Raw genomic sequence first — 230686 nt, forward strand, 5'->3', positions numbered from 1 at the left:
CGGTCGGCCAGCACAGTCGCCAGCTGCACCGGCGATACGGCAAATTGTAACTCTGTATCCATATAACGCTCCCTGTTAAGATAAAGCCTGTTTTAAAACAACGTGTTGTATATAAAACAACCAACACGTTAACACTTACCATGCCCCCGGTAAACAAAACGCCGGGATGTGACATGTTTCGCGGAATGTCATCAGTTATCAGATCGGGCGTATCAAGCCAGGCCTCGACAGTTTCCAGCCATGCATCCTTAATCGTGTACGGCTACGCCGAGTCGCTCCGCATCGCGGAACTGAATTCCGCCCTGTTTAAACCGCTCCCGCGCCTCCGTCCACAGCTGCAGCAGGTCGCGCTGGACAGCGCCGATAGCGACCGGGCGCAGCACGTCAACAGGCAGCCACCGCCGGTTAACCAGCACTGGAGCGAAAAACGTAGCGACTTCTGCCTGATGCATAAGCTGCGCCTGTCACAAACGGGGAAAAACTGATGCGATACAGTACGTTGTGTTTCGCGCTATGCCTCCTGTTTTGGCTCGGCGTTTGGGGGATTTTTTCATGACATACACACGCGAAAGTCTCATCGAAAAGCACCTCGTCGCTGAAGTGAAAAAGGCGGGCGGAGTTGCTTACAAATTCATATCGCCGGGACGCGCAGCCGCACCGGAATATCCTCAATAGGAACCCCGGCAAAAGCACCGCGCATGTGCTTTAATACGGTCGAGGTGTATAGCGCTTGCGTTTTTGGGCGCAGCGCCACGCGCACATAATTTTCTTCCCAATAGTTCAGGCAGTCTTTAACGGTCGGCTTGGCTTTGATCGCGCTGGCGTTCACCATCGCACGCGGATTTATCCCCCGATCCAGGTACTCTTTGAGGTCTGCGGCTTTATTCCGGGCGTCGCGTAATGTCATGGCAGGATAACGCCCCAGCCCCAACCGGTGCTGCTTACCCTCCCAACGGTAACGGAAGAAAACTAATAACGCCCTTTGGCGTAATGCGCAGGTCAAGACCGTCTGAATCCGTTATTTCTGCCGGGCCTGAATATGGTTTACCATAAAGAGAACGTAGCTTCGTATCGCTGATAGCCATAATAGTTTTTGATACTCAAATAAAAGCTAATTATGTACTCATTGCCAAGTGTACCAATGAAAACAAAGCCGAACGCAGGCGAACAAATGAAAACAAAAAATCGTAAAAATACATGAAAATACAAGTCATTAAGCAAACAAACAAAGGCAATCAAAAACAGTGACGGACAAACAAAAGCAGCCTACCTTCCTCTTTCATGATTACGAAACCTTCGGTAAAAGCCCGGCGCTGGATCGGCCGGCGCAGTTTGCCGGGATCCGCACCGATATGGATTTCAATATTATCGGCGAACCGGAAGTGTTTTATTGCCAGCCCGCCGACGATTATCTGCCGCAGCCGGAAGCGGTGATGATTACCGGCATTACGCCACAGCTGGCACGGGCGCGCGGCGTTAAGGAAGCGGAATTCGCACGGCGCATTCATGAAATTTTTACCGTCGAAAACACCTGCGTGGTGGGCTATAACAACGTGCGCTTCGATGATGAAGTGACGCGCAATATTTTCTATCGCAACTTCTACGATCCCTACGCCTGGAGCTGGCAAAACGGCAATTCGCGCTGGGATCTGTTGGATGTGATGCGCGCCTGCTATGCGCTGCGCCCGGAAGGCATTATCTGGCCGGAAAACGAGGATGGCTTGCCGAGCTTTAAGCTGGAACAGCTAACGCAGGCCAACGGCGTGGAACATAGCCAGGCGCATGATGCGATGTCGGACGTGTATGCCACCATTGCTATGGCGAAGCTGGTAAAAACCAAACAGCCGAAGCTGTTTGATTACCTCTTCAGCCACCGCACCAAACAGAAAATCAATACGCTGATTGATATTCCGCAAATGAAGCCGCTGATGCATATTTCCGGCATGTTTGGCGCGCTGCGCGGTAACACCAGCTGGATTGCGCCGCTGGCCTGGCATCCGGAAAATCGTAATGCGCTGATCGTTTGCGACCTGGCCGGCGATATTACGCCGCTGCTGGAGCTGGACGCCGATGCGTTGCGCCAGCGCCTTTATACGCCGCGCCAGCAGCTGGGCGATGATGCCGCCGTGCCGATTAAACTGGTGCATATCAATAAATGCCCGGTACTGGCACCTGCTAACACGCTGCGCCCGGAGGATGCCGGACGGCTTGGCATCGATCGCCAGCGCTGCCTGAATAATCTGGCGCAGCTGCGCCAGCATACCGAGATCCGCGAAAAGGTGGTTGCGCTGTATGCCGAAGCGGAGCCCTTTACCCCCTCGCAGGATGTCGATGCCCGGCTGTATAACGGCTTTTTCAGCGATGCCGACAAAGCGGCGATGAACATTATTCAGCAAACCGCGCCCGTTAATTTGCCCGCGCTCGACCTGACCTTCAACGATGACCGCATCGCCCAGCTGCTGTTTCGCTATCGTGCGCGTAATTTTCCCGGCACGCTCGACGACAGCGAGCAGCAGCGCTGGCTACAGCATCGCCGTGAGGTTTTAAACAGCGAGCGCATTGAATCCTTCCTGCTGGAGCTGGAGTCGCTGGCTAGCCTGCACGACGGAGATAACGAAAAATTAGCGCAGCTAAAGGCGCTGTACGACTACGCACGCGAGCTGGTTTCATAAAAAAAGCCGTCCTGATGGACGGCTTTTTTCTGTGTTTCGCTAAGGCATCAGAAGCGCAGCGAGGCGCCGATATAAGGGCCGTCAGCCAGCACGTTATCTTTACGATCGCCTTTATTGTTCAGCTCGGCATATTTATAGCCAACGCGCACGTTCAGCAGCGAAATCGGCGTAAAGCTAATGCCGCCGGACGCTTCCTGATAGCTGTCAAGATGATCGGTAAAGGCTTCCGGTGAATAGTAATATTCACCGTACAGGCCGATCATCTTAGTCACCGGAATGCTGACGCCAGCGCCTACGGCGGCGGCAAAACCATCTTTACCGTCTTCCGGATCGATCCACATCGCTTTAATGCCGGGCGACAGGAAAACAGAACCGACTTCTACGTTATAGCCCAGACGCAGACCGGAAACGTCGCCGTCATGGTCGCTGCGCATCCAGTTGCCGGACAGGCTCAGGCCAGGGGAAGTGGTGCCCAGCCCAACGTTCAGGTTGGTGTAATGTTCACCCACATCAACGCTGCCTTCGATAGCCTGCGCCGCTCCCGTTGCCAGCATCAGCGCAAGACCGCTGCTTACCACTACTTTTTTAAACATTGCCAACTCCATTGATTCAGGCAGAAATTGCTGGCGCAGGGTAACCAGGCGCGCGGCCGGTTACAAGGGCTTTTGTCTGAGTCAGCGGGGTCGGAAAGCCCGACGGTTAAGCATTGCGCTCGCGTCGGCGAAAGGCGTCATGCTGATAGTCATGCCAGTAAAAAAGGCCAGACTTTCGTCTGGCCTTAGCACCCTGCTCTTAAAGGGAGCACAGGCGTTTTATCGTCAATGGCTGAATCAGAGAGATTCTTCGCTGTACTGCGGCACCGGATTACGGAAGCTGCGGGTTACAGCGGCGAGATAAATAATCCCGACCGCGGCCCAAATCAGCCCCAGCACCATTGAGCTCTCTTCCAGGTTAACCCAGAGCGCCCCTACCGTCAGCGCGCCGCACAGCGGCAGCAGCAGATAGCGGATATTGTCCATCAGCGTCTGGCGACGCTTTTCGCGGATCCAGAACTGCGCGATGACCGACAGGTTAACGAAGGTAAAGGCCACCAGCGCGCCGAAGTTAATCAGCGCCGTCGCCGTCACCAGGTCAAAGCGGATCGCCAGCAGCGCAATGGCGCCAACCAGCAGCACGTTCAGCGCCGGGGTGCGCCATTTCGGATGTACGTAGCCGAAGAAGCGCTCCGGGAACACGCCGTCGCGTCCCATTACATACATCAGTCGGCTTACGCCCGCATGCGCCGCCATGCCGGAAGCCAGCACCGTAATGCAGGAGAAAATCAGAATACCGAACTGGAAGGTTTTACCCGCCACGTACAGCATGATTTCCGGCTGCGAGGCGTCAGGATCCTTAAAGCGCGAAATATCCGGGAAATAGAGCTGCAGGAAGTAAGAGACCACGATAAAGATGATGCCGCCTACCAGCGCCGTCAGGAAAATGGCTTTAGGAATAACGCGCTCTGCATCTTTGGTCTCTTCGGAAAGCGAACTGATGCCGTCGAAGCCCAGGAACGAGAAGCAAAGGATGGTTGCACCGGTGATCATCGGCACCACGTGCGCATTCTCCGACCAGAACGGACGGCTGCTAACCAGCGTGCCCGCCCCTTCGCCGTGTGCGACGCCGTAAATCACCATGCCCGTTAGCACGATCATTACCGCGACCTGCAGCACCACGATCAGGCTGTTGAAGTTTGCCACAGTTTTAATGCCGCGCAGGTTAGTCAGCGTCATAAAGCCAACCAGCAGCACCACGAAGATCCAGGATGGCAGATCCGGCACCAGCGCTTCGAAATAAATTTTAGCCAGCAGGATGTTGATCATCGGCATAAACAGATAATCAAGCAGCGATGACCAGCCAACCATAAAGCCGACGTGCGGGCTGATGGTTTTCTGTGCGTAGGTATAAGCGGAGCCTGCTGATGGGAAGCGGTGTACCAGCTTACCGTAGCTCAGCGCCGTAAACAGGATCGCAACCAACGCAAAGGCGTAGGCGGTGGCGACGTGACCGTCGGTCAGCCCGGAAACGATACCGAAAGTATCAAACAGCGTCATCGGCTGCATGTAGGCCAGACCAATCATCACCACCGGTAATAAGGTCAGCGTTTTTTTCAGCTGCGCGCGCGGCTGTGCGGTATGGGTATTATGCGTCATGGTTTAGTCCCCCCATAGCGGCGGCCTGATTGGGGCGAACCACAGGGAAACTTCGCGCTATGCGAGAAAGATTCTTCAGAGGCGTGAGGGAAGAAGCGTCGGTAAGGCTGCCGATCGCGCCATAATCATCACGAAGTCGAACACCAGCGAAAGCCAGTGAGAAGTTAACGAGTTGCCCCATCTTGTTTTCCTTTAAACCACACGGTAAACGTGTTACGTGTATCTATCCGGCACGTTGGCCGGCCTCTTGTATGGATTAGCCTGATTAAATGCAAAAAAATAACCGACGCGTAAAGCGCCGGTTATTTCTCTATTTTGCAGGGCGCATATTCTGCACTACCTGGAGGGAGGATGACAAGATGTTGAGACCTTCAGATACAATTTCTTTTTCCGCCGTTAACGGGATCAGAAAGCGGATAACGTTGGCCCGCACGCCACAGGCAAGCAGCACCAGCCCCTGACGCCCCGCTTCCTGCACCAGCGCCTGGGTAAGCGCCTTCGCCGGACGTTGCGCATCGCCCTCTTCCACCAGCTCTATGGCGATCATCGCCCCAAGATGACGGATATCGCCGATGCAGTCGTACTGCGCCGCCAGCTGCTGCAAGAAGGCCACCACCTGTTCGCCCTGCTGCTGCGCGCGCCGGTTAAGCTGCTCGCGTTCGATAATCTCCACCACCGCCAGCGCCGCGGCAACGCCCATCGGCGAGCCGGCGTAGGTGCCGCCCAGCCCGCCCGCCTGCGCTTTTTGCATCAGCGACGCGCGACCGACCACCGCCGACAGCGGGAAGCCGCCGGCCAGGCTTTTCGCCATAGTAATCAAATCAGGCTCGACGCCGCTGTGCTCGATGGCGAAGGTTTTGCCGGTGCGGCAGAATCCGCTCTGGATCTCATCGGCGATCAGCACAATGCCGTGCTCGTCGCAGAGCTGGCGCAGCTGGCGCATAAAGTTGGGCGAAGCGGCGTAAAATCCGCCCTCGCCCTGTACCGGTTCAATAATAATGGCCGCCACATCATCCGGGGAAACGTCAGCAGCAAAAATGCCCTGCAGCGCGCCCAGCGCCTGGCTTTCGCTGATGCCCAGATAGCTGGCGGGATAGGGAGCATGAAAGATGCCGCCCGGAAAAGGCCCATACCCTTTTTTATAAGGCTGCACTTTACCGGTCAGCGCCATCCCCAATAGCGTACGTCCATGAAAGCCGCCGCGAAAGGCGATCACGCCGGAGCGACCGGTGGCGATACGCGCCACCTTTATCGCGTTTTCTACCGCTTCGGCGCCGGTCGACATCAGCAGCGTTTGCGTCGGCCCGGCAATGGGCACCAGCGCATTCAGCTTTTCCGCCAGCTCAACATAACTGCCGTAGGGCGTGACCTGAAAGCAGGGATGGATAAAGCATTCCAGCTGCGCCTGTACCGCACGCATCACATCCGGGTGATTATGGCCGGTATTTAATACCGCAATACCCGCAGCGAAATCGATATAGCGTCGCCCTTCGACATCCCACAGCTCGGCGTTGCGCGCTTTGGCGATATACACCTGTAGCGAGTTGCCGACGCCAGGCGTGACCGCCGCCTCGCGCCGCGCCTGCCACTGTTGATTGGTTTGCATCATGATCACCTCAGGCGTTTTTTAACATCCAGTCAATTTCTGTCGCGGTAATCAGCCGTTCAAACTGCATCAGCTCGTGATGTTTGCAGCAGTGCCAGACAAAGCTAAAGCGTTCGCCCAGCAGTTCCTGCAGCGCACGGCTGCGGGCAAACCGATCCAGCGCTTCGCTCTGCCGTACCGGCAGCGGCGAACCCTCCGCTTGATGTCCGTTGCCGGTCACCGGCGCCGGTAGCGCCAGCGCATTATCCAGCCCGTGTAAAATCCCGGCGAAAATAGCGGACATCACCAGCCAGGGATTGGCATCGGCCCCGGCAACGCGATATTCAACGCGGCGGTTTTCAATATCGCCGCAGGGAATGCGCAGCGCGACGGTGCGGTTGTTATGTCCCCATGAAGCCTGCAGCGGCACCCAGGATTCCGGGCAAAAGCGGCGATAGGCATTAACGTTCGGCGCAAGCAGCGCCATCGAGGCGGGCATCAGATCGATCATCCCGGCCAGCGCCCGCTTCAGCAGCGGCGAGTCGCTGTCGTCATCGCAGGCAAAGGCGTTATGGTCGGCGGCGTCCAGCATACTGACATGCACATGCATTCCGCTGCCGGCGTACTCTTCATACGGTTTCGCCATAAAGGTGGCGGTCATACCGTGGTTTTCCGCTACCTGGCGGATCAGCCGCTTAAGCTGGAGCGCATGATCGCAGGCGCTCAGCACGTTACGCGTATGCCGCAGGTTGATTTCGAACTGTCCGGGCGAAGCTTCCGCCAGCGCGCCGTCGGTAGGTATGCCCTGCAGCTGCGCCAGCCGATCGATATCGCCCAGCACTTGGGAGAAATGGTCAAGATTATCGACGGAATAGACCTGGCTTTGCATACTGCGTTCATCGCTGCCGGGCGTACAGGGCGGCTGAATATAGCCTTCATGGTCGCGTTGTTTATCGACCAGATAGAACTCCAGCTCTACCGCTACCACCGGAAACAGTCCCCGGTTGCGCAAGCGCTGCCAGAGATTGTTAAGCACATTACGGGGTTCAACGTCAAAGGGAGTGCCATCTTGATTACGCATGGTCAGCAGCAGCTGCGCGATGCGGTCGGGATCGGAAGCGGAAGGAACCAGCGTACCCTCAACGGGCGTACAGATATTATCCGGCTCGCCCAGCGCCTGGCCTAATCCTGCCTGCTCGACGGTATTGCCCAGAATATCCATCGCGAATACCGAGGCCGGAAAGTAACAGCCCTTTTCCAGTTTCGCCAGGCTGCCTATCGGAATACGTTTACCGCGAAAAATACCGTTTAGATCGTTAAGAAGAATATCGACATATTGCGTTTCAGGATGGCGTTCCAGATAGGTTTTTATCTCATTCTGGAACGCGCTGGTTCGCATCTCTTCACTATGTCTTGTGAAGTCTTCTACTTCTACCAGGTTTGTCATGATCCCACCCGCCATTTACCGTTTTAGAAGGGTTATGCCTGCTGCTCAAAATAACGGCCATATTTAGAACATAGTCATAAGTCAAAAAGTGTGCAAATGTTACAGGGTGGTTTGAATATTGAACAAAGCCTGACTAGATTGAAAACAGAGGTGCGTGGCCGCAAAGCGCCTGCATTCTTCGCCTCCAGCTAATCAGCAGTCTGCTGCGGGGCGTGCAAATCAGGGCGTTCGGGGCAGTTTTGTCAGAAATAATTGCCAGCCGGAGAAACAAGATGTGGAAAGAATAATGGACAAGCCGCTGATCGGCGTGGTGATGTGCCATACGGTAAAAGAGGGGCATCCCGCCTGGGTGCTTTATCAAAAATATCTCGATGCGATTATGGATGCCGGCGGCGTTGCCATCGCTCTGCCCCACCGGCCTGGGCTGGGCGAGGCCATTGCCCAGCGTACGCTGGGGCTGCTTGACGGCCTGCTGTTATCCGGCAGCCCCAGCAATATTGAGCCCTGGCGCTATGGCGCGTCAGGAGAAGAGGAAAAGGCCGATCCGGGGCGCGATGAGCTGACGCTGGCGCTGATCCCGCAGGCGCTGAAGTTGCGGCTTCCGCTACTGGCGATCTGCCGTGGCATGCAGGAGCTGGTCGTGGCCGCTGGCGGCACGCTAAACCGTCAGCTGCCCAGTGAAAAGGTGCGGCATTGTGCCGACACCGATGCGCCTCTGGCAGAGCAATATGCGCCAGCGCATCCTATCCAGCTGACGGCCGACGGCCAGCTGGCGCGTCTGCTGGGCGGCGTCGCGTCGCTACAGGTTAATTCGCTGCATAAGCAGGGCATTCAGGATGTCGGCCCCCGGCTGCAGGCTGAGGCAACCGCGGAAGATGGCGTGATTGAAGCCGTCAGCGTTCCCGACCATCCGTTTGCCATTGGCGTTCAGTGGCACCCGGAATGGCGCTACCAGGATTCCGACGCCTCATCGCGGCTGTTTGCGGCATTTATCCACGCCTGTCATCAATATCGCAAGGAAAAACGGCTATGAACGAAGCCACTCTCGCCCCCGGACGACGTCTGTCTCAAATCCGGCAAGAGTTAGGTTTGTCGCAGCGGCGCGTTGCTGAGCTCGCCGGTCTGACGCACAGCGCCATCAGCACCATTGAACAGGATAAGGTCAGCCCGGCCGTCAGTACGCTGCAAAAGCTGCTAACGGTTTACGGGCTGTCGCTGTCGGAATTTTTCTCGGAGACGGTAAAAAATACGCCGCCGAAAATCGTTATCGAGCCGCATGAACTGATTGATATTGGCAGCCAGGGCGTCTCACTGAAGCTTATCCATAACGGCAGCGCCAGTCATAATCTGGCGATGCTGCTGGAAACCTATCAGCCGGGATCGACCACCGGCGAAAAAATTCGCCATCCGGGCGAGGAGACCGGCACGCTGCTGGAGGGCGAAATCACCCTGACCATCAGCGGGCAGCGCTATCAGCTGTATGCCGGTCAAAGTTACGTTATCGATACCGGCCAGCCGCACAGCTTCAGTAATACCTCAAATCGGGTCTGTCGTATTGTCAGCGCCCACACGCCCGCTAATTTTTAGCGCCTAAGGAGACCGCAGTGAATTATGTGGATAGCTATTACGCCGCAACGGTTAATCCGCATCAGCCCTGGCCGCAGCTGAATGGCTCGGTACAGTGCGATGTGTGCATTATCGGCGCCGGATTTACCGGTCTCTCTTCAGCGCTGTTTTTAACCGAAGCGGGCTATGAGGTGGTGGTGCTGGAGGCGGCGCGCGTCGGCTACGGCGCCAGCGGACGCAACGGTGGCCAGGTGGTGAACTCCTACAGCCGCGATATTAACGTGATTGAGCAGCGCTACGGCGCAGACGCGGCGCGAATGCTGGGCAGTATGATGTTTGAGGGCGCCGATATTATTCGCGATCGTATCGATCGCTACGCCATTGACTGCGACTATCGTCCCGGCGGCATTTTCGCCGCGCTGAACGCGCGCCAGATGGAGCACCTGCGCACGCAGCAGCGTCTGTGGGAGCGCTACGGCAACCATCAGCTGGAGCTGCTGGATGAGCGCGGCATCCGGCGCGCCATCGCTACCGAGCGCTATGTCGGCGGGCTGCTGGATCGGCGCGGCGGTCATCTGCATCCGTTAAATCTGGCGCTGGGCGAAGCGGAAGCGATACGCCGTCACGGCGGGCGGATTTATGAACAGTCGGCGGTCGAAAAAGTGATTTACGGCGCACCCAATCTGGTTAAAACCGCGCGTGGCGACGTAAGCGCTAAATTTGTTATTTTTGCCGGTAACGCCTATCTTGCGCCGGAGCTGGAGCCGCGTCTGAGCCGTAAAAGCATGCCCTGCGGCTCACAGATCGTCACCACCGAACCTCTCAGCGCGGATCGGGCGCTGTCGCTGCTGCCGGATAATTACTGCGTCGAGGATTGTAACTACCTGCTGGACTATTTCCGCTTAACCGCGGATAACCGGCTGCTGTACGGCGGCGGCGTGGTCTACGGCGCACGTGAACCGCAAAATATCGCCGCGCTGATCCGGCCCAAGCTGCTGAAAACGTTTCCGCAGCTGCAAAATGTTAAGCTGAGCCACTGCTGGAGCGGCAACTTTTTGCTGACGCTGTCGCGCATGCCGCAGCTGGGGCGGCTGGATAAGCAGGTTTATTACATTCAGGGCGACAGCGGACACGGCGTCACCTTTACCCATCTGGCGGGCAAGCTGGTGGCAGAAACGCTACGCGGCGACGCCGAACGCTTCGATGCGTTCGCCCGCCTGCCGCATCTGCCCTTCCCCGGCGGGCGGCGTTTTAAAGTGCCGCTGACCGCCGTCGGCGCCGCCTGGTATGCGCTGCGCGATCGGCTTGGCGTGTAACCGTCGGTGGGTTAACCCAACGGCATGGTCGCCGGATCGGGATAACGGTACTCAAAACCCAGCTCATCGCAGATTTTATTGCCATCGATAATTTTGCCGTTTTTATTGCCGTCGGCGGCAAAGGTCGGCGGCGTTAATCCCAGCTGCTGGGCCGCCGCCGGATAAAACTGCTGACGAGCCGGATGCGCCGGCGCGCTAAGGTTATAGATATGGCCGCCTTTCGGCGTTTGCAGCAGCAGAGTAATCGCCGCCACCACATCGTCCAGATGCACCAGATTCACCCCCTGTTCGCCGTCCGGCAGGTCGGTTTTACCGGCAAGGAAGCGTCCCGGATGACGCTGCGGCCCCACCAGCCCGGAAAGACGCAGAATATCGACCGAGGTGCCCGGCAGATCGTGCAGCCAGTTCTCCAGCTCCACCAGCGTTTGTCCGGCGGCGGTCACCGGTTGCAGCGGGCTATGCTCTTTCAGCACGCCCGCGCCGTTGCCGTAAACCGACGTTGAACTGGTGAAGATAATGCGCGGCACGTTAAACGCCAGCGCGCTATCGACCAGGTTTTGCACCGCACGCAGGTAATTTTCGCCGCCTTCTGCCGTCCGGCTGGCCGGTAAGGTTAACACCAGCGCATCCACCGACAGCAGCGCCGCCAGCGCATCCGCATCACATTCCAGCTCCGGGGTCAGCAGTAGCTGACAGCTGGCGATCCCGCACATGCGCGCCGCCTCGACGCCGTCCGGCGTGGTTTTACTGCCGGTTACCTGCCAGCCGCGCGCCGTTAACGCCGTTGCCAGCGGCATCCCCAGCCATCCCAGACCTACAATCGCGACTTTTTTCATTTCTGCTCCTGATGCTTCAGCTTGATTCAATAAGGCTACGTCACGCCTCGCAGCGTGACAATCTTCCGGCGCGCAAAAAGAGATTTTCCTGGCCGGTGAAAAAACGGTTGCCAATGCGCGTTATCTCCGCTAGGTTAACCGACAGGCAAATGAATATACATGCAGAGAAATTATGACACGCGTTCAGTTCAACCATCATCACCACCATCATCCTGACTAGTCTTTCAGGCGATGTGTGCTGGAAGACGTTTAGGATCTTCCAGTGGTGCAGAGCGCAAATGGCCCCCGGAAGATCGTCTTCCGGGGGCTTTTTTTTGGCTGACTGCAACAGACCGGATAAATGACATGAGGACTGGAGAGATGTTAGATAACACCCGTTTACGCATAGCTATGCAAAAATCTGGCCGTTTAAGCGATGAATCACGCGAGCTTCTGGCGCGCTGCGGCATTAAAATTAACCTGCAACAACAGCGCCTGATCGCCTTCGCTGAAAATATGCCTATCGATATTTTGCGCGTGCGTGATGATGATATTCCCGGTCTGGTGATGGACGGCGTGGTAGATCTCGGCATTATTGGCGAAAACGTGCTGGAAGAAGAACTGCTGACCCGCCGCGCGCAGGGTGAAGATCCGCGCTACTTTACCCTGCGTCGCCTCGATTTCGGCGGCTGCCGTCTGTCGCTGGCGATGCCGGTTGATGATGAATATACCGGCGTTCAGTGCCTGCAAAACTCGCGCATCGCCACCTCCTACCCTCACCTGCTGAAACAGTATCTTGATAAACAGGGCGTCGCCTTTAAATCCTGTCTGCTGAATGGCTCCGTTGAAGTCGCGCCGCGCGCCGGTCTGGCCGATGCGATCTGCGATCTGGTTTCTACCGGCGCCACGCTGGAAGCCAACGGCCTGCGTGAAGTGGAAGTGATTTATCGCTCGAAAGCGGTGCTTATCCAGCGTGACGGCGAGCTGTCGGCGGCGAAGCAGGAGCTGGTGGACAAGCTGATGACGCGTATTCAGGGCGTCATTAAAGCGCGTGAGTCGAAATACATTATGCTGCACGCGCCGAGCGAGCGGCTGGAAGAAGTGATTGCGCTGCTGCCGGGCGCTGAGCGTCCGACGGTGCTGCCGCTGGCGGGCGATCAAAGCCGTCTGGCGATGCACATGGTCAGCAGCGAAACGCTGTTCTGGGAAACCATGGAAAAATTAAAGGCGCTGGGTGCCAGTTCCATTCTGGTGTTGCCAATTGAGAAGATGATGGAGTAATGCCATGAGCCGCTTTGACACGCTTACAGACTGGCAGCAGTGCGACGAGGCGCAGCAGCAGGCGCTGCTGATGCGTCCGGCGATTTCCGCTTCCGATAATATTACGCAAACGGTGCGATCTATCCTTGCACGCGTCAGCGAAGCGGGCGACGCCGCGCTGCGTGAGTATAGCGCGGCCTTCGATAAAACCCAGGTTGATGAGCTGCGCGTCAGCGCGGCCCGGATTGCCGAAGCGGCTGCACGGCTCGATGATAGCGTGAAGCAGGCGATGGCGGTCGCGGTGGCGAACATCGAAACCTTTCACCGCGCCCAGCAGCTGCCTGCGGTAGATATTGAAACCCAGCCCGGCGTGCGCTGTCAGCAGGTGACCCGTCCGATCCGTTCGGTGGGCCTCTATATTCCCGGCGGTTCAGCGCCGCTGTTCTCTACCGTGCTGATGCTGGCGACGCCGGCGCGCATCGCTGGCTGCGCGCGCGTGGTGCTTTGTTCGCCGCCGCCGATTGCCGATGAAATTCTCTACGCCGCGCAGCTGTGCGGCGTGCAGGAAGTGTTTCAGGTCGGCGGCGCGCAGGCTATCGCCGCTCTCGCCTTCGGCACCGAATCGGTGCCGAAAGTTGATAAGATTTTTGGCCCTGGCAACGTCTGGGTTACCGAAGCCAAGCGCCAGGTGAGCCAGCGTCTTGATGGCGCGGCGATCGATATGCCAGCCGGTCCGTCCGAGGTGCTGGTTATCGCCGATGACGACGCCACGCCCGCTTTTGTCGCCTCTGATTTGCTGTCGCAGGCGGAACACGGCCCCGATTCACAGGTGATCCTGCTGACGCCGTCGCGCCGCCTGGCCCAGGCCGTCGCACAGGCGGTTGACGCCCAGCTGGAACAGCTGCCGCGCGCCGCCACCGCACGTCAGGCATTAGCCAGCAGCCGGCTGATCGTCGCGCGCGATCTGCAACAGTGCGTGGAGATTTCCAACCGCTACGGACCGGAACATCTGATTATTCAGACGCGCCAGCCGCGCGAGCTGGTGGAGCAGATCACCAGCGCCGGTTCGGTGTTTCTCGGCGACTGGTCGCCGGAGTCCGCAGGCGATTACGCTTCCGGTACTAACCACGTTCTGCCGACCTACGGCTACACCGCCACCTGCTCCAGCCTCGGCCTGGCCGATTTTCAAAAGCGCATGACGGTGCAGGAACTCACGCCGCAGGGTTTCCTGAATCTGGCCCCGACCATTGAGACGCTGGCCGCCGCCGAGCAGCTTATCGCCCATAAAAATGCCGTTACGCTGCGGGTTGCCGCGCTGAAGGAGCAAGCATGAGCCTGAATATCGTTGAATTAGCGCGTGCTAACGTGCGGGCGCTGACGCCTTATCAGTCGGCACGTCGTCTCGGCGGCAACGGCGACGTCTGGCTGAACGCCAACGAATATCCGCTGCCGGTCCCGTTTGAAATGACGCAAAACAGCCTGAATCGCTATCCGGAATGCCAGCCGCAGCAGGTGATTGAACGCTACGCCGCCTATGCCGGACTGGCCCCGGATCAGGTGCTGGTGAGCCGTGGCGCAGATGAAGGTATTGAGCTGCTGATCCGCGCCTTCTGCGAGCCAGGCCAGGACGCCATCCTGTTCTGTCCGCCCACCTATGGCATGTACAGCGTCAGTGCCGAAACCATCGGCGTGGAATATCGCACCGTGCCTGCGCTGGCTGACTGGCAGCTGAATCTGCCCGCCATCGCCGCCGCGCTGGACGGCGTGAAGCTGGTATATATGTGCAGCCCGAATAATCCGACCGGCAATCTGATTGACCCGGAAGCTATTCGTCAGCTGCTGGAGATGACGCGCGGCAAAGCCCTGGTGGTCGCCGACGAGGCCTATATCGAATTTTGTCCGCAGGCGACGCTGGCAGGCTGGATTGCTGAATATCCGCATCTGGTCGTGCTGCGCACCCTGTCAAAAGCTTTTGCGCTGGCGGGCCTGCGCTGCGGCTTTACGCTGGCGAACGCGGCGGTAATCGAGCTGCTGCTAAAGGTGATTGCGCCCTACCCGCTATCCACGCCGGTGGCTGATATTGCCGCGCAGGCGCTGAGCGACGAAGGCGTTACGCTGATGCGCCAGCATGTGGCTGAGCTAAACGCTAACCGCGCCTGGCTGGCAACCGCGCTGGCGTCGCTTTCCTGCGTGGAGCAGGTATTTCCCAGCGAAACCAACTATATTCTGGTGCGCTTTACCGATTCCGCGACGGTATTTAAATCGCTGTGGGATCGGGGCATCATCCTGCGAGACCAGAACAAAAACCCGGGCCTTGCCGGATGCCTGCGCATTTCCATCGGCACCCGAAACGAGTGCGAGCGCCTGATCGCCGCACTGAAAGCCTTACCCGGCGCTGCCGGCATTGTGGAGCAAGCATGAGTCAGAAAATCCTTTTTATCGATCGCGACGGCACCCTTATCAGCGAACCGCCGCAGGATTTCCAGGTGGATCGCATGGAGAAGCTGGCGTTCGAGCCGGATGTGATCCCGGCGCTGCTGGCGCTGCAGAAGGCTGGCTACCAGCTGGTGATGATCACCAACCAGGACGGTCTTGGCACCGCCAGTTTCCCCCAGGCCGATTTTGACGGCCCGCATAATCTGATGATGCAGATTTTAACCTCGCAGGGCGTGCGCTTTGCCGAGGTGCTGATCTGTCCGCACCTGCCGGCAGATAACTGCGACTGCCGTAAGCCAAAAACCAAATGGTGGAAGCCTGGCTGGCGGAAGGCATGCTGGACAAGGCTCACAGCTATGTGATCGGCGATCGCGCAACCGATATTGAGCTGGCGCAGAACCTGGGCATTCAGGGCTTACGCTACAGCCAGGACGGCCTGGACTGGAACGCCATCAGCCAGAAGCTGACGCAGCGCGATCGCTACGCGAAGGTAAACCGCAATACCAAAGAGACGCAGATTGACATCGAAGTCTGGCTGGATCGCGAAGGCGGCAGCAAGATCAACACCGGCGTCGGCTTCTTCGATCATATGCTGGACCAGATCGCCACGCATGGCGGCCTGCGCATGAACGTTGAGGTGAAAGGCGATCTTTATATCGACGATCACCACACGGTAGAAGATACCGGCCTGGCGCTGGGAGAAGCGCTGCTGAAGGCGCTGGGCGACAAGCGCGGCATTGGGCGCTTTGGTTTTGTGCTGCCGATGGATGAGTGCCTGGCGCGCTGCGCGCTGGATATTTCCGGCCGTCCGCACCTGGAGTTCAGGGCGGAGTTTAACTATCAGCGCGTCGGCGATCTGAGTACGGAGATGGTGGAGCATTTCTTCCGCTCGCTCTCCTATTCTATGGCCAGCACGCTGCACCTGAAAACCAAAGGCAAAAACGATCATCACCGCGTAGAGAGCCTGTTTAAAGCCTTTGGCCGTACGCTGCGCCAGGCGATTCGTGTGGAAGGCAACACCCTGCCGAGCTCGAAAGGAGTGCTGTAATGAACGTGGTGATCCTGGATACCGGCTGCGCCAACCTCTCGTCGGTAAAAGCAGCCATTCAACGCCTGGGCTATCAGCCGCAGGTCAGCCGCGAGGCGGATGTTGTTCTGCAGGCGGACAAGCTTTTTCTGCCGGGCGTCGGCACTGCCCAGGCGGCGATGGATCAGCTGCGGCAACGTGAGCTGGTGGAGCTGATTAAAGCCTGTACGCAGCCCACCTTAGGGATTTGCCTGGGAATGCAGCTGCTCGGCAGCGGCAGCGACGAAAACGGCGGCGTGGAAACCTTAGGGATTATTGACCAGCCGGTGGAGCTGATGAAAGACCGCGGCCTGCCGCTGCCGCATATGGGCTGGAACCGCGTCACGCCGCAGGCGGGCCACCACCTGTTTCGCGGCATCGAAGAAGAGAGCTGGTTCTATTTCGTCCACAGCTATGCGATGCCGGTTAACCCCTATACCATCGCCCAGTGCGACTATGGCCAGCCGTTTACCGCTGCGGTACAGAAAGATAATTTCTACGGCGTCCAGTTCCATCCTGAGCGTTCCGGCAAAGCGGGCGCGCAGCTGTTGAAAAACTTCCTGGAGATGTAAGGATGATTATCCCGGCATTAGATTTGATTGATGGCAACGTGGTGCGTCTGCATCAGGGAGATTACGGTCAGCAGCGCGATTACGGCAGCGATCCGCTGCCGCGTCTGCAGGACTATCAGCGTCAGGGCGCGCAGCTGCTGCACCTGGTCGATTTGACCGGGGCGAAAGATCCGGCGGCGCGTCAGCTGGCTCTGTTAAAAAAGCTGCTGGCGGGCGTTGAGGTTCCGGTGCAGGTTGGCGGCGGCATTCGCAGCCGTGACGACGTCGCCGCGCTGCTGGAAGCGGGCGCATCGCGTGTGGTGGTTGGCTCGACGGCGGTGAAACAGCCGGAAGAGGTGCAGCGCTGGTTTAACGAGTTTGGCCCTGAGGCGATGGTGCTGGCGCTGGACGTGCGTATCGATACCAATAACCGGAAAGAGGTGGCGATCAGCGGCTGGCAGGAAGCGGCAGGCGTCACGCTGGAACAGGTTATCGGGCAGTTTCTGCCTTACGGCCTGCAGCATGTGCTCTGCACGGATATTTCACGCGACGGCACGCTGAGCGGCTCAAACGTCTCGCTCTATCAGGAAGTTGCCGCGCGTTTTCCGCAGGTGGCTTTTCAGTCTTCCGGCGGCATCGGCTCGCTGGCTGACATTGCCGCCCTGCGCAACAGCGGCGCACAGGGCGTAATTGTTGGACGCGCCCTGCTGGAAGATAAATTTACGGTTTCGGAGGCCATTTCATGCTGGCAAAACGGATAATTCCCTGTCTTGATGTGCGTGATGGGCAGGTGGTTAAAGGGGTACAGTTTCGCAATCACGAAATCATCGGTGATATTGTGCCGCTGGCGCAGCGCTACGCTGAAGAAGGCGCGGACGAACTGGTATTTTATGATATTACCGCTTCCAGCGACGGTCGCGTGGTGGATAAAAGCTGGGTGGCGCGCGTCGCAGAGGTGATCGATATTCCGTTTTGCGTGGCTGGCGGCATTAAAAGCGCCGAAGACGCGGCCCGCATTCTCACCTTCGGCGCGGACAAGATCTCCATTAACTCGCCGGCGCTGGCCGATCCTGAACTGATTACGCGCCTGGCGGATCGCTTTGGCGTGCAGTGTATGGTGGTGGGCATCGATACCTGGTATGACGAGCAGAGCGGGAAATATCAGGTTAATCAGTATACCGGCGATGAAAAACGCACCCGGGTTACGCAGTGGGAGACGCTGGACTGGGTACAGGAAGTGCAGAAGCGCGGCGCAGGCGAGATCGTGCTGAATATGATGAATCAGGACGGCGTGCGTAACGGCTATGATTTGATTCAGCTGCAGAAAGTTCGCGAAGTATGCAAAGTACCGCTTATCGCCTCCGGCGGCGCAGGCACTATGCCGCATTTCCTGGAAGCCTTCCGTGACGCTAACGTCGACGGCGCGCTGGCCGCCTCGGTATTTCATAAGCAAATTATTAATATCGGAGACCTGAAACGGTTCCTGATTGAACAAGGTGTGGAGATTCGCCCGTGTTAACACAACAGCAGCTTTCCCGTCTGGACTGGGAAAAAACCGGCGGCATGATGCCGGTTATTGTCCAACATCAGGTATCCGGCGAAGTATTAATGCACGGCTATATGAATCCTGAAGCGCTGGAAAAAACACTGCGCGAACAGAAAGTGACTTTCTGGTCGCGTACCAAACAGCGCCTGTGGACCAAAGGCGAGACCTCCGGTCATTTCCTGAACGTGGTTAGCGTAACGCCCGACTGCGATAACGATACGCTACTGGTGCTGGCGCAGCCGGTTGGCCCAACCTGTCATCTTGGCACCTCCAGCTGTTTTTCTCCCGCAGCAGCAGACTGGACGTTTCTTTATCAGCTGGAACAGCTGCTGGCGGAGCGCAAGCAGGCCGATCCCGACAGCTCTTATACCGCCAGGCTTTACGCCAGCGGCACCAAGCGCATTGCGCAGAAAGTGGGCGAAGAAGGCGTCGAGACCGCGCTGGCCGCCACGGTTAACGATCGCCATGAGCTGACGAACGAAGCCTCTGACCTGCTCTATCACCTGCTGGTACTGTTACAGGATCAGGATCTCGACCTGAGCGCGATTATCAATAATCTGCGCGCGCGCCATAAGGCGTAATACAAAAAACCCGGCTCAGGCCGGTTTTTTTATCAGACAGACGGTTTGCGCTGTCGGTAAGTCGAGGCCATATTGCGCCCCAGTACCACCGCAGAGCCAACCACCCCGCCCAGCAGCACCGCCAGCACCAGCGTCAGGCCGCGCTTCGGACTGTCGCGACGGACAGGCAAATCAGGTTCCATGATATAGCGGAAGGACTGCAGGTTATCGACCTGGATTTTCAGGTCTTTAATCAACCGCAACGCGCGCTGGGTAGCGTAATAGCTATCATCCAGCGGCAACGGTCTGGTCGCTTCGTTAGCAATCGATGAGGAAAGCGCCTTCGTGCCCAGCAGATAGAGCGTATCATCCGATAAAAATTCCGCCTGAGTCAGCTGCGAAGTGGTAATGCCAGAGCCTTCAGCCACCTTCAGCGCCTGTTTTAACGCTTCGATACGCTGCTGTTTTTTATCTTCCGCCACCTTCAGCTGTGAGGTCAGCGAGTCGTTTAGCTCACGTGTTTTCACCGCCATATTACGCTTAATATCCGTGCCGTAATCAGCCACCACTTCGTTATTCACCAGCTTAATAAAATGCGTAACCTGCGCCTGCGCCTCTTGCGCCGTTTGCGCGGTGAACTTAACGCTTAGCGGGTCAGGCTGGCCTGCGGTAACGGGGGAGATTTTTAAATCCAGCGGCTCATCCAGATTCTGCAGAGCGCCGGAAAGCGCGTAGGCGGACGCGCTAAAGCGGTTAAAGAGCTGATGCTGCAGCTCCGCCACGCCGGGCTTATCCTGAGGAAACTGAGAATAAAGAACGTTAAGCGCGGCGTTGTAGTTTGCGACCTGGCCCGCGCTGGGCTGGGTAACGATCGCTTCCGACGTCCATTTTTCTTTGGCAAAGAAGATATAAACTGCAGCCAGTAACAGAAACAGGATCACGGTGGCAATAATGCTCTTTTTACCGCCCCACAGCTGAGCCATAACATCCAGCAGGTCAAGCTCATCATCATTGTTATAAAAGGTCTGACGAAGTAAAGACTGATCCGTAGTTGTTTTATTTTCTTGGTTCATGTTTCTGGTATGTCCAACTGATTAATTAAAAATCGAAATGATAAACGCCAGGAAGAAAACAATAGCAAAAGGATGGGTAAAGAGTTATCTGAAAACAAAAAAAAACCTCCCCGTGGGAGGTTTTTTAAGCAAAACGGATCAGTCCAGCCACTCAGTGTGGAAGACGCCGTCTTTGTCGGTACGCTTATAGGTATGCGCGCCGAAGTAGTCACGCTGCGCCTGGATCAGGTTCGCCGGCAGCACCGCAGAACGGTAGCTGTCATAGTAGGCGATTGCCGCGGAGAAGGTCGGAGTTGGGATACCGTTCTGCACCGCATAGGCCACCACGTCGCGCAGCGCCTGCTGATACTCATCGGCGATATTTTTGAAGTAAGGCGCCAGCAGCAGGTTAGCAATATCCGGCGTATCTTTGTAGGCATCGGTGATTTTCTGCAGGAACTGCGCGCGAATGATGCAGCCAGCACGGAAGATTTTAGCGATTTCGCCGTAGTTCAGATCCCAGCTGTACTCACTGGAAGCCGCTTTCAGCTGTGAGAAGCCCTGCGCATAAGAGACGATTTTACCCAGATAGAGCGCGCGACGCACTTTCTCGATAAATTCCGCTTTATCGCCGCTGAACGTCTGAGCAGCCGGGCCGCTTAACACTTTGGCAGCAGCAACGCGCTGGGTTTTCAGAGAAGAGAGGTAGCGGGCAAAAACGGATTCGGTGATCAGCGACAGCGGCTCGCCAAGATCCAGAGAGCTCTGGCTGGTCCACTTACCGGTGCCTTTGTTCGCTGCTTCATCCAGAATCACATCAACCAGGTAGTTACCCTCTTCATCTTTTTTAGTGAAGATGTCTTTGGTGATGTCGATCAGGTAGCTGCTCAGCTCGCCTTCGTTCCACTCGCTGAAGGTCTTCGCCAGATCTTCGTTGCTCAGGCCCAGGGCGTTTTTCAGCAGTGAGTAAGCTTCAGCAATCAGCTGCATATCGCCATACTCAATGCCGTTATGCACCATCTTCACATAGTGACCGGCGCCGTCCGGACCGATATAGGTGACGCAAGCCTCGCCTTCGGCACGCGCGGCGATTTTGTCCAGAATCGGCGCAACCAGCTCGTAAGCTTCTTTCTGACCGCCAGGCATAATGGAAGGCCCTTTCAGCGCGCCCTCTTCGCCACCGGAAACGCCGGTACCGATAAAGTTGAAGCCTTGCTCAGAAAGCTCTTTGTTACGGCGAATGGTGTCTTTATAGAAGGTGTTACCACCGTCGATCAGAATATCGCCTTTATCCAGATGCGGCGTCAGTGAGGCGATAGTTTTATCAGTCGCTTCGCCCGCCTGCACCATCAGCAGGATACGGCGCGGTTTTTCCAGCGAATCAACAAACTCTTCGATGCTGTAATAAGGCGCGAGTTTTTTGCCCGGATTTTCGGCGATAACTTCATCAGTTTTTTCCCGAGAACGGTTGAAGATAGATACAGTGTAGCCGCGGCTCTCAATGTTAAGTGCCAGGTTACGGCCCATCACTGCCATACCTACAACGCCGATCTGTTGCTTGGACATTATTTACTCCTGTCAGGTGTGGTCACCGCGCTTAGCGCGGATTAAATATGTCTTTAAGTTAACTTATGATTGATACAATAGTTAAACAGATTATGCCTTAAACTACTTTTTAGCCCCAGGCTTAAATTGTTCAGTATTATTTAAACTACCTGAATCCCAGAAGGCACGCCAGATTATCCTGAATTGCGAAAATTGCCTTTTTATTGCACAGGTGGCGGCATAACCTAAGGCAAGCGCTATTGGTTTATTTCTAACCAAAATATTAAGGCCATATTTTTTATGAAGGTAAAAAATATTTCGTAACATAAAGTAGCCTTTCCATGACAATAGATCGTTTTCTTGATTATTGATTAACAAACGATAGGCTTTAGCCTTTAAGTTACACTGGATTTTTATGCCTGCTCTCTTCGCTTTAATTGCATATTCAATATCATCGCAAAATATGAAAAAGCGCGGATCGGGAAAGCCAATTTTCTCTACTACCGATCTTGCTATCAACGGCCCTTCAAAGGGAATAGCCTCGATATCTATAAGGTTATCGACAGGTTTATTCTCTCTTAAATAGTCCTTGATTGCGATACCCTTTGGATTTAGCTTAAAAGGGCTGGACATATCATAAGTAAGGGGAGAAAGCTCCGCTACTGATTCATCAAGGTTATACCTTACTGGTTGCGCGATGCCTGTTACATTATCCCGCAATAATAACGCAAGGCAGTCATGAGCAGGCATTAAATCATCATCCATCAGCCAAAGGTAGTCATACTTATATTTTTCCGCCTCTTGGAACCCGAAGTGAAAACCACCCGCCCCGCCTAAATTACCGCCGGTATTTTTATATTCAATAATGTCATTAAGCTGCCCATCAATATATTCACAGGTGCCGTCGCTGCTATTATTATCTATTATAAGTACTTTTTCCAACGGATAACTTTGGTTAGCGACAGCATCAATAACTTTTTTGAGCAACTCTTTCCGGTTATAAGTAACAATTACTGCGATAACCTTTTTATTCATCACCAGCGCCTACCTGACTTTTGAAAGTATGCAGAGCAGATTTAATCACCTGATGCATATCGTAGTATTTGTACTCGGCTAATCGTCCGCCAAATATTATGTTCTCTTTAAGCTTTGACAATTCATAATACTGTTTATAAATTTTCATGTTTTTATCGTCATTGACAGGATAATAGTACTCATCGCCCTTAGCGTATTCTTTAGGATACTCGCGTGTGATAACAGTTTTAGCTTGAGTACCAAATTCAAAAAATTTATGTTCAATTATACGAGTAAAGTCATATTTTTTGTCAATGTAGTTAACAACAGCGTTGCCCTGATAATTATCAGAATCGATTACTTCCGTTTCAAATCTCAACGATCGATAATCGAGCGCACCAAATTTATAATCAAAAAAGCGATCAATAGGGCCCGTATAGATTATTTTTTCCGCTAACGCATCCCACGCTTCTCTTTCATCAAAATAATCGACACTGGTTTCAATTTCTATACCTTCAAGTAATGCGTTGATTAGCTTATTATAACCACCTACTGGAATGCCCTGATAGGTATCATTAAAATAGTTATTATCATAACTAAATCTTACCGGCAGACGGCGAATAATGAATGCAGGTAAGTCTTTACATTTTCTGCCCCACTGCTTTTCCGTATACTCTTTAATCAAAGTTTCATATATATCCCTGCCGATCAAGGATATCGCCTGTTCTTCAAGATTAGTCGGTTCTTTGCCTGAAAGCTCAGCGCTCTGTTGGGATATTTTCGCTTTAGCCTCTTGTGGCGTAATCGTTCCCCAGAGCTGGTTAAAGGTGTTCATATTAAAGGGAAGATTATATATCTTGCCCTTAGATAAGGCCATTGGAGAGTTTGTATAACGATTAAATTCGACGAAAGAATTCACATATTCCCAAATAGCTTTATCGCTGGTGTGGAAAATGTGAGCGCCATATTTATGGACATTTATCCCTTCAATTTGCTCGCAGTAAACGTTACCACCGACATGTTCTCTTTTCTCAATGACTTTAACTTTTTTTCCAAGCTTGTGTGCTTCATGAGCGAAAATAGAACCATACAAGCCAGAACCCACAATCAGATAATCGTACATGTATTAAAGCTCTGTTAATTTTTTTAATTTATTAATATGAGAAGGAGTTATTTCATTCTCTCCGAAGTAATCTAAATCCATTAGATAAATATGAATATATTGCCTTATCCGCGATGAATTGAAATTACTGTAAATGGCTCGACCAAGCACGACTAAATCCTTACCTAAAATAAGGCTCTCAAGGCCTACAGTAGAATTTATAGTATAAACTTTCCGTGCATTTCTAATCAGCTTTACCGTATTGTTATTGACAAGAGTGATCTTCCCTTCATGTGCAAGCTGCTTAAAAAAGTTCATTATCGCAATGTTAGACTCGGCAGGATGAATTTTCACATAGATATTTTTACCCTTTTCCACCTCGATAATTTTTTTTATCGCAGCGGCATTATCAATTTCACTATTTATCCTTAGCTGTGTATCTGAAGTGACTTGCGTAGGGAAAAAGACATAATTGCAATCGAGGTCGGCAATTACACTCTCGGCCAGAATTTTTTTCGATTTATATTTATCCAAAAACATATTAACCTTTTTATTTAAAGTTAACGAATCTTCCCGAATGAAAAAAGAAAATAATCTGGATAAAAAGTCATCAATAGCGATTACAGAATAAATTTTGAGGTTAATTTTAGATTGCGGTATTGGGTTATTCTTATAATCAATATATCGAGCAACCCATGAATAATGTTTTTCATCAGATACCGCTGGCAAAGTATCCAGGATTTCAGGCCGGGTATAGAGAATTGATTGCGCGTTAACTCCATGGGGATCAAAGATCATTTTGCCCGGTAAATTACTGATTTCTGCATAAAGTGTTTTGGCATTAAAATTCTTAAAAAAATCTGCCGTAGCGATTGCAGATGCATGGTTGCCATTAAACAATACTACCGTATCGTTGCTACTCACTTTTGATTTTAGTTTATTTATTAATGAAGCATATACTTGCTGATAATTGGCTATGGCACTGGCAACTGATTGCCTGCCATTCAGAACCGAAATGGTCATTTCCAGCCTGCTGACATCTACGCCAATATTGACATGGTCGCCAGAAATTTTCTTGAGGAAGTAAACCTTTCTTTTGGATTTCATTTTTAAATAAATGAAACAAGAAAGCTTATTTGTCAGAAAGATAACGTTATCCAGGCGGGCAAATGCAAGGAAAAATTTCGCTTTCAGAATATCATCTACCAAAATATAAAACATATCGCACCAGAATTATTATTTGAGTGTAAGATTAAAAAATTATCTCAATCCATTGTAGAAATCGGTATATCGCAGACACTCATCGTGTTGATACAATAATTAATTTTGTAATTGCCATATGATGCATCACCCAAACCTCTCGGCATAAACATAATAATGTTTGAAACAACTAATATAAGCACAACACAAAATAAAGATGCTGCCCTGAAGGCAGGCCGAACTTTTAATTGCAGATAATACGTTATGGCTAAGGCTGTAAAAAAATACAAAACTGGTGAAAAATAGCGAGACATCCGAGCAAACACGAACAATTCACTGGAAAATATTCTAAAGGCAATAAACAACAAAATTGAAAGCTGGAAAATAGCTTTCAATTTTTTATCTTCTATACGTATATAACGCGTAAAAAATGAATAGAAGATTAAGGCCAATAAAACCCCACCATATGCTGACATCTGACCAATAAAAGTAGCAGGCACAGCAAATGTATTCGATAAAAAATAATTATAATACATTAGCTTATAGGTTACGAAAATGTATTTAACTATACTTATTGGGTTTGTAATTAAAATAGCAGCAAAAATAAAAAACGTGATTTTTTTAACTGGGAAAATAAACTTAAGTAAAAATACAGTGATTAGTGCTATAGGTATAATGCTAAAATGAATAGTGCTGCCGATAATAAGTAACAAAAGCATTAAAAGACGCCTTCCTTTTAAAAAACAGTATAAGCTCATTACATAAATGGCAGCAGCAAGACAGGAGCGGATACTGTTTAAAGTAAGGAAATAATAATTACCGACATATAAAATAGTACATAATGCAAATACCATTTTTGCATTTAAGCCTTTATAGATTTTAGATGTCTTATAGTAAAATAGAGCAAACAGGAAAGTAGTCAGTATAGAGTAAATAAAAAATATAAATTGCGGGCCAAAGTTAAGATAAAAAGCCAACTTATTTAAAATTAAATGGAATGGCTCTAAATGTAAATAGCTTTGATAGCCTGCCTTTATATCGTAGTATAAATTTACATAGTTTGGATAATCGGTACCAACCTCAAACCTGAACGCCGAGACCAATGCAAGAAAGATCCAATAATAACACGTAATTCTGTGGCGCGATATGGTAAGAAGTACTGTCGATGACAGCATCAGTAAAAAGAAAATCATTATTCAGACCATACCTTTAGATATTTAGCGACTATAATATCAACTGAATGGGTTTCTTTGACGAATTTCTTAGACTCTTCACGCAAATGAACATAGTCAGGATAGTTTACTATAATATCCTCAAGCTGGCTGGATATTTTCTGTGAATCTGGCTCTGCATTAATGCAAGGAATAGTTTTCCTGTAATAAGCTTCTACAGCTGATTCATTACCGCTAAATGTAATCATGCCATTAGCCATACCTATAACGCCTGACATCCCACGATCGTAGGATAATGTCTGATCGAGGAGAATATCACAGTCAGACAATAACTGTTTATATTCTTCAAAAGGTATACCATTTGCGGTAACTAATTCAAAAGCAACATCCTTCGCTTTCAATATTTGCAAAGCCTCATCGAAATATTGATATCCCTTCTTATAGTAATCCCCTATATGCGGTTTTTTGCTATAAAATATTTTTAAAGGGCTATTTATTTTTGTTTCCTGATATTTATAGGCTTCACAGTTTATTGGCAGATTAATAATTTCTGTGCATTTACTATTGTTTATGTAGGCTTGCTTGTATTCATAAAGGCCCGGAATTATTTTCTTTACATTCCGTAATGTATAATAATGTAATATTAAATACATTGGAAAAAAGAAAGAAATATTCTGATAGTAATGAAAGGCTCTTTTAAAAGAAAAATTACTCCAGGGAGTATATTTTAATGTCTTTGTCAAATAGAAACGTTCAACGTTAAAGTCTCCTCCGAGAGCACAAAGATATAACCGTGGAGCTTTTTTTATTAATTTTCTGATAAGAAGCAAATTCCCTAAGGCACCAAAAGCTTTTACAGCAACCGGATTTATCAGTTGTATAACATCATAATCTCCTATCGAATCAAGAAATTGCTGGCTGTTTAAATAGTTTCTAATTCCCGCGAGGCCAATAAAATCTAAAGCGGGGTAAAGAAGCTTCTCAACCCCGGTTAATTTATCCCGTTTAGGTAGTGAAAGAGTACTAGTGAACCCCTTCCATCCGTCACCATCAGATAGCAGATCACATTCATGACCTTCTTTTTTTAGTTGCTCCATCAGTTGATTATGGACGCCAGAAAACTCACCAACTAATAAAATTCTCACTAGTACACCTAAAGGTAATTAATTATATAAGAATGCATTAATTGTATTGATTATTTTATCAATATCCGCATCTGTCAGATGAGATCCTATTGGAAGGCTAATAACCTCTTGATGCAGCCTTTCACTTATTGGATATGATAACTCGTTCCAGTCAGCATAAGCTTTTTGCTTATGAGGAGGAATGGGATAATGAATTAAAGTTTGTATGCCATTCTCATCAAGGTAACTCTGTAACTCTTTTCTGACCTTGGTTTTCACAACAAATAAATGCCAAACGTGACTTTTGTCATCAATCACTTGCGGCAAGATAATATGAGGATTGTTTATTTTTTTCAGATAAGTATTGGCTATACGTCGCCGAATTTCAGTTTCATTATCCAAATGATTTAATTTAACGCTAAGCATAGCAGCCTGGATCTCATCGAGTCGGCTATTTACGCCCTGATATATGTTTTTGTATTTTTCATGGGAACCATAATTCCTTAGCGCAGATATAGCGCTATACAAATCAGCATCGTCAGTTACCACAGCGCCAGCGTCACCGAGAGCGCCAAGGTTTTTACCTGGATAAAAACTAAACGCACCCGCGTGTCCCCACGATCCGGCTTGTTTGCCTGAGAGAGTGGCACCATGAGATTGAGCGCAGTCTTCAAGCACCAACAAATTAGCGTCGTTAGCCAGAGCCATAATCTCATCCATCGGACAGATTTGCCCGTAAAGGTGGACTGGCAGGATGGCTCGCGTACGCGGCGTAATAGCCTTTTTGATACTATCAGCAGTCAGGTTAAAAGTGTTGGTATCAGGTTCGACAAGTACCGGAACCAGATCGTTTTCTGAGATAGCTAAAATAGAAGCAATATAGGTATTCGAAGGAACAATAACTTCATCACCGGCATTAAGTTTGCCTAATTCCTTCCAGGCTCGTAATACTAATAGCAGGGCATCAAGGCCATTTGCTACGCCAAGACAGTAGCGTGAGCCGGTATAATTTACGAAATTAGCTTCAAACTCTTTCAGCTCATTTCCCATGATATACCAGCCCGAATCAATTACGCGGCTACAGGCATTTTTAAGTTCTTCAGCGTGTTGTTGATTAATTTTTTTGAGATCAAGGAAAGGAATCATGTTTACTACTCGCTCATATATTTTACTATTCTGGCAGGATTACCCACAACCACGGCATAATCAGGCACGTCTTTTGTAACTACAGCACCCGCCCCTACCATCGCTTTTTTTCCAATAACGATCCCGGGAAGAATAGTCGCATTCGCACCCAGCGATGCGCCTTCCTTAATTAACGTTTTTACGAACTCAGAGGGATGTTGCTTAGAGCGCGGGTACTTGTCATTTGCAAATGCCACGCAAGGACCGATAAAAACATTATCCTCTACGGTAATCCCGTCCCAAAGATATACACCTGACTTAACAGTCACGTTATCGCCAATAACTACATCATTTTCAATAAGGCTATGAGCGCAAATATTGCAATTTCTACCGATACTGGCATTCTCAAGAATAACGGCAAATTGCCAAACCCGGGTTTCTGAACCGATATTTTTTGATTTTACATCGCTAAGTGGATGAATCATCTCAAAGAGCCCTCAGGAATTCTTCATAGTTACGAATATAGTCGCTTTCATCATAATGCTCACTTGCCAGCACCATGAATATACAATCTGAAGAAAAGTTACTCATTACATGCCATTGCATCGGTTCAATTAGCAAACCCTGCATGGGTCTTTCTAAAGTAACGACCTTTTTTTGCGCTCCATCATCAATTAATATCTCGCATGAACCTGATATACATACCGCGAGCTGACGAAGTGCTTTATGAGCATGGAATCCTCTTGGGCGTTCCTGCTCCAGGCCATATATATAATAAACACGCTTGATGTCGAAAGGGATATTTTTATGCTGCTCAAGCGCTATCAGATGTCCACGTTCATCTCCCAGCACATTAAATTCAATCATGTTAATGAGAGACATTACTTACATACCTCAAACAAATATTGCCCATAAGAATTTTTCTTTAATGCCTCAGCCAACTTTAAAAGGCTCTCTTTAGATAGCCAGCCGTTGATGTATGCTATTTCTTCGAGACATGCAATCTTATTACCCTGCCTCTGTTCAATAGTCGCTACAAACTGACCAGCATCAAGTAAACTTTCGTAGGTTCCCGTGTCCAGCCAGGCAAATCCACGGCCGAGTAATTGAACGCGAAGTTGTTTGCGTTTGAGGTACTCTTTATTTATAGAAGTAATTTCAAGTTCGCCACGTGCTGAAGGTTTTATCTGCTTAGCGATATCTACTACCTGGTTATCGTAAAAATATAATCCGGTAACAGCATATTCAGAGCGCGGATTACTCGGCTTTTCCTCAATTGAAATAACATTTGAATTTCCATCAAATTCTACCACGCCAAACCTTTCAGCGTCCTTAACTTTATAGCCGAATACTGTCGCGCCGTTCTCTATTGAAGCCGCTTGCTGCAGCATAGGTGAAAAACCCTGTCCATAAAATATGTTATCTCCCAAGACCAGACAGACAGAATCATCACCAAGAAATTTTTCACCGATAATAAATGCCTGCGCTAAACCATCGGGGCTTGGTTGAATAGCATATTCTAAATTGATACCAAATTTTGAGCCGTCACCCAGCAATCTTTTAAAGCTGTCATTATCTTCGGGTGTAGTTATGATAAGAATATCTTTGATTTTAGCAAGCATCAGAACCGATAATGGATAGTAAATCATTGGCTTATCATAAACAGGAAGAAGCTGCTTAGATACACCCATAGTTATAGGGTAGAGCCGTGTTCCCGATCCACCTGCGAGAATTATTCCTTTCATTATTATTCATTTACCCCTAATTGCTCTAAATTATAAGTTCCGTCTAATATATGCGTCCACCAGACTCTATTATTCAAGTACCAAACAACGGTCTTACGAATGCCAGACTCAAAAGTTTCTTCAGGTTTCCACCCTAACTCTCTGGTAATTTTCGCAGAATCAATAGCATATCTTAAATCATGTCCAGGACGATCTTTGACGTAGGTGATCAAATCACGGTACAGCTTGACGCCTTTGGGTTTGACGGGCACCAGCTCTTCAATTAGATCGCATATTGTTTGAACCACTTCAATATTGGTTTTTTCATTCAATCCGCCAATATTATAGGTTTCGCCAGGTAATCCTTTTGTTACTACGGTATACAAGGCTCTGGCATGATCCTCGACAAACAGCCAATCGCGAATTTGCAGGCCGTCCCCATATACAGGGAGTGGTTTACCCTCAAGCACATTTAAAATAACCAGCGGAATCAGTTTTTCTGGAAAATGGTATGGGCCGTAGTTATTCGAGCAGTTAGTTATTATGGTAGGTAATTGATAAGTACGATGCCATGCACGAACAAGATGATCGCTTGAAGCTTTAGATGCTGAGTAGGGACTGGATGGCGCATAGGGCGTTGTTTCAGTAAAAAGATCGTTTGTCCCTGACAAGTCACCAAAAACTTCATCTGTGGAAATATGATGGAAGCGGAAGTTCACTTTTTTCGCGCTTGGTAGGGTCATCCAATATGCTCTGGCCGATTCAAGCAGATTATAAGTGCCAATAATATTGGTCTCAATAAAAGCTGCTGGTCCATCGATCGAACGGTCAACATGAGACTCTGCAGCCAGATGCATAATTGCATCTGGCTGATGCTTCAGAAAACAATTTTCCAATGCATGCCGATCGCAAATATCAATCTTTTCAAAAAAATATCTGTCGTTTCCCTGTACATCATTTAATGATACTAAATTACCTGCATAGGTTAGCTTATCGAGATTCACTACGGTATCGTTAGTGTTTTTTATTATATGTCTAATTACCGCAGATCCGATAAAACCAGCGCCACCCGTTACAAGGATAACCATGTTACGACCTCAATAAAAATGTTTTCGCATTAAAATAATCATTGCAACAAAATATAAAAAATAGTTAGCTGCAAATGCATAGCTTAAACCAACAAAACCAAATACATTTAGAAAGAAGATCGACAATCCGCTAAAGCTAATTGCAAACAGGATTTCAGTAATAATAAAGGTTTTAGTCATCGCTTTAGCAAGCATTAAATAGCTTATTAGCCATGCCGCTATTTTTATTACATCTCCAACCATTTGCCATTTAAATAGTACAAACATGGGTTTAAATTCAGGAGTAAATAACAACCACAGAGCTAAATCTCTTAACATATAAACAGCGAAGGCCAAGATACTGACAAAAGGAATTATAAGTTTATAGCCATTATATATCTCTCTTTTTAGCTCCAGCTTATCGCTTATTTCTGAAAGCCTTGGCAAATAATAAGTGGCTAGCGCTACTGTAATAACAGTAAGATAAGTCGTAGATATATATGTCATCGCCTGCCAGTAGCCCGCATATTTCCAGGACAGAGTATTCGCAATATAATCACGGACCACAATCTGCGATAAAGGCAAGCTACAGGCAGTGACCAATGCCATTAATGAATATTTAAATAAAACCTTGGCTTGCGCGGGTTGCCATTTATCTTTAAACTTTTCCAATGAGATAATATTATGATTACGCAGTTTCCATAGCAAAATGACAAAAACTATCGATTGATTTGTAACCAGAGCTACCAGCGCTCCCTCTAAATGGTACAGATAAATTAAAAGAGAAGTGAATAGTAAGCTACAAACACTTTGGGCAATGTTTATTGTTATAAACGTTTTTATTTGCTTAAGCCCATTTAAAATCGATAGTAATAATTGATTAACCGTAAATAAAAGTAAGGTAAATGCGAATATTATAAAGATAAAGTAATTATCAGTTGTGTTAAATACATAGTAAGAAATTTGCTTTGAGCTTATTAACAGCACAATGCTAACGATAGTTGTGAACGTCACCGTAAGTTTTATTGCGGTGCTCCATAACTGTTTAATACGGGCCTCTTCAGCGTTAAATTCCGCCGTATATTTCGTTACGCCAGCATTGATTCCTCCCTGCGCTACAGTCTGTATCAATGTAGATACATTCTGGAACTGGCCAATAACAGCAAGGCCGCCAGGGCCGATAAATAATGCAATGGCTTTATTTATTATCAACCCAGCAATCATTTTAACAAGCGTAGCGATAAAACTAAGTATAGATGTTCTGACTAAATTCACCTCTGTACCCTTCATTAATTTACATCAGCATGATGTGACAACTTTATTCTAATTATTAGTGGCCATAATATAATTTATGGCTTGATTTACCCTGTAAACATCCTGTGCGTAAAATTATATTTATGATTGGGCTATAAGTACTATTATTCTGAAATGAAAGTAATATCATCTTTTTTATCTGCTACAAACTCATATTGTAGAGTCCGGTCCAGTCCCTGCTGTAGAGTATACGGCGGCTTAAAGCCGGAACTATGCACTTTGGTGGCATCAAACTGAGTTGTTGCACAGAATTTCTTAACGCGAACTGAACTGATTGCGTATTTGTTACCTGTAAGCTTACTGAGTATATCGAAACAATAGCCGCCAAGCATTCCTACCGGATAGGGGATATGAACTGAGGGGATCTTTTTATTCAGGCTTTTTTCAACCTCGGCTGCCAACTCATTCATATTCAAATCAGGCTTGTCAACGTAATTATATACCTCATAGCTTTGGGTAATATTTTCCAGCTTATATTTGATAAACTCGACGATATTTCCTACATACGCCATAGACTTATAATTTTTGCCAGGACCAACCATGGCAAATTTACCGCCTGAAATTTGCTTCAGCAAATTATAAACGTTTCCTCTGTTACGCTCGCCGAAAATAACAGTAGGTCTAATAATCGTCAGCGAACGCTCTTCGGGCGACTCATTGTACCATTTACGCAGAACCTCTTCCGCTTGCCATTTACTCTTTCCATAGTGATTGAATGGATCATGCGGATGATTTTCGTTTGGATTTATTTTATTTAAACCATATATAGCAACGGAACTAGTAAAAATAATATTATTAACATTGCTTTTCTTCATTGCATCTATAACGTTTTTTGTCCCTTGAACATTAACATCATAGTATAAAGAAGTAGGACTAACATCGTCTCTATGTTCAGCCGCAAGCAGAACTACTGTTTTTTGCCCAATGAGCGCTTTATCTAAAGAGCCTTGATCGCGAACATCGCCAATTTGCGTTAAATCAGGATAAAAATGGCTCTGGTTTTTATCAAAGTTGCTTATTTCAAACTGCGAAAGAGCTGTCTCAATCAAACGTGTTCCGACAAAACCTGAAGCACCAATAAATATAACTTTATTTTCCATAATAAGACTCATTAGTTTGATTTTCATTCAAAAGATTTATATAAAATATGGAACCTTTTTTCATGGCGCTGTTATGATGCCTTATAAAATCCGCTCCGATAATCCCATAATACAAGCATAATAATTCCGTTTTTTTCCATTATGTAATTTAGTCATCGTTTACTGTTCTTGTAGATAATGAGCCGCTTAAGCTAGTCTCTACAGAGATATTCAATGCGTTATATCATATTATGCTATAAGTTAATCAGAGACTCTGCCCTATTGTAAAAAAATCTCGCTTTATATTTCTCGATTTAAACGCTCTGGCTACACATTAAAAATCATATAAATGAAGCCTTGCTCTCTCCATTGCTCGCAGGCTGATAATAAAAGAGCAAAAAGTAATCATATATAAAACTATGATCCAGAATTCAGGGATACGCATCGCGTCCAGCAAAATACCGATAGTACTCAACGATAACGCCGCCCCCGTCATTACCAATAACGCCTGCCGTCCACTAAACCCTACCCGCAGCAACACATGATGCAAATGCTCCCGGTCCGGCTTGAAGGGACTGTCCCCTCTTCTGATGCGTCCTGTCATCACGCGCAGCATATCCATCAGGGGAACGGCGATCAGCCACAGCGCGGTGACCGGGCGCATTACCGCCTCATCGCCCTGGGTTGCGATAATCAGCAGCCAGATAACGGTAAAGCCAATCAGCGTACTGCCGGCATCGCCCATAAAAACCTTAAACTTGCGCCCCCAGGGAATGCCCAGGTTCAGCAGAATATAAGGCAGGCAGGCAACCATCAGGCACAGGCACCACAGCGCCATATCATCCCGGTTACCCATCCAGAACACCACGGCCAGCGCGCCAAAGGTAACGGATGAAAGCGCACCCAGCAGGCCATCAATGCCATCGACCATATTAAAGGCGTTAATCGCGCCGACCACCGCCAGCAGCGTTACCGCATAGCCGGCGATGCCCAGTACCAGCTCGTAGCCAAACAGGATATTCCCTAATGAATAGAGATAGAGGCCGTTGTACATCATGATGCTGGCTACCAGCGCCTGTAACGCCATACGCGGCATAACAGGGAGATCCAGCTTATCGTCCAGCACACCGACGACAATAAGCATGGTGGCGCAAACCATATAGATGTTGAAGTCAGGCAGCCAGTTGGGCTGCATAAGGTAGATAATCCACAGGGAAAGATAAACCGATACCCCGCCGACCAGCGGTATATGGCCGTTATGATGTTTCCGCGCGTTAGGTTTATCTACCAGCCCTACTTTTTTAGCAATCTTGCGAGAGATAAAAAGCAGCGCCAGCGCTCCCAGAAAAACAAGCACGATTTCTTGCATGTTTGCACCAGTATTGAAATTGATCACAGTTACCTGAAAATGTCCACGCTACCGCCCCTGGCTTTAAGCAACCAGATGCTTCAGCGGTTCAGGACTCAAACAAGCATAGCCTGTGTGAGCGACACGGTAATTTTTTCTCGCTACGCTAACAAAAACAGATGTAACCGTGCGCTAATAGTTTACGATTCTCGTACTATCGCCGTACACAGACAAGTATAAAATTGCCTGTTTGACCGTTGACTTATGCGGTTAATATCCTTGCCCGCCCTGATTGCTTGTAAAGCAAGCAAAACGCTCAAAATATCAGCTCATGTCGCTGTTATCATATCGAATACGATATATCTTGTTTATTACGCCAGACGATGCGCGTTTATCCTGACAATCTGCTGCACTAATTATGCTTTCGTTTAACTATTGTTAAGCTATTGTCTGAAACAGAAAAGGCTTCTGTTGCCAGAAGCCATCGTTACTATTTACTTTGTTGCCTGCCGTAACCCTCTTTTAACAGGGGCGCTCCGACGCGCTGCGCGGCAAAAAACATTAGAGCAACTTTATCTTAACGATAACCGTTAGGGTTTTTTGACTGCCAGTTCCAGGTATCACGCATCATTTCATCGATACCGCGCGACACACGCCAGTTCAGTTCTTTATCCGCCAGCGTAGCATCGGCCCAGAATGCCGCTAAATCGCCATCGCGACGCGGTTTAATGTCATAGGGAACCGGTTTGCCGGAGGCTTTTTCAAACGCCTGCACCATCTCCATCACCGAATAGCCTTTACCGGCGCCCAGGTTATACGCCTTATAGCCCTGCAGCTGCGCCAGATGATCCAACGCTTTTAAATGGCCCTCCGCCAGATCGACCACGTGAATATAGTCACGCACGCCGGTGCCGTCTTTAGTGGAATAGTCAGCCCCAAAAATTCCGAGCTTATCAAGACGGCCAATAGCGACCTGAGCAATGTAAGGCAGCAGGTTATTGGGAATGCCGTTGGGATCTTCACCGATTTCGCCAGACTCATGGGCGCCCACCGGATTGAAATAGCGCAGCGCGATCGCGGTAAACTGGCTGTCCGCCTTAGCGTAATCCTGCATGATTTGCTCAACCATCAGCTTTGAGGTGCCGTAAGGGCTGGTAGTACCGCCGATGGGCGTGGTCTCAACGTAAGGCACCGGCGCATTGGCGCCATAAACGGTCGCGGAAGAACTAAAAATGAAATTATAGATGCCGGCGTTACGCATCTCTTCCAGCAGCACAACCGTACCCGAAACGTTATTGTCGTAGTATTCCAGCGGTTTACGGGTCGATTCGCCAACGGCTTTTAACCCGGCGAAATGGATAACGGCGCTAATAGCGTTGCTGGCAAAAATATCGCGCAGGCAGGCGCGATCGAGGATGTCGCCCTCAACAAAGGTGGCTTTCTTTCCGGCCAGTTTCTCAACGCGGTTGATCGATTCCCGCGAAGCATTACTGAGGTTGTCCATTACCACAACGTCGTCGCCGCGCTGCAACAGCGCCAACACCGTATGAGAGCCGATGTATCCCGCTCCGCCCGTTACCAAAATAGCCATGTGAACTCCTTTAATGCCGCGCACAGGCGCGGCGTGTCATAGTGAGGAATTATTTCGCCAATAATTGCTTAATGGTCTCGCGGAAGGCCGCGCCCTGCTGATTGCTACGCAGGCCATAGCTGACAAAAGCCTGCATATATCCCAGCTTACGACCGCAGTCGAAGCTATTACCGGTCATCAGGCAGGCATCAACCGGCTTTTTCTGGCTCAGGCTGGCAATAGCATCCGTCAGCTGAATACGGCCCCAGGCGCCCGGTTCGGTTTTTTCAAGCTCAGCCCAAATATCAGCCGACAGAACGTAACGTCCTACGGCGGCCAGATCGGAATGTAGCGTTTCAGGATGCTCAGGCTTTTCAACGAAACCGGTAATAGCGCTGACGCTGCCTTCATTCTCCAGCGGCTCTTGCGTCGAGATCACTGAATATTCTGACAGATCGGCACCAGACATATGTTTCGCCAGCACCTGGCTGCGTCCGGTATCTTCAAAGCGTGCGACCATCGCGGCGAGATTATAACGCAGGTGGTCAGCGGTAGAATCATCCATAATAATATCGGGCAGTACAACGACAAAAGGATTGTCGCCGATCATCGGACGGGCGCACAGTACCGAGTGGCCAAGCCCCAGCGGTTGCGCCTGACGTACGTTCATGATAGTCACGCCCGGCGGGCAAATTGACTGTACTTCACTGAGCAGCTGTCGCTTCACTCGCTGTTCCAGCAGCGCTTCAAGCTCATAGGTGGTATCAAAATGGTTTTCCACCGCGTTCTTTGACGCATGCGTGACCAGAACGATTTCCTTGATACCCGACCTGACGACTTCATCAACAATGTATTGAATCATCGGCTTATCTACGATAGGCAGCATCTCTTTAGGAATGGCTTTTGTAGCAGGGAGCATATGCATACCGAGACCCGCAACGGGGATAACTGCTTTAAGCTTGGTCATATTTTTTCCATATAATGATGTGAAGACATTCAGCGATTATGCAATAAAGAGGCAATCATTAAGTATAATCTTAATCTGAAAATTTTCATTAGCATAGCGTTAAAGAAACCAACAATTAAGCAGCACGCCGTTATGGCGTTGAATAAATCAAACACCGTCGGAAAGTTCCTGAGCTGCAATAAATCCTCAACGGCCTAATCAACTTATTTTATTACGGCAAGCATTATTCGCTGAGATTAATCCGATAAAAATCAGGCGACTGATCGCAAGTGTAAAAAAGCGTTTTCTTTTATCTGATTTTAAATATTACGTCTTCCAATTGTCTGGCTTAGATGAATAATGAAACCTGGCGTTATCATTCTAAAAAGGGTCAGAGATGAGCATTAATGAAAAAGCCAGTGAAGAACGTATCCACTCGCGACGTAAGGCGTTAACCAAAATATTGGCCTCCGCCGCCGCCATAGGCACGCTCGGTAGCCTGACGCGCGCCAATGCGGCCCCTGTATCCGCCCCGCCGCCAGCGCCGGACAGCGCCTCCGGTAAGATCAATGGCGCGCCGGGTATCATTCTCGATCACGCCTCTACCTCCTGGGCTAAAATTCGTAATGATATTCATCGCGGTAATGGCCCGGTCGATAATTACGCCGCCTTTCAACAGCTGGTGGCAGATAAAAAATACCTGACTATTGATACGCCGGTCAGTATAAATAAATCCATTGAGCTCACGGTAAAAAACCAAATTATTGAAGGCCGGGGGAACGGCATAATTACCCCATTAGGCAATATGGGTAATGAATTTCTACTGGAGCTGAAAGCTGACGCGACGCAAATTCACGGCATGGTATTAGATAATCCGATGCTATTAAAAAGCGAAACCGGCGGACGTCAGGGCGGAATTATGATTTCCGCTAACTATTGCGAAGTTTCTAACTGCTATTTTTACCGCATGTTGCAGTCGGTTATTGCCCCGGCCGGCTTTGGCGCTTACGGTACTAAAATTACCAATAACTGGTTTTTAGAGTGTCTGGGTGCCGGAACCGGCATGCGCGACCTGCATTCCAAACTGGGCGAGGATCGGGGCGATGCGGTAACTATCTGGGGCTCCGGCACGATTATGACCGGCAACCATGCTTACTGTAAGGCTGGCGAAGATGCCCGCCTGGCGTTTCATGCGGAAGGCCTGCCCGGCGCACGTAAGCATCTGCGCGATTTCGATCATAAAGACATTATCATGGCGAATAATATGGCGAAGGGCAGCTTCCGTCGTCACTTCGCGATGGAAAATATTAATGGCGGCGTCTCGATCGGGAATATTTCAATGGGCGGCGCGACCTGGTGGGGCGAAGCTTATATTCAATGTAAAAATATCAACGTTAAAAATACCATCCGTTACAGCAACAGCCCGGATATTCTGAACGGCAACGCCTGGCGGCCCATCAAAGCGGCCATTGCCGTGGTCAATTTTAACGAAGGCGTTAATATCGACAGCACCGTGCTGATTGCCAAAGGCACCAAAGCCTACGGCTTCGCCATTGCCACCCAAACCGGCGATCATGACGTGACGCTGTCGGGCAGCATGATTAATGAAGGCGCACGCACCAATACCGCGCTGTTACTTAACCAGCCGAAGAGCTTCCGTATTAATAACCTCGATACCCAGGGATTTTCGCGGGCGGCGCAAATCACCACCAATAAGAATGTCACTATTATCAGCAATAACTGCTATCACCAGCTCAACGGCACAGGGAAAGGCATGGAAGTGGTGAAAGGCTCAGGCGGAACCATTGCGATAAATGGCGATACCTATAACGGTGCGACGACCGCCTTTAAACTGCCTAACGTGGATAATCTTAGTATTCAGAATACGCGCGTCAGCGAGGCGGAGCGCTTTGCCGAGCTGAGCGGGATTAAGCAGTCGCTGCTGGTGACCAATAATATGGCTACTGCGGATCGGTCAATGCCGCTGGTTTACAGTAACGGTAGCGCGCCGGATATTAGCTGGTGCGTAGAGGGAAATATCGGTATCCGCAGCAACTTCTCTTATACCAGCGCGCAGCTCTCCGCGATTAACTCGGCCCTGAATCAGCGCAGTAAACATGCCGGTAAAAACGTCAGCGTCGATAACAATGCGGTATACGTCGCGCTTGGCAACGCGCCTGAATCCCCGTGGTTAAATTTAGCCACGCAAAAAGTGGTGAAGCCAGCCTAAAAAAAGCCTCAGCGATGTTGGCTGAGGCTTGTCGTTTAGCTTAGCGGCGCGATAAGGCTTTCGCGCATGCGCGGGTCAAGAGGCGCGGATTTTTAACCGCTTTAAGGCAAAGTTAAATACTCGCCAGGCAAAGTAGTTGTTTTCCGCCAGCGTGATGTCCAGATTGCGGTAGCGTGAGATGAACGCTTCCAGCTCTTGCTGTGATTTCGCGCTGAACTTCACCTCGGAACCCTTCGCCACGCCAATAACGTTCAGGATGTTTTTAACGATCCGCGCACGCAGGTTCTTCCCGCTCTCCTTTTCAGCGGTGTGCTGCATTAATCCTTCCAGAGCATCGCAGGCCCGGAGATAGCCAATGGCGTTTTTCTCTGAGCGCGAGCTTTGCATAATAGAACCAATACGAATACGTCGCTGAAAGTAAACGCTGTCCGTCACGCAGGTTTTACCCGCCACAAAAAACAGGCGCGGCGTAAACTCTTCGTCCTCATGAATAATCGGCAGGAAAAAGAGCTGGTGCTGCGTCTGTAATTTACGCGCAAAAATATAGAGCCACGCGTTGGGAATAAAGGCGTTGGTTTCCGACAGGGTATTAAAAGCCTGTTCACCGCTGGAAAAAACGCGCTCCATGCGGCGGCGATAGGAGATCAGCCGCACCTGCTGCGACTGCTCTCCCCCTTTACTTTTTGCTATCGGATCTGCAAACGACTCCGCAGAGAAAGCAAAGATACTCATATCGGGATGCTGCTCCAGCGTTTCATAAAACCGCTCGATCAGCCCATCAACGGAAACGTCATCCGAGTCAAAGTAATAGATGTAATCACCGGTAGCGGCACGCGTGCCGGTATTGCGTGCCTCACCCAGCCCGCCGTTGGCGGTATGAATAATCTTTACCAGCGGATGCGAGCCATACAGGGTCTCTACCAGGTCGCCGGAGCCATCCGTCGATCCGTCATCGACAATAATGACTTCCCAGGGCTGTACAGACTGCGTAAGAATTGAATCAACAGCTTCCTGAACATAATCCAGTACGTTATAAACAGGAATAATGATGGAAAGTTTAGGAATCGTTGGCTCTTCAATCATAAAGTAATCAACTCACAGTCAGGGACATCTTTTGTCCAGGAAGCGTAGTAGCCTGAATTCTTACCGTAGGAGTTGTCCAGCAGTTTGGTCTTCACCCCCAGCAGGCAGCATAAAATATGCCCGTGCATCCGTGAGGTCACTACCGTATCGTGCGCCATAAAGTAAGAGTTAACGCGATTAACCAGCGTGTCGGTATAGTCGCTCCACTTCTGCGGCGTATTAAACAGGCGCGTATTCAGCGTGCGGTTTACCCGCTCAAAGTTGAGGTAAACGCGGGTGCGGGAACGATCTTGCTCGGTGCAAATATCTTCCCAGTCTTCATAGCCTTCCGGCCCAGGCATACCCGGCAGGCCGTCTACCTTCGTCTCTTCAATATCTTTACGAATCATCCACAGCGTTTCACGCTGGATATGATTAGCAGACTGTTTCGGGAAGACGTTCCACAAAGCGTGGGCCATATCCGGGCACAGACGTACATCTTTGCAAAAGTGCTCTTCAAGAATTTTCTTGCTGCGCTCATCGCGGCAGAAAATCGTCAGGTTCTTATGCTGACGAATAATCTGGGCCGACTGCAGCATTTTAGACTGGTCTTTAAAATGGACCGTCTGCGGCATATAGACAATTTTATGATGCGGAAAACGCTCCACGACCGCTTCGCGCAGGCGCTGGTGATGACCGTACAAATCGCCAAAGTTACCGCCGCCGTGCATCAGCAGGATCACATCTTTTGGCAGATTACGGTTTTCTGATAACCATTTCATACTGGTCTTATCGGTACGTCGTGCCAGCACCTGATATTTACGCTCTTTAAAGAACTGCTCTGTACCCTTATAAATTAACAGGTCTCCGACATTAAGATGCAGAGGTATATCGAGATAAACAACCTTGCTGCCGGGAGGAACAACGGCATCAATAACTGACAGGGTGTTTTTAAGTTTATCCATATGGTGCATGATTAGTTTTCCGCTCTTAAGATTCGACGAAGTTTTGGGTTTTTAAACAGATGATTTTTCATTTCTAAAATTAGTGGATCGCGGCTGATTAATATCGCTATCAGGAAAACCAGCCCTCCCGAAATAATCTGGGCGGACAAGAGTACTGGAAGCGCAACCGAAGTCGAGAAGAAGAATCCGATAATATATGACACCGCTAACGTCGGCAGCGCCATGCGGAACGGCATCCAGATACTGTACAAATATTGCTTATAACTTGAGCCTAAAACCGGACGAATCAGGATAAAGTAACTCAGCCAGGTATTAAGTACCTGCACCGCTAAAAATCCCAGCGAGGCGCCAAAGCCGCCGCCCATTTTTGCCCCGAACCAAATAGCCGGAATAAATAAAAACAACTTCACCACGTTAAACTTAAAGCTAATATCAACGCGTGCTTTCGCCATCAATAGCGAACCGATCGGATTACCAATCGAACGCAGCAGACCGACAACGCACAATACCTGCAGAATCGGGGTAATGAAGCGCCATTTTTCACCGAACATAAACAGCACAAAGTTTTCCGCCACCACCAACAGCCCTAACAGCGCAGGAAAGTTAAGCAGCCCAACCAGAGAGAGTAATTTATAGAAGTTTTCCCGCAGCTTTTGCTGATCGTCCTGGATTTTTGCAAAAGCAGGAAACAGCACGCGAGTAATAATGGGGTTCAGTTTGGTCGGCGGCATCACCGCAACGTTATACGCCAGGTTGTAACCGCCGGTGATTGCCGCCCCCAGCGTACGTGACAATACCGCCGTCGCCACGTTGGAGTTCAGCTGGTTAACCAGGCTATCCGCGGTGAGATAAGCACCAAACTTCAGGTTGGATTTAATGGTACGAAAGGAGAAATGAAAGCGTGGCTTATAGGTTTTACGCCCGTACCAGGAAAACATCACGGTGCGTACCGTTACCATCGCCAGATAACCCCAGATAGCGGTTATCGCCTGAGGTTTAATCCACGCGGCGACCATGGTAACGATAAAGCCAATGGTAACGGCCAGCGTTTCGGTTAAACCAATTTTTGGGAATTCCAGTTCTTTCTGCAGCAGCGCACGGAACTGCTGTCCGTGGGGAATAATCAGAAAGGCGATGGATAATACCTGGATCAGCAGCTTAAGATCCGGCTGTTTTAACCAGCCGCTGATCAAGCCGCTGCAGCTAAACACCACCGCAAACACCGTCAGACCAATAAAAATATTGATCCAGTAGAGCGTTGAAAGTTCAGCTTCAGAAATTTCCTTGCGCTGGATAATCGAATTCGACAAACCGAAGTCGGAAAGCGTATCCGCCAGCAAAATAACGACCATGGCGATAGTGAGCAAACCGAACTGATGGGTATCGATTAGCCTCGCCAACAGCGTCATTTGCAGGAAGCCAATGCCAATGGTCGACAGCGTCGACAAGGCAGACCATTTGGCCCCTTTTACCGTTTTTTCTTTTAAGCTCATAATCCACGTCTAAGCAGGAGTGAAGTCCGCTTTCACTATGATAAGACTACAAACCGCACCCCGAACGGGATGCGGTTCCTATCAGGCTGCTCTCTTATCCGCCACGCTTAGTAAGCGGTTTTGCTGATAAAGCCTTTAAAGAGAGTCAGAAAAATAATGCGCATATCAAGCCACACGCTCCAGTCACGGATATATTGCAGATCGAACTCAACGCGTTTTTCCATTTTTTCCAGCGTATCGGTTTCACCACGCCAGCCATTAATTTGTGCCCAGCCGGTAATGCCCGGTTTCACCTTATGGCGCAGCATATAGCCCTGAATAATAGAGCGGTACTGTTCGTTATGCGCAACGGCATGCGGACGCGGCCCGACGATGGACATATCGCCTTTCAATACGTTGATAAACTGTGGCAGCTCATCAAGCGAGGTTGAGCGCAAAATACGGCCAATCGGTGTAATACGCGCATCGCCTTTGGTCGCCTGCGTAACCGTAGCGCCGTTCTCCATCACTGACATAGAGCGGAACTTCCACACTTTAATCGGCTTACCGTCCATGCCGTAACGGACCTGGCGGAAAATAACCGGACCCGGCGAGGTGAATTTCACCAGCGCGGCAATGGTCAACAGCGCAGGAGAAATAAATAGCAGGATGCAGGATGAAACCACAATATCTTCGATACGTTTCAGCACCATATTGATGCCATTCATCGGCGTTTCAAACAGCGGCACCACCGGTACGCCGTTAATTTCTTCCGTACGCGACTGCAGAATATTAAAGGTGAAAATATCAGGGATAAGCATTACCGAACAGGTGGTATCAGAAAGTTTACCCACCAGGTCGCGAATCGCCGTTTCTTCCGACATTGCCATCGCGATGTAAATTTTATCCAGCTTCCCTTCACGGGCATCAACCAACAGCTGCTCCAGATTACCGCAGTAGTTAATATTGCCGGCATTACTACGAGATTCATTAGCAACGTCAGAATAAAGCCCGACAACGTTCATACCCATCCAGGGAGCGTTAATGAAACTATTAGCAAGGGAAACGCCAATGGGCATATTTCCGACAATGGCGATATTGCGCGTATTGTATCCCAGCTTGCGGATAATACGGGCGAAGTAACGAATCGCCAGGCGGCAGGCAATAAACCCAATCGCCACAATGCCAAACCACAACAGATACGCTTTGAAGTTGAGGTCCAGATCGCTGGTAAAAGACATCACGCCAGCGGTAATTAAAATACTCAGGGCCCAGTTTTGCAGAATAAGCTGTAGCTCGTGGGCGAAACTCACGCCGCGCCATGAGCGATAAAACTCAGTAATACCGCCAATCATCTGGAATAATACCAGAGCGGTAAGTGAAAGTAGCCACCAGGATGATGAAATAGGCTGGGATTCAATGCGCGCTAAAATATACAGCCCCGTGAACATCACAAAAATGTCAGAGAAACGCTGTATTATGGAAATAATCGACGCGTTAGTACGGGTACGAAATCCACTCGCCGTCATCATTTTATTATCATCCCTGCCTAATTCATGCATGATTGAAGACATGTCTTAGACCTCGCTGTAGTTAATTGGTGTTCAACGTTTCAGTATGTCGGCATATAAACCATGCGTTTTGGCTATCATAGCCTGCGAAGTAAAATTATTGGTAAATAATTGATTTCCTTTTCGCCCCTTTTCACTCAAATCAGATTTATCCAGGCGGTTTAAAACAGAAAGTAAGGAATCAGCGTCTCCGTTTTTAAACAGGTAGCCCGTTTCATTATTAATAACGACTTCCGGCAGAGAGGTGGCATCACTGGCAATAATGGGTACTGAATAACTCATTGCCTCCAGCGGCACCATGGCGAACCCTTCCCAGCGGCTGGGAATGACCAGTACATCCGCGGCGATAAAATAAGGTTCCATCTGGCTTGCCTTAAGCCATCCGGTATATTCCGCTTCCGGCAGCTTTTCAATTTTTTCGGCGCTGTGCACGCTGTCGCCAATCAGCGTCAAATGAATATTAGGATTTTGATTACGCTTCATGGCATTAAGTAAAATATCGTAGCCTTTCTGGTAATCGAAACGCCCAACGAACAGCACGTTAATGCGCGGGTCATTTAGCGTTTCCGCCTTAACGATATGCCGCTCTGCGACGCCGTTATGAATAACCACCAGTTTATCAGCGCGAATGCCGTGCGCCTTTGCCTGGTCAGCTTCATACTGGCTGACGCAAATAATGGCGTCAGTCATCGGCAGCAGCGCTTTTTCGATAAACGAATAGATCTTTTTCTTGCCGTTGCTGGTCTGCATCAGGAAGCTAAATGCATGCGGACAGTAGACCACTTTCGGACGCACAACGGGCCAAAGCAACAGCAAACAGGCACGGCCAATAACGCCGGCAAACGAACTATGAAGATGCACCACGTCAGGCTTGAATTTAAGTACCGTGCGGCAAAAAGCAGCGGTAAACGAGAATAGCGCACCGACCGACCTGCCCTTACGCTGCCATTTCACCACGTTTTCTGCGCGTGCCGTATCCAGTTCTCCCGCCTGATCCGCCGGGATCAGGCACTGGATTTGATAACTGCCCTTATCATCCTGTTGTGCCGCGACGAGTTGCTTTAAAACTGTGGCAACGCCACCTTTTATTGTCTCAGCAGCATGGAGGATTTTCATTTATTCTTCCTTTTTGAATTTCCCGAAACTTAAATAAACGTAAAACATTAACGGATAAAACGGCGACAGGTGACGCAAATAGCTGCCATAGTCAGGCTCAAACAGGCTTTGAATCACCGTATATGAGATAATGGCCAGCGAAAATAACACCACCAACGGATAAGTTCTGTCCTGCAAGGCGGCATTCAGCGTCTGCCATATTTTTTTGTACATCAGAATAATAAACGCCGAAATAACCACATAATAAGGCGACAGCATTAAAATCAGCGGAAACGGGAAAAAGAACGTTACCCACGTCAGGCTGACGTTTAACCACCCAAATAACGGGTTACCCGCCGGGAACCAGGGTCGAATTAGCGTATTGCTGCCGTCGCCCTGGCTGTCCAGTCGGTGTTCATTTACCTCATTACGAAAGTTATCTACGTCGATGCCTAAGCCATACTGGAAGCCAAACGCCAGCACCAGCAGCGAAAGCAGACACAGGATAAATATCCATTTTCCTTTGTGAACATAGCGCGACATTAACAGCAGGCCATAAAATTCCAGCAGAAACAGGAACCAGTATGTCCTGAAGTAATAGGCGTAGAATATGGCAAAGCAGGTCCATATTAATAGCCCGGCAGTACGATTCGCAAAGGTGATGAGCAACGGCATCATCATCAAAAATACGATAAAATCTTTACTCTGCCACGTCAGGTTAATCATTGAAGAAAAGCAGAAAAACAAAAAAACGCCGATATCGAAAATATTCATCGAACCGCCGCGTACCCTGATGAAGATAAAAACAAAGGTACTGATGATAATAACGGCTGAAATCAACGCAAATACGATCGAGCTTTGTTCAAATCCTAACAGTTTATAAAAGTAAGCTGTGCTGCCGTAAGAGTTTCCAGGGCCGAAGCTGTAGGTAAACTTCATAAAGCTAAAGATGGTGATCTGATCCGAGAAAAAGTACGGCTTCATTACTGACTCTTTGACTAATGCCACCGCCATCATCAGCAGCATCATAAATAAGAACAGCATAAAGGTCATATGCGGATCGAAATAGAGATAGCGATTCTTCCTTATGCCTACCTTCATGGATAAAAATTTCATTATATTTTCGCCATTCCAATTGCTGTTTTAAATCACTTCCCCGGAACAATACGTTTCGCGGTAATAGTGGCTAACTTTTTAAACCTTTCGTTCATCATCGCCATAAAATGGCTGAATTTAATTTTTCTCGACAGCAGCAATTTCAAATAGATAGCAATGCCTTTCGATTTTTCATTAGAGAGCAAATAGCTATCGGCGATAATCTTTGCGTAAAACCCGAACCAGATATAGCTGGGTACGCGCTTTTTAATGCTTTCCAGCCAGATTAACGATTTATCGCGCTTGCCGTCGGAAGAGATACGCGCGGTAGAGTCAGAATCGTCATAAATTGTCAGCGGCAGATCGAGATAATAAAAGCTTGCCCCTCTCTCCTGCAGGCGCAGGGCAAAATCCCAGTCCTGATGTTTGCGCAGCGCAGAGTCAAACTGGGTTTGTTTGGCAATCGCGGCGTCCAGCAGTAGCGTACTGGTCTGAAAATCGTTGCCCAGCAGCAGGAATTCCATAATTGAGGCATATTTTTTGAGGTCTTTATTACGCCGCAGGTGCATCCCCTCAGGACGCTTATTATATTTAGCCGTCATACAAACGCGGCTTTTACCCGGCTGCTGACGTAAATATGCCAGCTGTTTTTCCAGCTTTTCCGGCACCCATTCGTCATCGGAATCGAGCAAGGCGATAAATTCGCCGCTGCTGCGCTCAATGCCTTCGTTACGCGGACGCGTGCCGCTGCTGTTTTGCGCCAGCTGGATAAACTGTACGCGTTCATCCTTAACGCCCGCCATCACCTCAGCGGTATTATCCGTGGAAGCATCATCCACCACGAACACTTCAATATGACGCCAGGTTTGATTTAAAACGCTGTTTAGGGTTTTTAAAATGATGTCGGCACGATTATAGGTAGGAATAACGACGCTGATTAAAGGCGTAGACTCAGTCATAACATCAGTCTCAATGGATTCGTTTTAAAAACCTTAAAAGGCCAGCCGCGAACGGCTGGCACTCTCGTTTTTACGGCTTGGTTGATTCGTAGCTATAGTGGTAATAGCCGTAGCCGTAGGCGCTGGCGGCCTTTTTGACGACCAGGTTCAGAATGGCGCCTTTAATTTCAATACCGTTCTGCTCAAAGCGACGTACGCTGACTTCGATCTCTTTCACCGTCGATTTTTCAAACCCTGCCACCACCATATTGGTGCCGGCCTGCATGCCGATAATGGCCGCATCGGTCACCGCCAGAATCGGCGGCGTATCGATAACGACAATATCGTACTGTTTCTGCACGTTGGCCATCAGGTCGATGAATTTCTGGCTCATCAGCAGCTCAGACGGGTTAGGCGGCAGCTGACCGCGCGGAATAAAGTCGAGTCCGCTGACGTTAGTCGGACGAATCGCCTGCTCCAGCGTCGCCTGATTTGACAGCAGGTCAGACAGGCCGTGACGGTTATCGGTATTAAACAGCTCGTGGGAATAGCCTTTACGCATATCGCCATCGATAAACAGCACGCGCTGGCCTGACTGCGCGACGACTGCGGCCAGGTTGGTACTGATAAAGGTTTTACCAATATCCGGGCTGCTGCCGGAAATCATGACAATATTGTTAGCCGCATCCAGCATCGCGAAGTGCATGGTGGTGCGCAGGCTGCGTACCGCCTCAATCGCCAGGTCAGCAGGATTCGCCAGCGCCAGCAGTTCGCCGCCGCGCAGCGCTTTTTTGCTGCCCTTATCTTTGCTCAGCAGCGCCAGCTTACGGTCACGCTGCTGCTGCCATTCGGAGATCGGAATGCTGGCATAAACGTTGATACCGCTGTTTTCCAGCTGTTCCGGGCTTTCGATGCCGCGAATCAGAATGGTTTTCATCAGCACGTAAATGGTGGAAACCAGCAGGCCCAGCACCAGAGAAACGGCGATGATAATGGCAGAGCGCGGAGCGATCGGCTTATTCAGCACCAGCGCCGAGTCAACGATGCGCACGTTACCTACGGTACTGGCTTTGTTAATGCTCAGCTCTTGCTGTTTATTCAGCAGCTGCATGAACACCGCCTGGCCTGCATCAACATCACGCGTCAGACGAATGATCTCCTGCTGAGTGCGCGGCAGTACTGAAACTTTGCTCTCAAGCGATTTTTTCTCATCCACCAGCGTTTTACGCTTTTCTAACAGCGTACGATAGGCCGGGTGCTCTTTGGTATAAAGCTTGGAGATTTCCGCTTCACGGAAGGTCAGTTCGTTCAGCTGGTTATCCACGTTAACCATGGTATCCAGCATCGACTTGGCTTCCAGCGTCAGATCCACCGAATCGTTTTGCTGGCGGAACGCGTTCAGCTTGTTCTCAGCGTCATCCAGTTTCTGGCGCACTTCCGGCAGCTGACGGTCGATGAAATCGAGGCTCTTTTGCGCTTCCTCAGATTTACGCTCGACGTTTTGCAGCAGGTAGTTTTCCGTAATGGCGCGCAGGGTGTCCTGCGTCAGCTGCGGATCGGAACCGTTCAGGGTTAACGCCAGCACGCCGGTATCTTTACCCTGATCGACCACGCTCAGACGGCCAACCAAATCATTGTAGGTCGGCAGGTAGCCATTTTTCTGGATGATAAAGCTGTCGCCAGCGGCGGCATTGGTGTCAGAGACCAGGATTTTGACCTTGCCCTGCCCTACATACTGCCCTACTTTGCCTTTCACCAGTTCGCCGTCGTCACTGGAAAGGGTAAAGGTGTTGTTGTCACCGATAACCAGCTCCAGCTGTGCGCCGATCAGTTCAGGCGGCAGCTCCAGACGAGAAACCGCGAGCTTTTTATCGTCGTTGCCCATCAGGCGCGCCCAGCCAGCACCAACGATCGGCAGATATTTCGGCGCGACGGTAGTTTGCAGATTAAGATCTTCGATGGTTTTACCCAGCACCATCCTGGACATAATCAGTCCAATCTGCGCATCTGAAGCGGGTTTGGTATCCGGCATCAGATTCGAGAGCTGAGTCATGACCAGGCTACCCTGATTCTGTTCAACCTGTACCAGCGCATCGGCCCGATAAATCGGCGTTGCCAGAATGGAATAAATAACACCTATTACTGCGAATAGCGCGGTTACGCCAATAATGAGCCAGCGATGATCGATAATTGAACCGTATAAACGGGCTACATCGATTTCATCTTTGGCATCTGCAATTTTCTGCGAGCTATCTGATTTTTTATTGACCATTATTATGCCTGATTATCGATTTAATGCGTGGGCCCATTTCTGAGCGGCGTCATCCAATAAAAGGTATACAGATTCAAAAGCCTCTATACTTTTTCGATATGGATCCGGGATTTCACGACCGTTGCACCAATGACCAAACAGCATGGTTTTGCCGCGAACTTCCGGGGCGATATTGCTGATGTCATTGATATGCTGTTTTTCCATCACCAGGATCAGATCGTTTTCTCTGCACATGGCTGAAGTGATTTTGCGTGCACGGTGCCCCTCCAGCGAGAGGTTATATTGCTCTGCGACTTTGATGGCGTTTTCATCTGCCGGATAGTTCACCAGAGCGCCTAACCCTGCCGATTCAACTTTCACATCCGGGCAATAGCGTTTTAATAACCGCTCGCTGGTTGGCGAACGGCAGATATTGCCCACGCAGACGATGAGAATTGAATTAAACATATTCATCACCAGGTTTTAATATCTTTCGTTGAGTCGATGCCGTAACGAATGCTGTTGATGGTAGGCACCAGCTGATTAATCACGCGGTTCCAGCGGGTAAGCGGCGTTGCGGTGACGTAGACAATGTCATACGGCTGCAGCTGGAATTCCGTACCCAGCACCATCGCGGTCGCATCAGAGGTATTCAGCTGATAGACATTGGCGATCTTGCCGCCCTGCTCGCGGTTCGGACGAATAACGAACACGCCGGTCGCATTGGACACTTCCTGATTCAGACCTTCCGCATTGCCTAACGCTTCCGTCAGGGTCATGCCGCTGCGATCCATTTTCAGGGTCTGCTGGCGGGTCACTTCGCCCATCACAAACACTTTCAGATCGTCATTACGCGGCACGTACAGAATATCGCCCGGATAGAGCAGCCGGTTTTGCGTCAGGTCGCCGTTTTGCATCAGCGCCTGCAGAGAAATACGCTGCTCACGGCCATTATGGGTGAGGATAACGTTACGCCAGTCGGCATCTGCGGCCATCCCGCCTGCGGTATTGATGGCATCCAGCACGGTCAACGGAATGTTGGTGATTTCCTGTTTACCGGATGTACCGACTTCCCCGGTGACGTAAACCTTTTGCGACCGGAAGGCGGCGATATTGACATCTACCTGCGGGCTTTCGATGTAGCTGGCCAGGCGGCTTTGCATTTCGCTGCGCACCTGCTGGATGGTTTTCCCGGCTACTTTCACCTTACCGATATAAGGATAATAAATGGTGCCGTCTGAATGCACCCAGTTGCCGGTATCGCTGGCGCTGCGGTACTGACCGGCAGGGGTGGTCAGCTCCGGGTGATCCCAAACGGTTACGCTCAGCACATCGCCAACGCCGATACGGTACTCATAGTTAGCGACTTCCTGATCGAGCAGCGGATTCGGCTGCGCGACGATCGGTTTACGGCGCAGCTGCTCTATCAGCATCGGGGTAAGAGGAAAGACATTGACCATTTTATCGAGGTCATAATCCGCATCCTGCTGCTTAATGACATCTTTACCGCTGGTGGAAACATTTTGCCCTGGGACTACAGTACAGCCACTGATAAGTGAGATTGACACCAGTAACGGAGCCAACTTTAGTTTCGTTTTCATCATTGAATTATCATCGCTATTGCTGATTTATTGTCTAAAGCGGTGTGTCTCGCCGCAAAAAAAAGTTCATGAATAAACGTCAATTCACGACCAATCTGCCCTAACTATTGCTGTTCCGTCATGAGATGTTTGCCCCTCGTTTTATGCATAAATGTCCCTGCTGCGAAAGCCGCTCCGTCAACGCCCGGTAAAAACAGACGCGGCCCGCCGTCCTGCAGTTCGATCATTAATGGCCAGCGTGCTGACCGTATCGGTATTAATTTTTCCTGAGTTCCCGGCAATAAGGCCTGAATCAGGTTTTAAGATGGCATACGCTATTCTGTCGTATTTAATTAGCATTAGTCTTAAAACAACAGAAATTTATAAATTACTCTTGACGTCTCTATTTGAAACTGTTCGTCAGAGTTTAAGCACGCTACCGCCCCTGGCTTTCAGCTACCAATGCTGTTAAATCAGAAACAGTGCTATTTGAGGCGCAGAGATCGGTTAGCTTTTATAGGGTACATAAAGCCAGAGACAGCTCTTTTATCTGAACGCAGCAGAAGGAACCGCATCAATTATCTCGGTCCGATCACATAAGTTATGGCTAGATTTTTATACTATTGACTGGTTGTGACAAGCACAGGAAAGCAGATCCAGAGCACTTTCAGAATAAGACTAAAGAATATAAAAAATAATCGTTTTATTTCAAGCAGTTAAGCCATAAGAGACTTTCTTTCTTTTCCAGATAATTCCGGCTTGATAATAACTTCTATTCCGTGAAGCAAACAAATAACGTTTATTTCTGCAGCAAATGTTAATAAGCGCTCCTCCCCTCCGGCCAGCAAAATTCCAATAAGATCGCGCGCTAATATATGCATAATCGGCGTGAAATAAGGCCCGCACTTTTTTTATTTAGGATTTATCTCAGGTAGCATTGCGTTTTCATTATTCAGATCCCATCATCTTTCAGGTAAATAAACCATAAAAGGTGAAAACAGGGTATGGAATGGATCGCAGATCCGTCAATCTGGGCCGGGCTGGTTACGTTAATTGTGCTTGAGCTGGTACTGGGTATCGATAATTTGATCTTTATTGCCATTCTGGCGGAAAAGCTGCCTGCCGCGCAGCGCGATCGCGCCAGAGTGACCGGCCTGCTGCTGGCGCTGCTTATGCGTGTGGTGCTGCTGGCCTCGATTGCATGGTTAGCCGGGCTTACGCGACCGCTGTTTACGCTATTCGCTCACGCCTTCAGCGCCCGCGATCTGATTATGCTGATCGGCGGACTATTTCTGCTGTTTAAGGCCACGATGGAGCTAAACGAGCGGCTGGAAGGCCGCGACAGCGATGATAAGCCGCAGAAGCACGGCGCGCGTTTCTGGCCGGTGGTGGCACAAATCGTAGTGCTGGACGCGGTTTTCTCGCTGGATGCGGTGATTACCGCCGTCGGGATGGTGGATCACCTGCTGGTGATGATGGCGGCGGTGGCTATCGCTATCTGCCTGATGATCCTGGCCAGCAAGCCGTTAACCCGCTTTATTAACGGCCATCCAACGATTGTGATCCTCTGCCTGAGCTTCCTGCTGATGATCGGCTTTAGCCTGATTGCTGAAGGGTTCGGCTTCCATATTCCTAAAGGCTATCTGTATGCGGCCATTGGCTTCTCTATCTTAATTGAGTTCCTTAATCAGCTATCGCAGTTTAATCGTCGGCGTTTTCTCTCATCGACGATACCGCTGCGCAAACGTACCGCCGAGGCGGTGCTGCATCTGCTGCGCGGCCAGCACGCGGAGGCGGAGCTGGATGCGGAAACCTCCTCGCTGGTGGGGGACGCCGGTGAACAGGATGCAGTATTTAATAAGCAGGAACGCCAGATGGTGGTGCGGGTAATGGGTATGGCGCAACGCAGCGTCAGCAGCATTATGACCTCCCGCCACGATATTGATCATATTGACCTGAGCGACAGCCCGGCAGAAATAATGGCGCAGCTGGACCGCAACCAGCACACCAGACTGTTAATTACCGAAAACGGTAGCGAGCCGCTTGGCGTGGTGCATATCATCGATCTTTTGCATCAGTCTTTGCATCATAACTCTCTCGATCTGCGCGCCTTAATCCGTCAGCCGCTTATTTTCCCGGAACAGCTTACGCTGCTGCTGGCGCTGGAACAGTTCCGCAGCGCCCGCACCCATTTCGCGTTTGTGGTGGATGAGTTTGGTTCAGTGGAAGGCGTGGTTACCCTGAGTGACGTAATGGAAACCATCGCCGGTAATTTACCGAATGAAAGCAAGGAGCTGGACGCGCGTTATGATATTCGTCAGAAAGAGGACGGCAGCTGGATAGCCAACGGGCATATGCCGCTGGAGGATCTGGTGATGTATATCGAACTGCCGCTCAATGAGAAGCGCGATTATCACACCATTGCCGGCCTGCTGATGGATCAGCTGCAGCATGTTCCCCAGGCGGGCGAAGAGCTGCAGCTCGGCGACTGGCTTATCCGCACCTTAGAAGTGGAAAGCCACCGCGTGCATAAGGTGCAGATTATCCCGCTTTATCAGCGCGAGCCGGATTACGAGACGTAAACACTACCGGCGCGGGCAGGCGCTGATTAATGCGCTTGTTTTACCGGCGCCGCAGTTTTCTGATTACGCTGCGACCAGTCATCCAGGCGCGATTTAATTTCGCTCTCCAGCTTCTGGCGCAGCAGCTGATCCACCTGCAGATTGTATTGCAGATTATCCCAGCCGCCGTAAATATGCAGCGGAACCGCCGTCTGCTGCAGCGTGGCGATAAGGGCGTTGTCCCCTTTCCAGCCGCTGGTGACCTGCACGCCAAAGTTAATATCGCACTGGCGGCGCAGCATATCTATCTGCCCTGCTCCGCCCAGCCGGAAGCCGGACGCGCCGCCCTGCAGGTTTTTCAGCGCAATAAGGCCATCCTTTAATGTTGCCTGCGCCTGCAGTTTATCAAGACGGGTTTCGTTACTGTTGCCCGTTTCATCCCCGCTGCTGACCCGATTGCTATTACGGGCGACGGCCCGCTGAACCAGCTGCTGGAAATTCATGCCGATAATGCGCGCTGAAGCCAGCTCCACCTCAGCCTCGCCGCGCCAGCGTTGATGGAAATCCTCAACGCTCAGCCCGTCTCCGCTCAGATTGCCGGTTAACGTCAGCTGACCGTCCAGCGTTGGCGGCAGAGCGAAAGCCTGCAGCAACGGCGCCAGCGCGATATTCTGCAGCGCCGGACGCAGCGCCACTTCTACCGACTGCTGACGCAGATTTAAGCTGCCGGGTAACGAGAAAGAACCCGCGCCTACCCGGCCGCTCAGGGTATTTAGCGCGATTTTGCCCTGCTGGTTTTGGGCATCCAGCGCTACCTGCTGCATATCCATACCGTGCCAGCGCAGCGTATCGACCTGGAGTTTCAGCGCCGCGCTTAGGCTGTTCAGTGGATGGTCAAGATAGCTGGCCGGCTCGGCGATCACCGGCGGACGGCTGTTGGCGGTAAGCGCGGGCGCAGCGGGCGCGGCGGTTGTTTGTGCGTTAAGGCCGGAAAGCGCATCCAGATCGAGATGCGGCGAGCGCATATCAATATCGATCGTCGGCGCGTTGCCGAGCTTGCCGCGAATAACGCCGTTCAGCTGGCTGTCGCCCAGCGTCAGGGCCACGTTCTGCAGCAAAAAGCGCTGGCTGTCGTCCAGCCACTCCGCCTGCAGGCTGCCTTTGCCCTGCAACCCCGTCGCCGGCAAGCCCGGCCCCTGTAGCTGCCAGCTCAGCGATTTCACCGTGCCGTTCACGCGCTGCGGATAATCCGCCACGCTCATTTCGCCATCCAGCGACAGCTGCAGCTCACGCTGATCGCGGCTAACCCGCGTCGCCAGCGATAGCGTCGCCTCGCGGCGGCTGTCCTGCGTCAGAGAAAGGTTAAGATCGCGGAAGTTAATCTCTTCGCCCTGCGGCGGCTGCCAGATTAACAGGCTGTCGGCCACTTCGAGATTATTAATATCGAACGTCCAGCCTTTTACCGGTTCCGGCGGCGTTGAGTCCGTCGGCCCCACTGGCGCGTCGGCAGGCTGCCGGGCTTTGCTGTCCGGCGTCAGGCGGATCACCGCGTTTTTCAGCATCACCTGCTTCACGCTAAGCTGATGCGACAATAAAGGAAGGAGATGGACATCAAGCCGCATGTTTTCGGCCATCACCATCGGCTGCTGCGCGCCGGGGGCCGTGACCGACATGCGGCCAGCGAGAATGCTAAGCTGTGGCCAGACGTGCCAGCGTAAATCGCCCTCCAGGCGCAGCTGATAGCCGCTACGCTGCTCAACCTGCTGCACCATATAGTTGCGAAAATCGTTGGGATTAACCAGCAGTACCAGCGCTGTCATTCCCGCCACTATCACGACGAATAAAATAGCCAGCGTGGTAATTAATCGTCTCATCCCATCCCCTGTTCAGGCCGTTAGTCTTTATCGATGCGACTGGCGTCCGCGCCCTGCTGCCCTTTGTATTTAGCATCTTCACGACGGTTATACGGGCGGGCAGCGGGACCGGACAGCGGTTCAAAGCTTAGCGCACCAATGAGCATACCGGGACGCAAAGCCAACGGCAGCTTACCTGAATTATAGAACTCCAGCACGATCCGGCCCTGCCAGCCGGGATCGATACGGTGCGCGGTCACGTGCACCATTAAGCCCAGACGCGCCAGCGACGAACGGCCATCAAGCCAGCCGACCAGATCGTCAGGCAGCGTAACCGACTCCAGGGTTACGGCCAGCGCCAGTTCGCCCGGATGCAGATAAAACGCCTCGCCTTCCGGCAGCACGATCTCATCGCTCATCACGCGATCGAGCGCGGCGCTGACTTCCTGTTTAGGGCCGCTTAAATCGATAAAGGCGGCGGTATGCCCACGAAAAGTACGAAACTGATTGCCCAGCCGCACATCAACGGTCGCGCCGTTAATGCGCTCTACCGGCGGACGCGGGGTAATCGCCAGCTTGCCGTTATCAAGCCAGGCTTCAATATCACGGTCGCATAATCTCATCGCCGATTGCTCCTTTTCCTTAGCGTGCTGACGGGCTTACTCAAAGAACTGGTTGATTTTCGCTTTCAGAATATCGATGGCGATGCGGTTTTTACCCCCGCGCGGCACAATAATGTCGGCATACTGCTTGGAGGGGTCGATAAACTGCAGAAACATCGGACGCACGGTTTTTTGATACTGCGCCATCACCGAATCCATTGAGCGACCGCGCTCGTTAACGTCGCGCTTCATGCGGCGCATCAGGCAAATATCCAGCGGCGTATCCACAAAGATCGAGAAATTCATCTCTTCACGCAGGCGGGCATCGGTTAACAGCAGGATCCCTTCAAGAATAATCACCTTTTTCGGCTTCAGATGAATGGTTTCCTGCGTGCGGGTATGTTCAACGTAGCTGTAAACCGGCAATTCAATCTGCTGGCCCGCTTTCAGGGCCTGCAAATGCTGCAGCAGCAAATCATGATCCATCGCGCTGGGATGGTCATAGTTCGTTTTAATCCGCTCTTCCATAGTAAGGTGGCTTTGGTCTTTGTAATAACTGTCTTCAGGAATCACGCCGATATGCTCATCGCCAACCCGATCGCGGATTTCACGATACAGCGTGCTGGCAATTAAACTTTTTCCTGATGCGGATGCGCCTGCGATACCTACAATGACGCATTGGTGGGACTTGTCAGTCATAAAATTAAAGACCTGATAACTGTATGACGTGGCACCAGGCGATGTCGAAACATCATCCTTAGCGTTCAGTCAGATATTGAGAGGATTAACTGGCGGCAATTATAGGGAGATCGCAGGTTTGATGCCAGAAAAAAGCGGCCTGTCCGCTGCAGGGTGTCGAAGCGCTGCGCGGAACGCCTGCTTTTCAGACTTTCTCCTTTGGCGCGGCCGCATTTCGCCGATAAACTGCTACCTGCGATCCAGCTCTCACTTTTTCGTGGCAGCGTAGCGACGCCCCTTTCCGCCAGGCGGCGAAAGGCATATTCGTAAACAGAAAGGTTGGCTATGTCCTGGAGAACAATTACCTATTTTGGCGACAGCATGTTGCTGATCCCCACAGCAATCCTTATCGCCCTGATCCTGCCGTGGAAAAGTAACGACCGGCGCACGGTCTGGTGTTGGCTGCTGGCGTTTGGGCTGGCGGGTCTGGTGGTCAGCGTATCGAAAATCCTGTTTATGGGATTTGGCATCGGCAGCGCCCGCTTTAACTTCACCGGATTTAGCGGACACAGTGCGATGTCGGCGACCTTCTGGCCGGTAATGCTGTGGCTGTTGTCGGGCCGTCTGCCTGCGTTCTGGCGCGGCGCGGCGGTGACGATAGGTTATATGGTGCCGCTGCTGGTGGGCGCTTCACGTCTGGTACTGCACGCCCACTCGAAAAGCGAAGTCGCCAGTGGTTTGCTGCTGGGCTTTATTCTCAGCACGCTGTTCCTGATAAGCCAGCGCAACACGCAGCTGAAAGGTTTTTCCCTGCCGCAGGTGAGCGCCGCACTGGTGCTGCCGCTCATTATTATCGGCCACGGACGCATCGCCACCACGCAAAACTTCCTTGAACACTTCTCCGCCGACATTGCCGGACTGGAAAGACCCTGGACGCGCACGGATCTGCTAAAACAGCTGCAGCCGGGCGCTCAAGCGTTTGAATAAGCGGTTTATTGAGCAACCTGCCGCAAAACAGCTTGTTCGCCATTAAGTAACCGTCCGGCGGCGGGTTAATCCGCAACGTGCGAAACATTTGCCAGCCCCGATCGGCTCGGGTAAAGTCTCCCCCTTTTTTTCTCAAGGGGGAGACTCTATGTTTATCGGTTTTGATTACGGAACGGCTAACTGTTCCGTGGCCGTGGTGGAAAATGGCGCGCCGCGGCTGCTTAAACTGGAAAAGGATTCTCCTTATCTGCCCTCTATGCTGTGCGGGCCTACCCGCGAAGCGATCAGCGAATGGCTGTTCCGCCATCATCAGGTGCCCACGCCGGAGGCGGAAAACCAGGCGCTGCTGCGGCGCGCTATCGCCTTCAACCGCGATGAGGATATTGAAGTAACGCCCGGCAGCGTTCACTTTGGTCTGGATGCGCTGGCGCAGTATATGACCGACTCTGAAGAAGTCTGGTTTGTTAAATCCCCTAAATCCTTTCTTGGCGCCAGCGGCCTGAAGCCGCAGCAGATTGCCCTGTTTGAAGATCTGGTTTGCGCCACGATGCTGCATATTCGCCAAACCGCCGGGCAGCAGCTGGATAGCGCCATTGATCAGGCGGTCATTGGGCGCCCGGTTAACTTCCAGGGGCTGGGCGGCGAAGAGGCCAACCGTCAGGCGCAGGGCATTCTTGCGCGCGCCGCCAGCCGCGCCGGCTTTCGCGACGTGATCTTTCAGTTTGAGCCGGTGGCGGCGGGACTCGACTTTGAAGCCACGCTGCAGGAAGAAAAGCGGGTGCTGGTGGTGGATATTGGCGGGGGCACCACCGACTGCAGTATGCTGTTGATGGGCCCGCAGTGGCACAACCGCGCCGATCGCACCAGCAGCCTGCTGGGACACAGCGGCTGTCGCGTCGGCGGTAACGACCTGGATATTGCGCTGGCCTATAAAGAGCTGATGCCGCTGCTGGGGCTGGGCGGGGAAACGCAAAAAGGCACCGCCCTTCCTGCGCTTCCCTGGTGGAACGCAGTCGCGATCAATGATGTTCCGGCGCAAAGCGACTTTTACTCAGCCGCCTGCCGCAAGCTGCTGCAGGATCTGATACGCGATGCGCGTCAGCCGGAAAAAGTACAGCGCCTGCTGAAAGTCTGGCAGCAGCGCCTCAGCTATCGGCTGGTTCGGGCGGCGGAAGAGAGTAAAATTGCGCTTTCCGACCAGGCTGAAACCACCGCCGCGCTGGCGTTTGTCGAGGCCGGGCTCAGCACCGAAATCGGTAGCAAAGGGCTGGAAGCGGCCATCGCCGCACCGCTGGATCGCATTCAGGAACAGGTAAAGCTGGCGCTGGACACCAGCGGCACCACGCCGGATATTATCTACCTGACCGGCGGCAGCGCCCGCTCACCGCTGTTACGCCAGGCGCTGCAACAGCAGCTGCCGACCATTCCGCTGGCTTCCGGCGATGATTTCGGCTCGGTAACCGCCGGGCTGGCCCGTTGGGCGCAGGTTATGTTTGCCTGACGCCGCCTCCGGGTTAATCCGCAAGGGTTAACCCGGCTTGCAATCCATCGTAATAAAAAAAAGCGCCCGCAGGCGCTTTTTTAACAGGCTGGCTTAGTACTGGCTGGCCTGCGTTAGTTTTTCCACTTCATCCAGATTCAGCCGCAGCTGCGCCGCTTTCACCAGCTCATTCAGCTGCTCCAGTGAAGTGGCGCTAACGATTGGCGCGGTAATCCCCGGACGGACGATTTGCCATGCCAGCGCAACCTGCGTCGGCGTAATGCCGCGCGCCTGAGAAACCTCATCCAGCGCCTGCAGAATGCGCAGCCCGCGCTCGTTCAGGTATTTATCTACCACGCCCTGCCCGCGCTTACTCTTGCTGGCATCCTCCGGACGGCGATATTTACCGCTTAAAAAGCCGCTGGCCAGCGAATAGTAGTTAATGACGCCGAGGCCGTTTTCTGTGGCTACCTGCTCCAGGCCGCTTTCATATTCCTGCCGATCGTAGAGGTTATACTCCGGCTGCAGGGTTTCATAACGCGCCAGACCGTGCTCTTCGCTAACCTTCAGCGCTTGTGTCAGACGGGCCGCAGAATAGTTAGACGCGCCGATAGCGCGCACTTTGCCTTCCTTGATCAGATCGTCGAACGCTTTTAACGTCTCTTCCAGCGGGGTTTGATCATCATCGCGATGCGCCTGATAGAGATCGATATAGTCGGTTTGCAGGCGACGCAGAGAGTCTTCTACCGCCTGACGAATATATTTCGCCGCCAGCCCGGTTTTCTCCGGCGTCAGTTCCATGCCGACTTTGGTGGCCAAAACAATTTTGTCGCGCTTGCCGGTTTTTTTCAGCCAGTTACCAATGATGATTTCCGATTCTCCCCCCTTGTTGCCCGGCGCCCAGCGTGAATACACATCAGCGGTATCAATGAACCACAGCCCTTTTTCCACCAGCGCATCCAGCAGTGAGAAAGAGGTGTTTTGATCCACGGTCCAGCCAAAAACGTTGCCGCCAAAGGTAAGTGCAGGAACTTCAATGCCGCTGCGCCCAAGCTGACGGGTTTCAATCTGGTTCATCATTGTTCTCCTGAATTAATGTATTGCCAACCTGTTGATGAGCGTAGCAAACATCTGTGCTTCTGTATCGCTTTCTGTTGCCCTGCTCTGATTTGTCACATTCGCCAAGATCGCGGATACTTACGTCAGCCTTACAGGCGCCTTACAGTTATTCTTAATTCCTCCATTTTTTTATCCTGTTCGATACTTACACTGGATAACTTTGCGGGAGATGGCCTTACTGACCCGCCTGGAACCGTTGATTACACCGCCGGAGAGCAATACACAACAATGAATGCCTCACGCCCCAACTCTAAAAATATCCTGTTATTGATCCTTATCGCGCTGGTCGCCGTTGCCGGTTATTTTTTGTGGCCTAAAGGCGATGGCGACGGCGCGGCGAACTCTTCTCAACAGCAGCAGCGCGGCAAAGGCGGCCGACGTAATATGCCGCTGGCGCCGGTTCAGGCCGCCACCGCGCAGACGCAAAGCGTACCGCAATATTTTTCCGGCCTTGGCACCGTAACCGCCGCCAATACGGTTACGGTGCGCAGCCGCGTTGACGGCCAGCTGATGGCGATTCATTTTCAGGAAGGACAACAGGTCGAGGCGGGCCAGCTGCTGGCGGAGATCGATCCGCGTCCTTACCAGGTGGCGCTGACCCAGGCGCAGGGGCAGCTGGCGCGCGATAAGGCGACGCTGGCTAACGCCCAGCGCGATCTGGCGCGCTATCAAAAACTGGCGAATACCAACCTGGTTTCCCAGCAGGAGCTGGATACCCAGCGGTCGCTGGTGAGTGAAACCCAGGGCACGATCAAGGCGGATGAAGGCAGCGTAGCCAGCGCCGAGCTTAATCTGAGCTATAGCCGCATTACCGCGCCGATTGCCGGACGCGTCGGCCTTAAGCAGGTCGATGTCGGCAACTATATTACCAGCGGCGACAGCACCGGACTGGTGGTGCTGACGCAAACGCATCCGATCGATGTGCTGTTTAGCCTGCCGGAAAATACCATTCAGGCGATTCTGCAGGCGCAGAAAGCGGGCCAGCCGCTGATGGTTGAGGCCTGGAATCGCAGCAACGATACGTTGCTGACGCAGGGCGAGCTGCTTAGCCTGGATAACCAGATTGACGCCACGACCGGCACCATCAAGCTGAAGGCCCGCTTCAGCAATGAAGACGATCGCCTGTTCCCCAATCAGTTTGTCAATGCGCGTCTGAAGGTCGATACGCTGCACGACGCGGTGGTTATCCCTGTCGCCGCGTTGCAGATGGGCAGCGAAGGCAATTTCGTCTGGGTGGTTAACAGTGAGAATAAAGTGAGTAAGAAAAGCGTCAAGCCGGGGCTGCAGGATAGCGAAAAAGTGGTGATTAGCGCCGGGCTGGATGCCGGAGAGCGCGTCGTTACCGACGGGCTGGATCGCCTGACCGAAGGGGCGAAAGTTGAAATCGTGGCGCCGCAGTCAACGCAGCTCAGCAGCGATAAAGCGACCCAGCCCGCGCGCGCTAAAGGAGATCGCGCCTGATGCAGGTTATGCCTCCTAATGCCACCGGCGGCCCGTCCCGCCACTTTATTCTGCGCCCGGTCGCCACCACGCTGTTGATGGTCGCTATTCTGCTGGCCGGTATTCTGGGCTATCGCTTTTTGCCGGTTTCCGCGCTGCCGGAAGTGGATTACCCCACCATTCAGGTGGTGACGCTCTATCCCGGCGCCAGCCCCGATGTGGTCACCTCGGCGATTACCGCGCCGCTGGAGCGCCAGTTTGGCCAGATGTCCGGCCTGCAACAGATGTCATCGCAGAGTTCAGGCGGCGCATCGGTAGTCACCTTACAGTTTCAGCTTACGCTGCCGCTGGATGTCGCCGAGCAGGAAGTTCAGGCGGCGATTAACTCCGCCACCAACCTGCTGCCGAGCGATTTACCTAATCCGCCGGTTTACAGCAAGGTCAATCCCGCCGATCCGCCGATTATGACGCTGGCGGTCACCACCACCAGTATGCCGATGATCCAGGTGCAGGATATGGTGGAAACCCGCATCGCCCAGAAAATTTCTCAGGTTAGCGGCGTAGGCCTGGTCACGCTGTCGGGCGGACAGCGTCCGGCGGTACGCGTAAAAATGAATGCGCAGGCGCTGGCTTCGCTCGGCCTCGACAGCGAAACGGTGCGCACCGCTATCGCTAACGCCAACGTCAACTCGGCGAAAGGCAGCCTCGACGGGCCGGAGCGCTCAATTACCCTGTCGGCCAACGACCAGATGCAGTCGGCGGAAGATTATCGTCAGCTGATTGTCGCTTACAGCAATAACGCGCCGGTGCGGCTGGGCGATGTCGCCACCGTCGAACAGGGCGCGGAAAACAGCTGGCTTGGCGCATGGGCCAATCGCCAGCAGGCCATTGTGCTGAACGTACAGCGGCAGCCTGGGGCGAATATCATCGCCACCGCCGACAATATCCGCAGCCTGCTGCCGGAGCTGACCGCCTCGCTGCCGAAATCGGTCGAGGTGAAGCTGCTTTCCGACCGCACCACCAATATCCGCGCCTCGGTGCATGACGTGCAGCTGGAACTGCTGCTGGCACTGGCGCTGGTGGTCATGATTATCTATCTGTTTCTGCGCAACGTCCCCGCCACCATTATTCCGGCGGTGGCGGTGCCGCTGTCGCTGATCGGCACCTTTGCGGTGCTTTATCTGCTGGGCTTCTCGGTCAATAACCTGACGCTGATGGCGCTAACCATCGCTACCGGCTTTGTGGTGGACGATGCGATTGTGGTGATCGAGAACATTTCCCGCTATATCGAACAGGGGGAAAAACCGTTAGCGGCCACGCTGAAAGGCGCCGGTGAGATTGGCTTTACCATTATCTCTCTCACCTTCTCGCTGATCGCGGTGCTGATCCCGCTGCTGTTTATGGGCGATATTGTCGGGCGTCTGTTCCGCGAGTTTGCCGTCACGCTGGCGGTGGCGATTTTGATTTCCGCCATCGTCTCGCTGACGCTAACGCCGATGATGTGCGCGCGCATGCTAAACGCGGAATCGCTGCGCCGACAGAACCGCTTTTCCCGCGCCAGCGAAGCGATGTTTGAGCGTATTATCGCCGTCTACGGTCGTTTTCTTACCCGCGTGTTAAACCATCCGTGGCTCACGCTAAGCGTGGCGCTGGGCACGCTGGTCCTGACGCTACTGCTGTGGGTCGTCATCCCGAAAGGCTTCTTCCCGCTGCAGGATAACGGCATTATTCAGGGCACGCTGCAGGCGCCGCAAAGCGTCTCTTACGCCAGCATGGCGCAGCGCACGCGCGATGTCGCCTCGATTATTGAGCGCGATCCGGCGGTGCAGAGCGTGACCTCTTTTGTCGGCGTTGACGGCACCAATCCGGCGCTGAACAGCGCGCGCGTGCAGATTAACCTGAAGCCGCTGGATGCGCGTGACGATCGTATCCCGGCGGTGGTTGAACGTCTGCAAAGCGCGGTGGCGCGCGTGCCGGGCGTAACGCTGTGGCTGCAGCCGGTGCAGGATTTAACCATCGATACCCAGCTGAGCCGCACGCAGTATCAGTTTACGCTGCAAACCGGCTCGCTGGAGTCGCTAAGCCAGTGGGTACCGCAGCTGTTGGCGCGCCTGCGTACGCTGCCGCAGCTGAAGGATGTCAGCAGCGACTGGCAGGATAAAGGGCTGGAGGCGTATATCAAAGTCGACCGCGACAGCGCCAGCCGCCTCGGCATCAGCATGAGCGATATTGATAACGCGCTGTATAACGCTTTCGGCCAGCGGCTGATTTCAACCATCTACACCCAGGCCAATCAGTATCGCGTGGTGCTGGAGCAGGATACACAAAACGCGCCGGGCCTGCAGGCGCTGGAGGCCATTCGCATCGCCACCAGCGACGGCGGCGCGGTGCCGCTCAGCACCCTTGCCCAGGTTGAACAGCAGCATGGCGCGCTGACGATTAACCATCTCGATCAGTTCCCCTCCACCACCTTCTCGTTCAATCTCAACAGCGGCTATTCGCTGGGCGAAGCGGTGCAGGCCATCAGCGTAGCGGAAAAAGATCTGGCGATGCCGTCGGAGATTATGACCCGCTTCCAGGGCAGCACGCTGGCGTTCCAGGCGGCGCTGGGCAGCACGGTGTGGCTGATTGTGGCGGCCATCGTGGCGATGTATATCGTGCTCGGCGTGCTGTATGAGAGCTTTATCCATCCGATTACCATTCTTTCGACGTTGCCTACCGCCGGGGTCGGCGCGCTGCTGGCGCTGCTGCTGAGCGGCCACGAACTGGATGTGATCGCGATTATCGGCATTATTCTGCTGATCGGCATCGTGAAGAAAAACGCCATCATGATGATCGACTTTGCCCTTGCCGCCGAACGTGAACAGGGCAAAACGCCGTATGATGCGATCTATCAGGCCTGTCTGCTGCGCTTCCGTCCGATTCTGATGACCACGCTGGCGGCGCTGCTGGGCGCGCTGCCGCTGATGCTGAGTACCGGCGTCGGCGCGGAGCTGCGTCGTCCGCTCGGCATCGCGATGGTCGGCGGGCTGATCCTTAGCCAGATCCTGACGCTGTTCACCACGCCGGTGATTTACCTGCTGTTCGATCGTCTGGCGCACTATACGCGTCGCCGTTGGCAGCGCGGGGAGACGCAGTCGTGAAGTTTTTTGCGCTGTTTATCTACCGTCCGGTTGCTACCTGTCTGCTGACGCTCTCGATTGCGCTGGTCGGCATTCTCGGTTTTCGCCTGCTGCCGGTGTCGCCGCTGCCGCAGGTTGATTTCCCGGTGATTATGATCAGCGCCTCGTTGCCGGGCGCGTCGCCGGAAACTATGGCGTCGTCGGTGGCGACGCCGCTGGAACGCTCGCTGGGGCGCATCGCCGGCGTCAGCGAAATGACCTCCACCAGCTCGCTGGGCAGCACGCGCATTATTATGGTGTTCGATTACGATCGCGATATTAACGGCGCGGCGCGCGATGTGCAGGCGGCGATTAACGCGGCGCAAAGCCTGTTGCCCAGCGGCATGCCGAGCCGTCCCAGCTGGCGCAAGGCGAACCCGTCCGATGCGCCGATTATGATTATGACGCTGACCTCCGACGACTGGACGCCCGGCCAGCTGTATGACTACGCCTCAACGCAGCTGTCGCAGAAGCTGTCGCAGATCGAAGGCGTCGGCGACGTGACGGTTGGCGGCAGCTCGCTGCCGGCGGTGCGGGTGCAGCTGAATCCGCAGGCGTTGTTTAATCAGGGCGTCTCGCTGGATGCGGTACGCCAGGCAATCGCCAACGCCAACGTGCGCCGTCCGCAGGGGGCGATAGAAAACAACGGCCAGCGCTGGCAGCTCAGAACCAATGATGAGCTGAAAACCGCGGCGGAATATCAGCCGCTGGTGGTGCATTACAATAATGGCGCGGCGGTGCGTCTGGCGGATGTCGCTACCGTCACCGACTCGGTGCAGGATGTGCGCAACGCCGGGATGACCAACGCCAAACCGGCGGTGCTGCTGGTGATCCGCAAAACCGCTGACGCTAACGTTATTCAGACCGTTGACCGCATTCGCGCCGAACTGCCGGAGCTGCATGAAATTATTCCCGCCGCCGTCAATCTGGCGGTGGCGCAGGATCGATCGCCGACCATTCGCGCCTCGCTGGAAGAGGTGGAGCAGTCGCTGGTGATTGCCGTGGCGCTGGTGATTCTGGTGGTATTTCTGTTCCTGCGCTCCGGGCGCGCCACCCTGATCCCGGCGGTGGCGGTGCCGGTCTCGCTGATTGGCACCTTTGCCGCCATGTACCTGTGCGGCTTCAGCCTCAATAACCTGTCGCTAATGGCGCTGACCATCGCCACCGGCTTTGTGGTGGATGACGCCATTGTGGTGCTGGAGAATATTTCCCGCCATATCGAAGCGGGAATGAAACCGCTGCAGGCGGCGCTGCAGGGCGTGCGCGAAGTGGGCTTTACCGTATTGTCGATGAGCATCTCGCTGGTGGCGGTGTTTATTCCGCTGCTGCTAATGGGCGGGCTGGTGGGACGGCTGTTCCGTGAATTTGCCGTTACCCTGTCGGTGGCGATTATGATCTCGCTGGTGATTTCTATCACCCTGACGCCAATGATGTGCGCCTGGCTGTTAAAGGCGGAACGCGCCGGCAGCCAGCCACGCATCCGCGGTTTTAACCGTCTACTGCTGGGCCTGCAGCGCGGCTATGGCCGTTCGCTGCACTGGGTGCTGGCCCGGGCGCGCTGGGCGCTGCTGCTGCTGCTGGCCACCATCGGCCTGACGATTTATCTCTATATCACCATTCCGAAAACCTTTTTCCCGGAACAGGATACCGGCCGCCTGATGGGCTTTATCTCGGCCGATCAGAGCATCTCTTTCCAGGCAATGCGCGGCAAGCTGGCCGACTTTATGCGGATTATTCGCGAAGATCCGGCGGTGGATAACGTGACCGGCTTTACCGGCGGTTCGCGCACCAACAGCGGCTCGATGTTTATCTCCCTGAAGCCGCTCTCTGAGCGCAGCGAAAGCGCCCAACAGGTGATCGCCCGGCTGCGCGTTAAGCTGGCGAAGGAGCCGGGCGCCAGCCTGTTTCTGATGCCGGTGCAGGATATTCGCGTCGGCGGACGTGAGGCCAACGCCAGCTATCAGTACACGCTGCTGTCGGATAATTTAAGCGACCTGCGTAACTGGGAGCCGAAAATCCGCGCGGCGTTCAGCAAGCTGCCGGAGCTGGCCGACGTCAGTTCCGATCAGCAGGACAAAGGCGCCGAGATGGCGCTGACCTACGATCGGCAAAGTATGGCGCGGTTGGGCATTGATGTTTCCGACGCTAACGCCCTGCTGAATAACGCCTTTGGTCAGCGTCAGATTTCGACCATTTACCAGCCGCTTAATCAGTACAAAGTGGTGATGGAGGTAGATCCGCGCTATACCCAGGATATTAGCGCGCTGGATCAGATGTTTTTGGTTAACAGCGACGGCAAGCCGGTTCCACTGTCGTGGTTTGCCCGCTGGCAGCCGGCCAATGCGCCGCTCTCGGTAAACCATCAGGGGCTGTCGGCAGCCTCCACCATCGCCTTTAACCTGCCGGAAGGCGTTTCGCTGTCGCAGGCGTCAGAGGCGATTGAGCGCACCATGACGGTGCTGGGCGTGCCGTCCAGCGTGCGCGGCAGCTTTGCCGGTACCGCTCAGGTGTTTAAAGAGACGCAGAACAGCCAGCTGTGGCTGATCGTTGCGGCTATCGCCACGGTCTATATTGTGTTGGGGATCCTGTATGAGAGCTATGTTCATCCGCTGACTATTCTCTCCACCCTGCCTTCGGCGGGCGTTGGCGCGCTGCTGGCGCTGGAGCTGTTTGGTGCGCCTTTCAGCCTGATTGCGCTGATCGGCATTATGCTGCTGATCGGTATCGTGAAGAAGAACGCCATTATGATGGTGGACTTTGCGCTGGAGGCGCAGCGCAACGGCAACCTGAGCGCGCGCGAGGCGATCTTCCAGGCGTCGCTGCTGCGCTTTCGGCCGATACTGATGACCACGCTGGCCGCCTTGCTGGGCGCGCTGCCGCTGGTGCTGACCAGCGGCGATGGCGCGGAGCTGCGTCAGCCGCTGGGCATTACCATCGTCGGCGGCCTGGTGATGAGCCAGCTGTTAACGCTGTATACCACGCCGGTGGTTTATCTTTATATGGACAAGCTGCGTCGACAGAAAAAACCGCTGACGGCCACCGGTTAACCGGCCGCCGGGCTTAATGCATAACAGGGGCGAACTATGAAGAATGGGCAATCTGCATCGGTACGCTGGCAACTGTGGATCGTTGCCATTGGCTTTTTTATGCAGACGCTGGACACCACCATCGTTAACACCGCCCTGCCCTCAATGGCGCGTGATTTAGGCGTCGATCCGCTGCAGATGCATTCGGTAGTGGTTTCCTATGTGCTGACGGTGGCGGTGACCCTGCCGCTCAGCGGCTGGCTGGCGGACCGCTTTGGCGTACGCAATATCTTTTTTGCCGCCATCGTGCTGTTTAGCCTGGGTTCACTGTTCTGCGCGGTGGCCGGATCGCTGGATCAGCTGGTGCTGGCCCGCGTGCTGCAGGGCTTCGGCGGCGCGATGCTGGTGCCGGTGGGCCGTCTGACGGTAATGAAAATCGTGCCGCGTGAGCAATATATGGCGGCCATGACCTTTGTGACGCTACCGGGACAGATTGGTCCGCTGGTCGGCCCGGCGCTGGGCGGCGTGCTGGTGGAATATGCCAGCTGGCACTGGATTTTCCTGATCAATCTGCCGGTCGGCATTCTGGGCGCGCTGGCGACCATTACCCTGATGCCTAACTACTCCATGCAGACGCGCCGCTTCGATTTTTCCGGTTTTCTGCTGCTGGCGGCGGGCATGGCGACGCTGACGCTGGCGCTGGACGGCCAGCACGGCTCCGGCAATTCGCCGCTGGTGATGGGGCTGCTGATCCTGGCGGGCGTCTTCTCGCTGCTGTTTTATCTGATGCACGCGCGCGGCAATGAAAACGCGCTGTTCAGCCTGAAGCTGTTTGCCAACCGCACCTACTCGGTCGGCCTGCTGGGCAGCCTGACCGGGCGTATCGGCAGCGGAATGCTGCCGTTTATGACGCCGCTATTTTTACAGCTGGGCCTGGGCTACAGCCCGTTTCACGCAGGCCTGATGATGATCCCGATGGTGCTCGGCAATATGGGCATGAAGCGCATCGTGGTGCAGATCGTTAACCGCTTTGGCTACCGTAATGTGCTGGTGGGCTCGACCTTAGCGCTGGCGGCGGTGGTGCTGCTGTTTCCGCTGGTGGCGCTGATGGGCTGGGTCTGGGCGCTGCCGATAGTGCTGTTTTTTCAGGGCATGGTGAACGCCATTCGCTTCTCTTCAATGAATACGCTGACGTTAAAAGAGCTGCCGGATAATCTCGCCTCCAGCGGCAACAGCCTGCTGTCGATGATTATGCAGCTGGCGATGAGTATCGGCGTCACCATCGCTGGCCTGCTGCTGGGGGCGTTTGGCCATCACGCCGCTATCGACAGCGAAATGGCGCATGAAACCTTTATTTATACCTGGCTTTGCGTGGCGCTGGCGATTACGCTGCCGGCGCTGGTTTTCTGGCGCGTGCCAAAAGAGTCGAGTAAAAATGCGGCGCTGGGCCGCGGGAGATCGTCGCGTTAATGGATAAACTACGTTTTGGCATCAGCGCGAAGCTGTTTTGCGCCATTTTTTCCACCTGCATGCTGGTGCTGATCACCATGCACTGGGGCGTACGCCTCAGCTTTGAACATGGCTTTATTGATTACATCAAACGCGGCAATGAACAGCGGCTGACGCTGCTGAGCGAGGCGCTGGCGGACCAGTATCAGCAGCACGGCAGCTGGGAGTTTTTGCGCAATAATAACCGGCTGATGTTTTCTATCCTGCGCTCGCTGGAGCAGAATCCCGATACCAATAATAATCTGCCGCCGCACGGCTGGCGCACGCAGTTCTGGATTATCGACCAGCGCTATCATGTGCTGATCGGCCCGCATTCGCCAGTGCCGCAGGAGGGGATCCGGCGCACCATTACTACCGACAGCGGCCATGTTGTCGGCTGGGTCATTGGTTCGCCGCCGGAGCGCCTGACGCGCAGCGCCGACATTCATTTCGATCAGCAGCAGCGACGCACCAGCTGGCTCATCGTTGGGCTATCGACGCTGCTGGCGGCGGCGGTCACCTGGCTGATGTCGCGCGGGCTGCTGGCCCCGGTTAAACGGCTGGTCGCGGGCACCCACCAGCTGGCGGCAGGCCATTTCACCAGCCGGGTGGCGGTAAGCAGCCAGGATGAACTGGGACGGCTGGCGCAGGACTTCAACCGCCTTGCCAGCTCGCTGGAAAAAAACGAAAGTATGCGCCGCGCCTTTATGGCGGATATTTCCCACGAGCTGCGCACGCCGCTGGCGATCCTGCGCGGCGAGCTGGAAGCCATGCAGGATGGCGTGCGCAAGCTGACGCCTGAGGCGGTCAGTTCGCTACTGATGGAGGTCGCCACGCTAACCAAGCTGGTTGATGATTTACATCAGCTGTCGCTGTCGGATGAGGGCGCTCTCGCCTACCGCAAAAGCCCGACCGATCTGGCGGCGCTGCTGGAGCTGGTCGCCGGTAATTTCCGCGCCCGCTACGCCAGCCATGCGCTGACCCTGCAGCTGCAGCTGCCGGAACAGGCACCCTTCTTTGGCGATCCCGATCGGCTTATTCAGCTGTTCACCAATCTGCTGGAAAACAGTCTGCGCTATACCGACCCAGGCGGAACGGTAAAAATGACGCTGCAGAGTTCGGCGGATCGCTGGCAGCTGCTGATTGATGATTCCGCGCCGGGCGTCGCCGACGCGCAGCGTGAACAAATTTTTGAGCGCTTTTACCGCACCGAAGGCTCGCGGAATCGCGCCAGCGGCGGCTCCGGGCTGGGCCTGGCGATCTGTCGAAATATTGTCGAAGCGCATGGCGGGACGATGTCAGCCGATCACTCTGATTTAGGTGGGCTGCAAATCAGAGTAGAATTGCCGCACGATAAACTTTGAATAGCCAGCCATGACCGAATTTAACATGCCCCTTATCCTGATCGTGGAAGATGAACCGAAGATCGCTCAGCTGATGATTGACTATCTGCAGGCGGCCAATTACCGCACCCATCATCTGGCGCGCGGGGATGAGGTTGTTGCGTTTGTGAAGCACACGCCGCCGAATCTGATCCTGCTGGATTTGATGCTGCCCGGCCTGGATGGTCTTTCCGTCTGCCGTGAGCTACGCCGCTTCTCCGATCTGCCGATCGTGATGGTCACCGCAAAAATCGAAGAGATCGACCGGCTGCTGGGGCTGGAGATTGGCGCGGATGATTATATCTGTAAGCCCTTCAGCCCGCGTGAAGTGGTGGCGCGAGTAAAAACCATTCTGCGCCGCTGTCAGCGCCCGCCGGAAGAAATCGCGCCGCCTTCGCCGCTGGTGGTGGATGAAATGCGTTTTCAGGCCAGCTGGGCGGGGAAAGCGCTCGATCTGACGCCCGCCGAGTTTCGCCTGCTGAAAACGCTGGCGCAGGAGCCCGGCAAAGTCTTTTCGCGTGAGCAGCTGTTAAATCATCTGTATGACGATTACCGCGTGGTGACCGATCGCACCATTGACAGCCATATCAAAAATCTCCGCCGCAAGCTGGAAGCGCTGGATGCCGACCAGCCCTTTATTCGCGCCGTATACGGGATGGGCTACCGCTGGGAGGCGGATGAGTGTCGCTTGATCTAGCGCAATTTACATCCCTGGTTCAGCCGCTTAGAATTCCTCACCTTTTAACGGGCCATCAATTTTTGCTGTGCCCGTCCGCAATATCTGACCTGACATCAGACTGAGAATATTATGTTTAAACCGGAACTCCTCTCTCCGGCCGGTACGCTGAAAAATATGCGCTACGCCTTCGCCTATGGCGCTGATGCAGTGTACGCCGGCCAGCCACGCTACAGCCTGCGCGTGCGCAACAACGAATTTAACCATCAGAATCTGGCGCTGGGCATTCAGGAAGCGCACGCGCTGGGCAAAAAGTTTTATGTAGTGGTCAATATCGCCCCGCATAACGCCAAGCTGAAAACCTTTATCCGCGATCTACAGCCGGTGATTGATATGCAGCCGGACGCGCTGATTATGTCCGATCCTGGCCTGATTATGATGGTGCGCGAAGCTTTCCCCGCTATGCCGATTCATCTGTCGGTACAGGCCAACGCGGTTAATTGGGCGACGGTGAAATTCTGGCAGCAGATGGGCCTGTCGCGCGTCATTCTGTCACGCGAACTGTCGCTGGAAGAGATTGAAGAGATCCGTCAGCAGGTGCCGGAGATGGAGCTGGAGATCTTTGTGCACGGCGCGCTGTGCATGGCCTATTCCGGGCGCTGCCTGCTTTCCGGCTATATCAACAAACGCGATCCCAATCAGGGAACCTGCACCAACGCCTGCCGCTGGGAATATAAAGTTCAGGAAGGCAAAGAGGATGAGATCGGCAATATTGTGCATCAGTATGAACCGATTCCGGTGCAGGATGTTACGCCGACGCTCGGCGCCGGTCAGCCGACCGATAAAGTATTTATGATCGAAGAGGCGATGCGCCCCGGCGAGTATATGACCGCGTTTGAGGATGAGCACGGCACCTATATTATGAACTCCAAAGATCTGCGCGCCGTGGCGCACGTCGAACGTCTGACGCGGATGGGCGTCCACTCGCTGAAGATAGAAGGACGCACCAAATCGTTCTACTACTGCGCCCGTACCGCGCAGGTTTATCGTCGCGCCATTGACGACGCTGCCGCTGGCAAGCCGTTCGATCCCACGCTGCTGGCGACGCTGGAAGGCCTGGCACACCGCGGCTATACCGAAGGTTTCCTGCGCCGCCATACGCATGACAGCTATCAAAACTATGATTACGGCTACTCGATTTCTGAGCGTCAGCAGTTTGTCGGCGAGTTTACCGGCGAACGGCGCGGCGGTCTGGCGCAGGTGGATGTGAAAAATAAGTTTTCCTCTGGCGACAGCCTGGAGCTGATGACGCCCGCCGGTAATCTGCACTTTACCCTGACGGCGCTGGAAAACAGTAAAGGCCAGCCGATTGAGGTCGCGCCGGGTAATGGCCATATCGTCTGGCTGCCGGTGCCGGAAGAGATAGATCTGAATTTTGCCCTGCTGATGCGTAATCTTAACGGCACCACCACGCGTAATCCGCACGCGGAGGTTAGCGCCTCCGGCGCAAATTAATGAAGCAAAAACGGCGGCGTAACAGCAACTAACACAGCCGGGCTGTAAGTCCGGTTTTTTATCGACAAAAGATAAAAAACAGGCATTCAGCCTGTTTTTCCATTGAAATGTTTTTATCGACCAACCCTACAAGGCAGAGTTTTATATACTTTTTTAATCTTACTTCCCGAACTTTGCTGTTATGCGCGGGAATTGCCATATCACAATAATTACGGTAACAAGCATTAACCGGCCCAATATTCAGGGAATAAATATAGCCATAAAAAACCGAAAAATAAAATGATTGCAGGAAACACCACGTAAGTTAAAACAAAATAAATCAGTGAGTTAAACATTATAACTCCTGCGAATTTCGTCTACCAGTTCGTCCATAGTTGTATATTTCTTTAATATTACTTTAGACATACTATCTGAAAGAATCGGCTCGATAAAATAATAAAGCATCTCCAGTTTTTCATCGTAACTTACAATTATCTGATCTGCCACGTCGATTCTAATGTTCAACAGAATAGAGAGACAGTCATCGGCTTCAGCAGTTTTCCAGGCCATTTGCCCGCTACTTTCCGCATCCGGCCTTTGTACCGGTGCTGCGTTTATCGCTGTCACCTTCTCTTCTTTGTGCGGGTCACGGATGCATAGTGTTAGTGCGGCTCTGCACCCGCCCAGTCCGACAGCAGGAAGCCATTGACGGGCGGTTGAAGCATGCAGGTCCATAAGTTTATTAGAGCATTATGGTCTCTTGCATAAACGTATGCAGGCAGCGTACAGACTAGAAAAACCAGACCCAGAATTTTATCAAATTCTGCGTTACTATCATGTTGATGGGTTGTATTTTCTTGTTGAGCCTGGCATAAAGAAGTATCTCGGATATGGTAGGCCACGTAATGCAGAACAACTGTTCAAAATGATTGAAGATCTTTTATCATGAACCTGATAAAGAAAATTTTACAGGATATATGGGTAGAGTTAGCTACCTATTTAATGATAGGAATCGTAGCACTGGTGGCCTATCTTTCAGGCATCTTTTTCCCGGAATATTCTGGTACTTTTGTAATTATTTCAATTCCTGTTGTGCTATACATATTCTTTAGAAAATAACTTTCTGCTGGCCCCGTATTTGCCAGTCAGCGCCTGTTTCAGGCCTGAGGTGAATATGCCTGCGATCCCTGCTGTATGTCGCGACGCAAACGCGGGGCAATCCAGGATAACTCAATCCCACTCCCTTGCTTTTGTTACTGCATCGGCATCGCTAACGGATGCGAACGATTGAATGTTTAATGACCTGCCGTGACAGTTTTTAGAATTTGATCACATTAGCCGACACGGTTTGACGCTAACATCGCGCTTGCTAAAACGAGCAAAAAGAAACGGCAGTCTATACCAGGAACCACCTCATTCGCCCGCCCGGCTCCCCCGTGCGGGTTTTTCTTTGCGTGTCGCGCTTAAAGCCCACCTGGGCGCGCGATTTTTTCCTCTTCTGTGCTATAAAAACACTCTGACAAAAACGCGTGACCAACCCAAAAGGTAGGCCGCGCCGACACATTGTCATCAATCTCACTCTTACTGCGAAATATGCTGCCAGGGGAAATAGCATGGAAAAACAGGCTTTAACACTGGTGATCCTGAATGGAAAAGGTGCGGGAAACGAGGCGCTGCGGGCGGCAATCGCCACGCTGCGCGCCGAAGGTTATCCCATTGAAGTCCGCGTGACCTGGGAGCCGGGCGACAGCGAACGTTATCTGCAGGAAGCCATTGCGCTGCGTGCAGCTACCGTGGTAGCGGGCGGCGGTGATGGCACCATTAATGAACTGGCGAATGCCCTGATTAACATTACGCCATCCTCCCGGCCGATTTTGGGTATTTTACCGCTGGGCACCGCCAACGACTTCGCAACCAGCGCCGGTATTCCTGAAGATCCGCAGGCGGCGCTGCAGCTGGCGATTGCGGGCAAAACGGTCAATATTGACCTGGCGCGCGTTAATCAGGATCGTTATTTCATTAATATGGCGACGGGCGGATTTGGCACGCGTATTACTACCGAAACGCCGGAAAAGCTGAAATCAGCGCTGGGCGGCGTCTCCTATTTTATTCATGGCCTGATGCGCATGGATACGCTGAAGGCGGATAGCTGCGCAATCAGCGGTCCCGATTTTACCTGGTACGGCGACGCGCTGGCGATTGGCATCGGCAATGGACGTCAGGCGGGCGGCGGACAGCGTCTTTGTCCCCGGGCGTTAATTAACGATGGTTTACTGGATCTGAGCATCGTCAATTCGCAAGAGCTGCTTTCCACGCTGCTGCACTCTTTAACTAGCGACGAACAGAATCCAAATATTATTTCCGCTACGCTACCCTGGCTGAAAATTTCCTCACCCAACGAGATGACCTTTAACCTCGACGGCGAACCGCTCAGCGGCACCGAGTTTCACATTGAGGTTATCCCTGGCGCGCTGGCCTGCCGTTTACCGCCGCAGTGTGAACTGCTTTCCTGACGTCTCTCACCTCTTCCGGCCTGTTGGTTAAAAATTTATTCTTTTCTGACAGGCGGTTATGGATAAATCGCTCGAAATTCTACCAACGTGATCCTGGTCGCGGCATTTCCCATTGGCACTGGTATGGTAGTCAGCCAACCCTGGTTTACCGTTGCATCAGGAAAAACTATGACCGATATACACACGCAGGCTGCGGCGACGCCGGCCAGCCATACTGCGGTAATACGCCGCGTTGCTACCGCTTCAGCCATAGGAACCGCCGCCGAATATTATGATTTTTTTGCCTACGGTACCGCCGCCGTACTGTTCTTTGGCCCGCTGTTTTTTCCTGCCACCGATCCACTGATCGGTACGCTCGCCGCTTTTGCCACCTATGCCGTTGGCTTCCTGGCGCGTCCGCTGGGCGGCATCATTTTTGGTCATATAGGCGATAAAGTTGGCCGCAAAAAAGCGCTGGTAATTACTATCCTGCTGGTCGGGCTCGGTACCTTCTGCATTGGGCTGCTGCCCACCTATGACAAAATCGGCCTTTGGGCGCCCACTCTGCTGATTATTATCCGCATTATTCAGGGGTTCGGCGTCGGCGGCGAGCAGGCAGGCGCGGTGCTGATGACGGCAGAATATGCCGAACCGAGCCGCAGAGGCTTTTTCGCCAGCTGGGTGCAGATAGGCGCGCCGACCGGCTTTTTACTGCCGCTGGCGCTGTTTGCCTTGCTCAACGCCACGCTTTCTGCCGAAAGTATGATGGCCTGGGGCTGGCGCATTCCTTTCCTGTTAAGCGCCGTGCTGGTGGTGCTCGGCATGTTTATCCGTCTGCGCATTGATGAATCGCCAGTTTTCGCCAAAATCCGTGAAACCAAAGCGGCAGAATCACGACCGCTTAAAGAAGTGGTGCGCGATTATCCCGGTATTGTTTGTTACGGCGTACTGGCGAAACTGCTGGAGGCAGGCGCGTTCGGTATGTTTACCGTGATTGTGCTGGCGTGGGGCAAGGCCAATCAGCTGGATGCCAATCTGCTGATGCAAACCATGATTGTTGCGGTGCTGCTGGAGATTATCGCTATTCCGCTGATGGGGCATCTGTCCGATCGGATTGGCCGCCGGCGCGTCTACTTTATGGGCACGCTATTGCTGACGCTGGCCATTGTTCCCTGGTTTATGGCGCTGCAAACCGGCAACGGCTGGCTGACGCAGCTGGCGATGATCCTGGTGCTGACACTCGGTCACAGCATGTGTTATGCCCCGCAGGCCGCCTGGTTTCCAGAGCTGTTCCCTTCACACATTCGCTGTAGCGGAATTGCCCTGATTTGGCAGACCGGCTCGCTAATCGGCGGCGGTATTCTTGGCCTGACGGCGATTAAAATTTTGCAGATGAGCGGCGGTCACTACGGCGGCCTGGCGATTTATATGATTGTGCTCGGCCTGCTTTCTTTAATCGGCATTACGCTTCTGCCGGAAACCGCCCCCGCCAAACGGCAGGGCGAATACCAGGACTGGCAACAGCATTAAACGCCGTAACGAACGCGGTTATTCTGCTGCGTTATGGCGTGACAAGTCGAAACGTGGCCGCGTTAAGCCGCTCAATAACTCAGGCCCGCCTCTCTGTCTGTTAAACGCCAGAGAGGCCGCCTTTTAAAATTTTATAAAAGCGGAAACCCTTAATGAAAGCGTATCAGGTTCAAAACTGCCTGGCTGTCGGGCGGCATGTAAATGCGATCCCCCGGAGGCGGTTTCTTGCGTAATAATGCCGACAAAAGGCGCTGTGGAAGTAGCAGGCCCCAGGCTGCCCGGATAAGGCGGATAACTTCTTCCTCGTCCTGTTATTCTGCCTCCCCGGTTAGTCTGGAAATCCACATATACCATGTTTACCGCACGTACGGCATTAAGAAAATGGCAGTACTCCTTACCTCTTATCTTGCCTTTTGCATAAATCACAAAAACGCTTCCCATCGGTTTGGTTAGCATCCAGCGATTTGCCTGATTTAAAGTAAGAAAGCCTGGATATTCCTGCCCATGACAGCCGGTACGGGCCAGAATAAAATTATTAATGTTTTTTATTTGCGCATCAACGCTGCTACCCATTTGAAAGCGAAGTTGACTCATAGCGTTATCATGCAGGTGCTCAGAGTAATGGCTGGCTTCTTCTGAAACGGCTGCGCTGTGCGATAAGCTTAACAGACAGACAGCGCCAGCAGCGCTACAGCTGGCGCAATTTATGGTTGATTCTTGTCGTGGGCGGAGCGGGCTGCTCTCAACGGAATTAACGAAAACGCCGGAATGATTATTCATAGTTCAACTTTAAATGAGAGGCTAATTTCACGGCATTTTAATTCACTGCCATTTTTTGCAAAAAATTAAAATATCCAATTTAATAATATATAAAATAATAATTAACGAACTAAACTTTTCCATTAACCTTTAAACCTAATATATTTGCTGCTTGTCATTTTTTAGGACATAGCTTATTTAACTTTCTGCGGCTGGCTTTACTCAGCGCCTGCGGAATAATTATGAAAATTTACAGGCTTTCCTTTTTATAAAAATTGTATAAATACAAACGTTAATAATATAGATCGGTAATGATAATTCTGTCCAAAACTGCAGTTTTAAGGATGCGCCAGGTAAATAACAGGGATAGCGCCCGGAACAATATTTTTCTCAGCGTAGCCAGAGAGCGCGAAACAGTGTGATCCCGATCGAACTCCTGCTAATCGCTACTTGTATGGTAGTACGACGGAGCTTAAATTTCGCTCACCTGAAGACGCTATAAAGGCCAGAAAAATGAAAATTGTTAACGCTGAAGTCTTTGTTACCTGTCCAGGCAGGAACTTTGTCACGCTGAAAATCACCACCGATGAAGGGATTACCGGCATTGGCGACGCCACGCTCAACGGCCGCGAGCTGCCGGTCGCCTCTTATCTGAAAGATCATATCTGTCCGCAGCTGATTGGCCGCGACGCGCACCGAATTGAAGATATATGGCAGTTCTTTTACAAGGGAGCCTACTGGCGGCGCGGCCCGGTCACCATGTCCGCCATTTCTGCCGTCGATATGGCGCTGTGGGACATCAAAGCCAAAGCCGCCAATATGCCGCTCTATCAGCTGCTGGGCGGCGCGTCGCGTACCGGCGTTATGGTGTACTGCCATACCACCGGCCACAGTATTGATGAAGTGCTGGATGACTATGCGCGCCATAAAGAGATGGGCTTTAAGGCCATTCGCGTTCAGTGCGGCGTGCCGGGCATGAAAACCACCTACGGCATGGCGAAAGGCAAAGGTCTGGCCTATGAGCCCGCCACCAAAGGCGACTGGCCGGAAGAGCAGCTGTGGTCCAGTGAAAAATACCTCGACTTTACGCCCAAACTGTTTGCCGCCGTGCGCGAGCGCTTTGGCTTCGATGAGCATCTGCTGCATGACATGCACCATCGTCTGACGCCGATCGAAGCGGCGCGCTTCGGCAAGCGCATCGAAGATTACCGCCTGTTCTGGATGGAAGATCCAACGCCTGCGGAAAATCAGGAGTGCTTCCGTCTGATCCGCCAGCATACCGTTACGCCGATCGCCGTGGGCGAAGTATTTAACAGTATCTGGGATTGCAAGCAGCTGATCGAAGAACAGCTGATCGATTATATCCGCACCACCATTACCCATGCGGGCGGCATCACCGGTATGCGCCGCATCGCTGATTTCGCCTCGCTGTATCAGGTACGCACCGGATCGCACGGCCCGTCCGATCTGTCGCCGATCTGCATGGCGGCGGCGCTGCATTTCGATCTGTGGGTGCCAAACTTCGGCGTGCAGGAATATATGGGTTATTCCGCGCAGATGCTGGAAGTCTTCCCGCACAGCTGGACCTTCGATAACGGCTATATGCATCCGGGCGATAAGCCAGGCCTGGGCATTGAGTTCAATGAGAAGCTGGCGGCGAAATACCCATACGAGCCCGCCTATCTGCCGGTCGCCCGTCTTGAAGATGGCACTTTATGGAACTGGTAAGGAAATGATGATGAAAAGTGTGGTTATCGAACAGCCCGGCGAACTGCAACTGCAGCAGCGCGCGTTACCGGAACCTGTCGCAGGCGAAGTGCGGATAAAAGTTCGCTACGCCAGCATTTGCGGCTCAGACGTGCATATCTGGCACGGCCATAACCCCTTTGCGCGCTATCCGCGCGTTATTGGCCATGAATTTTTTGGCGTGATCGACGCCGTCGGCGCCGGCGTTGATGCCGGACGCATCGGCGAACGCGTGGCGGTCGATCCGGTGGTGAGCTGCGGCCACTGCTATCCCTGCTCGGTAGGACGTCCTAACGTCTGCCGTGAGCTGCAGGTTATTGGCGTGCATCGCGACGGCGGCTTTAGCGAATATGCCGTTGCGCCAGCCCGCAATGCTTACCGCGTGCCGGACAGCATTCCCGACAAGCTGGCCAGCCTGATTGAGCCTTTTACCATTGCCGCCAATATCACCGCTTTTCTGCAGCCCACCGCGCAGGATATCGCTCTGGTATACGGCGCGGGTCCGATGGGCCTGACGGCGATTCAGGTGCTGAAGGGTGTTTATGGCGTGCAGCAGGTGTTGGTGGTCGATCGTCTGCCGGAGCGGCTGGCATTAGCGCAACAAAGCGGCGCGGACGCGATCTTTAATAATAGCGACGTGCCGCTGGCGGCCCAGCTGGAAGGCGTACAGCCGACGTTGATTATTGATGCTGCCTGCCATCCGTCGATTCTGGCGGAAGCGGCGGCGCTGGCCTCGCCGGCGGCGCGCATTGGCCTGCTGGGTTTCTCTGCCGAGCCCTGCACGCTGACGCAGCAAAGCCTGACCAGTAAAGAGCTGTCGCTGTTTACCTCGCGGCTAAACAGCCATCGCTTTGCGCAGGTTATTGAATGGATTGAGCGCGGCGCTATCCAGCCGGAAAAGCTGGTCACGCATTATTTACCGCTTACCGAAATTGAGCAGGCCATGACGCTGTTTGAAAAAGATCCCCGCACCTGCTGCAAAGTTATTTTATCTGTTGAATAAGCCAGGGGTTGGGCGGTACGGCCGCCCTTCCATAAATTATTATAACTATCAAATAATTACGGAGATACCATGTTCAAGAATTTGCGTTGGACCATAGTACTTCTGCTGTTTCTGGTCTACATGATCAACTACCTCGATCGCGTAGCGCTTTCCCTCACCGTACCGATGATTGAAAAAGATTTGATGCTGAACGCCGAGCAGTTCGGCCTGATTTTCGGCAGCTTCTTTTTCGGCTATGCCCTGTTTAATTTTATTGGCGGTCTGGCGACCGACAAATATGGCCCAACGCTGGTGTTGGGCCTGGCGGTAGGCATGTGGTCGCTGTTCTGCGGCCTGACCGCCGTCGCTACCGGCTTTTGGTCGATGCTGATCCTGCGTGTGCTGTTCGGCATGGCGGAAGGCCCGATCTGCGCCTCCGCCAACAAGGCGATTAACGGCTGGTTCCCGAAAAAACAGGCGGCAACCGCGATGGGCTTTCTGAGCGCGGGTTCGCCGCTCGGCGGCGCGGTGGCCGGGCCGATTATCGGCTATCTGGCGCTGGCATTCGGCTGGCGACTGGCGTTTGTCATTATCTGTTCGATCGGCATTGTCTGGATGGTGATCTGGTTTTTCATCGCCGCTGATAATCCGGCACGCAGCAAACGTGTCTCAGCCGAAGAGCGCGCCTTAATCGATCAACTGAAAGAGCAACAGCCGGGCGAAGAGGCCGATCTGACTCAGGCCGCGCACGGGCTAAGCTACTACCTGCGTCAGCCGATTATCCTGGTTACCGCCTTTGCCTTCTTCTGTTACAACTACATTCTGTTCTTCTTCCTGAGCTGGTTCCCGGCTTATCTGGTGCAGGCGCACGGCCTGGACATTAAATCGATGAGCATGACCACCGTAATCCCGTGGATTGTCGGTTTTATCGGCCTGGCGCTGGGCGGCTGGATCTCCGATAAGATTTTTAACATCACCGGTCGGCTGCTGCTGTCACGAAAAATTGTGCTGGTGGTCGCGTTACTGGCTGCCGCTCTTTGTGTGGCGCTGGCCGGTACGGTAGAAGGGGTAGTTTCCGCGGTATTGCTGATGTCCGTGTCGATCTTCTTCCTGTACATCACCGGCGCTATTTACTGGGCGATTATTCAGGATGTGGTGCATAAAAGCCGCGTCGGCGGGATCAGCGGCTTTATCCATTTGATTGGCAGCCTGTCCGGGATTATCGGCCCGATCGTCACCGGCTTTATTGTGCAGCATACCGGCAAATTCGACAGCGCTTTCATACTGGCTGGCGTGGTTGCCGGGCTTGGCGCGATGCTGGTGCTTTTCGTCATAAAAAGCCCGAAGGCCACCAGCAAACCCGTTTCTGTATAAACACTTCCGGCGCGCCTGGCGCGCCTTTTACGTTAAGTAAGAAGGATTTTCTTATGCTATCCGTTGAGACACTGGCAGACGATGTTTTAATTCCCGATTACGATCGTTCCCGCCTGCGCGCGCGCATTCTGCATATCGGCTTTGGCGCTTTTCATCGCGCCCATCAGGCGGTATGCGCCGACCGACTGGCACGCGAGCAGCACAGCGACTGGGGCTATATCGAGTGCGCAATCAATCTGCACAGTACCAGTCATCTGATGGCATCGCTGCGCCAGCAGGATTATCTGTATACCGTAACTGAGATGGCGGACAGCGGTAAAACGTCGCGCGCGGTGGGGGTGATTACCGCCGCCGTGAATGCACGTACCGATGGCATCGACGCGGTGATTGCGGCTATGTGTCAGCCGGAGATTGCTATCGTCTCAATGACCGTTACCGAGAAAGGCTACTGTCATCATCCGGCTACCGGCCAGCTTAACCTTGAACATCCGGCAATTCAGCATGATATTGCCCATCCGGATGCGCCGCAGTCGCTGCCCGGCGTGATTCTGGCCGCCGTTAAGCGCCGCCGCGATGGTGGCCTGCCGCCGTTCAGCGTAATGTCCTGCGATAATATGTCGGAAAACGGCCACGTGACGCGCAATGTGATTTTACAGCTGGCGGAGAAACAGGATGCCGGGTTAGCGGACTATATCCGCCACCATCTGACCTTCCCCTCCACCATGGTCGATCGCATTGTTCCGGCGATGACGCAGGAAGCGCTGGATGCGCTGGGCGAAAAGCTGGGCTGCTACGATCCGGTTGCCGTCCAGTGCGAACCCTTTTTTCAGTGGGTGATTGAAGATAATTTTGTCAATGGCCGCCCCGCCTGGGAAAAAGCCGGCGCGGAGCTGGTGGATGACGTGCTGCCGTTCGAGGAGATGAAGCTGCGTATGCTTAACGGCAGCCACTCATTCCTGGCTTATCTCGGCTATCTGGCGGGCTATCAGCATATCAGTGACTGTATGGAAGATGACGATTTCCTGCGCGCCGCCCGTACGTTGATGCTGGCGGAACAGGCCCCGACGCTGCGCACCAAAGAGATTGACCTGGTCGCCTACGCCGATTCGCTAATTGCACGCTATCAAAACCGCGCCATTAAGCACCGCACCTGGCAAATCGCTGCTGACGGTACGCAAAAGCTGCCGCAGCGCTGGCTCGACAGTATTCGCTGGCATCTGGCGCACCATAGCCGTTTCGATCTGCTGGCGCTGGGGGTAGCGGGCTGGATCCGCTATGTTGGCGGCGTTGATGAACAGGGCAACCCGATTGAAATTAACGATCCGTTAAAAGAGGCGCTGGCGCAGCGCGTCAGCGAAAGTGCGGAAGGCGAAGCGCGTATTGCCGCCCTGCTCTCGCTGAAAAAGGTGTTCGGCGACGATCTGCCTGCTAATACGCAGTTTACCGCGCGGGTGCTCGATTTTTATCAGCAGCTGCTGCGGTCTGGTGCCAAAGAAACGGTTAAACAGCTGATCGCCAGCTATTAATTGTTCCTTTGACAAAAGGGCTGGCGCGGAGCTAACGGGCTGTTTAGACTGAAGGCTTTCGCGTCCAGCCGTCCAGGAAAGTTGTCGTATGTCAATAACCTACACCATCACCGCCAACGAGCCGGTTAATCAACAGATTTATCGATTTTTGCGTCAGGATATTGTGACCTGCGTCATCCCTCCCGGTTCGCTGCTGTCGGAAAAAGAGGTCTCTTCACGTTTTAACGTTTCGCGCCAGCCGGTCCGGGAAGCTTTTATCAAACTGGCGGAGGCCGGGCTGGTACAAATTCTGCCGCAGCGTGGCACCTTTGTCCGTAAAATCTCCGCGCAGCGCGTGGCAGACGGCCGGTTTATTCGTGAAGCGGTAGAAATCGCCGTGGTGCGCCGGGCGGCAATGGAAGCGGCGCCCGCCGCGTTAATGGCGCTGGAACATAACCTTCAGCTACAAAAAATGGCGGCGCAGCGCCACGACGTGCAGGCTTTTTTAATGCTGGACGATGAGTTTCATCTGTTGATTGCACAAAGTATTCACTGCGAGCTGGCGTGGGAAACGGTAGAAAATATCAAGGCTAGCATGGATCGCGTGCGCTTTTTAACGCTTAGCAAGGTTTCGCCGCCGGAGAGCCTGATTGAACAGCATGAGGAGATCCTCAGTACGTTGCGCAATAAAGATGCCGACGGCGCTGAACAGGCGATGCGTCGGCATCTGCAGGAGATAATTTCTTCTATTACGCCTGTCGCCGAGCAAAACAGCGCATGGTTTGAACAGGCGTGACGGCTAACAGGGCGGCGCAGAGCCGCCCCCGCTAAAAGTCAGGCGATAGTAATATCTTTTGCTAAATAGACGTCCTGCACCGCATTGATTAACGCCACGCCATCCTTCATTGATTTCTTAAACGCTTTACGGCCTAAAATCAGGCCCATACCGCCCGCGCGTTTATTGATCACCGCCGTGCGAACCGATTCAGCGGTATCGGTTTCGCCCGCCGATGCGCCGCCTGAGTTAATTAATCCCGCGCGGCCCATATAGCAGTTAGCCAGCTGATAGCGCACCAGATCGATGGGGTTTTCACTGGTCAGCTTGCTGTAAACCCGTTCATCGGTATGGCCAAATTTCACCATATTGTAGCCGCCGTTATTTTCCGCCATTTTCTGTTTTACAATATCCGCGCCAATGGTCGCGGCCAGATGGTTGGCCTGGCCGGAAAGATCGGCGCTGACGTGGTAATCCACACCCTCTTTTTTAAAGGCGTCATTGCGCAGATAGGCCCAAAGCACGGTAACCATTCCCAGTTCATGCGCGCGCTCAAAGGCGGCGGAAATTTCCTCAATCTGACGGCGAGACTGTTCTGATCCAAAGTAAATGGTTGCGCCGACGGCTACCGCGCCCAGATTAAACGCCTGCTCGACGCTGGCATACAGGGTTTGATCGTACTGCGCCGGATAGCTCAGGGTTTCGTTATGGTTCAGCTTTACCATAAACGGGATCTTGTGCGCGTAGCGGCGGGATACTGCCGCCAGCACGCCATAGGTTGAGGCCACGCAGTTACAGCCCGCCTCAATAGCCAGCTCAACGATGTTTTTCGGATCGAAATAGCGCGGATTAGCGGCAAAAGAGGCACCGGCGGAATGCTCTACGCCCTGATCGACCGGCAGGATAGAAAGATAGCCGGTGCCCGCCAGGCGACCAGAGTTATACAGCGTCTGCATATTACGCAGCACCGCAGGAGGACGATTGTTATCGATCATGACCCGATCGATATAATCCGCGCCCGGCAGGTAAAGGCTTTCCGCTGGAATGGTCATGCAGCGATGTTGCAAAAGGCTATCCGCTTCTTTGCCCAATAACTGTACGATGTCCGTCATGTTTGCTCCTGTAAGGTTGAGGCAAGGCTTTACTGGCCGGGCAGTTTTCAGACCGCCCGGCGACCCGCCACAGACTGACGTCCTTTCAGTCGCTAACGCAAACTGCTGACTCCATTTTTCAGAAATATACGTATTACCTTACGCCTTACCACCAGCGGTAAAAATGATGCACTGGCCCGATACCGTTTCCCACCTGCAGCGTATCAGCCTGTTCCAGCGCGCCCTGCAGCCAGGTTTTGGCCGCCGCAATGGTGCTGCCCCAGTCGCCGTGACGCGGACGTAACGCGGCCAGCGCCGAAGAGAGCGTGCAGCCGGTGCCGTGCGTATTGCGCGTTGCGATGCGCGGCGCGGTAAAGCGCTGCTCGCCGTCGCGGGTAAACAGCCAGTCCGGGCTTTCGGCATCGCTGAGGTGGCCGCCCTTGATCAGCACCGCCGCACAGCCCAGTTCCAGCAGCGCTCTGCCCTGCTGCTTCATTTCCGCCTCATCACATGCATGATGGGTATCCAGCAGCGCCGCCGCCTCCGGCAGGTTGGGCGTAATTAATGAAACCTGCGGCAGCAGCCGCTGACGCAGCGTTGCTACCGCCTGCGGCGACAGCAGCGCATCGCCGCTTTTCGCCAGCATGACCGTATCCAGCACCACCCAGGGAATAGCGGCGCGGCTAAGCCTTTCCGCCACCGCCTCGACAATATCGCTTTCCGCCAGCATGCCGATTTTGACGCTATCAATGCGCACATCGCTTAATACGGAATCCAGCTGTGCGGCAACAAAGTCAGGTTCAATACGGTAAACCGACTGCACGCCGCGGGTATTTTGCGCCACCAGCGCGGTAATCACGCTGGTGCCATAAGCGCCCAGCGCGGAGAAGGTTTTCAGATCCGCCTGGATACCGGCGCCGCCGCTGGGATCGGTACCGGCAATAGTTAAAGCGTTAATGCGCATCATGCCAGCGCCTCCTCGTTCAGATTCCACAGCCCGTCGAGAAAGGCAGGAATAAAGCTGCCCGGCCCGTTAACCGCCGCCGCCGCGTGGGCTCCGGCGCAGGAGATAATCCGGCAGGCGCTGGCAATATGCAGCAGCCGATCGCCCGGCAGCGCCGCAAAGCCGGCGACGACCGCCGAGAGCGCGCAGCCTGTGCCGACCACGCGCGTCATCAGCGGCGAACCGCCCGGAATTCGCAGCGTACGCTCGCCGTCGGTGACGTAATCCACCTCGCCGGTGATCGCCACAATGGTAGCGTAGCGCTGCGCCAGCTGCCGGGCGGCAGAAAGCGCTGATTCCGTCGTGTGCTGCGTATCCACGCCGCGTCCGCCGCCCTGCTGTAGCGCCAGCGCGAGGATTTCAGAGGCGTTGCCGCGAACGGCGGCGGGCCGCAGCGTCAGCAGCCGCTGGCAGAATTCGCTGCGCAAACGCAGCGCGCCTACCGCCACAGGATCGAGCGTCCAGGGGGTACCGGCTGCGTTGGCGGCGTTGACTGCCGCCAGCATCGCAGCGGCGCGCGGCTGGGTCAGCGTTCCGACGTTAATTAACAGCGCATCGGCGATAGCGCTGAACTGCGCCGCTTCTTCGGCATCGATAACCATCGCGGGCGAGGCCCGCAGCGCCAGCAACACGTTAGCGGTGAAGGATTGCACCACGTCGTTAGTCATACAGTGGATCAGCGGCGCGCGCTGGCGGAACAGGGAGAGAGAGTGCGCGACAGGCGCGTTATCAGGCAGGTCAGGCTGTTTCATAATGCTCCTGGCCGGCGATCAAGAAGGCAATGCCGGTCGGGCATCTGACTTCCCTACGCTGGCATTATCCAGATCAGGTAATACGGGTATTTCTCAGCCTTCACAAAGAAGGGCACCCCGAGTCATTTAAAAAATCAATCAGTTGCGATTAATGCGTTCCATTAATCCCTGAGCAGGATAATGCCAGCGGGAACTCTTGTAAACGGCAAAAGCGGCCCTTTGGGGGCGATGTGTGGCAGGTTGTGTGGCACCTGCGGATAATTATGCTGGTTCGCTCAAAATCGCTGCGAGTGCCACCCCTGTTTTGCTGACAAATGCCCTTTATCACTACTACGGCATACCTGTTTAAGAAGCAAAAAAGCCGGAGTGTCCCGGCTGTAGTCTGGCGTCCATATTCATTTGGTTCGGCTTGCTCTTTTGAGTAATGATGTGGCTACAGAGGGTGAAAGAATAGTCGTTAACACTACAGGGGGGCAAACGTCCCCTTTTCATTATGCCGTGGGGCGCTCGTTCCAGGCGTCATGTGCTAACAAATTGCCGTCTTTGTACAGATGGATGATCTTCTCGTAGTTCAGCGCCACCTCTTCCATGTGACCAGTACCCGGACAGCCTCGCGTATCGTGCATAACAGGGCTGACAGAAATCACTTTGACATTTTCCAGCGTGATCCGGTAATACTCCGCCTCCAGGCATGCGTGGTTGATATGGTAGAAACGGAACTCAGCAGATTTAAGCGTCTGACCTGTGGCAGCCGCCTTGAAGTGATACGGAGAAGCGCTATCAAGCTCTTTGGTAAACTGCAATGGTGAATGCTGACGTGTCCCGGTAACTTTTCCTGTCATTGGGTCTGTAGGAATAGTTAAGCTGTGGTGCAAACCTCGTAGCTCGACACTTCCTTCACGGTCTTGTACATCAGAAGAGCCACGGATCATTGCGCCGCCGTCATCGGTTAAAAATAAATGTACTGGTACAGCCATGTATTAAGCTCTTTGCGATTAATCGTACAACCATTTCCTGGCTTTAGCTGATTCGATCAGCATACCGATAGTGAAATCTGGAACGGGTACAGGTTCCGTTTTCTTGCATGGATTCCATGAAAAAGGTTCATCAGGGTAATACGTTTCGATCTTAAAGCTGCCACGTTCAACCTGGAATTCTTTGAAAAACTCATCCATCAAATCTTCGGCTTCACCAACATCTAACTGCATATCGGTATCAAAATCGGTATCCGGCGTTAACAACCTCTGCTTTTTTTCGTTATTGAACAGATAAACGCCGTTGTAGCGTCTTGCCAAAGCAAAAACACGTTGTTCAATGTCGTCTACCATAATTTATCGTTACCCCGCGCTATGCGGTTGTAGTCACGTATTGAGCAGTATGTGATCTGCGATACATCGGCAAGTAAAATCACCTCGCCTACCAGGGGGATAGTTCGCCCTACGAAAGTGCTAATTTTTGCGACCATTCGCCGCTCTGCTGTCCACGGTGTGTAGCCACCAACCCAGGTAGGTAGTTTTATGCCAAAAGGAAATTTTGCTGTCTTGAAAAACTTCCTCATCGCCTTAGAAACTCGCGAAGTACCTTCCTTACTGGATTTGCCCCTGCTAAAACGGACTCGGTTAATTAACCGCTAATACGGCATCACGGTATTCACGTGGAGAACACATTTTCAGACCGTTATGCGCATGCCAGTTGTTATAATTTAACGGTCTACAGAGGAAGATCAGTTTGCAGCCATCAGCCGAAGTTCCTCCGGCGTCAGCTTATTCCGGGATTCATAAAGACGTTCGCTGTTGGAGTCATTCACCCAGGCTTCCTCAGCCCCATTCATGACGGTTGGGCTGGCGGACAGGATGCTGTTTTTATGTTGCACAATCGCCGCCAACACCGCCAGCGCGATCTCTGCTGGGGTTTTGCTGCCAATCGGCAGGCCTATTGGCGCGTGGATACGCGCCAGTTCCTGTTCGGTAAATTCAGCTATCTGCTGTAGACGCTGTCGCCGCCGTATGCTGTTCCGTTCGGATCCCATTGCGCCGATATAAAATGCTGGCGTGTGGATAGCTTCCATCAGGGTCAAATCATCCATACGGGGATCGTGGGTCAGCGCCACAATGGCGGTATTGCTATGGCATCCCCTCTCTTCAATGTACCTGGCCGGAAACTGACGCAGCAATATCACATCGGGTTTCAGTCCGGCGGCAAAATTCTCCAGTACTTCCGGGCGGTTCTCGCATACCACTACCTCAAAACCCAGAGCAACGGCGAACTCGGCGCAGTAAAGTGCGACGCTGGACAGTCCGGCAATAAGTAACCGTGGCGCAGCGGCAAGATGCAGGATGATCTGCTCTTGCCTGCGTTCGACCTGAGTGGCACTAACGAATCCACACTTCTCAAGGCTGTGACAGGCTTCGGGCAGCGTCAGCCGTTTGATCAGGGCATAATGGCCATCAAGCGCGTCAGCGTGGCATGTAAGGTAAGCGATGCTGGCGTCGCCGGCTGGCAGATATTCAATCAGCACATCCAGTACCCCACCGCAGGGCAGCGCCACGTCGGGTGCCAGACCGCCTTCTCCATAACGGATAACCTGGCTGGCCGTCTGATATTCTCCGGCAGCAATACGACGTAGAAAATCCTCCTCAACGCATCCCCCGGAGAGAGAACCGCTGTAGCGCCCGTCACGCGTCGCTGCCATCAGCGCGCCCGGTGAACGAGGTGAAGAACCATAGGTACTCAGTACGGTACACAGCCATACCGGCTGCTGTTTCAGCCAGCCTGTTGCCTGACCGATCACGGTCATATCAAGATGTTGCATCGCTAAATTTACTCACTAACCGGTAACTGTGACGGAAGATCAATATCCTGCACCACGCTTAATTGATCAAAGGGCAGTAGGTGAACCTCTTCATCGCGCAGTAATACTCTCGCACCATTGTCCCCACGCAACCCGCAAAGTTTTTTGCGCAGTAACGCCGAGAAACCAACCGGGTGGCCCGGCTGTTGACCAAAACAGGGACGCACTATTGCGTGATCCTTCAGCGCTGCCGCAACCTGCAGGAAAATATCTGGCGTGACGAACGGCATATCCGCCAGATGGATTAGCCAGCCCTGCCATTGTGGTGTGGCGGCAACGCCAGCGGCGATAGAGTCTCCCAGCCCGTTGCTGTCCAGCAGAGTAACCGGTACCCGATAAGCGGTACATAGCTGCCATACCGGCAGATTATCTGGTCGAGTCACTACCCGTATCGGCAGGCCGGACGCCAGAGCCTGATGCAAGGTATGTGCAAATACTGAACGTCTCTGTCCGGCCGCATCGACAAATTCAGCATTTAACTTGTTACCCAGGCTACCCGCCTGAATAAAACGTTTCCCGCATCCGGCTGCGGCAATAAGAATGCCTGTCGTCATGTTTCTGATCCATGTTTGCGCAACTAACTTTTATCCAAACCGATTACACAGGTTTATTTGTTATTTTTTTGAAAATGAGAAGTTAATTATTACATATTTTGATGACATAAGGATATGATTGCGCGCCCCAGGATTAAGGCTACAAGCGTTTGCGCAATAAAAAATCGCCTTGCGCAACAATTACACAAGCGTACAACAACTATAAAGATGTAAAGGATGTTCTATGAGCAATTTCAACCCATCGCGACGCCGTTTTATCAGAAGCGCCGTAATAGCAGGGGTATCCGTGTACCTCGCGCCACTGTACAGCCATGCCTACGCTGCGTTGTTCGAACAAAAAATTCTCCAGTCGCCGAATTGGGATCCGCATACCAAACGCGTGCGCTTTCGCATTGACGGTCGTGCCAAGGTGATGGGACAAAAAGTATTCGCCCGCGATATTCGCGTGGTGGATATGCCTCACTGGCCGCAGAAACAGGCACACGCCTTTATCCTGCGTGTTACTAAGGCCGATCGACTGTTTGAGGGCGTCGATCTGTCGCTGCTGGGTGATGATCTACAGCCAGACCGGCTGGTGACGGCGGAAGATCTGGCGCGCGATGGGCTGGCTTTCCCGGCCTTCTACGGCGATGATATGCTGTTGCCCGCCGGCAAAACCCCGGCTTATCTCGGCCAGGCGGTAGCGATCTTGATCTATCATGATTTCGCCCGTTTCCGTTTCGCTAAAGACAAGCTGAAATTCCGCGAGGAAACCATCAAATACGGTACGGTAACCGGCCCGCTGGAGCGTGATCCCTGGGGTAGCTTCCGCTATGTGCGGGTGGGCGGCGAGCAACCGTTCGACGACGATCGTTTTTCCAGCCTGAAGGACACGCCTCTCTTCCCTGTGTCAATGAAAAAACATCTGCCGGTATGGCCGGAAGGACGCGAGGGCGGCAAGCTGGATCAGGAAGGCATGTTCTATGCAGGCACGATCGCCGACAAGCTGGATAAGCCACCGGCCGACTGGCTGGTCATGTCGCGTCGTTATACCACGCAGTCGATCGATACATCAGCGCTGGAGCCGGACAACGCCAACGGCTGGTTCGATAGCGCAACGCAAACGCTGCATCTGGTGGTGCCGACCCAGTCGCCGCAGGAAGTGGCCGAAGCGATGCCGCTTATGCTGGCCAAACGCAATCCGCCAGTGCAACAACTGATCCTGCACCCATGCTACACCGTGGGTTACGGTTCGAAAGATCACTGTAATTTCCCCTATTACGGCGCGATAGCGGCAATGTATGGCGACGGATACCCGGTACGCCTGGCCAACGACCGTTTTGAGCAGTTTCAGACCGCACTGAAACGCCATTCTTTTGATATGCATTACCGCATCGCAGTGAATCGCCAGACCGGTATGCTACAGTCATTCCAGGCTGAGATGACCGCAGATGGCGGTGGTCGCAGTAACTTTACCCCTTCGGTGGTGATGGTCGCCGCCACTGCCGCCCAGTCGATTTACTACTTTCCGCAAAGCGATCTGTCGTCGGTCGGTCTGGCATCGCGCGCGATCGATGCCGGTTCCGCGCGTGGTTACGGTACGCTGCAAAGTATGGCTGCCACCGAGATGATGATCGACGAAATGGCCGCCGAGCTGAAGATCGACCCGATCGCATTTCGTTTGCGCAACGCGCTGAAATCGGGCATGAAAAATACCCAGGGGGCGATCCCGGCCGGCGCCATTCGCGTTGACGAGGTGCTGGAGAAAGCGGCGCAGCATGAGATATGGCTCAGGCGTGCTGAACGCAAGGCTGAGTTTGAGCGCCACCATCCAGGTAAACGCTATGGCGTTGGCTTCGCCTGTGTGCAGAAAGACTTCGGCACCGGAGCGGAAACCTCGTTTGCCCGGGTGGAGTTGAGTGAGGACGGGCGCATTATGCTGCACCATAGCGGCGCGGAAATGGGTACCGGTATGTCAACTTCGCAGTCGGTGCTGTGCGCGCAGTGGCTGGGAAAACCGGCCGACGAGGCGCATTTCTCCGTCATTGACTGGTCGGTATTGCCAATGGTCACCAGTGGCGATCCTTACCTGATGTCACAGGACGAACAGGACAAGCTGCAAACCAACCCTAACTGGACACCTTCCTACTGTTCGCCATCCAGCGCCAGCAACTCGGCCTTTTATTTCTCGCACAGTACCCGCGAAGCGGCGCGGCTGATCTTCAATCACGGCCTGTGGCCAGCGGCGATGGCGTTGTGGCAGGCCGGTATTGGCGGCGGCCAGGCAGCGCCGCTGGTAGTACGCCGCGAGGATGCGCGCTGGGTTGAAGGTGGCCTGACGGCGGCGGGAATGTCAGTGCTGAGCCTTGAACAGCTAACCAGGAAAGCCTGGCAGATGGGCGGCGTAACAGGCGCGACGGTACATGTGTTTAACCGCTGGCAGTGGGCAGAGGCGGATTTCAGGCTGAACGGCCAGTCTGAACGGTTGCCGGTTGATGGTCTGGCGCTGCGTCATGGCGGTGGCGAGTTTGTAACGCAGGCACGTACCCAGGTCTATTACCCGCCGGTTCAACGTAATAATGCGGCGGTTACCTACTATAGCGCCGTCGGCACGCTGGCGGAGGTGGCGGTAGAGATCGCTACCGGCAAGGTGGAATTGCTGAACCATCACTCGATTATGGAATGTGGCAATTTGATTGTGCCGGAACTGGTTTCCGGCCAGTTACAGGGCGGGTTGGCGATGGGAATAGGCCATGCGCTGCACGAATATTTACCGCTGTACGAAGAGGGGCCGGGCAACGGTACCTGGAATTTCAACCGTTACCACCTGCCGCATGCCAGCGATGTGGCGGTATGGAATCAAACCAGCGACATCCTGCCTGCGCTGTCGGAAACCGATCCGCCAAAAGGCATGGCCGAAGTCGTGATGATCCCGGTAGTAGCCGCACTGGTTAACGCCATTGCCGACGCCACCGGCCATCGTTTCCGTGATTTACCCGTTCGTGCAGAAAATATTCGTGAGGTATTACAATGAGCATTAAAAACCGTCCAGTTTCCCTGACCGTCAACAATAAGCAATATAGCTCCATTGAGGTGCCGGAAGGGTTGATGATGATTGATTTCCTGCACGAATATCTCGATCTGACCGGATCGCGCCTCGGTTGTGGTCAGGGGATCTGCCATGCCTGTGTCGTTATTGTTGATAATCCGGATGGCACCAGCGAAGAGGTACGTACCTGCATCACCGGCGCCCATTTTTTTAACGGCAGGAAAGTGCGCACCGTAGAAGGCCATGCCCGGCTGGATGAGCAAGGTGAAGTGGTGGAGCTTTCTCCGGTACAGCAGGCTTTTCTGGAACACTACAGCTTCCAGTGTGGCTACTGTACGCCAGGCTTTGTCAATGCCGCGACGATCTTCATGGAAAAGCTCAAACGTGAACCCATCGCCCGTGAACAGCTGGAAAGCGCCATTGAGCAGGCGCTGGACAGCCATATCTGCCGCTGTACCGGTTATGTACGCTACTACGAGGCGGTGCGCGATGTGGTGCTGAAAACGCCGGGCCTGCTGAAGGAGACGGCATAATGAAAAAACGTCTCGCCCTGTTGATCCTCCTGATCGCGATCGTCGTTATCGCCCTGCTATGGTGGCGGGAGAACCGCCGCTACGACGGCCCGGTGCAGAAGGTTACCGCCAGCGCCGGGCAGATCACCCATGGCCGCTATCTGGCCCAGGCTGCTGACTGCAGCGCCTGCCACACCGCCAACGGCGGCGCACCATTGGCTGGCGGTTATCCGCTGGAAACGCCGTTCGGTACCCTCTACGGCAGCAACCTGACGCCGTCGGCCGATCACGGTATCGGCCGCTGGACCAAAGATGACTTTTTCCTGGCGCTGACCCAGGGAGTGGCTCCGGGTGGCCGTCATCTCTATCCGGCGATGCCTTACACTTCCTATAAGGGTATTTCGCGCCAGGACTCTGATGATATTTACGCTTATCTGATGACACGCCCGGCAGTTGATGTTGCGGTTCAGGAAAATGCCATGCCGTTCCCATTCAACCAGCGCATGGCGCTGATTGGCTGGAACCTGCTGTTCCGCAGCTCGCAGCCGCTGCCTGCCAGCTCGCAGGGTAATTCTGCGCAATGGCAACGTGGACGCTATTTGGCCGACGTCCTGGGACACTGCGGGGAGTGTCACACACCACGTGGTGTGCTGGGACAGATGGATCTCGACAAACCGATGCAGGGCGGCGTGGTTGGGCGCTATATGGCACCGGATATTACTCCACAGGGCCTGGCACAACGCGGCTGGCAGCCGCAGGAGATCAGCCGTTTTCTCAGTACCGGCCTTGCAACCCAAGGCTCTGTCTTCAGTGAAATGCATATGGTGGAGGATCTCAGTACCCGTCATCTGACACCGCCAGACCAGCAAGCACTGATGACTTACCTGATGGGCGACCAGCCTCCGGCGGCAGTGGCGGCGGTGAAAACAGGATCGGGCAGTGATACCGGACGCATGATTTATCTGGACCAATGCTCCGGCTGTCATGCGCGTGAGGGCGAGGGTAAACCGCATGTATCGGTGGCGATGCGTAATAACGCCACACTGCGGCAACCGGACGGCAGGAACCTGATCGTCTCAATACTGGACGGCCTGCCGGTACAACAATTCCCCAACGGTGAAAGCATGCAGAGTATGCCGGCCTTTGGCGGACGCCTGAGTGATGCAGAGGTGGCAGAATTGGTAAATTACCTGCGTGTGACCTGGGGTGGTCAACCAGCGAACATTACTGCCGACCAGGTGAAGGCGTTGCGCAAGTAAGCCTTCAGCTCCGGCTGTGTGGTAATGGGAAGTGCATTGACGGATAAAAGCCGGGAAGCTATTGCCGCTGCCTGCCGGGAAACGGCAGACAATGAAAGCACTTCCCGATCCCGCGCAGGGAAGAAAAAGAGCCTGAGGCTAAAGCCGCAGCGGTAAACGCTGCGGCTTTAATCGTCTTATTACCTTATCTTTACTGCCGCGCCAGCCCTACCGCCTCGCCCAGCTGCCACACCGCCATCGCATAGTGATTACTGTGGTTATAGCGCGTAATCACGTAGAAGTTCGGCAGGCCGTACCAGTACTGGTAATACTTGCCCATATCAAAGCGCAGCAGACTAACCTGCGGATTGCCGTTAATAGACGTTTGCGGGCGCAGGCCCGCTGCCGCCAGGCTGGATATGCTGTAGCGGGTCTTAAAGCCGTTTTCCAGCCCCGGCGCCTGGCCGCTGGCCGGTACTGCCACGGTTTCATCCGGCTGCCAGCCATGCTGTTTAAAATAGTTCGCTACGCTGCCGATGGCATCAACCGGATCCCAAAGATTAATGTGGCCATCATCGTTAAAATCTACCGCGTACTGTTTTTCGGACGAAGGCATAAACTGCCCGTATCCCATCGCGCCGGCATAAGAACCGCGCAGGTCGAGCGGGTCCTGTTGCTCTTTACGCGCCATCAGCAGGAAGGTTTCCAGCTCGCTGGTGAAAAATTCAGCCCGGCGGGGATAGGCAAATGAGAGCGTAGCCAGCGCATCGATAATACGGGTTTTGCCCATTACGCGGCCCCAGCGGGTTTCCACGCCGATAATGCCGACCATAATTTCCGGCGGAACGCCATATTCCCGCTGCGCCCGCTGCAGCGCATCCTGATATTGATTCCAGAACGCTACGCCGTTCTGCACGTTATCTGGCGTGATAAATTTATTGCGATAGCGAATCCAGGCGCCATTCGGCCCGGAAGGCGGCTGATAGCCTGGGGCCTGACGCTCCATCAGGCGCAGCACCCAGTCCAGGCGTTTCGCCTGCGCCAGCACGTCATGCAGCTGCTGACGATTAAAGCCATGTTCCTGCACCATTTTATCGATAAAACGTTCGGCCGCCGGATTACCGGCGAAATCGCCATTTAACGGATGAATTTCATGAGCGGGCTTAAGTAAAAATCCACCTTCTTCCAGAAAGGGGTTACCGCTTTGCGGCGGGGTCGGCGTCGGTTTGCTGCTACAGCCAGCCAGGGTCAGAATTAGCGGTAGAAGGAGGCGAGGATAACGCATTGCAAGTCCATATAATCAGCGATGAAAAAGAATTAATGGTAAGCGTGGATTTGCGTCACGTAAAAGAAAATTCCTAATTTGCCAAAAAAATTTTCGCCGGTATCTCTGATAAATTAGCAAGGTTTTCAGCGTTGAAAACCTTGCCGCTGATATTACGGACGATCGCGTCGGAACAGCGTCCACTCTTCAATGCGCTCGCCGCTGGGTAGATGACAATAGTTGATCTCGCCGTCCGCGGTTTGCCCCCTTTCCAGCGTACCCGATTGTTGAATGCAGTAAACCGAGGCCGGATTCGGCATCCCAACCGCCGGAGAATTTTCCTGTGGTGCAGGCTGACGACTACATCCTGCCACCGTCAGCGCGACCAACAACATGATACTTTTTTTCATGTTCGCTCTTTTTATAAGGGCGGTGTCGCTGACGACAGGCCGCCAACTCTGATTATTGCGCAACCGCCTCGCTGACGGCGCTATCCGCCTGCCACAGGCGATATTTCACTTCTACATCGGCTGGCGCGTAAACCACGATTGGCAGCTTACTGTTGTAACGCAGCATGCCTTCTGTGCCGGTATTGGCGACAACAAATTCCTGATGGGTCGCATTATCAATACACATCTTTCGCGTCGAAGCCAGAGGGCTAAGTTTGTTGATGACAATATAGTCATAGCCCCAGCCTTCCAGGGTTTTCTTCTCAATATCCGCACCAAACATCTGGCGGTTACAGTCTACTTTTAGCGTTTTACCTGGCAACAGCTCAACCTTATACAGATCTTCATGCGCCTGCTGCGGCAGAATAATAACGTGCCTGATCTGCCCTTTTTCCGCCTGCGGATAAGGCGCAACCTTTTCCAGCGGCTGGGCGTCTGGCGCTGCTTGCTGCACGTTATTGGCGTTGGCTGAAGCAGTGATAAATAAGGCGCTAAGTACCAGGGTGGTATATTTCATGTTGTTTCCTGCAAATGATAATTTATTTCACTAAGGTAGCATAAGATAACCATACTTATCGCCGCTCAGAATCAAATTTATCGCATAAAACTCCAGCATCAGCGGTTAGCGCTAAGCCTTTTCATTGCTGTTTTATCGCTTCCGGCAGGCTGGTGGGTTAACAACCGCTTATTATTTAAGCAACGCAACCCACGTACAAAGCGAGACATGCATCACAAAAACCCCGCCGGCAGCAAGAATATCCATCTCTATGGACCATTTAACATTACGCCCGCTATACAGAATTTTGTATGTTGCCTTATAGTGCAGCATATTAATCTGGAGCGGTAAAATGTCTTACGTTAACAGTAATTTAGATATAAACGATATGCACAGACGCAAGGTGCGTCGAATGAATCTGTTTATCTCTTTTTCCGCCGCGCTGGCTGGCCTGCTGTTTGGGCTGGATATTGGCGTGATTGCCGGCGCTTTACCCTTTATTACTCACCATTTTTCCCTGTCCAGCCACCAACAGGAGTGGGTCGTCAGCAGTATGATGCTCGGCGCGGCGCTGGGTGCGATCTGTAACGGCTGGGTCTCTTCCCGCCTGGGGCGCAAATACAGCCTGATGGCTGGCGCAGTGTTATTTATTCTTGGCTCGCTGGGCTCCGCTTTTGCCAACAGTCTTGAGGCGCTGCTGGCGGCGCGCGTGGTGCTGGGCGTAGCGGTTGGCATCGCCTCTTATACCGCCCCGCTCTACCTTTCTGAAATGGCCAGCGAGCATATTCGCGGCAAAATGATCAGCATGTATCAGCTGATGATCACTTTTGGCATCCTGCTGGCGTTTCTGTCCGATACCGCGCTGAGCTACAGCGGCAACTGGCGCGCCATGCTGGGCATTCTGGCGCTACCGGCGGTGGTATTATTCGGTCTGGTGATTTTTCTGCCTAACAGTCCGCGCTGGCTGGCGGCGAAAGGCTTACATATCGAAGCGGAAGAAGTGCTGCGGATGCTGCGCGATACCTCCGATAAAGCCCGCGCCGAGCTTAATGAGATCCGTCAAAGCCTGCAGATGAAACAGGGCGGCTGGACGCTGTTTAAGCGCAACAGCAACGTACGCCGGGCGGTATTCCTGGGCATGCTGCTACAGGCGATGCAGCAGTTTACCGGCATGAACATCATTATGTATTACGCGCCGCAGATTTTTAAAATGGCGGGCTTTAGCAATACGCAACAGCAGATGATGGCGACGGTGGTGGTTGGGTTAACCTTTATGCTGGCAACGCTGATCGCGGTGTTTACCGTGGATAAGGCGGGCAGAAAGCCGGTGCTGAAAATTGGCTTTTCGGTTATGGCCTTTGCTACGCTGGTGCTGGGCTACTGCCTGATGCAGGCCGGGAAAGGCGAAATCACTTCCGGTCTGTCGTGGCTTTCGGTTGGGATGACCATGATGTGCATTGCGGGCTATGCCATGAGCGCCGCGCCGGTCGTCTGGATCCTCTGCTCGGAAATCCAGCCGCTGAAATGCCGGGATTTTGGCATCACCTGCTCCACCACTACTAACTGGGTGGCCAATATGATTATTGGCGCGACGTTCCTGACGCTGCTGGATACCATTGGCGCTGCAGGCACCTTCTGGTTATATACCGGCTTTAATGTGGCGTTTATCGCGATTACTTTCTGGCTGATCCCGGAAACGAAAAACGTCACGCTGGAACATATTGAGAAGAACCTGATGGCCGGTAAAAAGCTGCGGGATTTAGGGCAGTAACGGCCGCCCGGACAATGCCAAATGCCTTTCCGGCAGCTTTATTAAAGATATTCCCCGTTCGGACCTGCACAGCAGGCCGAACGGTTTTGTATTATGGCGTTACCGTTGCTGCATGCGGCGCGTTTTTCTTCCTCTTTAGTATAGTGTAACTAAGAAAGAGATTAGCGCTGCGCTCCGCTATCTTCATCACCCTTCCGGTTATTCATTCCGCCAAAGCCCGCTTTTTTTGATACTGCACAACCCGCACCTACTTATTTAGAGGTATACAAACCTGCTTTTTTTTAACGGGCACGACGTTTAAATAATAATAAACCAGGAGGTTACATGGCGAGGAACAGGCGGTTTTTAAGCTTTGCATGGCTTAAAAGCTGGCGGATTATGGGGCTGTTATTGCTGGGAGCGATAGTCGGCGTTGTGGTATTGGCTGGCAGCGTCACGATAATGCATAAGACCAGCGACAGCGAATTTTGTGTTTCATGCCACAGCATGCAGCGTCCGCTGGCGGAATATCAGGGCAGCATCCACTTTCAAAATCCAGCGGGTATCCGTGCAGAGTGCGCCGACTGCCATGTTCCGCCTCAGCCGGTTGATTATATGCTGACAAAAATGGGCGCGCTGAAGGATGTGGTCGGTGAAATCAGCGGCAAAATCGATAGCGAAGAGAAATATAACGCCCATAAGCTCACCATGGCAGAATCGGTCTGGAAAACCATGAAGGCCAACGATTCAGCCACCTGTCGCAGCTGTCACAGCTTTGACGCAATGGATGTGCTGGCTCAGCGGCCGGAAGCGCGTAAAGCGCATCCCGTGGCAATTCGTGAAGGCCAGACCTGTATCGACTGCCACCGCGGCGTCGCCCATATTCTGCCGGATATGAGCGCCAGCAACGCCAGCGGCGCCACGCAGCTGCTAACCGCCGCCGCCCATACCCCGGCGCAGGCGACCCGGCTATACGCCGTCGCTACCCAGCCTTTCCGCCTCGCCCCCGATTCCGACCAGCCTGACGGCACGCTGTTCCCTTCCAGCGAAATCACCGTGCTACAGCGCGACGGAGAACAGCTGCAGGCGCGCCTTAACGGCTGGCAGCAGCAGGATGTGCCCGGCGCTATCTATGCAGCGCCGGGAAAACGCATTATGAGCGCGGTACTGGCTGATAGCGCGGCAGAGAAAGTCAGCGTACTCAGCACGCAGACCGACAGCGAAACCGGCCAGCAGTGGAATCAGGTTTCACTCACCTTTTGGCTGCCGAAAAAAATCCTGATCGAAGACCAGCAGAAAATCTGGCAGTACGCCGCCGGGCTGATGTCAGCCAACTGTACCGGCTGTCACGGCCTGACCGCGCTGAATCATTTCACAGCGAATCAGTGGATTGGCGTGATGAAAGGGATGGCGCCGCGCACCTCGCTGGATGAGGAGCAGCTGCGCCTGCTGACCCAGTACGCGCAGAAACATGCCAGCGATATGGCGAATACAGAGGAAAGCGAAAAATGAAAAAAAATCTTACCTCCGGCTGGTCCCGCCGACGTTTTTTACAGGCGGGCAGCGGCTTGCTGGCCGCCGGCGCGCTGCATTTCGGCTACAGCAAAACCGCGCTGGCTAAGGCTATCAGCCAGGCGCTGCCGCAGTTTACCGCCCTGCGCCCGGCGCAAAAGGGCATTCTGACCGCCGCGCACTGGGGCGCTTTTGAAGCGATCGTTGAAGAGGGGCGTATGACTGGCGTACAGCCGGTCTCTGACGATCCGGCGCCGAACGAACTGATAACTATGGCTCCCTGGCAGGTTTATGCGCCGAACCGCATCAAAACGCCGATGGTGCGTAAAAGCTGGCTGGAAAACGGGCCCGGCAGCCATCCTGAACGGCGCGGATGCGATGAGTGGGTCGCGGTCAGCTGGGATAAGGCGATCGCGCTGGTTAGCGCGGAAATACAACGCCTGCAGCAAAATTACGGGCCTTCTGCTATTTACGCCGGCTCCTATGGCTGGAAAAGCACCGGTATGCTGCACAACTGCCGCGCCCTGCTGCATCGTCTGATGAACCTGTCCGGCGGCTTTCTCAGCTATAGCGGCGACTATTCTACCGGCGCAGCCCAGGTGATTATGTCGCATGTGGTTGGTTCGATGGAGGTTTATGAGCAGCAAACCAGCTGGCCCAACGTGCTGGAGCACAGCGAACTGGTGATTCTGTGGGGCTGTAATCCCCAAACCACGCTGAAAAACAGCTGGAACGTGCCGGATCACGTGGGCCTGGAGGGTTTTGCCCGGCTGGCAGATAAAGGCGTCAGGGTCATTACCATCGATCCGATTCATCAGCCAGGGGCAAAACAGCTGAACGCCCAGTGGATCGCGCCGCACGCCTATACCGACAGCGCAATGATGCTGGGCATCGCCCACACCTTGCTCAGCGAGCAATTGTACGATGCGGCCTTTCTGCAGCGTTACACCGTCGGTTTCGATCGCTTCCGCGCCAGCCTGCTGGGCGAAGATGACGGCGTGGTGAAAAATGCGGAATGGGCCAGCGGGATCTGCGGCATCGGGGCGGATACCCTTCGTCAGCTGGCGCGTGAAATGGCGCAAAAGCGCACCATGATCATGGCCGGCTGGGGTATTCAACGTCAGCAGCACGGCGAGCAGCCGCACTGGCTGTTGGTTACGCTGGCGGCGATGCTGGGCCAGATTGGTCTGCCGGGCGGCGGTTTCGGCTTTAGTTACCACTACTCTTCCGGCGGCAGCCCGACGGCGCGCGGCGGTATTATTGCCGGCATCAGCGCGGGCGACGCGCCCAAAAACGCACCCGCGCCGATTCCGGTGGCGCGCATCGCAGACTGCCTGGCGAACCCCGGCAAGACGATCCCTTTTAACGGCCGTCAGGTGACCTATCCGGACGTAAAAATGGTCTACGTCGCGGGCGGTAATCCTTTTCATCATCACCAGGACACCAATAATCTGCTGCAGGCGTGGCGGCGGCCGGAAACCATCGTGGTGCAGGAGCCATACTGGACGGCTACCGCTAAGCACGCTGATATTGTGCTGCCCTGCACCACCAGCTATGAACGCAACGATCTGGAGTTGGGCGGCGACTATTCCCAGCTGTATGTTTTCCCGATGCGTCAGTGCGTTGCGCCACAGCATCAGGCACGCAACGACTTTGATATTTTCCGGGCGATAGCGGCGCGCCTCGGCGTAGAGCAGGCCTTTACCGAAGGCCGGGATGAGATGCTGTGGCTGAAAGCGATGTACGACAATATGAAAGGCCAGGCGCGCACCGCAGGCGTGGCGCTGCCGCCGTTCGCTATGTTCTGGCAGTCGAACAGCTATATCCGTTTTCCGATCCCTGAAGCCAATAAACAGTGGGTGCGCTTTGCGGATTTTCGCGCCGACCCGCTGCTTAATCCGCTGGGTACGCCTTCCGGCAAGATTGAAATCTTCTCGCAGCGCATCGCCGCCATGCAGTATCCCGATTGTCCGGGGCTGCCCGGCTGGCTGGTGCCGCAGGAGTGGCACGGCAGCGAACTGGCTGAACGCTGGCCGCTGTCGCTCAACACCGCGCATCCCGCCCTGCGGCTGCATTCACAGCTGGATAATACTCCGCTGCGCGAGAAACATGCCGTCGCCAACCGCGAGGAAATTCTGATCAATCCGCAGGATGCCGCCCGGCGCGAAATTCGCAGCGGCGATCTGGTTCGCGCCTTTAACGCTCGCGGTCAGATTCTGGTCGGCGCGGTGGTTACGGCGGATATTCGTCCCGGCGTAGTGCGTATCAGCGAAGGCGCCTGGTACGATCCCGCCGAGCCTGCCCAGCCCGGCACGCTGTGCCGCAACGGCAATGTGAACTGCCTGACCGTAGATATTGGCACCTCCATGCTGGCGCAGGGCAACTGCGGCCATATGGCGCAGCTGGAGATTGAAAAATATCAGGGCGACGCGCCGCCAAATACCGCGCATGCCATGCCGCCCGGCGTGGTCTGATCGCCTGTTACCCAGCCGCCCCGACGCCGGGGCGGTTGTACCTGACTTCCCTATTCGCTCCCCTGCTCCGTCCTTCTGCCGTTAATCATGCTAATTTTATTAACAGCTGCTGCTTCAGCGCTGAGCATAAGGAGAACTCATGCAGATACGACCTTTTACCGAAGCCGACCGCCCTTTTTTGCGCACGCTATTTCTTGCCTCGCGTCAGGCAAGCTGGACGTGGCTTGATCCCGACGGCTGGCAGCTGGAAGATTTTGATCGGGTGGTATTAGGCGAAAAGGTACTGGTTGCCGAAGAGCATGGCCACCGGCTGGGTTTTGCCGCCTGGCTGGAAAACGACAATTTTCTGCACAGCCTGTTTATCGATCCGCAGTATCAGGGGCGCGGCGTCGGCAGTGCGCTGCTGCAGGCGATACAGGAGCGTTTTACTTCTACCGGCGCGTTAAAGTGTCTGCTGGCGAATAAGCACGCCCGGCAATTTTATCTGCATCACGGCTGGCAAATCGTTTCTGAAGGCGAAAGCGAACAGGGGCGCTACGTGCTAATGCATTATCAAAAAGCGGCGACGCTGCGCAGAGCAGGAAACTAAATTTAACTTATTGATAATATTCAATTAATTTGTTTAACAAGCGAAAAGCGTGAGCTTTCAGGGCCGTTTCTTACTGTCAATGCCAGCGTGTCTGAACCGGTGGCCGTAGCGGGAAGGTTTCCCCAGGCTCGCCCCGCTAGTTTTATCTCTATCAGTCGTATGACGCATTTCAGACCGTCGCGCCGGGCGTTCCGGCGCAGGCAGGTTTTAGATATTAATGGAGATAAACATGAGCTTTCAACTGGCATTACCGGGCATCAGCCTGCACGGCTATGAGGCGATTGCCGATATGGCGCGGCTGCTGGCGCAAAAAAACTGGGGCAAGGCATTGATTGTTACCGATGCGCAGCTGGCCGGGCTGGGTTTAACCCGCAGCCTGACCGAAAGCCTGCAGCAACAGGCTATTCCTTACGCCCTGTTTACCGGCGTAGCGCCGAATCCTACCGAAGAGCAGGTGCAGGCCGGCATTGCCGCCTTTCATGCGCAGCAGTGCGATTTTCTGATCGCTTTTGGCGGCGGCAGCCCGATTGATACCGCCAAAGCGATTAAAATCCTTACCGCCAATCCGGGCCGGTCGGTGGATTACGCGGGCGTCGGCAAGGTGCGCCAGCCCGGCGTGCCGCTGGTCGCGATTAATACCACCGCCGGCACCGCTGCCGAAGCCACCAGCAACGCGGTGATCACCGACAGCGCCCGCCAGATTAAGCAGGTGATTATCGACAGCCACCTGATCCCCGATATTGCCGTTGACGATCCGGCGGTTATGCTGGGTATTCCGCCCGATATCACGGCGGCAACCGGTATGGATGCGCTGACGCACGCGCTGGAAGCTTATGTTTCTCTGGGCGCGCATGTGCTGACCGATCCCTCAGCGCTGGAGGCGATCGCGCTGATCCGCCGCTGGCTGCCGGTTGCGGTTGCAGAAGGTCAGAATCGTGAGGCGCGGGAGATGATGGCCTGTGCGCAATATCTGGCGGGCATGGCCTTTAACAGCGCGGGGTTAGGTCTGGTGCATGCGCTGGCGCATCAGCCGGGCGCCACCCACGATCTTCCGCACGGCGTCTGCAATGCGATTCTGCTGCCGGTGGTGGCGGCATTTAACCGCTCCGCCAGCGTGGCCCGCTTCGCCCGCATCGCCGCTGCGCTGGGCGTCGATACTTCCGCAATGGACGACGAGGCCGCCAGCCACGCCGCGATTCAGGCGCTGCGCCAGCTTGCCGGACAGGTCGGGATCCCTTCCGGCTTTCGCCAGTTAGGTATTAAGGAGAGCGATATTGAGGGCTGGCTGGATAAGGCGCTGGCCGATCCCTGCGCGCCAGCCAATCCCCGTACCGCTACGCGTGAGCAGGTACGGGAACTCTATCTACAGGCGCTGTAAAGGTTACAGGGCGCGGAAGGCGATTTCGCCAGGGATAATCTCTCCCTGCCAGTAAAGCTCAGCCGCCACCGCGCCCGCCAGCTGGCGATAAGTCTCGGCGAACTCACTGTCCGGGCGGCGAATGACCGTGGGCTGGCCGGCATCGAGATCTTCACGCAGCGTAATATGCAGCGGCAGCTGGCCCAGCAGACGGGTATGATATTTTTCCGCCAGCATCTCCGCCCCGCCGCTGCCGAAAATCGCTTCGTGATGGCCGCAGTTGCTGCAAATATGCATGCTCATGTTTTCCACCACGCCCAGCACCGGCACTTCGACCTTTTCAAACATGACGATCCCTTTGCGCGCATCGATCAACGCGACATCCTGCGGCGTCGTCACCACCAGCGCGCCGGTTACCGGAACGTTTTGCGCCAGCGTCAGCTGAATATCGCCGGTGCCCGGCGGCATATCCAGAATCAGGTAATCCAGCTCCGGCCACAGCGTTTCATTAAGCAGCTGCATCAGCGCCTTGCTGGCCATCGGGCCGCGCCACACCATCGCGTTATCTTCGGTAACCAGATAGCCAATCGAGTTAGTGGCCAGGCCATGCACCATAATCGGCGCCATATGCTTGCCGTCCGGCGAAGAGGGGCGCTGATCTTCGGTTCCCAGCATGGTCGGCACCGATGGGCCATAAATATCGGCATCCAGAATCCCGACTCTGGCGCCCTCAGCTGCCAGCGCCAGCGCCATATTTACCGCGGTGCTGGATTTTCCGACGCCGCCTTTACCTGAGCTAACGGCAATAATATTTTTCACGCCGCTAACGCCCGGCTGGTTTTTTACGCGCTTCAGGGTGGCGATATCGTGGCTTAACCGCCAGTCAATCGCCTGCGCGCCGGTAATACGCAGCAGGTCGGCGCTGGTTTGTTCTTTTAACGCGGCAAATCCGCTGCCCCAGGCAAACGGCATTTTAATTTCAATATGCAGCCTGTCGTCCATTAACGCGACATGGTGCAGCGCCTTCAGCGCGGTGAGGTTATGCTTCAGCGTCGGATGTTCAAAAGTGGTCAATACGCCGGCGGTCATGGCGCGCAGCGTGTCGGGCGAAAAAGCCCCGTGGGATTGTAAACTCATCCCTTCTCCTTGTGGTTCAGGTTATTTTATGTCCGGTCTGCCGCCTGTCCCGATAACGAACGCTTCCCGGCCATAAGTTGATGTTTCTAAGCATACCAGAAGCCCGTCCAAATCGTATTTGTCTGTCAATGCGCGAAATCCGTTTGTTTACGTCAGGTCGGGCTTTCGGTTACCATCTAAGGCCCTTTTTAACCAAAAGAAATAAGTCCCGCTATGACTCAAGTCGCGAAAAAAATAATGGTAACGTGCGCTCTGCCGTACGCTAATGGCCCCATCCATCTCGGCCATATGCTGGAGCACATTCAGGCTGATATTTGGGTCCGTTACCAGCGAATGCGCGGCAATCAGGTTTGGTTCATTTGTGCCGACGACGCGCATGGCACTCCGATTATGCTGAAAGCGCAGCAGATGGGAATAACGCCTGAGCAGATGATTACTGAGATGAGTCAGGCGCATCAGAAAGATTTCGCTGGCTTTAACATCAGCTACGATAACTATCATTCTACGCACAGCGATGAGAACCGCGAGTTATCGGAGCTTATCTATACCCGTTTAAAAGAGAACGGGTTTATTAAAAACCGCACCATTTCACAGCTGTTCGATCCGGAAAAAGGCATGTTCCTGCCGGATCGCTTTGTCAAAGGCAGCTGTCCGAAGTGTAAAGCGCCGGACCAGTACGGCGATAACTGCGAAGTTTGCGGCTCGACCTATAGCCCGACCGAACTGATCGATCCGAAATCGGTGGTTTCCGGCGCGACGCCGGTGATGCGCGATTCTGAGCATTTCTTCTTCGATCTGCCCTCCTTCAGCGAGATGCTGCAGGCCTGGACCCGCTCCGGCGCGCTGCAGGAGCAGGTCGCGAATAAAATGCAGGAATGGTTTGAATCTGGCCTGCAGCAGTGGGACATCTCCCGCGATGCGCCCTACTTCGGCTTTGAAATTCCGGGCGCGCCGGGCAAATATTTCTACGTCTGGCTGGATGCGCCCATCGGCTATATGGGCTCGTTCAAAAACCTGTGCGATAAGCGCAGCGACCTGGACTTTGACGAGTACTGGCAGAAAGATTCCACCACCGAGCTGTATCACTTTATCGGTAAGGATATTGTTTACTTCCACAGCCTGTTCTGGCCGGCAATGCTGGAAGGCAGCAATTTCCGCAAGCCGAACAATCTGTTTGTTCACGGCTACGTGACGGTAAACGGCGCCAAGATGTCCAAATCGCGCGGCACCTTTATTAAGGCCAGCACCTGGCTTGAGCATCTGGATGCCGACAGCCTGCGCTATTACTACGCGGCCAAGCTCTCTTCACGCATCGATGATATTGACCTTAACCTGGAGGATTTCGTCCAGCGCGTTAATGCCGATATTGTCAATAAAGTGGTTAACCTGGCTTCGCGCAACGCTGGCTTTATCGCCAAACGTTTCAACGGCAAACTGGCGGACCATCTGGCCGATCCGGCGCTGTATAAAACCTTTACCGATGCCGCTGAAAGCATTGGCAACGCCTGGCTCAGCCGCGAATATGGTCGTGCGATCCGTGAAATCATGGCGCTGGCGGACGTGGCTAACCGCTATGTTGATGAGCAGGCGCCGTGGGTGGTGGCGAAGCAGGAAGGCCGCGATGCCGATCTGCAGGCGATCTGCACCATGGGCATTAACCTGTTCCGCGTGCTGATGACCTGGCTGAAGCCGGTTCTGCCCTCCTTAAGCGAGCGCGTGGAAGCCTTCCTGAAAACCGAGCTGCAGTGGGATGCGATCGCGACTCCGCTGCTGGATCATGAGGTCGCTCCGTTTAAAGCGCTCTACAGCCGTATTGAGATGCCGAAGATTAACGGGCTGATCGAAGCATCGAAAGAAGATGCCGCTGCCGCAGCAAAACCGGCGGCAACCGGCCCGCTGGCGGACGATCCGATCGCGGATACCATTACCATCGACGACTTTGCCAAAGTGGATATGCGCGTGGCGCTGATCAAAACCGCCGAGCTGGTTGAAGGTTCCGATAAGCTGCTGCGTCTGGAGCTGGATTTGGGCGGCGAAACGCGTCAGATCTTCTCAGGTATCCGCGCCGCTTACCCGGACCCGTCGGTGCTGGTTGGCCGCCATACCATTGTCGTTGCTAACCTGGCGCCGCGCAAAATGCGCTTTGGCGTATCGGAAGGCATGGTGCTGTCAGCAGGCCCCGGCGGTAAAGATCTGTTTATCCTCGGCGCGGACGGCGCACAGCCTGGTATGCCGGTAAAATAAGCCCGATGTCCGCTCCCCGCTATGGGGAGCGTTAACGGCTATTGATGCCCGCTCCTCATTTCGGGGCGCGTGGGGCGCGTTAAAAGCCACGTCAGGTGTCTGCGCCGGGCGTCCCGGCCGATCGTAAAGACGCAAAAAACGTCATCCCTGACAGCTCGGCCCGCGCCTTCCGTGGCGCGGGACGCTTTACTCTTCTGCCGGGACGCCCGTCGCCCTGACATGGTTGCTCGTTTGTAGGAACTCCCGTTACAGGCATAGTTGCTCGTTTGCCGGAATTACCGTCGCCCTGATATGGTTGGTCGTTGGCCAGAAGTACCGTCGCAGGCACCTTGCTCCTCTTTTAAGGTTCCGCGGTTTGGTGAGTTTTTTTTGCCCTGGCGGATAAATGTGACCGGTAGCACGAATAGGGGTTTCAGCGTATGATTATTGGCGCTAACCACAGGAGTCTGCCATGTCTGTCGTGCTGTCTGCCTGCTGGCGCTATCTGCGCGCCTTCATCATTATTTATCTTTGTCTCTATGCCGGTATCGGCATCTCATCCCTGCTGCCCATCGTGATCCCCGGCAGTATTATCGGGATGCTGATCCTCTTTCTGCTGCTGGGATTTCAAATTGTCCCGGTGAAGTGGGTTAAGCCTGGCTGTTACCTGATCATCCGCTACATGGCGCTGCTGTTTGTGCCGATCAGCGTCGGCGTCATGAACTACACCGATATTCTCATCGCCCAGTTCGGGCCTGTCATGGTTTCCTGCGTAGTCAGCACTATGCTGGTATTAACCATCGTCGGCTACAGCTCGCATCGCCTGCACAGCAAGCCCATCGTTGGGGAAAAAAATGAGTGATATGTGGTGGTCGCTGCCGCTGACGCTGGCGGTGTTTTTTTCCGCCCGCTGGCTGGCGGCGCGGGTAAAAATTTCGCTGTTTAATCCGCTGCTGATCTCAATGGCGGTGATTATTCCTCTGCTGCTGCTGATCAATATGCCCTACGCGCGTTACTTTCGGGGCAGCGAAATCCTGAATAGCCTGTTACAGCCTTCGGTCGTCGCGCTGGCGCTGCCGCTGTATGAACAAATACATCAGATTCGTGCCCGCTGGAAATCGATTATCGGCGTCTGCTTTATCGGCAGCATAACCGCTATGGTTTCCGGCACCGCTATCGCCCTGTGGCTTGGCGCAACGCCGGAAATTGCCGCCACCATTATGCCGAAATCGGTCACCACGCCGATTGCAATGGCGGTTTCCGCCTCGCTGCATGGAATCCCGGCGATTAGCGCTATCTGCGTGCTGATAGCGGGCGTACTGGGCGCGGTATTCGGCCATATGCTGCTTAATCTGCTGCGGATTAAAACCAAAGCCGCACGCGGACTGGCGATCGGCAGCGCTTCGCACGCGCTTGGCACGGCGCGCTGCGCCGAAATGGACTATCAGGAAGGCGCGTTCAGTTCGCTGGCGCTGGTGATCTGCGGCATCATCACCTCGCTGCTGGCGCCGTTTCTTTTTCCGGTGCTGCTGGCCCTTTTGGGTTAAAAGTTGCGAGAGATCGCGCAAATTATAATTTCATTTCATACATTGCATTGCCATAGCGACACAGATCACATATAACCCCTTGTCGGTGCTTTACAATTTGGGTTACCCCCTTTTATAAGAGTCATGCAATGCATCCACGTTTTCGTCCGGCCTTTGCCGACTTAGCGGCTGAACTCCAGGCCGCGCTTCTTCCCATCCTTGACGCTGAAGATTTTGCCGCCTTTTTTACGCCCGACCAGGTCAACGATTTGTGTCGGCAGAGCGGAATGGACGCTGACGCCTTAGCGCTGGCGCTGCTGCCGCTGGCTGCCGCCTGCGCCGTTACGCCGCTGTCGCGGTTTAACGTGGGTGCCGTCGCGCGCGGCAATAGCGGACGCTGGTATTTCGGCGCCAATATGGAATTTAGCGGCGCCACGATGCAGCAGACGGTACATGCTGAACAGAGCGCGGTCGCCCATGCCTGGCTGCGTGGCGAAAGCGGCCTGCAAATCATCACGGTGAACTATACGCCCTGCGGCCACTGCCGCCAGTTTATGAACGAGCTGAACAGCGGCACGGCGCTGCGCATCAGTTTGCCTGGCCGTCCGGTCGCGACGCTGGCCGACTATCTGCCGGACGCCTTTGGCCCACGCGATTTGCATATTACCACGCTGGTAATGGATGAGGTTGACCACGGCTATGCGCCAACGGGCGACGCGTTGGCTCAGGCAGCCATCGCGGCGGCCAACCGCAGCCATGCGCCCTACAGCCAGGCGCATAGCGGCGTCGCGCTGGAAAGCGCCAGCGGCGCGATTTATCACGGCGGCTATATCGAAAATGCGGCCTTTAACCCCAGCCTGCCTCCGCTGCAGGCGGCGCTGATCCTGCTGAATATGCATGGCGAAAGCTGCCAGCAGATCGTCCGCGCCGTGCTGGCGGAACATCCCGATGCGCAACTACGGCAGCAGCCCGCTACCGCCGCCACCCTCCAGGCGCTGGGCTGCGGTACTTTACACGCCGTTACGCTACAAAAAGCGTAACGCCTGGCGAAAAGTGTCAGCTTTTGTTATCGAAAGTTAACAAAAGCTGTACTTCTGCGTGAATTTTCTTAGGATCGTGGCACCCCTTATCATCATAAAAATACTGGCCACTTCCCCAAAGAGAACGTGCCAGAAACCGGAGCAAACACCGCATGGAACTCGATTACGAGAGTAAACGTCCGCTTTATATCCCCTACGCTGGTCCGATTCTGCTGGAATTTCCCCTACTGAACAAAGGCAGCGCCTTTACTATCGAAGAGCGCAACGACTTTAACCTCAACGGCCTGCTGCCGGAAACCGTGGAAACCATTGAGGAACAGGCGAAGCGTGCCTGGCGTCAGTTCCAGGATTTTAAAAACAATAACGATAAGCACGTCTACCTGCGCAATATTCAGGACACCAACGAAACGCTGTTCTATCGCCTGCTCGACAATCATCTGGAAGAGATGATGCCGATTATTTACACCCCGACGGTCGGCGCCGCCTGCGAACATTTCTCGGAAATCTATCGGCGCGCCCGCGGTCTGTTTATCTCTTATCCCAACCGCGCCAGCATTGAAGATATGCTGCAGAACGCCACCAAGCAGAACGTGAAAGTGATTGTGGTAACCGACGGCGAACGTATTCTCGGCCTCGGCGATCAGGGCATCGGCGGCATGGGGATCCCTATCGGCAAGCTGTCGCTGTATACCGCCTGCGGTGGTATTAGTCCGGCCTACACCCTGCCGGTAGTGCTGGATGTCGGCACCAACAATCAGCAGCTGCTGAACGATCCGCTCTATATGGGCTGGCGTCATCCGCGTATTACCGGCGAAGAGTATGATCGCTTTGTCGATGAGTTTATCCAGGCGGTACGCAGCCGCTGGCCGAACGTGCTGCTGCAGTTTGAAGATTTCGCGCAGAAAAATGCCATGCCGCTGCTGGAACGCTATCGCGATCAGCTGTGCTGCTTTAATGATGATATTCAGGGCACCGCCGCGGTCACGCTTGGCACGCTGATCGCCGCCAGCCGCGCGGCCGGCAACCGCCTGTGCGATCAAAACGTGGTGTTCCTCGGCGCGGGCTCTGCGGGCTGCGGCATCGCCGAACAGATTATCGCCCAGATGAAATCGGAAGGCTTAAGCGATGAAGAGGCGCGCGCCAAAGTCTTTATGGTTGACCGCTTCGGCCTGCTGACCGATAAACTGCCGAACCTGCTCGGCTTCCAGAGCAAACTGGTGCAGAAAAGCGAACGCCTCAGCGACTGGAATCTGCCCAGCGACGCTATCTCGCTGATGGACGTGGTGCGCAATGCCAAACCGGATATTTTGATTGGCGTATCGGGCCAGCCGGGCCTGTTCAGCGAAGAGATTATCCGCGAGATGCATCAGCACTGCGCGCGTCCGATCGTGATGCCGCTTTCCAACCCAACGTCGCGGGTGGAGGCCACTCCGGCCGATCTTATCAGCTGGACCGACGGCGCGGCGCTGGTCGCTACCGGCAGCCCTTTTGCACCGGTCACCTGGCAGGGCAAAACCTATTCGATTGCCCAGTGCAATAACTCCTATATTTTCCCAGGCATAGGTCTGGGCGTGATCGCCTCCGGCGCTACGCGCGTGACCGACAGCATGCTGATGGCGGCCAGCCGCGCGCTGGCGGACTGCTCGCCGCTGGTGAACGAAGGCGAAGGCCCGGTACTGCCGGAAATTAAAGATATTCAGGGCGTATCGAAAGTGATCGCTATGGCGGTCGGCAAGGCGGCGCAGCTGGCGGGCGTTGCGGTTGTCTCTTCGGAAGATGTGCTGTCCAAGGCTATCGCCAATAACTTCTGGCTGCCGCAGTATCGCAACTATCGTCGTACCTCCATCTAAGTGACGGTCTCCGCCCGCTCAGCGGCGGAGATTGCTTAAAAAAGCCGCGCCCGACCGGCGCGCGCTTGCTTCACGTTAGCGCCTCAAGTAGCCTTGAAGCATTCTTTCCGCCCCATCCTGAGCTACGCCGAACATGTTGAAACGCATGACATATGGTCTGATTATCATCCTGCTGTTGATGATCCTGACCGCGCTCGGCCTCGATCGCTGGATTGCCTGGAAAACGGCCCCGTGGGTTTATGACGATCTGACCTCGCTGCCGCATCGTCAGGTGGGCGTGGTGCTGGGCACCGCCAAATATTATCGTACCGGCGTACTGAATCAATATTACTACTATCGCATCCAGGGCGCGCTCAACGCCTATAACAGCGGCAAGGTCAATTATCTGCTGCTGAGCGGCGATAACGCACTGCAGAGCTATAACGAGCCGATGACTATGCGTCGCGATCTGATCGCCGCCGGGGTCAATCCTGCCGATATTGTGCTGGACTATGCCGGTTTTCGTACCCTCGATTCGATTGTGCGCACCCGCAAGGTTTTTGATACTAACGATTTTATTATTATTACCCAACGCTTCCACTGCGAACGCGCGCTGTTTATCGCTCTGCATATGGGGATTCAGGCGCAGTGCTACGCCGTGCCTTCGCCGAAAAATATGCTGACGGTACGCGCGCGTGAGGTGGCCGCCCGTCTTGGTGCGCTGGCCGACCTGTATATTATGAAGCGTGAGCCGCGCTTTCTTGGCCCGCTGGTGCCGATCCCGGCGGTGCATGAAGTACCGCAGGGCGCGCAAAGCTATCCGGCGGTCACGCCGGAACAGCTGTTGGAGCTGGAGCAAAAGCGGCAGAAGAAGTAACGGCTATGCTTTCATCACCTCGCCGCCAGCGGGCCTCTGCCGCAGGTGCAGGTGCAGGTCAATATCAGAGCCAGCGCTGGTGTGGATACAGCGAGACGCGAATATTGAACACATGCACCATAGCGGCAAAGATGGCTGGATTACTGAGGGAAAGCTTTTCCAGCTTTACCAGCAGTTCGTTAAGCTCATGCAGTAAATCCTGATGCGGGCGGGTGTGTAAAACTTTCATTTTCCGCCGCAGATACAGACTCAGCTCATGAAACATCTGGCCGCTGTCAATCTGATGCAGCTGTAGCTCGCTGTGGTAACGCGCATAAAAGTCATAGCAGTTGGCGCCAATCCATGTTTCAGCGATCAGATCGCCGCCCGCGGTCAGTTCAGCATCGGGATCGAGGCGTTTACGCGGCAGAATGACGTTAACCCTGTCCAGCATACGAATAATAAAATGCTGGCGCATCAGCAGAGAGGACGAATTTCGTTCCACTGCTTTAATAAACCCCAGCAAATCCCTTACGCCCATTGAAACCGCGCGTCGGGCTATCCACGACGGCCGCTTATTTCTGATAATGGCAGAGAGAGCCACAGCGATAATGATTCCGGTCAGGGTGGAAACGCCCGCGTTCAGCGTCACAATCAGGTTCGGCACATAGTGATGGCTGAGTCCGATAAAACCAGGCAGCTGAATGGCCACGCTGAGCCCGATCAGGTTGGTTGAGGGCCTCGCCAGCACCAGGCCGAGCATAAACAGTCCGGGAAACAAACACATTATCAGCGCCTGCAGCGTATTGGCCTGCGGTATCAGCACCGCGATATAAAACAGGCTGATAAGCAACGCAATCACCACGCCTTTAATAAATCGCCGCATGGGGGTTACCGGCGAATCAATACTGGCAAAAAAAGAGCTGGTGATAGCCGCCATGAGCGGCGCATTCGCGCCGTCAGCCCAACCGCTTCCTATCCAGAAAAGAGAGGAAAGGAAGGTCGCCATAAACGCGGTAAGCGCCGAAAGAAGCAATAGCCCCCGGTCGGTATGCCGGACATTGCCGCTACTTTTCGACAAAACGGTATCGCTGCTGCTGTAAAGATCGGCGGCGCGGGCGTTCACATTGTGCCAGGCGTCGCTAATACGGACAAAATTAGCCAGCCTCTCCAGCAGGCCGGTGAATAATAAAATCTCTTCCGTGGTAATTTTTCCCTCACGCCACGCTTTCTGAAGCGATGTCTGGCTTTCTGTCAGCTGATGCTGGATAACCTCGGTATTCCGGGCGACATCAAAATTAAGCCATAAAAGAAAGTGCTGAAAAACATCGGTGACAGCCTGCGGAAACGGAATGTTCAAATCGGCCAGCAGGCTGAGCCGTGTTTCAATGGCGGTCAGCGTCGGCAACAGATAGGTCAGGTGCTTGTACTGGACGCTGACCAGCCTGATAACATTGCGCGCGGCTTCGCCTTCGTAGATACAGTGGGTCAGAAGGGTTTCAACATTCAGCGGGTAGTTCGCCATCCCAATAAGAATATCTTCCCGCTCAGGCGAATTTCGTCCGGCCGTATGGGTAATTAAATCATTGCAGAGTTTTTGCGCAGTTTTATACCAGTTGCTAACGCTCTGACTTAACAGATGATACATCGGCACAGGCAGTATCAGCCGGTGAATAAGCGAGCTACAGATGAGTCCCAGGGTAATTTCTTCTATGCGGGAGATAACCGTCCAGGTAAGGGCATAAGGCGAGCTGACCGCAGGAAACCCCATGATTGCCGCGCTGTATCCGGCCAGCATAAATATATAGCTTTTCGGCGTACGGTCTTTAAGCGAGAGATACAGACAGACGGATACCCATAAAGAGACGCTAAAACTGAAAAATAGCGGAGACTGCACCGTTTCGGGATAGATCAGTAAAATAAAAAATCCGCCAAGCAGCGTTCCCAACAGGCGGAATATCGATTTTGACAGCGTGGAGGCTGCATATAACTGCGAAGTGACATAAACCGTTGTCACTGCCCAGGCTGGTTTTTCAAAGTTAAGGAGAAGCGCAATCGTTAAAGCCAGAAACGCGGCGAGAGAAGTTTTGCAAGAAAACAAAACCGCGCTTTTTGTGAACCACTTCATTTATGGGGTAAGTACCGTAGCACAAGTATGTGTCGCCTATTCTGGCAAATGGCATAAAAACTTACTCTTACTAAAAATATACAAATTGTTTCCACTCTGGTTTTAATTTTTTAATTGCATTAAAACATCTTTATTTTTCAACGCGTTTTACTTAACCAAAATAGTTATTATTCCTTATGTATTTCCTGGCGAGCTAGCGGCTTAAAAAAACCAGCTGCTGGTATTTATCGCATCGCAGACTGAGCTGAAAATCACGTCATGTGAAAAAAGTTAACGCATCAGGCGGCAAAAAATCGCTGAGGATGGGTGGGATAAGGCGATGCAACAGGCGACAACAGCAAAAGCGTTTAACAGGAAGCGTTTGGCGTTACGGCCGCCAGGAAGGAAAAGCCCCGCTGCCGTAAACAGAAAGCGGCGGTTTTCACCGCCGCCTTATCGCTTATTTTTTGCGCGAATATTTTAAAGAATCCAGCGCCACGGCGAAAATGATAATGCCGCCTTTGATAATGTACTGCCAGTACGGGTTAACCCCGATGTAGGTCAGGCCGTAGTTGATAACGGTAAAAATCAGCACCCCGGTCACCACGCCCGCTACGGTGCCGACGCCGCCGGCAAAGGAGACGCCGCCCACCACGCACGCGGCGATGGCGTCCAGCTCATACATAAAGCCGAGGTTGTTGGTGGCGCTGCCGATACGGCCCGCTTCCAGCATCCCGCCGAAGGCATAGAACACGCCGGACAGGGCGTAAATCAGGATCAGGTTAAAAGGAACGTTAACGCCTGATACCTTTGCCGCTTCCGGGTTACCGCCGATAGCAAAAATGTTTTTGCCGAAGCGCGTTTTGTTCCACAGGATCCAGACAAACACGATAGCGATAATCGCATAGAAGGTGATGTAGGAAAGTTTAAAATCACCAAAACGCAGGTAGCCCTGGGCAAACGCCGAGAAGCCCGCATCAAATCCGGCAATCGGCGAAGCGCCCACGAAATCGTAATAGAGCGAGTTAATGCCGTAGACGATAATCATGGTGCCCAGCGTGGTAATAAACGGCGTCACCTTCAGGTAAGCGATAATCACGCCGTTAACCAGACCAATCAGGGCGCCGATGGCGCAGACAATCAGGATCACCAGCGGGATCGGTAAAGTATCCATGCCGGGGAAAACTTTATTGGCGTTTTCCATCGACTGCAGCAGCGTTGCCGCTACCACCGCCGCCAGCCCTACCTGCCGCCCGGCAGAAAGGTCTGTCCCCTGGGTAACAATTAATCCGGCCACGCCCAGCGCGATAATAATACGCACCGAAGACTGGGTCAGAATATTACTCAGGTTCATTAAGCTGAGAAAAGTGGGGTCCTGGAAAATGATAATTGCCAGCAGCACCAGCAATACCACATAAATGCCGCCCTCTTTTAACCAGGTCAGCGCATTCTTTTTAGTTGTAGCTTTCATGGTAACAACCCTTACATCGTTAAAGGTGTAACGACGCTAAACGTAATATTTCGTTCTGCGTGGTATTTTTGGTTTCGACAATACCGGCAACGAGACCATTACTCATTACCAGGATCCGGTCGGTAATTCCCAACAGCTCCGGCATTTCAGAAGAGATAATAATGATGCCTTTATCCTTCTTCGCCAGTTCGGAAATAAGCTGATAGATTTCAAACTTCGCGCCAACGTCAATACCGCGCGTAGGTTCATCCAGCATTAATATTTCCGGCTGGGTTAACAGCCAGCGGCCAATAATGACTTTCTGCTGGTTACCGCCGGAAAGCGAACCAATGGAAGTATGATGCCCCGGCGTTTTTACCCGCATGGCATCAATCACCCACTGGGTATCGCTTTTCATTCGGCTGTTATCCAGCAGGCCGAGCCGGTTTTTATACTGGCGCATATTGGAAATTAACGAGTTAAAGCCAATGTCCAGGTAGGCATAAATCCCGGTTGAGCGACGCTCTTCGGTTACCAGCGCAAAGCCGTGATTAATCGCTTCGTTGGCGCTGTGATTATTAATCGCCTTGCCGTGCAGCTTAATAGTGCCGCCCGACTTTTCGCGGATGCCAAACAGCGTCTCGACAATATCGGTACGCTTGGCACCCACCAGACCGGCAATACCCAGGATCTCGCCTTTATGCAGATCGAATGAAATATCACGAATCGACGGCTGACGCAGCGACGTCAGGTTGCGCACTTCCAGAATCACTTCGCCCGGCACGTTGGTTTTGTCGGGGAAGCGCTGGTTCAGCGAGCGTCCCACCATCATGGCGATGATCTTATCCATATCCAGCCCTTCCAGCGGCTGGGTGCTGATCCACTGGCCGTCGCGCAGAATGGTGATTTCATCGCACAGCTGGAATATCTCTTCCATCTTATGAGAGATATAAACAATGCCGCAGCCGCGATCTTTTAGCTTACGAATAATGGTGAAGAGATGATTCACCTCTTTCTCGGTCAGAGAAGAGGTCGGCTCATCCATAATCACAATTTTAGCGTCATAGGAAAATGCTTTGGCAATTTCCACCATCTGCATTTGCGAAACGGAAAGCAGCGCGACTTTATCACGCGGATCAATATCAATATCCAGCTCGTCAAAAATGGCTTTGGTGTCGCGATACATTTTATCGTGATCGACAAATAGCCCTTTTCGCGGATAACGACCCAGCCACATGTTATCCATTACCGAACGCTGCAGCACCAGGTTTAATTCCTGATGCACCATTGAGACGCCATTTTCCAGCGCTTCTTTCGCGCTGTGGAAGTTAACCTCTTTACCCTGAAAAATAATGCTACCGCTGTCCTTACTGTAAATACCAAACAGGCATTTTAATAAGGTCGATTTACCCGCGCCATTCTCCCCCATCAGCGCGTGAACGGAATGCGGTCGGACTTTTAGATTCACATTATCTAAAGCCTTCACGCCGGGAAATGACTTATTAACATTGGTCATTTCCAGCAAATATTCATGCTGTGCTGTTTTTTCACTGGCCATAATTTACCTGGCTAAATGTGTCTGCGTCTGGCAAAAAGGGCACAGCTGGCGCTGCGCCCGACTTCGTTTATTTACTGAATTGAGCAAGGTTTTCTTTATCTACCGCAACGTAAGGAATACGCACGATTTTATTTTCCAGCTTAAAGTTGGTGCCTTCGGCAGCAGATTTACCGTCCGCCAGGTTTTTCGCCAGTTCAAACGTGGCTTTCGCCTGGTTTGCGCCGTCGTTCAACACCGTACCGGCCATCGCGCCCGATTTTACCAACGCCAGCGCTTCCGGCAGCGCATCGACGCCAAATACCGGAATGGAAGACTTATTGTGCGCCTTCAGCGCTTCAACCGCGCCCATTGCCATCGCATCGTTGTTGGCAATCACCACTTCAATTTTGTTGGAGTTAGGGCCAGAGAGCCAGGCGTCAACTTTATCTTTTGCCTGAGCGGTATCCCACATGGCGGTATCCAGCGCCAGCTGCTGCGTTTTGATGCCGTCTTTGTTCAGCGTATCAATTACATATTTGGTACGCGCTTCAGCATCCGGGTGGCCCGGCTCGCCTTTCAGCAGAACGAACTGAATCTGACCGTCTTTATTCAGATCCCATGCTGGCGTTGTTTTCCAGTGTTTCTCAATCAGCTGCCCCTGGATAACGCCGGACTCTTTAGAGTCGGTGCCGACGTAATACGCTTTGTCGTAGCCGGCCAGCACTTTGGCGCTCGGTTCTTTGTTGAAGAACACCACCGGCACATCGTTGCTGCGCGCTTTATCAATCACCACGCCTGCCGCAGCCGGGTCAACCAGGTTGATCGCCAGGGCTTTAACCCCTTTTGCCAGCAGAACGTCAATCTGGTCGTTCTGTTTTGACTGGTCGTTCTGCGAGTCATTCATCAGCAGCTGAACGCCACCGGCGGTCTGCGCATCTTTTTCCAGATCCTTACGCACCATCGACATAAAGTTATCATCATATTTATAGATGGTAACGCCAATACGGGTATCTGCTGCGTGCGCCGTTGCACCAAACATCATGCTGGCAACCAGGGCTGTGAGGGTGAAAACCTTTTTATTCATAATATTAGTATCTCCGGTTTTTACAGGGGTCGTTCTACATCCAAACCCTCCATCCGATGGATGAAGGTGCGCGGATACTCAGTGAAAAAATCGGCCTGGGCGGGTAGTTGATCAAACGTTACGCAAAGCCGACGGATTGCTGACACAAAACCTGACTTCCTTAATCGGTAACGCTTCCTGGAAAGTAATGCCAAACGGGTGCGCGGCGCGCTGTATACCCGTCATACTTCAGGTTGCAGGTGCGTTGGCTTTCCTCGCTCACCCCGCTCACTTACTGATGTAAGCTCCCGGAGATTTACTCTGTCGCCGCCTGCCTGCAACTCGAATCATGTAGGGTACAGAACGATTCTGCCGGGGCTAAAACCGTTACATGATGTTTCATCGCCGTTAAGTCGCAGCTATCATAGAGAGCCGTATGTTAATTAACTGTGAATTTACTCACAGATTGAAAACGGTTACATAGCGGAATCGTTTGAAAGAGTGACCGGCCCCACATTTTGCCGCGCGGCCACTGAATGACGACGCACCAGAGTAGGCATAAAACAGTGCCGGGCGCTGGCATCCAGCTCACCGGCAGCGCCTCTTAACGCCAGCTCGGTTGCCAGTTTCGCCATTGAAACAATGGGATAGCGCACGGTAGTCAGCTGTGGATCGGTGTAACGCGAAATGGGAATATCATCGAAACCGATTACGGAAAAATGCTGCGGCACCAGAATACCGTTATCTTTTAAGGCGGTTAGCGCGCCGGTGGCCATGCTATCGTTGTAGGTAAACAGCGCCGTCAGCTGCACATTGCGCCCCAGCAGCTCAACCATTGCCGCCTCCCCGCCCTGCATATCCGGCTCGCCGCTGCCAATCCAGACCTCAGGCGGCGTTATGCCCTGCTCATGCAGCGCCTGCAGCCAGCCCGCCCGCCGCTGTTCCTCATCCTCAATCGGATGGCTGGAGCCCAGATAGCCGATGCGCGTGTGCCCCTGCTGCAACAGCATGCGCGTCGCCATCAGCGCGCCGCTAACGTTATCCAGCCCTACGCAGCGATATTCATAGCCGGGTACGATGCGGTTAACCAGCACCATGCCCGGCACCTGATCCATAAAGCAGCCCAGTTCGGCGTCGGAAAGCGATTTAGAATGCACCACCAGCGCGTTGCAGCGCTGACGGATCAAAACCTCAATGGCGTGCCGCTCTTTCTCTTCCTGATGCCAGGAATTACTGATTAGCACATGCTTTTGCACCCGCTGTGCCACGGTATCGACCGCCTTAACCAGCGCGCCAAAAAAGGGATCGGAAACATCCATCACCACCACGCCAACGGTGTCGCTCACCTGCGTCGCCAGCGCCTGCGCATTGGCGTTTGGCCGGTAGCCCAACGTATCCACCGCTTGCTGCACGGCGTCACGGGTTTCAGCCGTCACCGCGCTGCTGTTATTCAGCACGCGGGAAACCGTAGCGACGGAAACGCCCGCCAGACGCGCGACGTCACGAATGGTAATCATGATAAATGACCTGAAATAAAGAAGTTGTACTGCATGTTTTACCTGCCGACTGGGATTGCTGGCGGCTATTCTGGCAGGCAAGCGCGACAGGCTACGTGAATCAGGTCACACTGATGAAAACGGTTACATACAATTTTGTAACAATTGTGACAGGCATCATTGTCCGGGGCGGGCGTTATTCAGCGGCTTGCCCGCCGCCAGCCGGGTGAGCTTACGCCACAGCCATTCCAGCGGTCCCTGACGGAACCGGCGCAGCCACAGCGTTGACAGCAGCAGATTAGCCAGCCAGATCGGCGGCACCAGCAGCAACAGCTGCAGGCGATCGAAATGCAGGAACAGGCCAAAGCGGTAAAACAGCGTGGTGCAGATCAGGGTTTGCAGCAGATAGTTGGTTAACGCCATGCGGCCTATGCAGCAGATGGGATGGGTGATTTTTAGCTTTGCCAGCTGCGGCCAGAAGCCGAAGCAAAGCGCAGCGTAGCCGAGGCTGACCAGCGGCGCGGCCAGGTCGCGCGGCGCCTGCAGGTAAAACGCCGACCAGCGAAACGCCCAGCCCAGCTGCCACTGCAGCAGCGTCGCCGGCAGCTGAATCAGCCAGCCGAGCGTTAATAAAATAACCGCCATGCGGCGATAGTGACGGCGGCTGAACGCTCCCTGCAACCAGCCGTTGCGCATCAGCGCGCCGCCGATCATCATCAGCCCCGCCAGCTGCCAGCCATACTGCGCGCCCAGCGCCAGCAGCATTGAAGAGAGGTGATTAAGGCGGTTTTGCACCGCATCCCAGCCGCCGTTTAGCTTCCAGAAAACTTCATACTGAATATCCGCCGCGCCGGGCAGCCAGGAGCGCGCCGGTTCCGGTGAGGAGATCAGGCCAAACAGCAGCAGTACGCCAACGCCCACCAGATAGAGCATCACGCCGGTATTCAACAGCGAGCGCGTGGAGGAAACATCGCGGATCATTCGCCAGGCGATCAGCCCGATAATGCCGTAGGCGAGAAGAATATCCCCATCCCATAAAAAAATGGCGTGAATAAACCCGAAGATCACCAGCCAGCTTAAGCGCGCCTGGAGCCAGCGCTTGCCGCGCGGCAGCAGCATTTGCAGGCCCGCGCCGAATAACAGGGCAAACAGCGTGAGGAATTTACTTTGCGCCAGCAGATCGAGCGCCACCCAGCTAAGCGCATCGCTCAGGGAAGGCTGGCCGTGCCAGGCGGGATTGAGGTAGGCGGCGGAAGGCAGGCCGAAGCCGCTGATATTCAGCAGCAGGATACCGAGAATGGCGAGACCACGAATAAAATCCAGCGTGATATTTCGTTGCATGCCGGTTCCTGCTGCGCTTCCCTCTGTCGTCAGAGGAGATTAGTTATGACGCACCGCGCGTAAAAATTCCTGGCGCGTGTTCTGGCTGGACTTAAACAGGCCGCCCAGCGAGGTGGTAGTGGTCGCGCTGTTGGCATCGCGAATGCCGCGCGCCTTCACGCAGTAATGCACCGCATCAATCGATACCGCCACGTTATTGGTGCCGAGCAGCGTTTGTAACGCAATCAATATCTGCTGCGTCAGACGTTCCTGCACCTGCGGACGCTGGGCGAAGAACTGGACGATACGGTTGATTTTCGACAGGCCAATCACTTTATCTTTGGGAATATAGGCAACGGTCGCCTGGCCATCAATAATCACGAAATGGTGTTCACAGGTGCTGGTCAGGGTAATGTCCCGCACGGTAACCATCTCATCTACCTTCATTTTATTTTCAATGAGGGTGATTTTCGGAAAATTAGCGTAATCCAGACCGGAGAAGATTTCATTAACGTACATTTTAGCGATGCGATGTGGCGTTTCCATCAGGCTGTCATCTTCTAAATCGAGATTGAGCAGCTGCATGATTTCAGTCATATGCCCGGCAATCAGCCGCTTACGCGTTTCGTCATCCATTTCACGTACGGGCGCACGTAACGGGGTTTCCAGTCCACGCGCAACCAGCGCTTCGTGAACCAGAGCAGCTTCATGACTTAACGTCGACATGTGAGGTTTCTCCAGCAGGTGTAACAGCCGATAATCGCCAACGTGGTCGTTATCGGGGTAATAATCTGAGGGCGTATTCTGAAGGACTCCGCCCGGTTTATCCAGTGAATACGCGTAATCGCTGCTGAAATCGCTTCATGCAGCGCGCCGCCATACCAGGCCGCCAGCCAGCAGCAGCGCCGCGCCGGCAACGTACAGCGCGGGATCGAGGCGATGCAGAAACAGGCTGGAAAGCGAGGAGAGCATCGGCCCTGCCAGCTGGCCGATGGCGTAACCGGTGGTCAATAATCCCGCCAGATAGCGCGCATGCTGCGGAGCCAGCTCGCGGCCATACTGCAGCGTAAGCTGCACCACGCACAGAAAGCCGCCGCCCGTCAGCAGCGCGCCCAGCACCAGGCCGCCGATCCCCGGCATCAGCCCGCCGATAAACACGCCCAGCGCCTGCGCCCATAGCGCAATCGCCAGCCGGGTATGCGTTGCGGCCAACCGCCGGGTAAGGATGCCGAGACCAATGCCGACCACCGCCGCCCCGCCGAAGATCGGCCAGACAAACTGGGCGAACAGGCTGTGCGGGAAGCGCGTCGCCGCCAGCTGAGAGAGAAAGGTCGCCGGAAGGATATAGCCAAAGCCCGCCAGGCTATAGCTCCAGACCAGGCGTTTAAGCCTGGCGTTCAGCACCAGCGGCGCGGGCGCCGTTTCCGGCCGGTGCAGTTCGCCCCGACGCGGCAGGTTTATCGCAATCGGCGCGACCAGCAGCAGAGCCATCGCACCGTAGGCCAGCCATGCGCCTGCCGCCGTAAAATGATAACTGTTCAGCATCACCGCCAGCATCCCGCTCAGGAAAATACCGATGCCCGGCCCGGCAAAAACCATCGCTAACAGGGCTGGTCTGCCATGCTTTTGCAGCTGTTCGCCGCTCCATGCCGCCACCAGCACCATCGCCCAGCCGCTGGCCCAGCCGATAAGAAAGCGCAGCGCGCCGTGTAGCCAGGGATGGTTCAGCCACGCGGCGAGCAGCGTGAGCGCCACCGCTCCCCAAACGCCCGCCTGCAGCCGCCACTCGACGCGCCGTCGGGCGCGCATCGCATCAAAGGATCCGCACAGATAGCCAAGATAGTTAAGCGCCGCCACCAGGCTGGCGCTGGTTAGCGTCAGCTGATGTTCGGCGATCATCAGCGGTACCTGCGGCGTAAAGGCAAAACGCCCGATGCCCATCGCCACCACCAGCGACAGCAGCGCACTGAGCGCAATCCGCCCGGCCCCTGCGCTAGCGCGTAGAGTCTGCATATTCAAAATCATCTTTTGTCATTGCACGGTTGCGCCCATGATGCCCGAAGTTTAAACTCATGAAAACTGAATAATTACAACCAAGTTAATTACGGTAAGAGAACAGATGGATTTAGTCCAGTTACGTATGTTCTGCCTGGTCGCCGAAACCGGTTCGGTGGCGCGCGCCGCAGAACAGCTGCACCGTGTCCCTTCTAACCTGACCACGCGCCTGCGCCAGCTGGAACAGGAGATCGGGGTTGACCTGTTTATTCGTGAAAAACAGCGCCTGCGTTTATCGCCGATGGGCCATAATTTTCTGTGCTACGCCCAGCGTATTTTGACGTTGAGCGAAGAGGCGCTGAGCATGGCGCGCACCGGCGAGCCGGGCGGCAATTTCGCCCTCGGCTCGATGGAAAGCACCGCCGCCACGCGCCTGCCAAACCTGCTGGCCGCCTATCATCAGCGTTATCCGGCGGTGGCGCTCTCGCTGATCACCGGCACCTCCGGCGAGATTATCGACCGCGTGCGTGCAGGAACTCTGGCGGCGGCGCTGGTTGACGGACCGGTTAACTATGAAGAGCTGAACGGCTGCATTGCGTTTCGTGAACGGATGATGCTGATTTCCAGCGTCGGCCATGCGCCGATCCACAGCGCGGTTGACGCCAGCGGCGATACGGTTTTCGCTTTTCGCACCAGCTGTTCCTATCGTTTGCGGCTGGAGGAGTGGTTCCGCGCCAGCGGCGTCCAGCCGCATAACGTCATGGAGATCCACTCCTATCACGCGATGATGGCCTGCGTCGCCAGCGGCGCCGGCGTGGCGCTGATCCCGCAGTCGGTGCTGGCGCAGATGCCCGCCCGCGAGCGGGTGCAGGCGCACGTGCTGCCGCCGGAGTTTTCTGATACCGCCACCTGGTTAATCTGGCGGCGGGACGCGTTTACCCCCAACGTGGAAGCGCTGAAACACCTGATTATTGAACAGTTTGACGACAAACCCGTTAATGATGAACTGATGCATCCTTTGGAGCTGATAAATGGAAATGATTAAAACCCGTGCCGCCGTTGCCTGGGCCGCAGGCGAACCGCTGAAGATTGAAGAAGTGGATTTGATGCCGCCGCAAAAAGGCGAAGTTCTGGTGCGTATTGTCGCCACCGGCGTTTGCCATACCGATGCTTACACGCTGTCGGGCAAGGACCCGGAAGGAGTATTCCCGGCGATCCTCGGCCACGAAGGCGGCGGTATTGTCGAAGCCGTGGGCGAAGGCGTGACCAGCGTCGCGGTGGGCGATCATGTGATTCCGCTCTACACGCCGGAATGCGGCAAATGCAAGTTCTGTCTTTCCGGCAAAACCAACCTGTGCCAGGCGATTCGCGCCACCCAGGGGAAAGGCCTGATGCCGGACGGCACCACCCGTTTCTTTAAAGACGGTAAGCCGATTTTCCACTATATGGGCACCTCGACCTTCTCTGAATACACTGTCGTGCCGGAAATCTCGCTGGCAAAAATCAGCAAAGAAGCGCCGCTGGAAGAAGTTTGCCTGCTGGGCTGCGGCGTCACCACCGGTATGGGCGCGGTAATGAACACCGCCAAAGTCAAAGAAGGCGATACCGTCGCGATTTTTGGCCTGGGCGGCATCGGCCTGTCGGCGATTATCGGCGCGAAGATGGCGAAAGCGGGCCGCATTATCGGCATCGACATCAACACCAGTAAGTTCGATCTGGCCCGCAAGCTGGGCGCAACCGATCTGCTTAACCCGAAAGATTATGATAAGCCGATTCAGGACGCGATCGTTGAGATGACCGACGGCGGCGTGGACTATTCATTTGAGTGCATCGGTAACGTTAACGTTATGCGTTCAGCGCTGGAGTGCTGCCATAAAGGCTGGGGCGAGTCGGTGATTATCGGCGTGGCGGGCGCGGGCGAAGAAATTTCCACCCGCCCTTTCCAGCTGGTAACCGGACGCGTCTGGCGCGGCTCCGCCTTTGGCGGCGTGAAAGGCCGTTCGCAGCTGCCGGGTATCGTGCAGGATTACCTCGACGGCAAATTCCAGCTCAACGACTTTATTACCCACACCATGCCGCTGGAGAAGATTAACGATGCGTTCGAGCTGATGCATGAAGGCAAATCGATCCGCTCCGTGGTGCATTTCAGTAATAAACAGGAGCCATAATGCCAACGACGCTGGAATTACTGGAAGAGCATCGCCTGTTTGGTGGCTGGCAGCAGCGCTGGCGTCACCACTCATCGGTGCTGGGCTGCAATATGACTTTCGGCATTTTTCTGCCGGGGCCGCAGGGCGATGCGCCGCCGCCGGTAGTCTGGTGCCTGGCGGGCCTGACCTGCACCGATGAAAATTTTGCGATTAAGTCGGGCGCACAGCGCGTAGCGGCGGAACTGGGGCTGGTGCTGGTGATGCCCGATATCAGCCCGCGCGGCGCCGAAGTGCCGAACGATGAGGGCTACGACCTGGGCCAGGGCGCCGGTTTCTATCTGAATGCGACGCAGGAACCGTGGCGGCAGAATTTCCATATGTATGATTACATTAACGAAGAGCTGCCGGCGCTGATTGCCGGCAGTTTCAGGGTAAGCGATCGTCAGGCGGTAATGGGACATTCGATGGGCGGGCACGGCGCGCTGATGCTGGCGCTGCGTAATCCGCAAAAATTTGCCTCCGCCTCCGCGTTCGCCCCGATTGTGAATCCCTGCTCGGTGCCCTGGGGCCAGAAAGCGTTTAGCGCCTATTTAGGCGAAGATCGCGAGCAGTGGCGGCAGTATGACAGCTGCTGGCTGATGCAGCAGGCGCAGCAGCCGCTGCCGTTGCTGATCGATCAGGGCGACAGCGATGGGTTCCTCGCCGATCAGCTGCAGCCGGAGCAGCTGGAAGCGATCGCGCAGCAGAGCGGCTGGCCGCTGACGCTGCGTATCCAGCCGGGCTACGACCACAGCTATTTCTTTATTGCCTCGTTTGTTGCAGATCACCTGCGCTTCCATGCGCAGCATCTGTTGGCATAATACCAGGGGCGGCGCTGGCCGCCCCCTTTAATCGCTGAAAACTTGCCAACCCTGTGGTGCAGATGTCACACCATTGCGCCTGCAGGGCCGTTTATTGAGAACGCTGCCGCGGTTTTTTAACGGCTAATGGTGGCGTTAAGCGCGTCAATAGAGGTTTGTAAGCCCGCCTCCACGCTCATGGTTAAATCTTCCATTTCCAGCGAGACATCGCCGTCGTAGCCGGTCATGCGTAATACCGAGAAAAACTCTTTCCACCACTGCAAATCTTTGCCGCAGCCTACCGCAACATAGTTCCAGGTACGCGTTCGGGTGTTAGTCACGGGCTGATACTCTAACAGGCCATCCACATCGGCCAGGCCGCGTTCGATACGGGCATCTTTGCCGTGAACATGGAAAATGGCCCCTTCCAGCTTACGCACTGCCGCAATCGGATCCGCGCCCATCGCAATCAGATGCGAAGGATCGAGATTCATCCCAATCATTTCCCCTACCGCGTTACGTAAACGCAGCAGCGTTGAAGGGTTATACACCAGCTGGCTGGGGAACTCTTCCAGCGCAATTTTTTCAACGCCCTGTTGTCTGGCATACTGGGTAAACTTTTTCCACCACGGGATCGCCACTTCATTCCACTGATATTCAATTACGCCAGGCATATAATCCGGCCATGAAACGGTCGAAGTGATCCAGTTCGGAACGCGATCTTCCGGCCCGCCGCCGGGCAGGCCGCTCATCATAACAATCTTCTTCACGCCCAGTTTGCCTGCCAGCTCAATGGCCCGATAGCTGCTTTGCGTATGTTTTTCGCCCAGCTCGCCGGGAGCCAGCGGATTACCGGAACAGTTCAGCGCCACGATTTCCATATCGCGTTTGTCGAGCTCTGCGCGGAACTGATTAAGTTTTTCCGCAGACGCTAACAGTTCTTCGGTTTTAACGTGCGGGCACGGTGACCAGCCGCCAGCCGTCATCTCTACGCCGCTGATGCCGTAGCTTTTTACTTTATCCAGCATCGCCGGGAATGAGAGTTCCGCGAGAACATCAGTACATAATGCAAGTTTCATGCTGCATCCTTAATTAAAATTAGGCTCTTTCAAACTGCTCGATAAATTCACTTTTGCTGTTAGCGCTGGCTAATATCATCGTATTAGCTTCATCACCGAGCATATCTGCAATCTCTGACAGCACCTGAATATGTTCATTTTGCGTGGCGGCAATGGCAACCATAATAAAAACAACTTTACCGGCTCCCCAGCTCACGCCATTGGGAAACTGAAAAACAAGAAACCCCGTTTTAATAACCAGACCAATATCTTCTTTTGCGCAGTGGGGAAAGGCGATCCCCGCGCCGATATAGGTCGGGACAGCTTTTTCACGCTTCATCATGGCGGCAAAAAAGCCGGGCCTGACATAGCCGGCGCTTTCAAGCGCATTCGCCGCAATTTTAATGGCTTCGGTTTTATTCCTGGCCTGACACTGCAGATAAAGCGCCTCTTCGGTCAATTTCAACATGGCGTTCTCCTGGCGCTAATTACGCATAAAGAGCGGGACATTCGGGAATAACAACATCATGCCGCTGGCCATCTTTAAGCGAGGCCAGCCCGGCATCGCAGACCAGCGCCACAACGTAGCCATCCCACGCTGAAGGGCCAGACATCTCCTCACCACGGGAAATATTATCGACAAAGTTCTGCACTTCCCGATCGTATGCCGTGGCAAATCTTTCCATGCAGGAGTGGGGAATATGGTGGCTCATCCCTGCTACAGATCGCGTACAGGTCAGCGCCTGTTCCGTTAATCCGGCGATGGCATTTTCACCAATAACCTCACATCGAATGTCATAGCCGTAATGACAGTTAACAAACAGTTCATCATCGATACGCACGCCCGATTCCGTTTCGAAAATGACAATTAGCGGATCCTGCAAATGTGCATAAGCACGACGGGTTTTTTTACGCGGTTTATCCACGCGTACCGCCACAATATCCTCGTTCAGCAGGTAACGAATAATATCGATTTCATGCGTGGCGGAGTCATTAATCGCCATTTCAATCGTGTAATTCTCAGGAACGCTGGGATTGCGATGCGCGCAGTGCATCAGCATGATTTCGCCCAGCTCACCCTTCCTGATGACTTGCTTAAGCGCCTGATAACCCGGATCAAAACGGCGCATAAATCCAAGCTGCAAGAGACGCCTGCCTGACCTTACTTCTGCGTCAATAATCTCTCTGGATTCATTAGCCGTTGGCGTAAGCGGCTTCTCACAAAAAACCGGCTTGCCCGCGTTGAATGCAGAAAGGATTTGCGCTTTATGCGCAGGCCCAACCGAACAGATAAAAACGGCGTCTACAAGGTCTGAATTAATCAGTTCATCGGCATGATAAAAGGCCGTTGCATGATATTCTGCGGCAAGGTTATCGGCGGTCGTACGGTTAATATCGCAAACCGCCGTGACTTTAGCGCCCGTAATAACTTGATTAAAGCGTTGAAGATGATCCCGGCCAATCATGCCCAGGCCGATTAATCCGATTTTTACGGTCATGGAAATATCCTTTCTGTCAGATGATTAAAAGCGAAATTTTTTCTCAATTTGTTCCAGCGTCAGCCCACGCGTTTCCGGTAAATATTTCACCAGCAGTATTAACATAATGACATTCGTGGCGGCGAAGAATCCGAAAGTCATTCCGCCGCCATACTGGTTAAGCAGAACGGGGAATAAAGACTGAATAATGAAGTCAAATATCCACAGTCCAAATACTGCGAAGCCCATGCCCACGCCACGTATCCGCAATGGATATATTTCTGCCAGCATCAGCCAGAATACGGGCGCTATCCATCCCTGCATAAAGACTAAAAAGAGCAGCATTAAACCGAGAATAATATAGCTTGCGCCCGCAAAATTGGCGTGCAGGCTTTCAACGCCGTTCCATGTTTCATTATGGAAAAAGAATTTAAACGTAAGGCCTATTAATACCAGGCTGAGGGTGACGCCAGCCTGCCCGGTAAAGAACATTTTCCGGCGCGAGTGTTTCCCTATTAACACCATTCCCAGCAGCGTAGCAAGGATTGACACCACGCCGTTTGCAACCGCCCCCATTACCGCCGCCGCATCGCCAAGGCCGGTAGATTTAAGCACCGTTGGCGCGTAATACATGATGGTATTTACACCGGTGACGCGGGTTGCCAATACAATCATTAACCCGATCAATAATAACTGTACGACCCAGCGCTTTTTAAGTTCTTCCGTAAGGCTGAATTTGACGGAGTCGGCTTTAATGATTTGCTGTATTTCTTTAATTTCACCATCCACTTCTTCCGGTAGCCGCAGCCGTTTTAATACCTTAATCGCTTTATCCGTCTCACCGCGCCGCATAAAGTAACGCGGCGATTCCGGCATCATTAACATGCCAACCCATAACAAGGCGCCGGGCAGGGCCGGAATGGCCAGCATAATGCGCCAGTTATGTCCCATATCCGGGTAGAGATTGACTATTGCGGCGTTAACGCTATAAGCGAGGAACTGACCTGTTACAATCATCAGTTCATTGACCGTTACCAGCCGTTCACGCCGATCGGCCTGCGCCAGTTCTGAGATATAAACCGGCACCGTTACCGAAGCGCAGCCTACCGCCAGTCCCAGGACAAAACGCGCCACAATCATGGATGGCACATCCCAGGCAAACGCCGTTCCTAACGCGCCAAGCATAAAAATAGCCGCTACCCATAACAGATTTTTACGTCGCCCTTGTTTATCTGAGAGATAACCGCCAAACAGAGAACCTATCGCGGCGCCAAATAACAGGAAAGAGGTAATAAAACCTTCCTGAGTCGGCGTCAGGTTCAGATCGTATTTCATGAAAATTAGCGCCCCGGAAATAACACCCGTGTCATAACCGAAACATAAACCGCCAATCGTCGAAACGATGGTTATTAACCTCATGCGCTGGGAATTTTGCAGGTTTGTTTTATTATACATAACTGTTCCATCTGGTTGTAAGGTAGAAGCGGTACCAGTCGATATTATCGGTTACGTTATGAACTCTTTATTTTCACAGCTAATTAAAAAGCAGCCTTTAAAAATTAAATACCACAGCCATTAAAAAACCGGCTTTTTATCTCCGCTTATAAAACTTCATTAGCTTTTCACACCACGTTATTGCACATCGGTGCCTTTATCGTTGTATTAACGTTATATCAAAGTAAAAATGAAAAACTACGAGGAAGGAAAGGTATGATTTCATAGCGTGCGGGGGATCATAAATTATGATTGAAACGCCTGAAAACAAGTGATTACTGTCACATGACTGAGCATAGCCATTGACAAAGCAAGATGCGAGATGTGCGAAAAAAACTCCTTTAGCGGCAATATCACCTCTCTTCAGATGATTTTTTATACGCATCCATTTTTACATCAGGGCGCCATCGCTCAGGCGCTCATTGCGCTATTCAGGCACGTTCAAACCGGTAACAGGTTGCGTGATAACAGGCCGGGTATAAATATGATAGTTTGATGATATTTAGATTTTGCTAATGATTACCCTTATAAATTGAGCTGTTTTTTCCCGGAAAAAAATCATTCAGACTTCAAACGCTTTTTTGCGCGCATTCTGCCTTCACGCGAATGCCTTCCCCGCTTAACTCTGGCCGTTTTACCATCAGCACAAAAGTGTGATGACAATCAAACCTCTCTGTTTGTTTAACTTACCCATAACAATTTTATGCCTTTCTTCTGATAGCTATTATCATCAAAATCCTTAAGATCAATGGATTAAATAATTTTAAACAGCAAATTTGATGATTACGTCTAGCGGCTATGATGTAAAAATAGCAACATACTTAATGGAGGCATCATGCTGACCTACTGTCTTAACGAATACCCATCAGCACATGGCTTCGAGAATGGCCTCCGTCCGCAGCTGACTTTTATTTGCAAAGCCGAAGGTAACGAGGCTGCAATCCCGCGCGTGATGCATAAGCATGATGAACGGTTCGAGTTGATGTTCATTCTGGCAGGCACGGGCATCTATAACATCGATGGAAGGGGCTATAACGTTAAGCGCGGCGATCTGCTGTTATTCAACGCAGGGGTGCTTCATGATGAAAATCCGCATACTTCAGATGATTTGCTGATATTCAGCTGCGGCGTTGAGCAACTTAAGTTCGAAGGGCTGCCGCTGAATTATCTTACCACTCGTTCACAGGCTGCGGTCATGCCCAGCGGTCATTTATATGGGGAAATTCGCGGAATATTTGAGCAGATATGGCAACAGGTAATGAGTAAAAAACGGTACGGCGCAGAAATTGCGCATCATTTGCTCAGCGTTTTGTTATTACTGTGCCGCAATATCTGGCTTGAGAATAACCCGGAATATTCATCTGCGGACTCACTGCTGGGACAAAAAATTAAAACTTATATCGATAATCATTATAAAGATGAGATCGCGCTTAAATCAATAACCGCCGCTTTAAACATGAACCAGTTCTATCTGGCCCATGTTTTTAAAGCCTGGTCAGGCTATTCCCCGAAGCAATACCAAACCCGCCGTAGAATAGGCGAGGCGCAATCTTTATTACTCAGCACGGATTTAGGGGTAACCGAAGTGGCGAACGCAGTAGGTTACGACAACGTCAATAATTTTCATCGTATCTTTCATAATCTGGTCGGCATTCCACCGGCGCGCTATAAAAAGTTCTGGCTGACGGGACATATAAAATCCTGACAGGTTAATTTTAAATCATAAGTTTCTTTAGCAGGCGAAGGTCGATAACTCTGTCGGTGCCGCTGGCTGATGCAGCAGCGTCGGCTGGCATAAAACAGGGCGGCGCTGGCCGCCCTTTCCGATCAGAAGCGGTAATCCATCGCCAGGAAGTAGCGCCGTCCATCTTCGGTATAGCCATAATCGTCGCGGCTGAAATCCTTATCCAGCAGGTTCTGTACGCCCGCCCGCAGCTTAACCGCTTTGGTCGCCTGCCAGCTGCCGCCGGTATTCCACAGCATATAGCCGCCCGGCGTCATGCCGTCATCTTTTAACGTGCGGCGCTGACCGGAATAGTTAGCCTGTAAATAGATATTCCAGTCGGTGACCGGCGCCCAGTCAAGCGTGCCGTTGGCGGTATGCAGCGGCAGCTTCTGCAGCGGTGTATTGCCGCCGTTGCTCAGGTTACGTCCGTCGCTATAGCTATAGTTCAGCGTCAGCTTCCAGCGATCGTTAAACGGCACCTTCAGCTCGGTTTCCAGCCCGGTAATACGCGCCTTGTTAACGTTGTAGTAGCGAAACATCGGCCTGCCGTCTTTATCTTCGCCGACGTAGTTGCTGTAGCCCGGCGCCAGCGCTTTGTCTGAGGTGCGCGCAATATCGATCATATCGTCAAGGTTATTCTGGAAGGCGGTAATGCTGCCGGTAACGCCGTCCAGCCAGCCCTCATCGCCACGATAATAGATGCCAAGCTCAAAGCTTTCGCTGGTTTCCGGTTTCAGATCCGCACTGCCGACCACGGCGCAGCTGCCGCGACACGAGTTGGACTGCCAGTCAGGGCTGAGCTGCAGCAGCGACGGCGCCTTAAAGGCGTTGGCCCAGCCGCCCTTCACCGTTACATTGCCGGTGGCATTCCAGACCAGATAAAGACGCGGGCTCCAGTGGTCGCCGTAGGTTTCGTGATCGTCTATGCGCACGCCGCCGGTCAGCGCCAGGGTTTCCAGCAGCCGCCACTCATCCTCAACAAACAGCGCATACTGATCCGCAGAGGTATCGCCGCTGTTCTTCAGATTAACCGGATCGCTTAGCTTATCGTGACGCCACTCGCCGCCAAAGGTCAGCAGCTGATTAATCGCCATCAGCGGCAGCACCAATTTGCCGTCAAGGCTGTTATTGCGCGAGGTAATGGTATCGCTGGAGTAATTGTCGATTTTATCGCCATACAAGCGCAGTTCGGTGCTGCCGAAGCCCCAGCGGCCGTTATGGCTGAGGCTGTAATTTTGACGCTCAAGGCGGTTTTTATTCAGCGAATCGGAATCACGATCCTGACGATCGAAACCGTAGCCAAAACCTATTTCCTGGCTATCATTCGGCGTCAGGGTAAATTCTGCATTACCGTTACGCGCGGTATAGCCTTCAATACGCGCAGAACCGCTGCTGGCGGGCGCGGCATCTTTTTCACGCTTGCCAAGATTGCCATAAACTTTAACGCCGAGCAGATGGTTAATTACCGGGCCGCTGGTAAAGAAGCTGCCATTATAGCTGTCTCCGCGATCGCGATGTTCCTGCAGCGTGGTATCGGCGCTCAGGTTGCCGTGCCAGGCCTTGCCAACCTTGCGGGTGATAATATTCACCACGCCGCCCAGCGCGTCGGATCCATACAGCGAGGACATCGGGCCGCGCACCACTTCGATACGCTCGATGGCATCGACCGGTATCCAGTTCAGATCGAAATCGTTGTGCCGGAAGACCGCACTGCGCGAATTAACGCGCTTACCGTCGATCAGAATCAGCGTATAGTTGCTGCCCAGGCCGCGCAGGCTAACCCCTTTGCGGTTATCCCCTTCATCGGTTAGCTGGACGCCCGGCACGTCGCGCAGTACGTCGCGCAGGTTTTGTACCGGTTTACGCTTAATCTCTTCACTGGTGATAACGCTGATACTGGCTGGCGCATCCTGCAGATTAATTTCATTCGCCGAGGCGGTAACCACCATCGTGTCGCCGCTCTCTTCTCCGGCTGCATTAACAGGCAGCGTCACTACCAAAGCGGAGGTACAAATACCCGCCCGCATCATAGCTTTTAAGTGAAACATGCTTCTCTCCATGAGGCCAAAATAACAAGGTTTAAATGTATTGCTCACACAGGGAAGGGGTAATTAACCACTACATTAATTTATTATTTGTCAGCAGCCTGCCAGCTGCCTTATAGCGAATTTTACGTGCGCTTTTTAGTATCCCGATGATTTATAGCCACGGTTGCCGGGATTAATTGTGCGTTAATGGCTTTTTATAAATTAATAGATCTGCGGCCGCCTGGCCATTGCCGTTACTGACGGTGATGTTTATATCGGTGTTAAAATAGCCCTTATTTATGTCCGGTAAGCGCCGGCGTTAAATAAGGGCTGCGGTGTTTACAGGCCCGGCTCGGCCACCAGCCCATCAATTAATACCTGCGGCGTTCCCTGTGAACAGCGCTCAATGCGGCCGCGCACGCCGTACACTTCGGCCAGGCTTTCCGCAGTAATCACCGCTTCCGGTTCGCCATCGGCAATTAACCTGCCCTGCTGCAGCATTAACACATGTTCCGCATGGCGCAGCGCAATATTAATATCGTGAACCACCACCAGGGTAACGATATTACGCAGCCGTGTTTCCCGCCGCACTAAATCCATTACGTGAAACTGATAATTTAAATCGAGCGCGCTGAGCGGCTCATCCAGCAATAATAGCTGTGGACGCCGAATTAATGATTGCGCTAATCCCACCAGCTGTTTTTGGCCGCCGGAAAGCTGGTCAAGATAGCTTAATGCCAGATGGGCAATGCCTAACTGTTCCAGCAGCGCCATCACTTCCGCTTCGCTGGTTGCGCTGCCGCCGTAGCTGCCGGACGCGCGCTGGGCAACGATAATCGATTCCAGCACGTGCAGATGCACGCCCGCCGGCAGCGACTGCGGCAGATAAACCACTTTTTCCGCGCGGCGGGCAAAAGGCAGCGCCATCAGCTCTTCACCGTTAAGCCACAGCTCGCCCTGCGCCGGATTCAGTCCGGCCAGGGAACGCAGCAGCGTCGATTTACCGCAGCCGTTTGGCCCCAGCAGCACGGCGATTTTTCCGCGCGGCAGCCGGGGAACGTTGAGGTTTTCAATGACTTTACGTTTCGGATAGCCGGTATGAAAAGCGCGGATCTGTAAGCCTTCCATCAGACATTCCCCCGATGACGCAGAATAATAGTCAGGAAGAACGGTACGCCAACCAGTGAAGTCACGATGCCGACCGGAATCATGATGCCTGGGATCAGGTTTTTCGAGGCGACAGAAGCCATCGACAGCACCAGCGCGCCGGTCAGGGCGCTGGCGGGCAGATAGAAGCGGTGATCCTCACCGAATATCAGCCGGGAGATATGCGGCGCGACCAGGCCAATAAAGCCAATCGGCCCGACAAAGGCCACCGCCAGCGCCGAAAGAATACTGATGCGCAGCAGCGTGCCGAGGCGCAGACGACGCACGTCGATGCCGAAGCTGATGGCGCGATCTTCGCCCAGGCGCAGCGCGGTCAGCTTCCACGAACTCATTAAGGAGAACGGCAGCAGCAGCAGCAGCGCCGCGCTTAAAATTGCCAGCTTTTCCCAGGAGGCGCGCGCCAGGCTGCCCATAGTCCAGAACACCAGCCCCTGCAGCGTATCTTCGCTGGCAATAAACTGCAGCATGGAAACCAGCGCATTAAAGGTGAACACCAGCGCAATACCAAACAGCACCACGCCGGAGGTGGCGACCCGCGTCCAGCGCGTTATCGCATCCAGCATCAGCGCGGCAAACAGCGCAAAGAGAAAGGCGTTGCCGGAGATAAACCATTGATCGGGAATGCCGGGAATGCCGATCCCAAGGATAATCGCCAGCGCGGCGCCGAAGGCGGCGGCGGACGAAACGCCCAGCGTAAACGGGCTGGCCAGCGGATTATTAAGGATGGTTTGCATTTCCGCCCCGGCCAGGCCAAGCGCCAGCCCCACCACCACCGCCATCAGCGCATAGGGCAGACGGATTTGCCAGACAATTACCCGCGTTCCGGCATCCACGCTCTCCGGCTGCAGCAGCGTATGCCACAGCGTGTCCAGCGTCAGCCCGGAAGGGCCAAGGGTAAAATCGAAGAGTAGCGAGGCAAGAATGGCCAGCAGCAAAACGCCCATCATCATCAGGCGGCGCCGTAACAGCTGGCGGTAACGTCCCATCACCGGCTCAGGCGGCTTAGCGCTGGCACAGTGGGAGGAATCGGGTGATACGCTCATGTTAAATCCTGTCAATGTCCGTTATTTCCGGCACGGGCTGGCTGCTGACCTTGCGTTAATTCTGCCGCAACAGGGTGTGATAGCCGCCCTTCTTCGCTGTTGGCGGAGAGCCTGACGGTAAGGGCTGGAACAATAAAACAAATGATAATAGTTATCAATACAATTTGTACCGTTGTTCTGGATAGCAAAAAGGCGCAACTTTCGTCGCGCCTTTATTTTACCGGTTCATCATTAACCGTTACTCACCGAAACGCGGAAATTCCATATCGCGATAGCGGACGAAACGGCTGCGGCGCACCAGCCTGTAGCCCAACCAGATGCTCAGGAACAGCGGAATGCCGATATAAGTGGCGGCCACGCCGTACCAGTCAATGGTATCCGCCAGGAAAGCCTGGTAGTTCTGACCGAGGGTAATAATCAGGCAGAGAACAAAGGCGAAAATCGGTCCCAGCGGGAAGAAGCCGGAGAGATAAGGCAGGTCCGCCAGCTTATGCCCCTGCGCTACGTAGCCGCGACGGAAGCGATAGTGGCTGATGGCAATGCCCAGCCAGGCGATAAAGCCGGTCATCCCGGAGGTGTTCAACAGCCACAGATAAACCTGCTGATTGCCAAACTTTGAGGTCAGGAAGCAGAGCGCCGCAACCACGGTGGTGGCATAGAGCGCGTTGCGCGGCACGCCGTTTTTCGACAGCTTAGCGAAAATACGCGGCGCTTTGCCTTCGCTGGCAAGGGTAAACAGCATACGCGTCGAGGCGTACATGCCGGAGTTGCCTGCCGACAGCACCGCCGTCAGGATCACCGCGTTCATCACTGCCGCCGCCGACAGCAGGCCGGCATGCTGGAACACCAGCGTAAACGGGCTGACGCTAATATCTTTTACATCGTTACGCAGCAGGCTGGGATCGGTGTAAGGGATGATCAGGCTAATAATCAAAATGGCGAAGATATAGAACAGCAGAATACGCCAGAATACCTGACGCACCGCGCGCGGAATATTTTTCGCCGGATCTTCCGACTCGCCCGCCGCGATACCGATAAGTTCGGTACCCTGGAAAGAGAAGCCGACAATCATTGCCACGCCAATCATTGCGGAAAAGCCGCCGGCGAACGGCGCTTCGCCAATCTGCCAGTTTTGCCAGCCGGCGCTCTCTCCGCCGCGCAGAATACCGATCATCATCAGTACGCCAATGATGATAAAGATAATTACGGTGGTGACTTTGATCAGCGAAAACCAATATTCCGCCTCGCCAAAGCCTTTCACTGAAATGTAATTCATCAGGAACATCAGGCCGAGGAACAGTGCGCTCCAAATCCAGCCCGGCGTATCCGGGAACCAGTAACTCATCACCAGCTGTGATGCCACCAGGTCAACGGCGATAGTCACCGCCCAGTTGTACCAGTAGTTCCAGCCAAGCGCGAAGCCAAAACCCTCTTCGACGTATTTGGCACCATAGGTGGAGAAAGAGCCGGAAACCGGCATAAACGCCGCCAGTTCACCGAGACTGGTCATCAAAAAGTAGACCATCAGTCCGATAAGCGCGTAGGAGAGCAGCGCACCGCCTGGGCCCGCCTGCGAAATCGTCGCGCCTGAAGCGACAAACAGCCCGGTGCCGATAGAGCCGCCGATGGCGATCATTGTCAGATGACGCGCCTTTAACGCACGCTGCAACCCAGGTTGTTGTGTTGTTTTTTTATCCTGAACCATATTTAAACGCTGTAAATGGGGTGAAAAGAGGCGCGATTGTAACAACTCGCCGGGTCAAGTATAGCGATAACCCTGCGTTATAAGTTACCTTCATGATCCGCGCTGGATTATTAGCAATGCCCCTCGGTTATTCACGGCAATAGCTCAGAAAGCGGCTCAGCGCTTTGGAAATATGCTTTTGTCGGTGATGAATACGGTAAAGGGTACGCGACAGCGTCGGTAGCGGCACCTTTATCTCTACCAGCGAGCCGGTTTCCAGCTGTTCGGCAATTACCCGCCGCGACAGACAGCTAATGCCCATCCCGTGCCGCACCGCGTGCTTGATCGCCTCAGAGTTGCCCAGCTCCAGCGCCAGCTGAAACTGCGGCAGATGCGACAGCAGCAGATAATCGACGATTTCGCGCGTGCCGGATCCGCGCTCGCGTAGGATCCAGGGCGCGGCGGCCAGACTTTCCAGCGTAACCGGCTGCTGGCGCAGCGGCGTGTCGGGCGCGGCAAACACCACCAGCTCATCCTGCAGCCAGGGTTCGCTGATAATATCGCTGACGTGGCACGGCCCCTCTATCAGCCCCAGATCCACCCGAAAATCCGCCACCGCATTGATCACATCCTGACTGTTGCCCACGCTCAGCTCCAGCGGCAGCTGCGGATAGTCGCGCCGCCAGGCCGCGAGCATCCCCGGCAGCAGATAGTTGCCGATGGTGCTGCTGGCGTACAGGCGAATCGCGCCGTTATCCTCGTGAAACAGCTGCTCTATATCGCTCGCCTGCTCCAGCAGCCCCACCGCGCGCGGATAAAGCAGGCGGCCATGTTCGTTCACTACCAGCCGTTTACCGACGCGATCGAACAGCTGCACGCCCAGCTGCCCTTCCAGATCGGCCAGCGCGGCGCTGACCGCCGACTGCGAAAGCGCCAGCAGCTGGGAAGCCTGGGTAGTGGAGCCGCTTTTCAGCACCTCGGCAAACACTTCTATTTGACGCAGCGTAATATGCATCGATTTTCCCTTACGTCATAAAATGCCTGACGCCCCACAGCAGCAGCGCCAGCCAAAGCAGCAGCAATATGGCCAGGCCGCTGCGGCTAATCAATTTTTTGCCCTGACGCCGCCGTAGCTCGACGTTGGCAAGGCTGCGGGCGCGCACCTGAGCCGGCATCATGCGCAACAGCAGCATCACGCCCGACGACACGATAACCGCATCGTCCAGCCATCCCGCCAGCGGAATGACATCGGGTATCAGATCGATGGGGCTCAAGGCATAAACCGCCAGCAGCCCGGTAGACAGCTTCAGCCACAGAGGCGCGAGCGGATCGCGACAGGCGAACCACAGCGTGAGCGTATCTTTTTTGAGCGGCCGCACCCAGCGGCGTACACGATTAAACAGCACTTTCTCCTCCGCCTATATTACTTATTCCGATTAATAATAAATATATAATCAATTTCACTTTTAAGCCAGGCGTGGCGCACACTTGTCTCACTGAAAGAGGAGTCCGCATATGGCTGAGTTAACCGTAACAAAATCGCACTATCGTCCGGGACGTTTTGCTGCCGGGCTGCTGCTGACCGGCCTGATCGCCGCCGCCGCGCTAACGCTGGGCAGCCAGCATACGTTTGCCGCGCTGGGCCTGAGCGGGCTGACGCTGGCGATCGTTATCGGTATGCTGCTGGGCAATACTCTTTATCCGCATCTGCATTCCGCCTGCGACAGCGGCGTGCTGCTGGCGAAGCAGCGCCTGCTGCGGTTGGGAATTATCCTGTACGGCTTTCGTCTTACCTTCCAGCAAATTGCGGGCGTGGGCATCAGCGGTATCGTTATCGACGCGCTGACGCTAAGCTCGACGTTTCTGCTGGCCTGCTGGCTGGGCCGCCGCTGGCTGGGGCTGGATCGGGAGAGCTGCTGGCTGATTGGCGCGGGCAGCAGTATCTGCGGTGCCGCCGCCGTGCTGGCAACCGAGCCGGTGGTAAAGGCGCAGGCGGCTAAGGTGGCGGTGGCGATTGCTACCGTGGTGCTGTTCGGCACGCTGGCGATTTTTATTTATCCCCTGCTCTGGCCGCTGGCGCTGCAGCTATTTCCGCAGCTGACGGCGACGCAGTTTGGCATTTACACCGGTTCGACAATACATGAGGTGGCGCAGGTCGTTGCGGCAGGCCACGCGATCGGCCCGGAGGCGGAAAACGCAGCGGTGATCGCCAAGATGCTGCGGGTGATGCTGCTGGCTCCGTTCCTGCTGCTGCTCTCCGCCTGGATCCAGCGCCAAAGCCCGCAGCGTCCGACGCAGCAAAGATCCCTGCAGTTTCCCTGGTTTGCCCTGATGTTTATTGCGGTGGCGCTGTTTAACTCGTTTCATCTGCTGCCTGTCGGCTGGATTGCGCTTATCAACCAGGCAGATACGCTGCTGTTGGCGATGGCGATGGCCGCGCTGGGGCTGACGACGCGCGTTAGCGCCTTTAAACAGGCTGGTCTGCGCCCGCTGCTGCTGGGCCTGCTGCTGTTTATCTGGCTATTGCTGGGCGGCGGCGCTATTAACCTGCTGGTTCACCATTTCATGCCTTAGACGCATCAGTTATTATGGCCTGCCTGCTCAGGCGGGCTATTAACAGGAGAACAGCATGAAATTTATTGGCGCGCATATAAGTGCGGCGGGCGGTGTGGAACAGGCGGTGTTACGCGCTCATGAACTGGAAGCAACCGCCTTTGCGCTGTTTACCAAAAACCAGCGGCAGTGGCGGGCGGCCCCGTTATCCGCCGCGACGATCGACGCTTTTCGCAGCGCCTGCGAAAAGTACGGCTATCACAGCGGCCAGATCCTGCCGCACGACAGTTTTTTAATTAATCTTGGTCATCCGCTGGAAGAGCCGCTGGAAAAATCGCGTAAGGCGTTTATTGATGAACTGCAGCGCTGCGAACAGCTGGGGCTTTCGCTGCTCAACTTCCATCCCGGCAGTCATCTCGGTCAAATCGACGAAGAGCGTTGCCTGCAGCGCATCGCTGAATCGGTGAATATTGCGCTGGATAAAACCAGCGGCGTAACCGCGGTAATTGAAAATACCGCTGGCCAGGGCAGCAATCTGGGCTACCGCTTTGAGCATCTGGCGGCGATTATCGATCGGGTGGAAGATAAATCGCGCGTCGGCGTCTGTATTGATACCTGCCACGCTTTTGCCGGCGGCTACGATCTGCGCAGCGAAGCGGACTGCGAGGCGACCTTCGCCGAGTTTGAACGCATCGTGGGCTTTCAGTATCTGCGCGGTATGCATTTGAACGATGCGAAAAGCGCCTATGCCAGCCGCGTCGATCGTCATCACAGCCTCGGTGAAGGCAATATTGGCAAAACCGTGTTTAGCTGGCTGATGAAAGACAGCCGCTTTGACAATATTCCGCTGATCCTGGAAACCATTAATCCGGCTATCTGGAAAGACGAAATCGCCTGGCTGAAGTCACAGCAGCGCGCTGACGCGAGCGTGGCGTAAAACCCGTTGATACCAGCCCGTTTGGGCTGGTATCCCTTCATCATTTTCCCTGTCAGCTAAATCAAGCTGGGCTTCCCGTGCAAGCACCCTGCCAGAAAGATAAAAGCCAGCCCGCAGGCTGGCTTTTTCGACGTTAACCGCTTAATCAGGCTTGCGCCAGCTCGGCTTCAGGGCGCTTCAGCACCGCATAAGCCACGCCGGACAGCAGCGTACCTACCGCAATCGCCAGTAGATAACCCAGCACCGGAGTAATAGCACCAGGGATCAGCAGTACGAACAGACCGCCATGCGGCGCCATCAGCTTCGCGCCGACCATCATTGAAATGGCGCCGGTTACCGCGCCGCCGACGATGCAGCAGGGCAGAACGCGCATCGGATCGCGAGCGGCAAACGGAATCGCCCCTTCGGAAATAAAGCACAGGCCCAGCACCAGCGCCGCTTTACCGCCCTCCTGCTGTCCTTTGTTAAATTTCCGGCGCGCCAGCAGCGTCGCAACGCCCATCGACAGCGGCGGCACCATACCGGCTGCCATAATCGCCGCCATCGGCGCATAGGTTTGCGAACTGAGCAGACCCACGCCAAACGCATAGGCGACTTTGTTAATCGGGCCGCCCATATCGGCACACATCATACCGCCCAGAATCGCGCCCAGCAGCACCGCGTTCGCCGTGCCCATATTGCCCAGCCAGTGCGTCAGACCTTCCATGATTTTCGCTACCGGCGTACCGACCACGTAGATCATCAGCAGGCCGGTAATCAGGCTCGCCACCAGCGGAATAATCAATATCGGCTTCAGCGCCTCCATACTCTGCGGCAGCTTCACTTTGCTGCTAAGGAATTTCGCGGCATAACCGGCAATAAAACCGGCGATAATTCCGCCAAGGAAACCGGCGTTAATCGAGCTGGCCAGCATCCCGCCAATCAGACCCGGCGTCAGGCCCGGACGGTCGGCGATAGAGAAAGCGATAAAGCCCGCCAGCACCGGCACCATCAGCGCAAAAGCGGTGCCGCCGCCGATCTGCATCAGCGCCGCTGCCAGCGTGCCCGGCTCTTTAAACGCGGTAATACCGAAAGCAAAAGAGAGCGCAATCGACAGGCCGCCCGCGACCACCATTGGCAGCATATAGGAAACGCCGGTCAGCAGATGACGATAGGCTCCGGCGCGCTCTTGCTGCTCGCCGTCGCTGGCCGCGCCCGACTGATTGCCTTTCGGCTGATAAGGCCGCGCTTCAGCCTGCGCCTTATCAAGCTCCTGCGCGGTTTTCTTTAGCGCCAGGCCGGTAGAGGTGCGATACATCGGCTTACCGGCAAATTTTGCCAGATCCACTTCAATATCCGCCGCCACGATCACCAGATCGGCGTCGGCAATTTCCTGCGGCGTAATCGGGTTACCCGCGCCGACCGAGCCGCGTGTTTCAACTTTTACCCACCAGCCGCGTTTTTTTGCTTCGGTTTCAATCGCTTCGGCGGCCATAAAGGTATGCGCCACGCCGGTCGGACAGGCGGTGACCGCCACAATGCGTTTTGCTCCGCCAGAGACGGCGTCAGCTGTTGCCGCGATCGGCTCGCCTGCCGGAGCCTGCCAGGGTTTTGCTTCCGCTTTAGCGCGGGCGAGAAAAGCCTGCGGATCGCGTACCGCCTGCGCCGCCTCGCCCAGCCATACCGCTTTGCCTTTCAGCGCGCTGTCAGCAGGCTGCTTGCTGCCCAGTACAATGACCAGTTCAGCATCGGCAGGGTTTTCTACCAGCGTCAGGCCAGCGTTACCCGCCGCCGCCGCAATAAGTTGTTTTGCCATATAACCGGAGGCCAGCCCCAGCGAAGGATCTGTAATCAGCAGCGTTTTCATTCTACCTCTCCTGCTGTCAGTTAAAGGGTTTCAGGTCGACACGCGCCATCATCGCGGCCAACTGAGTACGATCGGTTACGCCGACATTGCTTTGGCTGACCGCCAGCGCGGCAACAGCGGTAGCCAGACGCAGGGTGTGTTCGCTTGATTCACGCATCAGCAGGCCGTAGATCAGCCCGCCGACCATTGAATCGCCCGCGCCCACGGTGCTGACCACTTCACAGGCCGGCGGTTTGGCGATCCATTCGCCGGAGGCGTTAACCCACAGCGCACCTTCCGCGCCCAGCGAAATCACCACGTGAGCAATGCCCTGCTCGCGCAGCGCATGCGCAGCTTCGATAACATCTTTCAGCCCAGGCAGTTTGCGTCCGGCCCAGATTTCCAGCTCGCGGCGATTCGGTTTCACCAGCCAGGGCGCAGCTTTCAGCCCCGCCACCAGCGCTTCGCGGCTGCTGTCAAAAATAATGCACGGACATTGAGCGCGCAGATCGCTCATCCAGCGGGTAAAAGCTTCCGGCGCAACGCCAGCCGGCAGGCTGCCGCTAACGCAGACCATATCGAACTGGCCAAGCCAGGTCAGAGAGTCCGTGGTGAAACGCTCCCAGTCCTGCGCGCTGACGTCGAAACCGGAGAAGTTCAGGTCGGTGACTTCGCCATCTTTCTCGGTAAGCTTGACGTTAATGCGCGTGCGGCCCGGCACGACCTGGAAACGGTTGGCGATGCCCAGTTCGCTAAACAGCTGCTGGAAACCATCCTGGTTTTCCTTACCCAGAAAACCGCCGACGGTGACGTCGATGCCCAGATCCTTCAGCACTTTCGCCACGTTAATGCCTTTACCTGCGGCGTGCAGGCCGGTGGTTTTCACCAGGTTAACTTCGCCACGTTCAATTTCCGGGCAATACCCCACCAGGTCATAGGCCGGGTTTAGCGTAATGGTTGCGACGCGTCTGCTCATGCTACCCCCTCGCCAAGTCCGCTATTAATGGCCTCTTCAATGGCGTTCAGCGCCTGTTGTGCATCTTCACCGCTGGCGGTAAAGCGCAGGCGATGGCCTTTTTTCACGCCCAGCGCCACCACTTTCATCAGGCTGCGTCCGTTGGCCGGTTTACCGCTGCCGTCAAGGTTGGTAATGGTGACATCACAGTTATATTGCTTGATCACGCTGACCAGCGCGGTGCCCGGTCGGGCATGCAGGCCATGCTCGTTGCGGATGATAAACTCCGCCGTCAGCACATCCGCCTGCTCATCCACTTCGCTGGTTAACAGCGCCAGTACGCCAGCGGCATCGGCTTTCAGCAGACGATCCGCCTTATTTTTCAGCAGCAGGTCGCTCAGATAGTTGAGCACCTGCAGCGGCTTGTCATCGGCCACCGCCACGGTAACCAGCATGACCGCCGTTTCGCCATCGGCGTTAAAAGGCTGCGCGGCGCGGCTAACCGCCACGGCGCTGCCCAGATTGCCGTCGGTGCTGTCGTTCAGCCAGATGCCCTGCCCAAGAGAGAGCGGCTTCGCGCCGATAACCTGTGCGACAAAGCGAGCGTCAACCGCACCAGCCTGCTGCAGTCGGCCCGCATTCAGCGCCTGCAGCGTCATTAAATCGCTGGCATTAACATCAACGGCAATCAGAGAGGTATCAAATTTAAATTCGCTGCCCTGCTTTTCACCCATCAGCAGGCTGCGCAGCTCTTCGGCGGAGTCTGTGGTTCTTAATTGCGCAGCGACGTCGTCATCGCTCAGCACATGGGTGAGCTGACGCAGCAGCGCCAGATGTTCATCGGAGCGGGCGGCAATGCCGATAACCACATAGGCGGTTTGATCGACGCCCCAGGCAATGCCTTGCGGAAACTGGAACACCTGAACGCCGGTTTGCTGAACCAGGTCGCGGGTATCGGTGGTGCCATGAGGGATTGCAATGCCGTTGCCCAGGTAGGTTGAAGTTTGTTGTTCGCGGGCCAGCATGCCGTTGACATAGCCTTCGCCAACGTTGCCTGCGGCGGTCAGCGCTGCGGCGACCTGGCGAATGGCCTCTTCTTTATTACTGGCCGTCTTGCCTGGATGGATAGCCTTAATATCGAGCTGGAACATAGTTCTCCTCTCCTGCCGAAATTGAATCGTTTCAGCTTCATTGAGAAAAAAAGCGCCACCCCATGTCAACATGACTGCCGAGATAACGCTGAAACGTTTCAATGAGTTTGGAGCAGAGTGCCGTTTGCACGCAAGTTATGGATGCATCGGCGTAGCATATTTTTGAAGCGCCGCACATTTCATTTATATTTTCATCATAATTCTGCGGTTTAGCTGACGGCGTAGCTGATGCCAAAGATGATTTGTCGTTCAGCTTCAGCTGGCATCAGCTAATGGAAAAAGTGGCGCAGAAACCGACAGAAAAAGGACTGGCGTAATCTCAGGGGGCGGTGGCCGCTTCCAGCGTTAACAGCCAGGTTAGCGCCTGTTCGCGTGAGGAGCCGCACATCCCGGCGGAAGGTTGTAGGCTGGCACAGACTTTAGGGCGCAGCGGCGAAGCGAATATTTTACAGCGCTGTTGGGCATCCAGCTGGATACAGGGCGTATTGGCCGGTTTGCCGTGCGGCATGCCGGGGATAGGTGATGAGATGGACGGCGCTGTACAACAGGCTCCACAACCGGTACGACATTCCATAACCTTTCCCCCGCTGAAAACCTCGCGACAATAGCAGTCCGTTACGCGAATTGCTATCTGCTCCGCTAAAAATCACCACAGCATCTTGCCTGATCTGCTGACCGGGAGTAATTTGTCGCGATTCTTAACTATCACGATGCAGAGAGAGTTTACATGCCAAAAGCTAACGAAATTAAACGCGGGATGGCCGTTACCTGGAACGGCAAGCTGCTGCTGGTTAAAGATATTGATATTCAAAGCCCCAGCGCGCGCGGCGCATCGACTTTATATAAAATGCGCTTTACCGATATTCGTACCGGAATGAAAGTGGAAGAGCGTTTTAAAGGCGACGACATCGTTGATGCCATTTCACTGGTTCGCCGTTCGGTCACCTTCTCTTATGTCGATGGCGATGAATATGTCTTTATGGACGAAGAGGACTACACCCCTTACATCCTGAAAAAAGATCAAATCGAAGAAGAGCTGCTGTTCATTCCCGAAGGCGGAATGCCGGGTATGCAGGTGCTGACGATGGATGGTCAGGTGCTGGCGCTTGAACTGCCGCAGACCGTCGATATGGAGATTGTGGATACGTCGCCGGGAATTAAAGGCGCTTCAGCCAGCGCGCGTACCAAACCCGCCGTTATGGCAACCGGATTATCGATTCAGGTACCTGAATATCTCAGCAACGGCGATAAAATACGTATTCATATTGCCGAACGCCGCTATATGGGACGTGCTGACTAACGCTCCGCCCCTGTCTCCCGCCAAACCAAATGTTACACTATAACATTTGGTTTTTACTGATAGCTGACGATAATCATTCCCCGTTGCTGCCGCTTATCCAGCCAGATCAGCTGGGTTTGCACGCTTTGCTCCGCCAGATAGTCGCGAGTAATGCGCCTTAACGGCTGCGACTGACGCACCCATTGACCGTGACGATAACATTCACTGTTTAACGCCTCCTGTACCACGGCGACATTGCAGCCGGCTACATTCAGCCCGCCGTAAAACATCACCGTTCCGGCACTGCCACGGGCAGGAAGGAGTAACAACGTTAATAGTATTAAGGTTAAGCCCATTACATATTTCATAGTTATCGCACCCCGGTAGTTAATATCCTGTAAATATATAATTAACGGCACGGCGTCATTTTGCCGCAGCGACAGGGGGCGAATAACGCAATAAAAGGAGATAACAATGATCCAGGTCAACCTGATTACCGGCTTTCTTGGCAGCGGCAAAACCACCACGCTCTTACATTTACTGGCGCAGAAACCGGAAGGCGAAAACTGGGCCGTACTGGTGAATGAATTCGGCGAGATCGGTATTGATGGCGCGCTGCTGGCGGAAAGCGGCGCGGTGCTGAAAGAAATTCCCGGCGGCTGCATGTGCTGTGTTAACGGCCTGCCGATGCAGGTGGGGTTAAATATGCTGCTACGCCAGCATCAGCTCGATCGCCTGCTGATCGAACCGACCGGCCTGGGCCATCCCAAACAGATCCTCGATATGCTGAGCGCCGAGGTTTACCAGCCCTGGCTGACGCTTCAGGCCTCATTGACGCTGCTCGATCCGCGTCAGCTGAGCGATGCGCGCGTACGCGCCAATGAAAATTTCCGCGACCAGCTGGCAGCGGCGGATATTGTGATCGCCAATAAGCAGGATCGCTGGCAGGAGCAGGATCGTCAGGCGCTGGCGCAGTGGCAGGCGGAACAGCTGGAAGATCGCCTGCTGGTCTGTACCGAATATGGCCGCATCGATCCGGCGCTGTTGGCGCAGCCGCGCCGTAACCTGCGCACGCTGCCCCAGAGCGAGGCGCATCAGCACGCTCATCGTGATTCGGGACTCTCCGCGCTACGCCTCGATCGTAACGCGCGCTGGCGGCGGGCCTTTAATCAGGGCCAGGGCTATTACGCCTGCGGCTGGGCTTTTGATAGCGATACCCTGTTCGATACCATCGGCATTCTTGAGTGGGCGCGTCTGGCCCCGGTAGCGCGGGTCAAAGGGGTGATGCGCATTGCTGAAGGCGCGGTCAGCATTAATCGTCAGGGCGCCGATTTCCATATCGAAACGCGCCAGACGCCGCCGCCGGATAGCCGGATTGAAATTATCCACGACAGCGAAGCAGACTGGAATCAGCTACAAAGCGAGTTGTTGAAACTCCGTTTAAGCAATAAGCCCTAATCTATGCCGCTATTTTTATCCTGTGCTGTGAGTTCCATATGAATGCAAAACGTTTAGCGATTATTCTGCTGCTGAATCTGCTGGGGGTGGCGCTGTTTTTATCCTGGTTTTTGCCCGGTAATCATGGTGCCTGGTTCAGCATCGATAAAACGGTTTTTTCTGGTTTAACCAGCATATGGCCACCAGCCATACGTTTGCATTCCTGCTGGCGATCGCCAACTATCGCGGTTTTGATGCGGTATCGCTGCTGGCGATGGGCCTGCTTTACTGGTCATACTGGCTGCGTGATACGCCGGAAGGCCGTCGCCGGATGCTGGCGATCGGCGTTTGCATGCTGTTAACGGCGGTAGTGCTAAACCAGCTCGGCCATTTGCTGCCGGTGCAGCACTCCAGCCCAACGCTGTTCTTTAAGCAGGCTTATCGCGTGAGCGAGCTGACCGGCATCCCCGCCAAGGATGCGTCCAAAGATAGCTTCCCTGGCGATCACGGTATGATGCTGATTATTTTTGCCTGCTTTATGCTGCGTTACTTTGGCAAAAAGGCTTTTTCCATTGCGCTGGTGATTGCGGTGCTGTTTTCTCTGCCGCGCATTATGGCGGGCGCGCACTGGTTTACCGATGTCGCCGTGGGCTCGCTTTCGGTGGTGCTGGTTGGCCTGAGCTGGTGGTTGATGACCCCGGCCAGCGATGCGGTGGTTAACTGGCTCTGGCGCAACCTGCCTGGCAAATATAAACCCGGCTTGCCACGCTAAGCTTCTGCCCGCACCTGAGATTAATGTAAAAGCTCCGTCAGATTATTGCTGACGGGGCTTTTTTTATTTGTTGATAATTAGCCTGCTAATCAGCAACGTAACAGAAATAATAATGACCGCCCAGCCTGAATATTCGCGGGCCGCCCTGTTTGTCCAGCGTATTTTTCTGAAAACTGACGCCATCCGGTAAATTAACGGGTTAAACCCCCTTTAATCCCGCCATTATTTGTTCATATTTGTCGATAAAGTAACCAAATGGTTATGTATTGATTTCACATCAAAAAAACCTGGAAAAAAGTGCGTAAAACCACTCGCCATGCGGCTTGCAATCGGTTAACCTCAGCCACAGCCAGGCAAAAGCCGTACGTAATGTGGGCTTCTGTAAAAGAAAAGTGTGCGCGTTTACACATTTTAAAGATTCAGAAATTGTCTTATGTCCTGGTTGTATTTAATCTCGTGCCGTTTTGCTCATTAATCAGCGACCTCCGGTCGTAAGGACTTCAAGGGATAATAAACATAATGGTCAAATCTCAACCTTTTCTGAGATATATCCTGCGGGCAATCCCCGCTGTCGCGCTGGCGACGTTACTCTCAGCATGTAGTGCTCATCACGGACAAAATGCGCAAACTGAGACCCATGCAGTGAATAACCAGAATGGTTTTTTACTTCAAGCGTCTCAGGATGAATTCGAACAAATGGTACAGAATGTCGATATTAAATCGCGCATTCTGGAACAATATGCCGACTGGAAAGGTGTGCGTTATCGTTTAGGCGGCACCACTAAACGCGGCATTGATTGTTCCGCCTTTGTACAGCTCACCTTCCGTGAACAATTCGGCCTTGACCTGCCGCGCTCTACCTCAGAGCAAAAAGATACCGGCCGCCAGGTGGCGCGTACCCGGCTGCGTCCCGGAGACCTGGTGCTGTTCCGCGCGGGCTCTACCGGCCGCCACGTAGGGATTTATCTGGGTAACGACAATTTTGTCCATGCCTCGACCAGCAGCGGCGTAATGATTTCCAGTCTTAACGATTCATACTGGAAAAGCCGTTATCGCGAAGCACGACGCGTATTGAGCCGGACGCAAAGTTAATTTTTATCCCTGCTGTTTAATATTTAATGAGCAATTAAAAACGCTGCCCCGGCAGCGTTTTTTTCGCCCTGAATAGCCAGCTGTTGAAAAAATGCCGGGCTGAAAACCTTTACTTCAGAATAACAAGACATACAGTCCTGCTCGTTATATTCTCCGTTTCTTATTATCAGAGACTGGCTGTACTTATTCTCACAATAAAAACAGGCTAAAGCAGGATATAATGCCCAATGCCATTATCCAATGTTATAAAGCGCCAGGCGGATCATCTGCGCCGGATAGCCTGGATCAGTACCGCAGGTTGTTGATGGCGGCCATCAGCGCCGCTTATTTGTCCGGGAGATAACCGATTCAATGTTACTTCGTCTGCTTATACTGGCTCTTTTTATCGGCGCAGCGCCTGCTGCGCGGGCTGAAATTATTCATAAAGGCTACGCTTTCGCCGAGCTGGGCGAGCCGAAATATGATGTTAACTTTACCCATTACGATTATGCCAATCCGGCCGCGCCAAAAGGCGGCAAAATTACGCTGGCGGTAGTGGGCAATTACGATAACTTTAACCGTTTCGCCTCACGCGGCTATCCCGGCGAAGGAACGATTACGCTGTACGATGGGCTGTTCGTCACCTCTGATGATGAAATTGGCAGCTACTATCCGCTGATTGCGGAATATGCGCGCTATCCTGCCGATTTTAAATGGGCGGAAATCACCCTCAATCCCCGCGCCCGCTTCCATGACGGCTCGCCGATCGTCGCGCAGGATGTGGCTTTTACCTTTAACAAGTTTATGACCGAAGGCGTGACCTCATTTCGCCTGGTCTATAAAGGCGTCACGGTAAAGGCGATCTCACGGCTGACGGTGCGCATTGAGCTGCCGAAAGCGGACAAAAGCCTGATGCTGGGTTTATTTAGCCTGCCGGTGCTGTCGGAGAAGTTCTGGCAGTCGCGTAAATTCAACGAGCCGCTAGGCTATCCCCCGCTGTCCAGCGGCCCTTACCGCATCAGCGCCTATAAAATCGGCCAGTCTATTACCTATACGCGCGTTAAAGATTACTGGGCCGCCGATCTGCCGGTAAATAAAGGTCGCTTTAATTTCGATACCCTCCGCTACGACTATTATCTGGATGACAATGTCGCCTTTGAGGCGTTTAAAGCGGGCGCCTATGATTTTCGTGCCGAAGGCTCGGCCAAAAACTGGGCGACCCAGTACCGTGGCAGCCGCTTTGAGCAGCGGCAAATTGTCAAAGAGGCGCGGCCGAACCAGGTCACGACCGACGCAGCCTGGCTGGCATTTAATAATGAAAAGCCGCTATTTAGCGACCGCCGCGTTCGTCAGGCGTTGACGCTGGCATTTGATTTTGAATGGATGAACAAGGCGCTGTTCTACGGCGCCTATTTACGCAGCAGCAGCTATTTCCAGAATACCGAATATGCCGCCCACGGTTATCCCGATGCCGCCGAACTGAAAATCCTTGCCCCTTACAAAGGCCAGATCCCGGATGAGGTGTTTAGCGAGCGCTATCAGTCGCCGGGCAGCGACGGCAACGGCTACGATCGCGCGAATCTGCTGCAGGCGATGGCGCTGCTGAAACAGGCAGGCTGGCAGCTTAAAAATCAGCAGTTGGTCAACAGCGCCGGTCAGCCGTTTCGCTTTGAGCTGCTATTGCCGGGCGGCGGCAATATCGCCTGGGTGCTGCCCTTCCAGCACAATTTAAAGCGTTTAGGCATTAGCGTGGATATTCGCCAGGTGGACAGCTCGCAGTATTTGCGGCGCCTGCGGCGCGGTGATTATGATATGACGCCAGGGCAATATTACGCCACGCCGTGGCCAAACAGTAACCTGAGCATACTCTGGCAGTCGTCGTTTATTGATTCCAGCTGGAACCGGGCGCGGGTCAAAAGCCCGGTGCTGGATGCGTTAATCGATCGGATTCTGGCGCACCAGGGCGATAAGGCGGCGCTGCTGCCGTTAGGACGCGCGCTGGATCGGGTGCTGCTGTGGAACTATTACATGATCCCCATGTGGTATAGCGCCAATGACCGCTACGCCTGGTGGAATAAATTTTCGCATCCGGCGGTGACGCCCGCCTTTTCCGTCGGGCTGGAGAGCTGGTGGTACGATATGAACAAGGCCGAAAAATTGCCGGCCCAGCGGCGTTAAGGAGTGAACGTGGGCGCTTATTTAATTCGTCGCTTGTTGTTAATTATCCCCACGCTGTGGGCGATCATTACGCTGAATTTCTTTATTGTCCAGATTGCGCCCGGCGGCCCGGTTGAGCAGGCGCTGGCCAACGCGCAGTTCGGCCAGACCACCGGCCTGTCCGGCAGCGGCAGCGCGGAAAACAGCCGGGCAATGCTTAATACCTCGCCCGGCGATAGCCAGTATCGCGGCTCGCGCGGTCTCGATCCTGAAGTCGTTGCCGAGATAACCAAACGCTACGGTTTCGATAAGCCGCTACACGAGCGTTATTTCAAACTGCTGTGGGATTACATTCGCTTCGATTTTGGCGACAGCCTGTTTCGCAGCGCCTCGGTGATCCAGATGATTAAGGAGAGCCTGCCGGTTTCAATATCGCTTGGCCTGTGGAGTACGCTGATTATTTATCTGGTGTCGATTCCGCTGGGCATTAAAAAGGCAGTACGCAACGGCAGCGCCTTCGATATCTGGAGCAGCACCCTGATCATCGTTGGCTATGCGATCCCCGCCTTTCTGTTTGGCATCATGCTGATCGTGCTGTTTGCCGGCGGCAGTTATCTGGACTGGTTTCCGCTGCGCGGCCTGACTTCACCGCAGTTTGCTACGCTGCCGTGGTACGGAAAGATCGTCGATTACTTTTGGCATATTACGCTGCCGGTACTGGCAACGGTGATCGGCGGCTTCGCAACCTTAACCATGCTGACGAAAAATTCCTTTCTTGATGAGATACGCAAGCAGTATGTGGTTACCGCGCGCGCGAAGGGCCTGGATGAAAATAAAATCCTCTATCGTCACGTGTTTCGCAACGCCATGCTGTTGGTTATCGCCGGTTTTCCCGCCACCTTTATCAGCATGTTTTTTACCGGATCGCTGCTGATCGAAGTGATGTTTTCGCTTAACGGTCTGGGCCTGCTGGGCTATGACGCCACCATTCAGCGCGACTATCCGGTAATGTTTGGTACGCTGTATATCTTTACGCTGATCGGCCTGCTGCTGAATATCTTAAGCGATATTACCTATACGCTGGTCGATCCACGCATCGATTTTGAGGGACGATAATGAGCCGTTTAAGTCCGGTAAATCAGGCACGCTGGCGGCGCTTCCGGCAAAACCGTCGCGGCTACTGGTCGCTGTGGCTGTTTGCGCTGATCTTTGTGCTGTGCCTGGGCGCGGAGCTGCTGGCCAATGATAAGCCGCTGCTGGTGCATTATCAAAACCGCTGGTACGCCCCGCTGCTGTTTAACTATAGCGAAAGCGATTTCGGCGGCCCTTTCGCCACCGCCGCGGATTATCAGGATCCCTGGTTAAAACAGCGGCTGGCGCAGAATGGCTGGGCGCTGTGGGCGCCGATCCGCTTTGCTGACGATACCATTAATTTCGCCACTGCCGTCCCCTTCCCTTCTCCGCCCTCGGCGCAGAACTGGCTTGGCACCGATGCCAACGGCGGCGATGTGCTGGCGCGCATTCTGTACGGCACGCGTATTTCCCTGCTGTTTGGCCTGATGCTGACGCTGATTTCCAGCGTTATCGGCATTACGGTCGGCGCGGTGCAGGGCTATTTTGGCGGCAAAGTAGATCTGTTTGGCCAGCGGATTATCGAAGTATGGTCCGGTATGCCCACGCTGTTTTTGATTATTCTTCTTTCCAGCGTGATCCAGCCCGGATTTTGGTGGCTGCTGGCGATCACCGTGGCGTTTGGCTGGATGAGCCTGGTCGGCGTGGTGCGCGCCGAGTTTCTGCGTACGCGCAACTTTGACTATATTCGTGCGGCAACCGCGCTGGGCGTCAGCGACAGCCGGATCATGCTGCGCCATATTCTGCCCAACGCGATGGTCGCGACCCTGACCTGGCTGCCGTTTATTTTGTGTGGTTCGATCACCACATTAACCTCGCTTGATTTCCTTGGCTTTGGCCTGCCGCTCGGCTCGCCTTCGCTCGGCGAACTGCTGCTGCAGGGGAAAAACAATCTGCAGGCGCCCTGGCTCGGTCTGGCGGGCTTCTTTACTCTGGCTATTTTACTGTCGCTGCTGATTTTTATCGGCGAAGCGGTACGTGACGCGTTCGATCCCGCTAAGGTCTCCTGATATGTCTTCTCCCCTGCTTAGCATCAATCATCTCAGCATCGCTTTTCGCCACGGTAATAGCGAGCAGCGCGTGGTGGACGACCTTTCTCTTACGGTCGAGGCGGGCGAAACGCTGGCGCTGGTAGGCGAGTCCGGCTCAGGCAAAAGCGTGACCGCGCTTTCGGTGATGCGTCTGCTGCCTTCGCCGCCGGTGGTCTGGCCGCAGGGTGAAATCCTGTTCGAAGGGCAGGATCTGCTGCGCGCCGATGAACGCACGCTTCAGCGGCTGCGCGGCAACAGAATGGCGATGATCTTTCAGGAGCCAATGGTGTCGCTTAATCCGCTGCATACGCTGGAAAAACAGCTGTATGAGGTGCTGTCGCTGCATCGGGGAATGCGGCGCGAGGCGGCGCGCGCCGAAATGCTCAGCTGTCTCGATCGGGTCGGCATTCGTAACGCGCGGGCGCGTCTGGCCGACTATCCGCATCAGCTTTCCGGCGGCGAACGCCAGCGCGTCATGATTGCTATGGCGCTGCTGACCCAGCCGGATCTGCTGATTGCCGATGAGCCGACTACCGCGCTGGATGTCACGGTGCAGGCGCAGATCCTGACGCTGCTGAAGGAGCTGAAGCGCGAACTGAATATGGGCCTGCTGTTTATTACCCATAATTTGAATATCGTTCGCCAGCTGGCCGACAGCGTCAGCGTGATGCAAAACGGTAAAGGCGTGGAGCATAACCGCTGCGATCGGTTGTTTGCTGCGCCGCAGCATCCCTATACGCGCAAACTGATCGATGCGGAGCCAACCGGTCGTCCCGCGCCGGTTGATCACAGCCAGCCCGCGCTGCTGCAGGTAAATCAGTTACAGGTCGCTTTTGCGGTAAAACGCGGGCTGCTGCGCCGCACGACGCATCAGCATCAGGCGCTGAAGAACCTGAGCTTTAGCCTGCGGCCCGGCGAAAGCCTGGGGCTGGTGGGCGAATCCGGCTCCGGTAAAAGCACTACCGGGCTGGCGCTGCTGCGGCTGATCGCTTCGCAGGGCGAGATTAACTTCGCGGGTCAGCCGCTGCAAAACCTGAGCCGACGGCAAATGCTGCCCTGGCGGCCACGGCTGCAGGTCGTATTTCAGGATCCTAACTCTTCGCTGAATCCACGGCTGAACGTGGTGCAGATTATTGAAGAAGGATTGCAGGTTCATCGTCCGGCGCTGACGGCGCAGCAGCGTGAAGAGCGGGTGATTCAGGTCATGCAGGAAGTCGGGCTCGATCCCGCAACCCGCCAGCGCTATCCGGCAGAGTTTTCCGGCGGCCAGCGGCAGCGTATTGCTATCGCCCGCGCGTTGATACTTCAGCCTGAACTGGTAATTCTGGATGAGCCCACTTCCTCGCTGGATCGTTCAGTACAGAAGCAGATTCTGGAGCTGTTGAAAAAACTGCAGCAGCAACATCGCCTGGCCTACATTTTTATCAGCCACGATTTGCAGGTAGTACGTTCGCTGTGTCATCAGGTGGTGGTGCTGCGTCAGGGCGAGGTGGTTGAGCAAGGAGATTGCGCAGCGGTGTTTGCCGCACCGCAGCAGGAATATACGCGGCAGCTGCTGACGCTGGCGCAAACGGCGGACTAACAGAGGCGCAGCAGGCGCGTTACGGCTGCCAGCCAGTATTAAAAGGCTTATGGCCGGCGCCTATCAAAGCGGCTGGGCGGTAAAGGTTTCGGCAATCGCCACGCCCTGATTTTTCAGGCGTACCGTGGCGGCGCTCTCGTCGCTGCGCTGCACAAACAGACAGGGTTCGCCCTGCCATTCGACAATGGAGCACTCTACCTGGATTTCCGCCAGCATGGCGCGCATCTTCTGCATGACTTCCCAGGCGGGGGCGCCATCATGGCTAAGCAGCCGCAGACCGATCAGATCGTCTTCGGCCGCCAGCGTATTCAGTTCTATCGCCCCGGCAGCCCAACGGTAGCTTTGTGGTAAGCGGTGTACAATCGACAATTGTAAAGTGTTCAAATGCAATCCCCAGGGCACCTGATGCTCACGGTTCGCTGCGTTTCCGGCAAACAACTTCGCCGGCTCGCATATAGCGCAGTGAGCGTTTTATTGTTACGGCATTTTGAGAGTTAGCTCTCATTTTGCTGCTATATGTACCGCGTTCAGGAAACAGGCACAACCATTTTTGCTTCATTCCTGTAACTTTTTCACGCGGATACTTTTACATATAATCAACAATGCCTGTTTTCGCCAGGGATTAAGGGGATTTAACCTGCCTGTACAGGCTTACGCGCGCGGCTGGCGTAGCCATAAAGCAGCAGCGAACAGGTGGCGCATAAGGCAATTGACCACACCATCGGCCAGGCGCTGGTAAAGTTCGCCATCGACAGCACCGCGCCCACCAGCGCGCCCACGCCAAAGCGCAGCGTGCCCGCCAGCGATGACGCAGTACCGGCAATATGGGGAAACTCATCCAGAATTACCGCCATCGCGTTCGAGGAAACCATCGCTACGCAGCCGATAAACAGCGCCACGCCAAATACCAGCGGCAGAAAGCCAAGATTAAATGCGCTCACCACCAGCAGCCAGATTCCCATCGCAAACTGGATCAGCAGACCAAAACGAAACATCGCCAGCGGGCCAAAGCGGCTCACCGAACGGCTATTGATCAGCGTCATGATAAACAGAAACACCACGTTTAACGCGAAATAATAACCGAAGTTCTGCGGCGAGACGTGATTGACTTCGATATAAACAAACGGCCCGGCGTTAAGAAAAGAAAACAGCCCGGCAAAGGAGAAGCCGCTGGCCATCATATAGCTGAAGGCGCGCTTATGACGAAACAGCGACAGGAAGTTACGCAGCGTGGTGCGTAAATGAAAACGCTGGCGCTGCTCTTTCGGCAGCGTTTCACGGATTTGCGTCGCGACCATCAGCGTGACCGCCAGCGCCGCCAACGACAGGCTCCAGAAAATAGCGTGCCAGCTCCATAGCACCAGCAGCCAGCCGCCGATAATCGGCGCCAGCAGTGGCGCGATGGTCGTCACCAGCATCACAAACGACATCATGCGTGAAAATTCCTCTTTCGAGAAAGAGTCGCGCATCAGCGCGTTAATCACCACGCTGGCCGCCGCCGCCGAAAGGCCATGCAGAAAACGCATATTGATTAGCTGTTCAACGCTTTGCGACAGGGCGCAGGCCGCCGCCGCCAGCGCGAAAATCAGCGTGCCAACGGTAATAACCGGCTTGCGGCCAAAACTGTCCGCCAGCGGGCCATATACCAGCTGCCCCAGCGCAAAGCCCAGAATATAAGCGTTAAGCGTCATCTGAACGCTGCCGGCGGTCACGCCAAATTCCCTGGCGATCTGCGGCATCGCCGGCAAATACATATCAATCGATAACGGCATTAACATCGCCAGCAGGCCGAGAATAACCACCAGCCCGATCGATGAGTTCTTTTTCTTAGACAACCTCAGTTCCTTTCTTTCAGCTTATGCTACAGGTAATTACGATTAACGCGGCGCGCCGACGCTGGCCACTTCTTCTTCCGTCAGTGGACGGTATTCGCCCGGCTCCAGCTCGTCGTCCAGCATAATCTCGCCAATGCGCTCGCGGTGCAGCGCAACCACATGGTTACCGATGGCGGCGAACATGCGTTTTACCTGATGATAGCGCCCTTCGCTGATGGTCAGACGCACTTCCGTTTCACTAAGCGCTTCCAGCGTGGCGGGTTTGGTCAGCGTTTTTTCGCCGTGCAGCTGCACACCTTCGGCGAACAGCTGGGCGGTATCTTCCCGCAGCGGATGCTCCAGCGTTACCCGGTACGTTTTTTCACAGTGATGGCGCGGCGAGGTAATACGATGCGACCACTGGCCGTCATCGGTGAGCAGCACCAGCCCGGTGGTATCAATATCGAGACGCCCTGCCGCATGCAGTTTCCAGGCGGTCGGCTCCTCAATAAAATAGAGAATGGTGGGATGATCGGGATCGTCGGTAGAGCAGACATAGCCCTGCGGCTTGTTCAGCATAAAGTAGCGCGGCCCGACCTGAAGCTGAAGCAGATTGCCGTCATATTCTACCTGGTGCTCCGGCAGCACCTTAAACGCGCCGTCGCGTACCATTTCACCGTCTACCGTTACGCGTTTGGCCCGCAGTTCCCGTGCGGCGATGGCCCGGCTAACTTCCAGTTGTTGAGAAAGAAATTTATCAAGTCGCATTGCGTTCGTGATGCCTGTTGTCTGACCTGGAGATACGCCTCTGGCGCATAAACACCCTAAATAATTCGAGCTGTAGGCAGGCGGCGACACCGTGAATCCCCGGAAGCTTATCGCAGTAAGTGACCGGGGTGAGCGGGGAAAACCAACGCACCTGCCGCCTGAAGTATGACGGGTAAAGAGCGCTAAGTATATCTGGAGTTACCAGCAGCGGACAGAGTGAAATGCCGTTTCACCCGCTTTCATGGCATAATGTCGACCGGTTTCCAAAATCTATTCTGCTCATGTCGTTTACTCTGCGTCCTTATCAACAGGAAGCGGTTGAAGCTACGCTTAACCACTTCCGTCGTTCCCAACAGCCTGCGGTTATCGTGCTGCCCACCGGCGCGGGTAAAAGCCTGGTGATCGCCGAACTGGCGCGGCTGGCGCGCGGGCGCGTGCTGGTGCTGGCTCACGTTAAAGAACTGGTGGCGCAGAATCACAGCAAATATCTCGCGCTGGGGCTGGAGGCGGATATTTTCGCCGCCGGGCTGGCGCGTAAAGAGAGTAAAAGCAAAGTGGTGTTTGGCAGCGTACAGTCGGTAGCGCGTAATCTGCCGCTGTTTGATAGCGCTTTTTCGCTGCTGATTGTCGATGAATGCCATCGCATCGGCGACGATGAAAACAGCCAATACCAGCAGATCCTGACGCATCTGCGTCAGCATAATCCTCAGCTGCGGCTGCTGGGCCTGACCGCCACGCCTTATCGCCTCGGCAAAGGCTGGATCTACCGCTTTCATTATCATGGCATGGTGCGCGGCGACGAGCGCGCCCTGTTTCATGACTGCATTTATGAACTGCCGCTGCGCTATATGATTAAGCATGGCTTTCTGGTGCCGCCGGAGCGGCTGGATATGCCGGTCGTACAATACGATTTCAGCCGTCTGAGCGCGCAGGAGAACGGCCTGTTTTCCGCAGCCGATCTCAACCGCGAGCTAAAACAGCAGCAGCGTATTACGCCGCATATTATTAGTCAGATCGTAGAATTTGCCGCCGATCGCAAAGGCGTGATGATTTTTGCCGCCACCGTTGAACATGCCAAAGAGGTGCTGTCGCTGCTGCCGGCAGGAAAGGCGCTGGTCAGCGCCGACACGCCGGGGCCGGAGCGCGACGCGTTAATTAACGCTTTCAAACAGCAGCAGATCAAATATTTGGTCAACGTCGCGGTTTTAACCACCGGCTTTGATGCGCCGCATGTCGATCTGATCGCGATTTTGCGTCCCACGGAATCGGTCAGCCTGTATCAGCAAATTGTGGGACGCGGGCTGCGTCTGTGCGCGGGAAAAAGCGACTGTCTGATCCTGGATTATGCCGGTAACCCGCACGACCTGTTTACGCCGGAAGTGGGCGCGCCCAAAGGCCAGAGCGATAACCAGCCGGTGCAGGTATTTTGCCCGGCCTGCGGCTTCGCCAATACCTTCTGGGGCAAAACCACCGCCGACGGCACGCTGATTGAGCACTTTGGCCGCCGCTGTCAGGGCGTGCTGGAAGATGATGAAGGCAACCGTGAACAGTGCGACTATCGTTTTCGCTTTAAAAGCTGTCCACACTGCAACGCGGAAAATGATATTGCCGCGCGCCGCTGCCATCAGTGCGATGCGGTGCTGGTCGATCCCGACGATATGCTGAAGGCCGCGCTGAAGCTCAAGGATGCGCTGGTGCTGCGCTGCGGCGGCATGACGCTTGAGGCTGGCCGTGACGATAAAGGCGAATGGCTGAAAGCCACCTATTACGATGAGGATGGCACCAGCGTCAGCGAACGCTTCCGGCTGCAAACGCCCGCGCAGCGCACCGCCTTTGAGCAGCTGTTTATGCGGCCGCATCAGCGGGCGCCTGGCGTACCGCTCGGCTGGCAAACCGCCCGCGATGTGGTCGCGCTGCAGCCGCTGCTGCGTCATCCCGATTTTGTCGTGGCGCGGGCGCGCGGGCAGTTCTGGCAGGTGCGGGAAAAGGTGTTCGATTATCAGGGGCGCTATCGCCGCGCCAATGAACTGCGCTAAGGGAAGCGCCGGCGCAGCACTTCCGTTTGCCCCGCAGGCTAAACATCGCTATAATGCCGCGCGCTTTTGTCTGACAAGAGCTGAACAATCCAACCTGCTGCTGGGTCGCCTGTAGCAGGATCATTTATTGAAGAGAGTTACCATGTTAACTATCAATGCAACTGAACGTAAAGAGCAGGGTAAGGGTGCGAGCCGCCGCCTGCGTGCTGCTAACAAATTCCCGGCTATCATCTATGGTGGCAAGGAAGCAGCAGTTTCCATCGAACTGGATCACGACTCTGTGCTGAACCTGCAGGCTAAGCCTGGCTTCTACACCGACGAAATGGTGCTGGTTGTCGATGGTAAAGAAACTAAAGTTAAAGTGCAGGCTGTACAGCGTCACCCGTTCAAGCCGAAACTGCATCACCTGGACTTCGTTCGCGTTTAATCGCGTTTCGGGCCCGAAAAAACGCCGCATCTGCGGCGTTTTTTTATGCCTGCGCGTCGGCCGAAACCCACGCGCTCGCACTTACTGCCCGCCGCTGCGCCGCTGCAGCTGATCGCGCAGATTTGGCGGCGTTCCCTTAATGGTCAGGGTATCGGTCGCCGGATCCCAGAAGATACGCTCGCCCAGCAGCATCGCATCAAAGTTGATGGTCAACCCGCCGCCGCTGCCGGCAAACTTCGTCAGCTGACGCAGCGTGCTGCGATCCGCCGGGAAGCTCTCTTCCAGTTCGTAGCCCTGCTGTTGGGTAAACTCCTGAAAGTTCTTTTCGCCCAGCGGCGGCAGCTCGCGCGCCAGCTCTTCAATCGCAATCTCCTCGCCCGCCTGCAGCTGCTCGTTACAATAGCTGTAAACCTGTTGACGGTAGTTTTGCCGCTCGGCTTTATCCAGGCTGGATTCGGCGCAGTAGTCGTCCACCGCCTGCAGCAATCCCCGGTTCTGCGCTTTGGTATCCAGCCCAACGCTGGCACCCAGGAAATCCATAAAGAAATCGGCGACCTTACGCCCGACGCGTCCGCGTAAGAAAGTCAGATAGCGCGTGGATTCCGGGTTAGTTTCCCACTCGGTCAAATCGATGCGCGCAACAATATCGGCATGATTAATATCCAGATAGTGAACGCTGCTAATATCGAGCTGCTCATTGACGCGCATACTGCTCTGGCTGTTCAGCACGGCGATTAATAAATACTCCACCGCCAGATAACGATAGTGGCAAAACAGGACGATGCCGCCTTCGGCAAAGGGATACTTCGCCAGCTCATCGCGCAGCCGCCCGGTTGCGGCACGGCTGAAGGCGAGAAAATCCTGCTGGCCGTCACGGCATTCGCGCAGGGTTTGCGCCAGTTCACTCTCAGCGTTAAACAGGCCAAACGCTTTGCTTTTCGCGCTATAGATCCGGTGCAGCTCGGCCACCAGTTCCGACACGGCCTGGGTGGCGGGCAGCAGGCTATCGCGCAGCACCAGTTCCAGCGTTTGCTCATCACGTTTAATCAACTGATGCAGGGCAATCTGGTCGATATCCAGACTCATGTTAGACTCTCCTTTAAGCTTCAGGCGCGTATTCAAACACCGCGCGCCCTTGCGATCAACTGGCGGCTTCATCAACAGGAAGCGTTGCCGAAGTTTAACGCGCTACGAACGATAAAAGTGCAGAAAAAAAGGCGTGCTTACGGTAAGATACCGCCTTTTCAATACGTATTAGTTAAGGTTATGCCACAATCATCCCGTTATAGTGACGAACGCGTAGAGCAGATCCTCGCGCAGCTGGTGCAGGTACTGGAAACAAACCAGGCGCCAACCGATCTTTCCCTGATGGTGCTGGGGAATATGGTCACCAATTTAATCAATACCAGCGTGGCGCCTGCACAGCGTCGTGCGCTGGCCCGTTCCTTCGCTGATGCGCTGCAAGCCTCAGTGCGCGAAGATAAAGCCCACTAATGTGATGATCTGACCGCAAATATGGTTACCAATCGGCAGCGCTACCGTGAAAAAGTCTCCCAGATGATTAGCTGGGGGCACTGGTTCGCGTTGTTTAATATCATTTTTGCTACCCTGCTGGGCAGCCGTTATCTGCTGGTTGCTGACTGGCCCGGCTCACTGGCGGGACGCGTTTACGCGTTTACCAGCTGGATCGGCCATTTCAGCTTTATTGTTTTTGCGGTTTATCTGCTCCTGATCTTTCCCCTCACATTTGTGGTGATGTCGCAGCGTTTGCTGCGCTTTTTATCCGCCATTGTCGCCACCGCCGGGCTTACGCTGCTGTTGGTTGACAGTACCGTGTTCAACCGTTTCCACCTCCATCTGAATCCGGTGGTATGGGAACTGGTGGTCAACCCCGACCAAAGCGAAATGGCGCGAGACTGGCAGCTGATGTTTATCAGCCTGCCGGCTATTTTTCTGGTGCAGATGCTGTTTGCCACCTGGAGCTGGCAGAAACTGCGCAGCCTTAACCGTCGCAGCTTCGGCAAGCCGCTGGCCGCGCTGTTTATCAGCGCTTTCTTCGCCAGCCATCTGCTTTATATCTGGGCGGACGCCAATTTTTATCGCCCGATCACCATGCAGCGCTCTAATCTGCCGCTCTCTTATCCGATGACCGCCCGCCGGTTTCTGGAGAAGCATGGCCTGCTGGATGCGCAGGAATATCAACGCCGTCTGGTACAGCAGGGCAACCCGGAAGCGGTCTCCGTTGCCTATCCGCTGAGCGATATTCGCTTTAGAGACAGCGGCTCCGGGCAAAATCTGCTGGTGATTACCATCGATGGCCTTAATCAGGCCTCCCTGCCTAAAGCGCTGCCCAATCTGGCGCGCTTCGGCGAAGAGAACGTGCGGTTTAGCCAGCATTTTACCGCCGGCAGCTCGCCGGATAGCGGTCTGTTTGGCCTGTTTTACGGGATTTCTCCCAGCTATATGGATGGGGTGCTGGCCTCGCGTATCCCTTCCGCCTTTATTAACGCGCTGAGTCAGCAAGGCTATCAGTTTGGCCTGTTCGCCTCTGACGGCTTCAGCTCGCCGCTTTATCGCCAGGCGTTACTGGCTGATTTCTCTCTGCCGCTGGCCAGCGTTCAGTCCAATAGCCAGACGACCGGACAATGGCAGCGCTGGCTTGGCTTGCTGCCGACAGGCCGCGCGCCGTGGTTCTCATGGATTTCTTATCAAGGGCTGAGCAATCTGCCGGATCATGGTAAAGAAAGAGCGCAGCGCTATAGCCGTAACGCCAAAGAAATTGATGGTGAAATAGCACAGGTGTTAACCACGCTGCAGCAAAAAGGCCTGTTGGATAACACCGTGGTGGTGGTAACCGCTCAGCAAGCGGTTACGCTGCACGGTCAGCCGAACGACGCTGCCCGCCCTGCTCTGCAGGTGCCGCTGCTGATCCACTGGCCAAATACCCCGGCGCAAACCATCAGCAAGCTGACCGATCATCAGGATATAATGGCGACATTAATGCAGCGCCTGTTACACGTCAGCACGCCGCCCGCTGAATATTCGCAGGGTGAAGATCTGTTTGCCGCCAGACGTCAGCATAACTGGATTACCAGCGTGGATAACGCCCGGCTAATCATCACCACGCCGCAAATTACGCTGGTGCTGGATGCTAACGGCAGCTATCAAACTTATAACCGCGAAGGTCAGCGGTTAAAAGATCATAAGCCGCAGCTGGCGTTACTGCTGCAGGTGCTGACGGAAGAGAAACGTTTCATCGCTAACTGATTATTAATAAAGCAGTTAGAAAGCCGGTAGCTTGCATTTAGCGAGATTCCAGGTAGTATAGCGTCCACATATCGGCACGTAGCGCAGCCTGGTAGCGCACTGTCATGGGGTGTCAGGGGTCGGAGGTTCAAATCCTCTCGTGCCGACCAAAATTCCCTTTAAAAACCAGCCGGTTACGGCTGGTTTTTTTGTTTCCTGAAAATGGCTCAGGGTAAAACCCTGTCGTTGACAGGTCATTTTTTGTCGAATAAAACTGGCTGCACCAGAGAATGCGGCGCAGCCCTTAATACCCGATTTTGCATTACATCCAACCAATGATCGGGTGGAGAGGTGTAATAAAATAACCACACGGGGAATAGGCCCGGAGCTTCGTTACATGCTCTAGTTAACACCCGATCACCCGTTACTAACTGGTGCATCCCTAAACTAAAGTGTAACTGAGGCCAGGATGGCTATCATTTGCCTACAGGGAATTATGATATGAGTAGTTATAGGGATATAGCGCAGCAGATAGCAAAAATAATTATCTCACCTGATTCAGTCTTCGGCTTTTGGAATGGCGTTCTGTCAGTACCAACAGATATTGGTTATCTGGCATATGGATTTATAGATACTGATTCACGCTCTATTCGGGAAACTGAACGAATCAGGATGATGACAGCAATACGTTACGGTCTTTTAAAAAATCACAATTTCACTAAAACTATAGAGATCGTTTTTGAGTCATTCAACAAATATGTCGCGGAAGAAAAACAGAATAGTATTTACAGTAAAACTGGTTTTTCAATCGCTGGTAGAGCCACGACTAATTCGCTGATTTCCGCACGATTAGCTCAAACCGTTGCGCAAAGTGGCGGTGCAAGAGTTAGGTTGCGGGGCGGTATTATCGGCAATTTGCTTCTGGCTGGCGGGATGGCTGAACGTAGTATTTACACATCCCAAAAGTTAAAAGCTTATGCTCCTGAAGTGTATAATGCTCTGCGCGCCCGCAATTATGACCTTCTTTATTTTTTTCTTGAGCCTGCCCTGCAGCCTTTTGTGGAGGCGCTACATGTCAAGTGGACAAACGGAGCTCCCGCATTCAACCAGATCATCAGCGATGATTGAGAATGAAATCCAAAAAAGAGGCACTAATCGGGCTCGTAATTAGTTACGCTTTCGCTTTCATCGGTGGTTTGCTCGTATTTTTATGCGGCTACTGGTTTTTCCATTTTGAAACATGGACAGAACGAGGCGTCTATATCGGCCTGACCCTGCTGGCTGTATACATCCTGCTTAAAGTGGTGCCAAAAAAATACCGTTAAGCCGAGGGCCACCTGCCCGCGTGGGATATTCCCGGTGTAAAAACGGTAAAATCTGGAGGATTAAAATGAAAACAAAAATCCAAAAATTACTTAGAGATATTAGCTTGCTGCTTGCCGAAAACGATGAAAAGAAATGGGCAGCAAATTTGAACCGGTTTAATGAGCAACTGGATTTAGACTATGAGGCAACGTTAAGCAATATAAAACGCCTGTCTGGCGGAGCTGGCTCTTTTAATGATTTAGTGCTGCATTACAATGGTCAAATGCTAAAGCGCGAAAATAACCAATTGAACATTCTTCAAAATCAACTCTACGAGGTGCTCAAACAAGAGACAATAAGCCGCAGAAGCTGTTGAAGTTCCCTTGTTCGGTCAACCAGGGCCTTTCCTGCACAGAACTTACGCCTGTATAGCACTTCAGTTCCCAGGGCCTTCACCGCCGCCGGGCTCAAGCAGAATAAGACCCAGCTGGTCAGCCTCATCTTCGATTAAATCCAGGATAACGTCTGAATCCAAAATGGACTCAGATTCAATTTCAACTTCCAGCTGTTCCGGGGCTATCCGGTCACCAAATAACATCAGCGCGGTATCTCCATGTTGTCGGGAAGACCACTGTAGCCCGTGCGCATCGGGATGAGCATTATAAATTGCTACCGAATACTCCCGCGTAAAGACATACTGATCCGCTGAACAGTCCAGCAGTTCAGACCGTTTCACCCCCATTTTACGTAACGTCCTGGGATTTAAATCGATCAGTTTCAGATGCAAAACAGGCTTAATTACAGAGTGAACCTTCCCTTCCAGCCTGGCGGTATCGAAAGGCTGACCAGCAGTATCAACCGGTAAATCATGAAAAATGGTTTCCATAATCGCTACGCCGGTACTAATGCCGCCATACAGCGTCGGCACGCCGTTGCTCATTGGGCTGAAGCGCGCATTTCCTGAGCCGGGATTAAATTGCGTAGCGGTAAATTCCGATGAATGAATCCTGTAAATGCGTTTTCCCGCCGCCCAGCGGATAAAGTTAACCGCAAGATCAGCCTTTGGAGCAGGTACTTTGCGTTCAACTTGCTCGGCGTTAGCAGAATCAGCCATGAACGCCCCCATCCACCTCCGCCTGTGCCGCCTGTAATACCTGTTTAGGCATAGTTTTCAGCACATCTTTTGGCTTTTTACCGTTAAGCCAACTGTTTGCCGTACCAAACCAGATAGCCAGGCCCCATGGCGTTTTTTTCTCACCAAATAGGGAGATAACCTGTTTAACGACAGGTATCGGGCGATAGCCTTCATCCAGCGCATACCCCGGATACTGGTCTTTTCCGTTAAGCTGTAATGCAAATATCCGCCCCGCAGATTTCCAGCGATTAGGCCCGGCGCTGGGATTGGTATTGTTAAACTGCGCTTTCTCTGATAGCTCTTTTGCCGACAGCCACTCAGAATCAGCAAGAATACGGGCGTTAAGCTGTTCACGGCGTAGCGCATTCCGATCGGCCCGCTCCTGCCTGGCGGCTGTTCTCGCCGCTTCGCCGGTAGATTTCACAGACTTCGGCACATCGGCCGCTTTTCTTGTTCTTACGCCAGGCGTGGTAACCCCCATCGACGCAATAACCGCATTCACAGCAGCATTCATCGCGACTTTGATGGTTTCTTCAAAGCCTGAATGACGGTGGCTGATTGCCCCTAAATCAATAACTAAATACTCCGAATCGGCTCGCGTGTTCAGAGTATGCAACTCATCGCCGTTGACGGTTTTAATATTAAAGAAGGCCTCATCACGGCGCGCGGCGTTGGCTTTCACTGTCATCACGCTCTCCTGCTGGATATATTGGTTATATTCATTATATGTTCAACAGTGGTTTTGTCACCTTATTTGGACAAATTTTAGGCTTTGGCCGAGGTATGGATGCGATGAACAGGAATGGTACTTCTGTGAGCAAACCGGAATGGGCGTGAAATACAGCGTTACTGGATGACAAAATGAGCCGATCAGCATAGCAACTCCAGTCATCGCTTACCGACTAAAACGCCATTGTAAACCAGAACCATTACTTGAATATTAAATAAAAACAAGCGTTAACCCACTGGCTATTACATTCCTCCCCCCTATTTAGGGCATGATAAAAATCAATCAATATCACTTTCTCTTATAGATTATGTGGTTCATCCAGGTGACGGATGTCTGATAAACCGACTGCGTCACATTAATGCCATATTATTGTCACAAATATTCCCTAGGCTGTTGCCACCTCAACGAAACGGGAATCAGGCTATGTCGGCCGTTAAAGCAAAAAATGTGCAGGATACCGAAGCCCTGCTGCATTCAGGCATTAACAAAGTGGAGCTGGACTGGGAAATAGACAGCGATGATTTCTTCCATCTCGCCAGCCACTGGTGCGCTCGCGGGGCGAAAATTACCCGCTCCCGACAACATTTCGTCCTGTCGGTGAAGGGTTTTGCTATCCCGCCAAATGACTAACAGCTGCAGCCGGGGCGCGGCTGATTGCCGCTGACCTCCCGGCCGCAGTTAAAACCTTTAGCGACCGGTATCGGTGCGCTGAACCGCATCCAGCGTCGCCCTCTCTCTCTCGCTGCCGGTCAGCTCATACAGCTCCCCTTCGCGCATCTCCAGCAAACGATCGGCATGGATAAAATAGTGATCGTCATGGCTGATAGCGAAAATGGTCTTTCCGCTTTGCTGCAGCCAGGGCAGTAGCTCACGGTAGAAAACCCGGCGGAAATGCGGATCCTGATCGGCCGCCCACTCATCCAGCAGCAAAATATCACGCTGCTCCGCCGCGGCCAGCAGCAGCGCCAGACGCTTGCTCTGCCCTTTCGACAGCTGCAGGTTCAGCACCTTATTGCCTTCCAGCTTTAGTTTGTCCTGCATTTTCAGCCGCTCCAGCCACTGCTGCACCAGCGCCGGGCTGGTCGGCTGCGTACCTGGCCCAATGAGACGATCAAACAGATGCACGTCGGTGAATACCGCAGAAAAAAGCTGGCGGTAACGCTCAATATCGGTAATCGCTTCGCCATCAAGCAGAATGGTGCCGGAAACCGGCTGATACAGGCCGGTCAGCAGCATCGCCAGCGTCGATTTCCCGCTGCCGTTGCCGCCAATCAGAAACACCAGCTCGCCGCGCTTCAGCGTAAGATTAATCGGGCCAACGTTAAATCCACTTTCGCCATAGTGGAAAACCAGATCGCGCAGTTCCAGCGTTTGCCAGTCGGCGATGGCGGAAGATGCTGAAAAATGCTCGCGCCACTCCGCCAGCTGGAAGCTGCGCAGCTTATTAAAGGCCACCTGCGCGCTTAACAGCGTCGGCAGCGCGCCAACCGCCTGCAGCAGCGGCGTGCGTAAAAACAGCAGCATCAGAGAATAGGTCGCGGCGACGGCGGTATTTGCCCATCCCAGGCCGTTGGCCATAAAAAACACCATGCCAATCGCGCCCAGCATCATAATATTCGACCAGTTAACCGCGCTGAGATGGAAGGTATCGGCGCGCACGATATGATGCCGATAAGCGTTGGCATCTTCCTGATAAACGGTGTCATAGATCTGCTGTGCACGGGAGCGATTCAGCGCCAGCTCTTTACGCCCGTCAATCACCGTCTGATAATCGGCGTACAGACGATCTTCCGTCTCGCGCAGCTTCGCCATATGGCTGTAAACGCGCGAGACCAGCAGCCAGCCGCCGATAATGGTAACCGCGACCCAGATAGCCGTCACCGCCAGCATCCCCGGCGACAGCCAGGCAAGGTAGGCTGCCGAACCTATCGTCAGGATAATGCCCTGGATCAGCTCCGGCAGGCGCACAAAGGCGATAGTAATATTGCGCACATCGCTGGTAAGACCGGCCAGCAGCTGTGCGCTGCCGATCTGCTCAATACGTTGAATATGCGTATCCAGGATACGCTTAATAAACTGGCCGCGCAGCTTCCAGACAAAGTGATGACCCAGCAACGTCAGCGCCAGCTGTGATGCCAGCGTGACCGCCATCAGCAACAGCAGCAGGCCAAGAAAAGTCGGCAGTACCGCGACTGAGGCATTAATGCTGACAATCAGCTCGTGGTTAATGTAGGCAATAATGCCGATGCCCAGCGCTGCGCTAAGCAGGTTAAGCACAATCACCGCGATAAACGGCCAACGGTACTGTTTATAAACGACAGACAGCAACTCCATAACGGCATCCTGATAAGAGCTAAAGCAGCCTGCAGTTTAATGAGAAGCTAATCGATAGCAATAATAATTCTCAATCAGAATGAGATAGATCGATTCAACGCGCACGGCGGAAGGTCAGGTTATAGCGGAACGCGCCCGCCAGAGGATGAATGCCCGCCTTTACCGGCAGGATGCCGTGAAAACGCAGCCGTGACGGGCCGCCCCACACCACCACGTCGCCATGCTCCAGCAACACGCGCTGGACGGCATCGCCACGCTCAAAACCGCCAAACTGAAATACCGCCGGTAGGCCAAGGGAAACCGAGACGATAGGCTGGCGCAGATCCTTCTCATCTTTGTCCTGATGCAGCGACAGTTTTGCGCCCGGCTCATAGCGGTTAATCAGACAGGCGTCGGGCTGAAAATCGCTAAAGCCCGCTTCCTGCGCGCACGTCTGCGCCAGCAGACGAAACGCCGGCGGCATCGGCGGCCAGCGGCGTCCGGTTGCGCTATCCTCTCCGCTATACTGATAGCCGCGCGCATCGCTCGACCAGCCAAGATCGCCGCAGTTGGTCATCGCAACCGACATGCGGTGGCCGCCCGGCGTAATGCGGTGATGGAAGGGATTGCGCTGCGCCACCTCTTCAACCTGCGCCAGCAGGCTGGCCGCCTGCTCACGGGCGCGCCGCCGCAGAATAACCGCGCCCTCCGCCAGCGGCTCCGCCCAGGGGGCTTCCTCACTAAACAGATCTAACATTGCCGCTCCGTTTTTCGCCGTAAACCTTACCGCATGCTAACGGCGCGCAGAGGCGTCCTGCAACAAAAATGCGCGAAACTGCGGCGACATCCAGCTGCTGAAACCCTCTTTATCTTTAGTAATCAGATAGACCGCCAGCTTTTCACGCAGCGCCAGCGCTTTGGCTTTTTCGGTACCCAGTACCATCAGGCCGGTATCCCAGCCGTCCGCTTCCAGAGCGGTGGTGGCGATAACGGTAGCGGAGACCAGATGATGTTCGATAGGTTGGCCCGTTTGCGGATCGATAACGTGTGAAACTCGCCTGCCGTCCAGCTCATAATAGTTGCGGTAGCTGCCTGAGGTGCTGATGCCGTGTCCCTGTAAATCAACCAGCGCCTGCACGGCATTTTCACGGTCGGTCGGCTTCTGGATCGCCACCCGCCAGGCTTTGCCTGCGGCGTTATGTCCCCGCGTGAGCACCGCGCCGCCAACCGAGACCAGATAGTGATGAATGCCCTCTTTTTCCATCAGGCGAGCCAGGTTATCGGTAGCAAAGCCCTCGCCCACCGTAGAGAGATCGACATACAGCCCCGGCAAATCTTTTTGCAGATAAGCGCCGTCGGCTCGCTCAATAACCTGCAAATGCCGCAGGCCGGTCAGCGCTTTCGCCGCGTTAATCTCCGCCTGCGACGGCGTATGCGACGGCTGTATATCGGGGCCGAATCCCCACAGATTCACCAGCGGCCCCACGGTAATATCCATTGCGCCCTGGGTTAACCTGCCGATACGCAGCGACAGAGTGATAATGTTGGCTATCGCAGGGGTAACCGGCTGCGGGCGGCTGTCACGCGATTGATTAAAGCGCGACAGCACGGAATCCTTTTTCCACGTTGACAGCTCGTGGTCATCCTCGTCCAGCTGCTGCTGAATTTTCGTACGCAGCTCCTCCTGCCGATCTGCCGACACGCCCGCCAGGCTAACGCGCCATTGCGTCCCCATGGTTTTGCCTGCCAGCACCAGTCCGTTATCCGCCGCCGCCTGCTGCCGATCGCAGCCAGCCGCCAGCATTCCCAGCAGTATCACCGCTGCCAGCCCTAATTTTTGCATTGCGTTCATCTTCATTTTTCGTTTTGTTAACCGGCACCGTGCACCGTGGCGGCATATTTTGCCCCATTTCTGCCCAGGCCATGTTAACAAACGTGCCTTAACCCCGGCTTAACGGGCAAAGCAAAGCTGGCACGAGACGTGCTTTATTGCAGTGAGCTAACTTTATTAAGGAGGGAGATCATGCATTATGCAGGCACGCGCCAACGCTGGTTGTATCGGCTACTGGCCTGTTGTGGCTTTACTCTCGGCGGCATGGGGTTTGAAGGTATGTGGGGCGATGCGCTGAAGGCGGATTCCAGGGCACTATCTCATCATAGCCTCACGAAATCATAGAGAGTGGCATAAAAAAGGCGACGCTAAGCGTCGCCTTGCAGAAACCGCAGGTGATTAGAACTGGTAAACCAGGCCCAGAGCCACCACGTCGTCGGTGTTGATACCGGCGGCGTCGGTAAACGCGTTGTCATCCAGCAGGTTGATCTGATAATCAACATAGGTAGACATGTTTTTGTTGAAGTAGTAAGTCGCGCCTACGTCGATATATTTTTTCAGGTTCTGCTTGCCGTAACCTTCGATATCTGTACCGCGCGAGGTCACGTAAGCCAGTGACGGACGCAGGCCGAAGTCGAACTGATACTGCGCAACCAGTTCCCAGTTATCCGCTTTATCGGCAAAGCCGTAAGCAGCCTGATCTGCGTCACCGAAACGGGTGGCGTTATAAGAACGGGTATACATCGCCGCCAGGTAGATGTTGTTTGCGTCATATTTCAGACCGCCGGTGTAAGCTTCCGCTTTATCGCCGTGGCCCAGAAGCGCGCCGCTGTTCTGGTAGTTAGTACGGTCAGACTGGAACATTGCCGCACCCAGGCCCAGGCCGTTGCCCAGATCGTAAGTGGTGCTCAGGCCCCAGCCGTCGCCGTTCTGCGCCGTTGCATTACGGTTGCCAGCTTCTTCCGGGTTGCTGTCGTTTTTGCCCTGGTACTGTACGGCAAAGTTCCAGCCGTCAACCAGGCCGAAGAAGTTGTTGTTGCGGTAGGTTGCTACGCCGTTAGCGCGCTGGAACATAAAGTTGTCCGCGCCGTAGGTGTCGCCGCCGAACTCCGGCAGAACGTCGGTCCATGCGCCGATATCGTAAGCCACGCCGTAGTTACGACCGTAGTCGAAAGAGCCCGCATCGCCAAACTTCAAGCCGGCAAAGCCAATACGGGTAAAAGTATCTTTGCTGCCTTCGGCTTCGGAATGGTTCAGAGCAACCTGATATTCCCACTGGCCGTAGCCGGTCAGCTGTTCAGAGACCTGAGTTTCGCCTTTGAAGCCGAAACGCATATAAGTTTGGTCGCCGTCGCTGCCGTCGTTGTCAGAAAAATAGTGCAGACCGTCCACTTTGCCGAACAGGTCGAGTTTGTTGCCGTCTTTATTATAGATCTCTGCTGCGCCTGCGGAGCCTGCTACTAACAGCGCCGGGACCAACAGGGAGAGAATATGACGTTTCATTTTTATTACCCTCTGGTTATGTGCCTTATAATTGCCACTGCATGTCGAACGTTTATTTTTCATCCGACAGTTCATTGTTCAGTTGCCAGAAGTAATAATCCATAAAGAAAATGCTACTAAATTTCCGAAAGTGTTTCGTTATATTTTATTGTTAGTTAAAAATGTAAATAGTGCGGAACTTTTAAACAGCACGGAGCGTTAAAAAATAGCGCACTAATTGGTAAGAAACATCTGTGATATGCGTTATCAGGCGGTTAAATAATATGCCAGAGCCAGCACTGAATGATAAAAAATTTCTTAAGTGAGGTTATAAAATAGATCCCGCTATCATCATTTTATTTCATTATTATCTTCATTCACCCCGAATGAGCTGCTTTACCTTTATTTTCTGCCGGACATTGATTGTCCGGTTTTTTTTTGCATTTATATCAGAACGCTCATTAACCAGACGGCAAATGCTGCGGCCTCTACCGCTGGCAACTTTATTTCTCCCGTTCCGGTGGCGTTTATCATTCTGCAGCTAAGCCGTGGCATTTAACATTACCAAATGCCCCTGCCCCCAGGCGCAGCCTGGTGGTTCTGATACCGGCCGTTGCTGACTGCGGCTATCGCCAGTACCCGGCAGCTGAGCGTTACTTGTCTGCCGTGCCGGGAGGCGTAACGAAAACCAGAGCCGCCCGCTAATTCCAGTAAGCGGGCGCTAATATTTATTGCCGAATTTAAGCGTCCGGCAATAATTCAGTTACAGATATTTCTCAAACCATTCTGTTTGTACCCGAATAACCTGCCCGAAATGCGCGCCGGTATAGATATCGTAATGTCGGGCATCGGCCTGCTCATACAGTTTCTTCTCCGGCGCGCCAATCGCAGCAAATAAGGCGCGGCCCTGTTCAGGCGGATTAACCGTATCTTTACCGGCAATTACCACCAGCGTCGGGCATTTTACCTGGGCGGCATAGCTAGCGGGTTTATATTGCAATGTCTCGCGCACCGTCAGGAACGGGATCTTAATATCCATCTTCGGATAAAGCGTGCGATTCTCTGCAAAAAAGGCTTTCGATTCCGCATCGCTTAATACGCGGTTGACACTAACCATCATCTCTTTACCGCTATTTTTTTGCTTTTCAGCCATCTTATCCAGCGTGGCGATAAAGGCTTGTTTCTCTTCCTCGTTCATTTGGCCGCTAACGATCGCTTCCCCATCAGCAAAGGCCAGCTGGCTGACGATACATTTAATTTCCGGCGCTTCTGCCGCCGCACCAAATACATGGCATCCGCCAAATGAGGTTCCCCAGAGACCGATGCGTTGCGCATCAAGCTCTGGCTGTTGCCGGGCCCAGCGCACCACCGCAAGAATATCGGCAATCTGCATCGCAGGAACCAGGCGGCCTCGCTCACCGTCGCTGTCGCCAAATCCACGGTAATCAAAGGTAATTGCAGCGAACCCGGCGCGGGCAAAGGCATCGGCAAACGCCGGCAGCAGAATTTCGCGAATGCCGCAGAAACCATGACACAATATGATAACCGGCTTTCTACCTGCGCCGCTGGGCTGGTGCAGCGTAATAACAATACCGTCAGAAATTTTTTGCGTTATAACATCCATTAATTTATTCCCTTTATTTAAGCTGATACGCATTATTTATCTGGATTTGCGCCCGCATTATAAACCTAAGCGAAATTAATCACTCAGAGACTGGTCTGGGTTCTTCCCTGGGATCGCATCATTTAAACGTTATCTGCAGCCCTGGCGCGTTGATGCGCCTAGCGCTCACGCATCGCTTCATTCACTTTATTTAGCGGCTTAATCAAATAATCCATTACCGATTTCTGCCCGGTTTTGATTTCCACATTAGCTACCATGCCCGGCACAATCGGGAATTTACGTCCGGCGCGGTTAACCAGCTCCGCTTTTTGCGTACGCACGTAAACGCGGTAGTAATACTGGTCGCGCTTAACCTCATCCTGAATGGTATCGGGAGAAACCGTTGCCACTTCGCCTGCCAGATCGCCATAAATAGAAGCGTCATAGGCGGTGATTTTCACGACGGCGGGCAGGCCCGGACGAATATAGGCAATATCGCGCGGGTTGATACGGGTTTCAATCAGCAACCGATCTTCCAGCGGCACGATCTCCATCAGCTTACCGCCCGGCTGCAGCACGCCGCCAACGGTGGTCACCTGAATATCTTTAACGATGCCGCGCACTGGCGAAAACAGCGTGGCGCGCGTCAGCTGATCTTCTTTACCGGTCAGTCCCTGAAGCTGGGCATCCAGTTCGGCGTTATTTTTAACCTGCTCTTCACGCGCGCGCACCGCATATTCATTGCGCGCCTCGTCGATTTTGCCGCGCAGCTCGCTCACCTGACGGCGCAGGCGGATCACTTCCACCTCACCCGCCGCGCCCTTCGCCACCAGCGGTGCAGTCATGCGTAGCTCTGCCTGTACCAGCTTCAGCGACTGCTGCAGGTTGTTGACAGTTTCCAGTAAATTGCGGCGTCGTGACGCGTAGAGCTGCGTTTCACGTGCCGCCAGCTCCGGCTCACCCAGCGTTTGCTCGCTAAACTGCAGCGGCTCGCCGGTCAGTTCGGCACGCAGCCGCTCCGCCGAGGCGCGCAGGGTGCGCACTTTCGCCTGCGCCTCGCCGAAGCTGGACTGAAAACGCGTCGGATCGAGACGCGCCAGCATCTGCCCTTTGCTGACAATATCCCCTTCATGCACGTTCAGCTGATTAACGATGCCGCCGTCAAGGCTTTCAATCACCTGCGCCCGGCTGGAGGGCGTGACCCTGCCTGTGCCGACCGTCACTTCGTCGAGCATCGCGAAATGCGCCCAGAGCAAAAAGATCGCCAGCGCCGCGCTGCACAGCCAGATAATCATCGAGGTGCGACGTTCATGCGTTTTCAGCTGGCGTTCAACCGTAACCTGCGTCATGCGGCATCTCCTTTGGCTGGCTTAGCGGCGCTGCGCAGGATTTCATCGCGCGGGCCGTCCGCGACAATACGGCCGTTATCCATTACCACAATCCTGTCCACCAGCTTTAACAGCGCCGGACGATGGGTAACCAAAACCAGCGTGCGGCCGCTCAGCCAGCTTTTCATCTGCCGAATCACCCGCTCTTCCAGCTGCTCATCCATTGAGGCGGTCGGCTCATCCAGCAGCACCACCTGCGGCTGACGCAGGATCATGCGGCTGATTAGCACCATCTGGCGCTGGCCGCCGGAAAGACCGCGGCCGCCCTCGTTAATAATGCGATCCAGGCTGGCGGCATCCTGCTGCACCAGGCTCAGCGCGCCGCTAACGCGCAGCGCCTGCAGCATCTCCTGCTCGCTGGCGTGCGGATTGCCCAGCATCAGATTTTGCCGCAACGTGCCGAAAAACAGCCGGGAATCCTGCGACAGCCAGCCCAGCTGACGGCGCAAATCGACGGGATCGATACGACTGATATTCACGCCATCGACGATAACCTTGCCCTGAGTGGCTTGCGCCTGCCCCGCCAGCAATCTCAGCAGCGTCGATTTCCCGGCGCCGACTTTGCCCAGCAGCGCAACGCGCTCGCCCGGTTTGATCTGCAGCTGCCCAATATTCAGGACATTTTTGACATTCTCTGCATCGTAGGCGTACTGCACGTTACGCAGATCGTAATGGCCGGTCAGCGTCGGACAGTGCGCCATCTCGCCCGCTTCCGGCTGATCGAGCGGCTTTTTCAGCAGTTCATCCAGCCCTTTCATCGCGCTTTTGGCGTGCTGCCAGCGCGAGAAAATCATTGTCAGCTGCATCAGCGGCGCAATGGTGCGCGAGGAAAGCAGGCTGCTGGCCACCAGCGTACCGGTGGTAATAGCGCCCGCCAGCACCAGATAGGTGCCGAACACCAGCATGCCCGCGTAGGTCAGCTGCTGTACCGACGACGCCCAGCCGGTAAGCCTCGCGCCCCACAGGCGCTGTTTCATGCCGATAGCAGCGCTAACCTCATGCGTCTGCTCCCACTGACGCTGAAAATAGGGTTCCGCCTGCAGCGCTTTAATATCCTCAACGCCTTCAATGGTTTCCACCAGCACCGCATTGCGCAGCGCGCCTTCGCGCATTCCCTCTTTTGCCAGCCGCGCCATTGGGATCTGCACCAGCAGGCCAGGGATAACAATCAGCGGGATCGCCAGCAGCGGAATAACCACCAGCGGGCCGCCGATAAAACCCATGATAAACAGAAAAAGAATAATAAAAGGCAGATCCGCCGCCGCGCCAACGGTGGTGGAGGTCAGCAGTTCGCGCACCTGATCGATCTCCCGCAGCTGCGAGATAAAAGAGCCGGTGGATTTCGGGCGCGCCTCGTTACGAATATTCATCGCACGCGCGAACAGCATGGCAGAGATTTTCAGGTCGATACGTTTGCCCATCAGATCGGAAACCTGGGTGCGCATCAGGCGGAGCAGATATTCAATCGCGGCGGCTATCAGCACGCCGACAAACAGCACCCACAGCGTCGGCTCCGACTGGGCCGGGATCACGCGGTCATAAACCTGCATCGAGAACAGGATCCCCGCCAGCGCCAGCACGTTGCTGACCACCGAGGCGAGAGAGATCTCGGCGATGCGCCGTCTCATGCCGCGAAAGTTTTGCCAGAACCAGTGCTGTTCGTACGGCTGCACAAACTCGTCAATGCGCGCATCACGCCCGCGCGCCGCCACGCCGGGCACCGCCACCTGCGGCTGGCTTTGCGCCAGCAGCTCCGTCAGCGCGCTTTCGCGTACCACGTCGCCGCCTTCGCTCAGCCAGTAACGCGCGCGCCCTGAGGCGTCGATCGCCTCCACCACCGCCACGCTGCCGTTTTCCAGCAGCAGGATCACCGGCGTTACCTCATGCCGCCAGCGCAGCTTATCGCGCGGCGTCATGGTTAAATGCAGCCCCAGCAGGCCCGCCAGCCGCTCCAGCTGTTTATCGCCCGGCAGATGCTCAAACCAGCGCATCTGCTGGCACAGCGTTTTGCCATCGGCGGGCTTGCCGAAGCGGGCGGCAACCCGCAGCATCGCCGCAATCCAGTTATCGGTCGAAGTGGCCATATTCGCTGCCTTATTCATGTATGGTTACCTGCGTCTTAATTCAGTGAAGGCAGCCGCTCGCCGCTGTTCTTTTCACGGTCGATGCCCATCATATCCAGCAGATTATCCACCGCTGCGGCATAGCGCACCGTGGCATTCCAGCCGTCGTACAGCGCGATGATACGCGTGCTGTCAGCCTGAAACACATCCTGCTCGACGCTGAGCAGATCGTTCAGGCTGCGCTTGCTCAGCCGGTATTCATCCGCGTAGACCGAACGGGTATGTTCCGCGCTGTCCAGCTGCGCTTCCCCCGCCTGCTGGCGCTGCTGCGCGCCGATCATATCGGCCCAGGCGGTGGCGGCGTGCTGATTAATATCGAGCCTGGCGCGCTGGATTTCCGCCTGCGCCGCCTGACGCTCCGCCTCGGCCGAGCGGGTTTTGGCATTGACCAGGCCACCCTGATAAAGGGGCGCATCTACCCGCAGCTGCAGCTCGTCATCCCACCAGGATTGGCGGTCATTTTCATAACGGGTGCGCCCCGCCTCTACCTTAACCGTTGGCCAGTGGTTGGCAGCCGCCTGGTTAACCCGCTCGCGGGCCGCCACCTGCTTTGCCTGCGCACCGCGCACCGCGGCGCTCTTTTCGTAGGCGATGCGGTCCAGCGTTATCTGCTGCTGTAGCAGCGATTCCGGCAGCTCTGGCAGGTTATCGGGGATAACGCCGGTGAGTACGGTAAGCTGCGCCTGCATTGAGCGCTGCTGGGCACGATACTGCTCCAGCGTGGCGCGCATCCCGGCCAGACGCGTGCCCGCCTGCAGCACGTCGGACTGCGAATTCAGCCCGGCATCGGCGCGCAGTCTGGCGATGTCGCGCACGTGTTCCAGCGAGGCGATATTTTTACGCGCCGATACCACCAGCGCCTGATAGCGCTTCACCTCCAGACAGGCCTGCAGCGTATCGGCGGCAACGGTGGTCATGGTATCGAACAGGGTAAAACGGTAGGCGTCGGAAAGCGCGCGTTGCTCATCGATAGCTCCGGCGGTACGTCCAAAGTCATACAGCAGCTGGCTAAGCATCACGCCGCCGGAGGCGGAATTGCTCAGGCTGCCGGAGGAGTCGGTCTGATGCGATCGTCCGCCGCTGGCCTGCAGGGAAATTTGCGGATACCAGGCGCTTTTGGCCGCGTCCAGTTCGGCCTCGCCGACGTTGATTTGCGCGGCGGCCTGGGCAATTTGTGGGTTACGGGCAAAAGCGCGCAGGATCGCCTCGCGCAGCGTGAGCGTGGCGATTTGCTCTTCAGTGGGAGCGGCACGCCAGTTAAATTCAGCTTTCGGCTCTGAGGCGGCCCAGGCGGGGCTACACAGCGCGCTCAGGCAAAAGAAAACAAGGAGTTTACGCATGCGGCTCTGTTGACCTTAAAACATGAAAATCGGCGGCATCGCGCCGCCGAATAGATGAACAAACCCACTTTATCAGTTGGGTAAAAAATTTAACCTTTACTGGACTGTAAGCTTAAACTACCGGCTGCAGATGCTGCTGCAGCGTATCGGCCAGCGTGGTTTCCGCTGGCGCGGCAGCGGCGTAAACGGCGTCGTGATCTTGTACATTACCCTGCGCGCCCACTTCAGGGTTGTGCCACATATCCGCTGGCGCGGCGGGCAGCACGGTTTCTGCTGCAGGAGAAACATCAAGCGGATCGCTGACAGCGCCCCGCTTTTCTGCCGCAGCATCCTGCTGCGTGGCGCTCTCGCCGGGAGCCAGACGATCGAGCAGCGCGCCGATCGCGGAGGGTTCGCTGTGGTGCAGCCCCAGCGCCGTGTTATCCAGTGAATCCGCTTGTGCCGCGCTATCGCTCATCGCCGCCGTGCTGACGGCGAATGTCTCCGCCTCCGTTGGCAGGCTGCTGCTCAGGGTGGCCACGCCGTCATCATCAACGGTAAACATCTTCGCCTGCACATCGCGCACCGTAATTTCCTGGTTGTTCTGCACAAAGCTATCGGTCAGCGTAGCGATGACGGTATAGCTACCGGGCGCCAGCGCCTCAATATCGCTGGCCGGGATCGCCACCTGCCAGTGATTATCGAAGCCGCTATTATCCGGCCCGGCCTCGGAGGTGGTGGTGTAGGTTTTGCCGTTCAGCAGCACCGTTACCGCGCCGCCCATGCCCAGCCCTTCGCCGGATGAGTGCGATGAGCTGATAGTTAAATCCTGATGCTTTTCGCTCCCGCTCAAATGCTGATCGCCGCCGATGGGATCAAAGGTGAAGGTCATAGGATAGTGATAAGCATAACCCAGGCCCCCTATTTCAATCTGCCGCGAGTCGGCAAACTGGTTGCCATCCTTATCCTGATAGCTGACGGTAGCGTGCGTGGTATCGCCGTTGCTCAGGCTGGGAAGCCGGTCAACGTAGACGCTCCACAACCCATCGCTGGTCACTTGGCCTTTATAAGTTTGATCCCCGACCACCAGCTTAACGGTGCTGCCTGCCGCAAGATGTTCCGCATGGCCGGTAACATACTGAGGGGCGGCAGTCTCATAGTAGTTAACATCATCATCGCCAAAGAAGGGGTTCATGCTCAGCAGCGGCGTTTCATTGCCTTCGCCGTTAGCATTTAGCGTTAACGTTGTAGCCACCTCGTTGACTTCATTCCCTCTTGGCAGTGAAGCCACCAGCGTGACCTGCCCCGCCAGCGGTAACGCCTGCAGATCCTCATGCGGAATGGTGACGATCCAGCGGCTATCGTTGGTGGTTTTGGTGCTGTAGGTATGGCCGTTCAACGACACCTGCACCTCATAGCCGTTGCCGATATAGCGGCCCCAGCCGGAGACCAGCAGATCGCCGCCGCGCTCCACCGCGCTCAGCACATCATCGCCGGTGACCTTATTTATAAACAGGCTCGGCAGCGTAGTGACGGCGTTAGTCAGGGTGAACTCGCTGGTAACATGATGTTCCATGCCTGCGGTATCGGTATGGTCCGCTCTTACGGTCACTTTGCCATTCGGGATGGCGGCGATATCGCTCTCCGGCACGCTGACATACCACATCGCATCGTTGCCCAGCGTGCCGCTATAGGTCTTGCCGTGCAGCGTGATCAGCACCGTATCGCCCGGTGCGCCCTGATGGGCATAGCCGGAAAACACCGTGGCGTTGCCGTGCTCGTGAGCGGACACGGCGTTGTTGCCGGAGATCGGGTTAAACGCCAGATCCGGATCGATAACGGTGAAGGTTTTAGTCTGGGTGCTGTTAACGCTGGCACCAGCGTTAACCGTGGCGTTGATCGAGGCGACCACGGTATAGCTGCCCGGCGGCAGCGCCTGCACGTCGCTGGCGGGGACGGTTATCTGCCAGTGGTTATCATAATCGCCGCCCTCTACCACGCCGGTATAGGTTTTGCCGTTCAGCGTGACGTAAACCGTTTCGCCAAAGCCGAGGTTTTCGCCAGAAAATCTGGACCCGGTGATAATTAAATCATTTTGCGCTTCCTGCCCGTCCAGCCGGCCGTCAACGCTAATGGTATCGATCTGAAAAGCCATCGGATATTTATAAGGGTAGCTGGAGGGAACCAGATGGATTTCCCGGCTGGCGGCGACCTGGTTGCCGTCGCTGTCCTGCCAGCTGACCACGGCATGGGTAGAGCTGGTATTGCGCGCGTTATACAGCTGTTCAACCCTGACGCTCCAGACGCCATCGTCGGTGACGTCGCCATAAAAGACTTTGTCGGAAACGGTCAGCTTGATCCTGCTGCCCCCCGGAATATGCGTGGAATGGCCGGTAATAAAGGTGGCGGCGCCGATTTCATACAGGCTGATAGTGTCATCTGCCGATACGGTATCGATGCTCAGCGACGGCGAGGCTTTTCCTTCTCCCTGGTTATTCAGCGTAAGGGTTTTCGCCACTTCAGCCACGCGAGCCTCATAGCCCAGCGAGGCCAGCAGCGTAATATTGCCTTGCGGCAGCGCCTGTACATCCTCGCCGGGAATGCTAATCGTCCAGCGGCTGTCTTTGGTGGTGGTGGTATGGTACTGGTGGCCATTGAGGGTAATAGTCACTTCACGGCCTTCGGTGATGTTGCGCCCCCAGCCGGAAATCAGCAGATCGCCGCCGCGCTCAACCGCGCTCAGCACATCGTCACCGGTTACCTTATTCAGAAACAGAACCGGCCCGGAGGTGGCCCCATTACCGGCCTGCAGGCTAAACTGGCTGCTGGCCTGATGCAGCATGCCCGCACTGTCGGTATGCGTCGCGCTTACCGCTACCTCGCCATTAGGGATCTGCGCAATATCGCTTTCCGGGACGTTGACATACCACATCGCATCGCTGCCCAGCGTACCGCTGTAGGTCTTGCCGTGCAGCGTGACGCTAACCGTATCGCCCGGACTGCCGGTACGGGCGTAGCCGGAAATCACCGTGGCGTTGCCGTGTTCGTAATAGCCAACGATGTTGTCAATGGAGATCGGGTTGATGCTGAGCGCGTCATCGGTCACGGCGCTGGCCAGCAGAGTGCCGTGCGTGGTGGAGGAGTCAACGGCAACACCGGCGGCCGTATTCGGCGCGGCGGTGAGAGCGGCGGCTTCAATGGTGGAGGCGAGGCTGGCCTGCAGCGTGGCGGTGGAAAAAGGGATGGCAGCGGCAAGCCGTTGTTGGTTAGCGGTGTTGGCCATTAAACTCTCCTGTAACACCAGATAAAAAAATATCGTACGCAGCCGCATCCAGCGGCGCAGGCCGGGATGGGTTGCATAGGGTTATTTATCCTTTCATTACCCGACAGAAAGGTCTGGTGCGCACCGGAGCTAAATCAGCTTAATAACAAGGATGAAAAAGTTAACTAATAAAGGTTATTACCATCATACGCGAACAGATATAAAGAAAAGAGACCGCCGTAGCATCTCTATCCGCTAATCCTACCGATTAATAAAATTAATAGTTGGCACCAGAAAAGCGCGGTACATCTTTTAACCGAATTTGGCTGGCCGCATGCTAATGCACTGAAATAGCGCAGCCTCACTCCGTTTTGCCGCCGGCCTTGTTCACCATTGCAGCCGCTGATGATCGTGCCGCTCACCTCTGACAAAGAAGTTTCCTTTTAGGATTTTGCCTGGCCGATTTCGCGCTGCGCCTGTCCAGCCGCCGCCATGCGCGCCATCTGCCCGCCGTTTGTCAGGAAGTAAAATATCGCGGGAAAATCCGGTTAAAATCGGCAACCTGTACGATACTATTTTCGCTGCCGCCCCGCCGACGTGCCTGCTTTTACGGCGTTTAGCCAGGAACTTTCCTGAAAAGCCTGGCTAAAGAGGGAAATTTATTAACAAGCGGGAAGTTATCGTTTAATAAGCTTGCTGGCGCAGATTGGCTGTAGCCGCCATCCTGCCGGGATGAAAGGCTGCTCTGCCGGTTGATTTTGTGTTAAAAAGGAACCTCTTTGCGCATTCTGGAAACTGAACAATGACATCAGCGGATGTTGAACAGACACAGAAGAACCAACCCGCGGTGCAGCTGGCTACGCGGATCATTTTTCTGATTGCCGGTATCGGCGTTTCAACCTGGGCGCCGCTGGTACCTTACGCCAAAGCACGCCTGGAGGTCAGCGATGCGGCCCTGGGCGGACTGCTGCTGTTTCTCGGCCTCGGCTCGCTGATCGCCATGCCGCTGACCGGATCGCTGGTCGGCAAGCAGGGCTGCAAACGCGTGATTGTCTGCTCATCGCTGATCGTTATGCTGCTGTTGCCTTTTATGGCGACGCTGGCTTCCCCCGTCGCGCTGGGTATTGCGCTGATGCTGTTCGGCGCGGCGATCGGCACCCTGGATGTCGCCATGAATATTCAGGCCGTTGAGGTAGAAAAAGCGGCAGAACGTACCATGATGTCCGGTTTTCACGGTTTTTATAGCGTCGGCGGCATCGCCGGTGCCGGTCTGGTCAGCGCGATGCTGTGGCTGGGATTGCCGCCGCTGCAGGCGGTGCTGGCGATGCTGATCCTGCTGGTTCTGTTACTGCTGGGCAGCCAACGCTGGCTGCTGACGGAGCGGACGCATCAGCAGGATACGCCGCTGTTCGTGGTGCCGCGCGGCTGGGTGCTGTTTCTCGGCCTGCTCTGTTTTATTCTGTTTCTTACCGAAGGCGCGGTGCTGGACTGGAGCGCTCTGCTGCTGACCCAGGAGCGTAAGATGCCCGCCTCGCAGGCCGGTCTGGGCTACGCGGTGTTTTCCATCGCCATGAGTATTGGCCGTCTGACAGGCGACCGTATCGTTAGCCGTTTCAGTAATCAACAGGTGCTGGCGGGCGGCTGTCTCTGCGCCGCGCTGGGCGTGCTGCTGCTGATTAGCGTCGATAACGTGACGGTTGCGCTGCTGTCGTTTTTACTGATTGGCTTTGGCGCTGCGAATACCGTGCCGATTTTGTTCAGCGCCGCCGGTCGTCAAACCGCGATGCCGGTAAATATGGCGATCTCAGCCATGACAACCATCGGTTATGCCGGTATTCTGGCAGGTCCGGCGTTAATCGGCTTTGTGGCTCACGGCTTTAGTCTGGTGACCGCGTTTGCTGCCATCGTGATCCTTCTGGTGGCGGTTGCTGCCAGCGCACGGCTGGTGACACGTTAAATGGTCAGGTGCCCTCTTTCATCATGATGTATAAGTTTCCTTTATCCTCCAGCAACGTTACGCGTTTTTTCGTGATGTTTATTCTGCTGCTGCTGCTGGCGCTGGGCTTTATGGTTCATAACGCGGTTAATGCCTGGCTGATGGAAAAACGCTATGCCATGGCGGATATTACCCGTTCGGTGCAAAAGCGCATCGATACCTATCGCTTCGCGACCTGGCAAATTTATGAGAACCTGGCGGCCAGCGCCGCGGGCAGTACGCCGTCCGCCAGCCTGCAGGAGACCCGGCTGCGCCCTGACGTCTACTATCTGGAAAAAATGCGGCGCAAAACCGAGGCGCTGATCTTCGGTTCGCATGACAGCAGCACGCTGGATATGACGCTGCGCATGTCTAACTATCTGGATACCCTGTGGGGCGCGGAAAACAGCACCTGGTCGATGTATTTTCTCAACGGGCAGGATAATAGCCTGATCCTGATCTCTACCCTGCCGCTGAAAGATATGGCGACGCGCTATAAAGAGAGCGCCATCAGCAGTATCGTTGACGCGCGCCGCGTAGAGATGCTGCAGCAGGCCAACGCGCTGGATGAGCGCGAAAGCTTCTCGCCGCTGCGCCGTTTCGCCTGGCAGAACGATCGCTACTTTACCGTGCGTACTACCTTTAATCAGCCGGGCCATCTGGCGACCGTGGTGGCGTTTGATATGCCGGTTAACGATCTGATCCCGCATAATATGCCGCTGGAAAATTTCCAGCTGAAGCAGGACGCCACCCTGAGCAGCAGCACGGCCAGCGATGATGAGTTACAAAATACCCGTATCACCCTCAACAATCCCAACGTAGAAATCGCAGCTTCGCTGCCCAGCACGCCGCTGCAGCTGATTTATCGCATCCCGCTCAGTACGCTCGCCTTAGATACCTTGCGCAATCTGATGTGGCCGCTGATCGCCGACCTGCTCTTGCTGTTAATGTCGCTGGCCGGCCTGTTTTTGCTGCGCCAGCAATCGCTGCGTCCGGGAGAAAACCAGAGCGCCGAGCTGGACGCGCTGCGTATGCTGAACGAGGAGATCGTCGGCAGCCTGCCAGTCGGCCTGCTGGTGTATGACTTCGCCAGCAATCGCACGATTATCAGCAACAAAATCGCTGAGCATCTGCTGCCGCATCTGAACCTGCAGAAAATCGTGAATATGTCCGATCAGCATCAGGGCGTGCTGCAGGCGACGGTAAATAACGAAGTTTATGAGATTCGCCACGCCCGCAGCCAGCATTCGCCGCATACGCAGCTGTTTCTGATGCGCGATCAGGATCGCGAGCTGCTGGTGAATAAAAAATTGCAGAAGGCGCAGCAGGTGCTGGATCGCAATCATCAGCTGCGTCAACAGCTGTTGCAGAATCTCGGCCATGCGCTGCATCGTCCGCTGCAGCAGGTGGTGACGCAGCTGCAAACGCTCAGCGAAGCCGGCGACGACGAACCTGCGCTGGACGCGCTGGAAAACAGCCAGGCGCTGGCGCGTCTGGTGGATGATATTGTGCTGCTGAACCGGCTGGAAACCCATGACTGGGCGCCGGATGCCGCCTCCTTTAACCTGCAATCATTGCTGGATGAGCTGACGCTGGAGCTGCTGCCGCTGTCGCGCCGTAAAGGATTGACGCTGCTGGTACGCAATCACCTTAACAGCGATGAGATGCGCTTTGGCGATAGCCGGGCGATTTATAAGGTGCTTGCCACCCTGCTCCACTATTCGCTGACCACCACCAGCTGGGGCAAGATCTCGCTGGAGATCGATTCGCCTGCCGATCGCCCCGATCGGCTGAATATTCAGATTGTGGATACCGGCGCGGGCCTGACGCGCGATGAGCTGGGCAATAACGATTTCCCGTTCCTTGGCGAAACCAGCGAGGATCGTTTTGGGCAGGCTTCTGGCCTCGCCTTTTTTCTCTGCCGTCAGCTGTGCAAACAGATGGGCGGACATCTGGAGATTCTGGCCCGGCCAGATATTGGCACGCGCTACAGCATTTTGTTGCACGTGCCGCCGGAACATCAACAGCAGCAGGAAGAGAAGCTGCTGGAAGATGTCATTATGCTTATCGACATCGCTGTCGATGACATTCGTAAAATCGTCACCCATCAGTTAGAAAACTGGGGCGCGAAGTGCATCACGCCGGATGAACGCTTTGCCGGCCAGGCGCACGACATCCTGATCACCGACGATCCGGCGCGGCTTTCCGGCTGGTCGTTGTTGCTGACGGATAATGAACTGGGCTTTACCGTCCTGAATGAACAGCAGTATCGGGTTAACTTTAACCTGAGCAGCGCGTTGCTGGATGCGCTGTTACAGCTGATTGAGAAGCAGCTATCTCAGGAGATGTCGCCTGCCGGGGAAGATGAAGAAGCGGAGGCCGTTCCGCTTATCAGCGGGGGGTACTACCAGCTATTTGTCGAGACAGTACCGGAAGATGTACAGAGACTGTATACTGAAGCGTCGAACAGGGATTACGCGACGCTTGCTCAGACAGCGCATCGCCTGAAAGGGGTATTTGCCATGCTTAATTTGGTACCCGGCAAGGAGCTTTGTGAACAGCTGGAACAGCACATTAAAGCGAGTGACGATTTAAACATCAAAAATACCACCAGTGACATTGACGCTTATGTCAATAAACTGCTGCAGCAAGGTAACCAATAAGATGAATAATTTGAACGTAATTATTGCCGATGACCATCCAATTGTTCTGTTTGGCATTCGTAAATCTCTTGAACAAATTGAATGGGTTAACGTAGTTGGTGAGTTTGAAGACTCGACAGCATTGATTAACAGCCTTTCCAAACTGGACGCCAACGTCCTGATTACCGACCTCTCCATGCCTGGCGAAAAATATGGCGACGGCATTACGCTGATCAAATATATCAAACGTCACTATCCGGATCTGTCGATTATCGTTCTGACCATGAACAATAACCCGGCAATCCTCAGCGCCGTGCTGGATCTGGATATTGAAGGCATCGTGCTGAAACAGGGTGCGCCGACCGACCTGCCGAAAGCGCTGGCGGCACTGCAGAAAGGGAAGAAATATACCCCGGAAAGCGTGGCCAAGCTGCTGGAGAGAATCAGCGCCGGCGGCTACGGCGATAAGCGCCTGTCGCCGAAAGAGAGCGAAGTGCTGCGCCTGTTCGCCGAAGGCTTCCTGGTGACCGAGATCGCCAAAAAGCTGAACCGCAGTATCAAAACCATCAGTAGCCAGAAAAAATCAGCAATGATGAAGCTGGGCGTTGATAACGATATTGCACTGCTGAACTACCTTTCTTCGGTCAGCAGCACCGCCCCGATGGACAAAGAGTAAGTTGCCCCCGAATAACGCGTCATGGAAGACGCGTTATTGCCAAATTCCCCTGCTCCTACACGCCGCGTATTTTTCTGACGCGCTCGGCATAGATTGCCAGCGAGGTTTTTAAGGTATCCAGCGTCACCGGCTTCGACAGACAGTTGTCCATTCCCGCTTCCATACAGCGCTGCTTCTCCTCCGCCAGAGCGTTAGCGGTTACGCCAATAATCGGGAAGGTTTGTCCCAGCTGGCGCAGGCGCTGCGTCAGACGATAACCATCCATATTCGGCATATTGACGTCGGTCAGCACAATATCAATTTCGCTGCGGCTAATCACGTTAAGCGCATCCACCCCGTCCTGCGCCGTTTTAACCCGATAGCCCAGCGAGCTAAGCTGATCGGAAAGCAGCATACGGTTAATAGGATGGTCATCTACTACCAGAAGCAGAATGTCATGATTATCAACGCCCGGCTGCTCCGGCACCGCCAGCGACGCCAGGCCATCCGGCACTTCAACCAGCACGCTATAAATTTTGCCCAGCAGCGTCGGCAGTTCGTGCGGCATGGCGGTGCTGTAGATCCAGCGTCCGGGCTTCAGCTCATATGGCACATCAATATGCGCGCCGTCAAACATGATTACCGCACGCACCGGCTGCTCCGGCTGGAAGTCGTAATCGGTAATAATCACATCATCTGCCCGCCACTCCTGCTCGTCCAGCCGCATCACCTTGATCCCATGCGCCTGCAACAGCCGCGTCATAAAGGCGGCCAGCGCATCGTTACGCAGCGCCAGCCAGATCTGCTTATCTTCCAGACCTTCATGCAGTACCGGCGCCATCACCTGACTGTTATAGAGCGGGATGCGCACCGTAAACTGGCTGCCCATGCCCGGTTCAGATTCCACCTCAATATCGCCATCCATCATATTGATCAGCTTTTCACAGATCGCCAGCCCAAGGCCGGTTCCCTGGAAATTACGCTGCACGCCGGTGCCCACCTGGAAGAAAGGATCGAACAGCCGGGTGATCTCCTTGCTGGCGATGCCCACGCCGGTATCACGCACGCGCACCGCCAGATATCCCTGACGGATATAGGCATGCAGAATAATGCAGCCGGTATGGGTAAATTTAATGGCGTTGTTGAGCAGGTTGGAAATCACCTGCTGCAGGCGCATCGGATCGCCGTCCAGCGCGACCGGCACGTCATATTCAATAAAGCAGTAGAGCGTCAGGCGCTTTTTTACCACCAGCGATAAATAGTTGGCGGTGATATGGGTAATAATCTCGCGCGGCGCAAAAGGACGCGGCTCGATTTGCAGCTGTTCCGACTCAATTTTAGAGAAGTCGAGAATATCGCTGATAATTTTCAGCAGCAGGCTGGAAGAGTTATTCATCGCCGTCACCAGCGAATCTACTCCTTTCGGCAGCTGCCTGGTTTGCAACAAATCGAGGTTGCCGATAATCCCGTACAGCGGCGTACGCAGCTCGTGGCTGACGGTCGCCAGGAACATCGACTTGGACTGGCTGGCCTGCTCGGCCGCATGCGCCATCTCCTGCAGCGACTCTTCCATTTTCACGCGCGCGCTAACGTCCACCAGCACGCAAATCGCTACATTTTCATTGCGATAGCGTGAATGGACGAAACTGATTTGCAGGTTGGTATTGCTGCCGGTCAGCAGATCGACAAAGTTAACCTGCTGGCCGCTGATAATTTCCGTCAGCTTCTGGCGATCTTCCTGCGTCAGCATGGTGAGATAGTTATGCGCCAGCTCGTTACTCAGGATATTGGTGCCGTCGCGGGTGCGCAGAATACAGATGCCAACCGGCGCGGAAGCCACGATTTTACGGTTAAACTGCTCATGCTCTTCCAGCCGGTGCGCATTTTCCTCCGCCGGCAGAAACATCCGGCGCTCAAACAGCCAGGCAAGGGTGAACAGAATAATCGCGCTGATCAGGTTCAGCAGGACGGCGTTAATCATCAAAAGTTTAAGACGATCCACCAGCACATCGGTCGGCACCGAATAGATGATGCTCAGATTAGAAGGATGCAGGGTTTTCTTCAGTACCAGCTGCTTATAGCTGTCAACATAGCCAAACCAGGCTTTCTCATCAGGAACCTCATCAAGCGAGAAGGCTACGCGTCCGCGATTGGATGAAAGCACCGGCTGATTAGCCTCGTTAACCAGCGTGGCGGTGACCGGCAGGCTGCCTGGCGTAACAAAATCATCCAGGCGGATGTTTTGCTCAATGCCCAGCAGCGCCTCCAGCTTGTTAGCGATATAGACAGGCGTAACCATATAGAAATAGCCGATGCCCGGCTGCCCGTTACTGCTTACCCAATAAAGGCTGCTTTTACGTTCGTCCGCGCTGCTGTTGCGATAGCGCAAAATGCGCTCATGCAGGGTTTTCACCGTACGCTCACGATCGACCGAGCCGTTGCCAATACCAAAGTCGGTCATACACAGCCCCTCGCCACCGATGAAAAATACCCGATTCAGCTCATAGGCGGAGGCGAAGTTGGTTTTCCAGTAGTTCAGGAAATAGCTGAGTGATTCCAGCGAACTGCGCCAGGTATTGCTCATGGCGGAGCAGTTTGAATTGACGACCAGCGGATAAAACTGCGGCAGCGTGGCTTTGCCGGGAAAGACGCCGTTCAGCACGTCAGTGCCGTTAGCGCTGTTATTCAGGCGGTTTTCCGCAATGTATTTCAGCTCGCGGGTAATATCGGCGGAGTGGCGCACGTACCACTGCGCCTGATCGTAGTTAAGCGTAAACTCCTGACGCACCTGCGCTTCTTGCTCATGCAGAATACTGATAACGTAGAATGCGGTTAACAGCGCCCCCAACGACCACAGCATCAGCGCCAGCGCGCGAAACAGGTAACGGGAAATCCTTAGCGTAGTGCGAAACGAAACGAGATATTTCAAGGGAAACCTGGGCGCAACCGCCAATGATTAAAAATTCTTGATCCCGCTACAGTAGCTTTAGACGACGAAAAAAGCCAGTTATTAGCCGCGGCATGCGGCGCTAAACGCGACGATACCGGAAAAGCGTAAGAATATAGAGTAAATCTATCCGGGGTTATTGTCCTGCTTCAGATTAATTTTTGAACAAATCGTGACTAACATCACGGTCTATTAAATAAAGATGTGGGACTAATTAACATCAATAAAATATAAAATGAAAAAAACGAAAATAAATATAAGTGAATTATTATCCTTCTATAAAGTAGAAGGCATTAGAGACTATCTTAAACAAATTAGGTAACTTTTAGCCTATCAGTTTCAGATGGATACTTATATCAGCGATATAATTAAATTGCAGAAAATAAATTATGGTATTAATTAATAGTTAGTTTAATGAAAATTTTATACTTTTGTTTTAATGGTGTCTTTTACCCTTAATGGATGCCGGAGAGGTAAATTAATCTACCTCTCCGGCAAATAGTTATACATTTAGAGCCGTGGCTTTAAGTGTGTAAAGGCTGCTCTGATACTGTAAGCAGCAGATGAAGTAAACGTTACGTAATCACTATATCCATCAGGAGATTGTTATGAACTTTACCATTAATGACCTTAAAAAATTGCTGTTAAACACTGAAGAAAATAGATCGCCATCCGTAGCGAAAGAGACAATAGAAGAGCTATCTAATGACGATTTAACTAACGTTGGAGGGGGATGGTTTAGAGCCTATCTTCGCTGGAGTCGAAGCTTCTAACTCTGCAACTTAATTTAATATAACAGAAGAATAAGGCTAGCTTAGCCTTATTCTTTAGTAACCCGCATCTTAGTTAAAAGAGATATAAACATGGCTAAAAAAATAGATATTCTGGAGATAATTTTAAAAGTCACAGAGTGCTGTAATATCGCCTGCCGCTATTGCTATTACTTCGAAGGCGATAACCGGGATTTTGCCGATAAACCCAGGGTGATGAATAAGAAAACAGTCATACAATTAGCAAACTACCTAAAAGAAACCGTTGTGGCTCATCAAATCGAAACCTTGCGCATAGATATTCATGGCGGCGAACCGCTCATGATGGGGAAAAAACGCTTAGGAGAACTGCTGCTGATCTTGTCTGACGCATTGAAAAAAATATGCAAGCTGGAGTTTGTCTTACAATGCAATGGGACGCTTATCGATGATGACTGGATTAATATTTTCGCCAAATATCAGGTAGCAGCATCAGTAAGCGTGGATGGTGACGCGGTTACCCATAATCTAAATCGTATCGATCGACGAGGTAAAGGAACGTACCACAGAGTAATGGCAGGATTATCGAAGCTGATCGCGGCCAGTAAAGATAATAAAGTACCTTATCCGGGAGTATTATGTGTGATTAACCCTGATAAAAATGGAAAAGTCATTTTCAGGCATTTTGTTGAACAAAACAAAACACCTTATATATCTTTTATCGAACCCGATTTCACTATCGATGAAGCGAGTAAACAACGAGTAGACGGTATAGGCAATTTCCTGTTGGATGTTTATCAAGAATGGGAAAAAAACAACAGTCCGAAAATCAACAGACATATGTCGTTGAGAGTTTTTAATGATTTACTCAGCGTTTTGATGGTTAGCGGAACAGAATATGAAAATATGAAAACCATCAATTATGTTGTGATTACTATTAGATCGGACGGTTACATAAATCCGGATGATATCTTAAGAAATACACATCCTGAGTTATTTAATGAAAGTTATCATTTAGCCAGCAGTACGTTAGAAGAATTCATCACGTCAGAAGATATTAGAGAACTCTATCGGGGAATTTTTACATTACCCGTCCAGTGTCAAGAGTGCGGAGTAAGAAAATTATGCAGAAACGGATTTTGTTTTGGTTCTTTGCCACACAGATATAGTAAAAAAAATGGCATGAACAATACAAACCTGTTTTGCAAATTTTATCGGGAAATTTGCATCAGGCTATGTAATTATGCAGTTAACAAAGGAAAAACCTTTGCTGAAATTGAAAAGGCCGTCTATTAGACAACTAGTACTGGATCAATAGTCATGACTAAAATAAAAAAATTCTTCCGACCTGAAGCCATAAATTATCAGCAAGAAAGGTTTACTGGACATATTTTATTAACCAGACCACTAAGCTTGACGATTATAACTACTTTTTTCCTCGTTTTAATCATGGCTATTATTTTATTTTTTACTTTTTTCACCTACACCCGAAAAGCACAGGTTAAAGGAGTATTACTTCCCATTCAGCGTGTTATCAGAATTAGTGCTGTTGAACCAGGTTTCGTCAATAAGGTGTTAGCACATGAGGGAGAAGAGATCTCGGCTGGAAAAAATCTATTTATATTATCAAATGAACGATTTAGCTCAATACAGGGAGCAAACGGCACACAGATTCATAAACTTTTGCTGAAACGTAAAGAAAATTTGACAGAGGATTATCAGGTAATTAAAGAGCAGCTTGCCCGGAAAAAAGCAGGCCTACAAAAAAAAATTTCTAATTTAAACAAGGAAGAGCAACTATCTCTGGAGTCAATCAACATCCAAAAAGAACAGATAAAGCTGTTTACAGATATGGTAAGTCGTCACCTTAAGCTATTGCAGAATAAAACAGTGAGTCAACTGGAATTTAACGAAAAGAAATCACAGCTGTTTCTAAAAAAAGGTGATTTAATTGAATTACAAAAACAGCTGGCGGCGTTAACCAGAGAGCAAGATAATGTCAGCGCTGAGCTGGAGCAACTATTATTACAGGAAAAGAGAGAATATTCACTCTACCAACGAGAAATCAATCTTATTCAAAAAGAGATGGTAGAAAAAAACGCGCAGAAGAACATGCACATTGTAGCGCCTCAGGATGGGATAATTAGCACAATAGTTATTTCTGAGGGACAGAGCATAGAAGAGCATACGCTGCTGGCAACTTTAATTCCTAAAGATGCAACCTTAGAAGCTAATCTGTTTATCTCCTCAGACTCTATTGGTTTTTTAAAATTAGGGATGCCTGTTTTATTGCAGTATCAGGCCTATCCATACCAAAAATTTGGTCAGTATCGCGGCATAATTCATGAAATATCCCGTAATACTCTACAGCCGAACGATTTGTTAAATCTTGGCGTTAATATCAAAGCCTCAGAAAATGAAACAGCGCTTTATCGTATTCGTTTAAAATTAGATAATCAGGAAATAAAAGCTTATGGTAAATATTATCCATTAAAAACAGGAATGGAGTTTTCAGCCAGCATTTTGTTAGAAGAGAGAAAGATATATGAATGGATACTTGAGCCATTGTATAGTATCAGAGGAACTTTGTGATGACACATAGAGGGTTAAATATCAATTTTAACTTAAACAGACGTTTGCCCGTGATATTGCAAACTGAAAACTCTGAGTGCGGACTAGCCTGTATAGCTATGATTGCTAATTATTGGGGCTGTGACTATAATTATTAAATCTAAGACAGCGCTTTTTATTATCACATCGAGGAATAACGTTAAAAGATCTTGTTACAATTGCTGAAAAACTCCAATTTAATTCTCGTCCTGTAAGAGTAGAGCTGGATCAGCTTCGCCATCTGAAATGCCCATGTATATTACACTGGAACTTTAATCACTTTGTCGTGTTGAAGAAAGTGAGGCGCCGCCATCTTATCATTCACGATCCTGGATTAGGTAACTGTAAAATTCCTTTAGGACAAACTTCCCAGCTTTTTACTGGCATTGCTCTTGAATTAAGCCCAAAACCTTCTTTTAAGGCGGAAAAGAGTAAATTAAAAATCACTTTTTCTTCTGTTATGGGAAATATAACAGGTCTTAAAAAAGGATTGTTACAGCTGGTGCTACTGGGAATATTGCTACAATTTTGTACGCTTATCGGTCCGCTTTACTTACAATGGATAGTTGATGAAGCTATAGTTACTGCCGATCGCAACTTAATTACAGTTTTGGGTATTGGTTTTCTCTTACTCGTCTTTTTACGCACGGCGATTGAAGCTATCCGCTCATGGTTAACAACTATTTTATCTACTCAACTTAATTTTCAATGGGCAGGCAATGTTTTCTCTCATGTATTAAAACTACCTTTAGAATGGTTTCAGCGGCGGCACTTAGGCGATATAACTTCAAGATTTAATTCTATCCAGGAGATTCAAGACGGGCTGACAACCAAAATAGTTACCGGCATTTTAGATGGTTTACTTGTGATAAGCACATTTTTGATGATGTTTCTGTATAGCACCGGGTTGACTATAATTTCTTTTCTGGCCATATTACTCTATGCTGGATTGAGATGGCTGGCATTCAAGAAACAACGCTACGCCGCTTCAGAATTTATCATTAACAGAGCTAATCAGGAAAGTTTTTTTTTAGAATCCATGCGCGGCATACAAAGTATACGCCTGTATGGTAATGAAGGTTATCGCCATATAGGCTGGATAAATTTGTTAGCAAAGGAGTTCAATGCTAACCTCATCCTGGAGCGATTAAGTATTTCTTTTCAGGCTGCAAATACTCTACTTTTTAATGCAGAAAGAATTATCATAATATGGCTGGCGGCATCACTTATTTTAAACAATGAATTCTCAGTAGGTATGCTCCTTGCTTTTATGTCCTATAAAGAGCAATTAAGCGAGCGTATTGTTTCTTTGATTGATAACCTTTGTACTATAGCAATGTTAAAACTACATGTTGAACGTTTGGCCGATGTTGTTTTTAGCCCGCCAGAAAAAAATCTATCCTCTCCAGAAGCGTTCCATTACGACATTAACATTCTGACGACGCAGATAGAATTAAGAAATGTCTATTTTCGTTACTCTGACTATGAGCCGTTTATATTAGAAAATATTAATTTAACTATCCCAGCCAATCAGTCAGTTGCTATTACTGGTCCGTCCGGTTGCGGAAAAACCACATTATTAAAATTATTATTAGGCTTACTAACCCCAACAGCAGGAGAAATATTGATCGGTAATATCCCCTTGACACGCCTCAATCTTACCAGCTTCAGGACTATTATTGGCAGTGTGATGCAGGACGATCTCCTGTTTTCTGGTAGCGTAGCCGATAACATCTGCTTTTATTCCGCTGAGCCAGATCAGGAACGGATTGAATCCTGTGCGGCTATGGCCGTTATTCATGATGAAATTTTAGCGATGCCTATGGGTTACAATACTTTGATTGGCGATATCGGTAGTGGCTTGTCCGGAGGGCAAAAGCAGCGGGTATTATTAGCCAGAGCGCTATACCGTCAGCCGAAAATACTGGCGCTGGATGAAGCGACAAGTCACTTAGATACGCGTAATGAACAGGCGGTAAATAGTATAATTTCGAAATTTAACTTAACAAGATTAATTGTTGCGCATAGAAAAGAGACGATTATGATGGCCGACAGAGTGCTGAGGATAGAAAAAGCAAATATTATTTCTGATTATTATAATCATAGCACCAACCAACAACAATAAAATACATACCTGGATCACTAATCCTTCTCATATAATAACAGGGTTATCCTATGAAATTATTAAGGTTTTTTTTAGCATTTTCAATTATTAGTACGCAAACGGTGGCAGGAAAAACGGTGCAATTCCCTATGGATTTTGAGAAGGAATTCAATCTTCCCATAATATCACTGACTATTTCCGGCGATAAACATCGCTTTATTTTTGATACGGGAACACAAAACGGCCTTCATCTCCCCGCCGGGATGATAAAGCAAATCCCCGCTTTACGTATAGTTGATGGCAAGCAGAAAAGCATTGACCTGGCAGGACAGATTTCAGAAACACGCGCCTTTTTTATCGATCACCTCGATATTGCGGGGCTACGCTTTAACAACATTAATGGCACAGAATATAAGCCATGGGGATTAGATTACGCCAGCCCGGTAGAAAGCCAGCCAGAAAATGATACCCGACAGCCTGATTATCCCGTTATCGGTCTGAGTTTTTTTCACGATCACATCATTACGTTAGATTTTCCCGCCAGTACGTTAATTGTCGATGACGGTCAGCCAACGGGTCCGGCCTCTGCAGAAAACGGCTGGATAGCTTTACCCTTTGTTTATAACCGGCATGAAGGGTTGGTTATCTCTGTCAGCGACGGTGAAAAAGATTATAAGTTTATTTTAGATAGCGCAGCATCAACGTCTGTTATTAAGTCACACGTCCTTGCTAAGCGCACGGTGACTAAATTTAACAAAGAAGATGATTATTCTTATATTGAGGTTATGCTTACCGGGCTACAGGGCCAGGCGAAACCCATTGAGGCTATAATGATTGACTCCCTGCCTGATGAGTTTCAGGCCGACGGGCTGTTGGGGGTTAATTTTTTACAGCAGTACATAATAAAAATCGATCAGAAAAATAAGCAGCTATGGCTGATGCCAGCGCACTCAGCCGTCGGTTAAAGTGCCTTTCTTTGCCGGCTAAATGCAAAAGGCCGGTCAAACCGGCCTTTTTTTGATGCAAGGAAAGATTACTCTTCTTCGCCGTCCGCGATCTCATCGTCAGTTTCCACTTCCGGGGCGATATCTTCCTCCCCTTCCGCGACGCTGCCATCAATAGTGTCCAGCTCTTCTTCTTCCACCGGCTCAGCAACACGCTGCAGGCCGACCACGTTTTCATCCGCTGCGGTGCGGATCAGAATCACGCCCTGGGTGTTACGGCCAACAATGCTGACTTCCGATACGCGGGTGCGCACCAGGGTTCCAGCATCGGTGATCATCATGATCTGATCGCTGTCTTCCACCTGCACCGCGCCGATAACCGGCCCGTTGCGATCGGTCACTTTGATCGAGATAACGCCCTGCGTCGCACGCGACTTGGTCGGGTATTCGCTGTTCGCGGTACGTTTACCGTAGCCGTTCTGCGTCACCGTCAGGATCGCGCCTTCAGCACGCGGTACGATCAGCGAGACCACGCGATCCCCTTCCGCCAGCTTGATGCCGCGCACGCCGGAGGCGGTACGGCCCATGGCGCGCACTGCCTGCTCGGAGAAGCGCACCACTTTACCGGCGGCGGAGAACAGCATCGCTTCGTTGCTGCCGTCGGTCAGCGCCACGCCGATCAGTTCGTCGTCTTCACGCAGGTTGACGGCGATAATACCGGCGCTGCGCGGACGGCTGAACTCGGTCAGCGAGGTTTTCTTCACGGTGCCGCTGGCGGTCGCCATAAAGATATTGGTGCCTTCGGTGTATTCACGCACCGGCAGAATGGCGGTAATACGCTCGTTGGCTTCCAGCGGCAGCAGGTTGACGATTGGACGTCCACGCGCGCCTCGGCTCGCTTCCGGCAACTGGTAGACTTTCATCCAGTAGAGGCGGCCACGGCTGGAGAAGCAGAGGATAGTATCGTGGGTGTTCGCCACCAGCAGGCGATCGATAAAGTCCTCTTCCTTGATGCGCGCCGCCGATTTACCTTTACCACCGCGACGCTGTGCTTCGTAATCGGAAAGCGGCTGATACTTCACGTAGCCCTGATGTGACAGGGTAACCACGACATCTTCCTGATTGATCAGATCTTCGATATTAATATCGGCGCTGTTGGCGGTAATTTCGGTGCGGCGCTGGTCGCCAAACTGGTCACGAATCGCTTCCAGCTCTTCACGGATCACTTCCATCAGGCGCTCGGCGCTCTCCAGAATGTGGATCAGCTCGGCAATCTGCTCCAGCAGCTCTTTATACTCGTCCAGCAGCTTCTCATGTTCCAGGCCGGTCAGCTTCTGCAGACGCAAATCAAGAATGGCCTGCGCCTGCTGCTCGGTCAGGTGATAGCGACCATCGCGAATACCAAACTGCTCTTCCAGCCACTCAGGACGCGCGGCGTTATCGCCCGCGCGCTCCAGCATGGCGGAAACGTGGCCCAGCTCCCACGCCTGCGCAATCAGCCCGGCTTTCGCTTCGGCCGGCGTCGGCGCGCGGCGGATAAGCTCAATAATCGGGTCGATATTCGCCAGCGCAATCGCCAGACCTTCAAGGATATGCGCGCGATCGCGTGCCTTACGCAGCTCAAAAATGGTACGACGCGTCACCACTTCACGACGGTGACGAACGAAGGCTTCAAGAATATCCTTCAGCGCCATAATCTTCGGCTGGCCCTGATGCAGCGCCACCATATTGATACCGAAAGAGACCTGCAGCTGGGTCAGCGAATAGAGGTTATTCAGCACCACTTCCGCAACCGCATCGCGTTTCACTTCAATCACGATGCGCATACCGTCTTTATCAGACTCATCGCGCAGCGCGCTGATGCCTTCGATACGCTTATCTTTCACCAGTTCGGCGATTTTCTCGATCAGGCGCGCTTTGTTGACCTGATAGGGAATTTCGTGAATGACGATGGTTTCGCGACTGGTTTTGGCATCGGTTTCCACTTCGCCACGGGCGCGGATATAAATTTTACCGCGACCGGTGCGATAGGCCTCTTCGATACCGCGACGTCCGTTGATGATGGCGGCGGTCGGGAAATCCGGTCCGGGGATATGCTCCATCAGCCCTTCAACGCTGATATTCTCATCGTCGATATAGGCCAGACAGCCGTTAATGACTTCGGTAAGGTTGTGAGGCGGAATATTAGTCGCCATACCTACCGCGATACCGGACGAGCCGTTTACCAGCAGGTTAGGCACTTTGGTCGGCAACACTTCCGGAATCTGCTCAGTGCCGTCGTAGTTCGGCACAAAATCGACGGTCTCTTTATCCAGATCCGCCAACAGTTCGTGGGCAATTTTTGACATGCGCACTTCGGTGTAACGCATCGCCGCGGCAGAGTCGCCGTCGATGGAACCGAAGTTGCCCTGTCCATCCACCAGCATATAACGCAGCGAAAACGGCTGTGCCATACGTACGATGGTGTCATAGACGGCAGAATCGCCGTGCGGGTGATATTTACCGATGACGTCGCCAACGACACGGGCAGATTTTTTGTAAGGTTTGTTCCAGTCGTTCCCCAGCACGCTCATAGCAAAAAGCACGCGACGATGGACCGGCTTCAGGCCATCGCGAACATCTGGTAATGCACGGCCAACGATGACCGACATGGCGTAATCGAGATAGGAACTCTTCAGTTCTTCCTCAATATTAACCGGTGTGATTTCTCTGGCAAGGTCGCTCATGGAGCCGCTATCCCTCTACATTTATCCCGGATTTAAAGGTGCGAAAGTATATCACATTGCAACCCGCCGGTGAACGGAAAGCAGCGTTTTAAGCGCGCTTTACTGTTTGCCTCGCCGTGCCGATCGCCGCCAGAAGATGTATACTCCGCAAAACTGTATCAGGAGTGAAAAAAGATGAGTGTGAGCGCGCCAGGTAATGTGGATCATGACGAAATCGCTAAATTTGAAGCGGTAGCGTCACGCTGGTGGGATCTGGAAGGTGAATTTAAGCCGCTGCACCGCATTAATCCGCTGCGCCTTGGCTATATTGCTCAGCACGCCGGCGGCCTGTTCGGCAAGAAAGTGCTGGATGTGGGCTGCGGCGGCGGTATTCTCGCCGAGAGCATGGCGCGCGAAGGCGCGCAGGTAACCGGCCTGGATATGGGCGCGGAGCCGCTGGAAGTGGCGCGTCTGCATGCGCTGGAAAGCGGCGTAAAGGTGGATTACGTGCTGCAAACGGTGGAAGAGCATGCGGAACAACACGCCGGCAGCTATGACGTCGTCACCTGTATGGAGATGCTGGAGCATGTGCCGGATCCGCGCTCGGTGGTGCAGGCCTGCGCCCGTCTGGTCAAGCCGGGCGGCGAGGTATTTTTCTCCACCATTAACCGCAACGCGAAAGCCTGGCTGATGGCGGTGATCGGCGCGGAATATGTGCTGCGGATGGTGCCGCGCGGCACCCATGATGTGAAGAAGTTTATTCGTCCGGCGGAGCTGCTGCACTGGGTGGATGAAACCCCGCTGCGCGAAAAGCATATTATCGGCCTGCACTATAACCCGCTCCGCGACAGCTTCCGCCTGGCGCCCGGCGTTGACGTGAACTATATGCTGCATACGCGCTACGGCGAATAACGGCCGCAGCGATAGCGGCAGATAAGCCGGACGTGCAGGCGAAAACGTAAAGCGTCCTGTGCCACAGAAGGCGCGCGCCGTCAGGAAGAGCGCTTTGCCTCTTTACGATGGCCGAACGTCCGGCTTAATGCAGGCTGACCATTCCTCAGGTCGCCCTTTTAATGCCCGCTAACTAGCGCGCCAGCCAGCCGCCATCCACCGCCAGCGTATAGCCGCTGATATAATCTGCGGCGGAGGAGGCGAGAAACACCACCGGCCCCATCAGATCCTGCGGCAGACCCCAGCGCCCCGCGGGAATACGCCCAATGATCTCCTCGCTACGCGCCTTATCCTCACGCAGCTGCTGCGTATTATTGGTCGCCATATAGCCGGGCGCGATAGCGTTGACGTTGATGCCGTGCTGCGCCCACTCGTTGGCCAGTAGACGCGTCAGGCCCATCACCGCGCTTTTCGATGCGGTGTAGGAAGGCACGCGGATGCCGCCCTGGAAAGAGAGCATCGAGGCGATATTGATAATTTTGCCGCCGCTGCCCTGCTGAATGAACTGGCGCGCCGCCGCCTGCGACATAAAAAACACCGTTTTACTGTTCAGGTTCATGACGTCATCCCAGTCTTTTTCACTGAACGCCAGCGCATCTTCACGGCGGATAATCCCGGCGTTATTGACCAGAATATCGATATGGCCGAAGCTGGCGACCGCTTTTTCCAGCAGCGCCGGGATCTCTTCCAGCCTGCTGAGATCCGCCTTCAGGCTTAAAAAGCGGCGGCCGATCTCCTCTACTTTGTCTGCGGTTTCCAGCGGTTCGACCACGTTAATGCCGACAATATCGCAGCCCGCTTCCGCCAGGCCGATCGCCATCCCCTGCCCCAGTCCGGTATCGCAGCCGGTGACGATCGCGACCTTGCCCTGCAGGGAGAAGTTATCCAGTATCATGCTATTTTCCTTTTTTTCTGCGCGCCTGAAAGGCGCAATTTACTCAGGGACTATTCCCGCTCATCCCGCTCATCCCGCTCAGCGCATCCGTCGTTTGCCGCTTAATGAATGCGGAGCGATGTCGCGGATGCGCGCCTTTTATTGCCGGGCAGCACGGCGTTATTCATAAAAATCGATACGCTTATCAGAAACTGTATTGAATGCCGGTGCGCAAACGCGTTTGCCGCTCATCGCTCTCTTTGCGCACGCTGATATTGCCGACCTCAATATAAGGCGCCAGCGTTTTACTGTATTTCCAGCGCACCTTGAGGTTATGTTCATAATCCCATTTTTTATTATCAAAACGGATTTGGTCGCTGCGCTTATAGATATAGTTATATTCAATGCGCCAGTCGGTAAAGTTATAGCCGAGCCAGAATTCGCCGCGGTTGGTTTTCATATTTTCTTTTCCCGCCTTGTTCTCGCGCTTATATTCATAGCGATAGCGGCCGTTAAGATAAAAACCATTGCTGAAACCATACCCGGTTAATAACAGCGGCTTATAAATGCTGCTTTCGCTGCCTGATTCAAGAGTAAAGCCAGGCTGAATAAACCACTGCGGCGTAATCCTGTGCTGCCAGTTAATACTGCTTTCGCTGCCGTTGCTAACGGTGTCGTGAAGCGCTTTATTCGCCTCGTCGCCGCCCGACTTCCACTTGGTTTCCAGCGAAAAGCCGACGCCGTTGGCGAAGCGGTGCGACACGGTAATGCGGTCTTTATGCACCCGGCTGTCATCCTGCCACTCATGCCGGTAATCAAGGGTGACGGCGGAGGCTGAAGCTGACAGCAGTCCGCAGAAAATAATTATCTGTTTATTCATAAAATAGTCCCTTTGGTATTGATATTGTTATATTCCGTTATTATTTTCCGCTTTTCAGGAAAGCATTGCTGACATCGATAATTCCCGTTACCGCATCGGCATAAACGCCGGTTTTACTGCGCAATGAGAGATTATTTTTAAAGTCCCCCTGTTTTTCCGGCTGCGTATAAGGGCCGGGACGGAAGATAAAATTAAAGCGTTTATTATCCACGGCGATATTATTTTCCACCCATAGCGCGCCGGGATTAAAATTATCGGTAAAACCGTCCATGCCGTTTTCTATCGCCACGCTATTAGAAATACGATGGGCTACCGGAATGCCTTCACCGCCCAGCTTAAAGCCATTATTCACGTTGCGTAGCGCCACGCTGTTCTCAATGGTGACGACGCCGTTCGGCCCATCCTCGATTTTATTAAACAGATCGTAGCCGTCATCGATATTGTCGTGAGAGAAGCAGGCGACCAGCTTATTGCCCTCGCCGACGCGCATTTTCACCGCGAAGCCGTCGGCGTTGATCATGCCGGGATCTTTATTGCCCCAGGATTCGGAATGGGAGATCACATTGTGGCTGGCCCACAAGGCGCGACCGATGCCCGACGGCGAGGCGATCCAGATGCCGGTGTCGTTCGCCTGCCAGGCGGTGACACGGTTAATGAGGTTATGACTGCCGGAGATGGAGAAGCTCTTTTTAGTGATGCCGATGCCCTCAATATCCCAGTAGCTGGCGGCCAGCTGCAGGCCGTGAAACACCGCCCTGTCGCCCATCGGTCGCAGATGCTTGCGCCGATCGGCGCTGCCGCTGGCCGCGGCGGCCAGGGTTGTATCGGGATAGTCGCCGTCCGCCAGCCACAGCACGCCGCCCGGTGCCAGCAGCGCCGCCGCGCTGGCGACATCAAGCGGATGCGCCCGGCTGCCGTCGTTTTGCGCGTTTCCCTGCGGCGAGGCGTAGAGCGTATTGATGTCCGCCACCTTCTTCCGGGTAACCTGTAACTGGCCGCTAATCTTCTCGCCGTTGGCCAGCGCCAGCGTATAGCTCACCGGCGTGATCTCCGTCTTCAGCGTCAGCGGCACGCTGACCATCTCGCCCGCTTTTACCGCCAGTCTGCGCACGCGCTCAACGCCGTCGCTGCTGACCGTTAACGCGCCGTCGCGATCGCTGCGCAGCCGGAACTGATACTCCGACGAGGCCGCTATCGTCGCCGAAGCGATCTCCGCCTGTGCGGGCGGCGTTTTGCCGACAAACTTTTTACCCGGCGCGGCATGGCGTGGCGAGAGCGTCAGGTGCGCCTGATGCACCGTCATCCGGGCGTTGCGCGCGGCGAAGAAGCCTACATAGTAGCTCTCGCTATCCAGCACCGTTACCCGATCTGCATCTCCTGTTTGCTGCGTCACCCAGCTGTCGCTGCCGACGGGCGCCCATGCGGCGGTAAAGCCTTCGTCGGTGCGCGCCAGGCGCAGGCGGAAACGCGGGGTTTTGCGGAGATCGATATTCTGCTGGTAGGGCTGGCGCTTGATCTCCACGCCGGTATTGCCCCAGCTTTGCGTCACGCCGTTACGCGCGATCAGCATCGCCTGCACCCGATGATGCGACGCCTTATCCTGTGTCATAATGGCGTTCATCGCCATATTGGCGGCGGCGGGAAACTCTTCGTAGCCCGGCCGGATGCTCTCCAGCCGCGGCTTGCCAGGCACGTCGCGCGCCAGCAGGCCCGCGCCCTCCTGCCCGGCAGGCATCGCGCCGTTTTCCGGGCCGAACTGATCGATGCTCACCTCCGCTTCCAGTATCATATTGGCGCTGGCGGGCAGCCGGGTGTAATAAAAGGTCAGGCCGTCATGGCTGTTGCCGATTTTGCCGCCGCGGCTTTCAACCGTGGCGGGCAGATGCAGTTTGCCATCCTGCGCGGCGACCTGCGCATCGGCGAAGGTGACCTGATTTACGCCGATCTTCTCCGCCAGCACGTTGGTGGCGAAATTTTTATCGGTGGACTGACCAAAGGTAATGGCGCGCCACGTCAGGCTTTCCGTCTCCGGCAGGGCGTCGGCGGCCCAGGCATTGCCGACGCCGGTGACAAGCAGTAACAGCGGAATAATTTTCATCTCTCTCTCCCTGAGACTGGCTGTAATGAATCAGTGGGTCTCTTGCGGTTTGGGCAGCTGCGGCGCGGTCTCATGGTTTACCGGCGGCGCCAGCTTCATTTTCTGGCAGATCTCGCTGCGTCCCCAGCACTGCTCGTAGGGATAGCCCACCAGCACCTCAATCACTTCGCGCACTTCCGGCTTAATATCGCTTATCGCGCCGCCCGCTTTAATGCGCGCGACCTCTTCCAGCACGATCAGGTGCGTCTTACGGTTGAGCAGCATCTGACGGCTGAAGAAAATCGCAATCAGCGCCAGCGAGATCACCCCGGCGAAAAAGACCCAGGAGATGGCGGTCATCGCGCTTTCCGGCTGGGTATGGGATTTAGACTGGAAGCCGAAATAGCTCAGGATAGCGCCCATCGTGAAGACGATAATCGAGCGGACAATCTTGCCGGAGAAAGTCATCGCGCCGGCGTAGATCCCTTCGCGGCGGCGGCCGGTGAACACCTCGTCAATATCCGCCAGGAAGGTGTAGACCGTCCAGGGAATGTAGTAAACGCCGCCGGTGCCCAGACCAAAAATCACGGTAATGCCGATAATCACAAAGTAGGCCACCGCGCCGGAGAGATGCAGGAAGTGCAGCAGCGAATAGCAGCAGACGGCAAAAATGACGATGCTGAGCGCCCAGGTATAAGGCTTGCTGAAGCCGTTTTTCACGCACAGACCGATAAATATTGCGGTGGAGATTAACTGCAGCACGGCGTTAAGGCTGTTCAGTCCGGCGAGGATAGCGGGATCGTAGAGCAGCACAAACACCACATAGTAGGTAAAGACCGACGCAAATAGCCACTCCGCGCCGAAGCCGAACAGATACATGCCGAGATGTTTACGAAACACGCGCAGGTAGAAGGTAGACTGCATATCGCGCGCCAGCGCGCAGAGAGTTTTCCACAGCGACTGCTTCTGCCGTGCGGTCTCCTCGCCCTTCTCTTCGCGCTCCCAGGTAAACAGCCAGAGCAGGCCGATAGCGATAAACAGGATCGCGCCGTAGGTCAGGCCGGTGTAGAAAAAGGGCCGCGCCGACTCTTTGCCGTACAGCAGAATAAACTGGCCGGGGATCAGCGCCGCGAGGAAGTTAGCGACTTTACCGAAGATCGCTTTGTAGCCGGTCAGCTTTGAGCGCACGGCAAAATCGTCGGTCATCTCGGTGGCCAGCGTCTCGTAGGGCACCATTACCGAGGTATAGATCAGCTCAAAGAGAACGTAGGTAGAGAGGTAATACCAGAAGCCGAAGCCTTCGACCCACAGCAGCGGATAAAAGATCATCAGCGGCGCGCCGATCAGCAAGAAGAAACGACGGCGGCCAAAGCGTTTTCCCAGCCAGGTTTTGCCGAAGTTATCGGTGAGGTAGCCCATCAGCGGGTTGCTGATGGCGTCAATAATGCTGGCGGCGGAGAAGATAAAAGAGGCTTCCAGCAGCGAGAGGCCGCAGAAAGTGGTGTAGAAATAGAGCAGCCAGGCGCCCGCGATAGCCAGCGCGCCGCTGCCCAGCAAATTACCGCCGCCGTAGGCCAGCTGATGGCCGAAGCCGACCGTCCTTTCTTTTCCCGGAGCGTAGGTTTTCCTGGTCATAGCGATCAATCCTTTTAATTGAACCGTTGTTTCAAATTTATTGAATGTGTATTTTATAAAGATAAATGACTGGGAATAACGTGATGATAGTCGCAATCACGTAAATAAATGATGGAGTTAAATAAAGGTTAAACCGGTTAACGGAACGGTTATAAATAACCGCCAGCGCCCTGAAGTCATCAGTGACTTCCGATAGCGCATATAAAATGAAAGGTGGCAAAAGAAGGCGATAAAAAACAATAAACCAGTGAAAATAATCGGCTATCAACATTAAGAAAATAATTAATGCAATCGCTAAACAGACAGGCGGGAAATTAATTAAATAGTTAAAATTAACCAGCAACAAAATATTTATTGCGCCAGCTTAAATAAATCCCCGTTCGGAGCGTTAATTGCTTTGCGCAATAAAACCGCTATCCAGGGAGCCGCATAAACTCGCTAACGTCATCCATACTTCGTTTGTCCATCCCGGCGACGATCGTCGCTGCTGCAAAAGAGGATCCGGCGATGTGCCGCTCAGGTAGCAGAAATTGCGTCAGGCGCAAGTTACCAAAAAGGGTAATGTTCATAAAATCAGCGGTCGATCAAATTTTCATTTTTTTTTGTATCGGCATTGACAAGCTGATGGCCCTTGCGAAACGCGGGCTTAAGAAAAAAGCTGAAAAAAGCAAGCGTTCTGCAATACAAAATCGGTATTGTGCTGGGGCGATAACTTACTAGAATACTCACTATCTAGTTGTTCATTCATTCTCCACCCCCTATATATAGTGTTTATCCACAGAGTTACTCACAAAGAGCAAGCTGTGTATAAACGGGGGGTATTTTTACGGACAGGTATAACGCGACATGAATCAGAGTCTGCTCGTCACTAAACGCGATGGCCGCAAAGAGCGCATCAATCTGGATAAAATCCACCGGGTTCTCGACTGGGCTGCGGAAGGTCTGCAAAACGTTTCCGTTTCTCAGGTTGAGCTGCGTTCCCACATCCAGTTCTACGACGGCATTAAAACCTCCGATATTCACGAGACTGTCATCAAAGCCGCTGCCGATCTGATCTCGCGTGACGCGCCGGATTATCAGTACATGGCTGCGCGCCTGGCCATTTTCCACCTGCGTAAAAAAGCCTACGGCCAGTTCGAGCCGCCGGCGCTCTACGATCAGGTGGTGCGCATGGTTGAGATGGGCAAATACGATCGCCATCTGCTGGATGACTACAGCCGCGAAGAGTTTGAGCAGATGGACGGTTTTATCGACCACTGGCGCGATATGAACTTCTCCTACGCGGCGGTCAAGCAGCTGGAAGGCAAATATCTGGTGCAGAACCGCGTCAGCGGCGAGATTTATGAGAGCACCCAGTTCCTCTATATTCTGGTTGCGGCCTGTCTGTTCTCTGGCTATCCGCGCGAAACCCGTCTGGATTACGTCAAACGTTTCTACGACGCGGTATCCACCTTTAAGATTTCGCTGCCGACGCCGATCATGTCCGGCGTGCGCACGCCAACCCGTCAGTTCAGCTCCTGCGTCCTGATCGAGTGCGGCGACAGTCTGGACTCCATTAACGCCACCTCCAGCGCCATCGTGAAATATGTTTCCCAGCGTGCCGGTATCGGCATTAACGCGGGCCGCATTCGCGCGCTGGGCAGCCCGATCCGCGGCGGCGAAGCGTTCCATACCGGCTGTATCCCGTTCTACAAACATTTCCAGACCGCAGTAAAATCCTGCTCGCAGGGCGGCGTACGCGGCGGTGCGGCTACGCTGTTCTACCCAATGTGGCATCTGGAAGTGGAAAGCCTGCTGGTGTTGAAAAACAACCGTGGCGTGGAAGGCAACCGCGTTCGTCATATGGACTACGGCGTACAGATTAACAAGCTGATGTATCAGCGCCTGCTGAAAGGCCAGGAGATTACGCTGTTCAGCCCGTCTGATGTGCCGGGCCTGTATGACGCGTTCTTTGCCGATCAGGATGAGTTTGAACGCCTGTACACTCAATATGAGCAGGACGACAGCATCCGCAAACAGCGCGTGAAAGCGGTCGATCTCTTCTCGCTGATGATGCAGGAACGCGCCTCAACCGGCCGTATCTATATTCAGAATGTCGATCACTGCAACACCCACAGCCCGTTCGATCCGACGATTGCTCCGGTGCGCCAGTCTAACCTGTGCCTGGAAATCGCGCTGCCGACCAAACCGCTGATGGATGTGAATGACGAAAACGGTGAAATTGCGCTTTGTACGCTCTCCGCCTTCAACCTGGGCGCGATCGACAGCCTGGACGATCTGGAAGAGCTGGCGACGCTGGCGGTTCGCGCGCTGGACGCCCTGCTCGACTATCAGGATTACCCGATTCCGGCCGCGAAGCGCGGCGCGATGGGCCGTCGTACCCTGGGCATCGGCGTGATTAACTTCGCCTACTATCTGGCGAAGAACGGCGTGCGCTATTCCGACGGCAGCGCCAACAATCTGACGCATCAGACCTTTGAAGCCATTCAGTATTACCTGCTGAAAGCCTCTAACGAGCTGGCGAAGGAACAGGGTGCCTGCCCGTGGTTTAACGAAACCACCTATGCGCAGGGCATTCTGCCGATCGATACCTACAAGAAAGATCTGGATGCCATCTGCAACGAGCCGCTGCACTTTGACTGGGATTCGCTGCGCGAAGCGATCAAAACGCACGGCTTGCGTAACTCCACGCTGTCTGCGCTGATGCCGTCGGAAACCTCTTCGCAGATTTCAAACGCCACCAACGGTATCGAGCCGCCGCGCGGTCATATCAGCATTAAAGCCTCCAAAGACGGGATTCTGCGTCAGGTGGTGCCGGAGTATGAGCGCCTGAAAGAGAGCTATGAGATGCTGTGGGAAATGCCGGGCAACGACGGCTATCTGCAGCTGGTGGGCGTGATGCAGAAATTTATCGACCAGGCGATTTCTGCGAACACCAACTACGATCCGTCACGCTTTGCCAACAGCAAAGTGCCGATGAAGCAGCTGTTGAAAGATCTGCTGACCGCCTATAAGTTCGGCGTCAAAACGCTTTACTACCAGAACACCCGCGACGGTGCGGAAGATGCGCAGGACGACATGGCCCCATCTATTCAGGATGACGGCTGTGAAAGCGGCGCCTGTAAAATTTAATCGGGTCTGGCCGGCGTGATCCGGCCATGACGCTTCTTTTGGCCACGTTTGTTACGTGGCCGCAACATGACAGGCCGTGCGACGCGCGGTCAAAACGGCTGTCAGCGCCTCGCCCTGGGCGGCAAGGCCAGCCTGTCCCGTTAGCATGTGGAATCAACTATGGCTTACACCACTTTTTCTCAAACTAAAAACGATCAGCTGCTGGAGCCGATGTTTTTCGGCCAGTCGGTAAACGTTGCGCGTTACGATCAGCAGAAATATGACATTTTTGAAAAGCTGATTGAAAAGCAGCTCTCCTTCTTCTGGCGCCCGGAAGAGGTTGACGTGTCACGCGATCGCATCGATTTCCAGGCGCTGCCGGATCATGAAAAGCATATTTTCATCAGCAACCTGAAATATCAGACGCTGCTTGATTCCATCCAGGGCCGCAGCCCAAACGTCGCGCTGCTGCCGCTGATTTCAATCCCGGAACTGGAAACCTGGATAGAAACCTGGGCCTTCTCTGAAACCATTCACTCCCGCTCCTATACGCATATTATTCGTAATATCGTTAACGATCCGGCGCTGGTGTTTGATGATATCGTCACCAACGAGCAGATCCTGAAGCGCGCCAGCGATATTTCCGGCTATTACGACGATCTGATCGAGATGACCAGCTACTGGCATCTGCTGGGCGAAGGTACGCATCAGGTCAACGGCAAAACCGTGACCGTTAACCTGCGCGCGCTGAAAAAGCAGCTTTATCTCTGCCTGATGAGCGTTAACGCGCTGGAAGCGATCCGCTTTTACGTCAGTTTTGCCTGCTCTTTTGCCTTTGCCGAGCGCGAACTGATGGAAGGCAACGCGAAAATTATCCGCCTGATCGCCCGCGATGAAGCGCTGCACCTGACCGGCACGCAGCATATGCTGAACCTGATGCGCAGCGGCGAAGACGATCCGGAAATGGCCGAGATTGCGCAGGAGTGCCGCCAGCAGTGCTACGACCTGTTTAAGCTGGCCGCCGTGCAGGAAAAAGAGTGGGCGGAATATCTGTTCCGTGACGGCTCGATGATTGGCCTGAACAAAGATATTCTCTGCCAGTATATTGAGTACATTACCAATATCCGTATGCAGGCGGTGGGGCTGGATCTGCCGTTCCAGACGCGTTCAAACCCGATCCCGTGGATTAACGCCTGGCTGGTTTCCGACAACGTGCAGGTCGCGCCGCAGGAAGTGGAAGTCAGCTCCTACCTGGTCGGTCAGATTGACTCTGAAGTGGGCGAAAACGATTTCGACGGCTTCCAGCTGTAATCATGGCCGGGAAGCGGATCACGCTGTGCATTTCTGGCGCGCAGCTTGAATATAACGACGAACATCCTTCCCTGCTGGCGGCGCTGGAAGCGCATAATATCTGCGTGGAATATCAGTGCCGCGCAGGCTACTGCGGCTCCTGTCGCACCCGCCTGCTTAAAGGGGAAGTCAGCTACGCCGGTCAGCCGCTGGCCTTTATTCAGCAGGGCGAGATCCTGCCCTGCTGCTGTAAAGCCAACGGCGATATTGAGATAGAAATGTAGTTATCACCTTCAGGCCCAGCCTTCGGTTGGGCTTTTCTTTCCGTTACGCCTTTAGCGTTTCCACCACGTCAACCCAGCCGTGGCCGGTAGAGACGTCGATGCCGTGCAGCCAGCGGCGCAGCATATTCATCGCCATCATCGCCGCCAGCTCCTGGCGCGTTTTTAGCGTATGGCGCTGATTGTTGAATTTTACCTGCTGACCAAAAGTGCCGTCCGGCGTATGCAGCGCAAAACCCAGCTGCTCATCCTGCAGCGATCCCACCAGCAGCGCCAGCGACGCCTGCTGCGCCTTTGCCCTCTGCTGCGCCCGCTGCACCAGCTGCAAAAGCGTCTCTTCTCCGGCTGGCAATACCTCGCCCGCCCGGCACGGCGCGCCGCCGGAGCCAAGCTGCCACTGCAGCAGGCCCGCGCTAAACTGCTCGCTGACGGTTAATGTCAGCTGGCGTTCGGTTAGCTGCTGCGCCAGCAGCGTCGGCAGCCCCTGCGTGCCTTCAAACAAAATGCATTCCGCCAGCTGCAAACGCACCTGCTGCCAAACCTGCTCCATCGCTACCCGTTGCGTGGCCGGGCCGGTCAGCTTGATTTCGATAATCGGCGCGGAAGAGCGATAGCCCATCACCACGCCATCCGGCAGCGGCAGCGGCTCCAGCTCCGCCGCCAGATCGCTCTCGCCACGGCCAAAGGTGGTCAGGCGCAAACAGAGCGGCGGCTCCGGCAGCGCAAAGCGCGCCTGCAAACGCGGCAGGATCTGCTGTTCCACCATCACTTTAAATTCTGACGGCACGCCGGGCGTAAAGAAGATCCAGCAATCGTTGAGCGTAACCGCAAAGCCGCAGGCGGTGCCCACCGGGTTATCAATCAGCTCGCTGCCGGCCGGTATTTCCGCCTGCTTGCGGTTGCTGGCCGCCATTGGACGTCCACGGCTGGCAAAAAAGGCCTCGATTTTTTCCAGCCAGGCGGGCTGCAGCTCCAGCGCCACACCGCAGGCGTTCGCCGCCGCCTGCGCGCTCAGATCGTCGCTGGTCGGCCCCAGACCGCCGTTGACGATCAGCACGTCCGCAATCCGGCTGCGTTCGGTTAATGCTTCTACCAGCGCGGAGAGGCTGTCGCCGACGGTGGCGCGGCTGGTCATCGGCAGGCCCTGCTGAAACAGCATATCCGCCAGCCAGGCGGCGTTGGTATCAATAATCTGGCCGTGCAGCACTTCATCGCCCGTTGAGAGCATTTCCACTCTAATCACGTCACGTCCCTCGTTTGGTTAATGCTTTTACTGTAGGAAGGCGCGTCGGTGAATACAACGGAAATATCCGGTGACGAACAGTTTCAGGGATAGCAGCAATAGCTTTTGCCAGATTGTCAGCGCTGCGCTGCGGCAGCAAAATAGCGCAAACAATAGGTTTAAACAATTAAAAGCAGGTTTTACTTCGGTTAAACCTTTGACAATCACACCGATAGAGAATTGCCACATGAATAAAAAAGGTCTTACTACCGCTTCAGGCGCGCCGGTTGCCTATAACAATAACTCTGTGTCTGCCGGACGCCGTGGCCCGCTGCTGTTACAGGATGTCTGGCTGCTGGAAAAGCTGGCGCATTTCGATCGTGAAGTGATCCCGGAGCGTCGGATGCACGCCAAAGGCTCAGGCGCTTACGGCACTTTTACCGTGACCCAGGATATTACCCGTTTCACCCGCGCCAAAATATTCTCTGAAGTGGGTAAAAAAACCGACCTCTTTATGCGTTTCTCTACCGTTGCCGGTGAACGCGGCGGCGCTGATGCCGAGCGTGATATTCGCGGGTTTTCAATGAAGTTTTATACCGAGGAAGGCAACTGGGATCTGGTCGGCAACAATACCCCGGTTTTCTATCTGCGCGATCCGCTGAAGTTCCCGGATCTTAACCACGTGGTTAAACGCGATCCGCGCACTAACCTGCGCAATCCCACCTATAAATGGGACTTTTTCTCGCATCTGCCGGAAGCGCTGCACCAGCTGACTATCGACTTTAGCGATCGCGGCCTGCCGCGCTCCTATCGTCATATTCACGGTTTCGGCAGCCATACCTATAGCTTTATCAACGATCGGCAGGAGCGCTTCTGGGTTAAATTTCATATGCGCTGCCAGCAGGGCGTGGAAAACCTGATGGACGAAGAAGCGGCACAGCTAATCGCCCGCGATCGTGAAAGCTCCCAGCGCGATCTGTTTGAATCTATCGAACGCGGCGATTTCCCACGCTGGAAATTCTACGTGCAGGTGATGCCGGAGAAGGAAGCCTCGCAGACGCCGTACAACCCGTTTGATTTAACCAAAGTCTGGCCGCACGCCGATTATCCGCTGATTGAAGTCGGCGAGTTCGAACTGAACCGCAACCCGGACAACTATTTTGCCGAAGTTGAGCAGGTGGCGATGAGCCCGGCGAACGTGGTGCCCGGCATCGGCTTCTCGCCGGACCGGATGCTGCAAGGCCGTCTGTTCTCCTATGGCGATGCGCACCGCTATCGTCTGGGCGTGAACCATCATCAGATCCCGGTGAACGCGCCGAAATGCCCGTTCCATAGCTATCACCGTGACGGCGCAATGCGCGTGGACGGCAACAGCGGCAATGGCGCGACCTACGAGCCAAACAGCTTCGGCGTGTTTCAGGAGCAGCCGGACTTTAGCGAGCCGCCGCTGTCGCTGGAAGGCGCGGCCGATCGCTGGAACCATCGTGAAGATGACGATTATTTCAGTCAGCCGCGTGCGCTGTTTAATCTGCTGAGCGAAGCAGAGCATCAGCGTATGTTTAAGCGCATCGCCGGTGAGCTGGCGCATGTTCCTGAGTTTATTCAGCAGCGGCAGATTGCGCTGTTCCGTCAGGTGGACGAAGCCTACGGCGCCGGGGTGGAAAACGCGCTGCGTGCGCTGCAAGGATAAATTCCCCTGCGTTAAACTGCGAAGCCCGGCCGTAAGGTTGGGCTTTTTTGTTTCCCATGATGAACTGGTCAGCGCCGACGGCGTCACCTATTATTCAGGGTTAATGGACATCGACCCGATTGGCTTTCTTCCTGCCCTTTTACCCGTGGCGCTTTCGCCTGGAGCAAGCTTTACGCTGGCTCTCAACAGTGCGCTGACGGGCTAACGTGCTTAATCCCAACGCTATGGTATTTTATCTGATAGCGTTTCAGGACACTTCCCATCGGCTGTTTTGCAGCACCACACGATAACCATCATGATCCTGAAAGGTGATGCCGTTATTATCCCAGTAGGGATTAAAAGCGCGAACCTGGGTAAAGCCCGCCTTCTTCATTTCACTACAGGCCGCCGCCCACGATGCCTTCTCTGGAATATACAGAACCAGCAGATCTTCTACAGAAGCGGCAGGTATGACCGGATGGTGATGACACTGGGTAAACTCCAGATGCCAGGACAGATCATCGCGGCCGAGCATACGTCCGCTGAAGCCTTCATGGTTGGTGAACGCGCCGATCTCTTTCAGGCCAAGTCCGCGACAGTACATCTCGCTGCTTTTTGCCAGGTCCGTTACCGGCCGGGCAATACGTAAATGATGATATGACATCTTTTGCCGTGAGTGATTGAGGGGTGAACCAACATACCACCCCTTTTGTTTCCTTTCACCGGCGCCGGGCGGCCTGCTTTTGCGGGGCGCCGTCACGCTGCTGCCCGCTTCAACTGTTTTGCTGCGTGGCCTGTAGCCACTGGGCCAGCTGCCGCCGCGATAGCTTGATGCCGCCCTGCGCTAACCCCTCCGGCAACAGTAGCCAGCGGACTGGACGCTGAAAGCTGGCCAGCTGCTCCCGCGCCCAGGCGGTGATGATGGCCAACTGCCCGTCCGCTGCCAGCGACAGCAGCGCCACCGGCCTTGCGCCCCATTCCGCATCCGCCTGCGGAATAATAAATGCCTGCGTCACGGCGGGATGGCGCATCAGCAGGCTTTCGATCGCTTCCGGCTGTACCGCCTCGCCGCCGCTGAAAAACAAATTATCCTTTCTGCCCAGCACCTGCAGTTCACCCTGATGCCAGCGCCCCAGATCGCCGGTGGCGAACCAGCCCTGCTGATTAGTCAACGGCCACAGCCGCCCGTCGCGCCAGTAACCGCTGGCTAAGGTTGCGCCACGGATCCAGATCTCGCCGTCAACAATCTGCACCTCGCGTCCGGCCAGCGCTGCCCCGACGCCGAACCGGTTGCCCGCCCGCCTGCCGCATACCGTGGCCGCGCTTTCCGTCAGGCCGTAGCCGCACCAGCAGCCGATGCCCGCCGCTTCCGCGCGCGCCACTAAATCAGGCGGGATGGCTGCGCCGCCGAGCAGCACCGCCTTCAGCCCGGCAGGCCGCTGCGGCTGCTGTAGCAGACGCCACAGCTGGGTTGGCACCAGCGACGCAAAGCTGCAACCGCTTAGCGCCTGCGGCAAAGGCGCGGCTGGGAGCGCCAGACAGGCGCCCGCCAGCAGCCAGCGCCAGACGATCCCCTGCCCGGACACATGATACAGCGGCAGCGACAGCAGCCAGCTTTCGGCGGCGGTGAAATTTATCAGCTGATTAACGCCCGCCGCGCTGAGCAGCAGCGCCTGAAAAGTATGCGCCGCCGCCTTCGGCAGGCCGGTAGAACCGGAAGTGAGCGTTAGCGAGGCGATAGCCTCTGGCCGCCAGATAACCGGCGATGCTGTCGCCCGCGGCGCATATTTTATCCGCAGCGCAGCAGGAAGAGGCCGCGGCAAGGCGGGTACGTCATCGGGCAGCGGCTCAGCCAGATCCAACATAAAAGCGGGGTTCAGCGCCGACAGCAGCGGCAGCAGAGTGGCTGGCGGCAGCTGTGGATTAAGCGGTAGTACCCGCGCGCCCGCCTGCAATAATGCCAGCCAGGCCAGCAGCAGCGGCAGGCTGTTTTTACCGCGCAGCGCCACCAGCGCGCCGGTAGTGATGCCCTGGCGCTGGAAACCGGCGCAGAGCCGATCCAGCCGTTGCGTCAGCGCCCGCCAGCTTAGCTGCTCTTCACCCGCCCGCAGCGCAATTGCCGCAGGCGTGGTTTGCGCCCGCACGCGCCACGGGAAATCGCTTAATAAATGCGCGCCCACGCTTCCTGCTCCTGTAACGGCAGTTCACAGCCGGGCCAGCGTCGTACCAGCTGCTGACGCATCAGCGTTAAGGTATCCAGCCCCGGCAGCGACTGCGGTGTTAGCCAGTGCGCCAGCCGCGCCAGCTGCGTCAGGCCCAAACTGGACTCCAGCGCCGAGCTGATGACCAGCTGTAATCCCAGCCGCCGTGCCTCGTCGGTTAGCCGCTGGATTTGCGCAATGCTGCCGGTTAACGTTGGCTTAATGACCAGCGCAGCCAGCCCCGGCGCGGCCTGGAGCCGGAACCCCGGCTGGCGCAGGCTTTCATCCCAGGCAATCGCCATTCCCCATTCGGCGGCAAACTGCAGGCTTTCGGCAGGCGTGCGGCAGGGTTCTTCAATAAAGGCGATACGCGCGCGCTGCGGCGGCGTCAGACGACGGGCAAACTGCCGCGCTTTTTCCAGCGTCCAGCTGCGGTTGGCGTCCAGACGCAGCTGCAGCGCTGGCAGCGCCTCCAGCAGCAGACTGACCTGCAGGCCGTCGCGTACCGCTTCGTACAGGCCGACCTTCATCTTGACGCAGGGAACTTCCTGCGCCTGCAGCTGTAACAGCAGCGCATCGGGATCGCCGTGACACAGCTGCGCGCTTCGCCATGCCCCCGTTTGCGGCAGCTGGCCTGACAGTTCGGCGCAGGCGCAGCTCAGGCCAAAGGCCACCGAAGGCAGTAGACTTTCAGCGACCGGCTGCGCGGCAAGCCACTGCGTCAGCCAGCTCTCACAGGCCTGCTGCGCCTGCTCCAGCGTCTCGCCGCTAAACCCCGGCAGCGGCGCGATTTCGCCCCAGCCCTGCCGATCGTGCTGTTGCAGCATAACCAGCAGGCCTTCCCGCTGCGTCAGGCGACGATCGCGTAGCACCACGCCGCTCTCCATCGGTATGGCATAACGCCACAGCTTCGCCTTACGCATCAGGGATTACGCCTGAACTGACTAAAATCGGGCTGGCGCTTCTGGTTAAAGGCGTTGCGCCCTTCCTGGCCTTCCGCGGTCATATAAAACAGCATGGTGGCGTTGCCAGCCAGCTCCTGCAGCCCCGCCTGACCGTCGCAGTCGGCGTTCAGCGCCGCCTTCAGACAGCGCAACGCCATCGGGCTGTTATGCAACATCTCCCGACACCAGCGCACCGTTTCCGGCTCCAGCTGCGCCAGCGGCACCACGGTATTCACCAGCCCCATCGCCAGCGCCTGCTGCGCATCGTACATGCGGCACAGAAACCAGATTTCACGCGCCTTTTTCTGCCCAACAATGCGCGCCATATAGGAAGCGCCCCAGCCGCCGTCAAAGGAGCCGACCTTCGGCCCGGTTTGCCCGAAGCGGGCGTTATCCGCCGCGATGGTGAGATCGCACAGCATATGCAGCACCTGTCCGCCGCCGACCGCGTAGCCCGCCACCATAGCCACCAGCGGTTTCGGGCAGTTGCGGATCTGACGCTGAAAGTCGAGGACGTTAAGATGATGTACGCCGCCGTCATCCTGATAGCCGCCGTAATCGCCGCGCACTTTTTGGTCGCCGCCCGCGCAGAAAGCCTGTTCGCCCTCACCGGTAAGAATAATGACGCCAACGCCTTCGTCATAGCGCGCATCCTGTAGCGCCAGCATCATTTCCTGTACGGTCAGCGGCCGAAACGCATTGCGCACCTGTGGACGATTAATGGTGATTTTGGCAATACCTTCCGGCGATTTGTGATAGCGAATATCGCTAAAATCGCCGCTGCAGTCGTGCCATTCAACGGGCGCGGTAAGCTGTTGTTCATCGGGATAGCGCATAAAGTTCTCCAAAGTTCAGACGGGCTGCCGCAGCAGCTGCGTCAGGCGATCGCTAAAGGCGGCAGGACTGGCGCGATGGGCATTGTGTCCGGCAGCCGGAATGATATGCAGCGGCAGGCGGGCCTGCATGGCAAGCTGGATAAATTTGTTATCCCATTCGCCGCACAGATAGCTGAAAGGCACCGTCAGCCGCTGAAGTTCAGGCAGCAGGTTGGGCTGCCGGCTTAATGACGTGGCATGCAGCATGGCCGCCAGCGCGGGCCCCTCGCCAGCGCTACGGTGGTTAACCAGATCGTTGCGCTGTTGCCCGGTCAGCTCGTTAAACAGCGGCTGACGATACCAGGCCTGCAGCGCATCAGGCAGCGGCAGCTGGCGGAAACGGCGCATCCACAGGCTATCGTGCGCATAGCGCGCCTGACGCTGTTCGTCATTCGCCAGTCCCGGATGCCCCGCCTCGACCACCAGCCCGCACAGGCCCGGCAATGCCGCGCGACAGGCGTAATGCATCGCCACGCGTCCACCAAGGGAATAGCCAATGAGCCAGTAATGTTGGATCTGATAATGGCGCAGCGTGGTGCCGATCCGCTCACTGAGTTCGTCGAAGCCGCTGACGCGCTGGGCGCAAGAGCCGCCGTGGCCGGGCAGATCGAGGCTCAGCATCGGCCAGTCGATAAACGCCTGCTGTACCGGCTGCCAGTCGTGCATCGTTCCCAGGAAACCGTGGAGCCAGACCAGCGTCGGCTTGCTGCTGCGCCGGTGCCCCTGCCAGCGGGCGTGCAGGATCATAGCGCCGCTCCCATCGCCACCAGCCGGGCGAAAGTCTCCGCACCGCGATCCGGCGGTACGCTAAACTCCACCAGCGTGCCGCCCCGCTGCGTAAAGCCCTGCTGAACGGCGTGTTGCAGCGGCTCCCACGTCGCGACATTTTGATAATCAAGGCCAAACATCTGCGCCGCCGGGGCAAAACTGACCGACTGCGGCAGGGTAAAAAACCGCTCCCGCTCGCCGACAGGCGTCGGCAACAGGGAGAAAATGCGTCCGCCGTTGTTGTTAACCACCACCAGCACCAGCGGCGCGCTAAGCTGGCGCAGCAGCGCCAGGCTATTCAAATCGTACAGAGCGGAAATATCGCCCAGCAGCGCCAGCGTCGGACGGGGCTGGCCGCGCTGGATGCCGCTTAGCGTCGCAATCAGGCCATCAATACCGCTGGCGCCGCGATTGCAGTAAACCGGATAGCCCACGGGCAGCTGCGCCAGCGCGTCCACCAGCCGTACCAACAGGCTATTGCCGAGAAACAGCTGCCCGCCCGGCGGCAGTAGTTCTGCCAGCCGGTGCGCCAGCTGCGCCTCTGGCTCATTCACCACCGCCGCGCTGGCCTGGCGCTGCATGGTGGCGGCCAGCGTATGCAGCGTCGGAGCCCAGGGCGTACAGGCCGCTGCCGGATGCGCGTTAATCCAGCTGCCGACCTGGCTGACGATACGGCGTCCCGGCTGGCTGCTCGGATCGCGCCGCCCCGGCAGCGCATCGATAAGCCACCACTGCTGCGGACGCGCCTGCTGCTGCCACTGTAAGAGCCGTTTGCTAATCAGGTTCGCGCCAAACTGCACCACCAGCTCCGCCTGGTTCAGCTGCTGCTGCGCCTGCGGGCTGTTAAGCCACAAATCCGCACGGGGCAGCGGCTGTCCGGTTTGCGACTGAATATCCGCCAGCAGCGGCCAGCCGAGCGTTGCCGCCCACGGCGCCACCGCCGCGCCCTCTTCGGCGCGCATTTTACCGGCGATAACGACGCCGCGCTTTTGCCGCCAGCGTAGCCAGTCGCTTTGCTGCGCCTGTCCGCATGGCGCGCTGTGGGTCACCCACGGGATCGCCTGCTGCGGCCACGCATCCAACGGCGTCAGCCATTCGCGCCAGGCGTCATCTTCCGGGCCGTACAGCGGCTCGGCAAACGGGCAGTTAACGTGCAGCGCTCCCGCGTCGGCAGCGGCAATCGTCTCATCCAGCGTCGCCGCCAGCCAGCGGACGCCAATCTCAGGCGTTGGCCGCGGTAAATCGCAGCGGCGGGCAAAATGGGAAAATATGCCTGGTTGGGTAATTGCCTGGTTAGCGCCGCAGTTAATCAATTCCGGCGGTCGATCGGCGCTCAGCACGATCAGCCGCTCGCCGGTTAACTGCGCTTCAATAACGGCGGGCAGCAGATTCGCCACGGCGGTGCCGGAGGTGACAATCAGCGCCACGGGGGAACGGGAAGCTTTCGCCAGGCCAAGCGCTAAAAAGCCCAGCCCGCGTTCATCGAAATGGGTATGGCAGATTAATGCCGGTTCGGCGGCGGCCGCCAGCGTGAGCGGCGCAGAGCGCGAGCCGGGCGCGATACAGATATGGCGCACCTGATGATGCGTCAGCGCCGCGATAATCACCTGCGCCCAACGGCGGTTGAAGCTACTGACAGACATATTCTCCCCCGAAATTACCATGCCGTAGTCCGGCGAAATAAGCGGCCCGTCTCCTGCCATAACGACGGATTCAGGCGGGATGCGCCGTTACTGGCTTCCCGGCCAGGACAGGTTTCGCTGCCGAACCGGCAGGCAGCAACGCCGCCAGCGCGACCATCTTGTTTTCTGTCTCCTGCCATTCCTGCCGCGCATCGGAACCGGCTACGATCCCCGCGCCGCCATACAGCCGCACCCGTTCGCCCTGTAGCAGCGCACAGCGCAACGTGACGCAAAACTCGCTTTTTTGCCGGGAAATAAAACCGCTGGAACCGGCGTACCAGTCACGGTTCAGCCGTTCATGGCGCTGCAGAAAGGCGCGCGCCGCCGCGCGCGGCAGGCCAGCCACCGCAGCCGTGGGTTGCAGGCGCTGTAAAAGCAGCGCGTCGCTGTGGCTGCGTAGCTCTCCGTGGATGCGGCGACGCAAATGTTGAAGATTGCGCAGGCGCACAATCTCTGGCGGCATCACCTCCAGCCCGATGACCAATTCCTGGAGCCGCTGGCAGATGTCCTTCATTACCAGCCCGTTTTCGTGCCGGTTTTTTGCGTCCTGCAGCAGCCATTGCGCCTGCTGCCGGGCCAGCGTCGGATCGGCATCGCGTGCGACCGTGCCCGCCAGCGCTTCGGTCAGCAATTCATTTTGCTGCCGCAGCCAGAGTCGCTCCGGCGTGGCGCATACCAGCGCGCTCTCATCCTCAAAACGCAGCATCAACTGATAGCAGTGCGGATTGGCGCGACGGCTGGCCGCCAGCAACGCCTCCGGCGGCAGCGGACGATCCCACAGCAGGTCCACCGTGCGCGCCAGCACCACTTTTTCCAGCTCCCCGGCGGCGATCGCCGTTAGCGCCGCGTCCACCCGCTGGCGCCACTCCGCCTCTTCCGGCTGGCACTGGCGCTGTTGCAGCTGCCCGTCGATTAACGGCAGCGGCTGCGGTAAGCACAGCTCATGCAGGAAGCGGGTGGCGATCTGCGCATCCTCTCGCAGGTTGCGATCGCTTTGAATAAACAGCGTCAGCCGTTCACCGCGGCTATCCTGCTGCCACATCAGGCGCGGCAGAAAGAAGAAGCCGTTAGCCGCTTCAAAGCGATTGCTGCCCCAGATCCGCCAGTTCCCCGGTAAAGCGCGACACGCCTGTTCGGCCTGGTAGAGCGTGTGGTAGCAACGGATGGCCCCGCACAGCGCTACCTGTTCATGGCCGCTGCGATGCTGCCACCAGAGCTGGGGCCGGTGCGGCTGGGCACCAAGCCAGGCAAGGGAGTCCTCGCCGGATGCAAGGGGAACGGTAAATGCGCGACAGCCCGCCCCGACGCTATCGATTTTTGTTAGCTGGGCAAGCAACGCGGCATAAGCGGCAGGAAGCGAATACACGAACACCTCCGTAATCAGAAAGAGGTAGCTAGTGTAAAAGGGAGATCGGCACGGGATTTTGATGCAGAACAGTTCAGACAGCGTTTTGTTGCGGTTCAGGCTGGGGTTTTATACAGGATTAAGCGTCGGAGAGACGCGCAGCAGACCACCGGGAAAGCCAGCCCCTTCCCGGTTGGTCAGAGGCTGTTTACCACAGTGCGCTTAGCGACGCGCCAGCAGCAGGCCGAGAACCAGCCCGGCGGCAGCGCCGATGCCAATACCCTGCCAGGGTTTGTCATGTACGTAGTCATCGGCACGACAGGCCGCCTGCTTAGCGCGGTAGTAGTAAGAATCAGAAGCCGCGCTGACGCGAGTCTTCACATCATGCAATGCCTGCTCCGCCTTCTCTTTCAGCTCAATATATTTCTGATCGGCCGGATCGCCGGAGGATTTCAGTACCTCTTCCAGCGTTTCGGTAAGCAGGGTCAAATCATCATCCAGGCGCGTTTCCTGTGGTTCACCGGCTACCTGTGGCTCATCCGCTAATAGCGGATCGCGCTTTTCTTGCGGGTCAGTTGATACAGCCATTTTCTTCCTCCGTGTAAATCACATGCATGTCCACTAACTATAGACACTTTTTATGTCCCTGCCTGAAGGCGCGCCCAGGAATTACCTGATTACGGCTGACGGAATTTCGTTGGTTTATATGATTAATCTGATAAATTCCTGTGAATCGAATTTTTGCCGCCTGCGTCTGTCGTAGCTGACTGTACCCCAGGCCCAGCCTGGGAAAGCAAATGGGTGAAGAAGCTCGACCACTACAAACTCGTTCAGCATAAGGAAATCGTTTCTGGCATGAATCGAAGAATGTTTATGAAAACCTCAATGGCATTCGCTGCGGTTAGCGGTATGTCCGGCTTATCCACGTTATTTGCGCAGTCCGCCTGGGCAGAAGATGGCATCGCAGACGGTACCGCGACGCGCTTCGACTTTGAGGTGCTGAAGAAAAAAGCCGCCGCGCTGGCGCAGCAGCCCTGGAGCGGCGCGCCTGGCCCGTTGCCGGATACGCTGGCAACCATGACGCCGCAGGCCTATAACGCCATTCAGTATGATGCTAACCATTCGCTCTGGAACGACATCGATAACCGGCAGCTGGACGTGCAGTTTTTTCACGTCGGTATGGGATTTAAGCGCCGTATCCGCATGTTTTCCGTTGATAAAAGCAGCCGCGAAGCGCGTGAGATCCACTTCCGCCCTGAGCTGTTTAACTATCAGAACACCAGCGTCGATACCAAACAGCTGGAAGGTAAAACCGATCTCGGCTTTGCCGGTTTTCGCGCGTTTAAAAAGCCGGAGCTGGCGCGGCGCGATATTGTCTCTTTCCTGGGCGCAAGCTATTTTCGCGCCGTGGATGAAACCTATCAGTACGGCCTGTCGGCGCGCGGCGTCGCGGTAAATACCTTTAGCAACGGTCAGGAAGAGTTTCCCGATTTCGTCGCCTTCTGGTTTGAGACGCCAAAAGCGGATGAGACCACTTTTACCGTTTATGCCCTGCTCGACGGCGCCAGCCTGACCGGCGCCTATAAGTTTGTTATCCACTGTGAGCCGAAGCGCGTGGTGATGGAGGTGGATAACCACCTGTACGCCCGTAAAGATATTCGCCAGCTGGGCATCGCGCCGATGACCAGCATGTTCAGCTGCGGCAACAGCGAACGCCGTATGTGCAACACCTATCATCCGCAAATTCATGACTCCGATCGCCTGGCGATGTGGAGCGGTAAAGGGGAATGGATTGCCCGTCCGCTGAATAATCCGCGTAAGCTGCAGTTTAACGCCTACGAGGATGAGAACCCGCGCGGCTTTGGCCTGCTGCAGCTGAATCATAATTTTGACGATTATCAGGATGTGATTGGCTGGTACGACAAACGGCCCAGCCTGTGGGTGGAGCCGCTCGGTAAATGGGGTAAAGGCGCCATCAATCTGATGGAGATCCCGACCACCGGTGAAACGCTGGATAACGTGGTCTGTTTCTGGCAGCCGGAGCAGCCGGTTAAAGCCGGTAGCGAACTCGCTTTCCAGTACAAGCTTTACTGGAGTGGCCTGCCGCCGGTGCGCAGCGAACTGGCGCGCGTTGAGGCAACCCGCTCCGGTATTGGCGGCTTCCCGGAAGGCTGGGCGCCGGGCGAGCATTTCCCGGATGTCTGGTGCCGTCGTTTTGCCGTTGATTTTGTCGATGGTGATCTGAAGAATGCCGCGCCGAAAGGCATTGAGCCGGTGATTACCGTATCAGCCGGCACCATTAAGCAGGTGGAGATCCTCTACGTAGAGCCGCTAAACGGCTATCGCATCCTGTTTGACTGGTATCCCACCAGCGATGCTACCGATCCGGTCGATATGCGCCTGTTCCTGCGCACCAAAGATGAAACGCTGAGTGAAACCTGGCTTTATCAATATTTCCCGCCGCCGCCGGACCAGCGGAAATATATTGATGACCGCCAGATGACGGTTAGCTAACCTGAGCGGCGAGGGAAACCTCGCCGTTTATCGTTAAACGTAAGTACTTTTTCCGCAGTTGTTCCTTTTAATATACTAAAGTAAAATAAGAAGATTAAATTTTAGCAAATGTATTAACAAGGAAAGTTATGGTTAATAAAATATATCCTCTTCCCTCTCTGCTGCAGAGAGCTGTCGGACGACCAGGGAAATCAAGCAATTTTCAGCTAGATGTCATGTGTGTACAGCATCTTTTTAATAAAATTCGTATGCCTGTGCAGTCTGCGTTTCCAGAGGATGGTAATTGCACCCAAACATTAATTAATAGTATCTGTCACTTTCAGTTAGTGCATTTAAGATTTAAGCATCCCGATGGAATCATTGAACCTTCTGGAAAAACTTTTTATGCTTTAGCGCAAAAAGCGCTTTCGGCACCTGCATACCAATCCCCTCCATTACCCTACCCTCAAAAGCTTCCTAAATTAACGCAGGCTCAGCTATTAGTAAATAATTATCTCAGGCGGTTTGGCTGTCTAATCAATAGTAGCGAATTAAGTAAATTATCATTAAAAGCATCAAGAATTAATGGCTCAGCTCTCTAACCGAAGACGACTATATTAATGCAGTAAGCTTATTAAATAATAAGGTCGAGAAAAACATTATCAAGGCTTTCGCCATCGTAGAATCTGGCGGACGATCCGGTTTTAACGAACAAAACTTACCAGTCATTGCTTTCGAAGGGCATGTTTTCAGAAAATATACCAACCGATTTTATGATTTTACACATCCGAATTTATCATATCCTTATAGTAAAAAGGCTGCTAAAAACTGGAGGCGCAATAATAAAAACCAAGCCTCCTCCTGGCAAACTTTGTCGGATGCATTTGATCTTAGCTCTGAAGCTGCATTAAAGTCCTGCTCATGGGGGATGTTCCAAATCATGGGATTCAACTATAAAAGTACCGGCTATGATGATATTTACAATTTTGTAAAGGCAATGAAAGAAAATGCCGGGAATCATTTACGATCTTTTTTAAATTTTTGCTCACAAAACCCTGCTCTTTTATCTGCTATGCAAAAAAAAGACTTTGTGAGTATGGCTGCAAATTATAATGGCATGGACTATGGTGATTATGATCAAAGAATTAAGCACGTATATGAAACTCTTTCAAAAAAATAACCTTCCCTTTCAGGCAATGGCTTTATTGTTATTGCCTTTAATTCCTCTTCAGAGCTGGGCTGCGGCTCAGTCAGGTATCTACGAAGCCTTAATGATTGCGGTGACACCTCAACATGAAGTGAAAGGTTTTTATCATCAACCGCCTGAAGATAATGCTAACCAACGTTGCGCATTCTGGTTTTATGGGAGGCTGGATACTAAAAATGCCGCACCGATTACTTCCTGGTCCATGCAAACTCTTACCGGCGATTTCCGGTTTCAGCATAAGCAAATCGAGCTGACATTGCCGCATGGTCAGCAGCATACAGGCTGTATGAACCATCTGCGTCCTGAAATTGAAACCGGTGAAAGCTGGTCCTTAACCCGGCAAACGAACTGGATTGACCTGGTTACGATACGTACGGATAAAGCGCATTTGTACAGGAAAAGTAATAGCCAGGCTCAGCATCGCGGCTATGTTATTAAAGGCGATACGCTCGGCTTAATTCAACGCGGCGCTGAGTGGTCGCAGGTTGAATATGTAAGCGATGCAGGTAATACGCTGTTAGCCTGGATTAAAAACAGCGATTACGTTTCTCTTCCTGCACAAGCTGCGGCATTACAATAAACAGCGGGTATCGGCTCATCTGAGCGCAACGGCGCAATGGCCCTTATACTGAATAGTTGGTATTCAACATGTTAAAAACAGTGAGGGAAAGATGAGCGATAAAAAACATTTTGTGACGCTGGTGGGCAGCCTGCGCAAAGGATCTTTTAACGCGGCGATAGCGCATACGCTGCCCGAACTGGCACCTGAAGGCGTGATCGTCAGCCATTTAGCATCGCCGGGCGATTTTCCTCTTTACAATGCCGATCTGCAGGAAGCAGGCTTTCCGGCGGCGGTATTAGCGATGGCCGAAGCGATTGCGCAAGCAGACGGCGTTATTATCGTGACGCCGGAATATAACTACTCGGTGCCGGGCGTGTTGAAAAATGCGCTCGACTGGCTGTCGCGTGTCTCACCAGCGCCTTTCGCCGGGAAGCCGGTGCTCATCCAGAGCGCTTCGCCAGGCACTATCGGCGGCGCGCGTGCGCAGTATCATCTGCGGCAGATTCTGGTGTTTTTTGATGCCCGCGTAATGAATAAACCGGAAGCGATGATTGGTCAGGTGACGGATAAGGTTAAAGACGGCGTGCTGACAGACGATGCGACCCGCATCTTCCTCAGCAGGCAGTTGCAGGCCTTTGCCGATTTTAGCCGCTAAATAACCGGCGGAGCATCGCGCTCCGTCTTTCCCGCGCTATTTCACCATATCGATATGCGGAATATTATCTTCCAGATAAATCTCGCCAACCGACTTAAAGCCCATCCGTGCGTAAAAACCCTGTAGATGCGCCTGCGCCGCAAGAGCCTGTTGACGGCCCGGCCAGTATTGCTCACAGCTCATCAGCACCTGTTCCATCAGGCGATAGCCAAGCTGCAATCCCCGCGCTTCACTGGTAACAATAACCCGCCCAATCTTTACCGGGCTGCCTGCATCCACCGGCGTTAAAAGGCGCGCGCAGGCCAGCATTCTTCCTTCCCCCAGGGCAAAAATATGACGGTTATCACGCACTAAATCCTGTCCGTCAATATCTTCATACGGGCACTGCTGCTCGACGATAAAGACGCGGCTACGCAGGGCCAGAATGTCATACAGCTGATGTTTATTCAGCTCGCTGTGATGCAAATCGTACCAGGTTAATTCCATCTTCCCGCCATCCCCCTTGGTTTTAGCCGGTTATCGCAGCCGGGCTGCTGTTTTTTGCGCCGGTAATGCGCATGTTGTTGACTTAATATAACCTCGCCACAGCGAGGAGCAAGACGGCGGCCTGCGTCATAAAAAATTACCGCCTAACCGCCGATTTTGATGCCATAAAAAAAGCCCTGTATCGCTACAGGGCTTTTTCATTATCGGCTGGCTTACATTAGCGGCTGCGCCAGCTGCACCAGGCTGATGAGCGGCTGCGGATAAACACCCAGCAGCAGCACCAGAATGGCCGAGATCAGCACCACGATGCCGCCCGCGGTAAACGCCCAGTTTGCTGGCGTATCACGGGTATGCAGCTCCGGCGGGCTCAGGTAAAGGCTGACGGTAACGCGCAGATAGTAGTAGAGGCCAATGGCGCTGCCGATTACCACCGCACCAGTCAGCCACCACAGCGAGGCGTTAACGCTCAGCGCGATCACGTAGAACTTACCAATAAAGCCCAGCGTCATCGGGATACCGGCCAGCGACAGCATCATCACCGTCATCACCGCCGACAGCACCGGACGATGCCAGAACAGGCCGCGATAGGAGTAAAGCGAGTCGGCGTCCGGGCCACGATACGGGCTGGACATCAGGCTCACGACGCCGAAGGCGCCGATGCTGCTGAACAGGTAACCGGCCAGGTAGACGCCAGCGGTTTCCAGCGACATTTGGTGTGACTGCACCGCAATCAGCGCAACCAGTAAATAACCCAGATGCGCGATAGAGGAGTAGCCCAGCAGACGCTTAATGTTGCTCTGGCCGATCGCCAGCAGGTTACCAAACAGGATGGAAACCACGGCGATAATCGCCAGCACATTGCGCATCGCTTCGCTGTCGGTCGCCGGCGCGTACATAAACAGACGCATCAGCGCGCCAAAAATGGCGATCTTGCTGGCGGTCGCCAGGAAAGTGGAAACCGGCGCAGGCGCGCCCTGATACACGTCCGGCGTCCAGAGATGGAACGGCACCAGCGACAGTTTAAAGCCCAGACCGATAATCATCATGCCGAGGCCCAACAGCATCAGCGGCTGATGCAGCATGCTGTCGCTCAGGTTTTTGCCCAGCTCGACAAAGCTCAGGCTGCCGGAATCGGCATACACCAGCGCCATACCAAACAGCAGGAAGGATGAGGCCGCCGCCGACAGAATGGTATATTTCAGCGCCGCCTCCAGCGAGCGTTTCTGACGGAAGGCGTAGCCGATCAAACCAAACAGCGGCAGCGACAGCAGTTCCACGCCGATAAACAGCGAGGCCATATGGTTGGCGCTCGCCAGTACCACGCCGCCCAGCGCGGCAATCAGCACCAGCAGGTAGAACTCGTCGCAGTTATCGCTGAAGCCCTGCAGCCACGGATAGGCAAAGGTGCAGGTCGCCAGGCTTGCCAGCATCACCAGCCCGGTATAGAACATCGAGAAACCATCAACGCGCAGCAGCGGCGTGACGTCCATCGGCCCTGCCTGGCCCACAAACCAGAGTGACAACAGCGCCAGGTTGAGGCCAATCACGGTCAGCGT

At 54.0% G+C, this 230686-nt stretch carries 187 protein-coding genes, 1 tRNA gene, 10 pseudogenes, 1 riboswitch and 1 other annotated feature (1 of these 200 cut by a window edge); of the genes and pseudogenes, 91 read left to right on the plus strand and 107 right to left on the minus strand.

The genetic code is table 11. The annotated features are described in order from the left end of the window. Window positions 1-175: 175 nt before the first annotated feature. Window positions 176-428: pseudogene (locus tag COO59_RS08145) on the minus strand (VapE domain-containing protein); the annotation flags it as partial. A gap of 124 nt (window positions 429-552) precedes the next feature. Here COO59_RS08145 and COO59_RS21220 point away from each other — a divergent pair. Beyond that, window positions 553-663 (plus strand): annotated as a pseudogene (locus COO59_RS21220) (VRR-NUC domain-containing protein); the annotation flags it as partial. Here COO59_RS21220 and COO59_RS08155 read toward each other — a convergent pair. Next, window positions 644-1085, minus strand: a pseudogene (locus COO59_RS08155) (Arm DNA-binding domain-containing protein); the annotation flags it as partial. The pseudogenes COO59_RS21220 and COO59_RS08155 overlap by 20 nt on opposite strands. A gap of 159 nt (window positions 1086-1244) precedes the next feature. Here COO59_RS08155 and sbcB point away from each other — a divergent pair. After that, on the plus strand, window positions 1245-2672 hold the full coding sequence (gene sbcB, locus COO59_RS08160; RefSeq protein WP_103059310.1) for an exodeoxyribonuclease I: 1428 nt from the start codon (window positions 1245-1247) through the stop codon (window positions 2670-2672). A 47-nt stretch (window positions 2673-2719) separates the two neighbouring features. Here the strand turns inward: sbcB and COO59_RS08165 are convergent, their stop codons facing one another. The 4 genes from COO59_RS08165 to COO59_RS08185 all read right to left on the minus strand — a co-directional run bounded on the left by COO59_RS08165 (window position 2720) and on the right by COO59_RS08185 (window position 7896). After that, on the minus strand, window positions 2720-3265 hold the full coding sequence (locus tag COO59_RS08165) for a YfaZ family outer membrane protein (RefSeq protein ID WP_103059311.1): 546 nt from the start codon (window positions 3263-3265) through the stop codon (window positions 2720-2722). A 237-nt stretch (window positions 3266-3502) separates the two neighbouring features. Further along, window positions 3503-4864: an APC family permease gene (locus COO59_RS08170; protein ID WP_103059312.1), complete on the minus strand. Its 1362-nt coding sequence runs from the start codon at window positions 4862-4864 to the stop codon at window positions 3503-3505. A gap of 310 nt (window positions 4865-5174) precedes the next feature. After that, on the minus strand, window positions 5175-6470 hold the full coding sequence (gabT, locus tag COO59_RS08180) for a 4-aminobutyrate--2-oxoglutarate transaminase (protein ID WP_103059314.1): 1296 nt from the start codon (window positions 6468-6470) through the stop codon (window positions 5175-5177). A 10-nt stretch (window positions 6471-6480) separates the two neighbouring features. Then, entirely contained in the window at window positions 6481-7896 is a 1416-nt protein-coding gene (locus COO59_RS08185; RefSeq protein ID WP_103059315.1) for a glutamine synthetase family protein, read from the minus strand. A 286-nt stretch (window positions 7897-8182) separates the two neighbouring features. On the opposite strand from COO59_RS08185, the gene puuD reads away from it, so the two are divergent. The 3 genes from puuD to COO59_RS08200 are packed head-to-tail and all read left to right on the plus strand — an operon-like array spanning window position 8183 to window position 10778. After that, window positions 8183-8929, plus strand: coding sequence for a gamma-glutamyl-gamma-aminobutyrate hydrolase (puuD, locus tag COO59_RS08190; RefSeq protein WP_409371631.1), 747 nt, complete (start codon window positions 8183-8185; stop codon window positions 8927-8929). Next, entirely contained in the window at window positions 8926-9483 is a 558-nt protein-coding gene (gene puuR, locus COO59_RS08195) for an HTH-type transcriptional regulator PuuR (RefSeq protein WP_103059317.1), read from the plus strand. Before puuD ends, puuR begins: the two co-directional genes overlap by 4 nt. A gap of 17 nt (window positions 9484-9500) precedes the next feature. After that, window positions 9501-10778, plus strand: a complete 1278-nt coding sequence (locus COO59_RS08200; protein ID WP_103059318.1) for an NAD(P)/FAD-dependent oxidoreductase — start codon at window positions 9501-9503, stop codon at window positions 10776-10778. Window positions 10779-10789: 11 nt separating this feature from the next. Here the strand turns inward: COO59_RS08200 and COO59_RS08205 are convergent, their stop codons facing one another. Beyond that, on the minus strand, window positions 10790-11614 hold the full coding sequence (locus COO59_RS08205) for an SDR family oxidoreductase (RefSeq protein ID WP_103059319.1): 825 nt from the start codon (window positions 11612-11614) through the stop codon (window positions 10790-10792). Between the two features lie 172 nt (window positions 11615-11786). On the opposite strand from COO59_RS08205, the gene hisL reads away from it, so the two are divergent. The 9 genes and pseudogenes from hisL to hisIE all read left to right on the plus strand — a co-directional run bounded on the left by hisL (window position 11787) and on the right by hisIE (window position 19033). After that, window positions 11787-11834 (plus strand): his operon leader peptide, encoded by a 48-nt coding sequence (hisL, locus tag COO59_RS08210; protein WP_100396937.1) that lies wholly within the window; start codon window positions 11787-11789, stop codon window positions 11832-11834. Continuing rightward, window positions 11810-11930, plus strand: a sequence feature (His leader region). It overlaps the preceding gene by 25 nt. Window positions 11931-11974: 44 nt before the next feature. Continuing rightward, a complete protein-coding gene (gene hisG / locus COO59_RS08215; RefSeq protein WP_103059320.1) occupies window positions 11975-12874 on the plus strand; it encodes an ATP phosphoribosyltransferase in 900 nt (299 codons plus the stop codon). A gap of 4 nt (window positions 12875-12878) precedes the next feature. After that, window positions 12879-14186, plus strand: a complete 1308-nt coding sequence (gene hisD / locus COO59_RS08220; RefSeq protein ID WP_103059321.1) for a histidinol dehydrogenase — start codon at window positions 12879-12881, stop codon at window positions 14184-14186. Then, window positions 14183-15274 (plus strand): histidinol-phosphate transaminase, encoded by a 1092-nt coding sequence (gene hisC / locus COO59_RS08225; protein ID WP_103059322.1) that lies wholly within the window; start codon window positions 14183-14185, stop codon window positions 15272-15274. The genes hisD and hisC overlap by 4 nt, the downstream gene beginning before the upstream one ends. After that, window positions 15271-16337, plus strand: a pseudogene (hisB, locus tag COO59_RS08230) (bifunctional histidinol-phosphatase/imidazoleglycerol-phosphate dehydratase HisB). Before hisC ends, hisB begins: the two are co-directional and overlap by 4 nt. Then, the gene (hisH, locus tag COO59_RS08235; RefSeq protein ID WP_103059323.1) at window positions 16337-16927 is read left to right on the plus strand and encodes an imidazole glycerol phosphate synthase subunit HisH; all 591 of its coding nucleotides are present in this window, start codon (window positions 16337-16339) and stop codon (window positions 16925-16927) included. The pseudogene hisB and the gene hisH overlap by 1 nt, the downstream one beginning before the upstream one ends. 2 nt (window positions 16928-16929) lie before the next feature. Then, window positions 16930-17667: a 1-(5-phosphoribosyl)-5-[(5-phosphoribosylamino)methylideneamino]imidazole-4-carboxamide isomerase gene (gene hisA, locus COO59_RS08240; protein ID WP_103059324.1), complete on the plus strand. Its 738-nt coding sequence runs from the start codon at window positions 16930-16932 to the stop codon at window positions 17665-17667. Next, a complete protein-coding gene (gene hisF, locus COO59_RS08245) occupies window positions 17649-18425 on the plus strand; it encodes an imidazole glycerol phosphate synthase subunit HisF (RefSeq protein ID WP_103059325.1) in 777 nt (258 codons plus the stop codon). Before hisA ends, hisF begins: the two co-directional genes overlap by 19 nt. Next, window positions 18419-19033, plus strand: a complete 615-nt coding sequence (hisIE, locus tag COO59_RS08250) for a bifunctional phosphoribosyl-AMP cyclohydrolase/phosphoribosyl-ATP diphosphatase HisIE (protein WP_103059326.1) — start codon at window positions 18419-18421, stop codon at window positions 19031-19033. Before hisF ends, hisIE begins: the two co-directional genes overlap by 7 nt. Window positions 19034-19065: 32 nt before the next feature. On the opposite strand, the gene wzzB is transcribed toward hisIE, so the two are convergent. The 17 genes from wzzB to galF all read right to left on the minus strand — a co-directional run bounded on the left by wzzB (window position 19066) and on the right by galF (window position 37415). After that, on the minus strand, window positions 19066-20085 hold the full coding sequence (gene wzzB, locus COO59_RS08255; RefSeq protein ID WP_103059327.1) for an LPS O-antigen chain length determinant protein WzzB: 1020 nt from the start codon (window positions 20083-20085) through the stop codon (window positions 19066-19068). A gap of 138 nt (window positions 20086-20223) precedes the next feature. Further along, window positions 20224-21630, minus strand: a complete 1407-nt coding sequence (gndA, locus tag COO59_RS08260) for an NADP-dependent phosphogluconate dehydrogenase (protein ID WP_103059328.1) — start codon at window positions 21628-21630, stop codon at window positions 20224-20226. Window positions 21631-21732: 102 nt separating this feature from the next. After that, window positions 21733-22644 (minus strand): glycosyltransferase, encoded by a 912-nt coding sequence (locus tag COO59_RS08265; protein WP_103059329.1) that lies wholly within the window; start codon window positions 22642-22644, stop codon window positions 21733-21735. Continuing rightward, entirely contained in the window at window positions 22637-23746 is a 1110-nt protein-coding gene (gene glf / locus COO59_RS08270; protein WP_103059330.1) for a UDP-galactopyranose mutase, read from the minus strand. Before glf ends, COO59_RS08265 begins: the two co-directional genes overlap by 8 nt. Before the next feature lie 3 nt (window positions 23747-23749). Then, window positions 23750-24946 (minus strand): capsular polysaccharide export protein, LipB/KpsS family, encoded by a 1197-nt coding sequence (locus COO59_RS08275; RefSeq protein ID WP_103059331.1) that lies wholly within the window; start codon window positions 24944-24946, stop codon window positions 23750-23752. A 44-nt stretch (window positions 24947-24990) separates the two neighbouring features. Further along, window positions 24991-26118: an EpsG family protein gene (locus COO59_RS08280; RefSeq protein WP_103059332.1), complete on the minus strand. Its 1128-nt coding sequence runs from the start codon at window positions 26116-26118 to the stop codon at window positions 24991-24993. After that, window positions 26118-27242, minus strand: a complete 1125-nt coding sequence (locus COO59_RS08285; protein ID WP_133158594.1) for a glycosyltransferase — start codon at window positions 27240-27242, stop codon at window positions 26118-26120. The genes COO59_RS08280 and COO59_RS08285 overlap by 1 nt, the downstream gene beginning before the upstream one ends. A gap of 18 nt (window positions 27243-27260) precedes the next feature. Further along, window positions 27261-28367 carry a DegT/DnrJ/EryC1/StrS family aminotransferase gene (locus COO59_RS08290; protein ID WP_103059334.1) on the minus strand — a complete coding sequence of 369 codons (1107 nt, stop codon included), beginning with the start codon at window positions 28365-28367 and terminating at the stop codon, window positions 27261-27263. Window positions 28368-28372: 5 nt separating this feature from the next. Continuing rightward, the gene (locus COO59_RS08295; RefSeq protein WP_103059335.1) at window positions 28373-28831 is read right to left on the minus strand and encodes an acyltransferase; all 459 of its coding nucleotides are present in this window, start codon (window positions 28829-28831) and stop codon (window positions 28373-28375) included. 1 nt (window position 28832) lies between these two features. Further along, window positions 28833-29228, minus strand: a complete 396-nt coding sequence (locus COO59_RS08300; RefSeq protein ID WP_103059336.1) for a sugar 3,4-ketoisomerase — start codon at window positions 29226-29228, stop codon at window positions 28833-28835. Next, window positions 29228-30091, minus strand: coding sequence for a glucose-1-phosphate thymidylyltransferase RfbA (rfbA, locus tag COO59_RS08305; RefSeq protein ID WP_103059337.1), 864 nt, complete (start codon window positions 30089-30091; stop codon window positions 29228-29230). The genes COO59_RS08300 and rfbA overlap by 1 nt, the downstream gene beginning before the upstream one ends. A gap of 2 nt (window positions 30092-30093) precedes the next feature. Then, complete coding sequence (gene rfbB, locus COO59_RS08310) at window positions 30094-31158, minus strand: dTDP-glucose 4,6-dehydratase (protein ID WP_103059338.1); 1065 nt, start codon at window positions 31156-31158, stop codon at window positions 30094-30096. Between the two features lie 9 nt (window positions 31159-31167). Continuing rightward, on the minus strand, window positions 31168-32412 hold the full coding sequence (locus COO59_RS08315) for an O-antigen translocase (RefSeq protein ID WP_103059527.1): 1245 nt from the start codon (window positions 32410-32412) through the stop codon (window positions 31168-31170). A gap of 143 nt (window positions 32413-32555) precedes the next feature. Beyond that, window positions 32556-33551 carry an NAD-dependent epimerase/dehydratase family protein gene (locus COO59_RS08320; protein WP_103059339.1) on the minus strand — a complete coding sequence of 332 codons (996 nt, stop codon included), beginning with the start codon at window positions 33549-33551 and terminating at the stop codon, window positions 32556-32558. Window positions 33552-33864: 313 nt separating this feature from the next. Beyond that, entirely contained in the window at window positions 33865-34899 is a 1035-nt protein-coding gene (wecA, locus tag COO59_RS08325) for a UDP-N-acetylglucosamine--undecaprenyl-phosphate N-acetylglucosaminephosphotransferase (RefSeq protein WP_103059340.1), read from the minus strand. A 556-nt stretch (window positions 34900-35455) separates the two neighbouring features. After that, window positions 35456-36469 carry a UDP-glucose 4-epimerase GalE gene (gene galE / locus COO59_RS08330; protein ID WP_103059341.1) on the minus strand — a complete coding sequence of 338 codons (1014 nt, stop codon included), beginning with the start codon at window positions 36467-36469 and terminating at the stop codon, window positions 35456-35458. Window positions 36470-36518: 49 nt separating this feature from the next. Then, a complete protein-coding gene (gene galF / locus COO59_RS08335) occupies window positions 36519-37415 on the minus strand; it encodes a UTP--glucose-1-phosphate uridylyltransferase GalF (protein WP_103059342.1) in 897 nt (298 codons plus the stop codon). Window positions 37416-37791: 376 nt separating this feature from the next. Between galF and COO59_RS08340 the strand changes: the two genes are divergently transcribed. After that, the gene (locus tag COO59_RS08340; RefSeq protein WP_103059343.1) at window positions 37792-39624 is read left to right on the plus strand and encodes a hypothetical protein; all 1833 of its coding nucleotides are present in this window, start codon (window positions 37792-37794) and stop codon (window positions 39622-39624) included. 75 nt (window positions 39625-39699) lie between these two features. Here COO59_RS08340 and COO59_RS08345 read toward each other — a convergent pair whose 3' ends face one another. From COO59_RS08345 to COO59_RS08390, 10 genes are all read right to left on the minus strand, one after another. After that, entirely contained in the window at window positions 39700-40707 is a 1008-nt protein-coding gene (locus COO59_RS08345) for a glycosyltransferase (RefSeq protein WP_103059344.1), read from the minus strand. After that, complete coding sequence (locus COO59_RS08350) at window positions 40704-41651, minus strand: polysaccharide pyruvyl transferase family protein (RefSeq protein WP_103059528.1); 948 nt, start codon at window positions 41649-41651, stop codon at window positions 40704-40706. Before COO59_RS08350 ends, COO59_RS08345 begins: the two co-directional genes overlap by 4 nt. A gap of 11 nt (window positions 41652-41662) precedes the next feature. Then, complete coding sequence (locus COO59_RS08355; protein ID WP_103059345.1) at window positions 41663-43144, minus strand: MOP flippase family protein; 1482 nt, start codon at window positions 43142-43144, stop codon at window positions 41663-41665. A 107-nt stretch (window positions 43145-43251) separates the two neighbouring features. Continuing rightward, a complete protein-coding gene (wcaJ, locus tag COO59_RS08360) occupies window positions 43252-44652 on the minus strand; it encodes an undecaprenyl-phosphate glucose phosphotransferase (protein ID WP_103059529.1) in 1401 nt (466 codons plus the stop codon). Window positions 44653-44727: 75 nt separating this feature from the next. Next, on the minus strand, window positions 44728-45810 hold the full coding sequence (locus COO59_RS08365) for a glycosyltransferase (RefSeq protein WP_103059346.1): 1083 nt from the start codon (window positions 45808-45810) through the stop codon (window positions 44728-44730). After that, a complete protein-coding gene (locus COO59_RS08370) occupies window positions 45811-46905 on the minus strand; it encodes a hypothetical protein (protein ID WP_133158595.1) in 1095 nt (364 codons plus the stop codon). Between the two features lie 32 nt (window positions 46906-46937). Beyond that, complete coding sequence (locus COO59_RS08375; RefSeq protein ID WP_103059348.1) at window positions 46938-47843, minus strand: glycosyltransferase family 2 protein; 906 nt, start codon at window positions 47841-47843, stop codon at window positions 46938-46940. A 70-nt stretch (window positions 47844-47913) separates the two neighbouring features. Further along, the gene (wzc, locus tag COO59_RS08380; protein WP_103059349.1) at window positions 47914-50094 is read right to left on the minus strand and encodes a tyrosine-protein kinase Wzc; all 2181 of its coding nucleotides are present in this window, start codon (window positions 50092-50094) and stop codon (window positions 47914-47916) included. Between the two features lie 12 nt (window positions 50095-50106). Next, the gene (locus tag COO59_RS08385) at window positions 50107-50541 is read right to left on the minus strand and encodes an arsenate reductase/protein-tyrosine-phosphatase family protein (RefSeq protein WP_103059530.1); all 435 of its coding nucleotides are present in this window, start codon (window positions 50539-50541) and stop codon (window positions 50107-50109) included. A 5-nt stretch (window positions 50542-50546) separates the two neighbouring features. Then, window positions 50547-51677: a polysaccharide export protein gene (locus COO59_RS08390; protein ID WP_103059350.1), complete on the minus strand. Its 1131-nt coding sequence runs from the start codon at window positions 51675-51677 to the stop codon at window positions 50547-50549. A gap of 980 nt (window positions 51678-52657) precedes the next feature. Between COO59_RS08390 and COO59_RS08395 the strand changes: the two genes are divergently transcribed. Continuing rightward, the gene (locus tag COO59_RS08395) at window positions 52658-54235 is read left to right on the plus strand and encodes a TerC family protein (RefSeq protein ID WP_103059351.1); all 1578 of its coding nucleotides are present in this window, start codon (window positions 52658-52660) and stop codon (window positions 54233-54235) included. Between the two features lie 26 nt (window positions 54236-54261). On the opposite strand, the gene asmA is transcribed toward COO59_RS08395, so the two are convergent. The 3 genes from asmA to udk are packed head-to-tail and all read right to left on the minus strand — an operon-like array spanning window position 54262 to window position 57368. Next, a complete protein-coding gene (gene asmA, locus COO59_RS08400; protein WP_103059352.1) occupies window positions 54262-56088 on the minus strand; it encodes an outer membrane assembly protein AsmA in 1827 nt (608 codons plus the stop codon). Window positions 56089-56108: 20 nt separating this feature from the next. After that, on the minus strand, window positions 56109-56690 hold the full coding sequence (gene dcd, locus COO59_RS08405) for a dCTP deaminase (protein ID WP_103059353.1): 582 nt from the start codon (window positions 56688-56690) through the stop codon (window positions 56109-56111). A 36-nt stretch (window positions 56691-56726) separates the two neighbouring features. Next, complete coding sequence (gene udk / locus COO59_RS08410; RefSeq protein ID WP_103059354.1) at window positions 56727-57368, minus strand: uridine kinase; 642 nt, start codon at window positions 57366-57368, stop codon at window positions 56727-56729. Window positions 57369-57692: 324 nt separating this feature from the next. On the opposite strand from udk, the gene COO59_RS08415 reads away from it, so the two are divergent. Together COO59_RS08415 and yegD are read left to right on the plus strand one after the other, a co-directional pair. Next, window positions 57693-58334, plus strand: coding sequence for a phosphatase PAP2 family protein (locus tag COO59_RS08415; protein WP_103059355.1), 642 nt, complete (start codon window positions 57693-57695; stop codon window positions 58332-58334). Between the two features lie 148 nt (window positions 58335-58482). Continuing rightward, entirely contained in the window at window positions 58483-59835 is a 1353-nt protein-coding gene (gene yegD, locus COO59_RS08420; protein WP_103059356.1) for a molecular chaperone, read from the plus strand. 93 nt (window positions 59836-59928) lie between these two features. Here the strand turns inward: yegD and COO59_RS08425 are convergent, their stop codons facing one another. Next, a complete protein-coding gene (locus COO59_RS08425; RefSeq protein ID WP_103059357.1) occupies window positions 59929-60891 on the minus strand; it encodes an aldo/keto reductase in 963 nt (320 codons plus the stop codon). Between the two features lie 270 nt (window positions 60892-61161). Between COO59_RS08425 and COO59_RS08430 the strand changes: the two genes are divergently transcribed. From COO59_RS08430 to trhP, 7 genes are all read left to right on the plus strand, one after another. Next, window positions 61162-62394, plus strand: a complete 1233-nt coding sequence (locus COO59_RS08430) for an MdtA/MuxA family multidrug efflux RND transporter periplasmic adaptor subunit (protein WP_103059358.1) — start codon at window positions 61162-61164, stop codon at window positions 62392-62394. Next, window positions 62394-65516, plus strand: coding sequence for an MdtB/MuxB family multidrug efflux RND transporter permease subunit (locus COO59_RS08435; RefSeq protein WP_103059359.1), 3123 nt, complete (start codon window positions 62394-62396; stop codon window positions 65514-65516). The genes COO59_RS08430 and COO59_RS08435 overlap by 1 nt, the downstream gene beginning before the upstream one ends. Further along, window positions 65513-68581 (plus strand): multidrug efflux RND transporter permease subunit MdtC, encoded by a 3069-nt coding sequence (mdtC, locus tag COO59_RS08440; protein WP_103059360.1) that lies wholly within the window; start codon window positions 65513-65515, stop codon window positions 68579-68581. Before COO59_RS08435 ends, mdtC begins: the two co-directional genes overlap by 4 nt. Window positions 68582-68617: 36 nt before the next feature. Continuing rightward, on the plus strand, window positions 68618-70030 hold the full coding sequence (mdtD, locus tag COO59_RS08445) for a multidrug transporter subunit MdtD (protein WP_103059361.1): 1413 nt from the start codon (window positions 68618-68620) through the stop codon (window positions 70028-70030). After that, a complete protein-coding gene (gene baeS / locus COO59_RS08450; RefSeq protein ID WP_103059362.1) occupies window positions 70030-71412 on the plus strand; it encodes an envelope stress sensor histidine kinase BaeS in 1383 nt (460 codons plus the stop codon). The genes mdtD and baeS overlap by 1 nt, the downstream gene beginning before the upstream one ends. A 10-nt stretch (window positions 71413-71422) precedes the next feature. Further along, on the plus strand, window positions 71423-72127 hold the full coding sequence (baeR, locus tag COO59_RS08455) for an envelope stress response regulator BaeR (protein WP_103059363.1): 705 nt from the start codon (window positions 71423-71425) through the stop codon (window positions 72125-72127). A gap of 111 nt (window positions 72128-72238) precedes the next feature. Beyond that, a complete protein-coding gene (gene trhP, locus COO59_RS08460) occupies window positions 72239-73621 on the plus strand; it encodes a prephenate-dependent tRNA uridine(34) hydroxylase TrhP (RefSeq protein ID WP_103059364.1) in 1383 nt (460 codons plus the stop codon). A 585-nt stretch (window positions 73622-74206) separates the two neighbouring features. On the opposite strand, the pseudogene COO59_RS08465 reads toward trhP, so the two are convergent. Beyond that, window positions 74207-74329, minus strand: a pseudogene (locus COO59_RS08465) (IS630 family transposase); the annotation flags it as partial. Between the two features lie 884 nt (window positions 74330-75213). Between COO59_RS08465 and yegS the strand changes: the two are divergent. Beyond that, window positions 75214-76113, plus strand: coding sequence for a lipid kinase YegS (gene yegS, locus COO59_RS08475; protein WP_103059366.1), 900 nt, complete (start codon window positions 75214-75216; stop codon window positions 76111-76113). Window positions 76114-76281: 168 nt separating this feature from the next. Next, complete coding sequence (locus COO59_RS08480) at window positions 76282-77622, plus strand: MFS transporter (protein ID WP_103059367.1); 1341 nt, start codon at window positions 76282-76284, stop codon at window positions 77620-77622. 123 nt (window positions 77623-77745) lie between these two features. Here the strand turns inward: COO59_RS08480 and COO59_RS08485 are convergent, their stop codons facing one another. Continuing rightward, the gene (locus COO59_RS08485; RefSeq protein ID WP_133158596.1) at window positions 77746-78216 is read right to left on the minus strand and encodes a hypothetical protein; all 471 of its coding nucleotides are present in this window, start codon (window positions 78214-78216) and stop codon (window positions 77746-77748) included. 678 nt (window positions 78217-78894) lie between these two features. On the opposite strand from COO59_RS08485, the gene manD reads away from it, so the two are divergent. The 5 genes from manD to COO59_RS08510 all read left to right on the plus strand — a co-directional run bounded on the left by manD (window position 78895) and on the right by COO59_RS08510 (window position 84784). Further along, complete coding sequence (gene manD / locus COO59_RS08490) at window positions 78895-80109, plus strand: D-mannonate dehydratase ManD (RefSeq protein WP_103059369.1); 1215 nt, start codon at window positions 78895-78897, stop codon at window positions 80107-80109. Between the two features lie 10 nt (window positions 80110-80119). Then, window positions 80120-81130: a Zn-dependent oxidoreductase gene (locus COO59_RS08495; RefSeq protein ID WP_103059370.1), complete on the plus strand. Its 1011-nt coding sequence runs from the start codon at window positions 80120-80122 to the stop codon at window positions 81128-81130. 69 nt (window positions 81131-81199) lie between these two features. After that, window positions 81200-82483: an MFS transporter gene (locus COO59_RS08500; protein WP_103059371.1), complete on the plus strand. Its 1284-nt coding sequence runs from the start codon at window positions 81200-81202 to the stop codon at window positions 82481-82483. A 53-nt stretch (window positions 82484-82536) separates the two neighbouring features. Further along, a complete protein-coding gene (locus COO59_RS08505; RefSeq protein WP_103059372.1) occupies window positions 82537-84009 on the plus strand; it encodes a mannitol dehydrogenase family protein in 1473 nt (490 codons plus the stop codon). Between the two features lie 88 nt (window positions 84010-84097). Continuing rightward, on the plus strand, window positions 84098-84784 hold the full coding sequence (locus COO59_RS08510) for a GntR family transcriptional regulator (protein WP_103059373.1): 687 nt from the start codon (window positions 84098-84100) through the stop codon (window positions 84782-84784). A gap of 38 nt (window positions 84785-84822) precedes the next feature. On the opposite strand, the gene fbaB is transcribed toward COO59_RS08510, so the two are convergent. The 8 genes and pseudogenes from fbaB to COO59_RS08550 form a co-directional block, all read right to left on the minus strand. Beyond that, window positions 84823-85875 (minus strand): class I fructose-bisphosphate aldolase, encoded by a 1053-nt coding sequence (gene fbaB / locus COO59_RS08515; protein ID WP_103059374.1) that lies wholly within the window; start codon window positions 85873-85875, stop codon window positions 84823-84825. Between the two features lie 145 nt (window positions 85876-86020). Then, complete coding sequence (gene thiD / locus COO59_RS08520) at window positions 86021-86821, minus strand: bifunctional hydroxymethylpyrimidine kinase/phosphomethylpyrimidine kinase (RefSeq protein ID WP_103059375.1); 801 nt, start codon at window positions 86819-86821, stop codon at window positions 86021-86023. Then, on the minus strand, window positions 86818-87609 hold the full coding sequence (thiM, locus tag COO59_RS08525; protein ID WP_103059376.1) for a hydroxyethylthiazole kinase: 792 nt from the start codon (window positions 87607-87609) through the stop codon (window positions 86818-86820). The genes thiD and thiM overlap by 4 nt, the downstream gene beginning before the upstream one ends. Before the next feature lie 33 nt (window positions 87610-87642). Beyond that, a riboswitch (TPP riboswitch) is annotated at window positions 87643-87739 on the minus strand. Window positions 87740-88100: 361 nt separating this feature from the next. After that, window positions 88101-88586, minus strand: a complete 486-nt coding sequence (locus COO59_RS08530) for an Hcp family type VI secretion system effector (protein WP_103059377.1) — start codon at window positions 88584-88586, stop codon at window positions 88101-88103. A gap of 18 nt (window positions 88587-88604) precedes the next feature. Beyond that, window positions 88605-88937, minus strand: a complete 333-nt coding sequence (locus tag COO59_RS08535) for a DUF1493 family protein (RefSeq protein ID WP_103059378.1) — start codon at window positions 88935-88937, stop codon at window positions 88605-88607. After that, window positions 88931-89200: pseudogene (locus tag COO59_RS21225) on the minus strand (STM2901 family protein); the annotation flags it as partial. The gene COO59_RS08535 and the pseudogene COO59_RS21225, both read right to left, overlap by 7 nt. A 132-nt stretch (window positions 89201-89332) precedes the next feature. Then, window positions 89333-90421, minus strand: a complete 1089-nt coding sequence (locus COO59_RS08545) for an XdhC family protein (protein ID WP_103059379.1) — start codon at window positions 90419-90421, stop codon at window positions 89333-89335. 8 nt (window positions 90422-90429) lie between these two features. Continuing rightward, window positions 90430-91014, minus strand: coding sequence for a nucleotidyltransferase family protein (locus tag COO59_RS08550; RefSeq protein WP_103059380.1), 585 nt, complete (start codon window positions 91012-91014; stop codon window positions 90430-90432). Window positions 91015-91237: 223 nt separating this feature from the next. On the opposite strand from COO59_RS08550, the gene COO59_RS08555 reads away from it, so the two are divergent. The 3 genes from COO59_RS08555 to COO59_RS08565 are packed head-to-tail and all read left to right on the plus strand — an operon-like array spanning window position 91238 to window position 95813. Further along, entirely contained in the window at window positions 91238-94027 is a 2790-nt protein-coding gene (locus COO59_RS08555) for a xanthine dehydrogenase family protein molybdopterin-binding subunit (protein ID WP_103059381.1), read from the plus strand. Further along, window positions 94024-94575 carry a (2Fe-2S)-binding protein gene (locus tag COO59_RS08560; RefSeq protein ID WP_103059382.1) on the plus strand — a complete coding sequence of 184 codons (552 nt, stop codon included), beginning with the start codon at window positions 94024-94026 and terminating at the stop codon, window positions 94573-94575. The genes COO59_RS08555 and COO59_RS08560 overlap by 4 nt, the downstream gene beginning before the upstream one ends. Continuing rightward, window positions 94575-95813, plus strand: a complete 1239-nt coding sequence (locus tag COO59_RS08565; protein WP_103059383.1) for a cytochrome c — start codon at window positions 94575-94577, stop codon at window positions 95811-95813. The genes COO59_RS08560 and COO59_RS08565 overlap by 1 nt, the downstream gene beginning before the upstream one ends. A 190-nt stretch (window positions 95814-96003) precedes the next feature. Here COO59_RS08565 and mltB read toward each other — a convergent pair whose 3' ends face one another. The 3 genes from mltB to eco form a co-directional block, all read right to left on the minus strand. After that, window positions 96004-97077 (minus strand): lytic murein transglycosylase B, encoded by a 1074-nt coding sequence (gene mltB / locus COO59_RS08570; RefSeq protein ID WP_103059384.1) that lies wholly within the window; start codon window positions 97075-97077, stop codon window positions 96004-96006. A gap of 152 nt (window positions 97078-97229) precedes the next feature. Further along, window positions 97230-97466, minus strand: coding sequence for a putative hemolysin (locus COO59_RS08575; RefSeq protein WP_103059385.1), 237 nt, complete (start codon window positions 97464-97466; stop codon window positions 97230-97232). A 52-nt stretch (window positions 97467-97518) separates the two neighbouring features. Next, entirely contained in the window at window positions 97519-98022 is a 504-nt protein-coding gene (gene eco, locus COO59_RS08580; protein WP_103059386.1) for a serine protease inhibitor ecotin, read from the minus strand. Window positions 98023-98353: 331 nt separating this feature from the next. On the opposite strand from eco, the gene COO59_RS08585 reads away from it, so the two are divergent. The 5 genes from COO59_RS08585 (at window position 98354) to fucO (ending at window position 105704) form a co-directional block, all read left to right on the plus strand. Further along, window positions 98354-99772, plus strand: a complete 1419-nt coding sequence (locus tag COO59_RS08585; protein ID WP_103059387.1) for a sugar porter family MFS transporter — start codon at window positions 98354-98356, stop codon at window positions 99770-99772. 324 nt (window positions 99773-100096) lie between these two features. Continuing rightward, window positions 100097-101263 (plus strand): NapC/NirT family cytochrome c, encoded by a 1167-nt coding sequence (locus tag COO59_RS08590; RefSeq protein WP_409371630.1) that lies wholly within the window; start codon window positions 100097-100099, stop codon window positions 101261-101263. Further along, complete coding sequence (torA, locus tag COO59_RS08595) at window positions 101260-103737, plus strand: trimethylamine-N-oxide reductase TorA (protein WP_103059388.1); 2478 nt, start codon at window positions 101260-101262, stop codon at window positions 103735-103737. The genes COO59_RS08590 and torA overlap by 4 nt, the downstream gene beginning before the upstream one ends. Before the next feature lie 139 nt (window positions 103738-103876). Then, window positions 103877-104326, plus strand: a complete 450-nt coding sequence (locus tag COO59_RS08600) for a GNAT family N-acetyltransferase (protein WP_103059389.1) — start codon at window positions 103877-103879, stop codon at window positions 104324-104326. Between the two features lie 229 nt (window positions 104327-104555). Further along, the gene (gene fucO / locus COO59_RS08605; protein ID WP_103059390.1) at window positions 104556-105704 is read left to right on the plus strand and encodes a lactaldehyde reductase; all 1149 of its coding nucleotides are present in this window, start codon (window positions 104556-104558) and stop codon (window positions 105702-105704) included. Window positions 105705-105707: 3 nt separating this feature from the next. Here fucO and apbC read toward each other — a convergent pair whose 3' ends face one another. Then, window positions 105708-106820, minus strand: coding sequence for an iron-sulfur cluster carrier protein ApbC (gene apbC / locus COO59_RS08610; protein WP_103059391.1), 1113 nt, complete (start codon window positions 106818-106820; stop codon window positions 105708-105710). Between the two features lie 213 nt (window positions 106821-107033). Here apbC and metG point away from each other — a divergent pair, with 213 nt between their 5' ends. The 6 genes from metG to sanA all read left to right on the plus strand — a co-directional run bounded on the left by metG (window position 107034) and on the right by sanA (window position 114315). Beyond that, window positions 107034-109064, plus strand: a complete 2031-nt coding sequence (gene metG, locus COO59_RS08615; RefSeq protein WP_103059392.1) for a methionine--tRNA ligase — start codon at window positions 107034-107036, stop codon at window positions 109062-109064. Window positions 109065-109515: 451 nt separating this feature from the next. Further along, window positions 109516-109905 (plus strand): CidA/LrgA family protein, encoded by a 390-nt coding sequence (locus COO59_RS08620; RefSeq protein WP_103059393.1) that lies wholly within the window; start codon window positions 109516-109518, stop codon window positions 109903-109905. Then, window positions 109898-110590, plus strand: a complete 693-nt coding sequence (locus tag COO59_RS08625; protein ID WP_103059394.1) for a CidB/LrgB family autolysis modulator — start codon at window positions 109898-109900, stop codon at window positions 110588-110590. The genes COO59_RS08620 and COO59_RS08625 overlap by 8 nt, the downstream gene beginning before the upstream one ends. Window positions 110591-110718: 128 nt before the next feature. Beyond that, complete coding sequence (cdd, locus tag COO59_RS08630; RefSeq protein WP_103059395.1) at window positions 110719-111609, plus strand: cytidine deaminase; 891 nt, start codon at window positions 110719-110721, stop codon at window positions 111607-111609. A gap of 152 nt (window positions 111610-111761) precedes the next feature. After that, on the plus strand, window positions 111762-113459 hold the full coding sequence (locus COO59_RS08635) for an NAD-dependent malic enzyme (protein ID WP_103059396.1): 1698 nt from the start codon (window positions 111762-111764) through the stop codon (window positions 113457-113459). Window positions 113460-113592: 133 nt separating this feature from the next. Continuing rightward, window positions 113593-114315 carry an outer membrane permeability protein SanA gene (gene sanA, locus COO59_RS08640; protein WP_103059397.1) on the plus strand — a complete coding sequence of 241 codons (723 nt, stop codon included), beginning with the start codon at window positions 113593-113595 and terminating at the stop codon, window positions 114313-114315. A gap of 64 nt (window positions 114316-114379) precedes the next feature. Here the strand turns inward: sanA and COO59_RS08645 are convergent, their stop codons facing one another. The 8 genes from COO59_RS08645 to COO59_RS08680 all read right to left on the minus strand — a co-directional run bounded on the left by COO59_RS08645 (window position 114380) and on the right by COO59_RS08680 (window position 125280). Further along, window positions 114380-116422, minus strand: coding sequence for an FUSC family protein (locus COO59_RS08645; protein WP_103059398.1), 2043 nt, complete (start codon window positions 116420-116422; stop codon window positions 114380-114382). A gap of 439 nt (window positions 116423-116861) precedes the next feature. Further along, the gene (mglC, locus tag COO59_RS08650) at window positions 116862-117872 is read right to left on the minus strand and encodes a galactose/methyl galactoside ABC transporter permease MglC (RefSeq protein ID WP_103059399.1); all 1011 of its coding nucleotides are present in this window, start codon (window positions 117870-117872) and stop codon (window positions 116862-116864) included. A 19-nt stretch (window positions 117873-117891) separates the two neighbouring features. Continuing rightward, a complete protein-coding gene (gene mglA, locus COO59_RS08655; RefSeq protein WP_103059400.1) occupies window positions 117892-119409 on the minus strand; it encodes a galactose/methyl galactoside ABC transporter ATP-binding protein MglA in 1518 nt (505 codons plus the stop codon). Between the two features lie 67 nt (window positions 119410-119476). Beyond that, window positions 119477-120472, minus strand: coding sequence for a galactose/glucose ABC transporter substrate-binding protein MglB (gene mglB / locus COO59_RS08660; RefSeq protein ID WP_103059401.1), 996 nt, complete (start codon window positions 120470-120472; stop codon window positions 119477-119479). Window positions 120473-120927: 455 nt separating this feature from the next. Then, complete coding sequence (galS, locus tag COO59_RS08665; protein WP_103059402.1) at window positions 120928-121968, minus strand: HTH-type transcriptional regulator GalS; 1041 nt, start codon at window positions 121966-121968, stop codon at window positions 120928-120930. A 156-nt stretch (window positions 121969-122124) separates the two neighbouring features. After that, window positions 122125-123288 (minus strand): DUF418 domain-containing protein YeiB, encoded by a 1164-nt coding sequence (gene yeiB, locus COO59_RS08670; RefSeq protein ID WP_103059403.1) that lies wholly within the window; start codon window positions 123286-123288, stop codon window positions 122125-122127. A gap of 39 nt (window positions 123289-123327) precedes the next feature. After that, window positions 123328-123993, minus strand: a complete 666-nt coding sequence (gene folE, locus COO59_RS08675; RefSeq protein ID WP_103059404.1) for a GTP cyclohydrolase I FolE — start codon at window positions 123991-123993, stop codon at window positions 123328-123330. Between the two features lie 135 nt (window positions 123994-124128). After that, window positions 124129-125280 carry a YbfB/YjiJ family MFS transporter gene (locus COO59_RS08680; RefSeq protein ID WP_103059532.1) on the minus strand — a complete coding sequence of 384 codons (1152 nt, stop codon included), beginning with the start codon at window positions 125278-125280 and terminating at the stop codon, window positions 124129-124131. Between the two features lie 106 nt (window positions 125281-125386). Here COO59_RS08680 and ptrR point away from each other — a divergent pair, with 106 nt between their 5' ends. The 3 genes from ptrR to fghA are packed head-to-tail and all read left to right on the plus strand — an operon-like array spanning window position 125387 to window position 128272. After that, window positions 125387-126307: a putrescine utilization regulator PtrR gene (gene ptrR, locus COO59_RS08685; RefSeq protein WP_103059405.1), complete on the plus strand. Its 921-nt coding sequence runs from the start codon at window positions 125387-125389 to the stop codon at window positions 126305-126307. Then, a complete protein-coding gene (locus COO59_RS08690; RefSeq protein WP_103059406.1) occupies window positions 126294-127430 on the plus strand; it encodes an S-(hydroxymethyl)glutathione dehydrogenase/class III alcohol dehydrogenase in 1137 nt (378 codons plus the stop codon). Before ptrR ends, COO59_RS08690 begins: the two co-directional genes overlap by 14 nt. Beyond that, window positions 127430-128272 (plus strand): S-formylglutathione hydrolase, encoded by an 843-nt coding sequence (gene fghA, locus COO59_RS08695; RefSeq protein ID WP_103059407.1) that lies wholly within the window; start codon window positions 127430-127432, stop codon window positions 128270-128272. The genes COO59_RS08690 and fghA overlap by 1 nt, the downstream gene beginning before the upstream one ends. Window positions 128273-128388: 116 nt before the next feature. Here the strand turns inward: fghA and COO59_RS08700 are convergent, their stop codons facing one another. From COO59_RS08700 to COO59_RS08715, 4 genes are read right to left on the minus strand one after another with little or no spacing between them, the layout of a single operon-like run. Further along, window positions 128389-129330, minus strand: a complete 942-nt coding sequence (locus COO59_RS08700) for a sugar phosphate isomerase/epimerase family protein (RefSeq protein WP_103059408.1) — start codon at window positions 129328-129330, stop codon at window positions 128389-128391. 19 nt (window positions 129331-129349) lie between these two features. Next, window positions 129350-129778 carry a PTS mannitol transporter subunit IIA gene (locus COO59_RS08705; RefSeq protein ID WP_103059409.1) on the minus strand — a complete coding sequence of 143 codons (429 nt, stop codon included), beginning with the start codon at window positions 129776-129778 and terminating at the stop codon, window positions 129350-129352. Window positions 129779-129797: 19 nt separating this feature from the next. Further along, entirely contained in the window at window positions 129798-130808 is a 1011-nt protein-coding gene (locus tag COO59_RS08710) for a Gfo/Idh/MocA family protein (protein WP_103059410.1), read from the minus strand. Window positions 130809-130832: 24 nt separating this feature from the next. Continuing rightward, window positions 130833-132242 carry a sugar porter family MFS transporter gene (locus COO59_RS08715; protein ID WP_103059411.1) on the minus strand — a complete coding sequence of 470 codons (1410 nt, stop codon included), beginning with the start codon at window positions 132240-132242 and terminating at the stop codon, window positions 130833-130835. 874 nt (window positions 132243-133116) lie between these two features. Here COO59_RS08715 and COO59_RS08720 point away from each other — a divergent pair. Further along, window positions 133117-133986 (plus strand): AraC family transcriptional regulator, encoded by an 870-nt coding sequence (locus COO59_RS08720; RefSeq protein ID WP_103059412.1) that lies wholly within the window; start codon window positions 133117-133119, stop codon window positions 133984-133986. 122 nt (window positions 133987-134108) lie between these two features. On the opposite strand, the gene cirA is transcribed toward COO59_RS08720, so the two are convergent. From cirA to COO59_RS08750, 6 genes are all read right to left on the minus strand, one after another. After that, window positions 134109-136055: a catecholate siderophore receptor CirA gene (cirA, locus tag COO59_RS08725; protein WP_103059413.1), complete on the minus strand. Its 1947-nt coding sequence runs from the start codon at window positions 136053-136055 to the stop codon at window positions 134109-134111. Window positions 136056-136373: 318 nt separating this feature from the next. Next, on the minus strand, window positions 136374-137162 hold the full coding sequence (locus COO59_RS08730; protein WP_103059414.1) for an ABC transporter ATP-binding protein: 789 nt from the start codon (window positions 137160-137162) through the stop codon (window positions 136374-136376). Then, the gene (locus tag COO59_RS08735; RefSeq protein WP_103059415.1) at window positions 137162-138244 is read right to left on the minus strand and encodes a FecCD family ABC transporter permease; all 1083 of its coding nucleotides are present in this window, start codon (window positions 138242-138244) and stop codon (window positions 137162-137164) included. Before COO59_RS08735 ends, COO59_RS08730 begins: the two co-directional genes overlap by 1 nt. A 238-nt stretch (window positions 138245-138482) precedes the next feature. Then, window positions 138483-139949, minus strand: coding sequence for an amino acid permease (locus COO59_RS08740; RefSeq protein ID WP_103059416.1), 1467 nt, complete (start codon window positions 139947-139949; stop codon window positions 138483-138485). Window positions 139950-140076: 127 nt separating this feature from the next. Beyond that, the gene (gene yieE / locus COO59_RS08745) at window positions 140077-140943 is read right to left on the minus strand and encodes a DNA-binding transcriptional regulator YeiE (RefSeq protein ID WP_103059417.1); all 867 of its coding nucleotides are present in this window, start codon (window positions 140941-140943) and stop codon (window positions 140077-140079) included. 10 nt (window positions 140944-140953) lie between these two features. Next, entirely contained in the window at window positions 140954-141334 is a 381-nt protein-coding gene (locus COO59_RS08750; protein WP_103059418.1) for a YkvA family protein, read from the minus strand. A 109-nt stretch (window positions 141335-141443) separates the two neighbouring features. On the opposite strand from COO59_RS08750, the gene COO59_RS08755 reads away from it, so the two are divergent. Both COO59_RS08755 and nfo read left to right on the plus strand, forming a co-directional pair. Beyond that, window positions 141444-142502: a YeiH family protein gene (locus COO59_RS08755; RefSeq protein WP_103059419.1), complete on the plus strand. Its 1059-nt coding sequence runs from the start codon at window positions 141444-141446 to the stop codon at window positions 142500-142502. Window positions 142503-142557: 55 nt separating this feature from the next. Beyond that, complete coding sequence (gene nfo, locus COO59_RS08760; RefSeq protein ID WP_103059420.1) at window positions 142558-143418, plus strand: deoxyribonuclease IV; 861 nt, start codon at window positions 142558-142560, stop codon at window positions 143416-143418. Window positions 143419-143563: 145 nt separating this feature from the next. Here nfo and fruA read toward each other — a convergent pair whose 3' ends face one another. The 4 genes from fruA to COO59_RS08780 all read right to left on the minus strand — a co-directional run bounded on the left by fruA (window position 143564) and on the right by COO59_RS08780 (window position 147923). Further along, window positions 143564-145264, minus strand: a complete 1701-nt coding sequence (gene fruA / locus COO59_RS08765; RefSeq protein WP_103059421.1) for a PTS fructose transporter subunit IIBC — start codon at window positions 145262-145264, stop codon at window positions 143564-143566. 16 nt (window positions 145265-145280) lie between these two features. Next, window positions 145281-146219, minus strand: coding sequence for a 1-phosphofructokinase (fruK, locus tag COO59_RS08770; protein WP_103059422.1), 939 nt, complete (start codon window positions 146217-146219; stop codon window positions 145281-145283). Then, the gene (gene fruB / locus COO59_RS08775) at window positions 146216-147349 is read right to left on the minus strand and encodes a fused PTS fructose transporter subunit IIA/HPr protein (protein WP_103059423.1); all 1134 of its coding nucleotides are present in this window, start codon (window positions 147347-147349) and stop codon (window positions 146216-146218) included. The genes fruK and fruB overlap by 4 nt, the downstream gene beginning before the upstream one ends. A 319-nt stretch (window positions 147350-147668) precedes the next feature. Then, window positions 147669-147923: a YkgJ family cysteine cluster protein gene (locus tag COO59_RS08780; RefSeq protein ID WP_103059424.1), complete on the minus strand. Its 255-nt coding sequence runs from the start codon at window positions 147921-147923 to the stop codon at window positions 147669-147671. A gap of 153 nt (window positions 147924-148076) precedes the next feature. On the opposite strand from COO59_RS08780, the gene yeiP reads away from it, so the two are divergent. Next, the gene (gene yeiP, locus COO59_RS08785) at window positions 148077-148649 is read left to right on the plus strand and encodes an elongation factor P-like protein YeiP (RefSeq protein ID WP_103059425.1); all 573 of its coding nucleotides are present in this window, start codon (window positions 148077-148079) and stop codon (window positions 148647-148649) included. Between the two features lie 53 nt (window positions 148650-148702). Here the strand turns inward: yeiP and COO59_RS08790 are convergent, their stop codons facing one another. Beyond that, window positions 148703-148996, minus strand: coding sequence for a hypothetical protein (locus COO59_RS08790; protein ID WP_133158597.1), 294 nt, complete (start codon window positions 148994-148996; stop codon window positions 148703-148705). Window positions 148997-149102: 106 nt separating this feature from the next. Here COO59_RS08790 and COO59_RS08795 point away from each other — a divergent pair, with 106 nt between their 5' ends. The 7 genes and pseudogenes from COO59_RS08795 to yejF all read left to right on the plus strand — a co-directional run bounded on the left by COO59_RS08795 (window position 149103) and on the right by yejF (window position 157809). Continuing rightward, window positions 149103-150086, plus strand: coding sequence for a CobW family GTP-binding protein (locus COO59_RS08795; RefSeq protein WP_103059427.1), 984 nt, complete (start codon window positions 149103-149105; stop codon window positions 150084-150086). A gap of 38 nt (window positions 150087-150124) precedes the next feature. Further along, a pseudogene (locus COO59_RS08800) lies at window positions 150125-150837 on the plus strand (phosphatase PAP2 family protein). 519 nt (window positions 150838-151356) lie between these two features. After that, complete coding sequence (gene mepS, locus COO59_RS08805) at window positions 151357-151929, plus strand: bifunctional murein DD-endopeptidase/murein LD-carboxypeptidase (protein ID WP_103059428.1); 573 nt, start codon at window positions 151357-151359, stop codon at window positions 151927-151929. Between the two features lie 351 nt (window positions 151930-152280). Further along, window positions 152281-154086, plus strand: coding sequence for an extracellular solute-binding protein (locus tag COO59_RS08810; RefSeq protein WP_103059429.1), 1806 nt, complete (start codon window positions 152281-152283; stop codon window positions 154084-154086). Between the two features lie 9 nt (window positions 154087-154095). Further along, window positions 154096-155181 (plus strand): microcin C ABC transporter permease YejB, encoded by a 1086-nt coding sequence (locus COO59_RS08815; RefSeq protein ID WP_103059430.1) that lies wholly within the window; start codon window positions 154096-154098, stop codon window positions 155179-155181. After that, on the plus strand, window positions 155181-156206 hold the full coding sequence (locus tag COO59_RS08820) for an ABC transporter permease (protein ID WP_103059431.1): 1026 nt from the start codon (window positions 155181-155183) through the stop codon (window positions 156204-156206). The genes COO59_RS08815 and COO59_RS08820 overlap by 1 nt, the downstream gene beginning before the upstream one ends. A gap of 1 nt (window position 156207) precedes the next feature. Next, on the plus strand, window positions 156208-157809 hold the full coding sequence (gene yejF, locus COO59_RS08825; protein ID WP_103059432.1) for a microcin C ABC transporter ATP-binding protein YejF: 1602 nt from the start codon (window positions 156208-156210) through the stop codon (window positions 157807-157809). Window positions 157810-157872: 63 nt separating this feature from the next. Here the strand turns inward: yejF and COO59_RS08830 are convergent, their stop codons facing one another. The 3 genes from COO59_RS08830 to rsuA all read right to left on the minus strand — a co-directional run bounded on the left by COO59_RS08830 (window position 157873) and on the right by rsuA (window position 160391). After that, window positions 157873-158193 (minus strand): YejG family protein, encoded by a 321-nt coding sequence (locus tag COO59_RS08830; RefSeq protein ID WP_103059533.1) that lies wholly within the window; start codon window positions 158191-158193, stop codon window positions 157873-157875. A 248-nt stretch (window positions 158194-158441) separates the two neighbouring features. After that, entirely contained in the window at window positions 158442-159644 is a 1203-nt protein-coding gene (locus COO59_RS08835) for a Bcr/CflA family multidrug efflux MFS transporter (protein ID WP_103059433.1), read from the minus strand. 42 nt (window positions 159645-159686) lie between these two features. Next, window positions 159687-160391 (minus strand): 16S rRNA pseudouridine(516) synthase RsuA, encoded by a 705-nt coding sequence (gene rsuA, locus COO59_RS08840; protein WP_103059434.1) that lies wholly within the window; start codon window positions 160389-160391, stop codon window positions 159687-159689. Between the two features lie 281 nt (window positions 160392-160672). On the opposite strand from rsuA, the gene radD reads away from it, so the two are divergent. Together radD and rplY are read left to right on the plus strand one after the other, a co-directional pair. Continuing rightward, window positions 160673-162427, plus strand: a complete 1755-nt coding sequence (radD, locus tag COO59_RS08850; protein WP_103059534.1) for a DNA repair helicase RadD — start codon at window positions 160673-160675, stop codon at window positions 162425-162427. Window positions 162428-162569: 142 nt separating this feature from the next. Next, a complete protein-coding gene (gene rplY / locus COO59_RS08855; RefSeq protein ID WP_103059436.1) occupies window positions 162570-162854 on the plus strand; it encodes a 50S ribosomal protein L25 in 285 nt (94 codons plus the stop codon). A gap of 81 nt (window positions 162855-162935) precedes the next feature. Here the strand turns inward: rplY and yejK are convergent, their stop codons facing one another. Next, window positions 162936-163940, minus strand: a complete 1005-nt coding sequence (gene yejK, locus COO59_RS08860) for a nucleoid-associated protein YejK (protein WP_103059437.1) — start codon at window positions 163938-163940, stop codon at window positions 162936-162938. Between the two features lie 180 nt (window positions 163941-164120). Between yejK and COO59_RS08865 the strand changes: the two genes are divergently transcribed. The 7 genes and pseudogenes from COO59_RS08865 (at window position 164121) to COO59_RS08890 (ending at window position 167781) form a co-directional block, all read left to right on the plus strand. Beyond that, window positions 164121-164348 carry a YejL family protein gene (locus COO59_RS08865; RefSeq protein WP_103059535.1) on the plus strand — a complete coding sequence of 76 codons (228 nt, stop codon included), beginning with the start codon at window positions 164121-164123 and terminating at the stop codon, window positions 164346-164348. Between the two features lie 21 nt (window positions 164349-164369). Further along, a complete protein-coding gene (gene yejM / locus COO59_RS08870; RefSeq protein ID WP_103059438.1) occupies window positions 164370-166121 on the plus strand; it encodes an LPS biosynthesis-modulating metalloenzyme YejM in 1752 nt (583 codons plus the stop codon). A 72-nt stretch (window positions 166122-166193) separates the two neighbouring features. Continuing rightward, window positions 166194-166270: transfer RNA gene (locus COO59_RS08875), tRNA-Pro, on the plus strand. Beyond that, a pseudogene (locus COO59_RS21230) lies at window positions 166226-166315 on the plus strand (hypothetical protein); the annotation flags it as partial. The gene COO59_RS08875 and the pseudogene COO59_RS21230, both read left to right, overlap by 45 nt. 286 nt (window positions 166316-166601) lie before the next feature. Further along, window positions 166602-167228 carry a hypothetical protein gene (locus tag COO59_RS08880; RefSeq protein ID WP_103059439.1) on the plus strand — a complete coding sequence of 209 codons (627 nt, stop codon included), beginning with the start codon at window positions 166602-166604 and terminating at the stop codon, window positions 167226-167228. A gap of 2 nt (window positions 167229-167230) precedes the next feature. Continuing rightward, window positions 167231-167425: a hypothetical protein gene (locus COO59_RS08885; protein ID WP_103059440.1), complete on the plus strand. Its 195-nt coding sequence runs from the start codon at window positions 167231-167233 to the stop codon at window positions 167423-167425. Between the two features lie 65 nt (window positions 167426-167490). Next, window positions 167491-167781: a DUF6966 domain-containing protein gene (locus tag COO59_RS08890; protein ID WP_103059441.1), complete on the plus strand. Its 291-nt coding sequence runs from the start codon at window positions 167491-167493 to the stop codon at window positions 167779-167781. 60 nt (window positions 167782-167841) lie between these two features. Here the strand turns inward: COO59_RS08890 and COO59_RS08895 are convergent, their stop codons facing one another. Continuing rightward, window positions 167842-168519 (minus strand): RES family NAD+ phosphorylase, encoded by a 678-nt coding sequence (locus COO59_RS08895; protein ID WP_103059536.1) that lies wholly within the window; start codon window positions 168517-168519, stop codon window positions 167842-167844. Continuing rightward, on the minus strand, window positions 168512-169228 hold the full coding sequence (locus COO59_RS08900; protein ID WP_103059442.1) for an integrase: 717 nt from the start codon (window positions 169226-169228) through the stop codon (window positions 168512-168514). The genes COO59_RS08895 and COO59_RS08900 overlap by 8 nt, the downstream gene beginning before the upstream one ends. 465 nt (window positions 169229-169693) lie before the next feature. Between COO59_RS08900 and COO59_RS08905 the strand changes: the two genes are divergently transcribed. Beyond that, window positions 169694-169900, plus strand: a complete 207-nt coding sequence (locus COO59_RS08905) for a hypothetical protein (protein ID WP_103059443.1) — start codon at window positions 169694-169696, stop codon at window positions 169898-169900. A gap of 57 nt (window positions 169901-169957) precedes the next feature. On the opposite strand, the gene COO59_RS08910 is transcribed toward COO59_RS08905, so the two are convergent. From COO59_RS08910 to COO59_RS08950, 9 genes are all read right to left on the minus strand, one after another. Next, window positions 169958-171604, minus strand: a complete 1647-nt coding sequence (locus COO59_RS08910; protein ID WP_103059444.1) for a multidrug ABC transporter permease/ATP-binding protein — start codon at window positions 171602-171604, stop codon at window positions 169958-169960. 94 nt (window positions 171605-171698) lie between these two features. Beyond that, complete coding sequence (gene alkB, locus COO59_RS08915; RefSeq protein WP_103059445.1) at window positions 171699-172340, minus strand: DNA oxidative demethylase AlkB; 642 nt, start codon at window positions 172338-172340, stop codon at window positions 171699-171701. A gap of 36 nt (window positions 172341-172376) precedes the next feature. Continuing rightward, window positions 172377-173435 (minus strand): FAD:protein FMN transferase ApbE, encoded by a 1059-nt coding sequence (gene apbE / locus COO59_RS08920; protein WP_409371629.1) that lies wholly within the window; start codon window positions 173433-173435, stop codon window positions 172377-172379. Window positions 173436-173813: 378 nt separating this feature from the next. After that, entirely contained in the window at window positions 173814-174917 is a 1104-nt protein-coding gene (gene ompC / locus COO59_RS08925) for a porin OmpC (RefSeq protein ID WP_103059447.1), read from the minus strand. A gap of 742 nt (window positions 174918-175659) precedes the next feature. Next, window positions 175660-176520 (minus strand): UilS family quorum-quenching N-acyl-homoserine lactonase, encoded by an 861-nt coding sequence (gene uilS, locus COO59_RS08930; RefSeq protein WP_103059537.1) that lies wholly within the window; start codon window positions 176518-176520, stop codon window positions 175660-175662. A gap of 158 nt (window positions 176521-176678) precedes the next feature. Beyond that, window positions 176679-177848 carry a beta-barrel domain-containing protein gene (locus tag COO59_RS08935; RefSeq protein WP_103059448.1) on the minus strand — a complete coding sequence of 390 codons (1170 nt, stop codon included), beginning with the start codon at window positions 177846-177848 and terminating at the stop codon, window positions 176679-176681. Further along, entirely contained in the window at window positions 177845-179989 is a 2145-nt protein-coding gene (locus COO59_RS08940; RefSeq protein ID WP_409371628.1) for a type I secretion system permease/ATPase, read from the minus strand. The genes COO59_RS08935 and COO59_RS08940 overlap by 4 nt, the downstream gene beginning before the upstream one ends. A 17-nt stretch (window positions 179990-180006) precedes the next feature. Further along, window positions 180007-181350 (minus strand): TolC family outer membrane protein, encoded by a 1344-nt coding sequence (locus COO59_RS08945; RefSeq protein ID WP_103059449.1) that lies wholly within the window; start codon window positions 181348-181350, stop codon window positions 180007-180009. Window positions 181351-181462: 112 nt separating this feature from the next. Continuing rightward, window positions 181463-184612, minus strand: a complete 3150-nt coding sequence (locus COO59_RS08950) for a hypothetical protein (RefSeq protein ID WP_103059450.1) — start codon at window positions 184610-184612, stop codon at window positions 181463-181465. Window positions 184613-185393: 781 nt separating this feature from the next. Between COO59_RS08950 and COO59_RS08955 the strand changes: the two genes are divergently transcribed. The 3 genes from COO59_RS08955 to rcsB are packed head-to-tail and all read left to right on the plus strand — an operon-like array spanning window position 185394 to window position 189884. Next, window positions 185394-186548, plus strand: coding sequence for an MFS transporter (locus COO59_RS08955; protein ID WP_103059451.1), 1155 nt, complete (start codon window positions 185394-185396; stop codon window positions 186546-186548). A 23-nt stretch (window positions 186549-186571) separates the two neighbouring features. Beyond that, window positions 186572-189229 carry a phosphotransferase RcsD gene (gene rcsD, locus COO59_RS08960; RefSeq protein WP_103059452.1) on the plus strand — a complete coding sequence of 886 codons (2658 nt, stop codon included), beginning with the start codon at window positions 186572-186574 and terminating at the stop codon, window positions 189227-189229. Between the two features lies 1 nt (window position 189230). Continuing rightward, window positions 189231-189884, plus strand: a complete 654-nt coding sequence (gene rcsB, locus COO59_RS08965) for a response regulator transcription factor RcsB (RefSeq protein WP_103059453.1) — start codon at window positions 189231-189233, stop codon at window positions 189882-189884. Window positions 189885-189939: 55 nt separating this feature from the next. Here rcsB and rcsC read toward each other — a convergent pair whose 3' ends face one another. Next, complete coding sequence (gene rcsC, locus COO59_RS08970) at window positions 189940-192792, minus strand: two-component system sensor histidine kinase RcsC (RefSeq protein ID WP_103059454.1); 2853 nt, start codon at window positions 192790-192792, stop codon at window positions 189940-189942. A 626-nt stretch (window positions 192793-193418) separates the two neighbouring features. Here rcsC and COO59_RS20910 point away from each other — a divergent pair. From COO59_RS20910 to COO59_RS08990, 7 genes and pseudogenes are all read left to right on the plus strand, one after another. Next, the gene (locus COO59_RS20910) at window positions 193419-193583 is read left to right on the plus strand and encodes a hypothetical protein (protein WP_165786503.1); all 165 of its coding nucleotides are present in this window, start codon (window positions 193419-193421) and stop codon (window positions 193581-193583) included. Window positions 193584-193673: 90 nt separating this feature from the next. Continuing rightward, window positions 193674-194855 carry a radical SAM protein gene (locus COO59_RS08975; protein ID WP_103059455.1) on the plus strand — a complete coding sequence of 394 codons (1182 nt, stop codon included), beginning with the start codon at window positions 193674-193676 and terminating at the stop codon, window positions 194853-194855. A 24-nt stretch (window positions 194856-194879) separates the two neighbouring features. After that, window positions 194880-196151 (plus strand): HlyD family secretion protein, encoded by a 1272-nt coding sequence (locus COO59_RS08980; protein ID WP_103059456.1) that lies wholly within the window; start codon window positions 194880-194882, stop codon window positions 196149-196151. Next, complete coding sequence (locus tag COO59_RS21630) at window positions 196151-196288, plus strand: cysteine peptidase family C39 domain-containing protein (RefSeq protein ID WP_420845707.1); 138 nt, start codon at window positions 196151-196153, stop codon at window positions 196286-196288. Before COO59_RS08980 ends, COO59_RS21630 begins: the two co-directional genes overlap by 1 nt. An 11-nt stretch (window positions 196289-196299) precedes the next feature. Further along, a pseudogene (locus COO59_RS21550) lies at window positions 196300-196569 on the plus strand (cysteine peptidase family C39 domain-containing protein); the annotation flags it as partial. Window positions 196570-196629: 60 nt separating this feature from the next. Further along, the gene (locus COO59_RS21555) at window positions 196630-198294 is read left to right on the plus strand and encodes a peptidase domain-containing ABC transporter (protein ID WP_338066120.1); all 1665 of its coding nucleotides are present in this window, start codon (window positions 196630-196632) and stop codon (window positions 198292-198294) included. A 50-nt stretch (window positions 198295-198344) separates the two neighbouring features. Then, window positions 198345-199238: a hypothetical protein gene (locus COO59_RS08990; protein WP_103059457.1), complete on the plus strand. Its 894-nt coding sequence runs from the start codon at window positions 198345-198347 to the stop codon at window positions 199236-199238. A 68-nt stretch (window positions 199239-199306) separates the two neighbouring features. On the opposite strand, the gene gyrA is transcribed toward COO59_RS08990, so the two are convergent. Continuing rightward, complete coding sequence (gene gyrA, locus COO59_RS08995) at window positions 199307-201943, minus strand: DNA topoisomerase (ATP-hydrolyzing) subunit A (protein ID WP_103059458.1); 2637 nt, start codon at window positions 201941-201943, stop codon at window positions 199307-199309. A 174-nt stretch (window positions 201944-202117) separates the two neighbouring features. On the opposite strand from gyrA, the gene ubiG reads away from it, so the two are divergent. After that, window positions 202118-202834: a bifunctional 2-polyprenyl-6-hydroxyphenol methylase/3-demethylubiquinol 3-O-methyltransferase UbiG gene (gene ubiG / locus COO59_RS09000; protein ID WP_103059459.1), complete on the plus strand. Its 717-nt coding sequence runs from the start codon at window positions 202118-202120 to the stop codon at window positions 202832-202834. Window positions 202835-203006: 172 nt separating this feature from the next. Here ubiG and kduD read toward each other — a convergent pair whose 3' ends face one another. From kduD to COO59_RS09020, 4 genes are all read right to left on the minus strand, one after another. After that, the gene (gene kduD / locus COO59_RS09005) at window positions 203007-203768 is read right to left on the minus strand and encodes a 2-dehydro-3-deoxy-D-gluconate 5-dehydrogenase KduD (protein WP_103059460.1); all 762 of its coding nucleotides are present in this window, start codon (window positions 203766-203768) and stop codon (window positions 203007-203009) included. Between the two features lie 184 nt (window positions 203769-203952). Then, window positions 203953-204627, minus strand: coding sequence for an oligogalacturonate-specific porin KdgM family protein (locus COO59_RS09010; protein ID WP_103059461.1), 675 nt, complete (start codon window positions 204625-204627; stop codon window positions 203953-203955). Window positions 204628-204667: 40 nt separating this feature from the next. Next, a complete protein-coding gene (locus COO59_RS09015) occupies window positions 204668-206725 on the minus strand; it encodes a right-handed parallel beta-helix repeat-containing protein (protein ID WP_103059462.1) in 2058 nt (685 codons plus the stop codon). A gap of 30 nt (window positions 206726-206755) precedes the next feature. Beyond that, the gene (locus COO59_RS09020) at window positions 206756-208339 is read right to left on the minus strand and encodes an MFS transporter (protein WP_103059463.1); all 1584 of its coding nucleotides are present in this window, start codon (window positions 208337-208339) and stop codon (window positions 206756-206758) included. A gap of 846 nt (window positions 208340-209185) precedes the next feature. Between COO59_RS09020 and nrdA the strand changes: the two genes are divergently transcribed. From nrdA to yfaE, 3 genes are all read left to right on the plus strand, one after another. Further along, the gene (gene nrdA, locus COO59_RS09030) at window positions 209186-211471 is read left to right on the plus strand and encodes a class 1a ribonucleoside-diphosphate reductase subunit alpha (protein WP_103059465.1); all 2286 of its coding nucleotides are present in this window, start codon (window positions 209186-209188) and stop codon (window positions 211469-211471) included. Between the two features lie 159 nt (window positions 211472-211630). After that, window positions 211631-212761 (plus strand): class Ia ribonucleoside-diphosphate reductase subunit beta, encoded by a 1131-nt coding sequence (gene nrdB / locus COO59_RS09035; protein WP_103059466.1) that lies wholly within the window; start codon window positions 211631-211633, stop codon window positions 212759-212761. A 2-nt stretch (window positions 212762-212763) separates the two neighbouring features. After that, window positions 212764-213024: a class I ribonucleotide reductase maintenance protein YfaE gene (gene yfaE / locus COO59_RS09040; protein WP_103059467.1), complete on the plus strand. Its 261-nt coding sequence runs from the start codon at window positions 212764-212766 to the stop codon at window positions 213022-213024. 43 nt (window positions 213025-213067) lie between these two features. On the opposite strand, the gene COO59_RS09045 is transcribed toward yfaE, so the two are convergent. Further along, entirely contained in the window at window positions 213068-214264 is a 1197-nt protein-coding gene (locus COO59_RS09045) for a nicotinamide mononucleotide deamidase-related protein YfaY (protein WP_103059468.1), read from the minus strand. A gap of 226 nt (window positions 214265-214490) precedes the next feature. On the opposite strand from COO59_RS09045, the gene COO59_RS09050 reads away from it, so the two are divergent. Both COO59_RS09050 and COO59_RS09055 read left to right on the plus strand, forming a co-directional pair. Next, window positions 214491-215933 (plus strand): catalase, encoded by a 1443-nt coding sequence (locus COO59_RS09050; protein ID WP_103059469.1) that lies wholly within the window; start codon window positions 214491-214493, stop codon window positions 215931-215933. Between the two features lie 103 nt (window positions 215934-216036). Next, window positions 216037-216129, plus strand: a pseudogene (locus COO59_RS09055) (LysE family translocator); the annotation flags it as partial. A 51-nt stretch (window positions 216130-216180) separates the two neighbouring features. On the opposite strand, the gene COO59_RS09060 reads toward COO59_RS09055, so the two are convergent. The 8 genes from COO59_RS09060 to elaB all read right to left on the minus strand — a co-directional run bounded on the left by COO59_RS09060 (window position 216181) and on the right by elaB (window position 224315). Continuing rightward, the gene (locus COO59_RS09060) at window positions 216181-216576 is read right to left on the minus strand and encodes a VOC family protein (RefSeq protein WP_103059470.1); all 396 of its coding nucleotides are present in this window, start codon (window positions 216574-216576) and stop codon (window positions 216181-216183) included. A 109-nt stretch (window positions 216577-216685) separates the two neighbouring features. After that, window positions 216686-218092: an o-succinylbenzoate--CoA ligase gene (gene menE / locus COO59_RS09065; protein WP_103059471.1), complete on the minus strand. Its 1407-nt coding sequence runs from the start codon at window positions 218090-218092 to the stop codon at window positions 216686-216688. Further along, entirely contained in the window at window positions 218074-219036 is a 963-nt protein-coding gene (menC, locus tag COO59_RS09070; protein WP_103059472.1) for an o-succinylbenzoate synthase, read from the minus strand. The genes menE and menC overlap by 19 nt, the downstream gene beginning before the upstream one ends. Next, window positions 219036-219893, minus strand: a complete 858-nt coding sequence (menB, locus tag COO59_RS09075; protein WP_103059473.1) for a 1,4-dihydroxy-2-naphthoyl-CoA synthase — start codon at window positions 219891-219893, stop codon at window positions 219036-219038. The genes menC and menB overlap by 1 nt, the downstream gene beginning before the upstream one ends. Window positions 219894-219908: 15 nt before the next feature. Next, window positions 219909-220679, minus strand: a complete 771-nt coding sequence (menH, locus tag COO59_RS09080) for a 2-succinyl-6-hydroxy-2,4-cyclohexadiene-1-carboxylate synthase (protein WP_103059474.1) — start codon at window positions 220677-220679, stop codon at window positions 219909-219911. Then, window positions 220676-222343 carry a 2-succinyl-5-enolpyruvyl-6-hydroxy-3-cyclohexene-1-carboxylic-acid synthase gene (gene menD, locus COO59_RS09085; protein ID WP_103059539.1) on the minus strand — a complete coding sequence of 556 codons (1668 nt, stop codon included), beginning with the start codon at window positions 222341-222343 and terminating at the stop codon, window positions 220676-220678. The genes menH and menD overlap by 4 nt, the downstream gene beginning before the upstream one ends. Before the next feature lie 70 nt (window positions 222344-222413). Beyond that, entirely contained in the window at window positions 222414-223748 is a 1335-nt protein-coding gene (locus COO59_RS09090) for an isochorismate synthase (RefSeq protein ID WP_103059475.1), read from the minus strand. A 201-nt stretch (window positions 223749-223949) separates the two neighbouring features. Continuing rightward, window positions 223950-224315, minus strand: a complete 366-nt coding sequence (elaB, locus tag COO59_RS09095) for a stress response protein ElaB (RefSeq protein WP_103059476.1) — start codon at window positions 224313-224315, stop codon at window positions 223950-223952. A 267-nt stretch (window positions 224316-224582) separates the two neighbouring features. Between elaB and COO59_RS09100 the strand changes: the two genes are divergently transcribed. The 5 genes from COO59_RS09100 (at window position 224583) to COO59_RS09115 (ending at window position 228644) form a co-directional block, all read left to right on the plus strand. Further along, on the plus strand, window positions 224583-226241 hold the full coding sequence (locus COO59_RS09100; RefSeq protein WP_103059477.1) for a glucan biosynthesis protein D: 1659 nt from the start codon (window positions 224583-224585) through the stop codon (window positions 226239-226241). A gap of 128 nt (window positions 226242-226369) precedes the next feature. Then, a complete protein-coding gene (locus COO59_RS20785; protein ID WP_133158598.1) occupies window positions 226370-226822 on the plus strand; it encodes a hypothetical protein in 453 nt (150 codons plus the stop codon). Between the two features lie 74 nt (window positions 226823-226896). Further along, the gene (locus tag COO59_RS09105; RefSeq protein ID WP_240614113.1) at window positions 226897-227400 is read left to right on the plus strand and encodes an N-acetylmuramidase domain-containing protein; all 504 of its coding nucleotides are present in this window, start codon (window positions 226897-226899) and stop codon (window positions 227398-227400) included. Then, entirely contained in the window at window positions 227354-228007 is a 654-nt protein-coding gene (locus COO59_RS09110) for a hypothetical protein (protein WP_133158599.1), read from the plus strand. The genes COO59_RS09105 and COO59_RS09110 overlap by 47 nt, the downstream gene beginning before the upstream one ends. Before the next feature lie 91 nt (window positions 228008-228098). Beyond that, window positions 228099-228644 (plus strand): NADPH-dependent FMN reductase, encoded by a 546-nt coding sequence (locus COO59_RS09115; protein WP_103059480.1) that lies wholly within the window; start codon window positions 228099-228101, stop codon window positions 228642-228644. A gap of 36 nt (window positions 228645-228680) precedes the next feature. On the opposite strand, the gene COO59_RS09120 is transcribed toward COO59_RS09115, so the two are convergent. Then, window positions 228681-229130, minus strand: a complete 450-nt coding sequence (locus COO59_RS09120; RefSeq protein ID WP_103059481.1) for a GNAT family N-acetyltransferase — start codon at window positions 229128-229130, stop codon at window positions 228681-228683. Between the two features lie 212 nt (window positions 229131-229342). Further along, window positions 229343-230686, minus strand: partial view of an NADH-quinone oxidoreductase subunit NuoN gene (nuoN, locus tag COO59_RS09125; protein WP_103059482.1) — the 3' portion only. Its footprint extends 114 nt past the window's final position; 1344 of the gene's 1458 nt are visible here — the last part of the coding sequence; its start codon lies beyond the right edge, outside the window; it ends in the stop codon at window positions 229343-229345.

The sequence above is a fragment of the Mixta theicola genome, assembly GCF_002895925.1.
GTDB classification, from domain to species: domain Bacteria; phylum Pseudomonadota; class Gammaproteobacteria; order Enterobacterales; family Enterobacteriaceae; genus Mixta; species Mixta theicola.

Bases quoted from the DNA above. Each gene is read 5' to 3' on its own strand.
- glf (WP_103059330.1), bottom strand. From the start codon at position 23,746: ATGTACGATTATCTGATTGTGGGTTCTGGCTTGTATGGTTCTATTTTC.
- COO59_RS08495 (WP_103059370.1), top strand. From the start codon at position 80,120: ATGAAAAGTGTGGTTATCGAACAGCCCGGCGAACTGCAACTGCAGCAG.
- COO59_RS08550 (WP_103059380.1), bottom strand. From the start codon at position 91,014: ATGACGACAGGCATTCTTATTGCCGCAGCCGGATGCGGGAAACGTTTT.
- COO59_RS09020 (WP_103059463.1), bottom strand. From the start codon at position 208,339: ATGACCAGGAAAACCTACGCTCCGGGAAAAGAAAGGACGGTCGGCTTC.
- menC (WP_103059472.1), bottom strand. From the start codon at position 219,036: ATGCGTAAGGCGAAGCTGTGGCGTTATGCCATACCGATGGAGAGCGGC.
- COO59_RS08350 (WP_103059528.1), bottom strand. From the start codon at position 41,651: ATGGATAAACTTAAAAACACCCTGTCAGTTATTGATGCCGTTGTTCCT.
- hisA (WP_103059324.1), top strand. From the start codon at position 16,930: ATGATTATCCCGGCATTAGATTTGATTGATGGCAACGTGGTGCGTCTG.
- yieE (WP_103059417.1), bottom strand. From the start codon at position 140,943: ATGCATATTACGCTGCGTCAAATAGAAGTGTTTGCCGAGGTGCTGAAA.
- wecA (WP_103059340.1), bottom strand. From the start codon at position 34,899: ATGCAAGAAATCGTGCTTGTTTTTCTGGGAGCGCTGGCGCTGCTTTTT.
- COO59_RS08510 (WP_103059373.1), top strand. From the start codon at position 84,098: ATGTCAATAACCTACACCATCACCGCCAACGAGCCGGTTAATCAACAG.
- fruB (WP_103059423.1), bottom strand. From the start codon at position 147,349: ATGTTCCAGCTCGATATTAAGGCTATCCATCCAGGCAAGACGGCCAGT.
- COO59_RS08890 (WP_103059441.1), top strand. From the start codon at position 167,491: ATGAAAACAAAAATCCAAAAATTACTTAGAGATATTAGCTTGCTGCTT.
- rsuA (WP_103059434.1), bottom strand. From the start codon at position 160,391: ATGCGACTTGATAAATTTCTTTCTCAACAACTGGAAGTTAGCCGGGCC.
- ompC (WP_103059447.1), bottom strand. From the start codon at position 174,917: ATGAAACGTCATATTCTCTCCCTGTTGGTCCCGGCGCTGTTAGTAGCA.
- mltB (WP_103059384.1), bottom strand. From the start codon at position 97,077: ATGCGTTATCCTCGCCTCCTTCTACCGCTAATTCTGACCCTGGCTGGC.
- COO59_RS09010 (WP_103059461.1), bottom strand. From the start codon at position 204,627: ATGAATAAACAGATAATTATTTTCTGCGGACTGCTGTCAGCTTCAGCC.
- COO59_RS08950 (WP_103059450.1), bottom strand. From the start codon at position 184,612: ATGGCCAACACCGCTAACCAACAACGGCTTGCCGCTGCCATCCCTTTT.
- nrdB (WP_103059466.1), top strand. From the start codon at position 211,631: ATGGCTTACACCACTTTTTCTCAAACTAAAAACGATCAGCTGCTGGAG.
- metG (WP_103059392.1), top strand. From the start codon at position 107,034: ATGACTCAAGTCGCGAAAAAAATAATGGTAACGTGCGCTCTGCCGTAC.
- COO59_RS08370 (WP_133158595.1), bottom strand. From the start codon at position 46,905: ATGAAATTTTTATCCATGAAGGTAGGCATAAGGAAGAATCGCTATCTC.
- baeS (WP_103059362.1), top strand. From the start codon at position 70,030: ATGGATAAACTACGTTTTGGCATCAGCGCGAAGCTGTTTTGCGCCATT.
- COO59_RS09115 (WP_103059480.1), top strand. From the start codon at position 228,099: ATGAGCGATAAAAAACATTTTGTGACGCTGGTGGGCAGCCTGCGCAAA.
- COO59_RS08275 (WP_103059331.1), bottom strand. From the start codon at position 24,946: ATGTTTTATATTTTGGTAGATGATATTCTGAAAGCGAAATTTTTCCTT.
- rfbB (WP_103059338.1), bottom strand. From the start codon at position 31,158: ATGGTTATCCTTGTAACGGGTGGCGCTGGTTTTATCGGATCTGCGGTA.
- COO59_RS08705 (WP_103059409.1), bottom strand. From the start codon at position 129,778: ATGTTGAAATTGACCGAAGAGGCGCTTTATCTGCAGTGTCAGGCCAGG.
- COO59_RS08940 (WP_409371628.1), bottom strand. From the start codon at position 179,989: ATGAATAAGGCAGCGAATATGGCCACTTCGACCGATAACTGGATTGCG.
- mglC (WP_103059399.1), bottom strand. From the start codon at position 117,872: ATGAAAGCTACAACTAAAAAGAATGCGCTGACCTGGTTAAAAGAGGGC.
- hisG (WP_103059320.1), top strand. From the start codon at position 11,975: ATGTTAGATAACACCCGTTTACGCATAGCTATGCAAAAATCTGGCCGT.
- COO59_RS08300 (WP_103059336.1), bottom strand. From the start codon at position 29,228: ATGTCTCTCATTAACATGATTGAATTTAATGTGCTGGGAGATGAACGT.
- asmA (WP_103059352.1), bottom strand. From the start codon at position 56,088: ATGAGACGATTAATTACCACGCTGGCTATTTTATTCGTCGTGATAGTG.
- COO59_RS08680 (WP_103059532.1), bottom strand. From the start codon at position 125,280: ATGCAGACTCTACGCGCTAGCGCAGGGGCCGGGCGGATTGCGCTCAGT.
- COO59_RS08565 (WP_103059383.1), top strand. From the start codon at position 94,575: ATGAAAAAACGTCTCGCCCTGTTGATCCTCCTGATCGCGATCGTCGTT.
- COO59_RS08265 (WP_103059329.1), bottom strand. From the start codon at position 22,644: ATGAATAAAAAGGTTATCGCAGTAATTGTTACTTATAACCGGAAAGAG.
- uilS (WP_103059537.1), bottom strand. From the start codon at position 176,520: ATGGATGTTATAACGCAAAAAATTTCTGACGGTATTGTTATTACGCTG.
- COO59_RS08715 (WP_103059411.1), bottom strand. From the start codon at position 132,242: ATGTATAATAAAACAAACCTGCAAAATTCCCAGCGCATGAGGTTAATA.
- gyrA (WP_103059458.1), bottom strand. From the start codon at position 201,943: ATGAGCGACCTTGCCAGAGAAATCACACCGGTTAATATTGAGGAAGAA.
- COO59_RS08530 (WP_103059377.1), bottom strand. From the start codon at position 88,586: ATGGCTGTACCAGTACATTTATTTTTAACCGATGACGGCGGCGCAATG.
- COO59_RS08600 (WP_103059389.1), top strand. From the start codon at position 103,877: ATGCAGATACGACCTTTTACCGAAGCCGACCGCCCTTTTTTGCGCACG.
- kduD (WP_103059460.1), bottom strand. From the start codon at position 203,768: ATGATACTGGATAACTTCTCCCTGCAGGGCAAGGTCGCGATCGTCACC.
- mglA (WP_103059400.1), bottom strand. From the start codon at position 119,409: ATGGCCAGTGAAAAAACAGCACAGCATGAATATTTGCTGGAAATGACC.
- COO59_RS08505 (WP_103059372.1), top strand. From the start codon at position 82,537: ATGCTATCCGTTGAGACACTGGCAGACGATGTTTTAATTCCCGATTAC.
- COO59_RS08980 (WP_103059456.1), top strand. From the start codon at position 194,880: ATGACTAAAATAAAAAAATTCTTCCGACCTGAAGCCATAAATTATCAG.
- yegD (WP_103059356.1), top strand. From the start codon at position 58,483: ATGTTTATCGGTTTTGATTACGGAACGGCTAACTGTTCCGTGGCCGTG.
- dcd (WP_103059353.1), bottom strand. From the start codon at position 56,690: ATGAGATTATGCGACCGTGATATTGAAGCCTGGCTTGATAACGGCAAG.
- COO59_RS08635 (WP_103059396.1), top strand. From the start codon at position 111,762: ATGGAACTCGATTACGAGAGTAAACGTCCGCTTTATATCCCCTACGCT.
- menD (WP_103059539.1), bottom strand. From the start codon at position 222,343: ATGTCTGTCAGTAGCTTCAACCGCCGTTGGGCGCAGGTGATTATCGCG.
- yejM (WP_103059438.1), top strand. From the start codon at position 164,370: ATGGTTACCAATCGGCAGCGCTACCGTGAAAAAGTCTCCCAGATGATT.
- COO59_RS08810 (WP_103059429.1), top strand. From the start codon at position 152,281: ATGTTACTTCGTCTGCTTATACTGGCTCTTTTTATCGGCGCAGCGCCT.
- COO59_RS20910 (WP_165786503.1), top strand. From the start codon at position 193,419: ATGAACTTTACCATTAATGACCTTAAAAAATTGCTGTTAAACACTGAA.
- wcaJ (WP_103059529.1), bottom strand. From the start codon at position 44,652: ATGACGGCGAGTGGATTTCGTACCCGTACTAACGCGTCGATTATTTCC.
- COO59_RS08480 (WP_103059367.1), top strand. From the start codon at position 76,282: ATGACCGATATACACACGCAGGCTGCGGCGACGCCGGCCAGCCATACT.
- sanA (WP_103059397.1), top strand. From the start codon at position 113,593: ATGTTGAAACGCATGACATATGGTCTGATTATCATCCTGCTGTTGATG.
- COO59_RS08205 (WP_103059319.1), bottom strand. From the start codon at position 11,614: ATGAAAAAAGTCGCGATTGTAGGTCTGGGATGGCTGGGGATGCCGCTG.
- yejK (WP_103059437.1), bottom strand. From the start codon at position 163,940: ATGAGTCTGGATATCGACCAGATTGCCCTGCATCAGTTGATTAAACGT.
- nrdA (WP_103059465.1), top strand. From the start codon at position 209,186: ATGAATCAGAGTCTGCTCGTCACTAAACGCGATGGCCGCAAAGAGCGC.
- COO59_RS08355 (WP_103059345.1), bottom strand. From the start codon at position 43,144: ATGAGCTTAAAAGAAAAAACGGTAAAAGGGGCCAAATGGTCTGCCTTG.
- COO59_RS08735 (WP_103059415.1), bottom strand. From the start codon at position 138,244: ATGAGCGTATCACCCGATTCCTCCCACTGTGCCAGCGCTAAGCCGCCT.
- COO59_RS08340 (WP_103059343.1), top strand. From the start codon at position 37,792: ATGAGCATTAATGAAAAAGCCAGTGAAGAACGTATCCACTCGCGACGT.
- COO59_RS08690 (WP_103059406.1), top strand. From the start codon at position 126,294: ATGGAAATGATTAAAACCCGTGCCGCCGTTGCCTGGGCCGCAGGCGAA.
- COO59_RS08535 (WP_103059378.1), bottom strand. From the start codon at position 88,937: ATGGTAGACGACATTGAACAACGTGTTTTTGCTTTGGCAAGACGCTAC.
- COO59_RS08975 (WP_103059455.1), top strand. From the start codon at position 193,674: ATGGCTAAAAAAATAGATATTCTGGAGATAATTTTAAAAGTCACAGAG.
- yfaE (WP_103059467.1), top strand. From the start codon at position 212,764: ATGGCCGGGAAGCGGATCACGCTGTGCATTTCTGGCGCGCAGCTTGAA.
- rfbA (WP_103059337.1), bottom strand. From the start codon at position 30,091: ATGAAAGGAATAATTCTCGCAGGTGGATCGGGAACACGGCTCTACCCT.
- COO59_RS08865 (WP_103059535.1), top strand. From the start codon at position 164,121: ATGCCACAATCATCCCGTTATAGTGACGAACGCGTAGAGCAGATCCTC.
- COO59_RS08900 (WP_103059442.1), bottom strand. From the start codon at position 169,228: ATGACAGTGAAAGCCAACGCCGCGCGCCGTGATGAGGCCTTCTTTAAT.
- COO59_RS08165 (WP_103059311.1), bottom strand. From the start codon at position 3,265: ATGTTTAAAAAAGTAGTGGTAAGCAGCGGTCTTGCGCTGATGCTGGCA.
- COO59_RS09100 (WP_103059477.1), top strand. From the start codon at position 224,583: ATGAATCGAAGAATGTTTATGAAAACCTCAATGGCATTCGCTGCGGTT.
- COO59_RS21555 (WP_338066120.1), top strand. From the start codon at position 196,630: ATGGGAAATATAACAGGTCTTAAAAAAGGATTGTTACAGCTGGTGCTA.
- gndA (WP_103059328.1), bottom strand. From the start codon at position 21,630: ATGTCCAAGCAACAGATCGGCGTTGTAGGTATGGCAGTGATGGGCCGT.
- puuD (WP_409371631.1), top strand. From the start codon at position 8,183: ATGGACAAGCCGCTGATCGGCGTGGTGATGTGCCATACGGTAAAAGAG.
- COO59_RS08500 (WP_103059371.1), top strand. From the start codon at position 81,200: ATGTTCAAGAATTTGCGTTGGACCATAGTACTTCTGCTGTTTCTGGTC.
- COO59_RS08430 (WP_103059358.1), top strand. From the start codon at position 61,162: ATGAATGCCTCACGCCCCAACTCTAAAAATATCCTGTTATTGATCCTT.
- hisC (WP_103059322.1), top strand. From the start codon at position 14,183: ATGAGCCTGAATATCGTTGAATTAGCGCGTGCTAACGTGCGGGCGCTG.
- COO59_RS08170 (WP_103059312.1), bottom strand. From the start codon at position 4,864: ATGACGCATAATACCCATACCGCACAGCCGCGCGCGCAGCTGAAAAAA.
- fruA (WP_103059421.1), bottom strand. From the start codon at position 145,264: ATGAAAACGCTGCTGATTACAGATCCTTCGCTGGGGCTGGCCTCCGGT.
- COO59_RS08910 (WP_103059444.1), bottom strand. From the start codon at position 171,604: ATGGAGTTGCTGTCTGTCGTTTATAAACAGTACCGTTGGCCGTTTATC.
- COO59_RS08710 (WP_103059410.1), bottom strand. From the start codon at position 130,808: ATGACCGTAAAAATCGGATTAATCGGCCTGGGCATGATTGGCCGGGAT.
- COO59_RS08895 (WP_103059536.1), bottom strand. From the start codon at position 168,519: ATGGCTGATTCTGCTAACGCCGAGCAAGTTGAACGCAAAGTACCTGCT.
- COO59_RS09060 (WP_103059470.1), bottom strand. From the start codon at position 216,576: ATGTCATATCATCATTTACGTATTGCCCGGCCGGTAACGGACCTGGCA.
- COO59_RS08935 (WP_103059448.1), bottom strand. From the start codon at position 177,848: ATGACGCAGGTTACGGTTGAACGCCAGCTGAAAACGCATGAACGTCGC.
- COO59_RS08320 (WP_103059339.1), bottom strand. From the start codon at position 33,551: ATGGAAAATAAAGTTATATTTATTGGTGCTTCAGGTTTTGTCGGAACA.
- COO59_RS08645 (WP_103059398.1), bottom strand. From the start codon at position 116,422: ATGAAGTGGTTCACAAAAAGCGCGGTTTTGTTTTCTTGCAAAACTTCT.
- COO59_RS09050 (WP_103059469.1), top strand. From the start codon at position 214,491: ATGAATAAAAAAGGTCTTACTACCGCTTCAGGCGCGCCGGTTGCCTAT.
- yejF (WP_103059432.1), top strand. From the start codon at position 156,208: ATGTCTTCTCCCCTGCTTAGCATCAATCATCTCAGCATCGCTTTTCGC.
- manD (WP_103059369.1), top strand. From the start codon at position 78,895: ATGAAAATTGTTAACGCTGAAGTCTTTGTTACCTGTCCAGGCAGGAAC.
- COO59_RS08415 (WP_103059355.1), top strand. From the start codon at position 57,693: ATGTCCTGGAGAACAATTACCTATTTTGGCGACAGCATGTTGCTGATC.
- thiM (WP_103059376.1), bottom strand. From the start codon at position 87,609: ATGAAACAGCCTGACCTGCCTGATAACGCGCCTGTCGCGCACTCTCTC.
- fbaB (WP_103059374.1), bottom strand. From the start codon at position 85,875: ATGACGGACATCGTACAGTTATTGGGCAAAGAAGCGGATAGCCTTTTG.
- hisH (WP_103059323.1), top strand. From the start codon at position 16,337: ATGAACGTGGTGATCCTGGATACCGGCTGCGCCAACCTCTCGTCGGTA.
- apbC (WP_103059391.1), bottom strand. From the start codon at position 106,820: ATGAGTTTACAATCCCACGGGGCTTTTTCGCCCGACACGCTGCGCGCC.
- rplY (WP_103059436.1), top strand. From the start codon at position 162,570: ATGTTAACTATCAATGCAACTGAACGTAAAGAGCAGGGTAAGGGTGCG.
- COO59_RS08395 (WP_103059351.1), top strand. From the start codon at position 52,658: ATGGAATGGATCGCAGATCCGTCAATCTGGGCCGGGCTGGTTACGTTA.
- COO59_RS08485 (WP_133158596.1), bottom strand. From the start codon at position 78,216: ATGAGTCAACTTCGCTTTCAAATGGGTAGCAGCGTTGATGCGCAAATA.
- COO59_RS08435 (WP_103059359.1), top strand. From the start codon at position 62,394: ATGCAGGTTATGCCTCCTAATGCCACCGGCGGCCCGTCCCGCCACTTT.
- galF (WP_103059342.1), bottom strand. From the start codon at position 37,415: ATGACCAAGCTTAAAGCAGTTATCCCCGTTGCGGGTCTCGGTATGCAT.
- COO59_RS08820 (WP_103059431.1), top strand. From the start codon at position 155,181: ATGAGCCGTTTAAGTCCGGTAAATCAGGCACGCTGGCGGCGCTTCCGG.
- COO59_RS08365 (WP_103059346.1), bottom strand. From the start codon at position 45,810: ATGAAAATCCTCCATGCTGCTGAGACAATAAAAGGTGGCGTTGCCACA.
- COO59_RS08290 (WP_103059334.1), bottom strand. From the start codon at position 28,367: ATGATTCCTTTCCTTGATCTCAAAAAAATTAATCAACAACACGCTGAA.
- COO59_RS09110 (WP_133158599.1), top strand. From the start codon at position 227,354: ATGATCAAAGAATTAAGCACGTATATGAAACTCTTTCAAAAAAATAAC.
- baeR (WP_103059363.1), top strand. From the start codon at position 71,423: ATGACCGAATTTAACATGCCCCTTATCCTGATCGTGGAAGATGAACCG.
- torA (WP_103059388.1), top strand. From the start codon at position 101,260: ATGAAAAAAAATCTTACCTCCGGCTGGTCCCGCCGACGTTTTTTACAG.
- gabT (WP_103059314.1), bottom strand. From the start codon at position 6,470: ATGCAAACCAATCAACAGTGGCAGGCGCGGCGCGAGGCGGCGGTCACG.
- apbE (WP_409371629.1), bottom strand. From the start codon at position 173,435: ATGAACGCAATGCAAAAATTAGGGCTGGCAGCGGTGATACTGCTGGGA.
- hisD (WP_103059321.1), top strand. From the start codon at position 12,879: ATGAGCCGCTTTGACACGCTTACAGACTGGCAGCAGTGCGACGAGGCG.
- mdtD (WP_103059361.1), top strand. From the start codon at position 68,618: ATGAAGAATGGGCAATCTGCATCGGTACGCTGGCAACTGTGGATCGTT.
- folE (WP_103059404.1), bottom strand. From the start codon at position 123,993: ATGTCGACGTTAAGTCATGAAGCTGCTCTGGTTCACGAAGCGCTGGTT.
- galS (WP_103059402.1), bottom strand. From the start codon at position 121,968: ATGATTACCATTCGTGACGTCGCGCGTCTGGCGGGCGTTTCCGTCGCT.
- hisF (WP_103059325.1), top strand. From the start codon at position 17,649: ATGCTGGCAAAACGGATAATTCCCTGTCTTGATGTGCGTGATGGGCAG.
- COO59_RS08390 (WP_103059350.1), bottom strand. From the start codon at position 51,677: ATGATGAAAACGAAACTAAAGTTGGCTCCGTTACTGGTGTCAATCTCA.
- galE (WP_103059341.1), bottom strand. From the start codon at position 36,469: ATGGCTATTTTGGTAACGGGCGGAGCGGGATACATCGGCTCTCATACG.
- COO59_RS08780 (WP_103059424.1), bottom strand. From the start codon at position 147,923: ATGGAATGTCGTACCGGTTGTGGAGCCTGTTGTACAGCGCCGTCCATC.
- menB (WP_103059473.1), bottom strand. From the start codon at position 219,893: ATGCGCTATCCCGATGAACAACAGCTTACCGCGCCCGTTGAATGGCAC.
- elaB (WP_103059476.1), bottom strand. From the start codon at position 224,315: ATGGCTGTATCAACTGACCCGCAAGAAAAGCGCGATCCGCTATTAGCG.
- rcsD (WP_103059452.1), top strand. From the start codon at position 186,572: ATGATGTATAAGTTTCCTTTATCCTCCAGCAACGTTACGCGTTTTTTC.
- yegS (WP_103059366.1), top strand. From the start codon at position 75,214: ATGGAAAAACAGGCTTTAACACTGGTGATCCTGAATGGAAAAGGTGCG.
- COO59_RS20785 (WP_133158598.1), top strand. From the start codon at position 226,370: ATGGTTAATAAAATATATCCTCTTCCCTCTCTGCTGCAGAGAGCTGTC.
- radD (WP_103059534.1), top strand. From the start codon at position 160,673: ATGTCGTTTACTCTGCGTCCTTATCAACAGGAAGCGGTTGAAGCTACG.
- COO59_RS08790 (WP_133158597.1), bottom strand. From the start codon at position 148,996: ATGAAATATGTAATGGGCTTAACCTTAATACTATTAACGTTGTTACTC.
- fghA (WP_103059407.1), top strand. From the start codon at position 127,430: ATGCCAACGACGCTGGAATTACTGGAAGAGCATCGCCTGTTTGGTGGC.
- COO59_RS08585 (WP_103059387.1), top strand. From the start codon at position 98,354: ATGTCTTACGTTAACAGTAATTTAGATATAAACGATATGCACAGACGC.
- COO59_RS08575 (WP_103059385.1), bottom strand. From the start codon at position 97,466: ATGAAAAAAAGTATCATGTTGTTGGTCGCGCTGACGGTGGCAGGATGT.
- COO59_RS08755 (WP_103059419.1), top strand. From the start codon at position 141,444: ATGGCTGAGTTAACCGTAACAAAATCGCACTATCGTCCGGGACGTTTT.
- ubiG (WP_103059459.1), top strand. From the start codon at position 202,118: ATGAGTGTGAGCGCGCCAGGTAATGTGGATCATGACGAAATCGCTAAA.
- COO59_RS08740 (WP_103059416.1), bottom strand. From the start codon at position 139,949: ATGGTTCAGGATAAAAAAACAACACAACAACCTGGGTTGCAGCGTGCG.
- COO59_RS08555 (WP_103059381.1), top strand. From the start codon at position 91,238: ATGAGCAATTTCAACCCATCGCGACGCCGTTTTATCAGAAGCGCCGTA.
- cdd (WP_103059395.1), top strand. From the start codon at position 110,719: ATGCATCCACGTTTTCGTCCGGCCTTTGCCGACTTAGCGGCTGAACTC.
- COO59_RS08620 (WP_103059393.1), top strand. From the start codon at position 109,516: ATGTCTGTCGTGCTGTCTGCCTGCTGGCGCTATCTGCGCGCCTTCATC.
- COO59_RS08280 (WP_103059332.1), bottom strand. From the start codon at position 26,118: ATGATTTTCTTTTTACTGATGCTGTCATCGACAGTACTTCTTACCATA.
- COO59_RS08385 (WP_103059530.1), bottom strand. From the start codon at position 50,541: ATGTTTAATTCAATTCTCATCGTCTGCGTGGGCAATATCTGCCGTTCG.
- COO59_RS08185 (WP_103059315.1), bottom strand. From the start codon at position 7,896: ATGACAAACCTGGTAGAAGTAGAAGACTTCACAAGACATAGTGAAGAG.
- ptrR (WP_103059405.1), top strand. From the start codon at position 125,387: ATGGATTTAGTCCAGTTACGTATGTTCTGCCTGGTCGCCGAAACCGGT.
- COO59_RS08545 (WP_103059379.1), bottom strand. From the start codon at position 90,421: ATGCAACATCTTGATATGACCGTGATCGGTCAGGCAACAGGCTGGCTG.
- cirA (WP_103059413.1), bottom strand. From the start codon at position 136,055: ATGTTTCACTTAAAAGCTATGATGCGGGCGGGTATTTGTACCTCCGCT.
- trhP (WP_103059364.1), top strand. From the start codon at position 72,239: ATGTTTAAACCGGAACTCCTCTCTCCGGCCGGTACGCTGAAAAATATG.
- COO59_RS08905 (WP_103059443.1), top strand. From the start codon at position 169,694: ATGTCGGCCGTTAAAGCAAAAAATGTGCAGGATACCGAAGCCCTGCTG.
- COO59_RS08590 (WP_409371630.1), top strand. From the start codon at position 100,097: ATGGCGAGGAACAGGCGGTTTTTAAGCTTTGCATGGCTTAAAAGCTGG.
- yeiP (WP_103059425.1), top strand. From the start codon at position 148,077: ATGCCAAAAGCTAACGAAATTAAACGCGGGATGGCCGTTACCTGGAAC.
- COO59_RS08955 (WP_103059451.1), top strand. From the start codon at position 185,394: ATGACATCAGCGGATGTTGAACAGACACAGAAGAACCAACCCGCGGTG.
- COO59_RS08295 (WP_103059335.1), bottom strand. From the start codon at position 28,831: ATGATTCATCCACTTAGCGATGTAAAATCAAAAAATATCGGTTCAGAA.
- COO59_RS08700 (WP_103059408.1), bottom strand. From the start codon at position 129,330: ATGAAACTTGCATTATGTACTGATGTTCTCGCGGAACTCTCATTCCCG.
- alkB (WP_103059445.1), bottom strand. From the start codon at position 172,340: ATGTTAGATCTGTTTAGTGAGGAAGCCCCCTGGGCGGAGCCGCTGGCG.
- yeiB (WP_103059403.1), bottom strand. From the start codon at position 123,288: ATGCAACGAAATATCACGCTGGATTTTATTCGTGGTCTCGCCATTCTC.
- fucO (WP_103059390.1), top strand. From the start codon at position 104,556: ATGAGCTTTCAACTGGCATTACCGGGCATCAGCCTGCACGGCTATGAG.
- eco (WP_103059386.1), bottom strand. From the start codon at position 98,022: ATGAAATATACCACCCTGGTACTTAGCGCCTTATTTATCACTGCTTCA.
- COO59_RS08795 (WP_103059427.1), top strand. From the start codon at position 149,103: ATGATCCAGGTCAACCTGATTACCGGCTTTCTTGGCAGCGGCAAAACC.
- COO59_RS08945 (WP_103059449.1), bottom strand. From the start codon at position 181,350: ATGCGTAAACTCCTTGTTTTCTTTTGCCTGAGCGCGCTGTGTAGCCCC.
- COO59_RS08345 (WP_103059344.1), bottom strand. From the start codon at position 40,707: ATGATTGAAGAGCCAACGATTCCTAAACTTTCCATCATTATTCCTGTT.
- nfo (WP_103059420.1), top strand. From the start codon at position 142,558: ATGAAATTTATTGGCGCGCATATAAGTGCGGCGGGCGGTGTGGAACAG.
- COO59_RS08990 (WP_103059457.1), top strand. From the start codon at position 198,345: ATGAAATTATTAAGGTTTTTTTTAGCATTTTCAATTATTAGTACGCAA.
- thiD (WP_103059375.1), bottom strand. From the start codon at position 86,821: ATGATGCGCATTAACGCTTTAACTATTGCCGGTACCGATCCCAGCGGC.
- wzc (WP_103059349.1), bottom strand. From the start codon at position 50,094: ATGGTCAATAAAAAATCAGATAGCTCGCAGAAAATTGCAGATGCCAAA.
- mglB (WP_103059401.1), bottom strand. From the start codon at position 120,472: ATGAATAAAAAGGTTTTCACCCTCACAGCCCTGGTTGCCAGCATGATG.
- COO59_RS09015 (WP_103059462.1), bottom strand. From the start codon at position 206,725: ATGAAAATTATTCCGCTGTTACTGCTTGTCACCGGCGTCGGCAATGCC.
- COO59_RS08885 (WP_103059440.1), top strand. From the start codon at position 167,231: ATGAAATCCAAAAAAGAGGCACTAATCGGGCTCGTAATTAGTTACGCT.
- COO59_RS08720 (WP_103059412.1), top strand. From the start codon at position 133,117: ATGCTGACCTACTGTCTTAACGAATACCCATCAGCACATGGCTTCGAG.
- COO59_RS21630 (WP_420845707.1), top strand. From the start codon at position 196,151: ATGACACATAGAGGGTTAAATATCAATTTTAACTTAAACAGACGTTTG.
- rcsB (WP_103059453.1), top strand. From the start codon at position 189,231: ATGAATAATTTGAACGTAATTATTGCCGATGACCATCCAATTGTTCTG.
- COO59_RS08375 (WP_103059348.1), bottom strand. From the start codon at position 47,843: ATGACTGAGTCTACGCCTTTAATCAGCGTCGTTATTCCTACCTATAAT.
- COO59_RS08730 (WP_103059414.1), bottom strand. From the start codon at position 137,162: ATGGAAGGCTTACAGATCCGCGCTTTTCATACCGGCTATCCGAAACGT.
- COO59_RS09120 (WP_103059481.1), bottom strand. From the start codon at position 229,130: ATGGAATTAACCTGGTACGATTTGCATCACAGCGAGCTGAATAAACAT.
- fruK (WP_103059422.1), bottom strand. From the start codon at position 146,219: ATGAGCAGACGCGTCGCAACCATTACGCTAAACCCGGCCTATGACCTG.
- COO59_RS08880 (WP_103059439.1), top strand. From the start codon at position 166,602: ATGAGTAGTTATAGGGATATAGCGCAGCAGATAGCAAAAATAATTATC.
- menH (WP_103059474.1), bottom strand. From the start codon at position 220,679: ATGATCCTGCACGCCCGCTGGCAGGGGCACCGGCGCAGCAGCAAGCCG.
- wzzB (WP_103059327.1), bottom strand. From the start codon at position 20,085: ATGAACCAAGAAAATAAAACAACTACGGATCAGTCTTTACTTCGTCAG.
- udk (WP_103059354.1), bottom strand. From the start codon at position 57,368: ATGACTGACAAGTCCCACCAATGCGTCATTGTAGGTATCGCAGGCGCA.
- COO59_RS08625 (WP_103059394.1), top strand. From the start codon at position 109,898: ATGAGTGATATGTGGTGGTCGCTGCCGCTGACGCTGGCGGTGTTTTTT.
- puuR (WP_103059317.1), top strand. From the start codon at position 8,926: ATGAACGAAGCCACTCTCGCCCCCGGACGACGTCTGTCTCAAATCCGG.
- COO59_RS08560 (WP_103059382.1), top strand. From the start codon at position 94,024: ATGAGCATTAAAAACCGTCCAGTTTCCCTGACCGTCAACAATAAGCAA.
- COO59_RS08425 (WP_103059357.1), bottom strand. From the start codon at position 60,891: ATGAACCAGATTGAAACCCGTCAGCTTGGGCGCAGCGGCATTGAAGTT.
- mepS (WP_103059428.1), top strand. From the start codon at position 151,357: ATGGTCAAATCTCAACCTTTTCTGAGATATATCCTGCGGGCAATCCCC.